The following is a 230,686-nucleotide window of genomic DNA, read 5'->3' on the forward strand; positions in this document are numbered from 1 at the left end:
ATATCTGCTAATAAATTACGCACTCGATTTTCAGGATCTGTAACTGCTCCAGTATGTACACCATAAACCAAATCAGCACCTAACTCATGGACTAAACCCGCCATTGTTCCACCTGAGCCCAATGCAACCACTACATGGTCAATATGTTCAGCTTGTTGCTTTAACTCTTTGGCACAATCAACATACCCCTGTGCAGCATATGCATTCGATCCACCAAAAGGAATGAAAGAAGCTGTAATGCCTTGCTGTTGTAAGTCCTGAATCCGTTGTTGAGCAGCTTGTTCTAATTGTCCATCATCAGCATCACCTAACCAATGTAATTTGGCACCAAATAGTCCATCTAAAACAATATTGCCTGTTGGATGCTCAGGAGCTTGCCCTGCTAAAACCAATTCAACATTTAATCCTAGTTTTGCTCCTGCAGCAGCTGTTAAGCGAGCATGATTACTTTGTGCAGCCCCCACAGTCACTAAAGTTGTCGCACCTTGTTCAACTGCTTTTGCACACGAGTATTCAAGTTTTCTGATTTTATTTCCGCCACCACCTAAGCTAGATAAATCATCACGTTTAATCCATAGATCTTCGGCATTCAAACCTAAAGCAACTGCTAAACGAGGTAAATTTTCTAGTGGTGTATTCCATGTACCTAATGCAATTTTATTCATCAAAAATATCTCATGACCATTTGTGTAATGGAATGTTGAATATTGCGATTGCAATGACTACAACTCGACATTGGATCACAATATTCAAATCTTTTTATGTTAAATCACTTCAACCACAACTTTACCGATATGTTCACCCGTATCTAAACATGCATGTGCATCTTGAATCTGATCAAACTTAAAGGTTTTATAAATCATCGGTAAACATTCACCTTTAGCCCACAGTGGCACAACATGTTCCATTAAGCCTTGGGCAATTTCAGCTTTTTCAGCCGTATTTCGCGCGCGCATGGTCGACCCCGTAATGGTCAAACGCTTCATCATAATCTGACCTAACTTCACCTCTTTGGCTTTTGCACCACCAAGGAAAGCAATATAAACCAAACGACCATCACGACGTAATAAGTTCAAGTTTTGATCTAAATATGGTGCTCCTACCATATCTAGGACAATATCAACACCTGTATTGTCCGTCTTTTCATTGATCACTTGCTCAAAATCTTGAGTTTTATAATTAATTGCAGTGGTTAAATGACCTATCGCTGCAACTTTTTCATCTGAACCGACCGTAGCAAATGATTTTAAACCTAATGATTGACACAACATTAAAGTCGTTGTTCCAATTCCACTTGCACCACCATGCACAAGCACCGTTTCACCTGCTTTGGCATGTGCCATTTGGAACACATTTGCCCATACTGTGAAGAATGTTTCAGGAATCGCAGCCGCCTGAATATATGAAACACCGGTTGGCACGTGAATCGTCTGTGACTCAGGTACTACACAATATTCTGCATAGCCACCGCCATTGGTTAAACCACAAACCTTATCCCCTACTTTGAATAAAGTCACATCCACACCCACAGCAACAACTTCACCCGCAACTTCCAACCCTGGAACAGGGGTCACGCCTTTTGGCATTGGGTATAAGCCTTGGCGCTGTAAAATATCAGGACGGTTGATACCAAAAGCATGCACTTTAACTAAGACCTCATCAGACTTCGGCTGCGGAATCTCAACTGATTCATACGCCAATTTATCCACGCCACCTGGTTCTGTGATAATCACTTGTTGCATTGTTGTTGCCATTGCTTCCTTCCTTTTTAATCCACTACTTTTCATGCTTTTCTATTTGAACATAAAGTTCAGCGTGAATGAATCTTTATCTATTTTTGGTTCAAACTATATTGGAATAAGCTCTTTAAAAAATACACTATTCCGTAATTTTTTGATAAATGCTTTACAGAAGCAAAGCAAACCGAGTACTACAATTCAATATATTGACAATGTTGACAAAAATAAATGTCATAAAAGCTAATTTTCAGATTACATTGTTAAACTTATCTGATATTTTAAAATGACTAGGGTTAAATCTGACGGTTTTTCATACTAAATGTACTTTATTTTAAAGTTCATCTATTCAAACAACTGCACAGAATTTTAAACAGTACACAGTAATAAAAAACGATCATAATCTTAGTAAAACAAAAGTAAAAACAAAAATTTAATACTCAATTATCAAGGACTAGATAAATATGAGAATCAATAAAATCGCTTTAGCTGTTATGACCACCTGTATGCCGATCACAGCACTCTATGCTGCTGCAATGGATCGCTCTGGACAATCGATTACACCATTTCTACAGCCCAATAATTACTTTGAAGCTGGAATTTCCATTTTAGATCCAACCGTTGAAGGAAAAGAAGCTGATGTTTCGGCAACACGTCGAGATATTGAAGATATGGGCAATGACTATTATTTTCCCAGTGCTGCAATAAAACTCCAGCTTACAGACAATATTTCTTTTGGTTTGCTTTATGATCAGCCTTTTGGTGCGGATGTCGCCTACTCAGGCAATAATATTTTTGTGACGGACAGTAGTACCACAATTTTAGATCAAAAGTTATTGACTGGATTGATTGATCAAAAATTTGCAAGTTTAACGGCTGAACAAAAAGTCGGATTGGCAATACAAGGCGTTAAAGGTGCCGATTATTTAAAAACCCCTGCTGGACAAGCAGAGTTTGCCCAAACACTACAAGCGTATAATAACAATGCGACAGCAAAAGCCCAGATTGATACAGGTGTAAAAGCTGGAATTACCCAACAAGTGGATGCAACTAAAGCTTACCTTGGAAAAGGACAAACTTCCGCAAAAGTCGATACTGAAAACCTGAGCATGATTTTTGGCTATCAACCCATTAAAAATATTAATATTTATGCAGGTGGCGTCTACCAAACCATTGACGGTAGTTTACACTTAAGAGGTCAAGCGACCAGTGTTTATAATGGTTATGATGCAACTTTTAAAAAAGACAGTGGTGTCGGCTGGCTCGCTGGTTTTGCCTATCAAATTCCTGAAATTGCTCTAAAAGCATCAGTTACCTACCGTTCAGAGATCGACCATAAAGTCACGACCCATGAAAATGTGTCCAGTCTGCCCGCTTTGGTGGGATTAGGACAAATTTCTCAAGCAACTGCGGATAGTATTGCAGGGACACAGAAAAAAACAGATATTACTACGCCACAATCGGTCAATATTGATTTACAAAGTGGCATCATGAAGGACACGGTTGCATTTGCCAATATTCGTTGGGTAAATTGGAAAAACTTCGCCATCCAACCTTATCAGTTTGGGGCAATTTCAAAAATTGTGGGACAACTGCCTTCCGTAGCTCAACCGAATGGTTTTAATTTATTGAAATATTCAGATGATCAATGGAATGCAACTGTCGGTGTTGGACGCAAATTATCAGATCAATGGGCGGGTAATGTATCTGTCGGATGGGACTCTGGTGCAGGCAACCCGATCACAGCACTTGGACCGACAGAAGGATATTGGAATGTCGGGCTCGGTGTGCAATTTAGCCCTACACCACAAACCTTTATTTCAGGTGGTGTAAAATACTTCTGGTTAGGTGATGCGCAAGGGCAAATCGCTTCTCAATCAGGCAAGAAAACCTATGTTGCTGATTTCACAGATAATACTGCGATTGCCTATGGTTTAAAAATTGGATATCGTTTCTAAAGTACTATCGGTTTAGCATGTAAGTTTCCTAAACTTACATGCTCTTTACTCATGAATGAACCACTATTCAAAATAATATTTCGATCAGTAAATTCCCGATCACTCTATTAAAACAATCAACAAAATGTCTTAACACTAGCGTCGCCTACTGTATCTGCCCTTTCACACGCCTGTTTAATATGCTATAACTTTTAAAATCATTTACTTATAATTATTTCCACCAATCCAAATATTACAAATGAATCAGACTAGGATGTAAAAATGGGCATATATGATCGACTGTCAATGAAGTGGCAAAATATCATTTCCATTGCTTTTCTAACCTTACTCAGCACATTGGCAATTATTGGTTGGGCTTACTTTCTACACTTTCCTTGGGCGTGGTTATTTCACATTATTCTGATCATTGAGCTTTTCATGCTTTTTGCCGTCAATTATTCAGAATACCAAGCCAGTTCAGTCAATGGTGCAGGTGGATGGAGTACATTTGGCTATATTTTTTTCCAAGGCGCTTTTGTCATTGCGATTACCGTATTACGTTTCATCATCTGGATTGCTGAACGCTTTGGACTTGTTTAGTTAAAACCATACAGCGTGAAGCATTCCTAACACAAAAACCAATCACTCATCCAATAAATTCCTTGTCTCTACTTTTCAAATTATTGAATTTTCAATTCATCACTCACCTCCTTCTATTCTATTGATTTAGTAATTTTTAATTTTTTGACCAAATTATGTTCAGAATTTTTCTTGCATTTTAATTTTACCCTGATAATATTAGCGCATTATTTAGTTTTACCCTGATAAAACTATTTTATGTGAGAATGAAAAATGAACAGTGAAACACTTTATTCCGCCTTTCATGGCAATACCCGAATCATCACGGACACCTTGTTTAAAGTTGCCTTGACGATAAAAGAAATTGACAATCATCAATCCAACATTTTGATTTTTAACGATCAAACTGGTCAGCAAATTGATCTGGACGTGTCTGGCTCAGAGCAAGATTTAAAGCAACGCTATGCTGAAATTGAAGAAGTTAAAAAGGTAGGACGTCCAAAGTTAGGGGTCATTTCCCGTGAAATTACGTTGCAACAAAAACATTGGAATTGGTTGGATCAACAAAATGCGAGTGCCTCAGCAGTGATTCGTAAATTGATTGATCAAGAGCTGAATAATCCTGCATCTGAAAGCAACATCATGTTGGCGAAACAAGCGGTGGATCGCTTTATGTCTGCGATGATAGGCAATATGCCGAACTATGAAGAAGCCACTCGCGCTCTATATCAAGGCAATAAAACCGCCTTTCTTGAGCTCATTCAAGACTATCCAACCGATTTAAAAGCCTATTTAGAGCAGCAATCAGCTCATGCATTTTAAGCCCCCACAAAACATCCAAATATTTTTGGATGTTTTCCCCTGATTTATAATAATTTTTAATTCAAATACTTATACAAATAAATCTTTTAAAACCATCCATTTCAATTTTAAAGATGAAATAAAATGCTTGCTTTACTCATTAATATTTTTATAATTAGGTAGATCGGTATACCTATTTTCTTGTTATGAAATCACATCAAGCTAAAGATAAAATTTTGGATGCAGCTAAAACTTTATTCTACAAAGATGGCATTCATGCGACAGGTATCAATACCATTACGGATCAAGCTGGCGTTGCCAAAATGTCGCTGTATAACAACTTTCCGTCCAAAGCTGATTTGGTTGAAGCCTATATCGAGTCACGCAATATCGAATGGCAAGCCTTGTATGCAACACGCATGGAAACAGCACATACACCTTTAGACAAAATTTTAGCGGTGTTTGATGCCTATCGTGACCATGCAGAATCGGCTGTGGACAATGGTTTCCGTGGTTGTGGCATGCTCAATGCCGCAGCGGAATTTCCTGCACACAGCCCTGAACGTGATGCAGTGAAATTGCTCAAAGAAGGTATCGAGCAATTATTAATTGAACATTTAAGTGAATTATTTTCAGATTCTGCGCAGATTCAGTACATCGCCACCATGTTGTCTTTTCTGCTTGAGGGTTCAATCGCCCGTGCAGGTTTGGAGTGTTCAAGTGACAAGCTAATTATGGTTCGGAAAATGGCGGAAGATCTGATACAGACTCAACTTCAACTTACAGCGAAATAGCATAAATACAGTCAACCTAAATCACTGTAAAAATGAGAAAAATAAATAGGATATCTCCATGAATGCCAAACAATCAGGTTTAATCAGTATCGGTGCTTTTGTTCTACTGTGGGGAAGCGCTGCCATTTTTACCAAATGGGGACTGCATCATGGGGCTGTCATTCCCTTTCTGTTCTTTCGTTTTCTCATTGCGACTGTATTGATTTCTCTGTTTTGCATCATCAGCAAACAGGCTTTTTTACCGCAGAATACACCTTATAAATATGTGATTTTGACAGGTTGTTTTCTCATTACGGGTTATACCCTGTTTTATTTTCTATCGCTTGAGTTTGGGATTTCACCTGGATTACTTTCGACTATTTTAGCTTTACAGCCGATTTTGACCTTTTTTATTACCGAGAAAAGTTTTTCTAAAGTAAAGTTACTTGGGCTGATTCTGAGTTTTATCGGGATTATCTTTTTAGTTTATAACAATCTGTTTGTAAATAAGTTATCGCTATGGGCAACGGTTTCCTCGATTATTTGTCTGGCATGTATTACTACAGGTGTAATTTTACAACGTAAAATTTCGGAGAAACCGTGGCAGGTTTTACCTCTGCAATATGTAATTTCACTGATTTTCATTGCACTAATTATTCCGTTTCAATCCTTTGACTTTGAAATGAATTTAGACTTCTGGATTCCTGTTTTGTACCAAGGGATTATTATTTCTGTAGTAGCGCAACTGATTTTTTATAAATTGTTGCAGTCAGGCAATCTGGTCAATACCACGAGTCTGTTTTACCTCGTACCACTTGTGACCTTGATTTTAGACTTTATGATTTTTAGAACGCAATTGTCTGCCTTTGACTATGTTGGAATTGTGGCGATTTTGAGTGGGGTTTATTTGGTGTATAAGAAAGCCAATACACAAACGAATTAAATTGAATACTTACTTTTTTAATACTGCATATCCTATTTAATCCATTAATTAGGATATGCTTTTTTAACTTTTCCTTAGTTAAATAATGTTTTTTGCACATCCAAACCAATTTTTGCTTTTGTTATTTTAACCAATTCTGTTTCATCAGTTTCATTCGGGTGAAAATCCATTCGATAATAAGAGAAAAATTGTGGAACCAATTTTTTATATGAATCAAATGCAAAATTTCCGAATTTTCTCCAAGAGCTTATGTTTAATAATTGCTGATCACGTGACATTAATACAAATTGATAGCCGACAGTCATCAATGTAATTAATGCTAAACTAAATGTAAAAAGTGCAACTCGAGGAATATAAGCATCTAAACCTTTACCATAAAGATATTCATACATATCATAAGCTACTGCTTTATGTTCTGTTTCTTCAATACTGTGCCATAGCCAAAGCTTTTGAATGTTTTCATCAGTCATTTTTTCATTCACACTTTGCATCATGTATACAACTAACACCGCTGTATAGTGCTCAAGTCCAACTGTTACCAATAAATTCCATTTCTTTGGAAAGAACTTTTCAATGGCTTTAAGAATAATGCCTGTCGCATTTTCAAGTGATTCTGGATTTAATCCATATTGTTGTGCACTTTCATGAAAAGCATGATGTTCTTTTGAGTGCATCGCTTCTTGCCCAATAAATGCACTAATATCACGATCCAGCTTTTGATTGCCTTTGACTTTATCTCTTAATGCACGTACGGAACGCACAAAATAAGATTCCCCTTCAGGAAAAAGTGTAGATAGCCCTGTGAAATAATGTGTATGTGCTGGATCATTGTCATACCAATATTTTGGCATTTCTTGAAATTGATAGTCCATACGACGAACAGGAAACGATGCTGCAATTCTTTGATTTGATTTTTCTGCCAATGCTTTTGGTTTCATAACTCACTCCAAATTAAAGTTCCAAAAAGGAACTTAACAAAATTAATTATGATGTGAATAACCACTCTTTTCTATGTTTGATCAAGTCAATTTCGATACTATAGACTTCTGAATTGGCACTTTGCAGATATGTTTCAATTCTAAAAATAGTTATATTCATTTTATTTACTTTCTTTATTACTATCGTATTTCAGCCAACATTCCTATAAGAAAGCTGCATGAAATCATAAAAATAAAAAACCCGCTTTCGCGGGTTTATTTCAATCAATCCGATCTCTTAAAGACGAACCAATCCCACAATTTTTTCTGCCAGTTCTTCAACAGTGTCCTGAGCAAAACTCACATCAGCACCTTGCGCAACATCACTGATGATCACAACACCAGTTTGACGAAGCAATGCAACTTGTTCAGCAGATAAACCTGCTTTAGCAATCGCAACAACACCTTGCTGAATCAAAACACTTTCAAGTGATTGAGCATTTTCAAGTGCTTTCGCAGAAACAGCCACTACCGCAGGCTTTTGACCTAAACGTGCAGCACGTGCTTCAGCAGTCACAGGCTCATCATGTGCAGTCCATTCCACCGCAGCTTCAACCATACCTGCACCAACAGTCACATTGCTTAAACGGTCGATGAAGATAAACGAACCTGTATAACGACTGTCCTGATAACGATCAAATACCACTGGCGCATCAAACTCAATCTCAACATCTGCAATTGCATTCAGATCAAGCTGTTCAACCTGGATTTTTTCCAAAGTATTCACGTTGGTACGATAGTTAATTTTCTCAACTTTCGCAGGAATGGTTTGTGTACCAATTTTGACATTGTACAACTTACCGATCACCAGCGGTTGATCCGCCATCCACACCACAGACGCACGAACAGAACGTGACAAAGACGGTTGCTCGCCAGCTTTGACAAGGACATTACCGCGAGAAACGTCGATTTCATCATTCAGTGTCAATGTCACCGCTTGACCTGCAATTGCATGTTCAAGATTGCCATCAAAAGTCACGATTTCTTTCACTGTAGACTTTTTGCCTGATGGTAAAGCGACAAGCTCATCGCCAACTTTTACTTCACCTAAAGCAATCGTGCCACAAAAACCACGGAAGTCGAGGTTTGGACGGTTGACATACTGCACAGGGAAACGGAATTCATGCGCACTGGTATCACGTGTGATTTCAACTGTTTCCAGGGTATTCATCAGGGTTTTACCTGTATACCATGGTGTATTTGGTGATGGATTCACCACGTTATCACCATTCAACGCAGAAATTGGCGTGAAGATGATATTGGCAGGTTTACGATCACCGAGTTGGTTCACGAAAGCATTATATTCTTCTTGAATTTCATTAAACCGTGCTTCTGAAAATTCAACGAGATCCATTTTATTGATCGCAACCACGATATTACGAATACCCAACAGGCTCGCAATAAATGAGTGACGACGGGTCTGGGTTTGTACGCCATATCGCGCATCAATCAGAATAATCGCAAGATCAGCTGTAGATGCGCCTGTTGCCATGTTGCGCGTGTACTGCTCATGCCCTGGAGTATCGGCAATAATGAACTTACGTTTTTCTGTAGAGAAATAACGATACGCCACATCAATGGTGATACCTTGCTCACGTTCCGCTTGCAGACCATCAACAAGTAATGCCAAATCAGGTGCATCACCTGTCGTACCGACTTTTTTTGAGTCACGAGTCACCGCTTGTAATTGATCTTCATAAATCAATTTTGAATCGTAAAGTAAACGACCAATCAAAGTCGATTTACCATCATCCACGTTACCGCAAGTGAGAAAACGCAATAAGTCTTTATTTTCGTGCTGTTTTAAATATGCCAAGATATCTTGGCTAATCAATTCTGATTGATGAGACATTGCTCAAAGCTCCACATATTCTTTAGAAATCGGTTTCTGTTCAATCTTCAATCCCTCTAAATCTCCCTTTGTTAAGGGAGACTTGCTTCTTTCTATGAGAGTCCCCCCTCTTTCACAAAGAGGGGGTTAGGGGGAGATTCATATAGAAATACTTAGAAATAACCTTCCTGCTTTTTCTTTTCCATCGAGCCTGCTTCATCATGGTCAATCATACGACCTTGACGTTCAGAACTCGTCGCCAAAAGCATTTCCTGGATAATTTCAGGCAATGTCGTTGCAGTTGACTCAACCGCACCCGTCAATGGATAACAACCTAAAGTACGGAAACGTACCGATTTCATTTGTGGAACTTCGCCTTCTTTTAAACGCATACGTTCATCATCCACCATGATGAGCGTACCACTGCGTTCAACCACAGGACGTTCCGCAGCTAAGTATAGAGGCACCAAAGGAATACTTTCTTGGTAAATATATTGCCAGATGTCCAACTCAGTCCAGTTCGACAATGGGAATACACGAATACTTTCACCTTTGTTCACTTTACCGTTATAAAGATTCCAAAGTTCAGGGCGCTGGTTTTTAGGGTCCCAACGATGTTTATTGTCACGGAACGAGTAAACACGCTCTTTGGCACGTGATTTTTCTTCATCACGGCGTGCACCACCAAATGCAGCATCAAACTGATATTTATCCAAAGCCTGTTTTAAGCCTTGAGTTTTCATGATATCCGTATATTTAGAGCTACCATAATCAAATGGATTGACGTTGGCATCTTTACCTTCTTTATTTTGATGTACGATCAGGTCGAAACCATGTTCTTTCGCCATGTTGTCACGGAACGTGATCATGTCCTTGAACTTCCAGCCTGTGTCGACATGCAACAGTGGGAAAGGAAGTTTTGCAGGATAGAATGCTTTTAAAGCAAGATGCAGCATGACAGCTGAGTCTTTCCCGATTGAGTAAAGCATCACTGGATTTTCAAATTCAGCAGCAACTTCACGGATAATATGAATACTCTCAGCTTCAAGCTGTTTAAGATGAGTAAGTCTTTCCTCAGATATAGGCATTTTGACAGCACCAGCTCACAAAAAACGTGTACTTATTACACATATTAAAATTTATATTCATTATAGTGATTTACACAGCCACCCTTTTGCTTGTTTTTTTATATTGATATATAAAAAGATCATAAGCAACTCACAGAGCAAACTATGTCCACACAAATTATACCTTTAGATGAGATTCGTTTTGAACAATGGCTTCCACTTTGGCAAGAGTATTTAAACTTTTATAAAACACAATTAAGTAATGAACAAATAAGTTTATCTTGGAAGCGAATCACAAATTCTGAACAAGCAGATATGTTTGGTTTTGCGATTCAAGTGAATAATGAGGTTGTAGGTTTTGTCCATTTAATTTCACACATGAGTATGTGGACAGACAAGCCTTGTTGTTATTTACAAGATTTATATGTGAATGAAACACATCGAAATCAAGGCTTGGCTCGAAAGCTGATAGAGCATAGCTACCAAGTATGCTCTGGAAAATATGACCGTGTCTATTGGTTAACCCATGAAAGTAATCTCACAGCGCAATATCTATATGATCGCATTGCAACAAAAACAGGATTTATTCAATACAAAAAAGTGCTATAGGCTAGGCTGAAGCAGCTTCAAATGATAAGTATAAAAAATTCACACATAAAAAAAGGCTTATCAAATAATGATAAGCCTATAAAACTCTTAAAATATGGGTAAAACAACATCCCCATACTTCGAGGGTAGGAATAACTTCTTTAAATAAGGTCAATTAAAGAAGTCAGTTCATATTAGAATTTTTCAAAAACACTGTATATACCTAGAATTGGGTATATTTTCGCATAATTAGATTGATTAATAACCAAATACAGCTTTATCTAAAGGAATTTCAATTCCAACTGAAGCTCCCGCATCATTTCCATGCACATCCGAGTCACTTACCCAACCATTAATTTTCAATGGAATCGTAGGTTTTATGTAATGTGTCCAAGTCAAATCTAAAGCTTTAATTTTATCATTTTCAGGAAACGCAAAGTTAATTTGTTCTGTTCCAAAATGTGCTGCTGATTGGTTCACTTTAGCATACATCACACGCCCTGATAATCTATTCATTACATCAAATCGAATATCACCACCCACAGAAACCATTTCACCATCGCCTCCCATTGCATGACCGAGTGGGAAACCATGTTGATAATACCCATCTTTATAAATATGGTGATTATATGAAATTCCGCTCACATTGCCATTGGTCGTTGTATCTGCCCATTCAGCATAGAATTGGACTGGCATGTTTTTAAAGCTCGTTGAATAATCAACACCTGCTAAATACATTTTTTTAGCGGGTAGCAATCCTGCTTCGTCTTCACCTACATACTGAGCGTAAAAACTAGCAGGTACATTCAACAAAGATTGTAAATTTAGGCGGGCATCAAAACCAGCAAGCTGATTCGAAGCATTTCCTTCGCCTGTACATGTGATATCTGCGCATTCGTTATCTTTACCCACGAAAGCATTCCAGTAAGCTTTAGCACTGCCAGGTTGTCCTTGACCATCGATTTGGAAAGTACGTGAAGCACCTAACTCCAAATATGGTAGTGGTTGTGCTGTTAAACGTAAACCAATCAGATTGGCATCAGGAACAGCTTTGTAATCATCCAAACGCCCAGCAAAAGCTTGATATTGCCAAGGACCAATCCAAGACAACCATTTAGATTCAAAGGCTTTTTGTTCTGCACGTTGAGCAGTAAAACCATAAACTGGGCGACTAGCATCACCACGAATCAAACTACCATCATGTCCAGGTCCCCAATATGTTGGAATTTGACCTGCGATTACCCATTGATTCCAAAGCTTTCCAGCAATATAGGAGCCTTCAACATTCACATCTTGACCATTGTCAATTTGAGGATCTTTTTCACCATTTACACGTAGTTTCGCATCCCAGTTTGCTCCACCGCCATTCACTTCCAGTGAACCAACATATTGTGCTTTTTGGTTATCACCAAAGGCTTGTGGAATATTTTTAAGATCAGTTTCTGCAAATAAACCTAACTTCGCAGTTTGATTATCTGCTTTAAGTGCATTTTGAATAGAATCGATAACTTTCTGTTGAGTATTGTTTGTAATTTTGGCTTGAGATAAGGCACGTTGAATTTCATCACCACTCATCGGCCAAGTCGATGTACTAATTTGAATCACACCTTGCTGATTTAACCAGTTCAAATCTGTACGAATATCTTCATTGTTTAATACAATACCTTGTGCAAAAACAGGTAATGACATTCCAAATAATACAGCAGCATACAGTGATTTTCTTAAATACATGCTTTTTTTCTCAAGTTCAATTTACTGCCACACCTTAGTTATTTTTAATTTTTTTTTCAATGATAAAATTGTGATGGTTCTATTAAGACAATAAGTAAGCAACAAAAAAAGGATGTATAAAATACATCCTTTTTATCATATAACCATTCAGATCATACAAGATCTTGTTAAAGTTAGAACACTTTCAATAACAACCAGAATAACGCACCAGATAAACAAATCGTCGCAGGTAATGTAAAGATCCAAGCAGAAAGAATTGTTTTCACTGTCGCGAAATTTAGACCTGTTTTATTGGCAACCATGGTACCTGCAACCGCAGAGTTTAAAACATGCGTTGTTGATACAGGCAAACCAAAACCATCCGCTGCTGCAATTGTCGTCATTGCAACCAACTCAGCAGACATCCCTTGACCATAAGTCATGTGATGCTTACCAATACGCTCACCCACTGTCACAACAATACGCTTCCAACCCACCATTGTTCCTAAACCGAGTGCCAATGCAACTGCAACTTTCACCCAGTTTGGAATATATTGTAGGAACGAATCTAAGTTGCTGCGGTACTCTTTTACCACTTTCTTTTGTTCTGTAGACATGGCAGGAAGTTGTTCCGCTTTATCTAAACGTTTAAAAGCAGTCGTACTCAAGTACATATCATTACGTAATGACGATACTTCAGCTTCTGGAATATCTTTTAAATCACCATACTTGGCAACACGTTCACCTAAATGATCCGTCAAACTTGCCAAAGCAGGAACAACTTCTGGGTTGATCTCTTTGGTTTGAATAAATTTGGTAATCGTCACACGTGCTTTTTCATCTGGAATATCTGCGTGTTGCGCATAAATCGCTGTCGCAGTTTGTGTAGACAATTGTGAGAAAGACTGTAAATGTTGTTGATCTAAGTTTTTATTCAAAGAATAAGCCAATGGCACTAAACCGATCAAAATCAACATGATCAAGCCCATACCCTTTTGCCCATCATTTGAACCATGCGCAAAACTCACACCTGTACAGGTGAAAATCAAAATGGCACGAATCAAAGGTGGAGGGGGCTTATTCCCTTCTGGTGGTTGGAATAATTCAACTTGTTTCTTAAAGATTTTTTTAACCAATAAGAATACAACTGCAGCAAAAGCAAAACCAATCAAAGGTGAGAATAACAAAGCCTTACCGACTTTGAGAACTTGATCCATGTCTACACCACTTGCACCACTAGATGAATGCAAAATGTAGTTCATGATCCCCACACCCAGAATCGAACCAATCAAGGTATGTGAACTCGATGCTGGAATACCAAGGAACCATGTACCTAAGTTCCAAAGAATGGCAGCGATTAACATCGCAAAAACCATTGCGAATCCTGCACCTGAACCAACATTCATAATCAGTTCAACCGGAAGTAACGCGATGATGCCATAAGCCACTGCACCACTTGCAACCATTACCCCTAAAAAATTACAAAAACCAGCCCACATCACTGCAACAGGTGCAGGTAGCGCATTGGTATAAATTACGGTTGCTACAGCATTGGCTGTGTCATGGAAACCATTGACAAACTCAAAGCCCAAAGCAATGAATAAAGCTGTCGCTAAAAGAATGACAGAATATAAACTTAAAGCAGGAACATGTGCTAAATCTGCACTAAGTTGCACACCAATATAAATCAGGGTAGCAATAATGATCGTCAAAAACACCGGCATAAAAAATTTCGGTGTAGGAACATGCACATTCGTCGATTTGACAGCCTTTTGAGCTTGTGCAGAATCTGAGACGGGAGGTAAATTCGAATTCATGCAGAAATATAGCGAATATTAGAATGCGCTTATTGTTCAATTAAATTGTGACAATTATATGACAAACGACTGCCATATAAAGTGAATTTTTAAATTATTTCACTTCATTACTTCGCAACAGTTGCGATAAGGTCAATATTTTTATTTATATTAATCATATATTTATCAAAATAATAAGTTTGCAAATCATTACAATTCTAACTGAAATATTATTTGTAATATTTCTATCAAATATGACTACTGTAAAAATTAATCTTCAAATTTTGCATGATGTATATGACAATATGATGAAAAAATAAACATTGCATGATCACCTACTGTGATTGTTTTATTTACCTATTCGACTATTTTTTGATGCAAATTTCACAATAACGATATGCGCTATCGATATAGCGAAGTAAAATACCAGAATTGATTTTAAGAACATATCAAAATAACCAATTTCTAAAATGAATCATTCTCATGTAAGAAAATGCGCTTGAAATCAGCTTTTGCAGTAATCGCATACAGTATCTGTTAATATATTGCACGTTTAAAAAAGCCAGCTGAGAGTTTTGAATGTCGACACTTGCCACCTTAAAAGCGCTTCTCGCCCAACGCATCCTGATCATTGACGGTGCGATGGGTACCATGATCCAACGCCATAAATTAGAAGAAGCCGACTATCGTGGTGAACGTTTTGCCGACTGGGCATCGGATCTTAAAGGCAATAATGACCTTTTGGTTCTGACTCAACCGCAAATCATTCAGGGCATTCATGAAGCGTACCTGGATGCAGGTGCAGACATCATTGAAACTAACTCGTTCAATGGCACAAAAGTTTCAATGTCGGACTATCACATGGAAGAATATGTCCATGAGATCAACTTTGAAGCAGCACGCATTGCCAAAGCGGCGTGTGAAAAATATTCAACGCCTGAAAAACCACGTTTTGTGGCGGGTGTGCTTGGTCCTACATCACGTACCTGTTCGATTTCTCCAAATGTAAATGACCCTGCGTTCCGTAACATTACTTTTGATGAGTTAAAAGAAAATTATATTGAAGCTGCACATGCCTTGATCGAAGGTGGTGCGGACATTCTCTTGATCGAAACTGTATTCGATACCCTGAACTGTAAAGCAGCAATTTTTGCGGTTAAAGAGGTGTTTAATCAGCTTGGTTATGAATTGCCATTGATGATTTCAGGAACGATTACCGATGCATCGGGTCGTACCCTCACAGGTCAAACTGCGGAAGCATTCTGGAACTCAGTCCGTCATGGTGATTTATTGTCGATTGGTTTTAACTGTGCGCTCGGTGCAGATGCCATGCGTCCACACGTAAAAACCATTTCCGATGTTGCCGATACATTTGTTTCAGCGCATCCAAACGCTGGCTTACCCAATGCCTTCGGTGGTTATGATGAAACCCCTGAAGAAACAGCTGCATTCTTAAAAGAATTTGCCGAAAGCGGTTTGATCAATATTACGGGTGGTTGTTGTGGTACCACACCTGATCATATTCGTGCTATTTACAATGCAGTCAAAGACATCAAACCTCGCCAAGTGCCTGAAACCAAACCTGCATGCCGTTTAAGTGGTTTAGAGCCGTTTAACATTTATGATGATTCTTTGTTTGTAAATGTCGGTGAACGTACCAACGTCACAGGTTCTAAAAAATTCTTGCGTTTAATCCGTGAAGAAAACTTTGCTGAAGCGTTGGATGTGGCATTGCAACAAGTGGTTGCAGGCGCACAGGTGATCGACATTAACATGGATGAAGGGATGCTTGATTCGCAAGGTGCGATGGTGCATTTCCTCAATCTGGTTGCATCTGAACCTGAAATTTCTAAAGTGCCGATCATGATTGACTCATCAAAATGGGAAATCATTGAAGCAGGCTTGAAATGCGTTCAGGGTAAACCTGTAGTGAACTCAATTTCCCTCAAAGAAGGTTATGACGAGTTTGTACAAAAAGCACGTTTATGCCGTCAGTACGGTGCAGCGATCATCGTCATGGCATTTGATGAAACAGGTCAGGCAGATACAGCAGCACGTAAGCGTGAAATCTGTAAGCGTTCTTATGATGTATTGGTCAATGATGTTGGCTTCCCTGCTGAAGATATTATTTTCGATCCAAACGTGTTTGCTGTGGCAACAGGGATTGAAGAACATAACAACTATGCAGTTGATTTTATTGAAGCGACAGGTTGGATTAAACAAAATCTGCCACATGCAATGATTTCAGGCGGTGTATCTAACGTATCGTTCTCATTCCGTGGTAATGAGCCTGTACGTGAAGCGATTCATTCTGTGTTCCTTTATCATGCCATCAAACAAGGCATGACCATGGGTATTGTAAATGCCGGTCAAATGGCGATTTACGATGACATTGATGCTGAATTAAAAGCTGCGGTTGAAGATGTGATTCTGAATCAGAATCAGGGCGAAAGTCATCAAGAAGCGACTGAAAAATTGCTTGAAGTGGCTGAAAAATACCGTGGTCAGGGTGCAGCACAAAAACAGGTCGAAAATCTGGAATGGCGTGAACTTCCTGTCGAAAAACGTCTTGAACATGCTTTGGTTAAAGGCATCACCACTTTTATTGATGAAGATACCGAAGAAGCACGTTTAAAATCAGCACGTCCGCTTGATGTGATCGAAGGTCCATTGATGGATGGTATGAATGTGGTCGGTGACCTGTTCGGTTCAGGTAAAATGTTCCTCCCACAAGTGGTGAAATCTGCCCGTGTAATGAAACAAGCTGTAGCTTGGCTGAATCCATTCATTGAAGCTGAAAAGTCTGGCGGTCAGTCTAAAGGTAAAGTCCTGATGGCAACCGTAAAAGGCGACGTACATGACATTGGTAAAAATATCGTGGGCGTGGTTTTAGGCTGTAATGGTTATGACATCATTGACCTTGGCGTGATGGTACCTGCTGAGAAAATTTTACAGACTGCGATTGATGAAAATGTCGATATTATCGGTTTGTCAGGTTTAATTACGCCATCTTTGGATGAAATGGTTTTTGTTGCCAAAGAAATGCAACGTAAAGGTTTCCATGTGCCATTGTTGATTGGTGGTGCAACAACCTCTAAAGCACATACAGCAGTAAAAATTGACCCACAATATTCAAATGATGCGGTGATTTATGTTGCCGATGCATCACGTGCTGTGGGTGTGGCAACGACTTTACTTTCTAAAGAAATGAAGCCGAAATTTGTTGAAGAAACCCGTGCGGAATATGAAAAAGTCCGTGAACGTATTGCCAACAAACAGCCAAAAGCTGCCAAACTGTCTTATGCAGAATCCATTGAAAATGGTTTGAAAATTGACTTCGCAGCGAATAAGCCTGCGAAGCCAAACTTCATTGGTATGCAAACACTCACCAATTATCCGCTTGAAACATTGGTGGAATATTTTGACTGGACACCATTCTTTATTTCATGGAGTCTGGCAGGTAAATTCCCGAAAATTCTGACAGATGAAGTAGTGGGTGAAGCTGCGACTGATTTATACAATCAAGCGCAGGAAATGTTGAAAGACATTATTGAAAATAAACGTTTTGATGCACGTGCTGTGTTTGGCATCTACCCTGCGAACCGTTCTGCGGCTGATTCTGTTGAAGTTTATACGGAAGATGGTCAATCGGTGACACATACATTCCATCATATCCGTCAGCAGTCTGACAAAGTCACAGGCAAACCAAACTTGTCATTGGCTGACTTTGTGGCAACGAAAGATCAAGCGGAAGACTGGTTAGGTGGTTTCACCGTATCGATCTTTGGTGCGGAAGAAATGGCGCATGAATATAAAGCCAAAGGTGATGATTATTCTGCGATTCTTGCGCAATCTTTAGGTGACCGTTTTGCTGAAGCGTTTGCGGAGCATTTGCATGAGCGTATCCGTAAAGAGTTCTGGGGCAATCAAGCGTCTGAAAGTTTAAGCAATGAAGAGTTGATTAAAGAGAAGTATGTCGGTATTCGTCCTGCACCAGGCTACCCTGCTTGTCCTGAGCATTCTGAAAAAGCATCTTTGTTTGACTGGTTAGGTTCTACCGATAAGATTGGTACGCAACTGACTACTAGTTTTGCGATGTGGCCACCGTCATCTGTCAGCGGTTTCTATTATGCAAACCCGCAGTCTGAATACTTTAACGTGGGTAAAATTGCTCAGGATCAGCTTGAGGATTATGCGAAGCGTAAGGGTTGGACAATGGATGAGGCGAAGCGTTGGTTAGCGCCTAATTTGGATGATTCGGTTCAGTAACTTTCCATTAGAATAAAAAATCCCCTCGAGTGAGGGGATTTTTTTTACTTAGGAAACAGTATATAATCTTAATAATAATTAATTACTTGTCACAATATTCATGAAGCGTAATTGGTCAGACTTAATCTCTATTTATGGAAATATTCAGGGTGCTAGAGAAGGGTTCGAAGAAGTTTGCCGAAGAATAATTAAAGAACTATATCCTAATGAAAACGTAAAACGTGTTGAACTAAATCAAGGTGATGCAGGTATTGATATATTTGTAGGGAATATTCTTAGTGAAATCATAATCTTTCAATGCAAATTTCATTTAAATCAATTAGGAGACTCCCAAAAGAGTCAAATACGTGAGTCCTTCAAAAGAATTATTGAAAATAAGGATATCAATTGTGGAGAATGGGTTCTCTGCCTCCCTAAAAATTTGACACTTGAAGAACATTTCTGGTGGCAAAAATGGACTGAAACTCAAATTATTAAGTTTAATTTAAAAAAAGATTTTTTTAAGCTTTTAGATGGAGAGGACTTAATCAATTATCTTAAAAAATTTGATTTATATGATGATATATTTCAAATTAAAGAACTTCTAATAGCTAAAGAAACAAATAATATAGTTAAAGAAACTAATAATTTAATTTCGCAAAAGGTGGCTTTCTTCGATCCTTATCACTCAAGATTACCTAAAGTCATATGGTCAAGGTATATTGGTATTCAAACACGTAAAAATACACCTTTAATAAATGGTCATAAAATCTATATAGGATCCGCTGGATCTGAATGGAATAAAGCTGATAAATATGATGGGGCATATTGTTTAGATATTGATACTGGACAAATCATTTGGTTTTTTGCAACAAATTCAGATGTTAATGAAATTGCTTTACTTGATGGTTTTATATATTTCGGTTGTGATAATGGTTATTTATATTGCCTTTCAAGTTTAGAAGGGAAATTGATTTGGAAATTAAAACTAGATTCTGGAGTCATAACTACAATTATTAAACATATGAGATCCCATGATTATTATTTATTAGTAATAACTTATCAAGGCAACATGTATTGGTTAGATCCAATAAATGGAGACGTTTTTGATAAAGTTCAGACTAAAGAAACGATTATGGGTGATATAAAAACTTTTGGACTAACTCATGATCAAAATATCATCATACCGACTACATCTGGTCAATTATTAATTTATGGTGAAAATAATTTTCAATTCCAATTATTAAAAAGAATACAACTTAAATACCCAGATGAATATTCAAAAACTGGTTATTCAATTCCAGAAATATACAGCAAACCATTGCTACATGAAAATTTTTTATACATTTCTTATTCTCGTGAGACATACTATTCCTATCCTCCTATTTGCAAAGTCAATTTAGATACAGGAAATATTATTTGGCACTCAAGTCCCATAGATAATTCTCATCATTATGGAAATATACGCACAAATTTATTGTTATATAAAAATGAAGTAATTTTTACTCACCCATACTCTAATGAACTAGGTGGTGTTGATAGTTCATCAGGAAAAAACACATGGATACTACCCATTGGTAAATCAATGTTTCAACAATGGTCTTCTCCAATAATTCATCAAAGCTTTTGTTATTTAGCCAGACATGATGGATATTTATATAAAATCAATCTTGAAAATCACACAAAAGAATGGGGACTATTTCTTGGTTCTCATCAATGTCATGGGGTTGTTTATGACAAGTTTCAGGAACAAACAAATGAATTCGAAGCTACTGAATGGGAAAATAGAGTTGGTTTTTCTATCTACTCAACTCCTAAACTAGTTAATAATAAGATAATTATTGGTACAGGCGAAGGTTACTTATATTGCATCGAGAATATTTAATAGAATATTAAATAAATTTCACCAAAGATACTAACTACCATCTCACTCAATGACTAAATTTGCTGATGGACAGTAAAAATCTACGATGTAATTTAAAAGCGGTTTCTGTCGATAAAACTGCAAACCTAAAATTTGCTTATTCCGAAGTTTTGACCACAATAACTTTTCTGCGTCGGTCATATTGCTACGTAAGTTACGCGAAACTTGTTTCAAGTTTTTATTGTAAGGTTTCTATTATTCTCAATTATTCTAATTTCTCCCTAACCCCCTCTTTAATTTTAATAAAGAGGGGTCTTAAAGGAGTTCGGATTTCAAATAAGTGTACCTAAAACAAGAAAAACAATCATCCTTTGATCAGAAAAGCCACTTTTCAATCAAACTTCGCTCTGATTTCTTTTAAATTGGAATGTCAGTAAAAACTAATCCACCAACCGTAATTTCTTTAACCTCGCCCGAATCCCACCCTCTTTACGATTATGCCGTTTCGCAATTTCCTTAATCGACAACTTTTCATCCATAAAAGCATCAATCAAACGGACTTCTTCATCCTCAGTCCATTTCTGCCCAATCATCGAATTATCTGCTGCTTCAGTATTTGATGCTGGAACCTGTTCTTCAGCTTTTTCAATACTCACCTCAACCGAGCTTTCTATAACCTCGACCTGAGCAGCCGTTTGTTCATATATCTCTTTAATATCGGCAAGAAAGCCTTTATTTTCACACCCTAAAATAAACAGTTTATTCTGAGCACGGGTCATACCCACATAAGCCAATTTCCGCTCAGAATCCATGTCACGGTTTTCACCAATACGTGGCATATAATCCAGTCCCACAAAAAATACATGTGGGAACTCCAGACCTTTAGAAGATTCAACATTCATAATCTTGATTGAGTTTTTATTCAAATCCAGCGCTTTCTTTTCAGCACTGCTGAAAACCAATTCAACCTCAGTATCAGGCATATAAGTACTGAGTCTAGACTTCAGTTCCGTCACAAAAATTTCGTATTCAGCAGACTTTGCCTGTAACACTGCAATATCTTTCGGTGCTGTATCGGATTTAAGTAACTGACGAATTTTGCGGGCAATCAGATCTGCCAAATGACGTACATCATTTTCATGATAAATACTCGGATATTCCCCTGTTTTACACTCACCTGTATCGGGGTCTAAAACACGGTCATATTCATCATTATTTTCTAGACTATCCAATGCTTTAGGATTTAAAAATGCTTTTGCTATATCCAAAATTTCTTTGGTATTACGATAGCATTTATACAGTTCAATGGGCTTTTTCCCCTGCACCTGTAAACCAACAGAACGCCAGCTCGGTTTTTTTCGGTTAAAAATATTCTGTGCAGGATCGTAGCAGAACAGAATATTGTTGGTTTCAGCCTTCACCAGCTGAGATAAACCAATAATCCATTCCTGAGCAAAATCCTGCCCTTCATCAATCAGAATGGCATCGTACTTTTCGGTTTCAGCCAGACCGCTCTGTTCCAGATGATCCAGCAATATCTGCCCGACACGGCTGTTATAGTCCGTCTGCTTTTCATTTTTAAGCATGGACAGGTTTGCAGATGTGATCTGCTTAACCAGACTATGGAAGTTTCTGACTTCAAGTTTTTCATTAAAGTCATCGCCAAACATATGCCGTAAATGGTTACACAGTGAATTGTTATAACAGACCACTAAAATTTTATATTCGGGATAAATCGTTTTTAAATATTTAGCGCGACAAGCCAGCACCAGCGTTTTGCCACTACCTGCCACACCTTTTAAAATACGGTGTCCATCACCAATATTTTTCGCAATCGACTCCTGAGATAAATCAAGCGCTTTGACCTCCTGTGGCTCAACTGCAAACAGTTCATCCTGCTTAAATTCATTGACCCGAATTTCAGGAAAAATCATATAACGTAGAAATTTTTCTTCTGCGTAGCTCAGTGCTTCAAAAGGAAATGCGACGTCTTTAAATGCTGCGATCAGTTTATTTTTAAATGTTTTATTTTCAGCAACTAGGCGTAAGTCATCTTTATAAATGGTTTTATGTGCTGTTGTGATTGAAGGCAGGCTTAAGCCTATTTCATGGGCATCCTGTTCTTTCAGTTCGGTATAAATGACACAACTGCTGATCGGAAATTTGACATTGCCCTGATAAGGTCCATTCTGCTGTAAAAATACCGCGGTCTTTTTAAATTGATTCAGAATATTCAGCATGCACTTACGCACCTGCTGTTCGGGGTTTTGTACAGGAACTGCCTTTGCATTATTTTTATTATAAAAACGCCCTGTAAACATTTCGGGATTTAAGGTTTCAAAGCGTTCTTTTGACCAGTCTTTGACTTCGATCACCAGCAAACCATGCTCAGGCAACCATACAATAAAATCGGTATAGCGGTTTAAAGCTTTAGGCTCATGCCAAATGATAGCATTATCATGCTGAAAAATAGTTTCAAGCAATTGATAAACCTTACGTTCCCCACTCGATGCAGACTTTAGTTGTTGTATACTGGGAGGAATCAGTTCAGCCACGAGGTTATTTACTCTTGATAGAATATTAATTTATAAATTATATTCATTTATACGAGATATATCAAAATTTAAGAATAAAAATCAATTATTTAATTATTCTTAATAACAATTTTAACCATCAAAATAGATCATAAAACATACTCAACAAAAGAAGTACTCCAAACAAAAAGCCCACTTTTCAGCAGGCTTTCAATAAAACCTTCAACTTAATGCGCAGCACCTGGCCCCACACTATTGGTTGGCTTAGGACACAACCAAATAATCAAACCAGCAAAGATAAAAACCATCGCAAAAATCAAAAACACATGATTGACTGAAAGCGTTAAAGCCTCTTTATCGACCAAATTGGAAATCACCCCCAATGCAGTATCGGAGCTAAAACCATTACTCATTAACTTATTCTGAGTATCTTCAATATGCATGGTCGAAACGATTTCACTTCGAGAGAGCTTGGTATGGTCATCCCAGATTGTGACTGCAATCGAAGCACCAATCGCCCCTGCCATGGTTCGCATAAAGTTCATCAAACCTGCTGCCGAAGCCACTTCATCAGGGCGAACCACACCCAATGCAATATTGGATAATGGAATAAAGAAGAACGGTACAGCAAAACCTTGAATAATCTGTGGTAAAGCCAATGCCATAAAATCTGCATCACTGGTCCAGAATGAACGCATCAAGGTCACACCGCCCAAGATCATCAGACCAAAACTGGACAATGCCCTCGGATCATATTTGGTTGCGAGTTTTGCCACAATTGGCGACATCATCAAACTACCAAAACCCATCGTCGCCGTCAGATAACCTGCCCAAGATGCGGTATAACCTAAATTAATCTGCAACCATTGCGGAATCAGCACGATACTGCCAAAGAATGCTGCAAAGGCAAACGCCAGAGAAATCGTCGCAATAGTAAAGCCACGGTATCGGAAAATCTGGATATTCACGATTGGATGCTTTTCATAATATTCCCAAATGAAGAAAGCAATAAATCCAACCACCAAAATCACGGCGAGAATACAAATAAACGTACTACTAAACCAATCACGCTCATGCCCCAAATCGAGCATTAACTGAAGTGCACCAATCCATACGATCAGCAAAGTTAAACCAATCGTATCAATTGGAAGTTTAGCAATCGGTGTTTCAGCAGTTTTCATCAAACGCATCACACCCACAGCACACAACACACCTACAGGTATGTTAATGAAGAAAATCCAATGCCATGAGAAATTATCACTGATTGTCCCCCCAAGAATTGGTCCTAAAATTGGACCAACCACGGTGGTCATCGCCCACATGCCCATCGCTTGCGAATGCTTTTCAGGAGGGAAAATACGCATCAACAAAGTTTGACTGAGTGGCATGATTGGACCACCAAATAGCCCCTGCCCAATACGACAAATTACCAACATGGCGAGGCTATTGGATAAACCACAAAGAATGGAAAATGTCGTAAAGCCAATCAAACTAATGGTAAAGACTCGAACTGCACCAAAACGCCCTGCTAACCATCCTGTCAGAGGTACACAGATTGCTTCTGCTACTGCATAGGAGGTAATGACCCAAGTCCCTTGAGAACTTGAAACCGCCAAACTCCCTGTAATATGTGGTACAGAGACATTGGCAATGGTCATATCGAGTACGACCATAAAATTGGCGAGCGCTAAAAAAAATGCTGCTAAAAGTAAACGCCCGCCTTTAAGCTCACCTGAAAAAGTTGCTGTATTCATAAGCGATTACTTCGCTGTTGAGGTATCAACCTCTGCATTCATTGACAAACCAACGCGTAATGGATGTTCAGCAAGTTCTTTAGGATCAAGTTTGATACGTACAGGAAGGCGTTGAACCACTTTGATCCAGTTCCCTGTTGCATTCTGTGCAGGAATTAAGGCAAAAGCAGAACCTGTACCACCAGAGAAACCAATTACAGTACCGTGATATTCAACTTTTTTCCCATATAGATCAGAAGTTAATGTCGCTTTTTGTCCAACTTTGACATCTTTCAACTGGCTTTCTTTAAAATTCGCATCGACATAAAGTTCTGAAATCGGAACAATTTTCATCAGACTTGAACCCGCAGCAACACGTTGTCCAATTTGAATACTACGACCTGCAATCACACCATCTAGAGGTGCTTTAATTTCAGTACGTTGTAAATCTAAAAGCGCTTGATCGACAACGGCTTGAGCCGCCAAAACATCGGGTGTCGAACTTTGTGAAGTACCTCGAATTAAGGCTTCATTGGCATCTAAATTACTTTGTGCCGCTTTGCGTTTAGACTCCGTTTGTGCCAACACTGCTTTGGCAACATTCACGCTGGCTTTGGCATTATCTAAAGCACTTTGCGCTTTGCTAAATTCTTCTTTTGAAATTGCACCAGTCGCATTCAACTGCTGACGACGAGCAAATTCTTGTTGCGCTTGGGTAAAAGCCACTTCAGCTTGTGCCACTTGTGCTTTAGCACTGTTAATGTCGTCGCTACTAATCAAAATTTGAGAAGACAAAGAACTGCTATTGGCTGAACTTTGGGTAAATTGACGTTTGGCTTTTGCCAATTGCGCTTCAGCTTGAGCAAGCGCAATTTTCGCATCACGATTATCAATAATTGCAAGCACATCGCCCTTTTTCACTTGTTGTGTATCACTGACCAATACTTTTTCAACCTGACCACTGACCATGGATGTAACCGCAGCTGTTTCAGCGCCCACATAAGCATTGTCAGTTTCTACGGTATTACCAAAAACTAAAGCCCAAATGGCATAGAGTATTGCGATGGCAATAACGATAAAGGCAAAAATCTTCAGCATTTTTTTACGTTTTTGTTTAGCCTGCAAATCCACTTGAGCTTCAAGCTCATCATTTGGAGAGGCATTCGTAGTGGGCGCGTCAGTCATCGCATCTTCCTGGCTTACTTTAAATGGGTCAAAACATCGGTACAGTCTGTGCCACTAAGCTGAATATTTGCTTAGTGAGAATCAGGCATATATTTGATGTGATGATTCAGTCAATTTATAAAAATTGTGATGGATAATTTTACAGGTAAAAATCATATGGTGAGAATAAAAATATAACTCTAGAGTTTATCTCTATATTTTAGAATAATGTTATTGATTTTAATATTATTTTACTCAAAAAATAAGTCACCAAAATGCTCAATTTAGTGACTTCTATTGACATAAATTATACAAAGTGTACTTAAGGGTACACTTTGTCAACTTGATCAATAGGCATAAGACGCGATCGCAGTTGCAATCGCCTTACCTTCATTATTCACCATAGTCATACGCATCGTACAACCTTTACGTCCCATTCTCAGCGTTTCAGCTTTGGCAATAAAATACTCACCACGACCAGGTGCAAGATAATCAACACGCATATCCACCGTTGCCAAACGCGAAACTTTTTTCAACGTATCAGGTAATTGGTCAGGTTCTGCTCGTTTGTACAACTCGCCCATCGCCACAATTCCACCAATACTGTCGAGTAAAGTTGCAGCAACACCACCATGTAAGATTTGAAAAGCAACATTTCCAATCAGAAAAGGTTTCATTTCGATATAGCCTTCTATTTCATTATCCACCACACGCATTTGCATACTGTTGTGTGAAAAATACGGCGAACCATTAAAGGCTTTGGTGAGCTGATTAAGCACCACATTTAGATCAGCCTTTGCGCCTAAATGTAAATTACCAGTCCACTTTTTTTGTGATTCGCTTGGTGCAGAATCAGTTTTAGGAGAATCACTCATAAGAATTTCGAAACCAATATTGAGAAAAAAATGTAGCTTTTCCCCAAAAAATATATGAAAGGGCTACAATATGTGCCTAGTTTAATACTGAAAATCGAGATTGTTATGACTTATACGTTCAATCGTCCTGCTTTCCCAGCCACTCGTATGCGTCGTATTCGTAAAAACGACAAGTTAAGAGCAATGGTTCGTGAAACTCAACTCACAGCAGATCATCTCATTTATCCAGTATTTGTACTTCCTGGGCAAAACCAAACTCAAGATGTACCAAGTATGCCAAACGTGCAACGTTTGTCTGCTGATTTATTGTTGAAAAAAGCAGAAACATTACTTGAACTGGGTGTATCTAAATTAGCTTTATTCCCTGTTACACCACAAGAAGACAAAAGTTTAACGGCTGAAGCCGCTTGGCATGAAGATGGTTTAGTGCAAAATACACTACGTCTGTTGAAAAAAGAATTGCCAGAAATGGTACTGATCACTGACGGCGCACTCGACCCTTATACTACACATGGTCAAGATGGCATCATTGATGAAACAGGCTATGTGCTGAACGATGAAACTGTACAATGCCTCATCAAACAAGCTTTGAGCCATGCTGAAGCAGGTGCAGATGTGGTTGCGCCAAGTGATATGATGGATGGTCGTATCGGTGCGATTCGCCAAGCTCTAGAAAGCAATGGTCATATCTATACCAACATCATGGCGTATTCAGCAAAATATGCATCTAGCTTCTATGGTCCTTTCCGTGATGCAGTTGGTTCTTCTTCCAACCTTAAAGGTGGTAATAAATACAATTACCAAATGGATGTCGGCAACCGTGCTGAAGCGCTACATGAAATTGCCCTTGATATTCAAGAAGGTGCAGATATGGTCATCGTCAAACCTGGTATGCCTTATTTGGATGTGGTTCGTGAAGTGAAAGATACCTTTGGCGTTCCTACATTCGTTTATCAAGTCAGTGGTGAATATGCCATGTTGGCTGCGGCAATCCAAAATGGTTGGTTGTCTGACAGCGTGATCATGGAATCACTCATGTGTTTCCGCCGTGCAGGTGCAGATGGGATCTGGACATACTTTGCAGAAGATGCAGCACGTAAATTAAAAGAGATGAAGTAATCGTTTTATTAGACAATTAAATATTATCTGATACGCGTGAACGTCATCCGCAACGTGTTTGAGACAGGACTACTTTTGATATTCAATGTTTTTGCAACTCAATTAATCAAAAGATGGTAGTGAACGAGTTTTGCGGATGACAATGGTTTTGCCTACTTTTCCCGAAAGAAAAGTAGGTCGAGCCGAAGGCTAATCCCATCATTAAAACTTTAGATGTAAGACACCGCCTTAACTTCTTCTTAAATAGAATCTTATTCTAAATACATGAATATCTGTACAAATGAATCTGATTTATAATTAAATTCGGTACAAAATACACCATGCACATCGCAATCATCGGAGCTGGCGTCAGCGGCTTACTCACTGCCCTTGAACTCGTCGAACAAGGTTGTTCAGTCACTATATTTGACCAACAACAAGCAGGACATGCTGCCTCATGGGCAGGCGGTGGCATTTTGTCCCCAATGTATCCGTGGCGTTACCCACGTGAAGTCAATCACTTGGCACAATACGGTAAACAACTGTATCAACAATGGAATGAAAAACTCTTACCCGAAACAGGGATAGATTTTGAAATCCATGAAACAGGCATGCTGATTTTTGATGAAGCTGATTTTGAAATTGGGCTCAATTACAAAGATCAATACAATGAGCCGATGCAACATTGTGAATACTTAGAACGAGAAGCTCTCGAACAAGTCAACCCACATATTTCTGAACAATTTCAGCACGCAATTTATTTTCCGCAATTGGCAAATGTGCGCAATCCACGCTTACTCAAATCTTTAATTAGCTATTTAAAACAACATCCCAAAGTCCAAGTTTTGGAAAATACATGGATTGAAAAATTTAAGCTTCAAAATAGCCAAATCCAATCCATTCAAACTTCAAGTGGACAACATTTTCAAGCTGATCAATTTGTGATTACAACGGGGGCTTGGTCAAACTGCTGGTCTGAACAACTGCAATTGTCAATTCCTGTTGAGCCTGTGCAAGGTCAAATGCTCTTGTTCAAAACCCCTGAAAATTGGCTACCCACCATGTGCATGAACAATGTCATGTATCTCATTCCACGTATGGATGGTCATGTGGTTTGCGGTTCGAGTATGAATCATCTGGGTTTTGATCAGCGCCCAAGTGTACAAACACAGCAAAATATTTATAAAGCCTGTACCGAAATGGTGCCTGAATTGGCAAATTTCCCGATCGTCAAACAATGGGCAGGATTACGTCCTAGCTCACCGACTGGTATTCCCTATATTGGACAAATGCCTGAAATCGAAAACCTTTGGGCAAACTTTGGGCATTATCGTAATGGTTTATGCATGGGACCCGCTTCTGCACAATTACTTCGTCAACTTATGCTCAAACAAGAGACTTTGGTCGATGCAACAGCTTATTCAACACAGCGTTTAAAACCGAGCTGAAAGCAGAACATTGCCTTAATGCTAGCCAGTTAAGGTTTTTTAATCCTCCCTCTTGCGGAACATGTTCCTCACCTTTTTCAAAGGAGGGATGAGTAGCTCAGCTACGCAAGATTACTAAAAATCATTTTAGTTGCAAGAAGTTCCCCTCTTTTTCAAAGATGAGAAGCTAGCTTCGCAAGAGGGGAGATTTTAGGAATTTTTTCCAATAATTTTGCTTAACTGATCAGCATTAGAACATTGCCTAGAATTTAATTGGGCGAATGTTGTGTAATCTGCCTTAAAGCACTTTCCAAATTTGCATATTGAAAATCAAAGCCCTCAGCAAGCAAAGCTTTGGGCTGAACATACTGACCATTTAACACCAATTGCGCTTGCTCACCCATTAGCAAACGCATCACAAAACTCGGTAATGGTAAAAAGGGTTTACGTTTTAATACATTGCCTGCAATACCAACAAATTGCATTTGATAAAGATGATCAGGAGCAACCACATTATAAATTTTCTGATCTGATGTACTTTGAAATAAGAATAAAATTGCTTGAATCACATCATCCACATGCACCCAAGTCGTCGGTTGCTGACCTGAACCAATACGTCCAATTAAACCCATTTTAATCGGTAAAAGCATTTGTTGAAGCGCACCTCTTTGCCCAAATACCACACCTAAACGCATGATTTTAGTATTTTGAGTCGTATCTGCTAAAGCTTCCGCTTCCCATCGCTGACACAGTTCAGACATAAAAATGCCTTGTGCAGATGAGTTTTCGTCACACTCATTTTGCCATTGTTGGGTAGGATCTATTCCGTAATAACCAATCGCAGAACCTGAAACAATACATCGTGGCTGAATCTGATAATCTCGCAAAGCTTGGTACAATTGCTGTGTAGTTTGAACTCGGCTATCAATCAATTGTTGTTTTCTTTGCGCTGTCCAACGACCTTGAGCGATGCTTTCCCCTGCCAAATTCACCACATAATCAATGTGTGTATTTTCAAGTTCAGTAAAATTTTCTATCCACGTTAATTTTGCTTCTTGCGAATGTCGTTTTTGTCGAGAATAGGCGATGACCTCGAAACCATGCTGAAGTAAATAATCAACCAAATGAGTACCAATAAAACCACTCGCACCTGTGATTAAAACCTTCAGCATAAGATCACCTTTTTTGTTTTTAGCGAAGATTTAAATTACGCACCAAACATTTTCAATGCCATACGTTGCGCCTGTTTACCATAAAACCAATACGTTATTAAATATAAAGGAATCGCCAACATTAATAGCATAATCAATGTTGTACCCAGAAAACGTAAATTCGTCATATAAGCCACAAAAGTCTGCCACACTTCTGGATCACTATGCGAAAAGATCAACACACCTGCAAAAACGCCCAAAAAGTTATAACTCCAAAAAATTAAGGTATAACCAATGGTCAATTTTTTACGTTCAGCATCTGTCGGTGCACGGCGTTGTTGTTTTAAAAATCGCTGTAAAACAATAATCATTGCAGCCAAGTATGGAATCGCAGTTAAAACTCCGGCAATTTGATTAGGCAATAATGCAACGAGTACACCTGCAATCATGGTTAACACTAAACAAAGGATAAAAAACCATAAAAAATATTTGTTTAAAGACACCATGAGCATCACCTAATTGGAATGAATAAACTGATTATAAATTTTTTTTAATTTTTTTTCATTTTCTTGTCAACCAAACTGAAACCCTTGTCGTTATATAAGTATAGGTCGCAGCAACCGAATCAGACGCACGGCATCCGCAGATGATTTGGAGACCTTAATCCCAGAGACGAAAAGCTTTTCATGCTTCTTGCAAGATTTAGAATAGCAGCCTAAATCGAAGATAACGAAGTATTTTGACCGACGATTTACTCATCACTCGAATCGTCGGTCTTATTTTTTGTAAAATCCAATTTCTATTTTTAAATTATAACGAACTGATGTTACGCAGTAACATCAAAATCACAAATTGCATCTCGTTAAAAAGTGGGTACGCGATAACGTTATCCGCATTTGTTTGAGGCAAGACTACTTCTGACCATAAATGTTTCTGCGATCTATTCAATATTTTTACGGTAGCTGACGAGTTCTGCGGATGACAATGGTTTTGCCCACTTTTGCCGAAACAAAAGTGCGGTCGAGCCGAAGGCTCATCCCTAAATCTAAACGCTTGATGTAAGACCCCGTCAAGCAAGCTTTAAAATAGTTTTTAAAAAACATCTTTATTTTAAAGTCATAACATCAAATTATAACAATGCCCATTTAAATCGCTTTGGCTTTTAAGTCTTTGCCTACTGCTAAAATTGCGACAAAACCCGCCATCGTGAACAATAGCATTAAAATTCCCATATTTAACACGTGATTCCATACAAGGAAATTTAAAACAACGCCGCCCAATAAACCACATGCAAATTGCATACTGCCCATAATCGCACTGGCAGTCCCTGCTCGAGCACCCTGCTCAGACATCGCAAAAGCCATTGCATTTGGTCCCGTAAAACCAATTCCTGAAACGGTTAAAAATAACCCAAACATCACCAAAACTAAAGGTGCTTGCGCCATCAAACCAGCAATCACAATAATTACCGAGCCTGTTAATTGAATTACACCGCCAATGGTTAACCGACGAATCACCGAGAGTTTATGGGCTAAATGCTTATTCAAAGTTGAAACTAAAATAATCCCAAAGGCATTAAAACCAAAGGCAATTGCGAACTGTTGTTGTGTAAGGTGATAACCATCCATCAATACGGCTGATGCTGAACTGATGTAGCAAAATAATGCTGCCCCCGTAAAACAGCCTGCCATCATCGGTAATCTAAAACTTTTATCTTTAAATATAGAAGCATACAGGATGAAAACTTGATTGAAACTCAAATCTAAACGACGTTCTGGTTCAAGTGTTTCTTTAAATAGAAAATGCACACATAAAAAGCACATCACACCAATGATACATAGGGCTATAAATACAGCATGCCAACTAAAGAAATGCAGAATCCATGCACCAAGTGTCGGCGCAAGAATTGGTGCAATCCCCATCACAATCATCATACTGGAAAATGCTTGAGCAGAACTTTGCACATCTAAGCGATCTCGAATCGCCGCGCGTGCCATCACCACACCGACGCAACCACCCAAAGCTTGTAAAACCCGTGCTGCAATCAAAGACCAATGATCTGGTGCAATAACACACAACAAGCTTGCGATCGCATAGAGTGCCATGCCGAAATATAAAGGTTTCTTCCGCCCAATCCGATCACTAATCGGTCCGTAAATCAGTTGTCCTACAGCCAATCCAAAGAAATATGCAGGTAAAGTATTCGCAATCTGCTGGGTTGTGACATTAAAGTCTTGCGCCATTTCTGGTAATGCAGGCAAATACATATCAATAGACAAGGGTCCTAAAGATGTAAATAAAGCCAAAAGCATAATCCAGCCCGTGGAATACTGCTGTCCCGCGTTTTTTTCAGACATAGATCGTTTATAATTTCATGAGGATTGATGCAGACAAGTTTACACGCTCCATAGTATGATTTGTCATAAAGATAAGTGAAAATTCACACAAGCAACATCATTCAACTGACCGTAAAACACACTGAATATTTCATAAGGACACTCCTTTGAATAACTGGCTGTTAAAACTCAAGAAAGCAACTTATAACACAAGTTTTATGTATAACTTGAGGATGATTATTGCTTTTGCTGGAACGGCTTTTGTGCCCTATTTTATGGGGCAACAGTTAATGACCATCCCACTGACGCTTGGTGTCGTTGCAGCCGGTTTAAGTGACATTGATGACCGTTTCTCAGTACGCATCATGAACTTAGTCTATACCTACATTGGTTTTTTTGTCACAGCAGCCTCCGTCAGTTTGTTATTTCCATATCCTGTACTTTTTGCTATTGGTTTAATCGTGTCGTGTATCGGCTGGATTTTACTGGGTTCTCTTGGTCGTCGTTATGCCACAATTTCTTATGGCTGTTTGGTGGTTTCCGTATACTCCATGCTTGGAGTACACCTCTTTGACCAGTGGTACATTCAGCCAAGTCTTTTGGTGATCGGTGCAATTTGGTATGGGCTAATTTCAACGATTAGCTTTTTGCTTTTCCCTGTTCGTCAAGTTCAAGACAAATTATCACAGTGTTTTTCGTCACTCGGAAATTTCTTATTTTCAAAATCTAACCTGTTTGATGTCGATATGACTGCAACCAGTTACCAAGACAGTATGATTAACCTGTCTATGGAAAATGGCAAACTCATTTCTATTTTCAATGATATGCGTGTGACTTTATTGACTCGTTTAAAAGGAGACCGAGGACAACGAGATACACGGCGTAGTCTGCAATATTATTTTGTTGCACAAGACATTCATGAACGTGCCGATTCAGCACATATTGATTATCAAAAACTGGCAAAAATCTTTGAGCACAGTGATATTTTATTTCGTTTCCAACGTATTTTATCCATGCAAGCCAAAGCCTGTAATGATTTGAGCGATAGTATTTTACACCGAACAACCTATCAGCATAATCAGCGCTTTGAGCATGCTTTTAAAAATCTTCGATACTCATTGGACAAACTTAAAAGCGAAGGAAAATATGATTTGATCTGGGTCAATGCCCTATTTTCACTCTATCAAAATTTAAAATCGATTGATGCTCAACTGCGCAACCTTGAAACAGAACGCCATATCACTTTGGAACAAAGTAAGCATATCGAAAATCAACTCAAAGATGATGATTTAAAAGGTTGGGATGATATTGTTATTCGAATTAAACAGCATTTAACCCCTGAATCGGTGCTGTTTCGTCATGCAATCCGCGTCTCGATCGTATTATTCTTTGGCTATGTTTTTGTACAACTGACCAATATTCAATATGGTTACTGGATTTTATTGACTGCATTATTTGTCAGTCAGCCCAATTTTAACGCCACCAAACGCCGTTTGCGCTTACGAATCATTGGTACTTTAGGCGGAATTATTCTTGGCTATGCGATTTTATTCTTTGTTCCTTCTGTTGAAGGGCAATTATTATTGTTAATTATTAGTGGCGTATTGTTCTTTGATTTACGCAGTAAACAATATGCTCAAGCCACTGCATTTATTACGATTATGGCGCTGATCAATTTCAACTTAGATGGTTTAGGTTTTGAAGCTGCGCTACCACGTATGATCGACACCGTTATTGGCTGTGCCTTGGCTTGGTTAGGGGTGACATTTATTTTTCCAGATTGGCGTTTCCGTCGTTTACCACGGACCATTCAACGCTCGCTCGAAGCGCAATGTGCTTATCTTGAAAATGTCGTAAGTCAGTACTATCAAGGACGTAATAACAGTTTGGATTATCGTATTATCCGACGAGCTGCCAACAATACTGATGCGGATGTCGCTTCGTTAATTTCAACACTCGCCACTGAACCAGATTTTGACCCGAGCCAAAAAACTCTAGCTTTTGAATTTCTCTGTTTAAATCATACCTTTCTCAGCTATATTGCTGCCTTAGGTGCGCATAGAGAAAAAATTGAAGATCAAGAAGTATTAAATTTACTTGATCAAGCACTGGATGATATTCGTGGGGCGTTATTAAAAGATGAAATGCCTGATTTAACAGCGCACAACATGCTACAAACTATTCGTACTCGGTTAAATCACTCTGAAGATAGGGATTCTAAATCATTGATTATTCTGCAACAATTATCACTTATGTTCAGTATTTTGAAACAATTGAGTAACTTAAAGCAAAACCTGAGTCATGCTCGTGATGATCAATCGACTGAATTGGCTTCTTTATAAAAGAGTATAAAAAATGCCTAGATATTTGGTACAATACGCGCACTAAAACTTGTGTTTTAGTGCTAAACTCTGACTAGATTTACATATACTACTGACACTATGACTGCCAAGAATATTTACGCTTATACCTTACAACCCGTTCCGTACGAAGTTTCAGAAACTGAACAACGTAGCGCTCAGCTCGCAATTTGGCGTAGTACCAATAAAATTGGTACCAAAGCTTGGGCAATTATGGGGGTGATTGTTGCACTTTCTATTCTTGGTCTAATTTTCGTAAAAAACTACTCAACAATCCTTTTTTGGGTACTTTTAGCCTGTGTCGCGATCTATCTTTTGGTTCGTAAATTTGGTCTTGAGTGGTATGTAAAACGTAAAATGAATGAGTTTCCAGTTCAGGAAATTAAGGGTATTAAACTTGGTGTTCAACCGAGCGGTATCGTCATGCGCCAGCAAATGGCTGCTCCATCGGGTATGGGTATGCAAGAAGGTGTAGGAACGATTGGTTGGAAAGATATTTACGAATGGTATAACACACCTGACTTTTTACTTGTAAACTTTAAAGTTAAAGATCAACAAGGTGCTTATATCCTACCTAAGCGTATGGATAGTAAGAATTTCCCATTTGCGACACTGCGTAAGCACTTGAAAGAAACTGTCGGTGAAGCGAAAACACTTTAATCAAGTCTATTTTTTTGATTTTGAAGAACCTCCTTAGTTGGAGGTTTTTTATGTCTTTCATTTGATTGCTTTAATAAAAATGATAATGAGAATAAATATTATCTACAAATTCATTCTATCTCCTTTATATTCAGTTATAATTTGCGCACATCAAATTTAAGTCGCTCCCTTTTAGCATCATGTTTAAAAAAGTTTTCTTCCAAATACACTGGTTTCTAGGAATCACAGCAGGTTTAATCCTCTCCCTGATGGGGGTTACAGGTGCAATTTATTCCTATGAACAGCCGATTCAAAAATGGCTTAATCCGAATAGCTATACCGTTACTGTTGAAAATAAAGCAAAAATGACACCTGTTGAAATTTATCAGCATTTTCAGACTAAAAATCCTGAAATGAAGATCAACAGTATTACGATTGCACAGGCACCTGAAGAAGCCTCAAATATCAACATCGTGAAAGAAGGTGCGCGTAAGGGTTATACCATGATGGTCAACCCGTATACGGCTGAGATTCTGCCTGAAATTAAAGGTAAAGAATTTTTCCAGTTTATCCAACAACTGCATCGTAATTTGACTGTAGGCGAAGTCGGTAAGCAGATTACAGGTGCATCCACATTGATGCTGATCTTCTTTGTACTCAGTGGTTTATATCTTCGTTGGCCGAAAAAGCATTCTGTTAAGCAATGGTTTGCGATTAAACCAAAGCTCAAAGGTCGTAACTTTCTTTGGGACTTGCATGCGGTTGTGGGAACTTGGGTGGTGATTTTCTACCTGCTACTAGCATGTACAGGCTTGTACTGGTCTTATGACTGGTGGCGCAGTGGAATGTTCAAAGTATTGGGTGTTGAACAACCTAAACCTGAAATGCAAGCTGGGCAAAAAGGCAAAGGTGGTGATGCGAAAGGCAAACAAGGTTCAGAACAGAATCATGGTGCACGTGGGAATGAAGGCGCTTCTGTAAAATCTGATAAAAAATCAGACCATAAACAAGATGATAAAGAAGGTTTAAAACCTGAACAAATTCAAATTGCGCTGACTCAAACTTGGAACGGATTTAATTCGCAGATTAAACGTGACTACTCTACCGTCACTGTTTCGATTCCTAAAAAAGCAGATGGTAAAGTCGAACTTACTTTTGTCGATAAAATTCCACAACATGAGCGCGCACGTAATAAAGCAACCTACAATTATCAAACTTCAAGTATTGAAAAATTAGACCTATACGAAAGCAAAGCACTCAATGAGAAAATCATGAGTAGCATGTTACCTGTGCATCGTGGTAGTTTCTTTGGGCCAATTTATCAGTTCCTTGCAATGTTTGCTTCTTTAGCAATGCCGCTTTTCTTTGTGACAGGATGGATGCTTTACCTAAAACGCCGTAAGCAGAAGAAACTCACCCTCGCAGCAAAGCAATCTGGTTCAGCAGTCACCATTGATCAAAATGCAACACCTTGGCTCATTGCTTATGCGACACAAACAGGTGTATCAGAACAATTGGCATGGCGTACAGCAAGCAGCTTACAGCATGCTCACCAACCAACAACCGTTAAAGCTGTTCAACAAATCACTGTAGAAGATTTACAACACGCCAAACAGGTTTTATTTGTGGTCAGTACTTATGGTACAGGGGAAGCACCAGACTTAGCATCCAACTTTGAGAAAAAGCTGATGCAACAAAACTTAGAACTTTCACATTTAAATTATGCTGTACTTGCACTCGGTTCACAGGATTATCCTGAAACGTTCTGTAGTTTTGGTCATCGCATAGATGCGTGGTTAAAACAATCAGGCGCTCAACAATTATTCGGTACGATTGAAGTAAATAATGCTAATCAAGCTGATATTCAAAATTGGAACGAGGCATTAGCCAAAGTCACCAAGCTTGAACTACAAACAATGTCTATTGAAAAAACTTTTGATGAATGGCGATTAATTAAACGTGAATTGTTGAATCCGAATAGCTTAGGTGCACCTGCATTCAATATCGAATTACAATCCGATCACCTTATTGATTGGCAAGCGGGTGATATTGCAGAAATTCAAACGGGCAATAGCCAACAACGTATCGAAGCATTTTTAAATCAACATCAAATACATGCTGATACTCTAGTGGACAGTTTGCAACAAACTATCCAAGATGCATTATGGAATCGTGATTTAACTGTTGAAATAGAACCATTTGCCAATATGGATCATCTATTGGAACAGCTTCCTAACTTGCCTCCTCGCGAATACTCTATTGCCAGTATTCCAAGTCAGCAGGTATTGCGTTTAGTCGTCCGTCAACAACATGATGCCCAAGGTGAACTTGGTTTAGGCTCAGGTTGGTTAACTGAACACCTACAGCTTCGTAGCAAATTGGCTTTACGTATCCGTAAAAATGAATCGTTCCATTTGATTACCGATAATCGTCCAATTATTTGTATTGGAAATGGAACTGGAATTGCAGGATTAATGAGCCTGATTCATAGCCGTGTTCGTTTGGACTATACTGAAAATTGGCTCATTTTTGGTGAACGCCAACAAGCACATGATTATTTCTTTAAAGACACAATTCAAGCTTGGCAAAACACTGCTATGCTCAGTCGTCTTGACCTTGCCTTTTCACGTGATCAAACTGAAAAAGTTTATGTTCACCATAAACTGCGTGACAATGCGGAACAGCTTAAACAATGGGTCAACAATGATGCTGTGATCTATGTCTGTGGCAGTATCAATGGTATGGCGAGTGATGTTGATCAAGCTTTGATTGAAATATTGGGTAAAGAAACAGTAGAGCAACTCCGTGCTGATGGACGTTATCGTCGTGATGTTTACTGATCGTATAATTTATTAATACCACAATAACCGAGCTAATTTGCTCGGTTTTTTATGTTTTTTTATGATTGTTCACAGTAAAAACATCAATTCTTCACACGAGCAGAGCACTTTACACCTTAGAATAGGCACTTTAAATTTTTCTAGTTAGATCATGCAGAATAATAAATTTTTCCGCTATATTATTTTCATCATTGGGCTCATTTTGTTTCTAGATGGCTTCATTCTGATACTTTTTAAAAAGTGGCATCTTGGTACTATCCTCCCCTTACTGATTGGTTTGATTTTTATCATTAGCACGTTGAATCACCAGCGCATACAACAATTTTTAGCACAGCATCTGAAATTAAAGAAATTTTGGCAATGGGGATGGCGTCTTTTTAGTATTTGGTTAATAAGCTTGCTTGCATTCTTTGGCTATATTCATATCAAAGCGCAACAAAATAATCTCACAGATCATGTACAAACCATCATTGTATTAGGAAGTGGTATTACACAAGGCAAAGCCTCACCTACACTTGCTAGACGCCTCGATAAAGCAGGAGAAATCGCCAAACAACAGCCACAATCTCTCATTATTGTCAGTGGTGGTTTAGGCTTTGGAGAAAGCAAAACCGAAGCTGAAATTATGGCTCAATATTTACAAGACCGTGATCAGATTCAAGCCTCAAGAATTCTACAAGAAAATAAAAGTACCAGCACTGAACTGAATCTCAAAAATAGCCAAGCCATTCTTAAAGCACAACAACTTGGCTTGGATGCAAAAATTGCTATTGTCACCAGTGACTTTCACACATTGCGTGCAGGCGCAATTGCCAAGAAACAAGGCTATGATAATTTTGTGACGGTCGGTGCCGAAACTCCGATCACCACACGTTATAACGCATGGTTAAGAGAGTATTTTGCATATTTAAGTGGTTGGGTTTTGGGTGAATATTAAATTTTCACCCAATCAAAAAATTACTGATGAATACGAATCTTACAAATTACACCTTGTGATGGATACGTATCTTTCGAGGTAAGGGAAGATTGAGGTTTTGTCTAAATAATTCAGGTTGAGTTGTATGAAGTTGATATAAATAATTTTTAATATCTATTAAAAATTTATGTCCTGAAACCAAAACATTTTGTCCTTCAGGGGTTAAATTAATCGAAAGTAAAGTATTGTTGAGCTGAATAAAAGGAATCATTTTCTCAAGAAAAGGGATAAGCTCAACTTCTTGTACAGAATAGCGACTCCAATTATCTTTGACCATCAACTGTGCCAAGCTTCTACTCTGCCAAACTGCTAAAGACTGTTGACCTGTTGGTGTCGCACACAATGCCCAACCTTCATCATAAAGTGCAAAAACCTTAGTTTGCGAAACAATCGTTTCGATAAAGACTTTATACTGATCTATAGCTTGAATAGGATTTTTTTGGATCGAAGGTGCAGCTTTACGCTGATATGGATTTCTCATAGAGCATTTATTTTTATAAATAGTTAATGCGCTATTTTACACAAAAGTTTAAATAAATAAAGAGAGGGAAAATATGGTGGGCGCTGACGGGATCGAACCGCCGACATTCTGCTTGTAAGGCAGACGCTCTACCAACTGAGCTAAGCGCCCTGAGGAGTAAAAATAGCTTTGCTATTTTTATGACGCAAGACAAGCGAAGCGCGTAGTATTTGACAACTCAAATAAAACAAAAGCTTTTCTAGCTTACTTTAAGATATCTTAACTTCAGGATTTAAGATAAATGGCGCAGCGGACGGGACTCGAACCCGCGACCCTCGGCGTGACAGGCCGATATTCTAACCAACTGAACTACCGCTGCACTGTTACACCTTGTGCGATACAAAGTATATGGTGGGCGCTGACGGGATCGAACCGCCGACATTCTGCTTGTAAGGCAGACGCTCTACCAACTGAGCTAAGCGCCCTGAGTGAGGATGAATAAAACTAAGTTTTATCCGAACGCAAGAGAAAAATCTATGATTTTTCTTTAGGTTCCCCTAATGACGCAAGACAAGCAAAGCGCGTAGTATTTGACAAATCAAATAAAACAAAAGCTTTTCAAGCTTACTAACCCACCTATCTCAATCTCAGGATTTAAGATAAATGGCGCAGCGGACGGGACTCGAACCCGCGACCCTCGGCGTGACAGGCCGATATTCTAACCAACTGAACTACCGCTGCGTAACGGCATTTATACACGAATGTATAAATTATGGTGGGCGCTGACGGGATCGAACCGCCGACATTCTGCTTGTAAGGCAGACGCTCTACCAACTGAGCTAAGCGCCCTGAGGAATAAAATTAGCGAAGCAAATTTTATGACGCAAGACAAACACAATGCGTAGTATAAAACTTACAACCAAACTTAAAACTCAAGTTAGGTATTAAACCTGATTTGCAATCTTCTTGTAAAGTGGCGCAGCGGACGGGACTCGAACCCGCGACCCTCGGCGTGACAGGCCGATATTCTAACCAACTGAACTACCGCTGCACTTCTACAATTTACATTGCAATACAAACGAGTCTTGAATTTAAGTGGCGCAGCGGACGGGACTCGAACCCGCGACCCTCGGCGTGACAGGCCGATATTCTAACCAACTGAACTACCGCTGCACTATAAATTCAACGTTAAAGCTTGGTGGGCGCTGACGGGATCGAACCGCCGACATTCTGCTTGTAAGGCAGACGCTCTACCAACTGAGCTAAGCGCCCTAACGACTTCATCGTTTGTGAGGTGCATTATAGAGAATCCTGACGGTGTGTCAAACGCTTTTCTTACTGTTTTAAGTATTTTAAGTTTGAGTGATTAAAAAATAGATCATTTTGCTCTAATTTCAGCTTTTTTGTTTATTATTTATCTATTTATGCTGTGCTGGCTAATTCATATTTCATAAAAACCGTTGCTATTTTATACAAGTTTCTACTGATGTAATTCGCTTAACGAACATTTTATAAAAAATTCATGCTTTTGAGCGAGACGACATCTATTTTTTCTTTATTCCACTTTTTCCATGACATCCTGAATAACGGTAAGTTTTGGCTCAGGTCTTAACCATAACCAGATAGCAACAATTAACATGGTTAGATCAGTAAAAATTTTGATAGCGAGTGGTGCATTGGTAAACAACATGATAATCCCACTAATGAGCATCATAATGCTGGCAATCCATTTAGCTTTGCGAGGTACCGTTCCATTTTCACGCCAAGCACTGAGCGTTGCACCATATTTAGGATGATTCAATAGCCAAGCATCAACCTGAGGCCACCCTTTTGACGCTGCCCATGCTGCTAAGATCAAGAAAACAGTTGTCGGCATACCTGGTAATATCGCCCCAATAAATCCAAGGATAATAAATACTACGACCAGTGTTCGCCAAAACAAAATTTTCATAACACAACCCAATTTGCCTATGTGTGAAGTATAACGCTCTACATCAAAGCCTGCATGATTTAACACAGATTCACTCATTATATTTTAAAATGATCGCATTCATATTTTCCGATTCCCCCAGTTTCTCAAATCAAATTAGGCTTGCATCAAACTGGAGATTTTTGTTTATATGCCTATGCTCAATTCATTTTTTATCAGGACTGAGTATCTAATTTGATTAGGATTTATGGCAATGACTGATTATTTTGAGCCTTGGCAGTACTACAAATACCCGATTGTTCGGCAATTGGCATTCTGCATAGCAAGTCCCAACATTCTTCAACATGTTCCCAATGCGCTAGAAATAAAAAATCATTTTGAATTACATAATAATGCTTTTTGGCAACAGCAGTTTAATCTATACAAACACCGTCTAGATGCCTTAGATCAAAACCCAACAGAATTGATTGAATTTGTTCAAAAGCTCAAAAGCACTCGTCTTGGACTACGCTTTGAATATTTGTTTTGGTTTTGGTTACAAGATCAAGAAAATCAACAATTTGAACTCATTCAACACAGTATTCAAATCATTGAAGCTAAAAATACCTTAGGTGAAATTGATTTTTTAGTACGTAATCGTACGACTCAACACATCGAACACTGGGAAGTCGCTTTAAAATATTACCTTGGCGAAGCTGATTTAAGTTTGAAGTATTGGTATGGTTTGAATCGCAGCGATACCTTACACCGTAAACTTAATCATTTTTCAGAGAAACAATTTCAATTTACCCATGCTTTAGATTTCAATATTGATCAAAAATTTGCTGTTATGAAAGGGCAACTTTATACACCTATGTATAAACAATCTGATCAATTGCCCGATTGGATCAATCCACAACGGCGCATCGGTCAATGGGGGCATCAAATTCGTAATGAAGTACACACAAATTTCTATCGTTTACAACGTCATGAATGGATTTGCCCTGATCAAAATGCAACTTCTGACAATGCATGGTGGTGGTGCAATGGACTTTATTATGATAAATCAAGCCAAATATTTTATATGTATCGTCAACCACCTTTAATTGCTTTACCACTAGAACAATAGATATAAAACATCAATAGACCTTTAATTTTTATTGATTTTAAGTTATTCACCCACAAGAACCTATAGGAATAATATGTAAATTTTCACGCTTTAAGTCACATGTTTTTACCATTTCTCAAATAAAAATGACATGCGTTACTCAATGCTTGGTTAAATTTAAAGTTGCTCTAATTTAAAAAGACGCATGGAGATAAGCATGAAAAAAATATTACTCGCTTCTATTGCTGTGACTTTCATCTTGACAGGCTGTAATACTTTTAAAGGCGTAGGTAAAGATGTATCTAAAGCTGGTGATGCAGTCACAAACTCTGCTGAAAAAGTTGAAAATAAACTTTAATTTTCAATTTTAATTCACAAAGCCTTATCTTGATCGATAAGGCTTTTTATTTCTCATAAAAAATAGTTTTTTTATATGCTTTGTCTTTTTAATTTTCTTTCGGTTTTATCTTCCACTATCATATTACTTCATTCACTTAATTGATCAATGTTCATGAACCATTCGGATACCCTAGAACTGAGTTTACAGCTTCTGCGCCAACCTTCAGTAACACCAGTCGACCATACTTGCCAAACCATCATGGCAGATCGTTTATCAGAAATTGGCTTTAATATTGAAAATATGCGTTTTGAAGATGTAGATAATCTTTGGGCAAGACGTGGAACTAAATCCCCTGTTTTTTGTTTTGCAGGTCATACCGATGTGGTTCCAACAGGTCATTTGGATGCATGGGAATCCGATCCATTTTTACCTGAAATCCGTGATGGCAAATTGTATGGACGTGGCAGCGCCGATATGAAAACGGCTTTGGCTGCCATGGTGGTTGCTTCTGAGCGTTTCGTCAAAAAGCATCCGAATCATAAAGGTTCGATCGCTTTTTTAATTACTTCCGATGAAGAAGGTCCATCGATAAACGGGACTGTCAAAGTCGTTGAAACTTTAGAAGCGCGCAATGAAAAAATGACATGGTGTCTGGTCGGTGAACCATCGAGTACCAATACTTTAGGTGATATTGTTAAAAATGGTCGTCGTGGTTCTTTGAATGCTGTGCTGACGGTAAAAGGCAAACAAGGTCATGTGGCTTATCCACATTTGGCAATTAACCCAATCCATACTGCATCTAAAGCCCTAGCTGAACTGTGTGATACAGTTTGGGACAATGGCAATGAATATTTTCCTGCGACAACATTCCAAGTTTCTAATATTCAGGCAGGCACTGGGGCAACCAATGTTGTACCTGGAACCATGACTGTTACATTTAACTTCCGTTACTCTACAGAAGTGACAGCTGATCAATTAAAAGCACGTGTGCTTGAAATTCTTGATCGTCATGCTGTGGACTATGATATTTCTTGGACATTGTCTGGTTTACCGTTCTTAACGCCTGTAGGTGAATTGGTCAATGCAGCTAAAACTGCGATTAAAAATGTTACAGGTACAGAAACTGAGCTCTCAACCAGTGGTGGAACATCCGATGGTCGCTTTATTGCGCCTACAGGTGCTCAGGTGCTTGAATTAGGTGTTTTAAATGCGACGATTCACCAAATCAACGAACATGTGAATATCGACGAATTAGAGCCATTGGCTGAGATTTACGAACAAATCTTGGTTGAGTTATTAGCTCAATAATTTGATCTAAACAAACCCTCAATATTGATCTGATCAATAGAATCTTTAAAAAGAAAAAGGACGCATCAGCGTCCTTTTTCTTTTATATCAATACAAACTCAGGACTTTATTTCTTTTTCAAACCAATTTGGAGCTGAATTTGATCTAAGTCAGGTACATGATAAATTGTTTCACCAATTTTCACATGCTGCAAAATAGTTTTGTCTTCATGACTTCCCTCGGCATCCACCACTTCCGAAATACGTAAGCGAATAGAATCTGGCATTTCATTGCACATCAAAGCAAAACGCTCATCAGCCTCCTCACCTTCAATGATCAATGCCACACCTAGAGTTTTCTTTGGGTCACTGACACTAAAAGCAGGGAGTTTCTTGTCATGCCATTCCACGACTTTCACATGGGTTGGACTATCCTGTGCAGAAAGGACGATATTTTGTGGCAACAACATCGGTGCTTTATCAAAACAATCAATGATATATGCATCAATAAAACCAGTAGATACCGTAATTAAATGCTGTAACTCTTGGGTACTAATTTTATCTAATGCTGATTTTTCGACATTTTTAACCATGAGTACTCCTATTTAACCGTCAACAAAGCATCAATATTTTGCAATAAATCTGCTTCTTGGAATGGTTTACCCATATAATTGGTCACGCCTAAGCTAAAGGCACGTTCACGATGCTTTTCACCAGTACGTGATGTAATCATAATAATTGGTAAGTCACGATGTACTTCGTGGTGACGTACAAGATTCGTCACTTCGAAGCCGTCCATACGTGGCATTTCAATATCCAGTAACATCAAGTCTGGTTTGACATTTTCAAGTTGTTCAATCGCATCTACACCATCTTTGGCCGTGATGACATCAAAACCTTGTCGTTCAAGTAAACGTGTCGTAACTTTACGTACAGTTACCGAGTCATCGACAATCATAATCAAACGGCGTTGATCACGATGACGTTGCTTATCTTGTTGTAACTGTTCCGCACCACCACGAGTTGAACTTTGCACTTGTCGTGCAATATTTTGTCCATCAAGAATTAAACAGACTTGACCATCACCTAATATCGTTGCTCCTGCAATCGCATTGATCGCCGCAAATTGCTTACCAATCGGTTTAACCACAATTTGTGAACGAGAACCAATCAATTGATCGACTAAGATCGCAATTGACTGTCCCATATTTCCTTTAATTAATAAAACAGGAAGTGAGTGGGCAATACCATGCAAACGTGGCGTTTTTTGATTGGCGGTAAATTCACCTAAGTAGCGTAATTTGTAGCTTTGGAAATCAATGTCAAAGTAATCATTTTGTGTTTCAAAATACTCTTCCAACGCTGTTGGAGAAATTCGAACAATACGATCAATTTGTGATAATGGAACAGCAAATTGTTGATCGCCAACTTTTACCATCAAAGCATCACTAACCGCAACAGTTGTAGGCACGCGGATTGTAAAGGTTGAACCTTTGCCAAGTTCTGAGCTTACAACGACCTGACCACCCAGTGACTTAATCTCACTTTGCACAACGTCTAGACCGACACCACGACCAGAAATTTGCGTCACTTGTTGTGCTGTACTGAAACCAGGATGGAAAATGAATTGTAAAATTTCATTCGGTTCGAGTTGCTGATCCGCTTTCAACAGACCTTTTTCACGCGCTTTAGCACGAATAACATCTGGATCAATACCTTTACCATCATCATTGAATGATACTAATACATCAGTACCTTGACGGCTAATGTTCAACTCAATACGACCAGTCAATGACTTACCAAGTTTCTGACGCTGTTCCGTATCTTCAATTCCGTGGTCAATCGCGTTACGAAGCATATGCTCAAGCGGTGAAACCAGTTTTTCTAAGATATTACGATCCAACTCGCCTTCAGTATTATTCACTAACAATTCTGTTGGCTTATTTACTGTAGATGCAGTTTGACGTACTAAACGTTGCAAACGTGGCAATAGTCGTGAGAATGGTACCAGACGGGTACGCATCAAACTTTCTTGAATTTCAGCTTGAATACGTGACTGTTGTAATAATAAACCTTCAGTATCACGAATCTTATCCGACAAAGTCGTTTTGAAGTCGACCAAATCCGATGCTGATTCTGCCAATGATTTTGATAATTGGTTTAATGACGAATATTGGTCCATTTCCAATGGGTCAAAGTCAGTATAGCGCGAGTTAAAATCACCATGTTTGGCAATAATTTGACTTTCTAGCTCACCTTCCATTCGACGTAACTGATCTGCCAAACGTTGTATTGCCAACTCCATATCAGTCAGTGTTGTGCCTAACTGACCGAGATCCATTTCAATACGTGAACGGTTAATCGCATTCTCACCTGAAAGGTCAATCATTTTCTCGACCAAATCAGCAGATATACGGATCATCTCATTGCTGGCTTCCGCCTTCTCTGATTGATCCCATTCACCCAACATTGATGGTGGCTCAGTACCATCCCCTTGGACGAATTCATTACTCGCTTGTTCAAACAGTAAATTGGTACGTGCCAACTTCTCAGGCAGTTGTGCAGAAACATCAACATATTCAATACCATGTAAATTTGATTTTAATCCATCAAAATTTTCATAGTCACGTTTGAAAATTGCTGCATCTAACCAACGGAATGTTCTTTCCAACAAACCATCATAAACATTCGAGTTAAAATTATGTAAACCGAATTGTTCGAAAGCATTCTCAAGCTCATAAGCAATTTCTGCAACTTGCTCTAAATGCACCATTTTTGCACCACCTTTTAAGCTGTGTGCAATACGTTGTAATTGAAGTAATAAACTACGATTACTGCGTTGTTCAAACCATTGAGATAAATTCTTTAAACCATCATCAATTAACTCACGAGCTTCTTCAATGAAGGTTTCACGTGCAACGATATCCGCTGGATCTAAATCTGAACTTGAATCAAAAAGCGATTCTACATCAACAACTTGAATACTCTCAGCAACATGATCATTTTCCGCAATATGTTCAATTGCAGTAACAATATCATCTTCCACATGCTCAATTTCTTCAACATCAGCTGAATCATTTACAAACTGTTGCTTCGCTGTATCTGATTCATCATAAGCAGATGTACTTTCCGCTGGACGTTGTTGATCAATATTTTTCAGCACTGCTAAAATATGATCTGCTGGATAATCAATTGATTTTTCACGAATCAATTGAATTCGGTCAGCAATGTCATCTTGAATCAAACGGATTGACTCAATAATTTGTGGCGTTGCTTGTAATTGACCTTTGATGATTCGCTCATAGATTGTTTCTAATTCATGCGCAATTAAACCAATATTATTGGCTTGAACCATATTTGCGCCACCTTTTAAAGTGTGCAAATAACGCATCAAGTTATTTAAAGCCGTTGTATCTCCAGGATTCTCAGACCAAGTATTTAAATCCTGATCCATACCATCCGACAATTCATCCGCTTCCTCAATAAAAATGTCTAAAACATCCATATCGAATTCACGTTGACTCAAATCTGAGTCAATAGATTGTTTATCTTTATTAATTTCTGCAAAAACATAACGACCAGCAGATTCAATTGAACCACTCGGCTGCGTAGCAACTTCTGGTTGCGCCGATTCAACCGCATCAAGCTCTACATTGACATCAATTTCTTGAAGTAAATAGTCATGCAATTCAACTAAGGTCTCTTTTACTTCATCTGTTAAACTAACACGCTGTCCTGAAGCCAAAGTATCAAATAAATGAATAAACTCTTGATGTACTTTATCAAAAATTTCATAAGCATAATCTGTATTCAGTAGAGCAGGATTTGCAATAACTCGCTCATACGCTTCTTTTAATTGAACACTAAAATCATGAATACCTTGAGACGCACGATTATTGGTATGTTCTATCAACAACTGAGTTTGCTGACTCAGGCTTTGAAAATAAACAGGATGTTCAACAGGCGCACGCTTATCAAACTCAAATTCAGCATCCAATAATAGATCAATTTCCAAATCGACAAGCTGCGTAACTAAGCCCACTTGTGAATCCTGATCTTGTTGGTATTGATGTTGGAAGTCATAACGATCCCATGCATCATTGAATTTTTGATAAATGTTGTGTAACTCTGAACTCTCCCCGCCTTTCTGCTTAAGAATATGTAAATAATCGCTTACAAACTCAGCATAATGGGTCAATAAAGTATTTTCATTTTTCGATGATTCTGTATCTTCTTGAACCAATACTTTAAAGAGATGCTCAACTTTACTACTCGCCTCAAATACATCGTCCACATGCGCCATGGAAGAACTTCCACGTAGTGTATGTAATGCACGAATCAAGCGGTTATACTGATCAGGCGTATGTTGTTCTAAATGCAAGAATTCATTGATCGTTGCCAAGTGCTCTTCTGATTCTTCAACAAAAATCGCTAAAGTTTCAGAATTGAAATTCTCATCAGTTGTTGCAACTGCATCAACATATACAGATTCTTGAGCAACAATAGCTTCAACTTCAGTTGACTCAGTTGGTGCCACCACCTCAACACTAGCAATTTCTAAACCAGTCACCACATCAGCACTATTAAGTGTTGTTGCTAAACTTAATAAATCTTCTAAAGCAGGTTCTAAACTTATTTTTTGCTGTAATTGCTGACCTAACAATACCAATGGTGCCAAATTCAAATGATGAGGCTGCTTATTTAAAAATTCAGAAAAAAGTTTGAATTTATAAATATTAAATACTGTACTGACATATTGTTGAATCTCAGTATTCAGCTCTAAATTATTTGCAATCACACGGTTTAATGTGTCTTCAACAGTCCAAGCCAATTCCCCAGAACTTTTAGCTCCGACCATTCGCCCAGACCCTTTAAGCGTATGGAAATAGCGACGTACATTGACGAGTTCGGCATCTTTAGATGCTTCTTTTTGCCATAAATCCAGAGAGATTTGTAACTGTTCAAAAATATCTTCGAGCTCTTCTACAAAAAAATCTAAAATTTCTTCGTCCTGATCAAGATAAGTATCTTCAGGTAAAGTGACGTTTTCCACTAAATGTTTTAATATTTCTTTCATAGCTCAGGCTTCTACGTTAGTTCCCTTCTGTGGGACTAAAACCCTTCAAATACAGTCGAATGGCTTTAGAAGGCTTTTCTACTCTGTGCAATACCTACCTAAGACAGTAGATATTGCATATATAGAGTACCAATCATTTTATTCAGGTAGTTTAAAGTCTGAAACAGATTGACGTAATGCATCCGCCATATTTGCCAACTCAGATACCGAACGCGCTGTATCAAAGGTAGCACCCGTTGTTTGCGAAGTAATTTCTTGTACGACGTTCATCGTATTTGCAATATGACCTGCCGATGCAGACTGCAATTTCGCAGACTCAGAAATGCTTCCAATCAATCCCGCCAAGTTCGTTGATACTGTTTGAATTTCATCCAGTGCAACACCCGCATCTTTCGCCAAGTTCGCACCACGAACAACTTCCGACGTCGTTTGTTCCATCGAAATTACCGCTTCGTTGGTATCTGTCTGAATCGTTTTAACCAGTGTTTCAATCTGCTTAGTTGCTGATGCTGAACGTTCCGCAAGACGCTGTACTTCATCCGCTACCACGGCGAAACCACGACCAGCTTCACCTGCCATAGACGCCTGAATCGCTGCGTTCAATGCCAAGATGTTTGTTTGGTCGGCAATATCGTTAATCAGAGAGACAATGTTACCAATCTCTTGAGATGATTCACCCAAACGCTTAATACGTTTAGACGTTTCTTGAATCTGCTCACGAATTGTATCCATACCTTCGATTGAACGGTTTACAACGTCTGCACCATTTGTTGCAATCTGTACAGAACGTTGTGCTACCTCTGCTGACTCAGCAGCATTTGCAGATACGTGGTCAATCGATTGTGCAATTTCGTTAATCGCTGTAGATGCTCCAGCAATCTCTTGCGCCTGATGCTCAGATGCTTCAGCTAACTGGTTGGTAATCTCTTGCGTATTCTGCGTATATTGTGCAACTTCTTGGGACGTTTCGTTAATACGAGATACAAGGTCACGTAATTGGTCAATCGCGAAGTTAATCGAGTCGGCAATTGCCCCTGTAAAATCTTCAGATACCGTCGCGTACGAACTCAAGTCACCATCTGCCAAATCGGCGATTTCATCAAGTAAACGTAAAATCGCATTCTGGTTACGGTCATACTCATCTTGTAAACGTGTTACACGAACCTTATCCGACTCACTACGTAAGCCAAGTAATTTGAATACTGCAAATAGGAATGCACCCAACGCCAAGATCAAAATCAAAGCAGGTAGAATCGTTGCAACACCTGTATTTACAGATAGACGATCTAAGCCTTTTAATAAGTTATCAGACTCAGCAAAAATATTGGATGAAGCTTGACGTACTTTGAAAATTTGATCTGAGTTTTTCAACACCGAAGTTGATGCTAATTGCACAATTTCGTTATAGTCTTCTTTAATACTTTCTAAAGATTCACGTAAGTTTGGATTATCGATTCTTGTTACACCTAACTCCGCATTCCCTGTTAATTGAGCATTAAGATACGCACCAAACGTTTCCGTATCAGCATTAAAATCCTCTGCTGAAGCACGTGTATTATCTGAACCACCCAATACAGAACCAATCGAACGTAAAATACGTTCCGCAATAAATACTTGGTTCTTCGCAATTACCACCTGGGTACTTGGCATGTTATCACGTGCCATTTGGTCAACCATTAGGTTATATTCAGCCTGCATCCCAGGAATCACGTCTGCAACTGCAATGTTTGTATCATATAATTGGTTAATGATTTTCTGGTGAGTTGTGATCATGTCAATATCTGACGACACTTGTTTCCAAGTTTTTTCAACACCTTCGACTTGATTCGATGATGGATGAATATCTTTAACAACTTCTAAGTTTTCTTTAAATTTCTTTTGCGATGCAACTAAAGCATCAATTGATTCTTTAGAACCAGACGCTGTTGCCTCTGTTGCTTGACGCGATAATGTTTGTGATAAAAGTTTTAATTCACCCAAACTACGAGTCAAATCGTTATTTCGAGGAACCGTATAGAATAAAACCAAAAGTAAAATAATCGCAATGACGATACTCACAATCGCCATTTGAATAAATGGCTTAGATTTGTCACTTTCCCCAAATAACTTTGCAAAATCATCAATTTTCGACTTGAATTTCGTGAATACGTTAGAACCACTTTTTTGAGCAGTATCCCCTGTATTTTTCTTTTTAAGTTTAAAGCCCATTCAGCTTCTCCCGATTCGCTTAACTCTAATTAGGCGTCAAAGCTAGTTTATAAATTTTTCTGATGCATTCATGTATTGTGGATCATTTAACAAACGGCTAAACAAGAAGACATTCCAAGCCTGATTATGCTGCTGGAAATACCCTTGGCAATACGTTTGAAGATTTCCCTCTAAATCATTATTTTTAGAAAAAAAACCTTTTTTATTAAAATGTTGGATCCCCAAAACTTGATCTACAACCAAACCAACATAATGATCATTATGACTAATACATAAGACTTTCTGAGTAGGTAAAAATTGGCTTCTTTGCCCCGTTAAATAAAAAGCCAAATCAGAAACTGATAATAACCGTCCGCGAATATTGGCTAAACCTTTCACCCACCCTTGAACATTGGGTACGGGCGTATATTTCGGCGGATAAATAACTTCTGAAACCTCACCTAAAGGAGCAACAAAGTATTGCCCCATCATTTCAAATGCAATGCCTGACCATCGGTTAACTTCACTCTCGTTGTCAGCGTAATTTTTATTTCCTCGCTTAGACAACCGAAGTAATTCGATAAATCCATTTGCTGCCATACATTATCCTGCTTGAAGATGCTGCTTAATCGTATTAATTAGCTGATTTTCATCGATAGGTTTTGTAAGGTAATCACACGCACCTTGGCGCTTGCCCCAAACACGGTCAGTTTCCTGATCTTTTGTACTTACAATCACTATAGGAATATGCTTAGTTGTCGTACCACGAGAAATCTGGCGCGTTGCCTGAAAACCATTTACCCCAGGCATCACCACATCCATTAAAATAAGATCTGGTAATTCTGCTTGTGCAGTCGTAACACCGTCAGCACCGTTCGTTGCTTCAATTACATCAAATCCATGTCTACCTAAAATTTCTTTAAATCGAAACATTTCAGTAGGTGAATCATCGACGATTAGAATTTTTGCCATTATTTTCCCCAAGCTCACCGTTATGCACTTACGTGATTGCGTATTGCATTTAATAATTCATCTTTACTAAATGGTTTTGTTAAATATTCATCAGAGCCGACAACACGACCTTTGGCCTGATCAAACAAACCATCTTTACTTGATAACATAATGACTGGAATATTTTGATAATTTTGAGAGTTTTTGATTAAAGCACATGTTTGATAGCCATCTAGACGTGGCATCATAATATCGACAAAAACAATATCAGGATTCGCTTCTGCGATTTTAGACAGTGCTTCAAAACCATCTACTGCAGTAACAACTTCACAACCTTCTCTTTGCAATAGCGTTTCGGCAGTTCGACGAATAGTTTTAGAATCGTCGATCACCATGACTTTTAGATTTTGAAATTTATCGTCCATTTAGTGCCCCTTTCCGTAAGCTTGGATAGAATTGTGCTGTACAGATTTATTTTTACAATTAATCATGTTTTTTTAACATATTTTAACTAAAAAGATCAATGAACATTTACTGTCAAAAATCTCACTTCAAACTAAAAACAATGTAAATCTCACACAAAAAAAAATATTCTATCGCTTTTTGAAACTTAATTGTTTATTAAAAATTTGTAAAGCCATAAAATGGTGTGGTAAGAACTTTATAATCATACAAATTGTTTATTTTTTGGGGATGGGACACTTTGAATGAATAGAACAATCTATCTTCAAAATACGAATATAAAAACAAAAAAAATATTTCGTATTTTACTAGCAACACTCTGCATTTGCAGTTCAGCATCTGTCTATGCTGAATCACAAACCAAAGCTGTTTGGTATCGTTATTACGATAAGAATGGGGTTGCCAATATCAGCACATCAGTTACTCCTGCACATATTAAACATGGATATGAAGCGCTTGATCGTAACATGCAAGTGGTTCAACGAGCAAAATCTTATAATGTAGAGAAAGATTTACAACAATCCACATCACGTGCAACAGAAATTCGTAGATTAGAACAAGATACTCGCTTGAAACGCGCATATGGCAACTCATCTGTTGCAACCAACAAACGCAATGAATTATTAAATAACTTGAAACAACAGATCGCCTTACAAAATCAAAGCCTTAAACAATACCAAGCAGATCGTATCACATTAAAAAGACAGGAAATGGAGTTTTACCGCAAAGGTAAGACCATACCCACCACGCTCAAAGAGCGAATTAAATACAACACAGAAAATATTGAACGCACAAAAAGCTATATAGAAAATCTACAGAATACGTACCGCAATACACAAACTCACTATGATGATATTATTTCACGCTTAAAAAAACAGGAATAATCACCTAATTATTTTACGTCCATCCCAATTTATTATAAATAATAAATTAACAAAGTAAGCTAAACAGTGAAATTTCTTTATAACGCTTAAATATCATACGCTCTCACTTATAAAGTTGAGTAGATCGAAATTTTAAATCAAACTAACATCAAAAATAGCCAGCTAATTTTTTTATCGTATTTTTTTATCGTATAATCTCTGCTTTAAATCTAAAAATTTTAGGACAGTTTCCATGCGCGCGAGTCGCTTTTTATTTGCAACGTTAAGAGAAACCCCAAATGATGCTGAGGTCATCTCACATCAGCTTATGTTACGTGCGGGGATGATTCGTAAATTAGCTTCAGGTTTATACTCTTGGTTGCCGATGGGTGTACGCGTGCTCAATAAGGTAGAGGCGATTGTTCGCGAAGAAATGAACCGTGCAGGTTCATTGGAAACTTTAATGCCAGTCACTCAACCCGCATCACTTTGGGAAGAATCTGGTCGTTATGTACAATATGGCCCTGAACTTTTACGCTTTAAAGACCGCCATAGCAATGATTTTGTTCTTGGCCCTACGCATGAAGAAGTGATTACTGACTTAGCACGTAATGAGCTTAAAAGTTATAAACAACTTCCAATGAATTTTTATCAAATTCAAACGAAATTCCGTGATGAAATTCGCCCACGTTTTGGTGTAATGCGTTCACGTGAATTCATCATGAAAGATGCTTATTCTTTCCATGTAGACCAAGCATCTTTACAAGAAACCTATGATGTCATGTATGACACATATTGCCGTATCTTCACACGCTTGGGTTTAAACTTCCGCCCTGTGCAAGCAGATACAGGTTCAATTGGCGGTTCAGGTTCACATGAGTTCCATGTGCTTGCTTCAAGTGGTGAAGACGATATCGCATTCTCTACCGAATCAGATTATGCTGCCAATGTTGAAATGGCTGAAGCAGTGCTCGTTGGCGAACGCACTGCACCGACACAAGAATTAAAAATTGTTGATACGCCAAATCAAAAAACCATTGATGATGTGTCTGCTTTCTTAGGTTCTAACCCTGCACATTCTGTTAAAGCACTCCTTGTTCAAGGTGTTGCAGAAGAAGGGAAAGCAGCTCCTGTTGTTGCATTATTCTTACGTGGTGACCATGAACTCAATGAAATTAAAGCTGAAAAGCATCCTTTAATTGCAGCACCACTGACTTTTGCTACAGAAGCTCAACTCCAAGAAAAGGGCTTAACCGCTGGTTTCTGTGGTCCACAAGGTCTTGTTGATAAAGGTTTAACTGTTATTGTCGATCGTGCTGCATCTGTGCTTTCAGACTTTGTTGCAGGTGCAAATGAAGTAGATAAACACGCAACAGGTGTTAACTGGGAACGTGATGCGAAATTTACCGAAGTTTATGACTTACGTAATGTTGTGGAAGGCGATCCTTCTCCAGATGGTCAAGGCACGATTTTGATTAAACGAGGTATCGAAGTCGGTCATATTTTCCAACTCGGTCAAAAATACTCAGAAGCACTCGGTTGTAAAGTTTTGGGTGATGATGGTAAACCTCTTGTTGTTACAATGGGTTGTTATGGCATAGGTGTAACACGTGTTGTTGCCTCTGCAATTGAGCAAAACTTTGATGATAAAGGAATCATTTGGCCTGCAGCGATTGCACCATTTGAAATTGCAATCGTTCCAATGAATGCTCAGAAATCACCACGTACACTTGAAGCTGCTGAAACACTTTATGCTGAACTGCAAGCTGCGGGTTATGATGTGTTACTCGATGACCGTAATGAACGTCCCGGCGTTAAATTCTCTGACATTGAGCTAACAGGTATTCCACACCGCATCGTGATTGGTGAAAAAGGTTTGGATGCAGGGACTTTTGAATATAAAGGTCGTCGTGATGAAGAGTCTGTAAATCTATCTAAAGAAGAATTATTGGCTACAATTGCAAAATAATATCTTATTAAAATAAAAATCCCGCTGCGTGCGGGATTTTTTATCCATTATAATTTTTACAGACCACTTATTCTTACTTTTAAATCTGTTACTGAGGTACCAACTGCCCCCAAATTCCCCATTGAACCATTTTGAATATTAGCAAATGCTCCAGACGTATTTGTAGCGCCAGCATTCCCCATGATGACATTATTAAGCCCTATATCAAATTTACTTGACTCACCTGTATTCCCAAATACAAAGCCTGATGGTTCAACTCCTGCATAAAAACCACTTAAAGAAAACCCTTGTACTTTATCTGATCCTGAGAGCATAAAATCGAACTTTGCTCCTATGTCACCGCCTACACCACCATCAGAAATAATATTAATTCCGCATCCAGAACCTGTTGTTCCAGAATTTCCCTTACCATTTCCACAAATAGAACTAATCGAACCAGCAAATTTTATAAATTGACTTTGAGGAACATTACCCAACTGTAAGTTTATAGTTGGAGCAGAAGGACCAAAATTAATATCAATACCATTATTCGCAGTTAAAAACTTTTGGACATCTGAATTTCTCGATGTACCTGTAAAAATAGATTTTGACATTCCTGGCATTGAAGTCGAAGATACTCCAGCTAAATACAAACCCAGTGGCCCAAGAGAAATACCTTTTATATTTTTATCAAAACTCAAAGCAATATTTGCAAAAGGCGCTCTGGCTCCACCATCAGTGTCAAATACAGCGTTAATTGTAGATGAACCAGTAGATCCAATAAAATTTAGAGCAAACTTTTGACCACTTGCTGTACCCGCAATATTACCAGCTAGCACAAGTGAAGCAGCATTCTTATAATCAGGATTTGTCCCTAGACCATCTCGATCAATTATAGACAATTGATCAATTTGAACTTTACTGACACCTATACCTACATTAATCCCACTCTGACCTGTCGCTTCAGATAGATTTTCATCATCCAGAGGTTGCATCGCCACTGCAAATGGGCTAAGTACCAATAAAGATATACATCCAAGTTTTTTACTTATTTTCATTATCCTAATCCTTAGGAAAACTTATAATTGCCTACCACATCACAGTCTATTGAAAAGTTTCTTATATTAAAAGCAGAAACCGACCAATAACAAATCAAAAATTAATTTCTCGGAATAATATTAAACTGACTCGTTAAACGACCACCTGTTAGAGCGACTTCTCCCAATCGAGAACCAGCATTCACACCTGTAGATGCAGGCGGATAGAAATTTAAATCACGCGCTCTAAAGACTCCATCAGCACTATTACTTGGATTAAATTGAAGGCTCGCATTAAACCCAACTTGACCATCACCAGTACTAGAGTTTTTACCGATGACAATCGCATTATTGAAACCCAATTCACCAGTTAAATTATCCAGACCTAAAGCTGAACCATTAATGGGGTCAGAAATTTGAATCGTGTTTGTTGACCCTTTAAGCTTTAAATCACCAATAACGCTTAAACGACTACCTGTACCATCAGCTAGGATTTCACTATTTGGGATTAAAGAAAGATTCATATCTCCACCAAATCGAACTTTCATCCCCATTAAAACGTCATCGCTTTTTGAAAAGTTTTTTATATCAGAAACACTTTGAGCTTTACAAGCCGCAGAACCTGCATTCGCTGCACCAGTTAAACAAGATGCATAAGTCGTACCTGGTAGATAACCGGCTGCAACTTCTGCAGCCATAACAACTAACATATTATTTAAACTTAAATTTAAACTTCCATTCTCCACACCGATATTGCCATTACCCTTGAGTAACATATCAACATTTCTAAGTCCCATATAATAATCTTTAGCACCGTCAATGACCATTATAGAAGTAGTTTTTGAACCATCAGCATTTTTACCTTGGGTACTCATACCCAATGAAAATCCAAGACGCGGAGTTGTGCCAGAATCAGCAACTTTAGTCTTATTTCCATTTAAATCAAAAAAATAGGAACTAGATGCATCAGCATTGACGCCTGAAATTGCAAAATTGGCATTCAAGTTATAGAAAGGTAAGGCAAGCCCCCATTTATTATCTAAACCATTATTAGCATTATTCGAAAATAAATTAGATGCAGCTACGTTCGCACTACTTGTAAAGCGCCCTCTTCTTGAGATTGCTTGGAATTCCCCACCACGTATTGACGTCACTAAACTATATGGGCGGTTATTCGTTAAATTACTCGCTACAGTTGTATACAAATCTTGCTTATAATCTTCAACACTTGTTAGTTTCTGACCATTACCAAAAAGAGAATTCTGAAAAACTGTATTTGGAGGTAAAGTAACCTGCTTTGAGTCAGTCAAATTAATGTAAACATCACCTGTATCAAATGAAGCTCGATTCGCTTTTAGCAAACCTGTTAAATTACCAAATTCAAATCCATAAGTATTTAAACCTGCACCGCCGATTTCAAGTGTTGTCGCACTACCGCCAGTAGCCAACATTGGATCCGAATCTTTGGTAAAGTCTGTTTTCATTCGAAATGCTATGCCTGATTCACCAGCAATACCTTTGTTTTGGTCTGCCTTGTCTGAATTGATTGCAGAACCCAACAAATTACCCGCGTTTTGCATACCACGGAACTGTAAAAAACTATTTACCATCCGTCCACTCGCGCCAACTCTGATCAATCCTTTTGCCCCTGTTGGAGTATTAGTACTGTCTAGTGAATAAGCATTGGTTGATGTAACACCCTTATTAAGCATAATCTCAAGATTTAAACCCGCATTTGTTGTCGAACTCCCTCCATAAGTACCAGTGTTTACAAGATTAGCTGATGCTGAATCTACAACACGAGTTAAATCAACATAGCCATTTACAGTACCTGAATTCGTCTGTAGTTTAAATCCTTCAATTGGGTCAACAAATATAAATCCTTGCCCTTTAAAGTTAAAATTAAAATTCTTTAAAATTAACTGATTAAGCTGTCCAGATGCACTTACCTGTCCCAAATAGATATTTGCATTTTGCAAGCCAAGATTAAGCTCAGCAAGGTCGGTTTTGCTCAAAATCCCATTGGTTGTCTTTAAGCCGAAATGTGTATTTGAAGTCGTTTGTACAGCTAAACTACCTATTTTTGCACTACAACGAGTTCCACTTATAGCACTATCACAAATTTGAAAAGACTCTACCGTTAAAAGCATAGGTGACAAGCTTAAATCTAAGTTTGTAGCAACTTTATTATCAACCGTTCCCATATTTAGCTTCATGTCAGCAGTTAATGGTGTCGATGAAATATTACTTTTTTGCAACTTTACTGTATTTGCTATGGCAGTCAAACTTTGATCTGTAGCATCAGACTCAGCACGCCCTGACTGATCAGTCCAATACAACGTTTTAATATTTGATTCTTTTAAAGACGCTTCAATATGAATACCATCTTGACCATTTATAGCACGAAGATCACCATCATCTAAAGCCTGTAAAGCATGAGCAGACATATGAACAAAAAGTATGCTCAATGATAAAGTATTTAAGATAATTTTTTTCGGACATTTTTTTTGTTTAATATTCATCCTTGATCCCTCAGATTCTAACTATTTACAAACAACGAGGATGTGAACTATCACAACTAAACATCATCATCTGCCCTTGCAAAGCAAGGTTCCCATTCATCTGCATTCCCATGAAACCTTTTTCTTTACCAACATCATATAAATTTGCAGTTGTAGCACCACTTGCGACAGTCCCTGTTTTTGCAGGAACTGCTGTATAAGTTCCAGTATTTAAGTAACCGTATGTACTCTGACCTGTTGGTTCAGTAAGCACATTTTTACTTGTTTGCGTGCTCACAAATCCATCTTGTTCGATTGAAAGTGCATTAAATCCAAAATTACGAATTTGTATAGGCATACTCGATAAAAAGCCCAATTGAATCGCTGGCTTAATCACATTTCCAATAACTAAGTCTGTACCATCTAAGCTTAGTTTTTGAATATTCATCGTTCCTTGCACGCCTTTCATTACTAACCACAAGCGATTTCCCGATGTATCATCTGGCATATATCCAGATGGATAATTCGCCGTATCTGTCGTTGGCTTCACAAAGCGCTTATTGGGTGAAATTGCAAGGCGACAAAATTGGATTTTTGCTGGATCACAGTTAAACGTGGGTTTCGTTCCATCGTTTAACTGTACATTTGTTAACACATTCTGATTTAATGAAAGCTTTAATGATAAATCAGCACCCGCTTGGCCTTCCACTTGTTGTAAATCAGAATCAGATAACACTTCCATAGCATTTAATTGGAAACTAACTATACTCGTTAAAAAAAGAAGCATCATTTTTTTCATTTTTTTCTCCTTTCCTATAAACCTTTAGTTGTTAATTTCAAATGTTGTATTAGAACCCCATCAATCACAGCTGAACCTAGATTATTCATAGGGGATGTTAGTGTTGTTGTACCTAAAGGAACACCCGAAGTTGGATCAGCAGTACTCGTCCACGTAGTTCCTGTATAATTTGCACCATAAGCATTTAACACACTTTGCGCTAAAGTAGACCCTTTCGCTCCGCCCCCCCATGTAGGTACTGCCCATTGTCCTGATTCAATATTAATATTTGAACAATACCCAGAATCACCAGCACAAGAGCTCCAACCCATTTTCCCCCAGCCTTTTCCAACTACATACCCATTGTGAACAACATTTGGTGCATAACCCAAATCGACTAAATTACCAGAAGCATCTTTAATTTGCGTATTTGCAAGCGTATTTGCAGAACCAGAAGCGGTACAGTTTAATTTAGTATCCGAAAGGCATGCGACATTAAAACTAGGTATATTCACCCAAGCAGCATTTGTATTAAATGGATTATAACAAGCCCCACTACCTCCACCACTCGCTGCACCACTACATCCATTCGTTACAGCATTTCCCCAAGTGACACCATCTGCTTGTAGATATTGCCATGCATTATTGACTGCACGTCTTTGTTGCATTTGCAGTTGATAATAAATTTGCTGACTTTTCACTCCAGCTACCACTGAAGATAATGCACCAAATGAAATACCCACAGCACCTGCTGTTTTATCTGCCAGTAGTGTATTACCTCCATCTGGACTATAAACAGTACCTATACTAATACTGCTATGTGTCGCATTTGATCGCTGATATCCAGCTATAACATTTTCCACATCAACATCTGTTCTGCCACATTTATACACATTACAAGTCGAACCTAAATATGTAGAAGAAGTTGGATTACTATAATCTGTATAAATTTTTTCATATATCGCAGCTTTGTTTGGAATTCTTGTCAACTCCAAGCTAAAGTTTTTACCATCCGAACCTAATATCAGAGGTTGATAAACAGAACCTAAAACTAGGTTAGTATTTAAGTTATAAATATAAATACCTTCATTTGCATTAAAAGTTGGGGCTAAAGTATTATTCAAAGCTGGCGTTGCTAAGTTAGCAGTATCTGTCGTTTCTTGAGTGCTCAATCTCAATACATGATCATTTAGGTTCGCTGGAGCTGTCCAGTTCCCAGTAGTATAATCATATGCGGTATCTAGTGTTCTTAGACGATACTGTGAAGCTACACTTTGTGAAATATGATTTGCCGTACTCGTATTCGGTTGCCCTAAAAAAACTGTTGAATAACGATTTGTGGTTGATTGTGTTTTTGTTACAGAACCATTCGTGATTCCAGTTGCTAATAATTTTGAGCCATCACCACTATTAAAGCGTAGAACCCCCGCCATACCTAGAGTATTGTTATAAAACTTACTCATACCATTTGCATTATCAGCCCCACCCAAGGTCTGAAACATTTGTATCTTGCTACCATTTATACCAAAACCATTCCAAACACCTTGCAAGCGTATTCTATTTGCACGATCCTCTGCAGTTGTGCTAAATAACTCACCTAGCTTAAATTGATCTGCACTACCTTCACTTTTGCTTTGGTCAAGAACAAATGCATCTGCCCAAAGACCTAGTTTTAAGTTATATGCATCCTTACCCATTGAGTCGACTGCTTTTGTCGTGAGTGCATTATTACTTTTATCAAATGAATATATATTTTCATACAATGGTGCTTCAAAATTTAAATACGTTACAGAACCAGATCCCGCACCAAAATCCGGAACATTATTATCCGTTTTAACATTTAAAATCCAAGGGTTTGCTGCTGTTCCCCAGCTTTTTATCGCCGCGTTTGCGACATTATTGGTCAAGCCAGCATCCAAGCGACTATTTGCATCATTATTTGCGTTCTTTGAAACAGCCAAACCATATAAGTATAAATCTGCTTTACCCACAGAGTGATCTGTTGCCGTGACCGAAAGATCTTTATTTGTATCCTGAACCACAGACGTAAGAGGTCCTACAGGGATATAGTGGATATAACCAATATCCTGATTCCGTTTTGTAGCATCCAATATATTGGCTTCAGTTTGATTTGCTCCAACACCTTGAAATACCATATATGCATTTTGCGGAAGCAAAGCAATCCCCTCACCCGTGGTATCACCTAACTTTTCATCTGTAAGTTCTTGGAGGGCGAAGCAAGATTGGCTAATACATAAGCCAATAAAACTCGCTAAAACGGTTTTATGAAATTTTACCGTATAATTGAGTGTAGTCATCTGTGACCTTCCTTTGTTATACGATGCTCCGCACCATATTTTATTTTATTTCTAAATTCCTACTACTATGTAAATCTTCAATCCTACGTTACACAGTATTGTTAGCTATATCACACTTTATAATATGTAATTTAATTCATTATGACAAAGTTTTTTAGTTAAAATATATTACTTTCCGACAAACGTATTTTTATAGCCATAAAAAAAGCAATAGCATTTTCATCCTATCACTTTCTATACTTTCATAAAAACTCTAGCAAAATTTGAGGCTACCATAGCAGTTTGGTTGAAAACTCTGTGCTCCTAGCTTCAAGTTCTCCAAAGGTAAAGTAACTCTTTGACCTGATAAATTAATTGGGTCTGTAATAGGTAAATCCCCCCCTAAACACCCACTATATCCATTACAAGTAATATAATTAGCATATAAATAATCATTTACCTTTGGAAGAACTTGCTTCAATAAAGCATCTTCAATTTTTATACTGAACCGTACCGGGTTTGTCGGAGACTTTTTTATTTAAGTTAGGCCACCTGACCTAACGGATTAATTTTATCATAGTACATTGCTTCAAAATCAAAAGGTGGCACATAACCTAGTGCACTATGTACACGCTCTTTATTGAACCAATCTACCCAATTTAATGTCGCAAGTTGTACATCCGCTAAACCTTGCCAATCTGCTTTTAAATATTCAATCACCTCTGTTTTGTATAAGCCATTCACTGTTTCAGCCAAAGCATTATCGTATGAATCACCGGTCGTACCGACTGATGCTCGTAAATTTGCTGCTTCTAAACGATTGGTATAACGAATGGAAAGATATTGCACACCTCTGTCACTATGATGAATCACGTTCTTTGGCATGCCTCGATCATGCAATGCTTGCTCCAGTGCATCGAGCACCATGTCTGTATTCATCCGTGTTGATACTTTCCATCCAACAATTGCTCGCGAGAACACATCAATAATAAAGGCGGTATAGACCCAGCCTGAATTTGTTTGAATATACGTAAAGTCAGCGACCCACAGCTGGTCAGGGTGATCAGCACTAAAATTGCGTTTCACCAAGTCATCTGCTCGTTTTTGATCATCTCGGCTATGGGTAGTTTGTTTATTCTTACCTCGCCAAACACCTTGTATACCTAGCTTTTGCATCAATCGAGCAACTGTACAGCGTGCAATAATATAGCCTTCACGTTTCAGTTTTTGCCAAACTTTACGTACACCATATCGACCTGAACTTTCCTTCCAAATTCGTTTAATTTGTTCAGCATGATGCAAGTCATGTAGATCTCGCTTTGCTCGATGTTCTGGGTTTTCGCAGAGATCTAGAGTCCGGTAATAGGTTGAGGGTGCGATCGGTAAAATTCTACAAATCGCCTCGACTCCGTACAGCTCTTTATTATTATGGATAAAATCCACCATTATTTGTGTGGGCGGTCGAGTTCCGCCTGGGCGAAAAAAGCGGCTGCTTTACGTAGAATCTCATTGGCGCGTTGCAGTTCTTTATTTTCGCGTTCGAGTTGTTTGATACGTTCTTGGTCTGAAAGCTGCTGTACTTTAACTGGATTTAGTTTATCTAAATATTTTTGATACCAAACACGTAGTGTTTCAGGAGTACAACCTATCTTGGGAGCAATAGCGGTGATCGCAGCCCAATTCGATGGATAATCTTTTTCAGATTCAATCAATAATTGAACCGCTCTTTCTCTGATTTCAGGGGCATATTTTAATTTTGTCATCGGGATAGTCTCTCAGAATATTGACTCTCCGACAAACCCGGTACGGTTCATACCTTTCGATGGTGTTACATCACCTAGCTTAATATCATTTTCAAAAGCCATCCACCACCCTCTCTCAGCAGGAGCTGCCGCATTAGCCCATTGTATTTTTTGACTTTGTAATGAAAGCGAAAAAGGATTCCCATTAACAGGAATTTTATGAATCATGCCCAAACTTTCATCAATTGTAATATCCGCTGTTAAATTTGTAATCTTCCCTGTAACATTCTTTCCCAATGTAATTGGAATAAATCCAGCGACATTAATTGTAGCGTCTAAAGGACCTGCAAAATCAATTTGAGGGATAACAGCCGTTGCATTTAAATTAACTTTAGACATTCTACTACCAGAAACTACAATTGGCGCTGTAGAAAAAGGTACACTTGCCTCATAAAGCGTTAAATTAAACTTATCCGAAACAAAGTTCCTTGGCGAAGAGCTTAAAGGAAAAGCATTTTGTATTGAAATACGCCCTGTCATATCACCGATAGCTTGAGTCATCGGCCTTTCAATTGTTTTCGCAGTACCACTTGCTGAAGCCAATTTCAAGTACCCACTCAGGCTTCTTATTCCATAAGAAGGTGTGTCATCATTGCTTAAACCCAAGGTCATCAATCCTACAACTTTTTCCGCACTTACACGAAACCCTTTTATTTCTCGGGTAGAAGCAGATCCTGGATTCTTTACAGCAAACTCAATAAAAGGATTGGTTAATTTTGCTGAAGACTGTACTCGCTCGTCACGAGTCATATCTAAAGGTTCACCTTTAGCATCCAACTTCAAACCACTTAAGCTTAAATTTTCAATATCAATATCACATGCACCTGAACCATTTACACCACCACAACCTAATTGCAATCTTTTTATATTTGTATTGAGTTCTAATTCAGCTTCCATTCCTAACTTATAGAAACCAATATTTTTATCACCACCATTACGTGCTGTTTCTAGATTTGCTTTATCTGTGGGTGCTATATACGACAAACTCATCAATGCTTGTCCAGTAGTCTCAGCCAGTTGCTCATCCGATAAATTAATCAAAGTTGAAGGTTGTGCAAATACTGATGAATTAAGCGCAATATTTAGCGCTAAGATTGTTAAGCACAATAAATTTCCTTTTAACATGAATATTTCCATATGAATAATTATTAATCAAAAACAAAAACCAAACATCACATTTAAAATCAGGTGTTTATATTTAAATAAACTACACAAATAAAAATAACCAGAAATTATTTTGTATTGTTTTTAACGTATTTATTTAAAATTTGCGACAAGATTAACATATTTCACATGAACAATAATCACTTTAATAATTTATTTTAAATAATATTTTCTTTATTATTGATTTTCATAACAAATAAAAAAGCAGCCAAAGCTGCTTTTTATAAATAAGAACTAAACATTTAATTGTTTTAACAAAATCTAAGCGTTCCATAACAATTTGGAGTTACATTTTGCACAGCCCCCAATGGAAGATTATTTAATCTAACATTAATTGGTGTTCCGCCAACCGCAGGGTTTGTATAGGAGTTTAAATCTACAGTACCTAATTTAGCCACCAATTTACTTGTAAACAATGAACCAGCAGCATCCCAGAAAGAAACATATAAAGGATTATCATCTAAATATTTAGAAACCACTGTAGCAACACTTGGATACGCAGAAGAAATATCTGCTGAAAAACCACTTTGAGTTTCTAAATTACCTAACTTCACAGGATCATTGGCTGCTAACCACCATCCACGTTGCGCAGCAATATACTGATTTGTAACAGGGCTCTTAGGCGCACCTGGCCAAAGTATATTTTGATATTGCAATGATAATGACAATGGAGATTGTATCGGTATACTATGAATCAACCCCAAAGATTGAGTAAGATTAACATCTACGTATAGATTTGAAATTTTACCATCAATTCTCATGTCTGTGATCCTAGACAAAATAATGGACAGCACGTCCCTCTAAAGATAACGTAACTTTAATCTTTGGAGATTCAAGAAATGGCTAAACGTTTTAGTCCCGAATTTAAACAGCAAGCGATTGATTATGCACTTTCAAACTCACACGAGTCTGTAGCTGCAATCGCCCAGAAATTAGGTGTGGGTTATTCAACATTAGATAAATGGATTCGTGAAACCAATCCGGCAGGTTCAAGCAAACGTCAACTTTCACCAGAACAACAGCGGATCGTGGAATTAGAGAAAGAAGTCAAACAGCTCAAGGAAGCCAATGACATCTTAAAAAAAGCGCATGTGTACTTTCTAACAGATCATGCCAAGAAAAGTACACGGTAATTCAAGATCTAGATATGAATGAAGTCACCGTATCTTCTGCCTGTAAATACCTAGGTGTCAGCACTTCAGGCTATTATGCCTGGCGAAAACGTCAAGCCAATACGGCACAGAAATATAATGACTTAAAAGCCGTATATTGGCAGCATCATGCACGATTGGGTGCACCTTCATTAGTACATGACATGCATGATTTAGGTTACAACATGAGCGAACGTACTATTGGAAGGATGCTAAAAAAGCTTGGTTTACGTAGCAGGATTGCGCGTAAATACAAGCATACGACTGATTCAACCCATCGTTTGCCTACAGCACCCAACTTGTTGGATCGCCAATTTACAGTTACTCAGCCTAATAAAGTCTGGACAACAGACATTACCTATATCCGCACTAAAGAAGGTTGGTTGTATTTATGTGTGATGCTAGATTTATTTAGCCGTCGTATCGTGGGGTGGCAAACCAGCCATCGAATAGACCGCCAGTTGGTGTGTGATACGTTTAACTATGCAATGGCTCGTCAGGGTTATCCAACTGGTGTTATGGTTCATTCGGACCAAGGCTCACAGTACTGTAGTCGTGATTTTAGAGCGCTGTTACTGAAAAATGATTGTACTCAGAGTATGTCTAGACGTGGAAACTGTTGGGATAATGCAGTGACTGAAAGCTTCTTTCATACATTAAAAGGTCATGTGGTACATGGCAGTGTGTTTTCGACTCGAAAAGAGGCGAATGCGGTCTTGTTTGATTATATTGAGATTTATTACAATCGGGTCAGAAGGCATTCTGCAAACGGCTGGTTAAGTCCAGAAGCCTTTGAACAGAAATATTTCAAGAATTTAGAGGGATCGATTGTCCACGATACTGTCTAGGATCACTGATATAGCATAATTACAAAGAGGTATGATCACAACAACAAAACATCCAGCAAGATCAGCTCGCCTTGTTCCAGAGTTTTCTGTTAAAACAATATCTGGAACTTTAGCCAAAGCGCCAACATTAATAAAAGTTTGCCTACTTCCATTTAAATCAGTCGATTTTGTTGTAAAAGAAACTCCCATTCCATCAATTTGAATAGGTTTAGTATCTGTCTTAAAATCAGCAGGGCATCCTGCAATACATCCCCCTATATCAACCTTGCCTGTAAAAACTTCTCGCATTTGACCAACTGCTGTCTTCGTTGAGCCACTGGTAGATGCTACATTCATATAACCGCTTAATGAGTTTATCCCATTAATCGTCCCATCATTTTCACCTATAGTTAGCAATCCCTTAGCCAATTCCGAACCCAATCTTAAGCCTACTATTTCACGCGTAGATGAACTTCCTGGATTTCGTATCGCAAACTCTATAAATGGGTTTGTTAGCTTAGCTGATGATGACACCCGTTCCTCCCGCGTCATGGCAACAGGGTTTCCCGAATCATCTAATTTCACGCCTGATAAACTCACATTATCAAGATCTATATCACATCCATTTGCGCCATTTACTCCGCCACAGCCCAATTGTAGTTTTTTAATATTAGCATTCAGCTCTAGTTCAGCTTCAAATCCTAATTTGTAAAATCCAATATTTTTCACTCCGTTTACTGAGTTTTCTAAATTTTTTGAATCAGTTGGTGCTATATAGGACATACTCATTAATGCTTGTCCATCAACATCACTTAATTCTTGATCTGATAAACTCATCATTGGAGATGCAACACCACTGACTTTTGACAGATCTTCATCTGGAATAGCCTGCATACTAGTTGCTGCTATAGTTGTTTTCGTTAACGAGATAACCAAAAAAAATATTAGACCAAAAATCTGCTTTTGCTTAAACATGAACATCTCCTTATCCTTAGACTATGCTCAAAAGTGAAGCTCTAAAGTTTTATCACTCACCTTTTAAATTTAGAATTTCTTCATGATTTTTAAAAAGTTAGCTATTCAAACTGTATTTTTGTTTTCAATGGAGCAATATATTGTGATTAAATTATCATTACTCACATAAATTTGCACATTTTTCCGATAGAATAAAAAGCATATTATTGATGTAAACTAAACTATTGTTTTTTATTTCTTTATTTGCATAGCCCATATTTAAAAGCATGAAGTATTTTATATATTTGTTTACAGAAAATAAAAAAGTAGCCTTAGCTACTTTTTTTAAATGATCAATTTTAGATTTGAATTATAACACATTAGTGACTACCACTTATTCTCCCCTATACAAAACAGGCTTTACTTACTATGCTTGTATATTGAGTCCATAATATAAAAAGTCATTATCCTACTAGCCATTAACATACTTAACAGAACTTTAATTCACCATAACAGTTAGGAGTAAAGTTCTGATTTTTTAACACTAAATTATTAAGAGGCATTAGTGACGGAGCAGCACCAGTTAGATCAACCGTTCCAACTGCAATTGAATCACCAAATAAACAATTCAAAATCCCCCAAGAACCACAATTAATTTCGTTTTCTTTTTTTGCCAAAAAATTATTAATCTGCCCCATAGCATTCTGTATTGTTGACTTTTCAATATCCACTGGCAAACTTGGAGTAATATCACCAATATCAATAGGATTAGAAAACTCCAACCACCAACCTTTTTGAGAAACAGAATTATTACCTGCCCATTTTAAATCTTGCGACTGCAACGATAAAGACACTGGAGTCCCATTCAAACTTGCTTTATGAAAATAATTCAACCCTTCTGTAATTGTTGCATCAACAGCCAAATTTTTAATCGTACCAGATGTTTGCCTATCTAAATTAATAATCAAAAGAGCATTTGCTACAATATTACCACTAATAGCAATATCATTAACTGTAGCAGATGCTTTTAAGACAGCTTGATTAATTCGCTTACCTGTAATTTCCTGCTGAGGTAAACTCAAATTCCCCTGTAAAATATTACTCCCCGTCGCTGCATCTGTTAAATTCAAGTTATAACTTTTCGTTGTAAAACCAACTCCCGAAGCTGTACCCTTAATCGCGACACCAGTATAGGTTTGTGTCAATTTCGCTTTAGCAGCTTCATCTGATTTACCATTACCATAACCATTTACTTTTGCTATACCACCAGTTTTAGCAACCTGCATATAACCACTAAGCCTATTAATTCCTGTATGAACAGCTCCAACAGCATCACTATTATCTGTACCAAATGTGATTAAACCTAATGCTTTTTCCGAGCTCAAATTTATTCCAACTATTTCTCGTGTTGATGCACTGTCTGGGTTTTTTATTGCAAATTGTATAAATGGATTCGTTAAAACAGCACTCGATTCCACTCGAGCTTGCCGATCACTAGCACTCTCAGTATTTGAAGTCTTGGAATTACCCAATCCACTTAACCCCAGATTATCAATATCAATATCACACAAACCCGCCCCATTTACACCACCACAGCCGAGTTGTAGTTTCTTAATATTAGCATTTAATTCCAATTCAGCTTCCAAACCAAGCTTATAAAAACCAATATTAGATGTTTGATTGCGCTTGGTTTCCAAATTTGCTGCATCATTAGGTGCGATATAAGACAAACTCATTAAAGCCTGCCCAGTCATTTCAGACATTTGCTCGTCAGACATCGCTTGCATAGAAGCGGCAAAGGCAGAACCTGTAGCTACTCCACTAAACGTCAGCAATGCAATTTTTAAATATTTTGATTGGAACATCATAACTGCCCATCCCTAGCAAACTTTGACCTTATTTTTATGTTGTCACTAAACTTAGTGTGAAACCTAATTTAAAATTAGATTTAATATGAAATATTTCACATAAATTTAGTGCGTGTATGCCTATCTTTTATCACAAATGAGATCAAGGCTCACAACAGTAAAGTATTATTTCCGATAAAAAAACAATAGTTTAAATTAATATTAACATTTTATTAAATTATTTTAATGAATAATTTTAAACAAATTTTATTAATGAGAAATAATAATAAAAAGGTCACATTTATTTTTTAACAATATATGGGAAAAAACGAGGACATAAAAAAGCAAGCGATGGTCGCTTGCTGATATTTAAACATCTACTGTTTTAAAGTTTAAGCCTTCGGTAAAGTCACACCTGTTTGACCTTGGTATTTCCCACCGCGATCTTTATAAGAAGTCTCACATACTTCATCTGATTCAAAGAACAACATTTGTGCTACACCTTCACCTGCATAAATACGTGCAGGAAGATTAGTTGTATTTGAGAACTCAAGTGTTACATGACCTTCCCACTCAGGTTCAAGTGGTGTGACATTCACAATGATGCCACAACGTGCATAAGTTGATTTACCCAAACACACAGTCAAAACATTACGAGGAATACGGAAATACTCTACTGTACGTGCTAAAGCGAACGAGTTCGGTGGGATAATACATACATCAGATTCGATATCGATAAAACTACGATCATCAAAGTTTTTCGGGTCTACAATTGCAGAGTGAACATTGGTAAACACTTTGAACTCACGTGCGCAACGTACATCATAACCATAGCTTGAAACGCCATAAGAAATGAGCTTTTCACCATTTTCATCATAACGAACTTGGTTTTCTGCATACGGTTCAATCATGCCGTGTTTTTCGCTCATTTCACGAATCCAACGATCAGACTTAATTGCCATTTATTTCTTTCCCAAAACTGTGCTGTATACTGCGTTGTACTTTAACTGAAAATGCTTTTGAAAGGAATGTTTCTGGAAAAATAGACCCACTCAAGTCTGTATCTACAAACTTGAGGCATATTAAAATTAAAAATAGCGATGAAGATTTTAAATAATGAATTTAAAGACTTAAAATTGCTGAATAGCTTAAAGGTACAGTAAAGCTAACTAAAACCAATGATGCAGTTCTCTGCATATTTCGTTGATTCAACCACGTGACTTTATTGCTACAAAGTACTGAACCAATAAATGTCCAAAAAAATGCGATCGGAATAATCATCATCAAAAACACAAGCATATGTGAAATATAGGCAGATAAATTGTGCCATACAAATGCAGGAAAAATCGCAGAAGCAAAAAGCAATGCTTTTGGGTTCAAAAGCGTTGCAATAAATAACTCACGGATGCCAATCGTAGCTTGATCAAAGTTTTCGACATGATCTGAAGTACGCCATAGTTTTAACGCTAAGAATAGAATATATCCAGCACTAAACAGTTTTAAAATGACAGGGATACTTGGAAAATGCTTTGACACACTTCCAATAATTACGCCCCATAAACTAATTGAAATAAAATAACCAAGCGCCTCTGCGGGGATGAGCCCGAGAGATTTACGAATTCCAACTTGAATTCCAGAAGATGCTAAAAGCGTATTGGTTGGTCCAGGTGTCAAAAGAATTGTCACGACCAAGCCAACAAAAAACCATGAAATCATTAACTGACCTCACAAATCGAATAAGCGCAGATTAATTGTTTTGTTTTAAATAGGCAAAAAAATATTTGTAAGAGAACTTATTGTAAATTGTCATATTTTTTCAACATTTATATGTTAATCAGTATATTAGATCATAAATCAGGATTCAGAACTACAAAGTCACATGCAGATTAATGTTTATTAAACACTCAATACCTGAATGAATCCCTTAATTAACATACAGTTAATATGTGATTTAAATCACTTTACACCCCAGAATTTAGATCAATTTATCATAGATTGGTATGCACATTTGAAGCAACTTTTTATCCCCCTAATTACTTGTCGAATTTAAGTTTTATTTCAGTTTATTCGCCTAATATTTACTCAAGTTGCTTCTTCCACGATTTACCTCACTTGTAATAGGTGGATAAATACTGTCGTTTTTTGCACGATTCAGGCACAATAGTAAGGTCTCTTTTATTTCTATTTTTATGGCAAAGCATTTTTTTCAGTCTTGGCTTCCATCCCCAGAGCGAGTCAAAAATTTGAAATTCATGAAGATTTTTGGCAATAAAGCCTTAAGTCCAATGCTTTGGTATGTCAATCGAAAATCTATTTCTAAAGCCATGTTCATTGGAACATTTTGGGGAATTTTACCAATACCTTTTCACACCGTTCTAATTGTTTTTACAATTTTAATTTTTGAAGCTAACCTCCCGATTGGATTACTGCTTTCTTGGATTATGAATCCATTAACGATCGTACCAATTTTGTTTTTAGCTTTTTGGATTGGTTCAAAAATTTATCATGTCCATATGATCAATAAAGACATGTTAATCGGTGTTTTCCACCAAATTATCAATTGGATTAAAAATTTTGGACATGGTCATATTGATTTGAGTTTAGCTAAAATTTTAGCGACTGGGTTATTAATCGAAGCCCTAGTCTTTGCAGCATTATTATTTATCATTACGCGTATTTATTGGCGTTGGAGTGTGGTTAAAAAATGGAATAATCGCAATAACAGCGAATTACATCACCAATAATCCATTTTATCTTTAATCTAAAATCAGGGCTTTATCATCATTAGTTGTTCCATAAAGTTAGAACAAACAAGCTGACTGATTTTTAATTTAATACAACTTCGATTAGCTCAGAATGCCCTGTTGAAAGATCCCCATTTAGCCATTGCCAATCTTCAACGAGTTTAATGACATCATTTTCGAGTAATTCGATTTTGGTTTTACAATATCCAGTTCTTAATTCACCTGTTACTGTTAAATGTTGATAGCAAATTTCAAAGCTATCTTCAGTGAGCATTTGCCCGATGATTGAACCAACTTGCACCACCCCACCTTCATATTTTGCCGTGATTACTTTGCCTTTTTGATTATAATAAAAACGTGTTGCTCCATTTACATCCCCATTGGCTGTATTGGCAAGGCTCATAAATATTTTATTATTGAGTAGATTTAGATTTTTCATTGCTTCCTCAAACTATTTTGATGCCCTCTCTATCATACAAATAGAGAGGTATTGTTTAAGGACAATATCAGAAAATTCTCTGTGGGTCTTTTTCGACTTTAGGCAAAGATTGAGCAATTTTTTCTGCTATCGCAATATAGTTTTCCGCCACAGCATCTCCTGCAACCACAGATGGTTTACCTGCATCAGCATTTTCACGAATTTGCACATTTAAAGGTAAGCGTCCGAGGAGTGGAATGTCATATTGTTCCGACAATAGATCACCACCACCTGTACCAAAAATTTGCTCTTCGTGACCACAGTTTGAGCAAACATGTGTCGACATGTTTTCAACCACACCAATCACAGGAATTTGAACTTTATTAAACAGTTCAATCCCTTTTACTGCATCCATCAAGGCAACGTTTTGTGGCGTTGTCACGATTACAGCACCCGTCACAGGAATACGCTGTGCAAGTGTGAGTTGAATATCACCTGTACCTGGTGGCATATCAATCACCAAGACATCTAGGTCTGGCCAAAGTGCTTGATTAAATAATTGCATTAAAGCGCCTGTCGCTTTCGCACCACGCCATGCGACTGGCGTATTTTGTTTTCCAATCAGATGACCGATCGAAAGTGTCGCCATGCTATAAGCTTCTAAAGGTACAAAATTTTCACCCTCAATCTTCGGTGTTTGACCTTCATTGCCAAGCATGGTTGGAATACTTGGTCCATAAATATCGGCATCTAAAACACCCACTTTTAAACCTAGCTTTTGTAATGCTAGAGCCAAATTCACCGTCGTGGTTGATTTACCTACACCGCCTTTACCTGAAGATACAAGAATCACATTTTGAATGCGTGGATGCTTCGGAATATCACGTTGTTGCGGTGCAGCTTTTTGAATCGGCGGATTGTTCGGATCTTCTTCTGCATTCTTACTTTCAGTCTGCTTTTGAACTGGTGCTCCTACATTTGAAGAAGCATCAACCACTGGCGGTAATTTTTTATTTTCTGCTTTCGGTTGAGATGAACAACTATGCCCAGCTTTACCATGTGAATCGCTTGAACAACTTTGACCTTGAGAATGGTCATGCTGAATTTTTTGTTGAATCACATGCATATTCAATTCTTCGATGCCACATTTTTCCAAAGCATCGACCAAATCATCATGAATTTTTTGTAAATGTTCAGCTTCTTCAGGAAAAGTATTTATGGTCAACTGTAACACTCGACCTTCCACATTCACCTGTGTAATGCGGTCTTTTAATCCATTTTGAGAATTGGGCAAAATATAGTTTTGCAAAACAGTTTGGATTTCTTCCTCTTTCACCTCCTGTGCAGGAGAAAAAACGGATTTAAGCGAAGAAAGCCACGACATAGATTTGCTCCAAATTTGCAAATACACCAAATACTGAATGCTTAGTGTAACTGTAAATCGCATCAAGGTTAAGCATACTTCTATTCAGCTTTTTGAATGTGCTTATAAATCCAAGTGATTTAGTTGGTTTAATACAATATTTCCAGCTGAAGATAGAGAAATTCAGTGTTATTGGCTGATGTTATCCAGTGAGATAAAAACTATATTCTAAACCTTGAAGAATATGGATACGTGAAAATGTCATCCGCAACTGTTTGAGGCAGGACTAAATATACAAGTTAATGTTTCTGTGAAATATTGAAAGATTTGACGGATGTTGACGAGTTTTGCGGATGACAATGGTTTTGCTTACTTTTCCCGAAAGAAAAGTAAGGCGAGCCGCAGGCTAATCCCTAAATCCAAATTATTGATGAAGGACTCCGTCAAGCAAGCCTTAAAATAATTTTAAAAAGATATACTTTTTTTAAGTTCATAACATCGGTTATTAATCTTGAGTTTTTCGCTCTCGATAATAGTCTATGAACAATTGACCAAAAATACGCGCTTCACCTTGTGCTTTAATTTGATCAGGAGAGATCACTTTTATTTTTTCTTGTGACCATGTCATAAATTCAGGATCTATCAATATTTTATCTAACTCCGCTTGAGGAATTCGTCCAAAACGCTGTGCATAGCCCATTGCATCTGACATCATTTGACCTGATTTCTTAGACATTCGATAGATAAATATACATCCAATGACAACAACAGCGAGAATCACCCAGATTAAAATATTCATATCTTTCCTTTTTTATAATTGATCAATTTTTCGTTAATATTTCCGATACAAACTTTAGCTGACAATTTCGCTATAGTATTTTTTTGAATTTATTTTACAAAGTAAATCCTTCATTTTCTAAAAATAATAGGTTTAATCATGTTTCGTATTTTTACTTTGATTTTAACACTTTTGCTTTCAAATACTGTATTTGCAGGAACTACTGCCTCATCTGTTCGTACAGATTCAGGGCAAATTATTTCGGTGGGAGATAGCCTTACGGAGATGAGTTCACGTATTAATCAGTCACCAGTTTCAATGAATTCTTATGAAACAAAAGAGGGAGAAACCACTGTAACTGTGTCTGATTATACTTATGATATTGATAATATCCGCTACACATTCACGATCATTAATAATCAAGTTAAAAAAATTGAATGGACACGTAAAGACATTTAAAAGCCGTCAATTGAATAATTAACAGCTTTTCGTTAAAACAAAAGTTTAAGCATCTTCATCTTTGCCATGTTTTAAATCATTCAAGGCTTTTTCACCTTTCAACAAAGTTTCTTGCGCTTTGTGTTTTAAATTATCTGCCACTTTTTCAGCGCCCAACGTTGCTTCTTTTGCTTTGAGTTTAAGATCATCTTTCACTTCAGAAGCTTTATTTTTTAAATCGTCTAAACTGGTCATAGGCTTATTCCTCATTTGTTTGAAATGAATTACCACAGCTTTGTTATACCAATAGAAAATACTTTAAGGCTTAAAAACTGCAATTTGAAACAATCGAGTAACATACTGTAGCGAAAAAATTTAGCCACTTTCTGCAATCAATGCGCATGAATAAATGACTATTCTAGGTTAGGATTCTATTTACGCTCATCAGGTTTTAGTCAGCAATATGAATCAACATTTAAGAAATAAAATCATCCAAATCTGCGATGATAAAATTGCAAAAAAAGGGGGGAATGTTGGGCTTTCATTTTACGCATTTTTCGCCAATAAAAATGATGATCCTGAAACCTTGATGCAAGTAGCGACATGGTGGATTCAAACACATCAACTCAATCATTTTGAAAAAGCTGTAAAAATTAAAAATATGATTGAGGATGAATATGGAAAATAAAAAACTGACTTATCTTTGGTGGGGAATAGACTTACACAGTGCTGTGGTGACATACGATACCATTTCATGGCTGACAGAAGACGACCGTTTAAATTCAGAATCTTTTTATAAACTCTCTGAAGATTTATTACAGATTGAATTTAAAGATAAAAATCTGCTCATTGATGTGGGTTGGTATAATCCATTTCAAACCAAGCAAGGTTTTTTTCGGATTGAACTTATCCAGAACATGAATTGGGAAAGACCGCTGTTTAAGCGAAATTTTAGAAAAATAAATACTTTAAAACGACAAATCTCTCAACTGATCCACCAAATTGAGCAGCAACAATTTCAATGATGCAAAATCTTTAAACTGATCTCAGGGGTGTCAGCAATGCCTCATAACTTTGCAAATGGGTAAACACACCATTCTGTCGTTTATGTGCATCAATCAGAGGAACAAGTCTTTGAAAATGCTCAGATTCAACATGTGCGTCCAAAGCAGCACGATCTACCCATTCTTCTATAAAGACAAAATGACCAATCTGTTTTAAATCATGATACAGATCGTAAGCAATACAGCCTTGTTCTTGTTTGGTTTTTTCAATCAATTCCTGATACAAAGGCAACACCACCTCTATTTTATCTTCTTGAATAAAATCTTCTGCAATCAATTTCAGCATATGTATTACCTTAAAATTCATTCTTTGCTATCAGTGTTATTTTTAGCATATTTTTTATAGTGGCGGAGTCTGAATCAGCTTATATTTAGCGACCTTTGTGGTGCGTTGATTTGGACTATGTATCGGTAAGAAACATTTTAAATACATGATATTGGCACTGATCAAACCAATCAAAAGCGGAACTGACAATATGATCAAACTGATAATACCAAAGCCTAAACTTTCCTGAATTTCACCCATTCGACCATCAAGGAACTGGAAGAAAAAGATCAGGAAAAACCACAATGTACCTAATTTCAAAATAAGTTTAAACCACTGTTTCAGTTCAAATATTTTCTGTGGTTGGCTTAGATATCTTAAAATCAACCAAAAGCAGATCATGCCCAATAGCATTAAAATCGGGGTGAGATAGAGCATCACTTCTATGCCTCGCTGAGCTGTCCTTTCTGAGGCTGCAACAAATAAATCACCATGATAAAAATTTAAAAACAAACAAAATGGAATCACCAAGCTGGAAACAGCCATTACACTGGCAAAGATTGCCGAGAAAAACAGTGTCCAAGATCGCATTAATATTCTCCTTTTTGATCTTGGATTGAGTGTGCATGTGTGAAATGTGATTTAGATGAGAGCAATGTGAAATTTGGGTGAAGTTTAATGATCAATATTGAATTGATTCAACAAATACCACACTACATTTCTCTTGTTTGATTACATTTTGAATATGCTAAAATATGATCAACAATCAACCTGAGTGATCGTGATGAATGAAGTATTTGATCCTTTCGTGTCAGAATTTGACGATGCGGATATGGAACAAAATTACAATGAATGGCTGAAAAACAAAGTTGAACAGTCTATTGTCGATTCACGCCCATCCATTTCACATGATCAAGTTATTGAACGCATGAAGCAAAAGCGCGAAGAAAGATTAAAAAATGTTGACCGTTAACTGGAAAATAAACGCTGTTCATGACTTAGAGGAAATTATTGATTATATTTTCATTCAAAACCCTGGAGCCGCAATAAATCTCGAAGATGAAATTTTAAATACGGCTGAGAGCCTTGCTGATATGCCATACAGTGGGCGTATAGGTCGAGTTTCTGGGACGAGAGAAAGGATCGTACATCCCAATTACATGATTATTTATCAGCTTTTATTTGATTCAATTGAAATTCTCAATATCGTACATACAAAAAAGCATTATCCATAACTTCAAGTATATAACATCAATAAAATCTGTTTTTATTTCACAGTCGCCATAAAACTCACAGCACTAAACAACCAAATCCAAAGTACAAAACAACGCCCTTGATTAAAATGATTCAGTTCTGTGCCATGCAAAATATTATGACGAGTTGCAGTTACAGTAGAACTATTATCCATTTTATAAGCTGCAAGTTCTGAAAAATATGGATTCAATTCATGTGCAATTTTAGCTTTGTGCCACAAACTTTTAATTTCATGACCTTTTAAACCTGGGACGATTTTATAAACATCGACAAACTTGCTATCTTGTTGTTTTAAATAGCCATGCTGAATCAAAACATCCGTGAGCAAGCCTTCCAATTGTGCATACAAAATTGGCGTACAACCTGCATAAAACCCCAATTCATACAACTTAAATGCTTCATCAATTACGTGTTTACGCAAAGCTTTATTTTCACCAACTTCAAGTGCATCGAATGCTTCAAAAAATTCAGTTTGAAAATGTTGACCATTCACCACATTTAAAAGATTAAAACTTTTTAAATCTTCAACTTCATGAATCTCTTGCCAAAAATTCAGTAAATACAAAACATCATTGGCAACTTTAGCATCCAATTCCTGATTGAGTTCATCCGCAAGTACATTGAAATAAGGCTCTTGTTCAGCCAATTGATGCAAGGTTTTCTGTAAATAGACATGCTCATCTTCAGCAATATCTTCAAGGTAGATTTGCGCTTCTTTTAAGATATTTTTCCCAAGTTGTTGCTGACTGCCTTTATTTTGCGGAATACGGGTGACTTCACGATCAAAGTCATCCTCAAAATCGTGATCAAGCCTATCATTATCAAAAGTATTTTTATGAATCATGGTCAGCTCACTCTCAGCAATTACAAATTTGGAAATAGACAGCAATATTCTATCCGAATGGTTCGATGAAAATGTGAAATTGTATAAAAATCTACATTTGAATAGAATTCACCTATTCTATTGTGCATCTTCACAGCAATTACGTTAAAATCAATGCCCTTGCATTAACTTGAGAAAGAGAGTTATATCCGTGCGAAATATTTTAGTCACTAACGCCCTTCCCTACGCAAATGGTCCTATCCATATGGGTCACCTACTCGGCTATATCCAGGCAGATATCTGGGTTCGTGCCATGCGTGCAATGGGTCATAACGTGACTTATGTCTGCGCGGATGATGCACACGGTACAGCGATCATGCTTCGTGCTGAAGCCAATGGCATTAGCCCTGAAGCGCAGATTGCCAATGTTCAGAAAGAACATATCCGTGATTTTGATGGTTTTAATGTTACTTTTGATCATTATGACTCTACGCATAGCGAAGAAAATAAAAATCGCTCATCTGAGATTTACATCAAAAACCGTGAAGCAGGCAATATTGCGATTCGCCCTGTGACACAGTTGTTTGATCCTGAAAAACAGATGTTCCTGTCTGACCGTTTCATCAAAGGCACATGCCCGAAATGTAAAGCGGAAGATCAATACGGCGACTCATGTGAAGTCTGCGGTACAACTTATAACGCAACTGAATTACTCAATCCAAAATCAACTTTGAGTGGTTCAACGCCTGTTGAAAAATCATCAGATCATTACTTCTTTAAACTGCCTAACTTTGCAGAATATTTGCAGAAATGGACACGTGACGAAGGTCGTCTTCCTGTTTCTATCGCAAATAAGTTAGATGAATGGTTTGAAAATGGCTTGAATGACTGGGATATCTCACGTGATGCACCTTATTTCGGTTTTGAAATTCCAGATGCACCAAATAAATATTTCTATGTTTGGGTTGATGCGCCAATTGGTTATATGTCGAGTTTCGAGAACTACGTTAAAACCAAACGTCCTGACTTAAGCTTTGACGATTACTGGAAAAAAGATTCTCAAAATGAAGTCTATCACTTCATTGGGAAAGACATCGTTTACTTCCATGCGCTATTCTGGCCTGCAATGCTTGAAGGTGCAAATTACCGTACACCTACAGGTTTATTCGTAAATGGCTTCCTGACTGTAAATGGTCAGAAAATGTCGAAATCTCGTGGTACGTTCATCAAAGCAGAAACCTATCTCAATCACTTAAACCCTGAATATTTACGTTATTACTTTGCGTCTAAACTTTCAGATAAAGTTGAAGATTCTGATTTGAATTTAGATGACTTTGTTCAAAAAGTGAATTCAGACTTGGTTGGTAAAGTGGTGAATATTGCGAGCCGTTGTGCGAAATTCATTAATACCAAATTTGATAATAAATTATCTGCAACCTGTGCAGAACCTGAACTGGTACAAAGCTTTATTGATGCTGGTGAATCTATTGCCAAATCTTATGAAGCACGTGAATTCTCTACTGCAATCCGTGAAATCATGGCACTTGCAGACAAAGCCAATCAATATATTGATGAGAAAAAACCTTGGGCTTTAGCCAAAATTGAAGGCGAAGAACAACAAGTTCATGACGTGTGTTCAGTGGGTATTAATTTATTCCGTCAATTGGCAGTTTACCTTGCACCTGTATTGCCTACGTTGGCTCAACAAGTTCAAGACTTCTTAAAACTTGAGTCTTTTGACTTTGCTTCAGCAAAAACTGTATTGGCTGATCATGAAATTGCAATGTTCCAACCTTTAATGCAACGTGTTGATCCTAAAGCTGTGGCTGCGATGGTTGATGCTTCTAAAGATTCTTTAGCTGCTGCTGCCGAAGCTCCAAAAGCTGAGAAGAAAAAAGAAAAAGCCAAAGAGAAAAAGCCTGAGCCTAAAGTGGGTGAAGCAGAGATCATCGGTATCGAAGATTTTATGAAAGTTGATCTTCGTGTCGCAGAAGTTTTAGATGCCGCAACTGTTGAAGGTTCTGACAAGCTTCTGCAACTCACTTTAAATGTCGGCGAAGCTGAACCTCGTAATGTATTCAGTGGTATTCGTGAATTCTACCAACCTGAAGACCTTAAAGGTAAATTAGTGGTGATGGTGGCAAACCTTGCACCTCGTAAAATGCGTTTTGGTATTTCTAACGGTATGGTTTTAGCTGCGGGGAATGGCGAAGGTGTTTGGGTAATTTCACCTGAAACTGGTGCGAAAGCAGGTGATAAGGTTTCTTAAAACTTCGTTGTATTAAAGAGAGCCTCTACTGATGTAGGGGCTTTTTAAATTTATACTGCATCCAAATTTATAACATTGCACCAATCTCAACGTTGAATAAGGATTTCAAGCAGTAAAGGCGGATTGCTCTGCATAACGACAGACATAAATAGGAAAACCGTCAATAAAATGAGCTAAAAATACAAAAACTGAAGTCTATCAAACAATCCCCAAATAGACTTTTTAAAAAATATATCAATATTTGATCACGAACACTTTAAATTTTTTGAGTTATTCCACTAAGTAGCTCAAGCCACTTAAAATACTTACAAATATCACGCTAAATTAAATATTACCAATATATTTCACATATTAACCGCCCTGTAAAATTGATGAATAACCATAACAATAATTATTAAAATTCATTTTATTTTTAAATACTTAAACTAAAATAATAACAATAAACCATGAACGAGACCATCAAAAAAATAAGTATTTATTCTCACTAATACACTTCTATTTTGCTTCAACATTCACATCACGCTACAAAATATTCCCTATTTATTTTCAGGTTTTTTATCGTTTTTTGAATTAAACAATGTATTCCTTACAAATTTTGCATTAAAATGAGCCATTATCTTTTCATCATTCGTCACCACCCTCTCCTAAATTTCATAGAGTGGTCGCACGGATAAAACATGCCTTTGAAAATTCGCGTGGCTAATAAACTGTAATGAATCAAGCAACCCATAATTCTATGGAAATGATTACCAACATCCGTGTATTGGATGAATGGCAAGAAGAAATTCCAGAGGATTTATATATTCCCCCTGCTGCATTCGAAATTCTGCTTGAACATTTCGAAGGACCACTCGACTTTTTAATTTACCTGATTCAGAAAAGCGGTTTTGATCTATTACAATTAGATATTGCCCCGATTGCCACTCAATATTTGTCTTATATGGACAATATGAAGTCACTGAATATCGAACTTACCGCTGACTATATGGTGATGGCAGCTTTATTGGCAGATTTAAAATCTCGCTTATTGTTACCGAAACCGAAAACAGTCAATATTGAAAAAGATCCAAAACAAGAATTGATTGACCGTTTAGAAACTTATTTACGGATTAAAAAAGCGGCTGAAAATTTAGGGCAAATGCCTGTTTTAGATCGAGATACTTATCCAACCAATGTCGCGATTGGTCATATTCCAAAAGTATATGAAGGTTATGATGTCGAGATGTTAAGAGATGCTTTGTATTGCATTTTTAATCGTCCCGAGCCTGTTACGCATAAAATTGAACAAGAACCTGTTTTACTTGAAGAGCGTATAGCTTATATCGAACACATGGTGGAGTCTGGTGAAGTTCTCAGTTTTCAAGAATTACTCAAACCAAACCAAGGTCGTATGGGCATGGTTGTGACATTTATGGCAATCTTAGAACTGACTCGTCAGCAGAAAGTTCAGATTATTTCATCGGGTGTCGAAGCTCCCCTTTCTATTCAAGGAGCAACTGCATGACCATTGATCAAAATAATGCCTTCAATGTAGACGAGCTACATCATGAAGTTCTGATGCAACTTGAAGCGATTATCTTTGCCAGTGATGCACCAGTTTCGATTGCTCGCTTAAAAGAAGCTTTTCAAAATCAATATTCAAAACAACAATTGCAAAATTATTTACAGCAATTGTCTGTATTACAACATGGTCGCTCAATTGAACTGATCGAAACTGCACAAGGTTATCGTTTTCAAGTTCGTGCCAAATATCGCAATATGATTGCACAAGTTTGGCCAGATCGACCAACGAGATTATCCCCATCACTGTTAGAAACAGTATCAGTGATCGCTTATCATCAGCCTGTAACCCGTGCTGATATTGAGCAAATACGAGGAGTTACGAATAATAGTCAAATACTCCGGACTTTATTCGACTGGAACTGGATTAAAGAATCTGGTTTCCGTGAACTCCCAGGTAGACCTGCGTTGTTAGTGACAACGCCACAGTTTTTAAATGCTTTTGGTCTAGTATCTTTAGATCAATTGCCTCCCCTGCAGGACGCCAAGGAAGCTTTTATGGCTTTGGACGCGCAAGCTCCAAAATCTTAAATAGGTGCTCTGTTGATGATTATTTCTAAGGTTATGCTGTCATGAGTGAAAAATTGCAAAAGGTACTCGCACGAGTTGGTTTGGGCTCTCGCCGTTATATGGAAGAGGTCATTGCGGCTGGTCGTGTAAGTGTCAATGGGCAGGTTGCTCAAGTGGGCGAACGTATCGAACCAGGTGATGAGCTTCGCATCGATGGTCGTAAAGTTCAGTTCCAAATTGAAGACGAAATTCGTCGCCGTGTCTTGATTTATTATAAACCTGAAGGTGAAATCTGCTCTCGCAATGATCCTGAGTCTCGTCCGACTGTGTTTGATCACTTACCTCCTATCGCCAACGATCGCTGGGTCATGGTAGGTCGTCTGGATATTAACTCTACAGGTCTGCTCCTATTTACAAACGATGGTGAACTTGCCAATCGTTTAATGCATCCCTCAAATGAAATCGAACGTGAATATGCCGTTCGTGTCATGGGAGAAGTAACGCCTCAACTAAAAAACAACATGATGAATGGCGTTGTTTTAGATGATGGTCCAGCAAAATTTGAATCTTTCTCTGAAATTGGTGGAGAAGGGATCAACCGCTGGTACCAAGTCGTAGTAAAAGAAGGTCGTAACCGTGAGGTTCGCCGTATTTTTGAATCACAAGGTCTAAAAGTAAGTCGCTTGCTTCGTACACGTTACGGTACAGTGATTTTGCCTCGTGAACTTCGTACAGGTCGTTGGATGGAATTAGATAAAACTGAAATTGATAATTTGACTAAAGCTGTAGAACTTAAACCACGTCAAGGCACGGGTTTATTTGGTATGGCAAAACGTCGTACTGAACGTATGCAAGATAAACCGATGGCAGCACGTCGCGGTGGTTTCTTACGTCAACAACGTCGTGATAGCGAAGGTGATGATTTTCAATCACAAAATCATCATGGGAATAACCACCAACAGCAAGAACGCCGTGGTTTTCAACCGACTATGAACCAATATGGTCAAAATCGTAGCGAAAACCGTTTTGACAATCGCAACGATCGTTCTGACAGCCGCAATGAACGTTCTGAAAATCGTTTTAACAAAGCACGCTCTGCGGGCAATGGCGGTAATAGCTACAATAAAGATCGTAGCGACAATCGTGGTAACACGTTTAACAGCAATCGCTCAGACAATCGTTATGGTCAACAAAACCGTAACAATCGTGTTGAAGGACGTTATAATCCAAATGAACGTTTAGAGACTGGTGACCGTCAAGAACGTGAGCAACCTGAAAAGAAAAAACCATTTGTTGTGAACAAAGGTTTTAAAAAGTTCTAAGTCATCAATAGACTAAAACTTGAAAAGCCACTATCTTTGTATAGTGGCTTTTTTTATTGGGATAAAAATAACAAAATGAATAAACGCTATTTCATCTTGATTCCACTATTTTGTATTTGGTTAATTGCGAGTCTAGTAATCGCCTATCAAGGGCAATTTTATTCAGAATACCTAGTTGAGTTTCTAAAAAAACAACCGCAAAACTACCCATATCCAATTTTTCAAGTATTCAGCTTATCCTTGATTTATGGATTATGGCTTCTCAGTTATGCCTTTCTTTTTTGTTCCGATTGGGGGGTAAAGCATCCTTATATAACATATACCTTGTGTTCTATCCTTCCGATTCTTTTATCGTCCTATGGATTTTTTATCGCCTTTGTATCTGCACTTCATGTCATTGCATTTATCCTCATCAGCATCGCAACGACATTACTGCACTTTTTATTGCTTCCAGTACTGATTCCCGTCTATCGTAAATATGTTTATCCAAACAAAGTACATCTGCATCTTAATTAAGTGCAAAAAAGCCACTGCTTAGAGGGATGAGTAGCACAGCTTAAGATCACTAAAAATTATTTTAGTTATAAGAAGTTCCCCCTCTTTTCCAAAGAGGGGTTAGGGGAGATTTCAGAATTTTTCCCAATAACTTTACTTAGCCGATCAGTATTAACTCCTTAAAGTGGCTTCATCCAAATAAGACAATCAAATATATTCACTCGTCCCTTGCGGAATCGCACTTAACAAACGCTTTGTATATTCATGCTTAGGCGACGCATACAACTCATCTGAATTGGCGATTTCAACAATATCACCATGATTCATTACCATGATTTGATCAGAAATATATTTCACCACAGACAAATCATGTGAAATAAAGATATAGCTCAAACCATATTCATCCTGTAAATCTTGCAATAAATTCAACACTTGCGCCTGAACTGAGACATCCAGTGCAGAAACAGATTCATCACAAATCAAAATTTCAGGTTTTAAAGTCAAACAACGTGCAATCGCAATACGTTGACGTTGCCCGCCTGAAAATTCATGCGGATAACGGTGAAATGCCTGCGCAGGTAAACTGACTTTTTCCAGTAAATCCAAAGCCATTTTTTTACGTTCAGCATCATTCGCGCCAATCTGATGAACTTGCATTGGTTCCATCAAGATTTGCCCCACAGTAAAGCGCGGATTCAATGATGCGTATGGATTTTGGAAAATGATCTGAATCTTACGTTGATATTGTGTAAAATCTTTGTCAGACATTGCCAAAATATCTTTGCCTTGGAACAGCGCCTTACCACCTGAAGCTTGTTGCAAACGCATCAGCAATAAACCAATGGTGGTTTTACCTGAGCCTGATTCACCGACCAGCCCTAAAGTTTTACCTTTTGCCAGTTGGAATGATGCACCTTTCACCGCTTGGAATTCATCTTTAGCAAAGAAACCTTTACGACTAAAAAATGATTTTTTCAAATCTTGCACATCGAGAATGATTTCTTCATTGCCTGTTAAACCACGTTGACGATCAGCCTTTTTCGCTTCTGATAAGTTCCCATTTTCAATGGCTTGATCATCTTTTTGCGTCATAAAATCATTGATCGTCGGTAAGCGATACGGACGACGTGAAAGTTGCGGACGACACATTAGCAGTGCTTGGGTATAAGCATCTTGCGGATTTTCCAATACTGCTTTAGCTAGACCTTGTTCACGAATCTCACCATGACGCATCACGATCACTTCATCTGCAATTTCACCAACCAATGCCAAATCATGCGTAATAAACAACATCGACATTTGACGACGCTTACGCAATGATTCTAATAAATCAATAATTTGTTTTTGAATAGTGACATCGAGTGCCGTGGTCGGTTCATCAGCAATCAGTAATTTCGGCTCACAGGCAATTGCCATTGCAATCATGACACGCTGTTGCTGACCACCAGACAACTGACTTGGATATGCATCAATCTTACTTTCAGGTGCAGGAATGCCGACTTCTTTGAGCAACTCCAAAGCACGTGCTCTCGCCTGTTTGCGCCCATAGCCCAAATGAATCCGCATAATTTCAGCAATCTGATCGCCCACAGTAAAGACTGGATTCAGTGAAGACATCGGCTCTTGGAAAATCATGGCAATCTCTTTACCACAGATTGCACGCTTTTCCTTTTTACTAAGGCTGAGTAAATCCTTTCCTTCAAATATAATTTTACTTTTTTCAGCAATTTTAGACTGACCTTGGGGCAATAACCCCATGGTTGCCAAAGACGTGACCGATTTACCACTGCCCGATTCACCCACCAAAGCCACAGTGGTATTGGCTGGAATTTGAAAAGAAATCCCTTTCACAGTTTCCACAAATTGCTTATTTTCACCCTTGAAACTAACGCTCAGGTTTTCAACACTCAACAAAACATCAGAATTTGTTGATGCAGAAGTTGTCGTTGCTTGTTCTAACATCGTTCTGCTCCTTATTTGAGTTTTGGGTCTAATGCATCACGCAATGCATCGGTGAACATGGAGAATGCTGTGACTAAAATCGCCATCGCGACCGATGCAGCAACCAATTGCCACCATTTACCTAAGATCAATTCACTTTGCGCTTCATTCAACATACTGCCCCAAGACACCACGCCCACAGGAACACCAAAGCCCAAGAAGCTGAGAATCACTTCTGATTTGATAAATGAAACCACAAGAATCGACATTTGCACCAAGGCAATATGACTGACATTCGGAAAAATATGTACAAACATACGGCGCATATTACTGACACCAATCGCTTTGGCAGCCAGTACATACTCACGAGAAGTATGTTTCAAATATTCCGCACGAATTAAACGAAATACCCCAGTCCATCCCGTTAGTCCGAGAATGAGGACAATGGAAAGAATACCTTTCTGTTGAAGCACCGCAGCGATTGCCAAAACCAAAAGTAGGTATGGAATAGAAGTGAAAATGTTATAAAACCAGTTCAGTACATCATCCACCCATCCACCAAAATAACCGGCGATTGCCCCTAAAATTGTCCCAATCAAAACTGCAACAAATGCTGCGACCACACCAACAATAATTGAGGTTTCCGCACCTTTAATGGTTTTTAATAGAACATCCTGTCCCCATTTATCCGCACCAAAAGGTAAAGTTTGTTTTAACTCACTTTGCTGATCAAGAAGATGCCCACCGAGTTGCTGATCAATCGCTTTCATATCTTCTGCAAGTGGATCTTGAATACCGTAATAATCAATCGCACCACCCGAAGCTTGTTCTGTTGCAATTTCAGCATTCAGTTCTTTGATCACATCTTTCAAAGGGTCAACAGGATTTTCAGGCAGTGCTTCGACTGTTGCTGCTTTTTTAGCAGGATCAGTATTACTCTGATCCGCCCCAATAAAGGTCGGCGGTGCATAGCTGACCGCGACTTCTTTATTCCAATCTTTTGCAATCAATCCTGTCATCGACAGAGTTAACATGACAAAGAAACATTGCACGACAAATAAGGATGCCATCGCGATACGATCTGCTTTCAGGCGTCGCATTGCCAACTTCCACAGTCCCGGTGAAGTCTGTTCGTCTTGAGCATCTACTTTTTTAGATAAAATTCCAAGCATGGCTCACCTACTTCAACTGTACGCGTGGATCGACCACTTTATAAATCAAGTCAGCCACAAGGTTAAAAATCATCGTTGCAGCAGCGACATATACCGTGATCGCTTTAATGACAGGAAAGTCACTTCGTTCTACCGCAATAATCACCTCACGACCTATCCCAGGAATCCCGAAGAATCGCTCAATTAAGAAAGCACCAATCAGCAATGCAGGTAAGCTCGACATCACATCGGTAATAATCGGAATCGAAGCATTACGAAGAACGTGAATACCGAGAATACGTCCCTCACTCGCCCCTTTGGCACGTGCAGTCCGCACATAATCTTGATTGACTTCATCTAAAACAAAACTACGGTATAGACGTAAAGTGGGTGCAATACTCACCACCAACATGATTAGAATTGGGAGTAATGAATATTTGAATAGATTTTCACTAAAGCTATCACTCCAACCTTGGACAGGAAACCAACCCAATTTATAAGCCAGCCCATATTGGAACACGATGATGTAGACCAAAATACTGATCGCCATTGCCACTGTACACAGCATCATCACCATACGATCTGTCAAAGAACCACGCACTGAAGCAACCGCTAAAGCAAGGATAATTGAAATCACGGTTTGTAAAATAACCAGTGGAATCATGATAGTGAGCGATGGTCCCAGACGAGTCAAAATAATGTCTGATACTGATTCGCCTGTACTCCAACTATAACCATAGTCAAAAGTGACGATTTGTTTAATGAAAATCCATAACTGCACATAATAGGGTTGGTCAACACCCAACTGTTGACGAATATTTTCAATTTGTTCTGGATTCGCCATTTTCCCTGCAAGGATATAGGCAGGATCTCCACCGACCCAGTTAAACAGGAAGAAAATCAGCAACACGACTCCCAACATAGTCGGAATCATTTGCCAAATACGGCGTGTGATATATGCCAACATAGTTTTAAATCCCGATTAACGTTGACCCGTAATTTCTTTAAAGAACGCTTTGTTATCTGGCTCTCTGCCTAAGAAATCCACCACCAATTGCGCAGCTTTCTTCTGACCACCTTGTGACAAAATCGCCTTACGATAACGCGCGCCAACTTCTGGATTATTTAAGTTATCACCAAATGCTGAGAGCATGTCGAGTGCCATGACTTCCGACCACATATAGCCATAATAGCCAACTTGATAACCGCCCATGATATGACCAAACTGTCCTGGGAACTCTGTGCTTGGGACATGACCGAGTGCCGTATCTCCTTCGAGTTTTTTCCAAACATCTAAAGGCTGCGTTTTAAGTGCATCTTTCGTATGCAATGCCATATCAAATTGTGCATATAAAGTCTGACGTGCATAACGCAAACCACGACCATAGTTATGTACTGCTTTGAGTTTTTCAATCAGTGCATCATCGACACGTGGACAATCTGGTTTACAGTAATCTGCAAGTGTCGATAAAGTTTCTTTACGACGTGCCCATTCCTCATACATCTGCGAAGGTGCTTCAACAAAATCACGTTCTACAGAAGTGCCTGATTGTGAGGCATAGCGTGTATTAGAAAGAATGCCATGCAGTGCATGACCAAACTCATGTACAAAAGTTTCTAGTTCATCACTATTCAAACCTTTGCGGTTAAAGTTGGTGACCAATGCTGAAATCGGTTTACGTCCTGTTAAAGTACTTCCGCCATGTACACTCCACACCGCTGCATGACCATATTTGCCTTCACGCGGGAATTTATCCATATACAAGCCACCTAAAAGCTGACCTGTTTTTTTATCAGTGACATCATAGTATTCAACTTCATCTTGCCAAGTTTCAACTTTGGCAGGTTTGAAATCGATTCCATAAAGGTTGGATGAAATGGCAAATAACCAATCTTGAGAAGCTTGAGTTGGGAAATATTCACGTAGTTTTTCTTGGTCTACCTTGTATTTTTCTTGACGTAACTTCTCGCTCCAATAGCCCTCACTCCAGCGATTAATCTCAGCTTTTTCAATCGGAATATTTAAAGTTTTGGCTTTGAATTCACGTAAAGTTTGTACTTCTTGCTTTTCTAAAGGTGTCACGGTTTTGTGTACATCATTCAAGAAGTTATTGACTGTTTCTGGATTTTTCGCCATGCGATTTTTCAGAGTCCAATCTGCATAACTGGCTTTACCAAACAACTGCGCCAACTCATAGCGCAAGTCCATCGCTTGCTTCAGCAATACTAAATTCTTTTCTGTACCACGACGTGTATAGGCGATTTGATAACGCTTACGTGCTTCATCACTATCGGCTAACTGCATGAATGGAAGATATTCAGGATACTCAAAACCGAGCAGATAATTACCCTTTTCATTTTTCTTTAAATTGGCAATATAGCTGTCAGGTAAACCCTTTAACTCAGCGGGGGTAAATTCTAGTTTTTCAGGATTATCACGCACATTACGTGCATATTCTTGTTGAATCTTGGTCAACTCGTCCAAAATCACTTTTAAACGCGCTTGCTTTTCCGCAGGCAATTGCACGCCTGTATCTTCAAAACCATCTAAAATATCTTGACGAAACTTTTGATCAATCTCATTGTCCGCTTTGGATTTCACAATTTGCTGATACAAGTTTTTATCTTGATATACCTCAGTAAGAAACTGGCTAATTTTAACTTCACAATCATCCGATGCTTTGCGTAGATCAGCATTTGGATCGACATTACTCATTAAACCGATAGGACCATAAAAATATTCAAATGTTGAGAAAATCTGATCCCACTTTGCTAAAACATCCGCGGCAGGTGCATTTTTCTTCAATTTAATTTTAGCAAATTCAGCCAATTTTGCTTTCGTCCCTGCAATATTGGCATCACACTGTGTAGGAATATCTTTGGCTTGAAGCTTAGGTAAAGTACTACGTTCAGTATTGGCAAAAGCCAATTGCCCCATTCCTATCGTAAGCACACATAGTGTTGTGAGTTTGAATGCTTTCATTTTCCATTTTCTCCATTCTTCAATTTATTAAATTTCTAATTTCAATCTATTTACATTTCAAAATTTAGCCTAGATACCACATCCAGCCCACTGTGAGAACTTGATTTAACTTATTTTTTTAAATCAAAATACATCCATTCAGATGGTAAAATCGGATGCTTTTTAAAACCAATCACGCGTGGTTGCGCCAAGGCATTACGATAACGTGAGGACGCAAATTGCACAGGCATATACACTTCCATGATTCTTGCCATTTTGCGATATAAAGCATCACGCTCAGGACTCGGTTTCATTTTTTGCGTCTGCTCATACAAACGATCATATTCAGGAATTTTCATACAACCATTATTGGTGGCATGAATATTTTTGCCATAAAACAACTGCATAAAGTTGTCAGCATCAGGATAATCCGCCACCCAAGCAGACGCTTTAAACATGGTTTTACACTGCTTTTCTGCTTTTAATGATTCAGCAAATGGCATCGACTTGGTGGTCATTTTGATTTTAATATTATCCAAAGTCTTTTTCCAAAACTCAGCACCCTGCTGACTGCGTGCTGTATTCCCTGTCGTCATTTCGATCACCAAAGGTTCACCATTGGGCAATGTCCGCCAACCATCAGCGCCGACTTTATAGTGATAACGATCTAAGAGTAAATTGGCGGCTTTGATTGAATAAGGAATACTGCTTTTATAGTTCGGGTCATGACCGACAATACCTTGTGGAATTGGATATTGCAGTTTTTCAGCATCACCTTTCGATAACACTTTGATCTGTGTATCTGCTGAATATGCCATTGCCATCGCACGGCGTAATGCAATCTTATCTTTGCTTAAACCACCAACAACAGGATTCCGCATATTCCAATAATGATAGTCAATAGATGGATCAAGAATACGAGACAGTTGTACACCTTTTTTGGCTAACTCAGGTTTCAACTTTCCATCCTGAATGGCTTGAACCACCAAATCACCATCTAAAATAAACAGATCAGTTTCATTCTTACTAAAAGACAACCAACGTGATTGTCCCTCTTCCATCACTTGAATATCGACCACACCAATTTGAGGCATTTTTTTGCCTTTCATTGCATCTACGATTTTTTGATCTTCAGATGTAGATGCTTTGAAATCCCAAATATAACTACGAAAATCAGGATTGGCTTTGAGGATGATCCGTGAACCTGGCACCCATTTTGATAAGACATAAGGTCCTGTGCCCACTGGATTCTTCATTGCAAATCCAGCTTTATCACGATAGTGTTCAATCACTTCACGTGCAACAGCCCCTGCAGGTTGATGCGCCAATAGCATAGGAAAATTTTGATCAGGTTGTGTCAATTTAATCACTAATGTATAGCGATCAGTCGCTTTTAAACCCTCAACTGGACGATCATAATTAAATTTGCCTGTTTTTTTGGCATCTGCAAGAACACTATCCATTCCTGCCACTTTGCCATCAAGCAACCAACTATTCGGTGAATGTAAACTAGGATCTAACAGTCGCTTATAAGAATAGACATAATCTTGCGCAGTGAGTTCTCGTGGTTTTCCTTTAAATACAGGATCTTTGGCAAAAAAAATGCCTTTTTGAATTTTAAAGGTATAAGTCAGACCATCCGCACTGACTTCAGGCAATGCGACTGCTGTTCGTGGAACTAATTTTGCAGGTGAGGCTAAATAATCGTATGTGTACAAACCTTCAAAAATAGAATTATGCACATGAGCAGAATAGAGATCTTGTGTACCTGCTGGGTCAAACCCTGTCTCCGCAACTGGAAATACATAGCGTAATACTTTATTTGGGTCTGCCGGACTTTTTGCATCTACATTCATCGTCACTGTCGAAGCCATGCTCGCAAACAGAATACTTGCCCCAATCTGTTTAAACTTCCGATTAAAATTATCCTTCATCATTCCCTTCAACTTCATTCTTTATTTTTTAACTGGCTGAATATCGACATATTGCCACACGCTATTCATCATTGGATGTGCTTTATAACCTTGCACTTGCGGATGCATTAGCCAACTACGTAAGCGTGTGCTCCCTACAATCCATGGATTATCTGCTTCAATTTGACGATTCATTTTTTCATATAAAGGAACACGTTGCTGTGGTAGCAATGCTAAAGCTTGTGTGTAAAGTGAATCATAGGCTTTGGACTGATAACAACTGATATTACCTCGACCAGAGTTCGGTCCATATAAAAGTTGTGCGAAGTTTTCACCTTCGGGAAAATCAGCAATCCATGCACTGCCCCACAGCATATATTTACATTGCATGGCGGCTTTCATATTGTCAGCAAAATTACTCACAATAAACTCACTGCGCAATCCAACTGCATCTAAATTCTTTTTCCATAATTCAGATAAAATCACATCTTTTGAACTACTTTGCATCAAGAATTTGATGCTTAAAGGCTTACCATTTGGCAAGGTTCGATAACCATCTTTACCTTTTTTATAGCCAAAGCGATCGAGTAATTTATTGGCAAGTAAAGGGTTATAAGCAATACTACTTCTATATTTAGGGTCATAACCTTGCACCCCCTCTGGAATGAACATTTCAGCTTTTGTTGCTTGCCCTTTATATAATTGTTTGATCGACTCTTCATCATTATAAGACATCGCAATAGCACGACGTAACGCAATCTTATCGAGACTAAAACCACCAATCACAGGATCTTTCATATTGATCGAAGTATAAGTCACTTCAGGATCTTTATTTTGAAATAACTTAATGCCGAGCTTTTGTAGTGCTGGTTTGAGTTGCTTACCATCTAAAGCTTGCGGGACAGCATTTGAAGTAAGTTTATCGTAATCAAGTTGCCCCGATTTAAATGCGAGCCAACGTGATTGTTCTTCTTCGATAATGCTGATATTGACCTTGCCCACTTGAGGCATTTTTTTACCAGCCATCTCCTTGACCAGTTGATTATCCCATGCTGTACCTGTGGATTTATAATCCCAAGTAAAACCACGATAGTCAGGGTTTGCGACCAATTCAATTTTACTGCGTGGCACATAGCGACTGAGTTGATAAGGTCCTGTTCCGACTGGATGTTGGCCTAGACGATCACCATAAAATTCAACCACTTCTCTAGCTGTAGCACCAAAGGTCACATAGGCAAGAATATACGGAAAATTATAATCAGAACGCGTTAAAGTAATTTGTAAGGTATATTTATCCAGTGCTTTTAGCCCAGCAATCGGTGCGTCGTAGTTAAACTTACCTGTTTTTTTCGCAGAATCGACCAGTTGATTTAAGCCAACTATTTTACCGTCAATGAATGAGAACGTTGGTGAAACATTTTTAGGATCACTGATCCGCTGAATCGAATAAATATAATCTTGCGCAGTTAGCTCACGACGCTTTCCTTTAAAAGCAGGATCGTCGGTAAAATAAATTCCTGATTTTATTTTAAATGTATAAACTTTGCCATCTTGCTCAATTTTAGGTAAGGTCTGAGCGGTGTTGGGAACCAGTACTACTGGCCGAGCAAGGTAATCATATTTTAATAATGGCTCAAAAATCGCCTCTGCAATATTGCCACTATAAAAATTATAAGTTTTGACCATATCAAAACCATCATCTGGCGCTTCAAATGCTAGATTTAAAACTTTATTTGGCTGTGCAGGTGTTTTCGCAACTGCTAGCCCCCCACCACTTATTGCACACGCCAGTAGCGCAACTTGTAAAAACTTCGATTCCAAATTCATACCTATCTATTTTTATTTATCAAATTGGGTTAAACATCCTGTTTATATTTCCATCATCTTCATGCGCCATTTGGCAATGCCTTAAACAGTAAAATAACACTAGAGAAAATTAGATGTTATAACAGTTTAAATTTAAATCAAATTTCATTTTTTAAGTCCAACTCAACCCAATTTAATTTATTTTTATCTTGAGGTCTGTTGACATTTGTTGCGTAAAAATAAAGAGATAGTAAATTGATTAAAACGAGGAATAAATGCTCTGCATCCTGCACTATATTGTCCTGCATTGTAGGTATATGACTATTTTCCACATCAATCTTTCAGGTGATAAAAATCTTAGATCTTTTGTACTCACCATACGAATAAGATTTTTTTAGTAAAATGCTATATATTTTTAAGAGTTATAGCGATATAGTTTGCACTTAGTTCACCGATAACAATACAGCAATATCGAGAAATACAATAAATAGATAATTTCCAATACAGTTATGACACATATTTCTTAAGCAAACTGATGAGTTTGGTTATCTAAATAATGACGTATAGGTTTTCATTGGTATTTTTCAAATCTTGTTTAGGCAAATTTAGACCAGATTTGTGAAATGATTTTAAATCAATCAAAAATTAAATGTTGTCAATATTTTATTGTTTAACGCTTATTATGGGAGTAAAGATGGGCAAGCGTTTTACAGAATTAGAAAATAGCACAACCAAGCGCTTCGTTAGTTTGGGTATCGTTATTCTCCTACATCTTATAGTTCTCTATGGATTAAGCACGGCGCTATCAAAAAAAGTAGAAACGCCAACAGAAGTTCCTGTCGAAGCCCTTATTTTTCAGGACACTGTACCTAAATCTGAAAGCTTACATGTGGTTAATCTGCAATCTAAATCCGCTGTCGCAGTAAAAAAAACAGCGAAAACGACACACGCCAAAAGCAATAAAAAACCATTAAGGAAAGCTAAATCTACTTCATCCAATTCAGCAAGTTCGGCAAGTTCGGCAAGTTCGGCAAGTTCGGCAAGTTCGGCAAGTTCGGCAAGTTCGGCAAGTTCGGCAAGTTCGGCAAGTTCGGCAAGTTCGGCAAGTTCGGCAAGTTCGGCAAGTTCGGCAACAGATACCGAATTACCAGCTTCAAGTCCACAAGCCTCATCAACATCAACAGCATCCTCTTCAACCACAACAATAAAACCAAAAGGTGAAACGCGTGGTGTCACCGCTGGGGAAAAAGCCTGTAAGCGCCCAGAATATCCAGATGACGCAATAGCAAAGAAAGAACAAGGGAGCATTATTGTTTCACTCTTTGTCAGTCGTAATGGTGTTGTAAAAGAATCGAAAATTAAAAAAACCACTGGGAGTAAAGCTTTAGACCAAGCAGCAGCTAAGGCTTTCAGTTTATGTGGTTTCAAACCCGCATTAAAAGATGGTGAACCTCAAGATGCGTGGTACGACATTCCTTATGAATTTGAACTGGATGAATAAAGAACAATGCACAAATTAGCAATGAATAAATTAATAAAAATTTTGGAGATAACAGATGTATAACACACGATCAATTCAACGTTTTATCTTCGCAGGAATCTTAGCAACGAGCACTTTACTTCCTATTGTTTCAGTATTTGCAGAAGAAGCGTCCACAATGGCTGTAGCTGTAGAAACAACAAATACAGTATCAACTGATGTACCTGTACCTCCACCACAACCTGTTACTGTTCAGCCAGCAGCTAATCCATACGGTTTTGAAGCCTTATGGAATGAGGGAGATCTAATTACAAAATCAACAATCTTCATTTTATTACTCATGTCAATTGGGACGTGGTACATCATCATTACCAAGTTTATCCAACAAGCAAAAATTAAGCGTCAAGGTAAAGAAGCTGAAGCGAAATTTTGGGATGCCGCTTCGATTGATACAGCCGCTGAAACTTTAGATGAAGCAAGTGCATATCGTTTTATTGCTGAAAAAGGCATTAACTCGACTAAAAAGCATGGTGGTAACTTACTTGAACGGATTGATTTCAACACTTGGGTGACGATTTCTATCCAACGTGCCATTGATAAAATCCAGAGCCATTTAAGTGGTGGCTTAGCTTTCCTAGCAACTGTTGGCTCAACCGCACCATTTGTTGGATTGTTTGGTACAGTTTGGGGAATTTACCATGCATTAACAGCGATCGGTATTTCAGGTCAAGCATCGATTGATAAAGTTGCAGGTCCTGTTGGTGAAGCCTTGATTATGACTGCAATCGGTCTTGCTGTCGCAGTACCTGCTGTACTGGGTTATAACTGGTTAACACGTCGCAACAAAGCAGTATTAGACAATGTTCGTACTTTTGGTTCCGACTTACACACTGTACTACTCAGTGGCGAAATCAAAAATGATTCGAAAAGCGATAGCAAATAAGCGAGGCGACAACCATGGGAATGAATATAAGCTCAGGTGATGATGAAGATGATGTAATCTCAGCCATTAATACCACCCCTTTGGTTGATATTATGTTGGTATTATTAATTATTTTCCTCATTACAGTCCCAGTTGCAATCCATACTGTTCCAGTGAAGTTACCTGAAGAGAAGAATACTCCTTATGTAACTAAACCCATTAATGTTCAAATTGCAGTCAATAAAGCAGGTGATATTTTTTGGAATGAAAAGTACATTGCAGACAAAGCAACACTGATCAGCCGTCTACAAGTTGAAGCTAAGAAAACACCTCAGCCTGAAGTTCATATACGCGGTGACCAAGTTACAAAATTTGAAGCCATCGATGAAGTGATCAGTGCCGCAAAGAATGCAGGGATCGGTAAAATCGCTTTTGTCACTACACCTGTCGCAGCACCATAGTCGGGAGAAACATCTTATGGGTATGAATGTTGGTTCCAATAAAGACGATGATGATGTGATGTTAGACGTCAATATGACACCACTTATTGATGTGATGTTGGTATTGTTGATTATGTTTATTATCACCATACCAATTCCCAATAACTCGATTAACATTGACTTGCCTAATGGCGCGCCACCACCACCAACCAATGAGAAACCACCTGAGCCTGTTAACTTAAAAATTGATGCGCAAGGTAAAATTTTTTGGAATGGTCAGCCCGTTGCAGATAAACAGGCTTTAGAAGTTTTGTTTAATGGTGTAGCACAACAAAAAGATCAAGACACGATCAAAGTGCAACCTGACAAAATGACTGAATATAAAGATGTTGCAATGGTCATGGCGGCTGCTCAACGCTCAAATGTGAAAAAGATTGGTATTTCAGCCAGTCAATAAGCATCAAAATTAATCTAAAACCGCTCAACATAATTGTATGGGCGGTTTTTATATAAATAAAAGCGGTTTTTTAATGACTCATAAAGACTGTACAATTACTCGAACCACTACATCCGCGTTTGTTCAATTAAATCAAATTGATCCTAGACAGTATCGTGGACAATCGATCCCTCTAAATTCTTGAAATATTTCTGTTCAAAGGCTTCTGGACTTAACCAGCCGTTTGCAGAATGCCTTCTGACCCGATTGTAATAAATCTCAATATAATCAAACAAGACCGCATTCGCCTCTTTTCGAGTCGAAAACACACTGCCATGTACCACATGACCTTTTAATGTATGAAAGAAGCTTTCAGTCACTGCATTATCCCAACAGTTTCCACGTCTAGACATACTCTGAGTACAATCATTTTTCAGTAACAGCGCTCTAAAATCACGACTACAGTACTGTGAGCCTTGGTCCGAATGAACCATAACACCAGTTGGATAACCCTGACGAGCCATTGCATAGTTAAACGTATCACACACCAACTGGCGGTCTATTCGATGGCTGGTTTGCCACCCCACGATACGACGGCTAAATAAATCTAGCATCACACATAAATACAACCAACCTTCTTTAGTGCGGATATAGGTAATGTCTGTTGTCCAGACTTTATTAGGCTGAGTAACTGTAAATTGGCGATCCAACAAGTTGGGTGCTGTAGGCAAACGATGGGTTGAATCAGTCGTATGCTTGTATTTACGCGCAATCCTGCTACGTAAACCAAGCTTTTTTAGCATCCTTCCAATAGTACGTTCGCTCATGTTGTAACCTAAATCATGCATGTCATGTACTAATGAAGGTGCACCCAATCGTGCATGATGCTGCCAATATACGGCTTTTAAGTCATTATATTTCTGTGCCGTATTGGCTTGACGTTTTCGCCAGGCATAATAGCCTGAAGTGCTGACACCTAGGTATTTACAGGCAGAAGATACGGTGACTTCATTCATATCTAGATCTTGAATTACCGTGTACTTTTCTTGGCATGATCTGTTAGAAAGTACACATGCGCTTTTTTTAAGATGTCATTGGCTTCCTTGAGCTGTTTGACTTCTTTCTCTAATTCCACGATCCGCTGTTGTTCTGGTGAAAGTTGACGTTTGCTTGAACCTGCCGGATTGGTTTCACGAATCCATTTATCTAATGTTGAATAACCCACACCTAATTTCTGGGCGATTGCAGCTACAGACTCGTGTGAGTTTGAAAGTGCATAATCAATCGCTTGCTGTTTAAATTCGGGACTAAAACGTTTAGCCATTTCTTGAATCTCCAAAGATTAAAGTTACGTTATCTTTAGAGGGACGTGCTGTCCATTATTTTGTCTAGGATCAAATTGTTCAGAAGAATCATGTTGTGCAATCGTCGCGTGTAACGCAAAGTTTGCCCCACCTACGTTATTCCAGTGCTCAATAAACCACTGCATACAAACCTGTGAAGCAACAGACCAAATATCTACGCCTTGCGCTAAATATTCAGCCTCGAATGACTGAGGATAAACCCCATCAATCAAAATCAAATTTGGATCGATGACACTCGGATAACGAGCTTCACCATTGACTAAAACAAAATGTTCAGAATGATCTTCATCTAAAAAGAACACTCGAATTGGAAATTGTTCTGTAAATTGCTCTGAGAATATCTCAAAAGCTAAAGTTTTCACTTCAAGCGGATAACGCTGTTGAATGAGTTGCACTAATACAGGTACAAGTAAGCCATCGAATGTTTTTAAATGGTTTAAGATCTGAGATTGAACGTCTTGATTTTGATTCATCTTCGCTATTCTTATTCAACAGTTATACACAAAAGGATGCTATTGAATATTCAATAACATCCTTACAACACACCCAGCGCAGAATGACTAAAAGCCTCCGCTGTTCTCAATAGATTTTCGCTCAATCTCAATGCGTATTAAGCTTTTTTCACAAACTCAGATTTTAGTTTCATCTGACCAATACCATCAATTTTACAATCAATATCGTGACCATCACTGCTATCTGCAACTAAGCGAATATTCTTCACTTTCGTACCGACTTTCACCACTGACGATGAACCTTTGATTTTCAAATCTTTAATCACAGTGACCGTATCACCATCGACTAAAACATTTCCAACAGCATCTTTAATTATGGTTTGCTCATCAGCTTGCCCTTGCTCACCCTCTTTCCACTCATGGCTACATTCAGGGCAAATCAACAAATCTGCGTCTTGATAAGTATATTCAGAATTACATTTTGGGCATGCAGGTAAAGACATAATAAAACTCAAGAACAATTCAAAAAGATGATCATATCATTTATATATTTTTCATCAACTTAAAAACCATATTTAAATTAAGGAATAAATACTATTTCAATGTCGCCAATACATCGATCAATACCGTGACATGATTATGCCCTTCATTTTTCGCTGCTGTAAGCAAGGTCACCGTTTCATCATTGGTCAATTGCTTTAACTCAGCCAATTGAGACTGAACACTTTGCAACTCAGCCTTATACCTTTGCTGAAACTCATCCCAACGATTTTCAATATCTTCGTGATACCATTTACGCAGTTCATTGGATGGCGTGATTTCTTTTAGCCACAGGTCAATTTTAGCATCTTCTTTTTTAATACCACGTGCCCATAAACGATCAACAAAAATTCGTTTGCCATCATTTTCAGACGGCGCCTCATAAATACGTTTGGTTTGAATCATTATTATCCCTTATTTTTATTCAAATTTTACTGATCTGGAATACTTGGATTCACCAGTAGCCCAAACAATTGTAGTGATTCTTGCCATCCTAAATAACAAGCCTCAACAGGTATCATCTCTGGAATTCCAGACTGAGTAATATTGACCTCAGTGCCAACAAGCACACCTTTGATCTCGATAATCACTTCAATTTCCCCTGCCAATTCAGGGTTATCAAAATGATCAAAATAACGAATCCGCTGATGAGGAATCAATTCAACATACGTTCCGCCAAAAGAATGGGTTGAACCTGTTGAAAAATTGGTAAATGACATTCTATAAGAGCCCCCAACGACAGCATCCATCTGATGGACTTTTGCGGTAAAACCATGTGGTGGCATCCATTTTACAATAGCATCTGGGTCTAAAAAGGCTTTATACACTCGTTCTGGTGGGGCACTAAATACACGGTGCAATTTCACAGTATTGCTCATACTCATATCCTTGAGTGTTTTTCTTAAAAATTCAGTCTACTGCGATCTATTATTGAGCTTTGTATGGCTTTAGTAGTTTGAAACTTAAATAAAAAAGCATATCAGACAAGATATGCTTTTTTTACTTTCGATCGATAAGAATTATTCTTCTAAATCTTCATCATCAAAAACATAGGCAGTACAGCCCCAACCATCATATTCGCCTTCATGTTGCTCTGCAATCTTGGTAAACCATTGTTCTAAATCATCAATATCTTCATGCTCAGGATACATATTGACATAAACCGTAATCACCCATTCATTCGGATCAACTTCCTCATCTAAATATAAAGAAATTTTCTGTTCTTCATGAAGTAAATAAATGGCACACTTTTCAGCCAATTGCTGAGTTTTAAAATACAAAGAAAATTCAATTTCATGAATTTCTTCAAGATCGTCACCATCTTCGTGCATTTGCCAAAGCAAATTACCATTGTCATTTTCTGGGAATTTTTCTAAATCACGAGTCATGGCATCGTCCTTATTTCAGTTTTAAGTATTGAATTTACAATATCAAAGATTTATGACAGTTTTAAAATATTGCCGATTCACACACAAATTACTACTTTTATTTCACATTGTTTTGTAATAAAAATAAATATTATCAATTGAAAATGACACGCCTGATGTGTTGGGCGAAAAATAATTAAAGAAAAATATAGGTGTAGAATGCCACAATTTAGCCCACAACAACGCCAAGAAATTTTCTCACTACTTCAACAAAATCGCAAAGTTGAAGCGGTCAAATGGGTCAAGGAACATTCAAATCTAGGCTTAAAAGAGTCCAAAGACTGGATTGAACAACTGATTGAAAATCCTAGTTTTGATGATAGCGATAGTCATCATCTCGACTCTGGTAATTTAGACTTTGAACCCGATGAAACGCTTTACCCTCTTCATAGCAGTACTTATAAGGCACTTCAAAGCCAATATGACACAGGTGAAATCTATATCTTTTATCAAGATGGTCGCAAAGAACTCATCGATGAAGATCATCCTGAATGGGATGCCATCATGGATCAATTTGCTCATGGAGAACACTTTGAAACAGCCGATGAGTTTTTAGATGCAATGGAAGTGAGAAATGAGGAAATTTTTCATCGAGATTATCAAAGTGACACTACAAATACTTCCCAAAACCAACACTCATACTCTCGCCCCATGTCAACAAAGACTCAACCCGTAGGCATCGAAGATCAATCTAAGAAAAATGGGCTTTCACGCCTTGTTATAATCATTGTGATTGTCATCATTGCGGTCATGGTTTATCAGTTTATTGGCAAGTCTTAATATTCTATTGTTCGGTAATCCAAGCCTTTGCATAGGGAAATAATAAAAAATGAGCCAATTAAAGAAACTTAATCCTGAACAATTACAGACCTTTGTTGATTACATACAAGCTAATCGATTAGATCAAGCTGAAATGTTCTTGATCGAAACAATCAACTTAAAACCCACTGCGGCAAATAATTTGGTTCAACTTCTGCACGAAGATGCAGACGCACTGCAAATGTTTAAAGAAAATCCCCAGATTTTAGATCAACAGCAAACTGACTCAAACACGAAATCCAAAATAGAATCAAACACTTTTGAGTTCAACTTTCATTCTAGTAAAATTAAGATGACGGATAAAGATGGAAAAACCACCGAAATTAATGATCAAAGCCCTGAATGGGACAACATTAAAAAACAACTTAACATCGACTTATCTCAACCCGATGCGCTATCCAATCTTGCAAAGAACTTGATGGATGGACATTTGCAAATGAATAGTACCGAGTCCAAAGGCTTTGATTCGAGAAGTTTTGACTCAATTTTTACCAGCAATCAAACCACCGAGACCACACAGCATACAACTTCAAATCACCCCAATATGCCTAACTCTGGTGTAGAAGATTTAACAAAGTCGAAGAAATCTAGCTCTATTTTACTTATCATTGGATTGATTATTTTCTGTGGCATTCTTGGGTTGTACTATTTTAAAGCTTGAAGACTTTAATCTGAGCTCACCCAATGCTCCACAAATAACTAACTCAATTCAATAATATCAATGGTGGGCGGTACTCGAAAACGGAATGGAACACCAACCATTCCCGTTCCAACACTGACAAACACATCCGCATTGGCATGTTTATATAATCCACGTTTATGTCCCAAAATTGATACTTTTTTCATGACATAACTGGTCAGCCACGGCAATTCAACTTGTCCACCATGGGTATGCCCTGACAGCATCAAAGGACGTGTTGAAAGTACTGGAACCATATCCACAGTATCTGGATTATGCGAAAGAATTAACCAAGGTTTATCTTGTGGTAAATCAGGCATATATCGCATATCTGCTTTACCCGCCCACAGATCACCTACCCCAATCAACCTAAAATCATCAAATTCGACAATTTTACCCTCAATATCCATGACATTATTGACTTCAAGCGCATGTGCCAATAAAGCTTGAATCGGAGGTCCTGGATATTGTTCATCATGATTACCATTGACAGAATAAACAGGAGCTTGAATGTCTTTTAAAATCGACAATTCTTCTGCCAATTTATTTTCAGGCTCGTAAGTCCAATCTCCAGCAACAACAACAAAATCAGGCTGTTCCAAGTTCACTTTTTTGACAATGGTTTTGAGTTGACGCTCATGCCCTGAAAAAAGTCCAATGTGCAAATCCGCAAGTAGCGCCACTTTAATCGGTTTAGTAAAGGCTTTGTCTTGTCCTAATTTATATTGGATATGCTGAACATGCACCGTATGCGGCTCTATAAAGCGTGCATAAATCAATAAAGCACTAAGCAAAAATATAAAAATACTTTCGTGTAAGGAAAATTGACCGATCCAACCTGCATAAATGCTAAAAAATAACAACGGAATTAATAAATAAGACAGGTAGAATGCTAATAAATGGACAAATGACTTAAAAGGATGGATCGTTTCAGTTCTAGACTGGCTTAACCATGCTTGGCTTATTCCCCAAACTGCAAGCACGATAAAGCTAAGATAAAAAATTGAGCTTATATTTAGGGTTGGAAACATATTCAATCTCTTAAGTACAAAGTACTCGTCATCTCATTATTTATCTTTCAGAATATCCTGATTATACTCTAGCACGGATGAATCTCAGAAAATATTATGCAACGAACGATCAATCGTAATACTCAATTACAGCAAAAACATGACAATCAACCTGCAAAATCATGGTTAATTGTGATCAGTTCATGCCTTTTTCTTAGTCTTTCAGCTTGCAGTACACTTCCGAAACAGGAAACAATTAAGCCAGAATATGCTTTTGACACAGACACTCAAGATACTGATTTAGCAAAAATTATCACACCTCTAAAAAGTCAAAATCCTGAACTCACCGGCTATCATGTTTTATATGATCCACTTGAAGCGATTGCCGCACGAATTAATCTAATCGAAAAAGCCGAAAAGACTTTGGATCTACAATATTACATTTGGGACAATGACAAAATTGGTTCATTGGCATTGTATAAAATCATCGAAGCGGCAGATCGTGGGGTAAAAGTTCGCTTACTCATTGATGATAATAATGCAGGTAAAATGGAGGGCGTTTATCTTGCACTTGATCAACATGCCAATATTGAAGTAAAGCTCTTTAATCCCTATCGTTTTAGAAGTTTACGCCCTGTAGATATGGTTTTAGATTTAAAACGTATTAATCGTCGTATGCATAACAAAACATTTACCGCAGATAATCAAATTTCATTGATTGGCGGGCGCAATATGAGTAATCAATACTACAATGTCAGTGATAATTATCAATTTTCAGATGTAGATGTGATGCTCGTTGGGCAAGCAGTTGATGATATAGCACATTCTTTCGATGAATATTGGAATCATAGCTATGCCTATCCTGTGAGAAATATCGTTAACCATAACAAATACACCTTACGCTATGACAGCTTAAAAGAACAACTCACCAAACATTATCAAGAAATTACCGTACAAAACTATTTAGATCTTAGTAACCGTACTCACGATTTTGATCAATGGCTCAACCATAACATTCAACTTGATTGGGTCAAAGCTGAAGTTGTGAAAGATGCACCAGATAAAATCCAAGCAAAAGCCAAGAAAGAACAGCATCTTGACTTCCAAATGGTTAATCGCTTAGAAACACCAACTGAAAAAGTAGATCTAATTTCAGCTTATTTTGTCCCTCAAAAAGAAGGGAAAGAAAAACTGACTGAATTGGCGAACAAAGGTGGGAGTGTTCGTGTTCTGACCAACTCATTTAAAGCCAATGACGTCGCTTTAGTTCATGCTTTTTATGCAAAATATAGAAAAGAATTACTCAAAAATGGAGTAGAACTTTATGAGTTTCTGCCTGCTGTTTCAGAAGAAAATCTATATGCAAACTCCAAAGAAATTTCAAAAAAAGCAAAAGTGAGTTTAAAAGGTTTAAGTCGTTCAAGTTTACATGCCAAACTAATGGCACTTGATTCAAAACAAGTTTTTATAGGTTCTTTTAATTTTGATCCGCGTTCAGCCAATTTAAACACGGAAATCGGCGTAATTATTAACAGTCCTCCATTGGCAAATGCAGTGCATAAAACCATGGATGATAATTTAAAAAAATATGCTTATAAATTAGTCCTTGATTCAAAACAAAATATTAACTGGCTCAAAGAAACACCTTCTGGCATCGTCACTTTACGTAAAGAACCTAAAATGAAATGGTGGCAAAAAGCTGGAGTTAAAATGATTTCATGGTTGCCAATCGAAGGCTTTATGTAAGCCTTCGATAGATAAACCATATAAAAAACTCAAAATAGATTAGGCGCTTAAACTTGCCCTAATACCTCTTTTTGCAAATCTTCTAAACCCTGTTGCATCGTTTGTTGAACCAATGCCGTCAAACTTTCAACAGTATGGCCCTCGGTTGAAATTGCTGGAAAAGTTTTTAAATGTGCTGTGACTTTCGGCATTTCCAACACACCCTGCACATTTTCAACAAAAGTTTCATTGCCGATAAATGGTACAACGTTGTCTAACTGACCTTGTTTATTGACATAGCAAATCACACAAGTTTGCACTGGTTTTTTCGCTTCAATCGCTGCACCGAGGATACGACCATGGACTTTTTTAACTTTCGTGCCATCGGTCGTAGTCGCTTCTGGGAAGAATAAAACGGGAATATCTTTCGTTAAAAATTCAGCAATTTGCTCGCGAATACGAACTGAATCACCCGACCCGCGTTTGATGAATAAAGTCCCTCCACCTTTAGCAAGATTGCCTAAAACAGGCCAACTCTCGATTTCAGCTTTTGCCAAAAAAAAGACTCGCGCACCTGAACCCAAAACAGCAATATCTAACCAAGAAATATGATTACTCACCCACAGTGCAGGTTCACGTGGAATTTCCCCATGTACACGAACATCGACATTAAAGACTTCACTTAAACGACGACAGAAATACTGAACATAACGGGTATTTTTAGGATTATTTGGATCTTTGTAGAGCTGATGGCGATAAACCAAATAAAAACCTTCGGCGACTGCTGAAGTCCCTGCCACCAATTTTTTACTGTATAAAAATAGTTTTGAGAATGGATTTAAACTTGATTTCGACTTTTTGGTTGCTTGTTGTTGAGTCATAGACATTCACTAAACAGAATATATTTCATATTAAACTGAGATTATTGTATACGCATCTTGATCAACTTGCATTGATCATAAAGACATAAACGATAATTCGTACACTTAAAATTTAGCATGGCAAAATGCACAAAAATAAGCATGATTTAATTTTAAATGTTTCATAAAAATTTACTTTCAAATCAAACCCCATGAATTTAATTGTCATACTCAAGCGCCTGTTTAGGATTTACAGCACAATTTCCTTTAGAATGAATCTATTCATTTAATGTTTGAGTTTAATCATCTGTGGAATACTTACAGCAAAATCAAGGTGGTGAAAAAACCATTTTAGTCAGTGTTAATGTACAAATCTTGGAGGATTTGGATGCTGAAGAATTTCGTTTGCTGGCAAAATCTGCAGGTGCGGAGATTTTTGAACATTTAACTGTACAAAGAATTAAACCTGACCCTAAGTTTTTTATCGGTTCAGGAAAAGCAGAAGAAATTGCTGAACTGGTGCATGTTGAAGAAGTACAACTGGTGATTTTTGACCAAGCCCTTTCCCCTGCTCAAGAGCGTAATTTAGAACATATTTTAAAATGTCGTGTGATTGACCGGACAGGCTTGATTCTCGATATTTTCGCACAACGTGCACGTACCCATGAGGGTAAATTACAAGTTGAACTGGCTCAGTTAGATCACCTTTCTTCACGTTTAGTTCGTCGACATAGCAATCTCGACAGTCAAAAAGGCGGGATCGGTTTGCGTGGACCAGGTGAAACCATTCTTGAAACAGACCGTCGTTTACTGCGTATCCGTATGGATCAACTTAAAGATCGTCTAGAAAAAGTCCGTAAAACACGTATTCAAGGTCGTGCAGCACGTCAAAAAGCCAATATTCCAACAGTTTCTCTGGTTGGTTATACCAATGCTGGAAAATCAACGCTATTTAATATTTTAGCTAAAAGTGATGTTTACGCAGCAGATCAGCTCTTTGCTACGCTAGATCCGACATTGCGACGCTTAAATTGGGATGGGATTGGTACATTGGTTCTTGCTGATACTGTCGGTTTTGTACGCAATCTGGCTCATTCTTTGGTCGAATCTTTTAAAGCGACTCTAGAGGAGACTTTAGAAGCCACATTATTGCTCCATGTGATCGATTCAAGTAGCCCAGACATGATGGAACAAATTGATGCAGTAGAAACAGTCTTGCATGAAATAGGGGCTGATATTCCGACCCTAAGGGTCTATAACAAGATTGATCAAAGTGGTGAGGAAGCTAAAATCATTTATGCAAAACCTCATCAACCTGAACGTGTATATGTTTCAGCGCATAGTCAACAAGGCTTAGACTTACTCCGCCAAGCAGTACATGAATGTTTAATGGGGCAAATTCAGCGCTTTGAAGTGCGTTTAAAACCTGCTTATGGAAAATTGAAAAATCAACTCTATGCACTAAATGTCATTGAATCTGAACACTATGATGATGAAGCAAACTTACTTTTAAATGTCCGCATGGCACCCCAAAAGTTAGAACAATTAATTAAACAAGCGCATTTACCCATTGATGAAATACTAGGAACGAAAGCCAATCAGTTCAAAAAACCATTAGAAGAGTTTGAAATAAAGCCTTAAATCGGTTAAAACGTGAAAGGTCAAACTTTATAAATTAAAACACATGGAACAGTTAAAACGCGTTGATTGGCAAGCTTGGATTTTTACCATCGGGTTAATTATTTTTTTCCGAGAAGCTTCTGTTTGGGTCATGTCACAGTTTAATCATCCTGAACTTGGAAATTTAACAGGGCTTCTTAGCTTGTTATTTGTACTGGTCATTTGGCGTAGATTTAAAAAGATCCCTTCCCGTCTGGTCGATACGAATAATAAATTGATGAGAGAAAGTGGTTTTGCTTTTTTACCCGTCTGCGCAGGCTCACTGATCATGCTGGTCAGTATGGGCAAAGAAATTCCGTTATTTTTGGTTGTCATGTTTATTAGTACGCTGATTCCATTGTGGATTTACGCAAAAATGGCAAAAAAGTGGTTATAGGAGATTGAAATGTTAAGTGTACTCACCGGATTTTTCATCACCCTAATTGCTTACCTTGCTGCAAAACCGATAAATAAGCGTTTTCCTCAAGTTCCACTTTTAGTGATCGCGATGTTTCTTGTGATCGGTATCTTGCTTATTTTGAGAATACCTTATGAAAAATATAATGCGAATATGAATGGGCTATTTAGCCACCTCTTAGGCTATGTCACTGTAGCTCTAGCAATTCCTCTGGCATCCATGCGCTATGACGATCTACCACTCAAATCTGTGATCGGTATTTTAGTCTTCGCCAGTGTCAGTGCAGTTGCCTTACCGATGAGCTTGGCATACTTGCTGCATATGTCAGAACCAACCATCATGGCGTTTGCAACACGTGCTGTCACCACGCCAATTGCGATCAACATCGCAACTTTGTTGCACTCACCAGTCACTTTAGTGATTTTAATTGTTATTTTATCAGGTGTGATTGGATCAGCATTTTCATCCATTATTTTACGTAATATCAATGATGAACGTGCTTCAGGTCTTGCTCTAGGCCTTGCAGCGCATGCAATTGGGACTGCCCAAGCATGGCAGCGCGGTACAGTTGCTGGTCGTTATGCTGCGTTTGGAATGGCAGTGAATGCTGTATTCACCGCAATCTGGTTGCCAACATTTATACTTTTTATAAAATAATTGCGACTTTATTCACTTTTCACGTGATTGCATAGAGTAATTATCCAGCTTAAGATAAATTAAATTACCCATTTCGATAAGGATTCGATAAATGAGGCTCAATAAATTTATCTTAAGTGCTTTATTCTGTTCTATAAGTTTTAGCAGTATGGCAAAGGACATCACTGGTATTTGGAAAAATATTGATGATAAAACTGGCTCATCCAAAGCAGTCCTAGAAATTCGTAAAGAATCCAACGGAACCTATACAGCTAAAATTATTAAAATTACACCACGCCCAGGTTACACACCTAAAGAAACTTGTATCGACTGCCCTGCGCCCTATACAAACAAACCAATCTTAGGTATGGATGTACTTAAAAACCTCAAACAAACGGATGAAGATGATTTTACTGGTGGACGAATTATAGACCCGCTAACAGGTAAAATTTATTCAATGAAAGCCAAACTTAATCCAACGGGTAACCGTTTATCACTCAGAGGATATGTCGGTGTTTCAGCATTGGGGCGAAGCCAAACTTGGATTCGTGAAAGCCAATAAATCGCTAATATTGCCTAATAAGTCTAGTCTGCTGATCTTTGATCAATGTGGTTCTTAGTCACACACCGACTAAGATTACTACTCTGCACTAGACTCTGCATATTATTCGAAATTAAAACACCAAACCAAAATTTTATAAATAATGAGCAATAATGTTTCTCTCCATGTATATATTTGTATATAAATCATAGGGCTTGGTTTTACATGGATGAAGCAATAATAATTTTTATGCCAAACAAGGCTTTACTAGGGATGTATAAATGAAAAAAGGACTTTTCAGCTGTATATTATTAGGGATAACAAGCTGGACACATGCAGCCGATATTATAGGAACTTGGCGAACTGTTGACGATAAAACAGGATATGTACGTGCTTACATTAAAATTGAAAAACAAAGCGATGATACTTATATCGGTAAAATTATCAAAGACTTTCCAGCACCTGGTGAAACCCCACTGACTCAATGCCGTAATTGCCCTGCTCCATTTACCAATAAACCGATTATTGGGCTTACCATTCTGCAAAAAATGAAAGTTGATCCAGATAATCCCAATCACTATATTGACGGTGAAGTCCTTGATCCTCGTGCAGGAAAACTTTATCACGGGAAGGCACGCCTAAATGCAAGTGGAAACCGCTTAACGCTAAGAGGTTATATCGGTATTTCCATGATTGGGCGTAGTCAGACATGGATCAGACAAGAATAGCGAAAGGATTCATTTGCTCTGTCGAATAGAGTAAATCACTTCTTTATATTAAAAACTAATTCTACTCAATAAAAACCACTGTAATATCAATACTTAGTAAATTGGCTATATCTCTTAAGTTTTAAATATAGTCAATTTACTGCTATTTAATACAGCACAAAAAAATAATCAAACAAAAACTCACATTAATAATTTTTTTTGTGATATAAAACACAATAACATTTAAGTCATTCATAAATACATTATTAATTAATAGAATTTAATTATATAATGTGGATTATGAATTAAAACTAAATAAATTTATTTTTGTTAAAGTAAAACGATCTATTGGTGATATACATAAGCTTTAACAAATGAGAAAAAATTCTTCTCGAAAGCTATATGGTTATCACCGTACTCGGTCATACCTAAGCAAGGTTAGAAGTTGACTCAATGCCAACTTTAACTACGGTGGTTTCAAAATGGAGTTCTCTTAAATCAAACCTCATTTGAACTATTTAAAGGAATATAATATGAAAAAATTTAATAAAATCATTTTATCAGCATGCTTACTTGGATTTAGTAGTGTCACCCTAGCTCAAGATATTCTAGGCATGTGGCAAAGCATCGATGATAAAACAGGTGCGCCAAAAGGCGCTGTTAAAATCACAAAAGATGAAAATAATATTTATACAGGTACCATTACCAAATTGACGCCGCGCGTTGGTTATACACCTAAAGAATTTTGTGTTGACTGCCCTGCACCATTTACCAATAAACCCATGATTGGACTAGGTGTAATTCAAGGTTTGAAAAAGGTCGATGACTTCAACTATGTTAATGGAAAAATTTTAGATCCCAATACAGGAAAAATCTATAGTTTAAAAGCAAAATTAAGCCCTAATGGCAAACGTCTCGTTTTAAGAGGTTATATGGGGGTATCTGTACTAGGAAGAAGCCAAACATGGATTCGTTTAGACTAAAACCTAGTTCTACACTAACAAATGCTGATCATATTGAATCTAATCATGATCAGCATACGATTGAATTCACGACGTTATTGTTCATTAGACAAATAATTTAGCCCATGCAGCTTCATTTGTAATCCTGCTTTTGCAGGAATGGCTAAACTAAAATTATTTTTTAAACTCGCAGCAAAATCACCTTGATAAATTTTCATGCCTTGATGGCTTAAATTCGACTTGGCATCAATATATATTTTTTCTCCAATGCCTTCCCATAAACGACAAAAACCGTAGTCTTCAGACAGATAACGTCCCGTTTCTGAATCAACCATGACATCAAAGAAACGATAATGCAGTCCTTGATCTACGACATCTAACGAGTCTGGTACATATTTTAACTCAGGATAATGTTTCATCAATTTTTCAAATACTGCGCGTTTAATCACCATAAATCCTGTTGGTGCTTCACTCATTTCGATAAAGCCATCTTCTTGAATATAAATATCAAGATGTTCTTTACCTTCTTCAGCTCGCGCATTGACCGTATATCTCTGATAATTTGCTAAAAATTGCTCATAAGTCATCTTTTCAGGTAAGCCATCGGCAGGCCAGTGATCACGTTTCAATGGATAAACACCTGCTGCAATATCATAATCCGCTTGTAATAGACGGAAAGCTGCCTCTGCGCTAAATCCAATATCAGAATCAATCCAAAACAAATGTGTCCATTCAGGATTTTCTAAAAATGTCGCAACACAGTTATTTCTTGCACGTGTGATTAAGCTTTCACCTTGCATCAATAAAAATTGCAAAGGCATACCCTTATGTAAAGCTTGATGCTGAAAATTAAGCAGTGAGGTCAAATAATTATGAAAAAACTTGCCATCATGACTTGGAGTCACAACTAGCGGATAAATCGACTTTAGCTCTTCAATTGTTAACATTTTTTATTTCCATCATTATTCAAAGCCAATGAGCACAAACTTTATTAATTCAATATTTTCTTTAAATTTTAAAATAATCATTTTAGTTTGCAACGCTTTGATATTATAAAAAACCCATCTTCGAAACAATTGAAATCATCGTGAATTTAATGATTATTTATTTTCACTCAAAAAGTAGCGTAAAAAAATGCCACAAATCAGCGGCATTTTTTAATCATTCCGAAAACATTGGATTATCGACTTTAAAAACCTCTTTATCCTCTAAACGATAAGCAATCAATTGATGTCCCCAAACACAGCCACCATCGACATTTTGAATATTTTTCTGATTCGGCTTTTGAATGGTTTTACCTTGTAGTGCCGCCCAATGGCCAAACACAATTTGATGACTTTGTGCTGTTTTAGACGCATACTCAAACCAAGGTTTAAAGCCTTCAGGCATTGGCTCATCTAAGGCATCTTTAAAGCTAAACTCTAAACGCCCGTTTGTATCCGTTAAACGCATACGAGTCAAATAATTGGTAATGCAACGTAAACGTGCATTTCCTGTTAAATCCTCTGACCAGACATCAGGTTCAGTGCCATACATTTCTGTTAAAAATGTATCTAAAACTGCAAAATCCTCATGTGAAATAACCGCTTCGACCTCTTTGGCATATTGAGCCGTTTGAGCTGCGTCCCAAATATGTGGAATACCCGCATGGGTCAAAATGGTTTGATCATTTGGAAATACACACAGGGGCTGTTTGCGCAACCAGTCAATCAAGTCATCACTTTCAAGTGCGTGAATCACATCATCGATACGATCTTTGTCTTTGAGTTTTTTAATCCCACGCGCCACAGCAAGTAAATTTAGATCATGATTTCCCAGTATCGTTGCTGCCGCACCACGTTCACAGAGTTTTTTAATGAAACGAATCGCACCGACTGAATTTTCACCACGTGCAATCAAATCACCTGCAAACCAAATAAAATCTTGGTCTGAATCAAATTGGATTTCTTTTAACAAAGCTTTGAGTGCTTCAAAACAGCCTTGCACATCACCAATCACATAGTTATATCGAATTGCACGGGTCATCTATTAAGCCACCATTTGATCTGACAATGCCACAAATTGTGCCAATGTTAAGGTTTCTGGACGTGCCATTGGATCCACGCCTGCACTTTCAAAACCATCTTCCACCAACATCCCTTTTAAGCTATTACGTAATGTTTTACGGCGCTGGGTAAAGACATGTGATACTAAACGCGCTAAAGCTTTTTCATTTTTTGCCACAATCGGTTTAGTTGCATACGGCTCTAAACGAAACACAGCAGAAGTCACTTTCGGTGGTGGATTGAATGAACCAGGCGGTACTTCAAATAAGAATGTCGGTTTACAGAAATACTGAATCATCACCGACAAACGACCATATTCTTTGGTATTTGGCGAAGCTGTGATGCGATCTACCACTTCCTTTTGCAACATAAAGTGCATGTCTTTAACTTTGTCACCAAACTCCAAGAGATGGAATAAAAGCGGTGTTGAAATGTTATATGGCAAGTTTCCAACAACACGTAAAGGACGATCTTGCTGGAAAAGTTCAGTGAAATCGTATTTCAAAGCATCGGTTTCAATGATTGTTAAACGCTCAGGATGCGGCACACGTCGTGGTAAACCTGCTGCCAAATCACGGTCAAGTTCAACCACTGTGAGTGCATCACATTCACCGATTAAAGGCGAAGTTAATGCTGCCAGACCAGGTCCAATTTCAACAATATTGTCCCCTGAACGAGGTGCAACAGAACGTACAATTTTAGCAATTACACGTTGGTCATGTAAGAAGTTTTGTCCAAAACGCTTCCGCGTATGATGCCCTTCATCTTTTGGGTTTAAGGCATTAATTTGATACATAAAAAAATCCAACGTGAAAAATTGATACAAAATCAGTAATAAGCGAAATCAAGCATCTAATAAACAGCAACATTTAGACCAGCGTTTTATACTGTGATGCTAAGAGGGAGAAACGCTACGCATAATTTACAAAAATGAATGAGTCTAAAATCATGTGATTGCTTTAGCTCATTTTGAGATTTTAACACAGCTCTGGCTTAAACGTGATACATCACTCAATCCACAATGATCTTTTCAATGACCTAATCTCCAACTATACATAGATATTGAATCATCCAACAAAAGGCATAGCGCAACCTTAAAGTCTTGCTATGCCTTTTTGATATATGATTCCAATATTTCACTGCATTGGTTGGATCATTAATGCGAATTCGTCTCTAATCTATTGATACGTATAAAAAGATCTTCTGATTTGCTGATATTGTCTTGTGAAGCAAGAAAGACTCGCATTAGCGAATCTCTATTTTTCTGTAAATTTACTGCACTAGCATTTAGAATTTCTTCAGTATCATGTTGAATAGAAAGCAAACTGTCTCGTAATTCTTTTGCTGTTATTTTATTGACACCTAATTCTGCATTTCCTTCTAGTTGCGCTTTTAAATATGCGTTAAATGTTTCAAGATCAGCTTCAAAATCTTCCATACTTGAACGAGAAAACTCATTATTTCCCATCATACTTGCTAATGATCGCATAATGCGTTCAGCGATAAACACTTGATTTTTTGCAATCACAACTTGAGTTGATGGATAATTATCTCGCGCCATTTGATCAACCATCAAATTATATTCAGCTTGAATACCTGGAATGACATCCATAGTAGCTATTCTAAGATCATATAAATGATTAATTTGTTTACTATTCTTTACAAGAATATCAATATTTGCACTAATCTCTTGTCCATCTTGCAATATTTGATTGGCTTCTTTGTCATTTGAATAATCTTTCTGAATCACAGCTAAAGCGTCTTTGAGTTTTGTTTGGCTATTTTCGAGTGCTTTTATTGTTTCTATGCTTCCCGAAGCCATTACCTGTTCAGTTTGTTTAGGAATCAATAAAGATAGAACCTTTAGATCACAAAGACTTTTCTGATCTGTCCCCAACGAGCAGGCAGACAGCATGGAGGCGATCATGACCGCCCCGATCATACTCATCCACCTAAAGCTCAATAAGGAATAATCTGCTTTTTTATGGCGTATCTTGTTATACATTTTCAAACCCTTTCTTATGTTGTTTTAAATAATAATTTTTAAATAACCAATTATTTACGACGCGCTAACTCCAATGCCAAATCCACAGCTACATGTAAACTTGAGCTTTTGGCTAAACCTGTTCCTGCCAAATTAAGTGCAGTACCATGATCCACCGAAGTTCGTATAAATGGTAAGCCCAAAGTAATGTTAATGGCTTCACCAAACCCTTGAGATTTTAGCACAGGTAAGCCTTGATCGTGATACATTGCGAGAACAGCGTCTGCATCTTTTAGATTTTCAGGGGTAAATAAAGTATCCGCCGGCATGCTCAGACTCATATTCACGCCTTGCACTCGATAGCTTTCAAGCACTGGATTAATGGTGTCAATTTCCTCATGCCCGAGATACCCCCCCTCACCTGCATGCGGGTTTAAACCACACACAAGAATGTGGGGATGCTCAATTTTAAATTTGGTTTTTAAATCATGAATCAGAATGTCGATAACTTGATGCAAACGTGGTTTCGTAATCGCATCTGCCACATCTCGCAAAGGTAAATGTGTCGTTGCCAATGCAACACGTAGCGTTTTGGTGGCAAGCATCATGACTACACGATCCACACCAGCAAATTCTTGGTAATACTCAGTATGCCCACTGAAATGAATGCCTGCATCATTGATCACGGACTTTTGTACAGGTGCAGTCGCTACGCCAACACTTTGCTCTTCCACAGCATAATAAGCAGAACGACGAAGCTGTTCTAATACATAAGCTGAATTTTCAGGATTTAATTCACCTAAAACTATGTCTTGATTTAAAGGCACATGCTCGACAAATAGTTGACCTTGAAGTGATGATTGCTCTTGTTGTTGATATTCAATGATTTCAATATTTTTATTTAAAATTTTGGCACGATCACGCAACATATTAATGTCTGCTAAGACCACGACTGGGCGCTCATCGGCACGATCTGCCAAACTCAAACAAATATCAGGACCTATACCTGCAGGTTCGCCACTTGTGACATATAAAGGAAGCATGACAATCCACTCAAGCCAATCTAAATTAATTCTATTATACGCGTGAATAACTATTTTTCTTTTCTAAGCTTTTAAATATTTGCTCATCAATATTCATGGTTATTCAGCTTCGATTTTGATTATCAATTGAGCGCTCCTCAATTCTAATACATTGATTAAACAGCTCAACAATTCATCTCAATTAAGCTTTGCTTTTTAAATCAACAATCAGTACAATAATGCACCTGAAATTCTAAATTTCGATTGTGGATTCTTCATGTTTCAGATAGAATTCGCACTCCTTTTGTTTGGACAGATTCCATAGTCCAAACCAACTATAATAGGTAGTGGTTTAATGAAAACTCTCAGCGCTAAGCCTGCTGAAGTTCAACACGACTGGTACGTTGTTGATGCTTCTGGCAAAACTTTAGGTCGCCTTGCGACTGAAATCGCTCGTCGTTTACGCGGTAAACACAAAACTTCTTATACTCCTCACGTTGACACTGGTGACTACATCGTTGTTATCAATGCTGAGCAAGTACAAGTGACTGGTAAAAAAGCACTTGATAAGAAATACTATCGCCACACTGGTTTCCCTGGCGGTATTCGTGAAACTAATTTCGAAAAATTAGTTGCTCACAAACCAGAAGAAATCTTCGAACGTGCTGTTAAAGGCATGTTGCCAAAAGGTCCTCTTGGTTATGCAATGATCAAGAAAATGAAAGTGTACGCTGGTACTGAGCATCCACATACTGCTCAACAGCCACAAGTTTTGGACATCTAAGGGATACTGCACATGGCTACTAATTATGGTACAGGTCGCCGTAAGACCGCAACTGCACGTGTTTTCCTATCAGCTGGTACTGGTAAACTCGTAATCAACAACCGTACTCTTGAACAGTACTTCGGTCGTGAAACTGCTCGTATGGTTGTTCGTCAACCACTTGAGCTTTTAGAAGCTACTGAAAAATATGACCTTTACATCACTGTTGCTGGTGGTGGTATCGGTGGTCAAGCTGGCGCTATCCGTCACGGTATTACTCGTGCATTGATCGCTGCTGACGAAACTTTAAAACCTGCTCTTCGTCAAGCTGGTTTCGTTACTCGTGATGCTCGTGAAGTTGAACGTAAGAAACTTGGTTTACGTAAAGCTCGTAAACGTCCTCAATTCTCTAAACGTTAATTCGTTTACCGAATCGGACAAAAAACCTTGGCTTTTGCCAAGGTTTTTTTATGTGCTAAATAAGCTTAAAATCCAATATGATTCGATAAATCAAAACTCCGATACCGATAACCAAACAAATACAACCTAAAATAATCATAACTAAAGAGAATATGCTCTTCCATCGATCCTCAGGATATTCATCAAAATTCGCATCCGACTGGTATTCAGCATCCAAAACTGTATAAAAGCCGATTCCTACAAATAGGGCTGTGAATATCAAAAATAATTTGCCAGATATAATCTCATCCATAACAAACAAGCTATCAAAGACCAGACTGAATCAAAATCATAAACTGATAGAAAGATTCATTCGGCCTATGGAGGACATGAGCCGTGCCCTACTCCAATACCTTGAGCATTGAGCGTTTGTGTATAAGTACAACCTTTACTTTCATAAACCACTATTCGTGTTGCTTTGCGTTCCGATTCAGAGATTAAATTACATTCTTCACTAGTGGGCTGTTTATGACAAATGATTACTTTACATACCTTTATACCATCACATGGATTAGCACGACTAAAATCAATATCGATCTGATCCACGACCACCTCAGTGCCATCCGCAGGTAGTACAGCCATTGAGTCAGTATCATCAGATTGAAATGAAGCACACCCAAGAAGAGTAAAACACCCTATAAGTAGCATTATATAAGAGATTTTTTTCATATAGCTTAGCCTTATTCATTTTCAATTATTATCAAAATTATTTTTCTTATCAGATCATCCCAAAGTCTCCGTGATTTTACTGTCTAATTTTAGTATCCTATCCTATTCACTTTAACACCAATTTGGGAAATATGACCGTCGAAAATGCACCTCTGCAAGGGATTACACTGTATAGCCACGAGGATGACTTTCGCTCACATTGGATTAGATTTCTACTTGCTGAAAAGCAAATCAAACACAATTTAATTATTGTCGATGAAGATGATGAGGATTTAGCAAGCCTGAACCCATACAATCAGTTGCCAATGCTCATTGAGAATGACTTAAAACTATTTAATACCACGATTATTTCTGAATATCTTGATGATCGTTATCGTCAAAACAAACTCTATGCTGACGCCCCTGCGCCACGGGCAGAACAACGACAGTATATTTGGCGTTTAGAACAAGACTGGCTAAGACTTGCTGACATCATGTTACGTCATCCAGACACGCTTGATCAGATCGCAAGTCAAAAAGCACAAAAACAATTACGTGATACTTTGGTTTCACTTACCCCACTATTTCAACATTTTCCATATTTCATGTCGGAACACTTTACAATTTTAGATTGCATGTTAGCGCCAATTTTCATACGGTTAAAACTAATGGGAATTGAATTACCCAAACAGCAATGTCGTCCAATTTTTCTATACTGTCAGCGGATTTTTAGCCGCCCTGCTTTTCTGAAATCTATGACATTTCAGGAAAAAAACCGATATAGTGAATTTTTAAATCCATCGTTAGCAAATCAAAAGAGTAATTTCTAATGTCTGAACAAGAATTAAACCTCACTCCAACGCGTCCATATCTTGCCCGTGCAATTTATGAATGGATTTGCGACAATAACTTAACACCATATATGCTTGTGGACGCCACTAAACCTTATACAGATGTTCCGCAACAGTTTGTAAATGATGGACAAATTGTTTTAAATATCGTTCCTCATGCAGTACACATGCTAAATATTGGCAATGAAGCTGTGACTTTTTCAGCACGTTTTGGTGGTGTATCCAAGGACATTTATGTTCCAATGAATGCCATGCTCGGACTCTATGCCAAAGAAAATGGACAAGGATTATTCTTTGATCCTGACGAATATGCCAATGTGCAAATAGATGAAGATGCTTTAAAATCAAACGTTAGCCAAGAGGCTGAAACATCAGACACAACTAAGAAGAAACCAAGTTTAAGAATCTTAGAATAGAGCAAGGAGAACTGAATGGCTTTTGATCTCGTACAATACTTCGTTGAGCAGGTAAAAATTCAAAAGCCTCAGCTCCTATCTCAGTTGTCACCTGAACAGCGTCAAGCAAATATTGAGGAAATTAATGCTTTGACTTTAGGTAAATTGATCACGCTATGGCGTAAAGATGAAGACGTCCTGTACCAAGAAATTTTTACACCAAATCATCTATATATCCAAGAAATTTCACGCCATCTCACAACCTCGACACAGAACAAATCTAGTTTAGAAAAAAAAGTGCTTGAACAGGCCACTACAGATATTCTTGAATTACAAATTTTAGAATTAAAACAGCTTGATACCGCAGGTAGTTTAGGTAAACGTGGTTTAAGAGAGTTGGTCATTGGTCAAATTGAACATCTTTCTGGGCAAGCTAAAGATTGGGTTTGGTCAACAAATGAACTAACCGAACTGATTGGCTCTCAACCTATTGAGCAAGAAGAGATATCATTAGATGAAACGATGAAGGAGTTCAATCAAATGGTTAATGTTCAACATACCGATGCACACACAGATCACCCTGAAACAACTGTAATAGAAACAGTAAATCCAACTTGGGCTAAAATTGCTGAACCAATCGTGGCACTGGTTGTGTTATATATTCTTTTTGAAGCTGTTACTAAAGTATTTGCTTAGTTTTTTTAAAACATCACTTAAAAAATAAAAGCGATAGAAAGCGGTCATGATGATCGCTTTTTTTCATAATTAAAAAATTTTAATCCTTTTATTTTTTTAGTGATTAAAATCACAAGATAATAAACATTCATGATTGCAACTACATTAATTTCATTTATATTAAGTTTAACTAAATAATTTATTAGAATATTTAAAATATATAATTAAATTAGGGATAGATTTTCCATAATAATTAGTGTTAATTTAAAGTTATGGAAAAGTTGAATTTTAATCACAAGTTAATAATTCATAAAGAAAATATCATTAAGGATTAAAAATCTTTAAATCATATTTATCAGCCATAGAAATACACTTGAATTTATAAAATGAAAGAATCAACCATTAATTTTAATTAACAACACCTGTTAAAATAAACAGACATTTTAATTTCTAATTTGATAAGTGATATTATGAACAATCAATATATCAATATCGCAATCTCAGGGTTAGGTTTAACAACTTCTGATGATCTTAAAATAAGACTGAGAAAAATTTTACCAACGAGCATAGGTATAAATTGGACAACGATTGCCGATCAAAATATAAGCTGCATTTTGATTAATGAACAATTTTTTGAAAATTCCAATATTCAAAATATTATTCAAAATAAAAATATTCCCTATCTCAAAATTTCAAAGCATAGCGAACAAACTGAAAGCGCAGAAAATAATTTACTCTGTATTCCGATCTATGATGAATGTACTTTAAAAAACTGGGTCAATGTTAGACTTTTAAATCGTACAACTGATACAGAAGAGACAATTACGAACAATAAGATTTCGCCAGATCAAAACCAAATTAAAGACAGTGATTTTTTTGCAGCGCTCTACAAACAAGAAAGCCGTAAAATTATTTTAAGTGATCAACTGGGTACGGTTGCGATCATTGATCACTATGCGCACCTTGTCTGGTTAGAGGCAACGCGTGATGAATATCAAACTGACCGCTCAATTTCCTATAAGGCGGCGACGACTTCTGACTTTATTAAAGTTTCACGAAAACGTCAGTTGAATTTAGAAAATTGGCTATTTAATCTGATCTGGAAAAATCCAGACCTTGTCAGCTTAACCCCTATAAATCATCATTATCGATTAAAGTTTTGGGTTCAGCCCAATGAAATGGATAAAAAACTATTGTTACAACTCATGGCTGCATTTATCCGAGGGGCTGACATTCAACATGTCTCAGATAAACTCAATATTCCTGTGACACTCGTTCAACATTTTATTTCAGCCAATTTGGCGATTCAAAATGCTGAAATCATTTCAGCAAAAGAAAGCTTATTTGATAAATCACAAACCCATGATGAGCCTTCTGAAAATAAAGGAATCTTGAAAAGCTTTTTTGGAAAACTAAAAAGTAGATTTAAGTTCTAAAGGATTACTCAAATGATTATGCAGAAATATAAAATCGTATTTGCTGGCTCTATGGGTGCAGGTAAAACTGAAGCCATTAAATCACTTTCTGAAGTTCCCGTACTGGCAACGGAAGTCTTCAATACAGATGATCAAAGCCACAAAAAACTCAATACCACTGTTGGGATTGATTATGGTGAAGTGACCTTGGATGATGGTAGTAAAGTTGGGCTTTATGGCACACCTGGACAAGGACGCTTCGACTTCATGTGGGGAGTGATCTGTAAAGGGGCGATTGGGGCGATCTTATTGATTGACCACAGCTTAGAAAACTCTTTAGATGAACTCAGTTATTATATTAAAACCTTTAAACAATATAGCGATAACATTGTCATCGGCATTACCCATATTGATGATGATATGAACAAATCAACCCATCAATACCGCCAATGGCTTATGGATCATCGACTTGATTTCCCAGTATTTTTTATGGATGCTCGTCAAAAAAGCGATGTATTACTCTTGTTAGAAACATTGATCACATCCATTGAAGTGAAATACTTATAGTGGCTTTTGAATCGTAGTTTGCGACTTTCCTTGTGCTTTAGACTGATACATCAGCACATCTGCTTGATGCGTTGCTTCATCCATATTTTCAGGTAACTTATTATAAATATGGATCCCCATGCTAAAATCCACACCAAACTGTTGTTTCAATCCACTCAACCCAAATCGTTCACGCAGTCTTTTTGCATAATCTTCAATGCCTGACAAGTCTGTATCGTGTAAAATCACCACGAATTCATCTCCTCCCAAACGAGCAACCACATCTGAATGGCGTGTTGCCTGCTGAAGCACTTGCGCAAATTCAATCAATACCGCATCACCTTTACTATGCCCATAGGTATCATTCACAGCCTTAAAGCCATCTAAATCAATGATTCCCACAGCCAGTGTTTGTTCTTTTTTAGGGTTTCTCTTTTTTAATATTTGATATTCTAAATTCAAAGCACGTGTATTATTTAAAGATGTCAAAGAGTCCTTCATTGCCATCAAGGTCATATCATTTAAATTTCTTTTGATTCTCAGCAATAAAAACGCCACTGTACTAAAAAAAACCAGTCTGACACAGGCATTCCAGAAAGGAATTACAGGATTTGAATAATGATGACCTGCACCATAATCTGCATATAACCATGTCAATGCAGATAAAATGACAGTCGCAATCACGATATATTTATTGTCATACCATGCTGCGATTGAAACTGGGATTAAATAGAAAACTGCAAAGGAATACTCATAACCTGTTGCGAGGTCAATGATTCCCCAAGTTAATATAATAAGCAGAAGAGTCAAACGACGAATAACAGATGAATCAATAAATAAAAATGTCTCCAATTGTTTAATCATATAACCCTATCCTTGATGACAAAACACAAACGAATCAACATGATTCAAAGCAAACTTTATTAAAAATTAAAATATTCAATAAAACAATGTAATTTATATAATTATTTTTAAAAATTCTGAGGGTGAGTGGGAAAACACAACTCTGGTTTACTTCAACTATTAAAACTTGGTAAGTTTTAATCCTATTGCCTATACACTTTTGATCTATAGCGTCCTAAGCCGAATCGAGACCTTTTGGGTATGTACTACACACACGTTGTACGCAACTGGTAGCAATCTACTCTTTCCGATCCCTTCACCCTTGAAGTAAATATTAGCGAAACTGAGTCAGAATTATTTCCCTATGATTCAGCGTTTTTGGGTAAATAGAGAAAATTTTCCCGTGTATTACATCAATCAAAGAATTTTTTATTCTCAAGTAATTTTTAATCCCATTTTATTCTCATAAACCATAACTTATAAGAAATATATTTCTCACACATTTAAAACATTAAATTTTTTTAAAGACGCCGTCATTATTTCTTTTTGCTCATCTCAGACAACAAGTCCAATTGAATCTCCTGAATTTTGGCGAGTTTATCCCACTGATGCATCAATAGATGATCAATTTTTTCATGTAAATGACGTATTTCTAATTCTGCCTTTAAATTGATCTGATAATCATTTTGTGAGCGTAAACGATCTTTTGCTTCTTGACGATTTTGACTCATCATAATGATGGGAGCTTGCACAGCAGCTAGGCATGACAAAATCAAATTCAGCAGAATAAATGGATAAGGATCAGCTGGTTGTTTTACCATAACAACGGTATTCACTAAAATCCAAATCGTCAAAAATAGTGTGAAGCAAATTAAAAAAGCCCAACTACCACCAAAAGTCGCTATTTTGTCTGCAAGTCTCTCCCCCAGTGACCAATTTTGTTCAACTTGTCCTTCGGTATTTTTTGTTATCAATTCATGTTGTTGCATACTATTTAAGACTTCATACTCAAGGTTTGAAACTTCCCCTTGCTCAGATTGAAGCAATGTTTGCACATACTGCATACGATATTTGGTTAAATCTGCTTTACATATAAAATCTTGCTTGGAACAATCGGGGTAATCTTTAATAATTTCTTCCATAATCACACTACGAATCGCACCCAAAGGAACAAGGTGATGCTGTGGGAAAGATTGCTTACATACCAAACAGACGTGATTTTCAATTTTTCCATTCATCAAATGATCCCCTTATGATTGAAATACGAAATATTTTTCATTTATTTAGGATATTTTAAAATGGATTAAATATCTGATCTATCTTAGGATTGCTTTTATTTTAAAATGCTTAGTTTCTTAATGCTTTAGATTTTTAATTTCTTATTATTTACAACGAATTTTTTAGGGCGAGTGGGAAAACACAACTCTGGTTTACTTCAACTATTAAAACTTGGTAAGTTCTAATCCTATTGCCTATACACTTTTGATCTATAGCGTCCTAAGCCGAATCGAGACCTTTTGGGTATGTACTACACACACGTTGTACGCAACTGGTAGCAATCTACTCTTTCCGATCCCTTCACCCTTGATGTAAATATTAACCAATTCGGCTCGGGATTATTTCCCTGAGATTGCCCCAATTAAAGTTTATTTGAAAAATTTTCCCAAATAATTTCACCATAAAAGAAAAAATTTCCAAATAGGCATTATTCATGATTTTTTATTGCAAAAAACCATGAATATCTGCAAATTTAAACATCAAGTTTAAGTGGGTAAATCATTCAACATCATCAATTAGGCGAGACGTTGCTCTTGTAGCTTTTTCTTGTGTAATAATTGCTTATATTGTTCAGTCATTGCCTCAACATTCTCTTTTAAGAATAAATCTAGCTGCTCAGACACCTTGGCTTGATTTAAATTTTTATAAACCAAGTCATAGTTTTTCTTACGTGTTAACAAGCCTAAAAACTCTTTATTTTCAGTCACCACTTGAATATTACTTTCAACTTGAAAGACGGGTTCTGATTGACTGGACTGGGTATTGAGCTGAATATCCAGATACTGCTGTGTTTCAGTATTTAATACAGCAAAGGAAATTTCAGTCTTATTCAATGGACTCATAAATATTCGACGCCAATTTATGGCATAAAACTTCGCCTGAATTTGGTTAATGTCATCTGTTTCAAATGACTGGGTATTTTGCTCAGGCAAATTAATTTCGACCTCAAATTTACTCATTGTATTCACCTATCCATGTGATATTTGTATTATGGTTAATTTAATAGCACTTATATAACTGTTTTAAAACAATTATCTTATGTTAACGCATTAAAATTTCTTGAATTTTAATGGCTATTTTTCACACTTTCACATCGTTTTTTTGACGTAGTTTTGCTTGGTTTTTATACGCCTTTGGTCTATATGCCTTTTAGAAGTATTTATAATTTAACTGCATTGTTTAAGTTTGATCGCACTGCCCTTGTGAATAACACCAAAACAGTGCGTAGACGTAGATACCAATTATTTACAGCATATTTGACACAGGCTTATTTTCTCACGTGGCCAATTGGTTCTTGCTCTTTTTAGCGCCAAATCCCAAGTTGCAAAGAAGCCCAATTGGTTTTGATTTTGAGCCATAGGTAAATGTTCACAACCTTTGCTCATGTTATGAATTTCATACGCACCATTGGCTTGTGCTTCAGAATTGATAATAAATCTGTCCATATAAAGTTCCCCCAAAATTTATTTCACAAGTGTTTAATTTATTAATCCATACAATAAGTATGCCTTTTATTAATCCCATACTAAAAATATGGTTTTATTAGGCAAAAATCAATCCTTTATTGCTGAAATTTATTCTTTTTTTAATTTCAAATTGTAAATATAAAACAATTACTTAATTTATTGTTCTGATGTTAAAAATGCACTCTAAGAGTGCATTTAAGATGGAATGATGATTATCCTAATGTTTAGGATAATGGACTGACTGCATTCTCTTTTTTCTTTTTCATCACCCAGCGTACAACAATGATTGATCCTAGACAGTATCGTGGACAATCGATCCCTCTAAATTCTTGAAATATTTCTGTTCAAAGGCTTCTGGACTTAACCAGCCGTTTGCAGAATGCCTTCTGACCCGATTGTAATAAATCTCAATATAATCAAACAAGACCGCATTCGCCTCTTTTCGAGTCGAAAACACACTGCCATGTACCACATGACCTTTTAATGTATGAAAGAAGCTTTCAGTCACTGCATTATCCCAACAGTTTCCACGTCTAGACATACTCTGAGTACAATCATTTTTCAGTAACAGCGCTCTAAAATCACGACTACAGTACTGTGAGCCTTGGTCCGAATGAACCATAACACCAGTTGGATAACCCTGACGAGCCATTGCATAGTTAAACGTATCACACACCAACTGGCGGTCTATTCGATGGCTGGTTTGCCACCCCACGATACGACGGCTAAATAAATCTAGCATCACACATAAATACAACCAACCTTCTTTAGTGCGGATATAGGTAATGTCTGTTGTCCAGACTTTATTAGGCTGAGTAACTGTAAATTGGCGATCCAACAAGTTGGGTGCTGTAGGCAAACGATGGGTTGAATCAGTCGTATGCTTGTATTTACGCGCAATCCTGCTACGTAAACCAAGCTTTTTTAGCATCCTTCCAATAGTACGTTCGCTCATGTTGTAACCTAAATCATGCATGTCATGTACTAATGAAGGTGCACCCAATCGTGCATGATGCTGCCAATATACGGCTTTTAAGTCATTATATTTCTGTGCCGTATTGGCTTGACGTTTTCGCCAGGCATAATAGCCTGAAGTGCTGACACCTAGGTATTTACAGGCAGAAGATACGGTGACTTCATTCATATCTAGATCTTGAATTACCGTGTACTTTTCTTGGCATGATCTGTTAGAAAGTACACATGCGCTTTTTTTAAGATGTCATTGGCTTCCTTGAGCTGTTTGACTTCTTTCTCTAATTCCACGATCCGCTGTTGTTCTGGTGAAAGTTGACGTTTGCTTGAACCTGCCGGATTGGTTTCACGAATCCATTTATCTAATGTTGAATAACCCACACCTAATTTCTGGGCGATTGCAGCTACAGACTCGTGTGAGTTTGAAAGTGCATAATCAATCGCTTGCTGTTTAAATTCGGGACTAAAACGTTTAGCCATTTCTTGAATCTCCAAAGATTAAAGTTACGTTATCTTTAGAGGGACGTGCTGTCCATTATTTTGTCTAGGATCAGATCATGGCAATAATACCAACGATCACCACCAATACAGGAACAACAAAAGACAGTAATGAAACGACGAGCGCACTGATCCATTCTCCTGTCGATACTACAGGGTTTGCAATCCCACCTGTGGTTGCTGTGGATACGCCACGTACGGCAACGGTACTGAGTTGTACTGCAGATGCTGTTCCACCACCCACAATCAGTGCTGCTGCCCAATTGGTAAATTGTGACATTTCACCTGTACTCACAGCCATAGTTGTCAGTGTTCCTGCGACTAATGCGGCTGGTGTTGCAATGGTATCGAGTACATTGTCGACCCAAGGTACATAGTAAGCTCCGATTTCACAGATGGTTGCCACTGCAAGCCCGATACAGACCGATGGCATCATGAGCCATTCAAAACCTTTCATCGGTTCAAACCATCCCATGATGGCTGCAACACTCATGACCAATAAAGGTACAAATACACGAAAACCGCATGCCGCACTTAGACCAATACCAATACATAGACTGAGGATTGTTTCGATCATGACGTGTCTTCCTTGTTTTATTTATTGTTTAAACTTTTTATACGTTAACAAAAAAGCCCTATGGGATGATAGGGCTTTTTCTTAAAACAGTGAGTAACTGTTTTGTTGGTGCTGCTTAGGCATTCTTGTTGTTGAATTGATTGCCAAGGCATTTGGTACACGGTGGTAGACGATCTGTACCAATTTCTAAGTAGGTGCGGTGTCCGCATTTGACACAAAAATAGAAGCCTGTTCCGGGTTTTTGACCAGCAGTAACCATTTTTGTTCTCCATAGGTATTTAGAAATGGTGAATTCAGTATACCGCTATCGAGATGAATGTCTATTGTCTATTTTGCAAAATGATGATGTCATTTTTGCAAGAAATGACCTGAACGAATTTATTGTCAGTTTTATTGCAATTTTGAGATATAAATCGCCACTTTTTGTTTTTTCTTCGCTTATTTTTCTCAAATTGAATCGAATTTTCTATGCAATTCGATTTGTTTCAATTTATTTCTGCATATCAAGTGGCATGCCGTCTGTTCCAAATACTACGCCTCGTTCTTTAAGTTTTTCACAGGCTGCGTGATGAACAACACCTCGTTTGCTGACTTTGGCTTCGAGTAATCTGCGTAATGTCGCTTCGCTGACGTTGGCATGGTGGACGACTTCCATGCGTACTCCCCAAAATTTGTCGTTTGCAAAGCGGTCAAGGATTTCGGCATCTGCATCGGGGTTCATGGCAGCTGTGGCTCGAATCGCTTGATTAGGGTCAGTTAAGAAAGGTTCAAGTTCGGCTGTATTGGCTGCACCACTTGCCAAAATATAGCGGCGTTCTTCGTCGGCTTTTTGTTCGAGGGATTTTTTGGGCATAGTTACAATTTTTAATTTTACAAGTAAAAAACTCTACTTTTTATAAGTTCTTTATAAGATCTAATAACTCAAGAAAATTTATACATTCAACATTTACAGACGACAATGCACATACTCTTGGAATTTTATAGTTTGTCGGCAACGCTCCTTTATTCCCCGAATTAACAGGTTGCTTACTCTCTTCGGTTACCAATATCGCTTGTCTGATTTTCGCAGTTGCTACGCAAAATAAATCCCCTTCATCTACCCCTTTACGTAAATTATTTTTAATTTCTGCATCTGTAATACCTAATTCCATCTGAATATTTACAGCTAACTCCAAGATTTCTTGTGTAGGAGTTAGTATAACTATACCCAACCCCTTAAAATGATTATGAATTTCTTCACTTTTACTCTTCACTTCTTCAAAATTTCTTCTTGTTACTACTATTATTTCTAATTCAACTAACTCCTCGATTTGTTCCCAAAGTTGTTGAAAAACTTTTAGATCTCTTGGGAATCTCTGCCAAATATCAATAAGCGTTGAAGCATCTAAGATATAAATATCTTTACCCATAGATACTCCTTTCAATTTCTTGAATATTCTTTATTTTTACTCCATCAAGATAATTACTAGCTTTATTTAAAGTAACTAACTTACTATGTAAAGCTTCAATTACAACCCGCACATATCCATCACCAAAAATTTGTTTTGGTTCTAAAGATCTTCTTCTCGGTATGCCCTTTTGTTCTTTTACAATGCTAAATCTATTCCTCTCAAACTCTTCTTTACGATATAACCTAAAACTATCATATTCAAATTGACTAATTAAATTGAACTCCTTAAGACGTAATAATATTACATCTGGACTTACAGATAGTTTATCTGTTATAGGTTTAAGCCATTGAGCAAACCTCTCAACTTCTTCTGGTTTTTCTTTTATATCTAACTGCTTAAGCACATTGTCACTTACGAGAATATTAGCAGCTAATAGATTTGCCTCTCTTTCGATTCTTTTATCAGAGTAAATAATTTCATTCGTATCAATAATTGTTTTCTTATGCAAAAGTATATGTGCTAATTCATGGAACAAAGTAAAGACAGATAAGCTATCACTGAACTCATTATCCTTCTTAATGAAAATGAGAGGTACTTTTTCATTATAAAAACTAAAGCCAATCACAGTGCTATCATTAGGAATTTTCCATGCGCCACTGTATCCAGAACTTAGAAATACAAGAATATTTTTATCTTCTATTAGCTTTCTGTAGTCCTTAAAAGTCATTTTTTTAGAATTATCAATTCCTAACCATTTACGAATTTTTTCACCTTGCTTAGTAAGAGAGTGATTTTTCAGATCAGGACTTTGAAAATACTCAACTTCAATATCTAAATCATTTTGTAAACCTAAGTAAACTTCATGCTGAGCAATAACATTTTCAATAATTTTTTTGATTTTTAGATCTATGATTGGCATTTGAGAGTCAAACGTACGAAATTGAGGTACAAATATCTCTTTCTCTTCAATCGGCTCATTTTTAATAAAAAATAGAATGCTTTCGCCAAATAAGTCAGCCAATTTTTCAAGCTGGTTATAAGTTATTGTTGGATCTTCATTTTCTTTTAATAAGCCTTCCAACTTTTCAACTTTCACATCAATTTTTTTTGCCAAAAGCTCAACACTGACATCGTACTTAAGACGACACCATTCAATTCTATCGGGGTTAACTCTAATATATTCACTCATGATGAAATAATAGTTCTTAATGTGAACAGAGTAAATTTTTTATTTGTTTAATATGTATTTAACTGTATCGTACTTCGGTATCGAAGTACGATACATTATTTTAATTAAACATTCCCTTCCAAGAAATCCTGTGCAAAGCGTTGCAACACACCACCCGCTTCATACACATGCACTTCTTCTTCGGTATCCAAACGACAGGTTACAGGCACTTTCACGATCTCATTTTGACCATCAGCAGTCGAACGCTCGATCACCAAAGTTAAAGTCGAACGCGGCGCAATATTACCAATCACGCTATACAACTCAGTACCATCAAGCTTTAACGTCTTACGGTCTGTACCTGCTTTAAACTCAAGCGGTAATACCCCCATACCTACAAGGTTAGTACGGTGAATACGCTCAAAACCTTCTGCAACAATCACTTCAACACCAGCAAGACGCACACCTTTTGCAGCCCAGTCACGGCTAGAACCCTGACCATAATCTTTACCTGCAATGATGATCAGCGGTTGCTTACGATTCATATAAGTTTCGATCGCTTCCCACATACGCATCACTTCGCCCTCAGGCTCAACACGTGCTTTAGAACCTTGCTTGATCGTACCGTCAGAGCGAACCACCATTTCATTGAACAGTTTCGGGTTTGCAAATGTTGCACGTTGCGCAGTTAAATGGTCACCACGGTGCGTTGCGTAAGAGTTGAAGTCTTCCTCAGGCACGCCCATTTTGTGAAGATATTCACCTGCTGCCGAATCCATCAAGATCGCATTCGATGGTGACAAGTGATCTGTCGTGATATTGTCAGGAAGAATCGCAAGCGGACGCATATTCGCCAAAGTACGTGGCGCAGCCAAAGCACCTTCCCAATACGGCGGACGGCGGATATAGGTACTTTGCGGACGCCAGTCATACAATGGACTCGCAGCCTGTACACGCTCACCCAAATCAAACATTGGGATATACACTTTCTTGAACTGTTCAGGTTTAACAGCAACTTTTACCAGAGCATCAATTTCTTCGTCCGATGGCCAAATGTCTTTTAAGTAAATCGGATTACCGTCTTTGTCATTGCCCAATGAATCTGTTTCGATGTCAAAACGGATTGTTCCTGCAATCGCATACGCCACAACCAACGGTGGAGAAGCCAAGAACGCTTGCTTTGCATAAGGATGAATACGACCATCAAAGTTACGGTTACCTGACAGTACCGCAGTTGCGTACAGGTCACGGTCAATAATTTCTTGTTGAATTACAGGATCTAACGCACCTGACATACCGTTACATGTGGTACAGGCATACGCCACAATACCGAAACCAAGCTTCTCAAGATCACCCAATACGCCTGCTTCTTCAAGATACAAAGCTGCTGCTTTAGAACCTGGTGCAAATGATGATTTCACCCAAGGTTTACGCACTAAACCAAGTTCATTGGCTTTACGCGCCAACAAGCCTGCGGCAACGGTATTACGTGGATTCGAAGTATTGGTACAAGACGTAATCGCTGCAATGATCACAGCACCATCTGGCATTAAACCTTCAGCTTCTTGCGCACGAGCTGCGTCTAAATTACCTGCAATGCCTTTGGCTTTTAAATCTGCTGTTGATACACGAGCATGTGGGTTTGATGGACCTGCAATATTACGGGTTACAGTTGAAAGATCGAAACGAAGTACACGTGGATATTCCGCTTGTTTCATGTCCGATGCCCAAAGACCGATTTCTTTGGCATAGGTTTCAACAAGTTTAACCTGATCTGCTTCACGACCTGTCAGTGTTAAATAATCAATGGTGTTCTGATCAATGTAGAACATTGCCGCAGTTGCGCCATATTCAGGAGTCATGTTGGAAATCGTGGCACGATCACCCACTGACATGCTGTCTGCACCTTCACCAAAGAATTCTAAATATGCACCCACCACACGTTCTTTACGCAAGAATTCTGTCAATGCCAATACGATATCTGTTGCGGTAATGCCTGCTTGACGCTGACCAACAAATTCTACACCGATAATATCTGGAAGACGCATCCAAGATGCTCGACCCAACATTACATTTTCAGCTTCGAGTCCTCCGACACCAATTGAGATCACACCAAGCGCATCAGTATGTGGTGTATGAGAATCTGTACCTACACAAGTATCAGGGAATGCCACACCTTCACGGTTTTGCACCACTGGAGACATTTTCTCCAAGTTGATCTGGTGCATGATGCCGTTACCCGCAGGGATCACGTCGACATTTTCAAACGCAGTTTTAGTCCATTCGATGAAGTGGAAACGGTCTTCGTTACGACGGTCTTCCACAGCACGGTTTTTCTCAAATGCATCTGGGTCAAAACCACCGTATTCCACTGCCAAAGAGTGATCTACGATCAACTGGGTTGGTACAACTGGGTTTACTTTTGAAGGATCACCACCTTGGTCGGCAATCGCATCACGCAGACCTGCAAGGTCAACCAATGCAGTTTGTCCGAGAATGTCATGGCACACCACACGTGCAGGATACCAAGGAAAATCATGGTCTTGTTTACGGTTAATCAGTTCTTTTAAAGATTGTTCGAGAATGGCTGGGTCACAGCGACGGACTAACTGTTCAGCCAATACTTTTGAAGTGTATGGAAGTTTCGCGTATGCGCCTGGCTGGATGTCTTCAACGGCTTGACGCACATCGAAGTATTCGAGCTGGGTACCTTGCAGTGGTTTGCGATAATTGTTATTCATTGAATTGTGCCTCTTGCATCATTTTGTACTGCGTGTCTGATGCTCGAATAGTACACTGCCGAAAACCCATTTCCCAAATCGTTTAAATTTCATAAACTTAGATACAAAAACAGGGGTTTTGGAAATATTTAGTAACAACTTGCTCGAATTATTTTTCTTAAATGTGCATTTTTTATAAAAATAGCGGAAAATAAGGCTAATTCTTTAGTATTAGATTTAAATTGGATGAATATTTCATGAGCAATTTAGCGTTCTCCTCTTTCACGTTAATCGGTGTCGATGCACAAAAATTCCTGCAAGGACAAGTGACTGTAAATGCAGAAGCTTTGGCTGAAAATGTATCGCAATACACTGCAATTTGTGATTTGAAAGGTCGTATTCATTTTGGTTTATGGTTAAAAAAACGTAATCCTGAAGAATTTGAAATCGTGACCACGCAAGATCAAGCGGAAGAATTTGCCAAACATATTAAAAAATATGGTGCATTTTCCAAGATGAAACTTGAGCAAATTGGTGCTGTTTTTCCGACTGTAAATGGCACGACAACTGACTTTTCTGACAGTGAAACTGATATTTCTACTTGGGAAATTGCTGCGATTCAGAATGGTCAAGCTTATATTAATCAAGCGATTGAAGGTTTATTCCAACCACAAGAGTTACGTTTCCATCAACGTGGTGCTGTGAATTATGACAAGGGTTGTTACTTGGGTCAGGAAGTGATTGCACGTCTTTGGTTTAAGGCAAAACCGAAAGCGTGGTTACATGTGGTTCAGGGTTCAGGTGATGTTCCTGCACAAGGTGAACAGTTGAATAAAGGCGTGCAAGTGGTGAATAGCACTGCTTTTGAAAATGGTTTTATTGCGCTTGTGGTTGCTCGTCCTGAGGCTTTGGCTGAGCTTGAAGTGACTGTTTTAGACTTGCCTGAAAGTTTAAGTGGTGATGTGGCAAGACCGCAGTAAATTTATTTTTATATAAAGGTAACCACCAATCTTTGGTTACCTTTTATCTCCTTTCCAATTTAAATTTATAATAAAACAATAAAATTCATTATTTTTAATTGACCGTTTTTTAACTATACTGTTTCAAAATTATTGAACAATAAATATTATCATGTCAACTCAAACACATTTTAAAGACCCAAAACATAAAATCTTCGCGTTGTATTACGGCATTTTTGCAGTACTTGGTATCATCTTATTAAGTTATCAACTACTCTCTATTTCTTTATCTATCATTGTTTTTATTCTTGTTTTTATACTTTATGCTCAACTCGTTTTTATGCTTATTGGCGCTATTAAATATTGGAAACTGGAAGTCACTGGTTTAAAAATCTTATTTTGGATCAGCTTGAGCCTTGTCCCTCTTTTTATTACTCCATTAATTACTTACATTCCCAAAGTAACTTCGGGGCTGTTTTTTTATATACAAAGTTCTTTTGGAGCAACTGGAGTAGGCTTTGACTTTCACATTGCTTATGATACTCGACTCACGCTTTTGAACCACTCAGCATGGGGTTTTGGACTGAATATCATTGAATTTTTTATATGGATTCGATTTAAACATATTGCAGAAATCAACCATATTTCTATTCCACCTTTTAAAAATGAAGATTTAGAACTTAAAATTTATGATTAAAAAGGCAAAAATTATGACTTTTCGTTCTCTTATGAGAGCTCTTAAAAGTGTGGAAAGAATTAGACCTAAGTAATAAAAACTTGGGCTTTTTCTTATTTCTGTTTAAAATCTTTAAGAATATCTAAAAATTTATGATAAAAATGCAACTATTAAAATATTCACTATTTCAAAATTTCTTCGTTTTCATTTTCACTCTATTGTTCAATGTAAGTACCTACGCCCTGTCGCCTGAGCTTTTACAGCAACTTCAACAAGAAAATATAGTCGATACTACTTCAGGTCTTGCTCCACAAGAGATCCAATTACTTAAGTCTCAAAATGAAAAGCTTGAGAATGAACGTCATGTTTCGGTAAAAATACTCATCTTAAATGATGCATCAAAACAGATTGATGACCCAAAGCAATTAGATGAAATTTCAGACCAAATTAAAAGTTCAGAACCTAATATCGAAGATCATATCTTCATTTTAATTGGTAAAAAAGATCATATTAACCGCGTAATTTTAAATCATGATAATAAAAATATAGTCAACGAAACTCATGAATATGGAAACTATATTAGCCATAACAATAAGCTTACACCAATCGAATACATCATTTTAGAACCACTTTTAAAAGAAAATAAATTGTACCCAGCCTTACAAGCATCTCAAACATATATAGAGGAAATTTCACTAAAACAGCAACCTAGCTATGAGACGTTTTATTACGGCAAAAAACGCTATGAAGACAGCCTACAGGCGTACTACATTTTTTATATCAGTGGAACTTTCGTTTTTTTGTTTTTCAGTATTGCACTGTGCCGATTTCTTTATCAAAGCTTCCAAAATCATGCAGATTTGGTCAATAAAGCCCAGAAAATGCACAATTTAAATCTTTCTTCCACTAGCATGAATAAGTCTAAAATTTACATTTTTTCAGCCGTTTACTTAACATTTCACATACTCCTAAGCATTACACTCAGTGCTTACTACTTAGACTTAAATTTTTTATTTCTATTGATTAGCAATATCGCTATCTTGTTATTTTATTTATCAATACTTTGGTTTTCGTCACCAAAGACATTAGACGAAATTTTCAGTTTTAAGAAAGTATTAGGCACTACTGGGGTTATTTTTCTAATTACCATTATCTTTACTCTTTTACCAGCGAGTAGTTTAGGTCTCTATTTCGTATTTATAAGTTTTATGATTATTGTTTCTTATTTTTACAACAAACTTATTTCATCTATTCTAAAGTATTTATTTAAGGTCGATAACTTTGATTTTCATTCAATGTATTGAAGATACGGAGATCCATGTAACTTACGCAATTGATTATTTTAAATTAAACAAAATTCGGATAAACCATCCTTATGCAACATGATTATAAAACACTGTATCAGCAGTTCATTCTTTTTACCTGCACTTTACTGCTCAGTGTCATCAGTCATGCCCTATCGCCTGAGCTTTTAAAACAACTTAAAAAAGAAAATATAGTCGATACCACACTGACGCTTTCGGACAATCAAATTGCTAAATTGAAAAGTCAAAATAAGCAACTCTACCAAGAGAAGAAAATTGATCTTAAAATTCTTATGATACCTTCTACAAATGGCTTATCTATTGAACAGTATGCAAATGAAGTTTTTAATACACTTAAAATTGGTAATCAGAAGCTCGATAATGGTCTACTTTTAGTTGTTGCGAAAAATGACCATAAAATGCGTTTTGAAGTGGGTTATGGTTTAGAAGGTGATTTTCCAGATATTCAAGCAGGACGAATGATTCGTAATACCCTTGCACCAAATTTTAAAAATAATGATTATTATCAAGGTTTTTATCAGGTACAACAGTCTCTTTTAAAACTCGATATTTTATTTAGCAACACTCTAGATAAGCAAAAAAATATACTGACGACTTTCAATTTTTATGTGCAATTATTTTTATCCATTTTACTCTGTATTCCATTATATTGGCTGTATACAAGAGCAACTGTGAATTGGGGAACCAGTGCAGGATTCGGTATATTTACAGCATGTTTAGTTTTTGAGATATTTATACATATATTTATTTTTTCTTATTTGCAGACACCCAAAATTGCTTTTTTTATTTGCTCACTCATTCCACTTTATGCACCTTTATTAGTACTTATATTTTTACCCAAAAATCAAAATCATAAATTGCTCAAATCTATTTTATATAGTTTACCTCTACAGATTTTTTCAATATTGGGATTGGGGATCTTTTACTATGTAGACTTTTTCCCAAAAGCTGCACTCGTTTTACTTCAAGGTTTAGCCATCATTTTTATCTTAATTTTTTTACGCTATCTACAATTTTTATACCGCTTTCATCATCATACTGAAAATGCTTACCTCACTTCATTTTATAATCAATATCTAAAAGAAAAAGAACGTCAACAAGCGATTGATGAAGAATTTAAACGAACCAATGTAGCAAATCATTCAAACGATTCTTCCTCAAGTAGCTCATCATCTAGTAGCAATAGTTCAAGTAACTCAAGTAGTAGTTCATCATCAAGCAATGATCGAGATTCAGGCGGAAGTTCTGGCGGTGGCGGAGCATCAGGGAGTTGGTAATGAACAAGTTTATCTATACATTAATTCTTCTTTGTATCACAACACTCAGTCATGCCCTGTCACCTGAGCTTTTAAAACAACTTAAAAAAGGAAATATAGTCGATACCACACAGACGCTTTCTGACAATCAAATTGCTGAAATAAAAAGTCAAAATGAGTATTTATATCAAGAAAAGAAAATTGATTTAAAAATCCTCATGGTGCCATCCACAGAAGGTGCTTCAATTGAACAATATGCTGAGAAAGTCTTTAATACAATTAAAATAGGAAATAAAAAACTCAATAATGGTCTGCTTTTAGTCATCGCCAAAGATGATCGTAAAATGCGTTTTGAAGTCGGTTATGGTTTAGAAGGTGAGATTACTGATATTCAAGCAGGACGAATCATTCGCCATATACTTGCACCAAATTTTAAAAATAATGATTACTATTATGGAATAATTGCCGCACAACAAAGCATTGCACAATTAAGTGAAGGCTTTGTAATTACCGATAATGGTGGATATAGAGACAATCAACTAGAGCATGCGATCTTTATCTTCAAGACAAGTGTTAAATTATTATTTGGTATTTTGATCGTTTGGCTGTGGTTTTACGCCTTCAATAACACGGCTGGAAGTCGTGATGCTCGACAAGGGGTCGCATTTTTTGTCACCCTATTTTTCAGTCTTTTTTGGACTATTTTTTTAAACGTAATTTTTGATCTTGGTTTTTGGTCTTTCATTGGCTTAAGTTTCTTATCAGCATTTTTCAGCGCAAGTATTTTTCCAAAATATCATCAGCATCCTCGATTCAATCGCATTGTATTGATTTCATTAACTGTTATATTTTCAATCACATTCATTTATTTGATATTCTGCTATTTATTCAAATCACAAAAAGGAGCTGTCTCAGAAGATTTTTCAAATATTTTATCTTTTGCACTTTCCTTTGTTCCAACTATTTTGATGGTCGTTGTTGGAATGTTTATCAGTAATAAATTATTTTCAAATAAGAAAGAAGATCCCAAACGACTTCCAGACCCATTTCCAAACACTTCTCCGAGTTCCAATACAACAGATCGTTCTTCATCGAATCGCTCATCATCTAGCAATAGTTCAAGTCATTCTTCGAGCAGTTCATCATCAAGCAATGACCGTGATTCAGGCGGAAGTTCTGGCGGTGGCGGAGCATCAGGGAGTTGGTAATGAATAAGTTTATCTATGCTTTTATTCTTCTTTGTATCACAACACTCAGTCATGCCCTGCCACCTGAGCTTTTACAGCGACTAAAAAATGAGAATATCGTTGATACAACGTCGACGTTGGATCAAACTCAGATTGAAAAACTTAAACAAAATAATGAGGCTATTTTCAAACAAGAAAATATTGATCTGAAAATTTTGATGATTCCCTCTTTAGCGGGTGAGTCGATTGAACACACTGCCTTAGAAGTCTTCAATACCATTAAAATTGGCAATGAAAAACAGGACAATGGTGTATTACTGCTCATCGCAAAAAATGACCGAAAAATGCGAATTGAAGTCGGTTATGGCTTAGAAGGCAAAATTACCGATATTCAATCTGGACGAATTATCCGCAATACACTCGCGCCGAATTTTAAAAATGATGATTACTATACAGGCATTGCACTTGCACAAAATCAGCTAGGTCAAATACCAGACCTAGATATTTCACTTCCTCAAACTGTAGAAAATCTGCAACAAAATCAAAATGAAGAATTAGAGACTCCATCTGAGAACAATTATGTCTATGTGAGCTCAAACAATGAAAATCCAGATACGATTTATTTAGACCAACCATCAAAACATTTCATGAATTACTTCATCGTACTGCTGTGGAATGTCATGGTCAGTGCGATCATCGTGATTTATTTTGCACCGATTTACCAAACACTCAAACAACGCAATATCAAAATACAAGGCATGTCTTTGTTTATGATCATTTTTATGCCCATTCATCATTTATTTAGTTGGATCGTGACTGGCTTAAATTTCTTCTTACTTTTCGGTTTGTATGCACTTGTGCTTTGGCTAGTTGCTAAGTTCAACCAACACTGGGGTATTTATCAGCATTTCAAATCTCGCTCTTTTTCTAAAAAAGGAGCATTAAAATACGCCAGTTTCTTTATCATGATTCCACTCGGATTATCTTTCTTTCTTCCCAATACATTTATTCCAGTGGCTTTATTTTTCTCTTTTTGTCCTTTCTTACTATTTTTTCTATGGGCAATTATTGCCATAATCGCAAAACCTTATAAAGCGTATTATCCACCTGAATACCAAGAATGGTTTAAAGATGCCCCACCGAGCTCAAGCAATTCTTCATCATCTTCAAGCAGTTCATCCTCTAGCTCTAGTTCATCGAGCAGTAGCTCTTCGTCTAGTTCAAGCTCGTCTTCGAGTAGTAGTCGAAGCTCAGGTGGCGGTTCTGGTGGTGGCGGAGCATCAGGCGGTTGGTAAATAAACAGGGTTCAATAGGTTTTGATGCAACTCAAAACCCATGAAAAAGTTTATTCATATCCTTACAGACATAATCTTTAAAATGGTAAGCACGCGCATGTTTGGCATCAAACTTTGCCGTTAAATCGCCCTTTTGAAAAACATAAACCCGATCGTCTTTACTCACCAAAAATTCTGCACCTAGTTTCATCAATAAAGCATCGATTTTATCTTGATCTGCAATACTGTCATCGGCTACAACTTTGTCATAATTACGTTTAATGCTTTTGATAAACATGTGATTGCTCGTACTGTGGGTTGAATAAATTAGAGGGTGCGATTTAAGCAGAAATACAGAGAAAAACCTATATTTTGCATGCTTATTTTATGATTTTCATCCGCTAAAACGATGACAAGTACCAAATCAAAGGATGATCACTTAACTTGATTGAATTTTCAAATACTTAACAATTACATAAGCACATCATTTTTAAATTGGTATTTAGCTCAATTCAGTTTATAAACGATACAACAATCCTAAAAATAAACTTAGATTATGATTTACAACGTGCATCACTTACATTGCGGAACCATGTGTCCTGTTTGCGCCCCACTTTATGGGCAAAAAGGCTTTTATGGGAAAATGGTCTGTCATTGCTTATTGATCGAAACAGATAAAGGGCTGGTTTTGGTCGATACGGGTTTTGGTATGCAAGATTATTTGCATCCTCAAGCACGTTTAGGCAAACTTTTTTCAAAAGTGAGCGCCATTCAATCTGACTTTAATCTCACGGCAATTTCACAAATCCAAAAACTTGGCTTTAAACCATCCGATGTTAAACATATTTTGGTCAGCCATTTAGATCTTGATCATGCAGGTGGAATTTCAGATTTTCCGCAAGCCACTATTCACATTTTATCCAGTGAATATAATGCCGCGCAAAAAATATCGGTCATGAACAAATTACGTTATCGACCACAACAATTTAAAAATCACCGCTATTGGAATTTTCTAGAACCTCGAAATGGTGAAGCTTGGTTTAACTTTCACAAGGTACAGGGTTTTAATATTTTCAATGATGAAATTTTACTGATTCCACTGTTAGGACACACCGCAGGACATTGTGGTATTGCCATTAAACAACAAACGGGATGGTTATTTTTCTGTGGCGATGCATATTACAGTCACTTAGAACTTGACCGTAAGAATAAGTTACCGCTTTTAGATAAACTTGAATTTGCCTTTGCTGAAAATAATTCTCTACGCTTAAAGACATTGTCTGAAATTCAAAACCTTGCACAAACAGAACCTCAAATCGACATCATCTGTGCTCATGATCCTACCGACTTAGAACGATATATTCAAAATGCTTAAATCTTCATTATTACGCTACACCATCATATTATCAGCCAGTGTACAACTCACAGCATGTATCACGACCTCTGCACTTCCTGACCATGAACGTCCACAACAATGGGGCACACTGGTTAATCAGCAACATAATTTTTATCGCATCAGTGACACCGTATTTCGGAGTGAACAACCCAATGCTGAGATTATTCCTGAGCTGAGAAAGCATGATATTGATGTGGTGATTAATTTAAGAAGTCGCGATAAAGATAAAACCGTTCTTTCACAGCAAAATTTTCAATTGGTACATGTCCCCATTCATACTTGGGCACTGGATCGTAATGATCTGCTGTCGGTGATGAAAACCATCAAAACTGCGAAAAGTAAAAACCAGAAAGTCTTAATTCATTGCTATCACGGTTCTGATCGTACAGGTGCAAGTGTGGCGATGTATCGGATTATTTTCGAAAATTGGTCGACGCAGGATGCTCTGAATGAAATGAAACACGGCGGCTATGGTTTTCATCCAATCTGGGTCAATATTGAAAAACAATTTAGCCCTGAAAATATTCAATGGATTCGCCAACAACTCGCAATCTAAGGCTCAAATACAAAAAAGCCTCTTTCAGAAAAAGAGGCTTTTGGGGTCACTCAATGAGAATTAACGGCGATCTAAAGGTGTCCATTCATTCACCCAAGCCGATTTCATACCTAAACTCGCATCAGAATTAATTTTCTTACGCATTGCATCAGCGGCTTCACGATCTTTCGATGGACCGACCATGATACGAATCCCCTTCGATGTTGGGCTCTTGGTCACCTTATAGCCTTTGGCACGTAATTTTGCAGCAACAGCATCAGCATTGGCTTCATTGGCAGCCAGTGCCACCTGAACCATCCATTGCTTATCGCCATTTTCCAATAAATCACGTGCTTTATCCGCTTCAGCCTTTTTCTTCTCGGCTTCTTGAGCTTTACGTTTTTTCTCAGCGGCTTCATCAGCAGCTTTTTTATCTGCTGCTTTCTTTTCAGCAGCTTTCTTCTCTGCCTCAGTTTTACGCTGTTCTTCAGCTTTACGTTTCTTTTCTTCTGCTGCTTTTTTCTCTGCATCTGCGGTAGCTTGACGCTTCTGCTCAGCTAACTTTTTTTCAGCATCAGCTTTTTGTTTGGCTTGTGCATTTTGCTGTTCAAGTTTTTTCTGTTCTGCTGCTTTTTGTTGCGCTTTGGTTTTTTCATCCTGAACGAGTTCAGGTGGAATGTCTGTACCTTCTTGAGCAGCAGCACCACGTCTTGCATTGGCAGCCGCATATTCTTCGGCAGCTTTACGTGCTGCTTCCGCTTCCGCCTGTTGCTGCATACGTAAGAATTCGGCAGCTTTGGCTTCTTGTTCAGCCACAGCTTTTTCACGGGCACGTTTTTGCTCTTCAAGCAAACGTTTTTCCGTTGCGACATCTACTGTTAATGGTTGTAACTGTACGGGTGCACCCGCAGGTTCAACCTTTTTCGGCTGTACTTGCCCAGCCTGTGGTGCCGTTTGATTTTGGTGAATTTCTTCTTTGCCTTTGAGAAGCAATGCTGCCAATAAAACGCCACCACTCAATAAAACAACACCGCCCATCCAGCGTTGTTTGTTATTCATTGACATTCTTCTAAATACTCCCAGACCGCTTCTAAGGTATGAAACGAACCACACACCAAAATCAGCTGATTATTATTGGTTTCTGCAAGCGCTGATTTAAATGCTGCTTGTACACTATTAAATTGTTCAACTGTCTCACCCTGCAAAGCAGCTTGCAATTGCTCCATTGATGCTGCACGAGGCACAGTGAGTGGTGCAATTTTCCACTTTAATACAGTATTTTTCAATAACTTGACCACAGAATCTATATCCTTGTCAGACAGCATTGAAAAAACAGTGATAACTTCTGTGTACTGTTTATTGTATTCTAAGAATTTTCGCAATTGCTTTAACAAAAAATCAACACCATGCGGATTGTGTCCCGCATCAAAAATAACAGTTTTTTCTTGTGTTTTTTTGAATTTATCTTGAATTGTTCGTATTTCAAAACGCCCTTGTAACTGCGCATTTTGAATTCCTTGAGCAATGGATTGCTGTGAAACTTTTAACCCACTCACTAAAATTGCAGCCACAGCAGTCGAAATATTTTCAATTGCCAAACGACCCAATGGTAATTTTAAAGTTACACCAGAACCCGCAAAGTCCCACGTTTGACCATCACTTGAATCTTTGTAGAAATAATCACGATTTACGGCATATAGTTTTGCACTACATTCATTCGCTTTATTTTGAATGGCTTGTGGAAGTTCCTGAACACCGCCAAAAACTACAGGAATATTGGGGCGAATAATCCCTGCTTTTTCAAAAGCAATTTTTTCAATGGTATCACCGAGCCAATCGGTATGATCTAAGCCAATGTTGGTAATGACTGCGACATCTGGATCAATCACATTGACCACATCTAGACGACCGCCTAAACCAACTTCAAGTACCCAAACATCACATTGTTTTTGTTTAAAAATGACAAATGCAGCCAGTGTCGTGGCTTCAAAAAAAGATAGGGATAAATCACAGATACGACGTGCTTGATCGACTTGAACAAAGGCATCCATTAAGGTTTGATCATCAACCTCTTGCCCTGCCAGTTTGACACGTTCATTAAAACGATAAATATGCGGTGACTGATATAAGCCAACATTAAACCCTTGCGCATTGAGGATCGCAGCAAGCGTTGTTGTCGTTGAGCCTTTACCATTGGTTCCAGCAACCGTTAAAACCTTTGCATTGGGCTTCATGACACCCAATTGTTCAGCCACAGGAATGACGCGCTCTAAGCCTAAATCAATCCCTGTAACGTGAACATGGCTCCAATAATCGAGCCATGTTTGTAAATCATCAGTATTTAATGGTGCTGTTTGGTTGTTCAAGGCAAATTCATCAGTTTCGCTACAATACGATATACAGTATCACGTAATGCATGACGATGGACAATTTGATCGACTACACCATGATCAAGCAAGAATTCTGCACGTTGGAACGGTTCTTCCAGTTTTTCACGTACAGTTTGTTCGATCACGCGCTTACCTGCGAAACCGATCATTGCTTTAGGTTCTGCAATATGTACATCACCGAGCATTGCCAATGATGCGGTTACACCACCGTACACAGGATGAGTTAACACCACGATATAAGGTAAATGTGCATCTTTCATTTTTTGAATCGCGGCAGAAGTACGTGCCATTTGCATCAAAGACAACATGCCTTCTTGCATACGTGCACCGCCAGAAGCAGCAAAACAAATTAAAGGTTGCTTGTCTTTAATGGCTTTTTCCGCAGCTTGGACAAAACGGTCACCAACTACAGTACCCATAGAACCGCCCATGAAGTCAAATTCAAAGGCACATGCAACCATAGAAATATTTTTAACCTGTCCTTGCATCACGACAAGTGCTTCAGTTTCACCTGTTTTTTCCTGCGCTTCTTTCATACGCTCTGGATAAGGTCGGCTGTCGACAAACTTTAATGGATCTTTAGCTAAAAACTGTTGACCCAATTCAGAACTAACATTGTCAAAGAACCAATTTAAACGATCACGTGCTTTCATTTTCAAATGTTCATCACATGATGGACAAACATAGGCATTGAAAGACATCGCAGTACGCGTCACGAGTGCATGACATTCAGGGCACTCAATGGTCGGTTCAGTAAACGTCGCTTTAAGTGTCTGTTGTTGGTCAGGCATATGAATGCCTGGAACTGTGCGATCTGTCCACGGCGTGGTTGCGCTGAGGATTTTCCCTGATTTCACTTCTTGATTCATACTAACTCATCGAGCGCTGCTCGAAGCTCCTTGACTTTATTCACCGCGGCTTCAGCGGCTTGTTCTGGTGCAAGATTTGCAAATGGTTTGACAAAAGCACTACCGACAATCACAGCATCGGCAACTTGACCCACTGCTTTTGCAGAAGCCGCATCACTGATTCCAAAACCAACACCGACAGGAATATCTGTCACTTGTTTGATTTTTTCAATACGTGCTGCCACTTCAGTGGTATCCAATGTTGCTGCACCGGTTACACCTTTTAATGACACATAGTAAATAAAACCACTGGCTTGATTCACCACATGTTGAATACGCTCATCAGTCGATGTTGGTGCAAGCAAGAAAATTTGATTCATATCGTACTTTTGTAAGACTGCATCTAAATCTTTTGCTTCTTCTGGTGGTAAATCCACAAGAAGTACACCATCCACACCACAGTCATTCGCATAAGCCACAAACTTTTCATAACCAATCACTTCAACAGGATTTAAATAGCCCATTAAAACAACAGGTGTTGTGGTATCTTTTTGACGAAATTCTTTGACCATATTCAAAGCATCAAGTGTATTGGTACCTGCTGCGAGCGCACGCTCTGCTGCAAGTGCAATCACTGGACCATCTGCCATTGGATCGGAAAATGGTAATCCAAGTTCTACAACGTCAACGCCCGCTTCAACCATTTGATGTAACAACGGTACAGTTACATGTGGTTGAGGATCACCCGCCATAACATAAGAAACCAAAGCCTTACGCTGTTGAGATTTAAGCTGTGCAAAACGAGTGGCTAAACGTGACATAGGGTTGTACATTCCTTGAATTGTTTAAACTTGAGGAGTTTTAGATGAATAAATTGTTTGGAAGACTTTAGAATACATTGACTTATTCTTTTCATCATCCAAATGTATAAATACAAAACATCGCCCAGCATTGTAACGCTATTTTTTACCCAAAGGATAGAGTCACATGAACGCCGAAACGTATCTGTTTTATATCACAACTCTGCATCAAAAATCATAAAACAACCCACGGGTACATTTAGCGCTATTTTCAAAAACAGAACAATGATCAAAGCTACCTATTTTCAAGCATTAAACAAAGTGAGTTATTTTAAATAAAATAAATATAAATCATGTATATACAATAAAATCATTCGATTAAAATATGATGCTTATTTTTCTAAAAATTGCAAAAGCTATTTATTCTCATTGCCATCGAAGGATTTATTTCAGGCAAAATAGAAAATTAAGCAACTGATGTTACGCAGAAAGTATATTTTAGGACACGCCTACTTTTAAGGTTTGAGTGGCTCATTATCGTCGATGAATATCACTAAACAATTGGTGATTGTGATTTCAAATTAGTAGTGCTATCGCGTTAGGCGACAGGGATGTCGCCGTTGGACATGAGGAATATATTCCGAGGACAGGAGATCTTGCGAAGCTTTGCTTTTCATATCCAACAAGGGATTTTGATTACCTTACGGAATATATTCCTCATCCTTCAAAGTGACAAACGCCTACTCAAAGCAATTCAAACTTTGCAAGGCAGATGGGGCTGTGCTAGATTAAGAATATTATTATAAAAATTTTGAGCACTCTCAGTTTTAGACGTAGTTTAAATGCGTAATATCAATTTTTAATAAACCTATTTATTTCAACTGCTGTTTTTTCTGCAACAAAGTCTGCCCACTAAACGCTTTATACGCTCTCGCCAAAGCAGACTGATCCGAATACCCCAACCGCATCGCAATATCAGTCAATTGCACATGACTTTCCAATAACTGCTCACAACGCTTCATCCTTTCAACTTCAACAATCTTTTTAAATGAGCTGTCTAATTCACTTAATTGACGCTGTAAAGTACGGGTTGAAATATGTAATTCCTGTGCAATATCTTCAATTTTCGGCGCCTGTTCTTTGAGTTTTAAATATTCAGCCACAATCAAATGTAACTTATCGACCAATGTTTCATACTTTTGCTTAGATGCAATCGCTTCCTCAGCTTGTCTCACCAGAAGTTGCATCAAAGACGGATCCGCTTGCTGGATTTTAAGATTTAAGCCCTCTAAACCCAAAACAAAACGATACTCAGGCTGATTAAACAACACCTCACAATTGTAAAACTTTTGATAATGGTAAATCGCCTTTTGCGGTGGATGCGCAAAATGCACACTCAACAATGGAAATTGATCTGCGGGAACAATTTTACGTGCCAAATGCATCATCAACGCATTGGTAAACTCATTGATTAAAATATAGCGTTCATGATGAAAAGGCCAAATCAAGTGAACATCTGTCCCTTGTTGCACCATTTGCATCGGAATAATTTCATCCCCATCGATCACTAAACGGCTAAATCGCAACACATTTTGCAGTGCTTCAGCAACAGTCGTACTCCGCGAAGCCATATAGCCCAACACACCAAAATGCTGAGGGCGTACATATTCCGCAATTTCAAAAACCAATTGTGGACAATCCAAAGCCTGTTTGGTCTTTTCCATCAGCTGATGGAAGAATAAATAAGAAGATTGGGTATCTATAGGCAGGGATAAAATTTCAAGTAAGCGTGTTTTTTCATCAACATTGAGAAAATCAAGTGTCACGATTTCCATTCCTCGTTCAGACACAAACATCTGCCAAAGATGAAAATAACCATTCGGAATCTGTAAATCTTGCATTTTCCTACACTCTTTTAATTCTTAGGATCAATTTATCGTACTGATCATTTTGACATTACACATTTTCATTCTGTCGTAAAATGTATAAAAATTGGCAACATCTGTCAAAACAAACTTGTAAATAAGCGACATACTGAAATCATCTAAAGTGATGCAAGTAAAACAAAATGAATGCATTAGTGAAATATCAAGTTGATCCTGTGGTTCGCACCAAGCTCAACTTTAAACTAGAAGAAGTACCACGCTTCTGGTTCGGTGGTGATCCATTCCGTACTCGATTATTTGACGCACTCAGCCTGACCTTTCCAGATGGTGAGCGTTACTTTATCGAAAGTGTGCGTTTATTTCGTGACAAAATCACTGATCCTGATTTGCAACAACGTGTTGCCGATTTTATTCGTCAAGAAGCACAGCATGGCATTGCCCATGACAAAATGAATCAAGTCATGAAAGACCAAGGCATGCCTGTTGATCAATTCATTACTTTTTTACATAAAATTTTTAAATTTGAACTGACGCAACGTTCGCCACAATACAACATTGCCATGACTGCTGCGGCTGAACATTTGACTGCATTAATGGCAGATACTTTTTACAGTAAAAAAGAAACCTTAGCTGAAGCCCATCCTTATGTCCGTGCGCTACTCGCTTGGCATTCTATTGAAGAAATGGAACATCGTGATGTGGCATTTGATGTGATGAAACAAGTCGGTGAAGTTCCGGAAAATTTAAGAAAGTTCACCTTGGCTTTTACCACATTTATGATGATTAATTTCACACTCTACCGTGCCAATGTCATGTTAAGGCATGATGGTTTTAGTCGTATAGAACGCTTGAAAATGGCAGCCAAAGGCTTGCCGTGGTTCTTTGGCCAGAAAGGGATTTTTTCTGCCATGAAAACTGAATATATGGATTGGTTTAAAAAAGATTTTCATCCAAGTCAGCACCCTATTATCCGTCAATACCAAGTTTGGGTGGATACCATGGCAGAAACCAATGATCCAATCCAAGCGGGTGAAGCATTTTGGCAAGCAGGTTTATAACAACTCAATGATATAAATCATAAAGCTTGGTTTGAATTTTGAATAATTGCGAGAAATAAAACAATGAATGCATATGTAAAAGGAAAAAATGAACAACATCAGGTTGATCCTGTTGTTCGTAGCAACCTCGATTTTAAATTAAATGAAGTGCCCCGCTTTTGGTTCAATAATGATCCATTCCGCACTCGAATGTTTGATGCTCTAAGCCTGACCTTTCCCGTCGGTGAGCGCTATTTCATTCAAAGTGTTCGTGCGCTTCGTGACAAAATTACCGATGCTGACTTACAACAGAGTGTTTCAGATTTTATTAAACAAGAAGCGCAACACGGTATTGCCCATGACAAAATGAATGAGGAAATGCAACGCCAAGGCATGCCTGTTGATCAATTTGTTAAATTCATGAGTGCTCATTTTGATCATATTTTAAAAAATCGATCTAAGCAGTACAACATCGCCATGACCGCTGCAGCTGAACATTTAACAGCGCTGATGGCTGAAACCTTTTACAGTAAAAAAGAAACTTTAGCGGAAGTCCATCCCTTTGTTCGCGCGTTGTTTGCTTGGCATGCCATTGAAGAAATGGAACATCGTGATGTCGCTTTTGATGTCATGCAAGAAGTTGGTGAAGTACCTGAATATTTAAGAAAGTTTGCCTTGGCATTTACCACGGTACTGATGTTTGGTTTTACCTTTTATCGTACCAATGTCATGCTAGGCTATGACGGTTTTACTCGCTTACAACGTGCAAAAATGGCAATAAAAGGTTTACCTTGGTTCTTTGGCAAAGACGGAAAATTATCCGCTATGCGTGAGCAATATATGGATTGGTTCAAACCTGACTTTCACCCGAGCCAGCATCCTGTCATTCGCCAGTATAAAGTTTGGGTGGACACTTTGGCAGAAACCGATGACCCGATCGCAGCAGGTGAAGCGTTTTGGAAAGCTGCGCTTTAATCAAATCAAAATATTAGAACAACATTACCACTTGGCATAATGTTGTTCTAATAAACCATACTCATGATTTAACTGAATAATCTCACCATTTTCCATCTCTATTGAGCCACTAATTCGTGATTGCCACTGACTAAATTGACTACCAATTAATCTCAGATTTAAATTTTCAAATCTCCGCCAACCTGTTTCGACCGTTAGATTTAATCGCTGATCCAAAGAGCGAATTGACCAAACATTATTGTCTATCTTTTCAAATAATACGTCTGCGATTGCAAACAATTGACCATTCACCCAAAGACAATTTTCATTACCAAAACTTTCATTGACACCCGAAGCAAGGTTTAACCCAATCCGATGACCATTTTGATCCCAAAAATTACACGACAACCAAAACCATGCCGTTTCTGGTCTTAAAAAGCCACAAGTATCATCTAATGAAGCTAAAGTTTTCTCATTAAAATGAATGATCTCTTTATTTTTATTAATAAAAAAACCTTCCACAGCTAATGTTGTTTTCTTCTGCGTATATGTCCAACCATTGATGCCATTTGGACTACATAAACTTAATGGCTCAGTGCCTGCACAAAAAATTCGTGCTTTAAGTTGTACCTCTCCATGACGTGTCGCTTGTATATAACGCACACCATTGGCATGTTGTATTTCAAATTCAAAAGGAGATTTACTAAAATAACTATGGCTATACTGTGGTTGTTCATCCAAAACTGTACCACGACCTAAAACCGTATTGGCATTCCACTCTAAAACTTCATTATTTTCATGATTATAGCTATAAATAAAACCATGCCCTGCCCAACCAATATCAGCAATAGCGATACCAATCGAGTAATGTTCATGCTGAATGCTACAAAATTTAAATTTCTTATATTTTAGCTGCTTGCGCCAACCTGTTAAGGTCTTTCCATAAGGGGTTTTATAAATATATTGATCTACGCCAATCACAGATGGAAGCTCCTTGAAACGCCCATAACGTGGTTGACCATTACTTTGTATTAAATCCATGTGAATTCCCAATCCTTTATTTAAGGGAAATTATTAGACTTTAGTCGATCTTTTGATTATTACTATTTTTAGCTATTTAGCAACATCCTGATCACTCAAAATATATCATGTTAAATAATTATTCTAGGATTTCCCCCAATCACCATGAAATGAATAAAAGTACAACTATGACAATACATTCAATAATCAAAAAAAAGAAAAGAGGCTTTTGCCTCTTTTCTTTTATCTACTTTTTTAAATTCATCTATTCAATTGCCACTTTAAAATTGATTCAAATGTCTTAATCAATTTTTCCACGTGAAACAGCATCTTTCAGCTTTTGTGGCGCTTTGAAACGCTCACCGTATTTGGCTTCAAGCTCATTGGCACGTGCTAAAGCTTTGTCTAAACCATATTGGTTTAAGAACTGAATCGCACCACCTGTCCACGGCGCAAAACCAATCCCGAAGATCGAACCGATATTGGCATCGACCACAGACTCAAGGACATTTTCTTCATAACAACGTAAAGTGTCGAGTGATTGAACAAACAAGATACGGTCAATCATTTCCTGTTCAGAAATATCAACATCCTGTTTCCAGTGGCTCAAACCATCCCAAAGATGTTTTTTACCACCTTCTGGATAATCATAGAATCCTGAACCCGCGGCTTTACCTTTACGTCCAAATTCATGGATCATGGTTTTCAGTACATCTTCAGCTGGAGAATGTGGCAAGTCTTTACCTTCAGCTTGCAGAGCCTTGCGAGTCTCATTGGTCACATGCTCAGATAAAGTCAATGCAACTTCATCCTGAATTGCCAATGGTCCAACTGGCATACCCGCTTTAAGTGCTGCCATTTCGATACGTGCAGGGTGTACGCCTTCTGCAAGTAAACGTAGACCTTCATTCACAAATGTACCGAATACACGGCTGGTGAAGAAACCACGGCTGTCATTCACCACGATTGGTGTTTTACCAATTTGCTGAACATAATCGTAAGCTTTGGCTAAAGTTTCAGCAGAGGTATTTTGTCCTTTGATGATTTCAACCAAAGGCATTTTGTCGACAGGGCTGAAGAAGTGTAAACCGATGAAGTTTTTGTCATCTTTAGAGGCTTTTGCTAAACCTGTGATTGGCAATGTCGAAGTATTTGATGCAAATACACCACCATCAGCAAGGAATGCTTCTGCTTCTTGGGTGACTTTGGCTTTGAGTTCCTGATTTTCAAATACTGCTTCGATAATCAAATCACAGCCTTTCAGATCAGCAGCATCAGCCGTTGCAGTGATTAAGCTTAAGACTTGATCACGTTTCTCAGCCGTCATACGCCCTTGAGACACTTTTTTGTCCAAAAGTTTTTGGCTATATGCTTTGCCTTTTTCTGCATTTTCAACAGAGACATCTTTCAGTACAACAGCAATGCCTTTTGAAGCCGTTGAATAGGCAATACCTGCGCCCATCATACCTGCGCCCAATACACCGACTTTGCTGGCTTGCCATTTTGCGACATCTTTCGGACGGCTTGCACCTGCTTTAATCGCATTCAGACCATGCCAGAATGTACCGATCATGTTTTTCGCCACTTGTCCTGTTGCAAGATAAGTGAAATAACGTGATTCAATGGTCAGTGCTGTATCCACATCGACCTGAGCACCTTCAACCGCAGCAGCCATGATTGCTTCAGGTGCAGGGTAGCAACCTTTGGTCTTATCACGCAGCATTGCAGGGGCAATCGCAAGAATCTGAGCCACCGCAGGGGTTTTCGGATCACCGCCTGGGATTTTATAACCTTTCACATCAAACGGTTGTTGTGATTTTGGATTGGCTTTGACCCATGCAATTGATTTCTCCATCAATTCGTCAATTGAGTCAGCCGTGTCATGGATTAAACCTAAAGATTTAGCTTTATCAACACCGAACTGCTTGCCTTCCATCAGGAATGGGAATGCGTTCTGTAAGCCCAACAGGCGTACCATACGCACGATCCCGCCACCGCCTGGCAGTAAACCTAGAGTCACTTCAGGTAAACCAAATTTAGACTTTGGATCATTTAAAGCAATACGTGCATGACAGCCGAGAGCGATTTCCCAACCACCGCCAAGCGCTGTACCGTTCAATGCTGCAACCACAGGCACACCTAAAGTTTCGATGTAACGCAGTTCTTTTTTCATCAGCTCAACGATTGCCATGAATTCTTTGGCATCTTCAGGGCGAGCCTGAATCAAATCATCCAGATCACCGCCTGCGAAGAAAGTCTTTTTCGCTGAACGGAAAATCACACCTGTTATACCTGAATCCGCTTTGAATTTTTCGACTGTTTCAGTCAGTGCCTTTTGGAAATCGGCATTCATAGTGTTTGCAGATTGGTTTGGAGAATCCATAGTCAGAATAACAATGCCATCCGCATTTTTTTCATATTGAATTGCGCTCATTCTTATTCTCCTTATACCAACTCAATAATGGTCGCAATACCCATGCCACCACCTACACACAATGTCGCTAAACCACGTTTTTTGCCTTGACGCTCAAGTTCATCAAGCAAAGTACCTAAAATCATTGCACCTGTTGCTCCCAATGGATGACCCATGGCAATCGAGCCACCATTTACATTGACTTTTTCCACAGGAACATTTAATTCGTTAATGAAACGCATCACCACAGATGCAAATGCTTCATTGACTTCAAACAAGTCAATATCATCAATCGTTAAGCCTGCTTTCGCCAATGCTTTACGTGCAGCAGGTGCAGGACCTGTCAACATGATTGTAGGGTCTGTTCCTACAAGTGCTGTCGCTAAAACTTTGGCACGTGGTTTTAAGCCTTGTTCTTTCACCGCTTTTTCAGAAGCAAGCAGTACCACCGCAGCACCATCCACGATACCTGATGAGTTACCTGCATGATGCACGTGATTGATCTTTTGCGCTTCAGGGTATTGTTGAAGAGCAACTGCATCAAAGCCCATGCCACCCATCATTTCAAAGCTTGGATTGAGTTTTGCCAAGCCTTCTGCTGTTGTCGTTGGTTTAATAAACTCGTCTTTATCTAAAATCACCACGCCCGCTTTGTCTTTTACAGCCACGATGGATTTATCAAAATGACCTGCCGCTTGTGCAGCTGCCGCTTTACGTTGTGAATTTGCAGCAAATTCATCCACATCGGAACGCGTATAACCATCTAAAGTCGCGATAAGATCTGCGCCAATGCCTTGTGGGACAAAGTTTGATTTTAAGTTGGTTTCAGGGTCAAGCGCCCATGGTCCGCCATCTGAACCCATTGGAATACGTGACATGGACTCTACGCCACCAGCAACCACGACATCTTCCCAGCCTGAACGGACTTTTTGCGCAGCCATATTCACAGCTTCAAGACCTGATGCACAGAAGCGGTTGATCTGTACGCCAGCAACATCATTGTCCCAGCCTGCGGCAATCGCAGCCGTTTTGGCAATATCGCCACCTTGGTCTGCAATCGGTGTCACACAGCCCAGTACGATGTCGTCTACTTTAGAGGTATCAAGATTGTGACGATCTTTTAATTCATTGAGTAATGTTGTGAGTAGAGTAATCGGTTTGACACTGTACAGTGAACCATCTTTCTTTCCTTTTCCGCGTGGTGTGCGAATGGCATCAATGATGTAAGCCTCGCTCATAGCTGTTCCTTCTTATGACTTCTAAAATTGTTATGTGTTTTGAGTGTACTTTATAAAGTTTAGAGTTCAATGACGAGAACGAAACAGTTCAATGATATTTTTTGTCAATGCATCATGGGACTCAATTTTTAATTTTTATAATAAATCATTATCTTATAAAATTTATTTAAAATAATATTTGGTAGAAATAGCAAATCAGCCACTTTTTCCACTATAGCGTTCAATTTAGAACATCTTATAAGCATCACAGTTTTAATTGCATTGCACATCGTGTCTCAGCGTTAAAACCGAATTTCACTTCATTCTCCAAAGTTTGTTTTAAATAATCTGGCTGTTCATAACTTTCGAGAATGATAAAACCTAATTTCTCATAAAATGGGCGATTCCATGTCACATCTATAAAAGTCGTTAAGGTTATGGCTTTGAAATTTTCAGTTGTTGCAAAAGTAATTGCATGCTCAATCAGCTTTCGCCCAATGCCCTGCCTTTGCAAATCCGACCGCACATCAAATTCAATAATATAAAAATCTTGATCTTGCTTTTCGGCATATAAAAAGCCCACCACTTGATCTTGCTCATTCACAACAGAAAAAGCATAAACATGAGTGATTAATTCATAATGAGTTTCAGCAGATAAGACTGGTGCATCAATCAGCCATTTTAAATCTGGAATACTTGAAAATGCTTGCGTTGCTGATTTTTCAACATCAATCAACTGTTCAATATCTGACGATTCAGTTCTTCTTATGCGGTATAGCATTTCAATTCAACCTAAAGCATAAAAAAGCCCAAGATTAACTTGAGCTTCTATTCACCAACAATATTTACAGATTCAAATCATCAATTAGAGATAACCATGCAATTGACGATACAGACCTGGAGTCACACCAGTCCACTTTTTAAATGCACGGTGAAAAGTACTAGTTTCACTAAAACCGACTTGCTGTGCCACATCTTCCAAAGTTAAATCAGGATTTAACAATAAGTGAATCGCTGCATCACGGCGTAAAGCATCTTTAACACCTTGATAGCTCTTGCCTTCTGCCGCTAAACGACGACGCAAGGTCTGTGGTGATAAATACAGCATTGAAGCCACATCGTTCAAAGTTGGCATTTCCTCACCAATTTGACTCTTCAAAACTTCACGAATACGCGAAGTTAAAGAGTTGGTGTTTTTGAATTTCACCAACAATTGTGCAGGCGCAGCTTTTAAGAATTCTTCTAGGCTGGCTTCATCTTGACGAATCGGTAAATCTAAATAATCTGCTGCAAAAGTAATTTCTGTACGTGGCATGTCAAATTGCATCACTGGCGCAAAGAACAATGCATCATATTCATCTGCATGATTCGGACGTGGATAACCAAAGTGAACACGCTCCAAAGGAATACGACGTTCAATCAGCCACGATGCTAATCCGTGCCAAATCATCAACATACTTTCTGTGATGAAGTGGTCTGGATCCATGGTTTTTGGAATAAGCGGGACAAGGCGCGCTTCATGCTTATCACGTTCTACCGCAACAGACCATTCATCACCGAATAATTTATAGAATTGTGAAGATAATTCTAAAGCTTCACCTAAAGTCTTCGCGTGAATAATCAGTTGACACATGATGGCAAAAGAACCCAGACGACGTGGTTGAATATCAAATCCAACATGCTCATCCTGAGTCACCATCCACAACATTTTCACAAAGCGAGTATATTGCTCTGGCGAAATACGTGCTTTAGGTTGACGAAGCAACTCAGCTTCTATGCCCACATGTGACAGTAAAGTGTCTACATCCATGCCTAGGCGCTTAACACCGGTTAAGGCTGCATTCACAAAATGGATACTAATCGTATCACGACTCATGGTTAATCCTTCAGTCTCTCTGATGTTCACTAACAATTGACCTAAATGACGCTAAAAAATATTTTATTGGCGATTTACAACAGTGTAAATTGCCGAATCACATCATAAATTGCCGAAATGATCAAGGTAAATGGCTGAACATGACATTGTTTTGTTAATTTTATATTTCTAATATAGGTATAAAATCAACACTATATTGGTAAAAACAATTATGACAGCAGCTTTAAAGGGATTGAAAGTTCTCGATTTTTCAACTTTGTTACCTGGCCCGTTTGCAACTTTATATCTTGCAGACTTAGGTGCAGAAGTGATCCACATCGAGTCACCGACTCGTCCAGACCTTGTACGCCTCTTCCCTCCTTATGCCAATGGACAAGCCACATCGCATAGTTATCTGAATCGCAATAAGCAATCAGTCACTTTAGATTTGAAAGACCCTGCCAGTGTTGAATTGGTAAAACAAAAAATTTCCGAGTTCGATATCGTCGTTGAACAATTTCGTCCAGGAGTGATGCAACGATTAGGCTTGGATTATCAAACTTTGGCTGAAATTAATCCTCGTTTGATCTATTGTTCAATCACAGGTTATGGACAAACAGGTTCGTATAAAGACAAAGCTGGACATGATATTAACTATATTTCTTTGTCTGGTGTTGCAGGTCATAGCGGTCGCCAAGACAGTGGCCCACCACCAATGGGAATCCAAGTTGCAGATGTTGCAGGTGGTTCTTTACATGCAGTGATCGGTATTCTTTCAGCAGTTGTAGAACGCCAGAGAAGTAATCTAGGGCAATATATTGATATTTCCATGACCGATTGCGTGGTTGGGTTAAATAATATGGCAGCTGCAGCAAGTTTGGCTGGCGGTCAACATCAACGTCGTGAATCAGAACAACTCAATGGCGGCACATTTTATGACTATTATGAAACAGCAGATGGTCGCTATTTGTCGATTGGGAGTTTAGAGCCTCAGTTTATGACAGGTCTCGCAACAGCACTTGAATTGCCTATTTTAATGGCAAAAGGCGCTTCTTTTGATCCTGAAGATCGAAAAGAAGTGAAACAAGCACTGCGTGAAAAAATTAAAACCCGAAATTTTGAAGATTGGAATCAAATCTTTGCGCAACTCGATGTGTGTGTAGAACCTGTTTTAAACTTAGAAGAAGCTTTAGATTCAAACATTGCCAAAGAACGTCAATGGGTAGTGAATGTGCCTTTAAAAGAAAATTCTGAGCAAACTGAACCTCAATTGGCTTGCCCAATCAAATTCTCACGCTCACAAATGCAATATCAATACATTGGACAACAACTTGGTGAAGGAACATGGTGAAATATAAATTCAAAAATAAAATCATGATTTTTGTGTGAATCTTACTTACAAATTGGTTATTTTATTTACAATTTATATAATCTGTAATCATAAAAAGCGATGTAGCCTACCTAAAAGATTATGTCGCTTTTTTAATTTTAGATATCTCTCAACCATAAGTATCAGCTCATAAGCCAAGTTAAAATCTTTTACAAAATAATAAATTCATCAACAAAATCAAATAAAAAGTTAAATTACCTCGATTAATTATTATCTAAAAATTACAAGCAAAAATATCACAATATGATAAAAATATTACAAATATACAAAATAACTGTAAATATTATTATAATTTTATACAAAAATGAGAGTATTATATATTTTAAGTTACAAAGTGTTATTAAGGTCACCAAATATGAATAAATCTAAAGATCATTTTTTTTGGGCGACAAGCCTTCTCTCTCTATGTTGTACTTTTCAAACCGTTCATGCTGCTGAAGCATTTGATGTTGAAAGTCCATGGATGTTTGGTGATTGGAATGGCAAGCGTACCGAACTTCAACAAAAAGGTTATGATTTCAGTTTTGGCTATACAGGTGAACTCGCCAATCTACTCGATGCAAGTCACCACTCAAGCCATGGCACAGAATATGCTGATCAATTTGCGATAGGTGCACATGTCGATTTAGACAAAGTCTTAGGCTGGAAAGATACCGAAGCTCAAATCATCATCACTGAACGTAATGGTCGTGCACTTTCACAAACCTCAGATGCTCTAGCAAGACATTTAAGCTCAAGTCAAGAAGTCTGGGGGCGTGGTCAAACGTGGCGTTTAACTGATTTTTGGATCAAGAAAAAATTCTTAGATCAAAAACTGGATGTGAAAGTCGGACGTTTTGGTGAAGGTGAAGACTTCAATACTTTTGATTGTGATTTCCAAAATCTTGCACTCTGTGGTTCACAAGTCGGCAACTGGGTGGGTGATCAATGGTATAACTGGCCAGTGAGCCAATGGGCAACCCGTGTCAAATACAACTTCCAACCAGACTTATATGCACAAGTTGGGGTTTATGAATATAACCCTGAAAATCTTGAACGTGGTAAAGGCTTTAATTTAAGTACTGATGGTTCAAAAGGTGCAATCATTCCTGCTGAAATCGTATGGCAACCCAAACTTAGCCCAGCTCAATTATCAGGTGAGTATCGCTTAGGCTATTACTACAGTACAGCAGATGCCAAAAGCATCAAAAATCCAAAAGAAACCGACCATAAACAAGGTGCTTGGGTCGTAGCGAAACAACAACTCACTGCACACAATGGTGATGCAAATCGTGGCTTAACAGGTTTCATCAACTTAACATTCCATGATTCGGACACCAATAAAGTCGACAATATGCAAAATATTGGCTTGGTTTATAAAGGTCCTTTCGACGCTCGTCCAAAAGATGATATCGCAATTGGTTTTTCTCGTATCAGCATCAACGACGATGTCAATAACATTGAAACTCGTCAACAAAATGAAGAATACAACACTGAAATTTACTACGGTGTTCATGCAACCAATTGGTTAACTGTGCGTCCAAATATTCAATATATCCGCCATGTTGGCGCATATAAAGATGGTGAAAATGCGTGGGTTGGTGGGATCAAACTGCAAACCGCGTTCTAGTTTATAGATAATAAATATTTTGGTGTGAAGTTGCATGCTACGTTCCATACTAAGATATTTAAAATCTAAAAATTCAAAAAATGTGCTTGATCAATGCTGTGAAGAATGAATCAAGCTTTCAATTATTAATCAGATATATAGGTGGTCTATTATGCAAACTCCATCTTCAGGGCTGAGAACATTTACTGTTGCGATTGCAATCGTATTTGGACTGGTTCTATTGATCGGTGGGATATATCTTGCAGTGCTTGGTGGGTCTTGGTATTACATCATTGCAGGTTTACTATTCTTAATTACCGCAATTTTATTACAGAAATTAAAAAGTTCCGCATTATGGGTCTATGCCGTACTGGTATTAGGTACTGTAGTATGGGGCTTATGGGAGGTCGGTTCTGACTTCTTCGCCCTTGCCCCACGCTTAGATATTTTAGGCGTATTTGGTCTATGGCTACTCATCCCTGCCATTACCCGTGGCTTTGTGAATAGTAAAGGTGCAAAAGTAGCCTTAACAGGTTCATTAGCAATCACGATTGCAGTAATGATCTATTCAATTTTCAATGACCCTCAAGAAATTCGTGGGACATTGAGCAGTCAACAACCAGCAACAGCGCAAGCAATTGCAGGCGTTGCAGAGGGTGACTGGCCTGCTTATGGTCGTACTCAATCAGGTTTGCGTTATTCTCCATTAACACAAATTAATGCTGAGAATGTTAAAGATTTAAAAGTTGCTTGGACATATAACACGGGTGACTTTAAAACGGATCAAGACTCTGGTGAAACCACCAATCAAGTGACCCCAATTAAAGTCGGTGACAATATGTACATTTGTACGACTCACCAAAAATTGGTTGCTTTAGATCCAACAACAGGTAAAGCAAAATGGACATTTGATCCGAAGTTAAAAGCGGATAATACCTTCCAGCACTTAACTTGTCGTGGTGTATCGTATTTTGATGCCAACAATACTGTTGGTTTTGAAGCAAGTTTAGCTGCGAAAAAATCTACTTCTGAACAATGTCCACAGAAAGTGATTTTACCTGTCAATGATGGTCGTTTAGTCGCGATCAATGCAACGACGGGTAAACCATGTACTGACTTCGGTCATAATGGTGAAGTGGATCTGCAAAAAGATATGCCATTCCCATATCCAGGCGGCTATATCCCAACTTCCCCTCCTGTTGTCACAGGTACAACCATTATCATTGCGGGTTCAACCACAGATAACTATTCAACTGAAGAACCATCGGGTGTAATCCGTGGTTATGATGTGAATACTGGTGCGCTGTTATGGGTATTTGATACGGGCGCTGAAGATCCGAATAAAATCCCAGGTCCAGGTCAAAAATATGTTCAGAACTCTCCAAATGCGTGGGCACCTTTAGCATACGATGCAAAATTAGACATCGTGTATGTACCAACAGGTGTAGGTACACCGGATATTTGGGGTGGTAACCGTACTGAGTTACATGAACGCTATGCAAATTCAATGTTAGCGATCAATGCGACTACAGGTAAATTGGTATGGAATTTCCAAACCACTCATCATGATTTATGGGATATGGATGTACCATCGCAACCTACCCTTGCAGACATTCAAGACAAATCAGGTCAAACCGTACCTGCAATTTATGTCTTAACCAAAACAGGGAATGCTTTTGTTCTAGATCGTCGTACAGGTAAAGCGATTGTTCCGATCACTGAAAAACCAGTGCCACAAACGGTAAAACTTGGTCCTCAAACAAAAGGTGAACGTTACTCTCCAACACAGCCATTTTCAGATTTTGATTTAGCACCAAAAGATAAATTAACCGATAAACAAATGTGGGGCGCAACCATGTTTGACCAATTGATTTGTCGTGTGTCTTTCCACAAACTCAACTATGACGGTATTTATACACCACCTTCAGAAAATGGAACATTGGTTTTCCCTGGTAACTTAGGAGTGTTTGAATGGGGTGGTATGTCCGTCAACCCTGATCGTCAAATTGCGGTGATGAATCCAATCGGTTTACCATTTGTGACCAAACTGATCCCAGCTGATCCAAATCGTAAACAAACTGCAAAAGGTGCAGGTACAGAAGCAGGCGTGCAACCGATGTATGGTGTTCCATATGGTGTTGAAATCAGTGCATTCCTTTCACCATTTGGCTTGCCTTGTAAACAACCTGCATGGGGTTATGTAGCGGGTGTAGATTTGAAAACCCATGACATCGCTTGGAAACGCCGTATCGGTACCATTCGCGACAGCTTACCGGGTATTCCATTACCTCCATTCAAAATGGGTGTGCCAATGTTGGGCGGTTCAATCTCAACAGCAGGTAACGTGATGTTTGTTGGTGCTACGCAAGACAACTACATCCGTGCGATCAATGTCAGCAATGGTGATGAACTTTGGAAAGGTCGTCTTCCTGCTGGTGGTCAAGCAACCCCGATGACCTATGAATCAAATGGTAAACAGTATGTTGTGATCATGGCGGGTGGTCATGGTTCATTTGGTACCAAAATGGGTGATGCTTTAGTGGCTTATGCACTTCCTGATAAAAAGTAATCTATTGAGATACTAAAGACTAAACATTCCATTTAGATACATATAAAAAACAGGTCTTCGGACCTGTTTTTTATTACGCTCAATAAAACATTACTTAAAGCTTATATGCTTTCGTTAATCATTTTAAAAATCAAAAGCTTCGACTTTTCACTTCACCATTAAAATAAAAACAATCTTCAACTCGTATTTTTTGAACAGGTGATAGCGCATCAAAATCAAACCATTCATACTCAGAATGCTCATCACTCAGCTGAATCATCTGCCCTTCTACCAATATACATCTAAAAATAAATGCATGAGAATTTACAGCGGAATGAAAATACACACCCGATAAATATTCAATTGAAATATCGCAACCAAGCTCTTCTTTACATTCTCGAACCAAAGCCTCATGTATGGTTTCCCCCTGATCCAAACCACCACCAGGGAGCCCCCAAGCACAATCAGCATAAGTGGCTTTTAACAATAGAACTTGTAGTTGATCATTCAATATCACGGCATGCGAGCTTAAACGATAAAAATCATGGAATCCCATAGTCTTATCTCACAGAACATTCACCTACGAAAAAATATTAACGTGCCAAAAAGCATTTAGAAAAAACTAAACGCAAAGCATAAACAATCGAAATTGCAAATATTGCATAACCGATATGTTCAAACCACATCGGAATCATACAGATAATGACTGCAGAAATTGGATAGAGCCATCGCTTGATACCTGACAAATGATGAATATCTTGAAGTAACCACAAACTCGAAGCATAGACGATGAGCGAAAATACAATAAAATAACATACAACTTGTGAGGAGACTTCTGCTTGTCCTGTCACCACATTTACTGCAGCAGCTAAACCTGCGCCCAAAGCAGCAATACTGACAAAAATTAAGAAATGCCCATAGCCCCATATAAATGCATGCTTACGACTATTCAGATACTCAGCCACATCATGATCAAAATAAGCCCACCACATAGTAAACATCATCAATAACCCGCCAATACAGAGAAATATCAGTTCTGTACTCAATAATTGAAGGTTAATCGCATCTGATATGGCATTAAAACAACCAATAATCGCCTCACCCAAAACGATAATAGTCAATAAAGCATAACGTTCTGAAATATGATGCGGATGCCACGGCGTCATATTATTTGCTTCAGCAAAAACTGGTACAAAAAGTTCAGCAACAACAAGTAGTAAAAACAAATAGATTGTGAAATTAATCGGTGTAAAATGGAAAAGTAACCAGCCAATTTGTACAAGAATGATTCCGAATGCATAACGTAGTGCAGTACCTTTACGTTCAGGATCATTATGAGCAACACGGAACCACTGTGTTACTAAACCGCCCCGCATAATGAAATAACCAATAATAATCACATCAAAATCTTGCTGTTGGAATGCTAAAGGAATTCCCGCTGCAATCACCAATGAACCAATGATCTGAACAAACGTCACAATTCGATAAAAAGCATCGTCATTATCATATGCGGAAGCGAACCAACTAAAATTCATCCACGCCCACCACAATGCAAAAAACACCATAAAATATAGTGTTAGCCCATGTGACAAATGATTTTCCACAATACTATGATGTAGTTGCTGCCCTGCTGTTGCAATAGCAATCACAAAGATCAAATCAAAGAGTAACTCAAGCGATGTCGCAACACGATGATTTTCTTTCGGGTCTCGTGGACTAAGCGGTTTTAGCCAACCATATTTTTCTAAGCGTGAATTTGACATTATTGGTGCATTTTTGAGGTTATTTTACTAATTTTTTCAAAAAATCGGCAATCAATCAACAAAAATAAAGCCCTAAATAGGGCTTATCTGATAAAGACAAAAAATTCTCGGTATCAAACCACCAATCTCAATTTTGGCTTATCTTTAAGTACAATTGCTTTACCTGTCGCCATATCGATTGGCATAGAAATATGTTGATGCACAACCAACCATTGCCCTGCTTTCTTTTGTAGACACAATGTCGTTCTACACCAAGGCATTTGTAATTTATCTTTGAGTAAAGCGTTTTCAACTTTTGAATGACAATGCAATACAGCCAAATCATCTGATGCATGAATCTTCATATCACGTCGTACGATTTGCATATGTTCATTGAAATATGGGCTCAATTTTTCCCATTCTTTTTTATATTCATCTACGCCATCAAGTTGTGAGCTAACATCAAACATACTGACATCATCAGCACACTTGCCTACGAGGTTCTCAATCTTTTGACCAATGACAGCGGCATCCCATAATTTAATTTGTGAAATGACTTCATTCGCAATATTTTGATTACCATCGATTTCAACTTTCATAAAAAACACCTCAGTTATTTTTATTTGTGATGAATTTATCATTTTATTTTATTTATGTGAATATATTTGTGTTATTTTTTAATAATTATTTTGAAAAAAATTACCTATACATTCAAAACTAAGAAATTCTGTACGATATAAAATTACAAATTAAAAAACAGAGACTTAGAAACTAAAAAAATCTTAAATTAAATGACAGATAATATCTTCAAATCAAACTTAAAAATATCATTTAGAATTTATTTAGAATGATGCAAATTAACAGCATAAATTTTATTTTTTATTCATATTAACTTTATAATTAAATTTATTAATTCTTACATAACTCTATTAAATAGATGACACAAAGTATTCACAATGCCTTTCTCACCAACAAAGCCTATGCAAAAAAGGGATATGTACTCTTGACCTATCCCTTTTAGATTTCAATTAAGACTCAACCGTTAAATCTTTAATTTTATCTGAGGGTCCATTTTTCTTTACAGATTCAATCCCATTATCACGAGCAGCATCACCTGAGTAAAATTGGCTGGTGCCAATGATTTGATGATTCGCAGCTTTCAAATTAAAGTAAGGTTTTCCATTCTTCGCTTCTAAGCGGTCATAACGTGCATCTTCTGGGCTGTTTTTCTGTATTGATGCTATACCATTTTGTGCAGAAGCTTTTGCTTTGTATAACTCACTGGTCAGAATCACTTCTCCATTTCCAGCTTTTAACACAAATCGATATTGACCGTCTTTTGCTTGACTAATTTCATACCATCCTGACATGGTTCACCTCTTGATTATTTTCAGTTTATTGTATTACACAGCGTTGAATGCATAAAAATTACGCTATTGATATGAAATATAAATGACTTTGTCTTTTTTAAAAAGACTATTTTGTTATAACTTTATGGTTAATGTAACTGTATGTATTCACGTCGCACTATATTTTATAATAATTAATTTTCAATAAGATAAAACGAGACAACGCGCAGCACATGTAAAAATATAGGGCTATCTTCTTCCACCGAGTTGAGGATATTCAATATTTAACAATCGCTCGACTTCAGCATCATTGCCGTGTAAAAAACGCTCAATACCTGTACGAAAAACATCAAATGGAGTCTGTTCATTGTCAAAACTAGGCATGATTTCTGACTTAAATAACCCAAATAAATGTGATTTCGGCTGTTTTTGATAGATCTCCGTATGACAATTAAAATTATAATCATTCGGTGTATAGGTCACAAAAAGACCACCTATTTTTCGACCTGTTTGGATTTGTTCAATTTCAAAAAATGGAAATGTACCGTGATTCTCTGTCATAAAGCCCCAAATCGCTTGTTGCTTCCAGTTAATTTGATCAAAACTATTCAGAATATGAATTGAAGAATTACTTTCAAAATCTAAATAATTTATTTCGAATTCTTTGAATAATTCGATTTGAACCTTATATCCCATCTTTTGACCTTTTATTCAAATTTGCAGTCTAATTTTGATATCCAGATTCATTATGCGACTTGATTAAAAAAATTTCACTAAAAATGCAATTCAATTAAAGAAAAACTGATAAAATACTTATATATCTAACAATATCATTCATTTTTGATAATCAAACAATAGTGATCTATTAACATTATGCTACTCATATTTTTAGTCATTTCATCACGGGAATTCCTCGTAACTTTAGACTGCTGAATAAGGCTATAAATACCGATAACCTATGGTTTCCACAGCCTTTTTCACTGTTTCTGTTTCATCTACAGGATGCAGCATAAATACATAGCTGTCAGAATCCATATCCACAAAACCCAACTTTAAACCCTGTTTCAACAAGACCTGATGATACTGCTCAAAAACACCATCCTCTGAAACCACGGTATCGTCACCCAATAGAGTAAGATCAGGCAATGCTAATTCTAGTTGCCAGTTATCCTTGAGCATACTTTGTAAATGCCACTCCAGATCTGTCACTTCCTGCTTCCAGTCCATAGAAACAAATAAACGGATATTTTCCTGCCATAAATCATCTATCAACTGCCCGATACTGCTGAAAAAATCATCATCTGTATTTTTCATCTGATGAATATAATCAAGTGCAACACTTTTACGGGAATGCTGTTTCAGACAGATCTCAGCCAGTTGCGCATACGCCTGTTTTAGATACTCATCCAGTTCAGGATATTCCTCAGAACATTCTTCAAAATCCGCCTCTACCTCTGACTGCTCAAGCAAAGGACGACTTGCAAACTCAATAGCTGTTTTTTCCTTTAAAGCACTCAGGCTGTTTTTAACTTTATGAATGATTTTCGGATCAGTCACTTCATCATGTAAATCAGGAATCTGAAACCATTGCACACCTTGACCTGCCTGACACTGACGAAGTTCAAGCTGATCACCCAGTTTCGCAATAAAATAAAACAGTGTAGGAAAATTGGCATCATCCACATCATAAAAAATCAGTGAAACAGGTAGAAAAAAACTGCCTTCCCGTGTGGTATAGGGAATACCATCCTTAGAAAGTTGCACATAGCGAAAGTAGGCGTTGTCTTTACCAAACAGTCGCTGAAAAAAACCAGTTTCAGGTGTGGAAAATTCATAAAGTCGATGTTCAGCCTGAGTGAAAATTTCATCAAACTCAGATGAACTCAAAATCGTCTGATCCAATGCCTGCCCTGCAAGCTGTTCAGATTTATAATAAATTCTAGGCATTTCAGCTAACTTCTGTTCTTTTAACAGCCAAGTTATACAGAAATATCAGGAATATCCATCCAAATACTGTTTGGAAAATGTTTAGCCAAATAAGTTTTTAAATACTCCGCAGTATCTTTGGAAATCAGTTCATCCTGAGATTGATCTTTTAAGTTATACGCAAGCGCATAGAGCTCCAAGCCACGACTTTTCAATGCTTCCAGACTCAAGATTGTATGATTAATACTGCCCAAACGCCCTGAAGTCACGAAAATCACGGGCAATTTTTTCTCAGCTACATAATCAATTGTAAGTAGTTCTGTGGTTAACGGCACCATCAAACCGCCTGCACCTTCGAGTAATACAACCTCATATTTTTCAGCAAGTTGAGCAGTCGCATTTTCTATTTTTTGAAAATCAATCTCACGGCCATCGATTTTGGTTGCCAGATGTGGCGATGCAGGATAAGTAAAAATTTCAGGCATGGTTAGCTTCGTTTCATCTTCAGGAAACCAGCCCATGCCCATGATTTCACGGTGCTGTTCGATATCCTCTGAAATATCCACATTACCCGTTTGAATCAGTTTTTGCGTGATGGTTTTCTTACCTTGCGCATTCCATAACTTTGCCAGATAGCCCGTAGTGTAGGTTTTGCCAATGCCTGTGTCGATTCCACTGATAAAGTAAACTGAACCTGTCATAGCATTCTCCGCGCGATACAATAAATCGGATGATAGGACAAAGGATATGACGCTTTGCCCAATTCATCCTGTGTTAAAAACTGCTGATAATTCAGATAAAAATCCTGCAAACTTTGCTTTGTCCAACGGAAGTTTGAAGCTGTAGCTGTGACACCTGTGGCTTTTAAATGCTGCAATATTTGCTTTGGATGTTCAAAATTTAAAGCTTCAATCTGTTCGGAAATATGCAGAATTTCAAAACCATTCTGTTGCAGTTTTTCCTGAATATTATCAAGGCTTAAATAATCTAAACCCTGCCCTGTTAAAGCTTTAATTTCCTGTAAATTCTGCTGTCCAAAAGTCGAAAAACATAACAAAGCGTGAGGATTTAAACTGTGTCGTGCTTTGGCAAATACTGCCTCTAAATCCCCCATCCATTGCAAAACAGAACTTGATGCAATCAGGTCGTTATTTTGAGGAAAATTCAACTGTTCAATATCACCAATCAGGAACTTAATCTTTTGCTGAGTTTGAATCTGATCTGACTGAAAATGCTGCTGAACTTCTGAATAAAGATCATTTAAAATCAGATGCTTGATCTGTAAATTTTCAATGAGTAGATAACTTAAATTACCTGAACCACAACCCATTTCAAAAACCTGATTAAACTGCTTAGGACAGTATTGTGCTATTAAATCAAATAATTGCTGTGCAATTTTACGTTGCACAATGGCATGTTCAGGATAGCTTTGCCCTGCTTGTGCAAAGCGCAACGCCACTTGCGTTTTATCAATATGTTGTGGATTTTTCATTGCAATATTCATCATCAGTTCACAACAAAGTCACAAGTTGTTCAAGCTCAGATTGCTTGATTTGTGCAGTGAGCGAAATGCGTAATCGTGAACTGTTTTGTGGCACTGTCGGTGGACGCACAGGCATGATGTAAAAACCTGCCTCCTGCAACGCTTTGGCTTTTGCCACTGTTTTTGTAGATTCACCAATAATTACAGGCACAATATGCGAACTTGAAGGACAATCAAAACCTTGATTAATCACAGCTTGCTGTAAATATGTGCTGAGCTGTTGTAAATGCTGACGTTGTGAATTTAAATTCAGCACTTTCTTAAAAATAAAATTTGTCCATGCCATACAGATCGGTGGTTGCGCTGTACTGAAGATCAATGGACGCATCGCATTGATCAAGTAATCCCGAATAATTGCATGACAAATCAAATATCCACCGACTGAGGCAATCGCTTTACCAAATGTCCCAACCAAAAGATCAATCTCATCAATCACGCCATATTGTTCCGCACAGCCTAGACCCTGCTCGCCACGCACACCGATTGCATGCGCTTCATCGACATAGAGCATGACTTTGGCAAATTGCTTTTTGATGCGAACCAGATCAGCTAAATCAGTTTCATCACCATCCATACTGAAAATGGATTCAGTCACTACAATGATACGCTCAAAGGCTTCATCATCATGATATTTCTGTAAAAGTTGAGTCAGATGAACCAGATCATTATGACGATAACGCACATATTTTGCTGTGGATAAACGGATGCCATCAATCATACTTGCATGAATCAGTTTGTCAGCAAGAATCAAAGTTTTACTGTCTGCAAGCGCAGGTAAAATCCCGATATTCATGTGATAGCCACTGTTAAATAACAGCGCAGCACGACCATGAAAAGCCTGACTTAAACTCGCTTCAAGCTGTTCATATTCAGGAAAATTTCCTGTGAGTAAGCGTGACGATGTCGAACTCATCCAGCGTTGATCATTCGGTGTTTCATCAAAGAACTGTTCACGCAATTGCGGATCAGAATTTAAGCCCAAATAGTCATTGGATGCGAGATTCAACATGCGTCGATCATTGATTTGAATATAACGATCTTGCTGAATATTGGTGGTAAATTGGCGGAAATTGCCTTGCTGTTTCAGTTGATCCAGTTGTGTAGAAAAATGCTCCAGTAAATGGCTCACGATGCATTCTCCATACCGTTTTTCATATTTTTAACGACTTCAACCAGTTGTTCTAACAGTGTTTTTAATTCATTTTCGGAAATAACATAAGGTGGCATCACATAGACCAGTTTGCCAAATGGACGAATCCAGATCCCACGGCGCACAAACTCTTGTTGCAGGGTTTTCATATCGACGTTAAAGGTCAATTCCACCACGCCAATCGCACCTAGAACACGCACATCTTTGATAAAATCGAGCTGTGCCAAAGGCTGTAAATGACTCGATAATTGCTGTTCAATGCGCTGAATATTCGCTTGCCAATCCTGAGAAGTGAGCAATTCTGTACTTCGTACCGCCACCGCACATGCCAAGGGATTTGCCATAAAAGTCGGACCATGCATAAACACACCCGCCTCACCCTGACTGATGGTTTCCGCTACTTTTTTTGTGGTCAGCGTCGCTGATAAAGTCATATAACCACCTGTCAAACCTTTGCCTATGCACATAATGTCAGGCTCTATACCTGCCCATTCCCATGCAAAAAGCTTGCCTGTACGTCCAAAACCTGTGGCGATTTCATCAAAAATCAGCAGGATATTGTATTTTTCACAGAGCAGTTTGGCTTGGCGTAAATATTCAGGATGATAAAAACGCATACCGCCTGCACCTTGTACAATTGGTTCAAGGATGAATGCGGCAATGTTTTCATGTTGTTCTGCTAAGGTTTTTTCGAGTTCAGCAGTGTCAGATGGATTCCATTCTTCATCAAAAGCGGTTTGTGGTGTAGGAACAAAAATCCGATTGGGCAAACTTGAACCAAAAATCTGATGCATCCCTGTAACAGGATCGCAGACCGACATCGCATTCCACGTATCACCATGATAGCCTGAGCGCGGTGTAACAAAGTTGGTCTTAGCAATTTTGCCTTGTGCAGACCAAAACTGAACTGCCATTTTCAAAGCGACTTCTACGGCAACAGAACCTGAATCGGCATAGAAAATTTTATCCAAACTTGGTGGGGTAATTTTGAGTAGTAATTTTCCAAGTTGAATCGCAGGATCATGGGTAAAGCCACCAAACATGATATGCGACATATTTTGCAGTTGATCTGTCACTGCCTGATTCAGTTCAGGATGGTTATAACCATGTATCGCACACCACCATGAGGACATACCATCAATCAACTGCCGACCATCTTCAAGTTCAATGATCGCACCGTGTGCCCTTTTCACTTTAAACGTCGGTAGCGGGTTGGTCATAGACGTATAAGGATGCCAAATATGTTGTTGATCAAATGCCTGATCACCGAGTTGATCATTCAACGAATCATCTAACGTTTGGCTTGATTCAGTATTTGAATCGGTCATCCTTAACTCCATGTAACATTTATCGCAATAAATCTATTTTACAGATCTTAAACCTGCATGAATGATAAATAAATTGCGAGATGCACCACTTATCAGGATGTTTGCTTTATTTTTTGTAAATATTGGCAGATTTTGTCAGTGATTAGATCAACTTGGAAAACAGGCAAGCCATGTGAGCCACTGATTAACTCCGCTTCAAAAAACTTTGCATCTAATTTTTCCAGATTCTCCAAGACTTTGTAACTAACTAAATAATCCTGCTTTCCGAAGATATGATATTGCTGACCTGCATATTTTTTCAGGATATTGACAAAGTTTAAATTTTCCAACAAGTTTAACCCATCTTGTAATAGCTCGATCTTCTGTGCCTGAATCAAACTTTGCAACTTTAAAAAATCTGCTTTGGTACTTTCTACGCCTTGGCAGACCATGTAGCCAAATTTCTTTAAGGTCGTAATAGCGTCAGTTTCAAAAGATTGTTTAAAACTTTGGAATGTCGCTTGTGGCATTGCAGTTTGCCACGCATCATTGGCAACAAAACATGGATTGGATGCTAAGGTAATCAGCACTTTGTGTTGTTGATATTGCTTGGAAATTTGATCAACCAATAATGTCGCAAGCTGTCCACCCAATGACCATCCGATGATCACATCAAACGCTTTGGCTTTTTCAGTTTGGCGTTGTAATTCCACATCGTCCAAAGCATTGAAAATATTGATCAGTTCAACTTCATGTCCTTGGTTTTGTAAAACTTGCTGTAAGGCGCTGAGTAGTTTAGTACCACCGCCCCAACCTGTGATGAGTAAAATTTTTTGATTCAAAGTGATTCCATTATGAAAATGATTAACTATTTTCAGCACAGCCTTAACTTTCCAATCTAATTTTAATTAAGACTGCGTAGGCAATGCCTCACTTTTGACGGATCAAAAGTGACAAAAATCCTCTGTTAGACAAAGGGTACATCCATGATACCCTTGTCTAACGGCGACATCCATGTCGCTTAACGCGATAGCAATTTTCTTCGATTAAAAAGTATAGTCTCATACCAATCATCTTAAAATCTGCCCCATCATAAATACCAACATTTTTCATCACGCATGAAATCTAAAATTTGCTAAGATCAAAACTGCTTAAATGTATGGAAATATCTGTAATGACATTTGTTAAACTCGTGAGTATCAGCCTACTTTCCATTTCTACACTAGGCATGTTTAATTTCGCCCAAGCTGAAAGCTCAATTTTTTCCAAAGTCGATGCTGATCAAAAACAATGGGTAGGCAAACCTGCACCGAGCTTTAAATTACAAGATCAAAATGCAAAATGGCATGAACTCAGCCAATATAAAGGCAAATGGGTCGTACTCTATTTTTATCCAAAAGATAACTCACCAGGTTGTACCCAAGAAGCCAATCAATTTAAAACGCTTTATCCACAATTTATCAAAAATAATGCCGTGGTTTTAGGCGTAAGTTTAGATGATGTCGAGTCACATCAAAAATTCTCTGAAAAATTAGGTTTAAACTTTCCAATCCTTGCTGACAATGATCATCAACTTGCAAGTCAATTGGGGATTATTCGAAATCTTGGTATTACAAAAATCGCCAAACGGGAAACCTTTCTGATTGATCCACAAGGCATTGTGACCTATCACTATAGCAGTGTGAATACACAAACCCATGCAGGGCAAGTTTTAGCAGATATTCAAAAGTTTTCTAAAAAGTAGCCAATAAAAAGAATGCTGATCAGTTAAGCAAAATTATTGGAAAAATTCCTAAAATCTCCCCTAACCCTGAGCCATATATGGCGCAAGGAAAAGAGGGGAACTTCTTGTAACTAAAATAATTTTTTAGTAATGAAAAGCTCCCTCCTTTGAAAAAGGAGGGTTGGGGAGGATTTAAAAACTAAACTGACGGACAATATCCAATAAAAAAGCCTTTAAACATTCATCTAAAGGCTTTTAACATCAGATTTAAAATGATGTTTTATTCATCTTACATTTGAGATTGAATATAATTTGGTAGACCAATTAACTCAATTAGACGCATTTGTTTTTCTAACCAATACGTATGATCTTCTTCAGTATCCGACATTTGCTGACGAAGCATATCACGTGTGACATAATCACCTTTTTCTTCACACAGCTTCACGCCTTGCGCTAACTTTTCACGTACATGATATTCAAGTGCCAAATCAGCTTTTAAGCAAGTCACCACATCTGTACCCACTTCAATATCATCACGATCCATGTTCGGTGTTCCCTCAAGGAACAACACACGGCGAATTAACGCATCAGCATGTGCGCCTTCTTCTTGACTTTCATGGTCGATGCGTTCGAAAATTTTGCTTAAACCCCAATCTTCGTACATACGAGAATGGATAAGATATTGATCACGAGCAGCCAGTTCACCACCGATCAACATGTTTAGATAGTCTACAACTTCTGGATTGCCACGCATTTCAAAAACTCCATACCCTTTTACGATATTATGAACACATTCAGTCTGGATTGCAAAATTTAATATGTGTAAGTTTATGATTTTTATAAACTTAAAATGAGAAACATACGCATTTACAGTCACATTCATAAATTTTTCAGATAAAAAATAAGCCCTTGCAAGGTTTAGCTCACATTGCAAAGGCTTATTTATGTATAAATCTGCGACTGCTTAATTTTGTAACCATTACTAATGGTTCTTATTTCAAGCAAGATACATGCAAATTACGGCTCAATTTTCACATTTGACCAAATTGATCCAAGCTCGGCATGTTGTTGTCTGGTCCGTGCTTGTTGATAGAAACGCAAAAAAGCCAAAGCAAATAAAATGGCAATAAGATCAATCCACCACAAACTTCCATGTGAAGCCCATAAACCAATATTAGGTATTAACAATGCAATGATCGAAGTCAAAGGCAATAAAAACAACAGGATTGCAGTCATTAATAATAAATGTGGCAATGCCGTTGCCGCACCTCGAACAAATGCATAAATCACCGCAAAAACAAAGATGGTGTAGTAGCTATACATCAACACCTGATTCATACTGTTTAAGTTCGGTTGAATGACAAAACTCCATTTCCCAAACAGCATGCCACCTGTAATTGCACCGACACAGCCGATACACGAACCTACAGTCAATGCAGCGATAAAACGTACATCTTTACGTTGTTGCGGTGGAGCTAAGTTTGGATTTTTTTGCCGTTTAAGCCGTGATTCAATCCATAAAATATTGCCTGAATAGAATAAAAATGCCCCACCAATCCCAAGAATCACATAGAGCCAACGGGTAATATTTCCACCATAATTACCAAAATGCAGACTGAACATCGAGCGGATAACTTTGTCCATTGCACTGCTATGGGTATTTAAATTATTGGTATTATAAGCTTGAGTTTGATAGGGGTTGAACATCATCACATCAAAACTTTCCCCACGCAGCATTTGATCTGGACTATACACACTGGCACGGGCAGAGGCTTTCGCTGGCTTGTCGAGATTATTAAAACTAATTGAAGAGATTTGATAACCTTGCGCCTGCTCGCCTATACGTTGTAAAACTTTTTCAACATCCAACTTCGGTGCAGGATCTACAATTTTGACTGCGGCAGGTCGTTCAAACAGCGGCTTGTTTTTACTGACCAAGGTCCCCATCGCATCATAAAATAAGTCATGAAATGCAAATACAATGACTGAAACACTGATCAAGATATGAAATGGCAAACTGGTGATGCCGACAACATTATGCGCATCGAGCCAAAAACGTTTTTTGTTTTTGCCCTTTCTAATCGCAAAATAATCTTTCACCAATGTAGGCAACAAGACAATCAAGCCCGTCATGATGGCTAAAAAGTACAATACCGCCACAATACCCATCACATAAACGCCCAATGCATGATGTCCCAACATGCCTGGAATTCCTGCTGTTTCATGTAGTTGTTCGATGAGCCAACCGAGTTTAGAGAGATTTTCCTGCTCAACGTTTAAAGTACCATCTGCATTTAAGGTCGCAAGCATAGCATTTTGATGGGTATCAAAATCATGATCATCTTGCCCTTTCTTCTCAGGTGCTTTCCATTGAATGGGTGCTTGATGAAATTCTTTCGAGTTTAAGTTCAATTGAAAACTTTTTAAGGTTTCAGGGTAATCAGCCTGAACTTTACTTACCAATTCATTATATTGATTCGGCTGAATCATGGCTAAATTTTGCGAAGGCGGAGATGCCCAACGACTCAAATCGTGTTGAAACATACTCAATCCACCTGCAAAGAAACAGATGAATAAGAGGATTCCTGAAGTTATACCCACCCAAGTATGTAATTCTTTGGCTAAACGGATCATGTCCGTACGAACTTTCATGTCTATCTCCGCAACCAAAACACAAGACTATAAGCGATGATATTCAGTCCTAAATAAAGTAGAAAAGCCTGCCATCCACGTGGAATAAAATAGGCGATAAAAAACAATGGACACCAAATCCATGGAATTGACCACATCCCGAGTTGTGGCGCAACGCCACGATCAATGTGTTCAATGCCCCACATGGTAATTAATGCAGAACAGGCAAATGCAAAACTTAATCCTAGAAATAAACCGACAAAAGTTTTACTCCACCAATCAGGTTGTATCTTTTGAGCGGATCGCATCTTCATACGGAATATACCTTTTCAGTAAGGGAATGAAGGGAATAAAAGACCAAGTCACAATCAGAGTCATACACCACATCAATATCGCCACCAATTTTGGCAATGCGTAAATCAATATAGGTAGTGATACACAGACTAGGACGACACCCAAATAGAAGAATTTTTTTGTAAGCGGTGTTTTAAAAATTTGTTGATTGGCATGACTGCTATAAATCAACACGCTCCCCAAAAAGCATAAAAATATTGCGAATAATTTCATTGCCATACACTCTATGTATTTAATACAAATCTCAATCTATAAAATGCAAAAAGCCCTCTGCATCACAAAGGGCTAATCATTTTTTAGAAATCGAAAGTCACACCGAGTCTATAGGTACGCCCTTCACCCACAATTGCGTAAGCATCATTAAAAACGCCTGACCAGTAATTTTTATCTGCAATGTTATTTACATTTGCTCTAAAGGTAGTTGCAACACCACCAATTTTAGTTGCATATTTCGCACCCAAATCAACAATTGTAAAATCTGGAATTTCGTACTTATTATCTGAGGTTAAATATTGCTTGCTTACATAGGTTGCACGCCCATTTACACTCAATCCCTCTACTTGAGGAATTTTATAATCAAGTGATAAACCTACTGTAAAGTCTGGAACACCGTAAACTGTTTTACCTGTTTTATTGGCAGTGCCTGATTTAGTATATTCCGCATCTGTATAAGCCAAATTTGCCAATAGACTTAAATCATCAGTTATATTTCCAGCGGTAGATACCTCCACACCACGTGATCGTGTTTGTGCATCATCTTTTACCGCTTTTGTCACGGTATCCAAATAAACTTCTGGCTTTTCTATTTGATATAAAGCAAGTGTATTCATCCAAGAACCCACCTGGAATTTGCTACCTAACTCATATTGCTTTGTTTGATATGGTTCAAATGTTTCACCTTGATTTGTTGCTGTTGGATAAGTTAAGGCAGACACTGTCACACCTTCAGATAAGCCTTCAACATAGCTTGCATAAAAAGATAGATTTGCATCAAATGGTTTTACAACGATACCTACACTCGGTGAAACTTTGTCTGATGAATATTGCGTTTTCTTATATAAATTTTTGGTATCAATATCCTGATAACGCCCACTTAAAATCAATTGTAAGCGATCATCTAACATCGACAATTGATCTGTTAATGTATAACTAACGTACTTATTATCCCCATATGGTCCTACAACTGGATAAGTTGAAGGCATTGTTACACCTGATCCAACATTTGTATCGTAAATATTAGTCACAAAATACTTTGTAACAGGTGAATAATGTTGATCAAATTTACGTGTTAGATAATCTGCACGTAAGCCTAAGGTATGCTTGATTGAGCCAGTAGCAAACTTACCTTCAAAACCTAAATTAGCGGCAACATTATGTTCTTGCGAACCTACTCGATAATACTGCGCCAATGCATAATGATCAGTGCCTGCATAACTTCCAGTTAATCCATTTCCTTTTGTCCCAGTAATACTACCAACCATCATACGTGTGCCAAACAAATGCCCACTATACTCACGTTCAGCATAACCTACGCCACCATATACTTTAAAATCTGGTACGATTTTATACTCAGCAGATAAACCCGCATATTGGCTAGATTCTTGCCCCTGTAAATTTTGGAAATAATTAGAATCACCATCGGGTGCTTTGAGCACAGTGCCTAATCCCGTAATCCCTAAGGACGGGTTTGAGCAAGTAAAGCAAATCATGGCTGGAGAACCATTCTCTCGCTTATCACGTACAGCATACGCATCAAAATTCACTTTTAATCGATCAGTCGTATAATCTAAAGCAAAAACACCTGAAGCATTTTGATCGTCCATACCATCTATAAGATGTTCGCCTTGCCCATAACTTCCACTTGCACGAACCCCAAACTCACGGTCTTGTCCAAAGCGTCTTGAAACATCAAAGCCAGATTTGTAGTAACCGCCATCTTCATATGTTGCAGAAACTTGAGTTAAATCTTTACCTGCACGTTTTGTTTGTGCCATAACAACACCACCAACACTACCCGTTGGCGACATACCCGTAGTTAAGGCACTTGGTCCTTTTAAAACAGTTATAGAATCTAAAATATCAGTTGAAGTTCGTCCTGACGGTGCAACACCATAAAAACCATTCAAATTCATATCTTCCCAATTTACTGAAAAACCACGAATTTGAAAATTTTCATTTAAATGTCCTGAGTTTGTTGTCGCACGCACACTCGGATCATTTTTGAGGACATCTCCTATCGTCGCTGATTGAAAATCCTCCATCACTGCTTTTGTATATTGATTAAAGGAGAAAGGAGTATCAATAACTTCTTTATTTCCCAACGCACCTAGATCTGCACTTTGTGATAACCGACCATTATTAAAAGTTTTCTTTGACTGTTCTTGTTCTGCATTTACAGTAATCGTCGGCAAAGTTGTCGTATCATTCGCCCAAATTGTTTGTACACATCCAACCCCAAAAATTGCGGATGTAATTGAATTGACCAATAACTTCTTTGAAAAATGATTCATAAAAATGCAAGCCGACATAATGAGAATGATTATTATATACACTGTGATTATTATTAAATATTGTAAATTTTAATGTTAAATTAAGTTTAATAGTAAAACTCGATAAATGATAATTATTAGCATTTAAACCAATTTAATCTGTTTCCTTGCCAGTCACACCTCTTCACATATCTCACTAGATATTCATATCTATTCAAACTAAGATGAATAGAAATAAAAGTGCGCGAAAATATGAATTATTTAATTAAATTCAAACCATTGGTCTCTGCCAAATAACAGTGATATAGATCGAAAAAATCGCTCACTTTAAATCTTTATTGAAATCCACATTGAAAGGAAAAGATGATGTCTCAGGGAAAAACATCAGCGCCAATTCTCGTGACGGGTGCAACAGGTTATATTGCCAGTTGGGTGATTCAAAAACTCCTCGAACAAGGTTATACCGTACATGCCACGGTTCGTGATTTAAATAAAAAACCAAGTTTTGCACATTTAGAAAAAATCGCAGAAAAAACATCAGGTACATTAAAGCTATTCAAAGCCAATTTACTTGAAAATGGTTCATTTGATGAAGCGATGCAAGACTGTGAAATTGTTTTGCACATGGCTTCACCTTTTGTCGTCACCAACTTTAAAGATGCGGTTAAAGACATTATCGAACCTGCGATTTTAGGGACTGAAAATGTTTTAAATAGTGTCAATAAAACTGAATCGGTCAAACGTGTTGTCGTCACGTCAAGTATTGCTTCAACCTATGGCGATGCAGTTGATATTTTAAATACTGAACATAATGAATTTGATGAATCGCATTGGAATACCACCAGTTCAACCACTCATCAACCCTACCCTTATTCTAAAGTCATGGCTGAACGTAAAGCTTGGGAAATGGCTGAGGCGCAAGATCGTTGGTCTTTGGTCTGTGTTAATCCAGCCCTAGTTCTTGGTCCATCACTCACGGCGAATACGCAATCAGGCAGTGTGGAAGTGCTTGAACAGTTTGCCAATGGGATGACGTTGCTCGGTGTTCCGCCAATGTGGAATGGCATTGTCGATGTACGTGATGTGGCTGATGCGCATATTTTGGCAGCATTGAATGACAATGCATCTGGGCGTTATATCATTTCAGGTGGTTCACTCAGTTTATTGGAAATGGGGAAAATTTTACGTCAGCATTTCGGACAAAAATTCCCGTTCCCGCGTAATCAAGTGCCTAAAAAAGCATTTAAATTCATTGGTCCTATCTTTGGATATTCAAAAGACTTTATTGAAAAGAATATGGGTTATCCGATCTTTTTTAATGCCAATAAGAGCAAGCAAGAATTGGGTATGAACTATCGTAATATTGAAACCAGTCTAACAGAGCATTTTCAACAGTTGTTAGATGATGGTGTGGTGAAGAAGTATATTCCTTAAAACTGAGTGAATATCAAAAAGGGAAGCCATAATATTTATGGCTTCTATTTGAAATTAAAATTTAGTTCCCATACTCCTGAATCAAATAATGCCCCAACTCTTTGAAATTACTCTCACGATCATTGATATAAAAATTCGATGGAAAAAGAGGCATTTCATTACTCAAAGAATCAAAATAGACTGAATATTTAAAATTCACATTTTTTGTCGTATTTTTTTGCTTTAAATTTAAAGTCATATAACAAGATGTAATTTCAAAAGTTGATACTTTCGCCTTACTTAATTCCTGTATGTCTGTAAATTGAATATTGAAACTATTCTGCACAATTTCTTCAAATAATTTTTCATCACTTGGATCTGTTTTAAAATGTGATGTGATCATTGCATCCTCTTCCCCATCATATTCCCTCATCATTGCTTGTTGTTGTTTACTCAATTGATAATCAATATAGGGGTCTAATAACTTTTCAAATGCTTGATTATATTGATATGTAGAATCATCTTCCTCAACTTTTTGTTGCTTAACAATACCAATAAACTTGCTGTTCGCATCTTTATAAATATTCTTAATTTTTTCCTTTAATATTTGATTAAATTCTTCTGGACTATACTTTTGTGATCGAGCCAAATCATCTAACTTTTCTTTCTCTTCATCCATATATTCAGCAAAATAAGGATTAAAGAGTTTTTGACGATAATAAAAATAAAGATCTAAATTTTTTTCAACGGATTGGCTGAATTCATCTTTAAGCATTTTTAAAATAATAGGGTTATCACATTCCGTTTTCGCAAAAGCAGAAGTTATTGAGAGCACCAACATAATGATTAGAAATATTTTTTTGATTATTTTCATTTTTAGAAATTGTATTGTAAAGGCATAAATACTATACCTTTACAACCAATCAATCAGCAATACAAACTTACTTAAGCCTGCCCATACTCCGCCATCAAAGCTAAAAACTCTTGCTCATTCAAAACAGCAACTCCGAGTTTTTCAGCTTTTTCTAACTTAGAACCTGCCTTTTCACCTGCAACTACACACTTGGTTTTACTCGACACACTACCACTCACACGCGCACCCAAAGCTTGCAACATTTGTGTCGCATCATCACGCCCCATAGTCGCCAATGTCCCTGTGATTACCCAGCTTTCACCATTTAACGGCTGACGCGTTGGTGCAATTGGCGCATCCCAATGAATCCCTGCTGCCAATAAACGATCTACCACTTCTAAGTTATGCGGTGCATTAAAGAAATCGACAATCCATTCAGCGGTAATATCACCTACATCTGGGGTCTTTTTCAATGATTCTAAATCCGCATTGCGAATTGCATCCAAAGTCTGAAACGTATTTGCCAACATACGCGCAGTCGTTTCACCAACACCACGGATACCGAGCGCATAAATAAAAGCAGCGAGTGTGGTTTTCTTACTATTTTCAATTGCATCAAACAGATTTTGAACCGACTTTTCACCCATTTTTTCAATCGTGAGTAGCTGCTCACGATGCTCATGTAAGTGATATATATCAGCGACATCTTTGAGTAAATCAAGATGCAGTAATGATTCAACCCAACGATCACCCAAACCTTCAATATCTAAGGCTTTACGTGACACAAAGTGGCGAATCGCTTCAATCCGTTGCGCTGAACAATATAAACCACCTGAACAACGCGCCAAAGCTTCACCTTCAGGCATGACTACGGGTGAAGAACACACAGGACAATTTTCAGGTAAATGTACTTCGACCACATCATTCGGACGGAATTCCAACCAAACCTTTTCAACTTTTGGAATCACATCGCCGCTACGATAAACACTGACAGTATCGCCAACACGAACATCTAAACGATGAATTTCACCGATGTTATGTAAAGTCACATTGGAAACAATTACCCCACCGACAGCAACAGGATTTAAACGTGCCACAGGAGTCAATGTTCCAGTACGCCCGACTTGCCAATCAATATTTTCAACGGTGGTTAATGCTGCAACTGCAGGGAATTTATAAGCCGTCGCCCAACGTGGTTCACGACTTAAAAAGCCGAGCTTTTGTTGTTGTTGTAAGTCATCTACTTTGATGACCATACCATCAATTTCAACCGCTAAATCTGGACGCTCTTGATTGATCTGCTCGTATTTTTCTTGGACTTCTTGGATACTGTCACATACAAAATGACGTTCGCCGACTGCAAAACCAAAATTGGTCAACCATTCCAAACTTGCAGACATGGAGTGAATGCCGTGATTTGGTTCACATTGCGCAATGCCATAGGCATAGAATGCCAATGGGCGCGAAGCCGCAATACTGGGATCAAGTTGACGTAGACTTCCTGCTGCAGCATTACGTGGATTGGCAAAGGTTTTTTCACCTTTGGCTTCATTTTCAGCATTCAGCTTTTCAAAGCCAGCCTTAGGCATCAATACTTCACCACGTACTTCTAACAAACGTGGGACTTCAACTTTGTCTGATGAAAGCACTTTTGGTAGATTACGAATGGTTTTAACATTTTGGGTAATCACTTCCCCTGTTTCACCATCACCACGGGTTACGCCACGAACCAAGACGCCATTTTCATACCAAAGAGAAATTGCTAATCCATCGAACTTTAATTCAACGTCATATTGTATTTTTTGATTCGGTAAACGCTCTTCAATACGGCGTGCAAAAGCAAATAGTTCTTCTTGATTAAAGACATTGCCTAAAGACAGCATTGGAACGGTATGGGTAATGGTTTCAAACTTAGATAATGCCTTACCGCCAACTTTGTTAGTGGGTGAATCCGCTTGGATTAATTCGGGATGTTGTTGCTCTAATGCTTTGAGTTGGTGAAATAGCTGATCATATTCACTGTCCTCAATGCTCGGTTCATCCATCACATAATAGGCATGATTATGCTTTGCAATCAGTTGAATGAGTTGACGCATTTGCATCACGACAGGATTATTTTCCATACAATATTTCACCATTTAAAAAGGCGGAAAACTCCGCCTAAATTGCTTGTATCTATTAAAACTCTTGGAAAAGTTAAAATTAGGTATTCATTGATAATGAAATTCATATTGAAAGTCCCTTCTCCCTCAGGGATGAGAAGATAACTCCGCAAGAGGATGAGGGGGATTTTCTCAAAATAAAAACCTCTCCCTAACCCTCACTTGCGCTTCATTTTAAAGCAGTGCTTTAAAACTTGCTCAGGAGAGGGAACTTCCATTATGCATTTAGTTATTAATCAACCATTCAACAGATACAAAATCTCGCTTCACTCAATTATAAAACAATTCTCAGCATAACATTATATTAAGCTTCTTGCCCTGAGCGATAATCAATCGCCTTATGACGCCAATGCTCTTTTAACTGCGGTGTAAACTCAAGATTATTTTCATCATAAACCGTACCATCAATCTCACGTGCAATAAGACCTGCAATACTTACCATCGTATCAAAGCCTTTTTGCACATCAGAATGTGGTAAAGCTAAGAAGAATGCTAAACCTTGAACTTGCTCAGTTGATAAATTTTCTAAGTCAAAACCATCAGGACCATTTTCTGTTACACGCAACACAGAAAACAAGAGATGACTTTCCTCTTCAGGACTCTCATAACGATGGAAACATGATAACTCACCAAAACGTAAACCATATTTCAACAACATTTTTAAAGTTTTATCACCAGACAAAGCTTTACGTGGATTTGGATAAACATTCAACGCAATGATGGTTTCTGCATTCGATAATACACTTTCATCATCATACTTTTGCTGTGCTGTTAAATGTACATCCAAGATACTGCTTTCTTCATCAAATTCTTTAATTTCAGCCGTTTCCACATTCTGATTCAACTGAAATTCTTCTTTTTTAGCTTCTGCCGTTTCAACAGTCACAACAGATTGAGTATCTAGGGGACTCGCTGTATCAACTTCAACATTCTTAACTGATTCAGTAGTTTCTACTTCTGCCGTAGCGCTTTCACTGTAAGCTTTTACTGAATCAATTGTAACAACTTCATCTGCAACAGATGTTTTAACGGTTTCCACATGTTCAGTTGTCGATGAATTCGTTGTAGCATTTTCCTGAATATCATCAATCTTTTGTTGCTTTTCTTCCGCAACTTCAACTGCATCTAAAGCATTTAAATTTGGCTCTACGCGCGCTGGCTCTTTAGATTCACGATCTGCCTGCAATTGATCACGCACATGACGTGGAATCACAGGTTGATTACAGTCTTCATTGACATGCAATTCAGATTCTAAAGATGGTGCAGCATCGTTGGGCTTTCGTAGCACCATTCGCAATCCAATCAGGATAATGATTACTGCAATAACAATTCCAATAATTGTGGTGACTTCCATACTACGACTCCGCGGCTAAACCGTATTCTCTTGCCTCTTCCAAATTCACAGTGACGAGTTTTGATGTGCCTGGCTCAGGCATCGTCACCCCTAGCAAATCGGTTGCCATCGTCATTGCAACTTTATTATGTGTAATGTAAATGAATTGAACCTGATCAGAAAGCTCTTTTACCAAATTACAAAACCGACCGACGTTTGCATCGTCTAATGGCGCATCAACTTCGTCCAAAACGCAAAATGGTGCAGGATTTAGACGGAAAATTGCAAAGACCAATGCCAATGCCGTCAATGCTTTTTCACCACCAGACAATAAAGCCAATGAGCTATTTTTCTTACCAGGTGGACGAGCCATTAATTTGACGCCTGATTGCCAATCATCTTCCAAGCTTAAACTTGCTTCACCACCATCAAATACTTTCGGGAACAACACTTTCAATTCTGAATTGACGCGATCAAAAGTGCCCATAAATAATTTTTTGGTTTCTTGGTCAATGGTCTTCATGGCATCTTTGAGTTGCCCAACAGTATTTTCCAGATCTTGCATTTGATGACTTAAATCATCAAAACGCTTAGAAACCTCTTCATATTCTTCCGAAGCCGCTAAATTCACTGCACCCAATTTTTCAAACTGACGCTGTGCTTTTTCAAACTTTTCTTGATGCGCAGGTAAATCAATCACCACACCTTGTTTGATCTCAGCATTCATTTCTTTGAGTTGATCAGAATAATGCTGTAAATCCGATTTGGCTGATTGCCATGACAAGCGTTTTTCTTCTAACTTGGTTCGTAATTGCTCATCATTTTGTTGATGTAAATGACGCATTTCTGTCAGTTGTTGCTGTTTCGATTGAACATTGTTCAATTCAACTTGCCATTCAGACCATGTCTTTTGCAGCTTCTCAGTTTGTTGTGATTGCTCAGAAAATTGTGATTCTAAACTTGGCAATTCCAACTGAATCGGATCGACAAATTTCTTTGCTTGTTCCATTTGCGCAATGATTTGCTGATATTGTGCTTTCGAGAAAGTTAAATCTTTTTCCAATAATTCAATTTGCTGCTTATTCTGTTCAGCCAAACGACGTGTGGTTTCAAAATCTTGTTGCTTCAACTGCAATTGCTGTTGTTGCGCTTCAACCTGTTCATTTAACTCATCAAGCTGATATTGCAAAGCCTTGTATTCAGGTAAATTTTGCTCAAGTTTGAGAATGACCGAATGCATGTCGATTTCAAGATCATCTTTCTGCATTGCATCTTCTTCAAGTTGCTCATCCAATTGTTGTAATTGGCTGTTTAACTGAACTTTTTGCAACTCAAAAGCTTGTGAAGCACTTTGCTGTTTGGCAATTTGCACATCGAATTGTTGTAGATTCTTTTGCTGATTTTTCAGTGTATCTTGATCTGCTTGAATCTGCTTTTGAATATCAGCAATTTGCTGATTTAATTGCGGTAAAACACTTTCAGCTTCAAGTAACTGAGGCTGTAAATTTGCCAGTTGTGCTTCAATTTCTTCTAAGCGAATACGATGGCTCAATGCGCCTTGAGCCGCTTGGCTAGATTCATCGAAATATAGACCGATGACCCAATCTTGCCCGATGTGATAACCATCTAGACTGAGCAGACTTTGCCCTGCTTTTAATTGGTTTTGAATTGCCAATGCATCAGCAAGATTTTCGACAATCGCCACTTGATTCCACAGTGAATATTGCGGAGATTCAATCCAATCTGCCAAACATGGCAAGCCATTCAGCTGAATCTTATCTAGTGAATCAAATGTTTTGAGCTGACGTGCGATGCTTTCGGTAAATGTCGCCCCTGAATCGATGATTTGTGCAGAAAGCCATTTCGCTAAAAACTTCTCAATCAATGCAGCATGTTCTTTGCCTTGTGCATTCAACTTCAATACTTGCATCAATTGCACAGCATTGAAATCCGTTTTCACTGCACTTTTCGCCATGAGTTGATTCAAGTTTTTCTGTTCAGATAGCAACACTTGTACTTCAGATTTCAAACTTGAAATCTGCGCTTTCTGTTGATTAATCTGCTCTTGGAATTGTTCTAACTGTGCTTTGGCATCCGTTAGTTTTTGTTCCAATTGCACAATCTGTTGTTGCGTAGATGACTTCTCTTGCTCAAGTTGACTTAGATCTTCAGTTTGGAACTGATTTTGAATCTGTGTCGCTTGGGTCTTTAGAGTGTCTTTTTGTTGTTCGATTCGTGCCACATTTTTAGCAAGCTGTTCAATCTGCGCCTGCATTTGCGCTTTTTGTTGTTGTTGCTTTTCAACCTGAACTTTGACGTGTTCATATTGTTGTTGCGCTTGGAGTTGCTGTGCTTTTACATCACTAAACGCTTGGCTACGTTGCTGAGTTTCGGATTCAGAACTATGTAATTGCTCAGACTGCTGTTCCAATTGATTATGCAAAGTATCCAATTGCAATTCAATCAATTGAATCTTTTCTTTAGTCTGAATTTTTTGCTGTTCAAAATTACTCAATGCTTCTGAATTTTGTTGGAACAAACTTTGTTTTTGCTCCAAAGTCATTTTCAATTCAGAAAGCTTTTTCTCAGCCTGTTGCCATTCATTTTGCAAAGGTGTGGACTGTTGAATGAGGCGTTGGAACAATTCATTGGTCGATGTTAAATCATGTTCCAAGGTACTCATGTCAGAACGAACCAGTTTGAAATGCTCACCTAGCTCATTCATTTCAACTGTATATTCTTCTTGTAAACGAGAACTACGCTCACATTGGAACGATAGAATTTCGATTTTTAGAGTACGAATTTCAGTTTCTAAGGTTTTGTATAGAACCGCAGATTCAGACTGACGTTTAAGCGTTTTAAGCTGTGATTTTAATTCTGACGCAATATCTTCTAAACGATCTAGATTTTGCGTAGTGTGTTCTAAATGTTGTAGCGTTTCACGACGACGGGCTTGGTAACGAGAAACCCCTGCCGCTTCTTCGATGAAAACCCGCATTTCTTCAGGTTTGGCATCGACCAAACGGTTAATCATGCCTTGTTCAATAATCGCGTATGAACGTGGTCCTAAACCTGTCCCCAGAAAAATATCGGTAATATCACGGCGACGGCATTTGGTGCCATTGAGAAAATATTCAGATTTACCATCACGATTGACCTGACGGCGTACAGCTAATTCGCTATAGGCATTGTATGCGCCACCCAGTTTACCGTAAGTATTCTCAAAACGAAGTTCTACACTTGCCATTCCCACAGGTTTACGTTTTGCCGTTCCTGTAAAAATAACATCTTGCATGCTGCCACCACGAAGTTGACGCGCACTGGACTCCCCCATAACCCAACGAATGGCATCAATCACATTGGATTTACCACAGCCATTTGGACCAACCACCGCTGTACGGTTATCTTTGAATTGTAATGTTGTACTATCGGCAAACGATTTGAAGCCTGAAAGTTTTAAGCTGCTTAAACGCATAATGTCCTAGTTACTTGCTAACGCTACTTAGCGACGCGATCTCCGCGCCCAAGCGAGTTCGATTTGTTTCATCCGTGTCAGAGATTCCAACACTAAGTTACGCAAGTGTCGACAAAAATCTTCCATAAATAAAGTAGCTTGTTGTGATTTTCGGATTAAAATTGCATCAATCACTAACTTCAGCAATTCTAATGCTTCTTGAAGCTCACGTCTTGAAGTATTTAGCGTTAAAAAATAACTTCTGCGCAAAGATGGCAGTAATTCTTTATAAAACTTCATCAAGTATGGATTTCCCACCATATCTTGCTGTTCTGAAAGAAATTGGAAGATACCATCGTAGAATTTTTCGGTATTGCCTTGTTTCACCTGTTCGACCAGATGATTCATCATATTTTGAATGGCTTCGGCTTCATGATTGCGCCACGTTTCACTCATACGTGAAACGATTTGCCCAAGGAGTAATGCACTGGTATCAAATAACGCACGAACTTGCTGTGCTGACATTTCGGAAACAATCGCGCCACGGCGTGGATAGATTTCTATCAGGTGGGTTCTTTCTAAAAGCAATAGCGCTTCGCGCACCGAGCCTCGACTGACATCCAGTTCTTTGGCGATACGTAGTTCTTGTATGCGTTCCCCTTCCACCAACTCGCCACTAATAATTTGTTCGCTAATATGTTTGGCAATTTGTTCCGAGAGGCTATCCACTTCTTCCAAATGCATATCTCCTTTTTGATTTTTTATTTTTCACAAAAGCATAGACATACTTAATTGTCATATTTTAAGTTTTACTCGATTTAGCTCGATCAAATCCATGACATTGTCAGACAATTTTAAAGCATTTTAGGTCAATTTTGATTTTAAAAAAGAATGTTAGTGAAAAATAAAAAAGCGATGGTTAGTGTCTTTTCTAAAAGCTCCATCTTGATAACTGCAATACAAATTGACATCTAATACCATGAAATTAAAGTATTTTCACAAAGCACGTTATGGAAACCCTTCTGGTATTAAAAATATACTAATACAGAACAATATGATGGCTAAAGCAAATACCCATAAAGAATTTTTTCTAGTTATATTTTTAAATAAAGGCATCCACCTCACAAGATTAGGAAAAATAAAAACAATCATTCCCATAACAAAAGTCAGTATCGAAAGCCTAGCAGTAAGGAGAAAAATGTCAAAACTATCAATATTGGGCATTTACTTAAGCATGACTTTTTTATATCGAGTCATAAATAATCTAATCACAAGGATAATAAAAATGATTAATGAGAAAATTAAGTAAAAATTTCCATGAAATAAATGTGAACTAAAACCTTCATATATAAATTTATATACAAAATTTTGTTCTAAATACCCCATCCAAGATTTCGCAAAAAAATAGCTGAGTATTAAAGAATATAACCCTGAAAAACTTATAAATGCCAAGATTCTATTAATTTTATCTTTAATAAAAAAAATAGAATTTAAACTTAAAGAAGCAATTAAAATTGAAAAAACAAAAGAGTAAACTGTAATCCAATAACTATAACTTTCCATTTAACTTCCCACAATTTTTTTAATTAAAGAAGTAGCTATTCTACCTTCCGCTCTTGTTTTAAATCTTAACTTACCATTATGGAAAATTGCACGCTGACCATGCCTGTAGTCTTGTTCAGATATTTCTTTTGTACCGCCTCGATTTGGAACAGTATAATCTGTGTGACCAATAACAACACTTTTTGTTTTTCCTGATCTAAACAGATGTAAAGAAATCAGTGCACTAAAAGAATCTTCATCCCCATCAATTGCTGTATTACATCCATGTATTTCGATTTTAGATTCATTCGTAAAAACATTAAAATTAATATCAGATAAAATAGGACAATTACTCCAATTTGCGCCACCAAACAATTCATACTGTGAGAGTTTAGTAAAAGAATTACGGTAAATATTTGAAGCTAAGTTATTTTCTTGACCATATTCATAGGTCATCGACTTACTCATAGAAGCATCTATAACTGAATAAAGTCCTAACTCAGATCCATGACAGAAAATATCCAAGGACTGAATTGTATTTGTAGGCTGAGAGTTAATATGCTCAACGAGCTGCAACATACCTTTAGATATAAAATAAGATTTAACAGGTAAATCATTTTTATAATCAGCTATTACATTCTTAGAAGCATTATAAAAAGATCCATTATCACCTAGGATTCTAGCACCACCGTAAAGAACTAAACGAATAGGTAGTTTAACATTCACTTTTTGAACTGTACCACCTTGAACAGTTTTACCACTATGTAAATCTACCATCCCTCATCCTCAGCCGTTTGAATTGTAATAGTATTTGGTTGATCACGATCTGCTAATTTTTCAGTCATTCCATCTTCGTTGGTAATGCCCTCAACTGTATGACCATCATCATAAGTAATTATGTATTTAAGATTTTTATAAGGTTGCCCATCTAATTCATTGATTAATTGATATTGGCCTGAATACTTTTTATTAGCTACAAAAGAAGAACTCGTAGCATTCCCTTTTCCAGAACCGCTCCCTGCATCTCGTACAACTAAACTCTGTTGAGGTAAGAAAGTTGCTCCACATGTAGTTTTATCGCCTGCCATAATAATTGTTTTAGAACCAACAACTAAAAAACTTTTACCCAAAGAAACAGCTGACACAACTTTTTTACACTTAGGGCAAAAATGTTTCATCCCTTCTAAATGAACTGGCTTTCCTTCAATTTGGAAAGAAGGATCTGTTTCTGCAACAATCCCTCCATGATCAGTTTTACAACCTATTGTTATTAAAAGTTTAATTATACTAAAATATAATTAAAGCATAACAATCCAATAACCACAAATTTTCCATCTAAAAAAACGGCATCACACCTTTCAAAATAAAATAACAACCTACTACTGTCAGCAAGCCTGCAAAACACTTTTTCAACATTGCTGGAGATAATTTATGTGCAACTTTTGCCCCAAATTTTGCCGTAATAAAACTCATGACGCTAATGCCAATAAATGCATAAATATGCACATAACCAATCGCATTTTTAATTTCAGTGGATTCTTGCGAACCAAAGAACATAAAACCAAGCGCGCCTGCGATTGCAATCGGTAAACCACATGCAGCAGAAGTCGCAACGGCTTTTTGCATCACCACACCATTTTTATTTAAATACGGCACAGTCAAACTACCACCACCGATCCCAAAAATAGCAGAAGCAATCCCAATTCCACCACCAGCCATCATTTGCATCGGTGCAGAAGGTAAATGTTTAGATTCATCCACTTGAACATTTGCACCTTTAAACATTTTAAAAGCCACCCACAGCGCAAATGCTCCGATAATGAGTTGTAAATGCTGTCCTGACAAAATATCAGCAACACCAGCTCCAATAAATGAACCAATCACTAAGCCTGGTGCGAGATTCTTAAACACATTCCAAAGTACTGCGCCTTTTTTATGATGCGCGGATACAGAACTGATCGAAGTAACAATAATCGTTGCCAGTGAAGTGCCCAGAGCCATATGCATAATCACACTTGGGTCATAGCCCATTTGAGTAAAAACCACATAGAGAATCGGTACAATAATTAATCCACCACCCACACCAAATAGTCCTGCGGCAAATCCAGCGATTGCACCAATACCTAGATATATGATTAACTCCATAAATGTTCCTTTACATTTCTCAGATTCAACATGGATTTAGAGACTCGTCATCTTAGACAACTGCTTACAGAAGCCAACCAACTTCCTGAAATTCTGTTATTAAAACAGACCACAACATCAACCAATGATGATGTCCGTGATATTGCTCAGAGCGGTGTAAACACGGTGCTGGTCTGTAGTGAAACACAGACGCAGGGACGAGGTCAGCACCAAAGGGAATGGGTTTCCCCGATCGGGAATATTTATTTAAGCACATTGCTTGAAACTCGAACACCCATTGATGGACGTTTAGCACTAGAAATTGCCTTAAATATCTTACAAATGCCATCCCTGAAGCATTTAACCAATCTGCAAATTAAATGGCCCAATGACCTTTACAGCACACAAGGAAAATGGGGCGGCATCTTAGTAGAGCCAATTTCCCCCAATCAAGCGATTGTCGGGGTAGGCATAAATTTATTGCCCATTCCTGAGCAAGACGTCAGCCAACAAGCCACGTCAGTTGTGCAATTGGGTGTGCAATATCCGAATCGTATCCAAATGATCAGTGAACTTTATCTTGCCATTCAACAGGCTGGACAATGGTTTAATCATGGTTGCTACAACCTCGCTGCACGTTTTAACCACTACGCGGCATTTCTTGATCAAGCGGTGCATTTTGAACAAATCAACGATTCAGTTGAAGGCATTTTCAAAGGGATTCATGATGATGGCTCAGTCAACTTAATGACAGCAAATGGTTCAGTGAATGTTTATCAAGGGCGTTTACGTTTGATCGAATCATCCACAGATAAAAAATAATAAAGACATTTAGGTACGCAAATGAAAGCACTTTGGTTAGATATTGGAAATACCCGACTTAAATATTGGATCACTGAAAATGACCAAATCATAGAACAAGCTGCGGAATTACACTTACAATCCCCTGCTGATCTCTTGCTCGGTTTAATCCAACATTTCCGTAGTCTAAATTTAGATAAAGTCGGTATTTCATCGGTTCAAGACAAAAAGAACAATGAACGTATTATCCAAATCCTAAAACTCCTTGATATTCCAGTGAGCTTTGCCAAAGTTCATGCCGAATATGCAGGTTTAAAATGTGGTTATGACCATATTGAACAATTGGGAATCGACCGTTGGCTTCAAGTTCTTGCAGTTGCCAATGCCAATGAAGACCTGTGTGTGATTAGTTGTGGTACAGCATTGACCATTGATTTGACCCAAGGCTTTCAGCATCTTGGTGGCTATATTTTGCCAAATCTTTATTTACAACGTGATTCACTAATTCAAAACACCAAAGGCATTAAAATCCCTGATGTTGCTTTTGAAGAGCTTTGTCCGGGGAGAAATACCATTGATGCAGTGCATCATGGTATCTTTCTAGGATTATTGAGCACCATTGAAAAAGTGATGGAGCAACAGCCTCGTAAACTGATTCTCACAGGTGGCGATGCCAATTTATTTGCAAAATTTCTTGAAAAATATCAGCCACAGATTGAAAGTGATTTATTACTCAAAGGTTTGCAGTTTTATATCAATCGACAAAATAGTTGAAAATAAATACAATTTACACAGGGCTCAAAAGCCCTATTTTTTATTCATGATAAAAAATGATAAATGCCATAACAGCGCATAAAGAGAAATGCTAATGAAAAAACTTCCCTTATTCCTGAGCTCATGCTTACTTAGCTTAACCATGGTGGGCTGTACGAGTTTACAAAGCACACCATTACAACCTGCTTCAGGCAAGGTCGTAACTTCCGAAGCAATTATTGCCTATTTTGCACCCGATGCAGGCGAAGAAGAATGCGCTTGTGGTTCAACTATGGATAAAGGCTACTCTCTTACACCTGTTGAAAATGGTTATTTCCGTAAATTATTGGGTCGAGATCAAGAAGGTCGCTTCTTACTACAAGACTTCTACCAAAGTAATGGTCAACCTCAAACCAGTCCATTTTGGGTTAAAGATCCAAAAGGTTTAAATAGTTTTGATGGTAAATATACAGATGGTGATGTGATTGGTTACTATGACAATGGTCAAATAGAGTTCAAAGAACACTATAAAGACTACATGCTACAGGGCAAATCTGAGCTGTATTATAAAAATGGTCAACTCAATATGGTGACTGAATATGCAGATGATGACGAAGTGGGTGAGACTAAAACTTACTACAGCAATGGTCAACTCGCTTCCTTAGAAAATAAACTTGATGAGGAGCATAAAACGCATAAGCTGTGGTATTCAACTGGCAAACAAGCGGTTGACCTAATCGTTGATCCTTATGATTTTTCAATACTTTCAGGCAAAGCTTGGGATCAACAAGGCAATATCATTGAAGATGAAGATGAGCGACAAAAAGTCATTGATAACATCTATGAACAGTTAGATACCACTAAAAACTAAAATACTGGAAAACGAAGACACAGAAAAATCAAACTATTCGCCAAATCCTCTATCGCAATATACGTATTGCTATAGGGGGTCATAATTTTTCTCATAAGTTTTTTGATTTCACTGACATCTACAAAATGATGGTTACTTAAAATTTTAGTACCAGCATAAAAATAAACCGCTGATTTTTTTTAATAAATACAACTAAAAACATAGATAAAACTAAAACTACAGCAAGGGTACAATCATAAAACATGAATATAAGCTAAGGTGCTGATTTCAATAAAACAGATAGTTTGTCCCAAAGCTGTGGAAACTCACTATAACCATCAGAAGCCATGAAATGCCCTGCATTTTTTACCTCGACCATTTGGGCATTCATCAAATGTCCTAACTGAATACTGAAAGGTGCAGGCACAAAAGGATCGTTATTTGAAAAAAATAGCACTCTATGGCGAATGCCCATTCTTAACTGAGCTTCATCAAAATGTGCTTGATCTATAAATACATTTAGCTCTGGGAAAATGGGTAATTTATTCTTAAAGCCTGCAATTAAAAATAATGCAAAAAGCTTTCTTCCTGCTAATACCTCAGATAAAAATCCTAAACTGGCGATACAGCCTAAACTATGAGCAATGATAATCACCTCCTCGTTTAAGGTCTGAATCTGTTGAACAAGATTCTGCTTCCAAGCATCATATTTTGGATGTTCAGAATCTTCTAAATAGAGTATGTCACATTGATGCCCTATTGATTCCACCTGCCTCTTCAACCACGGAAACCAATGATCAGTCGGTGAGGCATTATAACCATGTACAATAAAAACTTTTCTCATATATATTTTCTTATTTATCAATTATATACAATTAAAACAAATTAAAACTCATCCAATAATATGTGAAACTAATCACCATGTATATATATTTTATTTAACAAAAAAGACGCCCTTGGGCGTCTCTTGTGATAGAAGTATTCAATTAAATGAGTAACTTTAGCTATAAGCTATTACTTCTTATCGTTATTTCCAAACAATGGTCCCATACCACCACCACCGCCGAATTGTTTTTGCATACCGCTCAATGAACGCATCATTTTTGCCATACCTGATGGATTAGCAAATTTCTTCATCATTTTTGCCATTTGCGCATGTTGCTTGATCAATTTATTGACTTCAACCACATCCATACCACAACCCGCAGCAATACGTTTTTTACGACTCGGATTCATCAAATCTGGGTTACGGCGTTCTTTGATGGTCATCGACTGGATGATTGCTTCCATCTTTTTCACTTGCTTTTCAGGATTCGCTTGTGCAATCGCATCTTGAATCCCTGAATTACTCATGCCAGGCAACTTGTCTAAGAAGCCCATCATACCGCCCATCTTATTCATTTGTTCAAACTGCATCAGCATATCTTCAAAATTGAAGCTTCCGCCTTTTTGCAATTTTTTCGCCATTTTTTCGGCTTTTTCTTTGTCGATCTTACGTTCAACTTCTTCGACAAGAGAAAGTACGTCACCCATACCCAAGATACGTTGTGCAACACGCTCAGGATGGAATGGCTCTAAGGCATCGAGTTTTTCACCCATACCTAAGAATTTAATCGGCTTACCAGTAATCGCACGTACAGAAAGCGCAGCACCACCGCGTGCATCACCATCCGTTTTGGTGAGGATCACACCAGTCAGTGGCAATGCGTCATTAAATGCTTTAGCTGTATTTGCCGCATCCTGACCAGTCATTGCATCGACAACAAATAAGGTTTCAGTTGGACCAATCGCTGCATGTAATGCTTTGATTTCGTCCATCATGTCATCATCGACATGCAAACGACCTGCGGTATCAACGATCAAGACATCGTTAAAGTTAATCTTCGCTTGACCAATCGCACGTTGTGCAATTTTGATTGGATCTTCAGATGCATCTGACTCGATGAAATCAACACCAACCTCACCCGCAACAGTTTGTAACTGTTTAATTGCTGCTGGACGATAAACGTCGGCAGAAACCATTGCAACTTTTTTCTTTTGGCGTTCTTTTAAGAAACGACCAAGTTTTGCAGCAGTTGTGGTTTTACCCGCACCTTGCAAACCTGCTAAAAGAATAACAACAGGTGGTTTAGCAGCTAAATCTAGTGTTTCATTCGCCTCACCCATCATTTTTGTGAGTTCGTCATAAACGATCTTCACAAAAGCCTGACCTGGTGAAAGCTGAGTCATCACTTCCTGACCCAATGCTTCTTCCTTAACTTTCGCGATAAATTCACGTGTTACAGGCAAAGCAACATCGGCTTCAAGAAGTGCCATACGCACTTCACGTAGGGTATCTTTTATATTATCTTCGGTGAGCTGCCCAGAGCCAGTAACATTTCTGAGGCTCTGCGTGAGTCGTTCTGTTAAGGTATCAAACATTGCAAAATCCGCTTAAAATAGCTAGTAGCAAAAAAATCTTTCTTAAAATAGAAAATTTGTGCTCAAGATGCTATAGGATACTGTAGTTCACATGGAATTTATATCTTATAACATGATTATTCATCATCCTGAAAAAGGTTTGACATGATTAGCCTACCCTTGGTTTATACGATTTTAGCATTAATTGCCTATACCTCATCATTTTGGTATCTGTTTATGCATTTAATGTCAAAACGTCCTGCAAACCCGTGGTTTATCGGCATCATGTCTGGCTTAGGACTGATCTTACATGCAAGTGTACTGTATAACGATATGCTTACACCACTGGGGATTAATTATGACGTCTTTAATTTGATGTCATTTACCTCTGGGTTAATGTTATTGCTAAGCATGTTATATAGCACTTATCGACCTGTTATTTCATTGAATTTAATCGGCATTCCTGTTGCTGCCTTTGGTTTAATCCTTGGTTTTTGCTTTAGTAAATCAAAACAATTTATTGAACAGCATTCTTTAGGCTTAGACATTCACATTATTTTGTCCTTATCTGCGTATGCGGTGTTGCTGATGGCAACCATTCAAGCCGTATTGATTTGGTTCCAGAACCGAGAACTCAAAAAGAAACAAAAAAAGCGTATTTGGGTGAATTTTCTACCGGCTTATCAAGCGATGGAATCACTCTTGTTTGATATGTTAATTACAGGCTTTGTGCTTTTAACTGTTGCTCTAAGCTTTGGTTTCTTCACCATAGATAACTTTTTCGCACAACATTTAGCCCATAAAACGGCATTCAGTATCGTGTCATGGTTTGTCTATGGTTCGCTATTGATTGGACATTATAAATTTGGCTGGCGTGGTCAAAAAGCGATTCGCTTTACCATTATCGGCTTCTTTTTATTGGCGATCGGCTTTATTGGCTCTAAGTTTGTGTTGGAAATGATTTTACATCGATAAACCGTTTCTAATATTTGGAAATGAATTGTGAAAACATATTACTATTATTATGATAAAGAAGAAGATATAACAACATTCTGTGAATTGGATGAGGAGTTATATTGTTTACGGGCAACTTTTCAAACAGCAAATGGAATATTCAGTACGAACTCTCCACTGACTCCCGCTCACTTATTTCTACCAGAAGGTAGCTTTTTAGATTTTATTGATGAACTCAGCCCTATCTCTCAGGAACAGTTTAAAGATAAGTGGAATATTTCTAACAAAAAGTACTTAATCCATTGGGAAAATTTAAAAAATAAGTATCAGATTAATCAATCAATAAAAACAAGTATTTCTTTTTTTCCACCACTAGGAGTTATTGTCCAATTTGGTGAAATTTTTTATGGTTTAGTAAATTATAATGACTGCAAAGCAATTTTAGGTGAAAATCAAATGTATCCACACCAACAAATACAACTCTATATCGAACATTTTGATGATGATAACTTATGGATAAAATTTTCTACAAAATCAAATTAGTTATCATTAAAAGCTAACCATCTAAATATATTCATTATTTCCTCTTGCTTATTCAACATAATACATTTAATGTCTTATTTAAATTATGTGTTTATATTTTATACAAAAGGATTTTGTGATGAATATTCCAGTCAACACTCAACAGGATGATAAAGATAATTATAATCCCCTCACAGCTGAAAAATGTCGTCAATGCGAAGACGTTTTACCGATTCAAAATTTGGATCCAAACTACGAAGGTATTGTTTCAACACATAGCAATGACAGCTATTGTAAATTTTCATGTATTTCGGAAAATGACGAGACACAGTAAACGTATTTTCATTACATGAGCATTTAAGGAAAAATAAATCATAGATGTATTGTTCTGAATCATCACAATCAACTAGACAGTTGATTGAAAAGTGCGTATAACGCACTTTTTTACGATTCAATGGTAGTGACTTTGAAACTCATCCTTGCACCAATGGAAGGCTTAACTGACCCAATTATGCGTGATGTTCTTACGTCTGTGGGAAGTTTTGACTGGTGTGTAACTGAGTTTATTCGGGTGACGGATTCTGTATTGCCTGATCATATCTACCATACGTATTGTCCTGAACTGAAAAATGACGGCAAAACAGCTGCAGGCACACCTGTACATGTGCAATTTTTAGGAAATAACCCTGAAATGTTGGCTGCCAATGCCGTACGTGCTGCTGAACTCGGCGCACCTGCGATCGATATGAATTTTGGTTGTCCTGCCAAAACAGTCAATCGTCATCGTGGCGGTTCAGTGCTTTTAGATGAACCAGAAGTGGTTTATGAATTGGTTAAAGCGGTACGTGATGCTGTTCCTGCTCATATCCCTGTTTCAGCGAAAATGCGTTTAGGTTATCTTGATCGTAATTTCACGATGGAAAATGCACACGCCATCGAAGATGCTGGTGCGTCTTGGGTTACCGTCCATGCGCGTACCAAAGCCGATGGTTATACCCCACCCGCTTTTTGGGATTTATTGCATCCGATTCGTGAAACTTTAAAAATCAATGTGATTGCTAATGGTGAGATTTGGACCAATGCAGATGCCAAGCAATGTCAGCTTGAATCTGGTTGTGAAGATCTCATGATTGGTCGTGGTGCTGTAACCACACCTGATTTAACCCAATGCATCCGCCAAAATACAGATCAACCATTAATTACGTGGAATGAATTGCTCGGTCTGCAAATTCGTTTCTTAAATGGTACATATAAAAAAGAAATGAATATGGTGGGTCGTTATAAGCAATGGCTTGGAATGATGTCGAAACATTATCCTGAAGCCAAAGCCTTATGGGACGAAGTAAAACGTCTTAAAAAAATTGATGAAGTGTTAGAAAAATTAAAAGCTTAGTCTTTCTAATTTATATCCTCTTTACCACCTCAATTTACTCTGCTTCATTCTTGTGTATTTCTAGAATTTGGGTAATTTCTTCAGCTTGAAATTCTTTGACCAAATTCGATGTTGGGTTTAAAACCAAAGTTGCCCCCTTGGTAATTTCAAAGAGTTTTCTGGCATTTAAAACAAGATACTCAGCATCTGTTCCAATATCTTGCTGAATCATTTCTAACTCTAAAAAGAATGGAATCGCTTGATCACCTTCTGGAGTTTCAAGTACTCGAAATTGCAATTTGTTATCGCTATCTTGAGTCCCTAAGCAATAAATATCGGATACAAGTAGTTGATCGATAAACTCAGGAATAAGCTCATAGTTTTCTTGGGTTTGGGTGAAGAGTTGTTGGAGATTTGGCATAGTCATTCCTAATATTGTTTATAATTTTTTCAACTTTCCCAACCGACATACCATTGATTTAATTTTGGTTTATCAAATTCAAGTTGAAGACCATTCTTTTCACACGCAATTTTATTTTTTTCCAACAAATGATGGACTTCTTGAAATAATTTTTCATTTGCATATTCAGTATTTTTCAACTTTTCAGAATAAATACAGGCTTTTTCCAAACTCTCTCCACGAGAATCCAATGCATAAATTTGCATTAAATAAAAAGCTAGATTTCCATCTTGATTTAAATCAAATACAAGTTGCACAGTATTTGAGAACTTCTTCATTTCATCTTTATTTTTCAATACTTTTACTTGCCTTAGATCTTGAAAATACATGTTAAAATCAAAAGAATTCTCTTCTGTTTCTAGTTGCTTATTATTAATTATAAATGCAATATATTCTTTGATTTCTCCCCTTCGTCCAGCGCTGATTGTCTGATCAAAGTAATTACTCATTAAATCTTGTATTTTCTTATCATCTAATTGAGTAATTTTTTTTAATAAATCAAACGAAGTACCACCTGTCGCCATTTCTTCGTCATTATATAAATGAAGAAGTTTAACTTTTGCATTAATTTGACCAGCTTGTGCTAACTCATAATATTTTTTATATATTTTAAATTTTTCATCGTAGGTTAATGGCTCATTAATTTCAGCCAACTCCCTACCTGCATTAGTTGCATAAATTGCATTTAAATCTTTTTGTGCAGCTTTTTTTTCAATAATTTTTATCTCTTTATCATTGTTCTGATCATATTGTGTTACTTGATAAAAACTAGCTGCGGTTTCAGTCTGTTTTGGACTCCAATTTTGATTTTCTAACCAATTTATATCTTCCACTTTTATTTCTCTCTTATTTTCTGATACAGCATTATTTTGAGGTTCACTACAACCCAATATGAACAACGATAAAACTAAAAAACTGACTTTTTTCATTCGATACCTATCTAGGAATTTTTAACCATTGCCCGACAGTAATTTTATTAGGATCCTCCGTTGTATTTACTATGAGTGAAGTAAAGCATTTAAAAATTAAATGAAAATAAAATAACGAAAATTCTTCACTCTTCCTTATTACACTAATAATGCATAAAAATAATAATACATTTCAAAACAAATGATTAAATAATTAGTTTTTTTAATTTATCAAAGACAATCCAGTTTACCAACTAGTTAATTTTAAAAGCCTTAACTAGATTATCTAAAATTTAATTCCTTCCTGTTCTAAAATTTTTTCAGCTTCATAATTATATGAAATTCCAAATTCCTTATACCATTCATCATAATTAGCACCTAAAATATTTTTCTTATACATCTCAGATTTATTTAAACATAATTCTTTATCTTTTTCCGACTTAATCAAATTAACAAGGTTCAATTTATAAATTTTTACATCATTATCATTAATATATTTAGGTACTAGCTGAGCCCAAGCACAAGCTTCAACAATATCTTTATCAACACCTATTCCATCTTTATAAAATTGCATTAAGTATATAGGAGATATATCATAACCTTTTTTTGCTAGAAATAAACTAGTATTAAAAAGATTGGAATTATCCTTCTTAGATAGATTTAATCCAGAAATTATTTTTTTATTAATCAACCAATTATCATTATTTTTTTTAGCCTCATCTTCTCCCATCGTTAATAAACTTAAATAAAAAGAGAAATTAGCTAAAACCCCGCCTTTAATTCCTGTTTCCAATAATTTTTTTTGGATTTTAATAATATCTAAATAATTTAATTTACTTTCTTGGATTTCACTTACTTCACTAATATCAGTAGCTGCATAAGATGCTGCTAAAGGCTGACCACTTATACCTAATTGATAAATTTCATTATAATATAAGTCAACAGGCTCATTATTCTTCATTAATGAATCCTGCTCTAATTTATATTTCACCAACCTAGCACCTAAGTTATTTTTAGCAACTAAGGTATCTAATTTTTTTATATTTTCAATATTATTATTTTCTCCTAAATAATTATAAGCTAATACTGTTTCTTTAGCATCCCATTCATTTTTATTACTATCTAAAATTTTTTCCATACCAACTCCTAGTTTTTTGTTTTCCATATTACTTTCATTTTTTGAACATGAAGATAATAAAATTAAAAAAAATACACAAATTCTCTTCATTTACATTAACCTATTGGAATATCAAGGTTTTGCCCGACTTTAATTAAATTTGCCCGACTATACGGTATACCATTAACATCACAAATTCTTTGCCAAGTAGTTGAAAATTTTGCGGCGATACTTGATAAAGTATCTCCAGATTTCACTATATATTTTGCTTTTAAATTATTATTACTACTACGATTTGGAGGTATGCTTGGTACTTTACCTGTTTGAATATTTGCAACATTAAACACTCTTAATGCTCCGGGAAGCTCAGTAACAATTTTACTAGCATGCCCTGATCCTAAAAATCTTGGAAAGACTCCCATGAACGGAAGTTCTGGAGTATTTCTCCACCATGTCAATGATGTTGGACCATATACAGTACCTACCCCTTTCAGCTTTGATAATTTTTCGCCCATACTAGTGCCTGATCTGTTCCCTTGCTGGCATGCTAGCAACATTATCGTTTGATTCTTATAACCGTTTCTCTTTATTGTCGCCAAAACAAAATTTGGATCTGTTGTATATCTATTTGCTCTCAAATTTGTATTTTGTTCAAGCATTCCTTGCCCGTTCTTATCAAATCCACCGTGAGTGAATATATAAAAAAACTTTTTGGGGAAGTATCCTCCATCTATTATTCTTTGCTTAGAAGCAATTGTCGTTTGATTACCAGCTTCATTGTGAAACCATAACAATGCATCTAATTTTGTTGCAGATGTACGTAACTTATTCACTAAAATATCTGTTTTTTCTAGAATAGCTCCGACAGGAACATCTGGTACTGCATCTAAGTGGAATCCTGCTTGTTTTTCATCATTGATTCTTTGTGCAAATACAGGATTCTTTCTTGTTACACTTGCTATATATTTTTGTGCTGTTGCTTGATCAGCAGGCACACTATAGGTACTATCAGCAAATATAACTTCATTTTCATATAACTGATAGGAAACTTCAGCTTTCATTAAAGTATCACATAAAAAAGATTTTCCTTCTTGTGGTAAGACTTCTAAATTATTGATATTCTGAGTTTGAGCATTTATATAACCAAAATTATCAGACTCTGTTAAAACAATTTCATCATTATTTTGTATTATTCTGACTTGCCTATTAGGAAGAATTTTTTTCGTTACACTATCTACTAAAAGTTTTTTCTCAATTGCTTCGTCTAATTTCAACAATGGTAATAATTGTAACTTATCGTTTACACGTCCTCCCCCAATAAACTTATGCTGCCCCGCTTTCACCTCAAACATAGCACCCGTTGTGACAAACACACCTGAACCGTTAATTTTCAGTTGTGAACCACCAGCTGTAAGTGTAATTTCCTTTGGACTCTTAAATTTAATCACATCCTCAGTTGAAATAATTTGAATACCTTTACGTGCAATCAAATCTGCACCATCACCTTGTGCTTGAATCTCAACTTTACCTTTCCCTGCAAAAAACCTTGCACCCTCTTGCGCTGCAAATAAACTGATCTTAGAACTTGCATGACCAATCAATGATTTCTGCGTAGAGATATTGATACTTTCCCCTGCACTATGACTGATTTGTTTATCTGCTGAAATATGAATATCTTCATTGGTGGCTAAAGCAATCGAATTAGGTGCTGCAAGTACCATCAAGGCTTGTTTAAATGCATCGGCTTTGTCTTTTTCACCTTTTTCGATTTGATCAAGAAATTGTTTTAAGTTTTCTAGTACTTCTAGTGGATCGGTCTTTTGATTCTTCGCAACTTCGCTTAAGGCTTTTGAGTTGTTTAGACTGCTTTCAAGTTGTTGTTTAGCTTCTTTGGCATCGAGGTGTGTACCTGTTACTTGATCTTGTTTGTATGTACTTAGGAGTAAGCCTTGTCCTGCACGTACTGCACCCCATTGATCTGTTCTGAGTTCAAAGCCCTCTCCTCGTCCATCACTGGTATCTTTGTCTTTAGGATGACTCAGGTTTCCGAGGTTGAGTTGGCTTGCGCCATGACTATTTTGTAATTGAGTGGATATTTGCCCTGTGGTGTCATCAAAACGTAGTTGTCCAAAGCCTTCACCTTGGTATTCTTTGGAACGGATGCCCGCGAGTTTTTTGGTGTCTGGCAATTGTCCTTTGTTATCGAACTTCGTTGGACTGCGTTGGGCTTCGTGGATTCGTCCTACGACAAATGGACGATCGATGTTTCCTCAAAGAAGTCGATAACAACGATTTCACCGATACGTGGTAGGAATCTTGCACCGTAGCCTTCGCCTGCCCATGGGGTAAGGACATCGACCCATGCGGAATCAGTATCGTTGTCATTTGTTCCTGCACCACCATCGTGTCCATGGTCTTCTGTTCGAGTGAAGAGGAAGCGTACTTTGATACGCCCCCATTCATCGACATGGATTTCTTCTCCACTCGGTCCTACTACTTTGGCACGTTGTGGATGGGTTGTTGGGCGGTGTTGGAGTGGATTGTATTCGGGTACGGTGGTGATGTTGCGTCGTTGTACTGTTAGGCTATTGGCTTGACGTTCTGCTGTTGTGTTGTCTGTGCTATTTGTATTTTGAGTTGTGCTTTGTTGGGTATGTTTCGGTACCCAATTGCTTTCTTGTAGCAGTTTGTTGATCTGTTCTGTTAGATCTTTGGGTAGGTTGTTTTGGTTGTAGTAGTTTTTTTCGGTGATCAGAAATTCTTGATCTGAGCCACTGTGTTGGTCGATCTCTGGGTGTTCGGTGAATTTGAACCAGTAGCCGACTTGTGCATCGCGTACGGTTGAGTTGGCAATAAATTGTTTGGATTGGCTGTTGTAGTAGTCACTGAGGTTTTGATTCAGTTTTTCAATTTGGCTGTTGTTGGATGCTGTAGCTTGGTCTTCACCATTGAGGTCTTGCATCCATGCAGGGCTGATATGCCATGCTTGTTCTAAGCCTAAACTTGCATTGTCTTGGTTGTTGCTGTGTTGGTGTTTGCTTTGGACACTGCCTGCGCCTTCTTCTTGTTCTAAAGCATCAGCTTGCCAGCGTTGGACGTGGACGGCTGTGGGTTGTAGGCTGCGTTGTCCGATAAAACTGGTAATGCTGTCTTGTTTTTCTGTGGCACTGCTACGGTGATAACGGATATTTCTGCGGTCTAGGGCTTTGTATTGGCTATTGTCATCAATGAGGCGAAGTTTTTGGGCTTGGATTTGTGTTGCTGAATTGAGTACTTGCAATTGTGCTTCGTCAATCAGCCAATTGATGCCTTCGCTACGCATTAAACGAGTGAGAAAGTCGTAATCGCTTTCGTTACTTTGCATGATGAATGGGCGGATGTCGTAGTCTTTTTTTAGTCCGCTTTTATCTAGACTTAGGCTTGATGCGAATAAAGGGCTTTTGTCTTGCCATTCTTTAAAGATGGTTTCGATGGCTTCAACTGCCGATTTGTTCATAAACACACGGCTGTTTCGGCGTTTGTGCCATAGTGAGGTGGCATCTTGTAGTTTGAGTTTGTAAATCGTCAGTGAACCGTCACTTTGCCCTTGAGCTGCTTCGGTAATAATGCCTGTGGTTCGGAACAGTTGTCCTTGATCAGTCACTTGGTCAATCGCAACTTGTGTACCAATGAATTGTTTCAGAGGAATGGTTGCAGATGTTGATAGGCAAATCAGTTCAGCAGACACGCCTTGATTCAGCGCGTGTTGTCCGTCGATGCGTTGTAAGTAAACCTGTTGGTTTAAGTCTGTATTTGTAAATTGGATATGAATGGCACGTTTTTGGGCGGTAAGTCCAAGTTGATCCAAGATTTTATTGATGCTGTTGACTAAGCTGTTCATTTTAATAATTGCTTTGGTTCAAATTTTTTAATTAGCCTCTACTATAAACGATTACTTAATGATATTCATCTAATCCAGTAAATTTCCAATAAAAAACCAACAACAACTTAGAATTTAAAATCAAATAGTTACAATTAGGTTTTAAAGAAAATCTGTCTAAAAAACTTAATCCAAACAATCAACAAAAACTTAATATAATTCAATTTTTCAAATAGATATCATGGATTTAAGTCTTATAATTCGGTGAATTTTTACGCTTATAAAATTCAGCCACAATCACAGCGAAAACTAAACCACCAATCAGTGAAAAATGTTCTTGTACAAGAGCTAAATCTAAAGCACCTTGCTCAGCGGGCATTTCCCAAAAACGATGGGCAATTGGAATAGTTGCTAATGTAAATATGCTAAGTGCGCCTGCGCCTAACCAAATCCAGCGACCACCGAGAATCACAAGTAATGAACCTAATAATTGCACCAGAATCGTCATACTGACAAATAATGCTGCAGGTTGTAAATTAAAATGAGCCATTTCAGCCATTGCCACATCAAAATGAAGGATTTTAGTCAATCCACTGATCCAAAATACTGAAGTCAGTAAAATTGCGATTGGATAATAGACCCAATGTTGCGTGGTCATCTGATTGATTATTTTTTGAATGAACATCATAAGTTCCTCTGCATCTTTGTCGCGATAACTCAGTCATTATTTTCATTGGCTTAGAATAAGAAAGGCATACTGATGTATGCCTTTCGATAGTTTTATTTCGCTGCAACAGGTGCGATCACTTCGTGTTTTGACGCTGTACGCTCTGGTGCTTTATGAACCATGGTGTATGCATAATCTACGCCCATACCGTATGCGCCAGAATGTTCACGGACAATATCCATCACTTGATCATAAGTATCACGTTTCGCCCAATCACGTTGCCATTCAAGCAAAACTTGCTGCCAAGTTACAGGAATCACACCTGCTTGAATCATACGTTGCATTGCATAATCATGCGCTTCTTTGGTTGTACCACCTGAGGCATCTGCAACCATGTAGATTTCATAATCTGTGTCATGTAGTGCGCTTAAAGCAAATGTTAGATTACATACTTCAGTCCAAAGACCAGACACAATAATTTTTTTACGGTTATTTTTAGCGAGAGAATCACGGACTTTTTGGTCATCCCAAGAGTTCATTGAAGTACGTTCTAAAAGTGGTAAGTCTGGGAAAACATCTAACAGTTCAGGATAAGTATGTCCTGAGAAGCTATCTGTTTCTACTGTAGTAATCGTTGTTGGAATATTAAAAGCTTTCGCCGCTTTGGCTAATCCCACAGTGTTATTTTTCAATGTTTGACGGTCAATCGATTGTACGCCAAACGCCATTTGTGGTTGATGATCAATGAAAATGATCTGTGAGTTCTCAGGTGTTAATACTTCTAAAATTGACTTGTTCATGTTTTACATCCTTAGGTAAGTTCGTTCTGTTTACTAAGATATAAAAATAATTAATCACGAACAGCGCCATTTTTAGAACGATGCTTCTCCAATTTTGCGACATTATTTAGAATTTCTACAAAACAAGATTCAATTCTCTAGAATATTCATAGACATATCGATATGTGGAATCCCACAATCTAGGTATTCTTCACCTGATAATTGAAAACCTAAATTTTCATAGAATTTTGTCGCATAAACTTGTGCAGATAATTTTAATTGCGAACGTTTTTGATCTTTTGCAACCTGAATAATCTGTTGCATGAGTAATTGCCCAATCCCTTTACCACGATAAAGTTTAAGCACAGCAACACGACCAATACTGTTGTTTTCTAATAATCGTGCTGTGGCAATCGGTTGATTTTGATCATAGACGATGAAATGTAGTGACACTGCATCTTGCGCATCCCATTCATCATGTTCAGCAATATTTTGTTCTTGAATAAAGACTTCGCTACGGATCAGTTTTGCATGGTGTTCTAATTCAGTCCAAGATCCTGATTGAATTTGATATTTTGACTCATTCATTAACACTTACACCCAATATCTTGTTGATCCCATTGATTATTCAGCAACAATTCTAAAGATTGTTTTTGAATACCGTACATTTCTTTCAAGGCTTGAATTTGCGCTAAAACAGCTTGGTCAGGCTCAGTAAAATCTTTGCGTTTGGTTGCCAAAATCATTTTATTTTTACTGGTATGCTCCAAAGCTACGAATTCAAAAACTTTGGTTTCATAACCATAAGCTTTGAGCAATAAAGCGCGAATGGTATCGGTCAGCATTTCCGCCTGTTGCCCTGCATGAATACCAAACTGCAACATCGGTGCAAGCACTTTAGGGCTTTGTAATTGTGGACGTAATTCTTTATGGCAACACGGCGCACACATGATCATTTGTGCATTTAAGCGAATACCTGTGTGAATCGCAAAATCCGTTGCCACATCACATGCATGTAGCGCAATCATTACGTCTAAATGTTCAGGATGATAAGTTCTCACATCGCCTTGGAAAAAGTCCAATTGAGAAAAATCAGAGGATTGCGCAACGTCTTGGCAAAACTTGACCATCTTATCGTTCAGCTCAACACCTGTTACAAATGGCGTTTGACCGTGTTTCGCTAAATAATCGTATAAGGCAAAGGTCAGATAACCTTTACCCGAACCAAAATCAACCACTTTAAGTGCATGATCATGTTGTTGAATTTGCTCTAATGCGCCTGAAAATATTTCAACAAACTTGTTAATCTGTTTCCACTTACGCGCCATGCTTGGGATAATCTGCGCTTTAGCATCGGTAATGCCGAGTGGTTGTAAAAAATAACTATTTTGATCGACATAACGATGTTTGCTACGATCATGCCCTTGTTGTTCAGTTTTCTGAGTGCTTGCCTGTTTATTTTTACTGACGGTTAATAAGGCTTTCTTCTTATTTTTCTTTAATTGTGTTTCGGCTTCATGGGTGAATAAATTGGCTTGCTTACAATGTTCTGCAAGACTTTGAATCGTGGTTAATGCTGCTGCAATTGGATAATTTTTAGTAACATCATTGGTCTTATAGCGATACAAGCAACTTAATACTGATTCATTTTGTAGTTGAATGACGCGAAAGGTCATTTTTTCTAAATCAGCCAACTCACCCTTATATTGACTCAGAATCAAACGGTCTAAGCTTTGATGATCAAGCGCTTGCTGTACACTTTCAAAAAATTGTTGTTCCTGAATGGACAAGCTCGCAACATCAGACATAATCAAAACTCACATTAATTCAGTTGACCATTTTAAAACGTCTTATCATAAAGGTAAAACTGGATTACTATAGAAAGCAATTTATATACAAGTGTACTTTTAGGATCGCAATTGAGGAAAATTATCCTATGCCGACCAATAAAATGCTCCACACCTATGCTCCACAAGAAGAAAGAATCAATGCGCTGAGTCATGCTTTTGGCGCTGTATTAGCCGCGATTGCAACGATTTTTATGCTGATCAAAGGAAGCTATTTAAATAGTGGGCAATATTTTGGACTGATTATTTATGGTCTGAGTATGATTTTATTATTTTCTAGTTCAGCGATTTATCATTTTGCAGTCGATGAAAAAAAACGCCAGTGGTATAAAAAATTAGATCACACTGCGATTTATTATTTGATTGCAGGTACTTATACCCCTTTTTTAGCCATCGCCATTCCAACAGCGAAAGCACATTATTTATTGATTGCACTTTGGGTGATTGCGTTGATTGGAACACTATTCAAATTAATTTTCATTCATCGTTTTGAAAAAGTTTCACTCATCGCTTATTTAGTCATGGGATGGCTCGCTGTCCTTGTGATGGATGACATGAAACACTTTCTAAAACCCGAAGCTTTAAAATTATTAATCATTGGTGGTCTAGCTTATACGATTGGTGCATTGTTTTATGCCTTAAAAAGAGTAAGATATACCCATGCTATTTGGCATATTTTTGTTTTGATTGGTGCAGGATCACACTTCCTTGCGATCTATCTTTACGTTATTTAATTCTTTGCTATTCAAAATTCAGCGACCCTGAATGAGTGGAATCGAGTTTACTTCGTTGTTTTTTTAAGAAATTACGCCTTTTTTAAAAAGATTACGCTTGAGAACTATTGTTTACTTTTTTCAAAGTGTAAGGTCTATCATGGCGTCATCAACTACTGCTACTCCCGAAATTCAAACAAATTCCAAAGCTCGCGTTCTTTTCGCAAGTCTGGTTGGCACAACAATCGAGTTCTTCGATTTTTATATCTACGCAACTGCTGCTGTCCTTATTTTCCCACATCTGTTCTTCCCTGCAAGTACAGATCCAACGACTGCTGTCATTCAATCTCTCGCAACTTTCGCAATTGCATTCATTGCACGCCCAATTGGTGCGGCATTGTTTGGTCACTTAGGCGATCGAATTGGTCGTAAAGCCACGCTTGTAGCCGCTTTATTGACCATGGGTATTTCAACTGTCTGTATCGGCTTGCTTCCGACTTATCATCAAATCGGTCTCGCTGCGCCACTGTTACTTGCACTTTGTCGTTTAGGTCAAGGTCTTGGTTTGGGTGGTGAATGGTCTGGTGCTGTTCTTCTTGCAACAGAGAATGCGCCTGAAGGTAAACGTGCTTGGTATGGCATGTTCCCTCAACTCGGTGCACCCATCGGCTTCATTCTCGCTACAGGTTCATTCTTGACCCTTGGTGCATTTATGTCTGAAGCAGATTTCATGCAATGGGGCTGGCGTATTCCATTTATTGCCAGTGCAGCATTGGTGATTGTTGGTTTATGGATTCGTTTGAAATTACATGAAACCCCTGCATTCCAAAAAGTTTTAGACAAGCAAAAAGAAGTGAACATTCCGTTTAAAGAAGTGATTACCAAGCACTCAGGCATGTTATTCCTTGGCACAATTGCGGCTGTGTGTACCTTTGTGGTGTTCTATTTAACTACTGTATTTGCGCTGAACTGGGGGACAACGAAGCTCGGTTATAGTCGTACAGAATTTCTAGAATTACAATTGGTTGCGACACTATGTTTCGCTGCATTCATTCCACTTTCAGCAGTATTTGCAGAGAAGTTTGGTCGTAAAGCAACTTCAATTGGTGTTTGTGTAGCCTGTGCATTATTCGGTTTAGTATTCTCATCAATGCTTGAATCTGGTAGCACTCTAGTTGTGTTCTTATTCCTTTGTGTAGGTTTAGGGCTAATGGGAATGACTTATGGTCCGATTGGAACTGTACTGTCTGAAATTTTCCCAACCTCTGTACGTTATACTGGTTCAGCTTTGACCTTTAACTTAGCAGGGATTTTAGGCGCATCGTTTGCACCTTTGATCGCGACAAAACTTGCAACAACTTATGGTTTATACGCAGTAGGTTATTATCTAACTGCAGCATCAATTCTTTCACTTTTAGCTTTCTTGGCAATTCGTGAAACCAAACATGATGACGTAAATAACCAAGTTTGATTCTGTTTTTTACTGAAAATAGAATGACGAAAGCCTGCGAATCGCAGGCTTTTTTATGGTTTTTAATATTATTGACTGATGTTAACAATAAGTGTTTTTGGACACTTTTATTTTTTAAAATTTATAGATAAAAGTTAAATAGAAAACAAGTGTTAATATTAATCAACCGTTGCAGATAGTGGTTCCAATTCCTATGGTGCTATCGCGTTAGGCGACATGGATGTCGCCGTTGGACAAGGGTGACAGGAGTCCCCTTTGTCCAACAAAGGATTTTGGTTACTTTGATCCCTCAAAGTAACAAACGCCTACACAAAGTCAGGTAAACTATACAAAGTAGCTAGAGGCTGTGCCAATCCTTGAACATTGATTAGCAGGTGTAATCCAATAATTATATTTTGAGCACATTCAATTTTTGAAAATTACAAACATAAGTTCGATAAGTAAAATATAGTTATCAAAACTCAGGCTCACTCACAATTTCAATCAACTCATTTGAAAATGGCTGCATAAAAGACAAATAACTCGCATGCAACGCCATACGCGTTAAATCCGTTTTAAACGGTTCAGGATGATACAACTTATCTCGCATAATCGGATGACCAATATATTGCATATGAACACGTAACTGATGCGAACGCCCTGTGATTGGAGTTAATAACACACGACTCACATCTTTTTCACTATCATAACCAATGCATTCAAATAAAGTCTGAGAAGGCTTACCCAATTCGAAATGCACAATTTGACGTGGACGATTCTCCCAATCGGTAATGAGCGGAACTTCAACACTGCCATTGCTGTTGATTTTCCCTTGCACCAAAGCAATATAATTTTTTTTAATGGTTCTCGCCTGAAACATCTTACTGGCTGCCACTTCTGCATCACGATGTTTAGCGAATAAGAGAATACCCGATGTTGCCATATCCAAACGATGGGTAATTTTAGCATTTGGGAATAGATCTAATACTCGAAAATAAGCACTGTCATGATGTTCAGCTAAACGCCCAGGTACTGAAAGCAATCCTGCAGGCTTGTTGATCGCAACAAAATCTGCATCTTCAAAAATAATATCAAGTGGATCTAAAGGCGGCTGATAAATAAAGCCATCATCAATGGGCATGTGAAAGGGATACTGGGAAATAATTGCCGAAAAATAACAACTGAACTAGTGACTGTCAAGCGAGTAAGAATCAGAGATTTTAAATCGTAAAGTGCTCTCTCCCTTTTTAGGAGAGAGTTAGATAGTCAATATTTTGAATCAATATCAAGCCTGAATATTCAAAACCAACTGACGTTTTTTCACCTGCTGTCCGACTTTTCCGATGATCTCTTCTACCACACCATCCACATCAGATTTAATCTGTTGCTGAATTTTCATCGCTTCCAAAATCAACAAAGTCTGACCTTTAGCGACTGTATCACCAGCATTGACGAGAATATTGATAATTGCACCATCCATCGGTGCACGAATCTTACCATCCCCTGCCACATCAGAAGTTTCAGGTGGTGCGTAGGTTGTATTCTCAATCGCAATATTGCCATTCACCGCATCTAAAAACAGATTATTTCCATCCAGAACATAATCAATTGAACGGCGCACACCATTGGTGTCGTAGACCAATTTTTGTGCAGTTTGCTCAAGAATCTGTATGGTAGAGGTCTGCCCACAAATCTCTACTTCAACTTGATTTTGATCACGTTTCACAGAAAGCTGTAATTGCTGTTCATCGTGTTTCAATTTTAAAGGTAGTGATAATGCAATCCCTGTATTCCAGCTACTTTGGCTTGAAGCATTGGTAAATAAAGCGGCAGCAATCGCTAAATGTTCTAAGCCCAACGTTTGTTTATGTAGGCTGACATCATCTTGGAAATGCTCTTGAATAAATGCCGTGTTGGTATCACCTTTGACAATAATTGGGTGTCTTAATAAATTGACCAAAAATTGCTTATTGCTGTTCACGCCTAACAACACACAATCATCAACAGCGCGTGCCAATAAACGAATCGCATCCTGACGCGTCTTGCCATAAGCAATGACCTTTGCCACCATCGGATCATAGAATGGGCTAATTTCATCCTCTGTTAATAAACCATGATCAATCCGTACATTTGGTAATTCTGCGGGTAACCAACGTTGAACCTGCCCTGTTTGTGGCAAGAAGTCTAAACGCGGATCTTCAGCATATAAACGCACTTCAATCGCATGACCTGTTAACGTCAATTCAGACTGTTGTAATGGCAAAGTTTCACCATAGGCGACTCGAAGTTGCCATTCAACCAAGTCCAAACCTGTAATTAACTCCGTTACAGGATGTTCTACTTGCAAACGTGTATTCATTTCTAAGAAATAAAATTCACCTGAAGCATCCAATAAAAACTCGACTGTTCCTGCACCAACATAGTCACAAGAACGTGCAGCTGCAACTGCTGCTTCCCCCATTTGTTGACGTAAAGCATCTGTCATCACGGGACACGGCGCTTCTTCAACCACTTTTTGATGACGACGTTGAATCGAACAATCACGTTCAAATAAATACACATAATTACCATGCGTATCACCAAAGACTTGGATTTCCACATGGCGCGGTGCAATTACGGCTTTTTCTAAAATCAGTTCACCTGAACCAAAGGCATTTTCAGCTTCAGAACGTGCCGTTTTCAATGATTCGACAATATCGGCAGCGCTTTGCACCAAACGCATGCCTCGTCCACCGCCACCCGCCGATGCTTTGACCATAAGCGGATAACCAATTTGATTGGCTTGTTGTTCTAAATGGGCAATATCTTGCTGATCGCCCTCATAGCCAGGCACACAGGGTACACCTGCTTGAATCATGGCAATTTTAGATAGGCGTTTACTGCCCATCAATTCGATTGCAGGCGCAGGTGGTCCAATAAAGGTGATGCCATTTTCAGCACAGGCTGCCGCAAAATCAGTATTTTCTGAAAGAAAGCCATAACCAGGATGTACGGCATCAGCCCCTGTTTTTTTACAAGCTTCGATAATATTTTGAATCGACAGATAGGATTCTGAAACTTTGGATGCGCCGATGTAAACGGCTTCATCTGCAACTTTTACATGGCGTGCATTGCGATCTGCATCGGAATAGACAGCAACCGTTGCATAACCCATTGCTTTTGCTGTTTTCATGACGCGAACAGCAATTTCACCACGATTCGCCACCAATACTTTTGAAAATGCCATTCTCGTTTTCCCTATTCTTTGTTTTATACTTTGACAATATTTATTGAATAAACGTCTACAATAAGCTGAATTTGGAATAAATCATTAATTCACAATGGAAATTCCCTCTCCTGAGCAAGTTTTAAAGCACTGCTTTAAAATGAAGCGCAAGTGAGAGTTAGGGGAGATTTACTTATTCCCCCTCATCCTAACCTTCTCCCAAAGGGAGAAGGAACGTTCCAAACAAAGCTCCAATTGTGATAAATATTCAATTTTTGAGTTCTGAAAAATGCAATGACCTACTCACCACCAAACCAATTTGGATTGCGTTTTTGAATAAATGCCATCGTGCCTTCCATACCTTCTTCACCACCCACCGCATTGGCAAACTGTTGTGCAGCATCATTCAATAAACTATTCAACGGTTCATTTAAAGTTCGATGTAACAATGCTTTGGTGACACGAGAGGCTTGAGGCGCAGTACGTTTAATTTGCTGAATCGTTTCAGACAATAAAGCCTCTAAACCCTGCTGACTCTCGACCACTTCATGCACAACACCGACTTTCAATGCAGTTTGCCCATCAAATCGAGTACCCAATAAAGCCAAACGACGTGCTTGGGTTAAACCAATTCTTTTCACTACAAAGGGTGCAATTTGTGCAGGGATCACCCCTAAACCTGTTTCAGGTAAACCAAATTTTGCATCTGCAAGGCTGATCGCAATATCTGAAACACATGCCAAGCCAAAACCGCCACCGAGAACAGCACCTTCGAGAATTGCCACCACGGTTTGTGGTGCTTGATCAACTTGCTGAATCATGTGTCCAAATTGACGATTAAAATCGACATAAGGCTGATTTGAACCTGCAGTCGCAGCTTCCCCACGCAGTTGAGCCATGTCTTTAATGTCACCGCCTGCACAGAAATGCCCACCTTGACCACGCAGGATCACCGCACGAATCGACAAATCATTTTCAATCGCTTTAAACACCTGTTGAATGGCTTTAACCATATTCAAACTCATCGCATTGCGACTTTCAGGTCGATTCAGCCATAGGGTTAAAATACTGCCATCTTGTTCCAATTGAATACTGTCATCAAATTGTTGGGTGCTCAGAGAAGCTGAAAGTGTCATATTCATTCTCCCAATTTATTTATATTCAGTTACTTACGTTTTAATGGAAGAATATCCATCAATTTACAAATAATGCCGAGCATGATTTCATCCGCACCACCACCAATTGAGCCTAAACGACCATCACGATACAGTTGCGATGCAGGGTTATCCCACATAAAGCCATTACCACCCCAAAACTGTAAGCAACTGTCAGCAACTTCACGGGTTAAGCGCCCTGCTTTGAGTTTTGCCATGGATGCAATTTCAGTCGCATTGCCACCTTCCAAATGAATTTGACATGCACGATAGGTCAAGGCACGTAAAGCTTCCACTTCTGTCATCATTTCAGCAAAACGGAAATGTACATATTGATTGTTGATTAATGGCTGTCCAAAAGTTGTGCGCTCTTTGGTATATTCAATGGTTTGCTTAATCACATGCTCTAAACCACCAATCGCATTGGCAGCCGCCCACATGCGTTCCTCTTGGAACTGCATCATTTGCATCATAAAGCCCATACCTTCCGCACCCACGAGATTGCGTTGTGGTACACGAACATTGTCAAAATACACTTGAGCGGTTGTGGTTGAACGCATACCGAGTTTATTCAACGGCTCTGAAAAGCTAATTCCTGCTGCTTTTGCAGGGACAATGATCATGGATTTATTGACATGTGGTTTGTCATCAGAGGTATTTGCTAATAAACAAAAGAAATCCGCTTGTAGTGAATTGGTAATCCACATTTTGCTACCATTGATAATGTAATCATCACCATCTTTTTTAGCCGTGGTTTTAATGGCTGCAACATCTGAACCCGCATGAACTTCTGAGACGGCAATTGACGCAACATATTCACCCGCAATCGCAGGGGTTAAAAATTCACCACGTAATTCTTTACTGCCAAAACGTGCCAAGGCAGGTGTCGCCATATCGGTTTGCACACCAATCGCAAGCGGAACACCCCCACAAGCTGCGCGACCTAATTCTTCTGCAACCACGAGATTATAGGAATAATCTAAACCTAAGCCGCCATTTTCCTCAGGTTTACAAATGCCGAGTAAACCTAAGTCTGACATTTTCTTAAAAATATCATGGATCGGAAAACGCCCCTCCGCTTCCCACGTTGGAATAAATGGATTTAACTCAGTTTCAACAAACTGACGTGTGGTACGGCGTAGCGCTTCATGTTCTGGTGTAAATTTCATGGTGTTGTCCTTTTTATTTCCTGAATTTTTATTTATTAACCTCCCTTGCGAAGCATTGCTTCTCACCTCTTTACAAAAGGGGGGGAACTCCTCCCTTTACAAAGGGAGGTTGGGAGGGATTTTAATTAAGCTCTTAAAGCCTCGACACCCCAAATCGAATTGGATTCGGTTCACGATGTTCAGCTTCATAAATAGTTTCCAATAAGAAGATCAAAACCTTACGTGTATCTCGAGGGTCAATGATTCCATCATCATGCAACATGGCTGTGTTGAATAAAGCCGTGGATTGCTGTTCGAGTTTGGTAGCTGTACTTTGTTCTAAGAAATCCAACATTTGCTCATTCGGTTCCATTCCCGAAGCTTTTTGTTTTCCTTCCGCAACGATACGTAAAACTTTGCCTGCTTGCGCAGCACCCATCACGGCGACATGCGAATTTGGCCATGCGAAAATGAATTGTGGTGATAATGGGCGTCCACACATTGCATAGTTGCCTGCCCCATACGACCCTGCGACGACAATTGAAATTTTCGGCACAGTGGTATTGGCAACGGCTTGAATCAACTTAGAACCATGTTTGATAATGCCGTTCTGTTCGGCATCTGTTCCCACCATAAAACCTGTCGTATTGTGTAAAAACAATAATGGACGTTTGGTCTGCTCACACAGGTGAATAAATTGTGCGGCTTTAGTTGCACCTTGTGGCGTGATCGGGCCATTATTGGTAATAATCCCGATATGTAAGCCGCCAATTTTCGCCCAACCACATACGGTTAAAGCATCATATTCAGACTTCACCTCAAAAAATTCAGAATCATCGACAATACGTGCAATGACGTCTTTCATATCAAACGGTTGCTTCGGACTTGCAGGAATAATGCCTAGCAATTCTTCAGCAGAATAACGTGGTTCTTTATATTCAAGATTGAGATTTTTGGTCTGTTCTTTCCAATTTAAATGCTCAAAGACTTCACGGGCAATACGAATGCCATCAGCATCATTTTCAGCTAAAAACTCAGCTGTACCTGCCACTTGTGCATGCATTTCTGCACCGCCCAATTCTTCTGCTGTTGCTACCTCACCTGTCGCAGCCAAAAGTAATGGGGGACCTGCCAAGAGCATTTCAGTTTGTTTCCGCACTGCAATCACATAGTCCGACAAGCCTGGTTGATAAGCACCGCCTGCTGTTGCATTACCATGTACCACAGACACTTGCGGTAAGCCTGCCGCAGACATACGTGCTTGATTGGCAAAGGTCATTCCACCTGCAGTAAAAACTTCGGCTGCATAATTTAAATTGGCTCCACCACTTTCGGTCAATGTCAGCATTGGTAATTTTTGTTCAAAGGCAATTTGCTGAATACGAAGCGTTTTTTGTACGCCCATTGGCGACATGGTTCCGCCTTTGATGGCACTATTACTCGCGGAAACTAAACAGCGGACACCACTGACGAAACCAATCCCTGAAATAATGCCACCGCCTGCATCTGAGCCATCTTTATCATCATGCATGCCATAGCCCACCAAACCGCATAACTCCACGAATGGCGAATCAGCATCTAAAGCTAGACGTACACGTTCATGTGGTAGAATTTTGCCTTTCTTATCGAACTTTGGCTTTGCCGCATAAGACTTTTCAATGCTCTTATTTTGCACAGCACGAATTTCAGCAATCTGTGCAAGCAATGCTTCTTTATTCTGATTAAATTGCTCACTACCCACAGCAATTTCGGATTGGAGAATGCTCATTTCTTTTCGTCCCTTTTTTTAATCCTTATTTTTCATCTTGCATTTGAATCGCATTTAGTCCGCTTGATCCATCTGAGCTTTCAACACATCTGGAATAAAGGCACGATGGAATCCATTAAAAGAAACACTATTGGTCGCATCAGCAAGTGGATACATACGTGTGCCTAGCGATGCAGCACCATCAATACGGATGGTCATTCCTGAAATAAAACCCGCAGCTTCTGAAAGTAAATAGACAATCGCAGATGAAATTTCTGACTCCGTACCCATACGTTTGAGCGGAACATTACCTGCCAAACTTGGAATAATAAATTTGGCAAAATCACCCGTGTAATTATCCATGCCTGAGGAAATAATCCATCCTGGTGCAACACAATTTACTCGAACACCTGAACGTCCCCATTCCACCGCAGCCGTTTTAGTCAGGTTATCCACACCTGAACGTGCTGCCCCTGAATGTCCCATGCCTGGCATTCCGCCCCACATATCGGCTGCCATATTGACGATGCTACCGCCATTTTTCGCCATCCATTGGTTATAGGCTTCTTTCATCAGATAGAAAGTTGAATGTAAATTGTTGCGAACCACGGCATCAAAACCATTGGCTGAAATACTTTCCAAATTTGATGGAAATTGCCCACCTGCGTTATTCACCAAACCATCTAACTTGCCAAATTTTTCAATCACTTCGGCAATCATGTCTTTGACTTGTTGTTCGTCACGGTTATCACAGACGATAAAATGAACTTTGCCACCATCTTCTTGAATTTCTTTACTGACATTTTCAAGCTTTTCAATTTTGCGCCCCGTGATCACCACTTGTGCGCCCAAAGCTGACAACTCATGTGCAGTACAACGACCAATTCCTGAGCCACCACCTGTCACGATAATCACTTTGTCTTGAAAAGCATCTGATCTAAATATTGAGTGATATTGCATTTTTTATTTCCAATTTGTGTTCTTTGAATTTCTTAAATCCCTCCCCTTGCGCAGTAATACTGCTCACCTTTGAAAAAGGGAGGAGTTCCCCTCTTTATTAAAGAGGGGCTAGGGGAGATTTTTTAGCTATATAATAACATTTCAGTTAATCATCCCTCCCCTTGCACAGTAATACTGCTCACCTTTTCCAAAGGGAGGAGTTCCCCCTTTATTAAAGGGGGTTAGGGGGATTTTAAACTTGCAGGAATTTTCACCTTCATATCCAACAACTGCTGTGCAAAAGCCTTACCTTGCGGATCAATGCGTAAACTGGCAATTCCACCACCACCCAAAGCATTTTCAAGCATGAAATTCAATGCATTAAAGCCTTCAATTTCATAACGAATCACCTTGCTTGTTTCAGGATTCAACACATGTTGCATATACTTCGCGACATTTTCTTCCGTCAAATTGGCACGAATCCATGGTAAATATTCAGCCTTACGTGCAATCACCCCGATATTGCTGTGATTACCTTTATCGCCACTTCTCGCATGGGCAATATCGACCAAAGCCACTTCGACTTCATCCCCTTTGAATAGAGCAACATCACCTACAGCAAGTTGGGTAAATGATTGGTCTGCTGAACCTTGAGGAATCTGCACGTTTTGACGCTGACCATTGATATCAATTTCAACATTCAGTTTTGATTTATCAACAAGGAAAGAGAAAAGTTTAATTACAGGTGAAGCTTTTGGACGACCACCGACAATGCCTGCCAATGCAGGCGCCATCCCTGTAGAAGCTTGCGCAATTTCAGAAGCAAAGAACATACACGCTTCTTTAAACATATGCTTCACTGCAATTTTCACCACAACTTCACGACTATCTAAATGTTTTGCATTTGCACCATAAGTACTTTCAATTCCAAGTATTTCAACTGATTTTTCTTGAAATGGCGGGACTGAACGCAGTGCTAAAACACGTTCGCATTTCGTTAAAATTGCATCGGCAATGACTTGGGCTTTTTCAGGCGCTTCACGTCCTGCAATCAAGAAACTGACCAAGACCCGATAACCATCAGGATAAGTCGCACTGACTTTATATTGTTGCGTTGGCGCACGACCTTTTGTACCTGTCACCAAAACACGATCTTCACTGACTTGTTCTAATTTGACTTGGCTAAAATCAGCAGTCACATCAGGCAGTAAATAGGCTTGCGGATTGCCAATTTCATAAACAATTTGTTCAGCGACTGTACCAACAGACACTAAACCACCTGTACCATTCGGTTTAGTCACAATGAATGAAGCATCTGCTTTCACTTCAACAATAGGAAAGCCCATATTGTCAAAACCTTTAACCAAGCGCCAATCAGTAAAATTTCCACCCGTACATTGCGCGCCACATTCGATGATATGCCCTGCCAATGAACCTTGCGATAATTTATCGTAATCATCTAAAGCCCATTGATATTCATGTAGTAATGGAGCAAGTACCACAGCGGAATCCACCACACGCCCTGTAATCACAATATCTGCACCTTGATCAAGCGCATCACGAATTGGCACTGCACCAAGATAAGCATTACAACTTGCTAAATGACTTGGTAAATCCTCGCCATTAAACATTTCTTTAATATTTTGATTTTTTAATTCAGCTTGGTTTGGCATCAGGTCATCACCTAAAACCACAGCCACTTTTAAATCCAAACCTTGAGATTCAATGACTTTTTGCAAAGCATCACGACATGCCAATGGATTCACTCCACCTGCATTGCTGATCACTTTAATTTTTTTATCACTGATTTTTTTAAGTAATGGCGTCATCACACGGCTGACAAAATCGAGTGCATAACCATGTTCAGGATTAGTCATCATGGCTTTTGCCATAATCGACATGGTAATTTCAGATAGATAATCAAAAACCAAGTAATTGATGTCAGACAAATGTACGAGCTGAAACGCTGCGGTATTGGTATCGCCCCAAAAGCCTGAAGCACACCCAATTTTGACTATACGCTGATCTTCCATTGTTATACCTCATTCGTCCCGAACTTGTTTTCATTGTTGTGCATAAAATTTATACTTTAATCTACCAAGCAAGCGCTTGGTTTGTAAAGTGCAAAATGCTATGCTGAATTGGCAAATCTGTTAATTTTCATGTCAAATGATCTTCTACCAAGGATGACAACCCACGATGATTGCGACTTCGATCACTGAAATTGAACCTATTGCTTGTTTTGATGACAGCGCGCGTGGTCGTTTGTTATTGGGTGCTGCGTATTTGTTTCATAAGCAAGGTTATGCCAAAACCACAGTGAGAGAACTTGCAAATTTTATTGGAATTCAATCAGGTAGCTTATTTCATCATTTCAAAAGTAAAGATGATATTTTGGCGAATGTGATGCATGAAACCATTATTTATAATCATGCACGTTTGCTCGATGCGATCAATCAAGGCAATCATCCTGAACAACAATTAAAAAATCTGATTAAAGCCGAATTGGTGTCGATCACAGGCGATACGGGTTCTGCGATGGCGGTTTTGGTTTATGAATGGTTTGCGCTCTCTACAGAACGTCAGAATGAATTACTCAAGTTACGTAATGATTATGAAAATATTTGGCTCAATGTGATTGAAGAATTAAAAGTGTTGGGCAAAATTCAGCATGATGCTTTTATTTGGCGTAGATTGCTTGGTGGTGCAATTGCTTGGACAGTGACGTGGTATAGACCTGATGGAAAAATTTCTTTAGATGAATTGACTGAACATGTTTTGGATATGGCGTTAAAATGAATATTGTCTACTTAAGAAAACCAAAAATTTCAGACTTAAAAGAAATTGAATTGGCATATAAAAATAGCCAAGCACTACATCAACCTTGGACGTTTCCACCCATTGATTTTCAAAGTTATTTACAACAAGAAGGTCGATATTTTCTCTGCTTAAGTAAAACTCATCAAATTATTGGAACATTCAATATCTCTAATATTGTCCGTGGTTATTTTCATTCAGCCTATTTAGGTTACGAAATTTTTCATCCCTATCAAGGAAATGGCTATATGAAATTAGGGTTAAAATTATTATTGAATGAAGCCTTTCAAGTGATGAATTTGCATCGTTTAGAAGCCAATATACAACCTGAAAATATTGCATCAATTCGTCTTGTTGCAGGTGCAGGTTTTATCAAAGAAGGTTTTTCTAGACAGTATTTAAGAATTGGAGGTAAAGATTGGAAAGATCATGAACGATGGGCGATTATTAATGAAGATTGGAAAGAAACATAATGCTAATCAATCTAGTCATTTTAAAAGTCCAAGATATTGAACGAACTCGCCAATTTTATAGTCAGTTTGGATTGGTTTTCAAATCAGAACAACATGGAAATGGTCCTGAACATTATTCATGTAATCTCAATAGATTAATCTTTGAAATCTACCCTGCTTTGGATGATCTCAGTAATTTAACGCAAAACATAAGATTAGGTTTTCAAGTCGAAAACCTATCCCAACTTTTTACAAATATCACAGATATAGAAAAAATTATTTCCCCACTACAAAACACGCCTTTTGGATTTAGAGCTGTAATAAAGAATAATGATGGACATGTGATTGAATTTACTGAAATATCAAAACGCTAATTGCTTACTAATCAAATCTTTCATAATTTCCTCTGCACCACCACCAATCATATTCACCTTTACTTCACGGTAAATACGCTCAGATTTCGTACCTCGCATAAAGCCCATGCCACCAAGCGTTTGCACAGCAGCATCTGCACAAAACTGCATCGTTTGTGTTGCGACATTCTTCGACATACAAATCTGTGCAATTAAATCGCAGCCTTGCAATTCCGCTTTACCCATACGATAAGCCGTATCTTCCAACAAGGCACGCGTTGTGGTTAATCGTGTGGCCATATCCACCAACTTATGACGTACCACTTGGTGATCAACCAAACGCTTAGCAAAAGTTTTACGCTCTTTCGACCATTCCAAAGCCTCTTGATAACACACCAAGGCATAACCATACGCCATCGAAGCCAACCAAAAACGTTCCATATTAAAGTTTTTCATGATGACTTTAAAACCCGCATTTTCCTCACCCAAAAGATTTTCAGCAGGCACTTTCACCTGATCAAAATGCAAATGCGCTGTGTCCGATGCCCACCAGCCCATTTTCTTTAAAGGTGATTTCGTAATGCCCTCACTATGTGCATCGATCAATAACATCGAAATACCATTTGCACCTTTGATTTCAGGATGAGTTCGTACAGCAACCGTGTAATAATCCGCACGCATTCCCGAAGTAATAAAGGTTTTCTCACCACTAACAATGTAAAAATCACCCTCACGAATGGCTTTGGTCTGTAATGCCGCAACATCTGAGCCACCACTCGGTTCAGTGATCGCCAATGCAGAAATCTTTTCACCTGAAATAATTTGTGGCATGACTTTGTCACGAATATGTGGTTGTGCAAAATGATGAATCGGCGGTGTTCCAATGGTATGAATCATGAGTGAAATATGCACCCCACCTGAACCTGCTTTGGCTGTTTCAACCGCAGCGAGGAATACATGAAATGCATCTGCATCCGAAATACCACCATGCTCATCATCAAAGCCTAGCCCCAATAAACCAATTTCAGCCGCTTTTTGGTAAAGCTCGCGTGGAAAGGTTTCAGCTTCATCCCATTCATTCACATAAGGTGAAATTTCTTTTTCTACAAACTTTTTAACACTGTCTGCAAAAGCACGATGTTCTGCGGTGTAGTAAATCGGGTTATTTAAATGATCCATATTTATTCCCTGTGTTCTTTCCATATTTTTGTTTTACGTCTTAGCTCTATAAAAAATCAATTTTTACGCATAAGTTGAATTAATATTGAATGTTCCCTCTCCTTTCAGGAGAGGGTTAGGGAGAGGTTTTCTATTTAAACACCCCTCACCCTAACCTTCTCCAAGGAGAAGCGACTTTCTATTTGAATGTCCCTATCAATCACTAATCATTTTCAACTACTTTAGGAGTCTATTGAAAATACGTGATTTTAAATAAAATCAATACCCCAACTGACGACTCGCAAGATCTTTCATAATTTCCTCTGCACCACCACCAATCATATTCACCTTCACATCACGATAGATCCGTTCAGACTTTGTGCCTCGCATAAAACCCATACCGCCAAGGGTTTGCACTGCTGCATCGGCACAAAATTGCATGGTTTGCGTAGCGACATTTTTCAACATACAAATCTGTGCAATCAACTCATTGCCCTGCAACTCAGGTTTGCCCAAACGATAAGCCGTATCCTCAAGTAGCGCCAAAGTTGTGGTTAAACGAGTCGCCATATCCACCAATTTATGCCGTACCACTTGATGATCAACCAAACGCTTACCGAAAGTTTTACGCTCTTTTGCCCATTCCAAAGCCTCTTCATAACACGTCAATGCAAAACCATAGCTACTCGCTGCAAGGAAAAAACGCTCCATGTTGAAATTATTCATAATCACAAGGAAGCCCATATTTTCCGCTCCCAAAAGATTCTTTGCAGGTACTCTGACATTGTCAAAATGTAAATGTGCCGTATCTGATGCCCACCACCCCATCTTATCCAATTTGGATTTGGTGATACCCTGACTATGTGCATCCACAAGAATCATCGAAATACCGTTTGGTCCTTTGGCATCAGGATCAGTACGCACAGCAACCGTATAATAATCTGCACGTATCCCCGAGGTGATAAAGGTCTTTTCACCACTCAAAATATAATCATCACCATCACGGATTGCCGAAGTTTTTAATGCCGCAACATCTGAACCACCACTTGGCTCGGTAATCGCCAATGCCGAAATTTTTTCACCTGCCAAAATTTGTGTGAGTACACTTTCTTTAATTTCAGGCGAGGCAAAATGATTGATCGGTGGTGCACCGATTGAGTGCGAAAGTAAAGATGCACACAAGCCACCTGAGCCTGTTTTGGCAAGTTCTATTGAGGATAATAAAACGTGAAAAGCATCCGTTCCTGCGATCCCACCATAATTTTCATCAAAACCAATACCCAATAATCCAATATCAGCGGCTTGTTTATAGAGTTCGCGAGGAAAAGTTTCAGTTTCTTCCCATTCATTGACATAAGGTAAAAGCTCTTTTTGAACGAACTTACGAACTGAATCTGCGAATGCAAAGTGCTGATCTGTATAGTAAATTGGATTAGGTTTCATTGTTCTCAGCATCCTGCTTTATTTTATAGTGAACTCATACTGACAGATTTTGATGAATTTGAAGTTGCATAAATGTTCATTTTATTCGAAAAAATATGACAATTTAGCTCAATATTTTTTATTAATTTCAGATTCATTCTGAAAAATCCGTTACACTGTCCCCAACTCTATTTTTGAATTTAGCTTTCTAAATAATGGCAACATTAAATCAATTTTTATCACGCTTCAGTACTGCAACCATTCAACGTAGCGTTAGCTACGTCAAAAAAATTGATTTAAAATCATTAGAAATCTATCCTGACCGCGATAATCTTGTGATTGAAGCACAAGTTCAAGGTACGGATTACTACGAAACAGCTGTTATTTTCAATCCACTCAAAAATAAAATTGTCGATACCGATTGTAGTTGTCCGGTTGGAATCGATTGCAAACATGCTGCAGCACTGGCACGTTATTTTTATGATCATCAAGGGGTTAATCCTTCTGCACCTCAAGCCATTCACAATACGGATCAAACTCAAGCCACCAAAAGTAATCCAAAACTTGGGACTGCAAAGTTATGGCTAGAACAATTTAGAGTACAATTACAGCAAATTAAACATGCTGAAGCTCATCAACACCATCAACTGATTTATATATTTCAACCTAAAAATGGCTCGACCAAATTACAACTGAGTGTGTTCAAAACACGACGTAATAAAGATGGTAAGGTTCGCGACACGACCCTCTATACCAGCTATGACAATGTTTTGAATGAAAAATTAAAAGTCTCAAAACAAGAAAAGAAACTGTTTAGTTCCCTTTACTTCTTTGCCAAGCAAAATTTTAATAATGCACATTTTTATCCGATGTCATGGGATATCTCAGGCATTTATCAGGATCATTTAAAAACTGCGATTCAAACGGGTGAAGTTTACTGCTTAGACATTATCCGACCAGCATTAACATGGTCAGAAGAAACCTATCGAATCGAATTCAATTGGCAATCACGTCCTGATGAAAAAACTGAAAAATTAAAAGCACAGTTTTTTGATCAAGATGATTTTGAAATTTCGACTGAACATGCAAAGCAAATTTATATTGTTCATTCTCATCCACCAAGTTACTTAGATATTTCAAAAAATCAAATCGGTGCACTTGATTCTACATATTCAAGTGAAATGATTGATGAATTGATGAACATGCCGCAAATGCCGGTTGAATTATTGGCAGAGTTTGAGCAAGTGATTCAACCCTATCCAGTTTTTGAAAATTTACCGCAAGCTCAATTTGCGCAAAATATTGAAACATTAACGGGAAAACCAACGCCTATTTTACGTTTCGGCACACATCCACAATATGATCGTTTAGGTCATATGCATCATTATGCTATTGCTGAAATAGAGTTTGAATATCCTGCAGGTCGAATTAAAGCAGGCTTTATTGAAGATAACTTTATTACCAATGTAAATGAAAAAACCATTAAACAACAACGTGATCTAAGTACAGAAAAATCACATATTGATGCCTTAATGCGTTCAGTTAAATCATCGCAATGGATCAGTAAAATCCCTAAGAGTAAACGTCCAGCTTTTGATGCTATCACTGAAAATTCAATTATTTGTGCAGATCCAAATGCATGGATTAGCCAACTTCTTCCTGATAATAAAATTGAATTGCTCGGCTGGAAAGTTGAACATACCAAAGACAGTCTATTTAATCTTAAATCAACGCAAAACATGCAGTTGGCATTGACAGAATCTGAACAAAAACAAGATTGGTTTAATGTCGGTGCAACCATTCAAGATATGAATGGCAACACCTATAACTTAATCGACCTACTCGGTTATGCAGTAGAACGTAATCCTCATCTTTTAGAAGATGATTATATTGATGAACTGAATGAAGATGGTTTTATTGTCGTCTACTTCGATGCAACAGATAGCCAACTTGCGCTTAAAGTGAAAGACATCAAACCAATTTTGGTATACCTAAAAGAAATTTTACGCCATCCTGAATCCGCTTCTTTAGACCAGTATGATGCTGCACAATTTTTAGACCTACAGCATCACTTGGGCATGCCTTGGCATACCAATGAGCGCCTACAGTTATTTGTAGATAAATTGGTAAATAGCTACCAACAGCACATTCCGACACCGAAAGGTTTCCAAGGTGAATTGCGCCCTTATCAACAACAAGGCTTGGCATGGTTACAATTCCTTCGAGAAACTGAACATGGTGGTGTGCTTGCAGATGACATGGGGCTAGGTAAAACAGCTCAAACCCTTGCGCATATTCTTTTAGAAAAACAAGCGGGACGTCTAAATAAAACACCTGCATTGATTATCGCACCGACCTCTTTGATGCATAACTGGCGTAAAGAAGCCGAGAAATTCACTCCTGAACTCAAAGTCTTAGTACTACAAGGTCATGATCGCGTAGAGCATTTCCAAGAAATTCAAGATGCAGACATTGTCCTCAGTACCTATCCGCTACTTGGGCGAGATGAAGAGTTTTTATTACCCCATCAATATCATTTATTGATTTTGGATGAAGCTCAAAATATTAAAAACCCACGTGCAAAAGCATCGCAAGTGGTGCGTCAGCTCAAAGCCAAACATCGTCTGTGCCTCACTGGCACACCGATGGAAAACCATTTAGGTGAGCTTTGGTCACTGTTCCACTTTTTAATGCCAGGATTCTTATATAGTCAGGAATTATTTAATAAAAAATATCGCAATCCGATCGAAAAGCATGCCGATATTAATATTAAAAATAAACTTGTTTCACGTGTAAAACCGTTCATGCTACGTCGTTTAAAAACTGAAGTTGCCAAAGAACTTCCTGAAAAAACCACGATTGAAGTCAATATTGACATGAATGAACAGCAATCTAAATTGTATGAAGCTGTTCGTGCGACGATGCAAAAAAATATTCGTGAATTGATTCAAGCCAAAGGGTTTCATCGTAGCCAAATTCAAATCTTGAGTGCTTTATTGAAATTACGCCAAGTCTGCTGTCATCCAAGTTTATTGGATCTCGATCAAGTTAAATCACAAAATGTAGAATCAGCAAAACTTGAGCAATTATTGGAAATGGTACAAGGCATGGTGGAAGAAGGTCGTAAGATTTTGATCTTCTCTCAATTCACCACCATGTTGCAATTGATTGAAAATCACTTAAAAACTTTAAAAATTAAGAGTGTTAAACTTACTGGGCAAACAAAGAAACGTGATGAAGTCATTACAGCATTCCAAAATGGTGATATTCCAGTATTCCTAATCAGCTTAAAAGCAGGTGGTGTAGGGCTGAACTTAACCGCTGCGGATACTGTGATTCATTATGATCCTTGGTGGAACCCTGCTGCTGAAGATCAAGCTTCAGATCGTGCATGGCGTATTGGGCAAGATAAACCTGTCTTTGTCTATAAATTGATTACCAATCAAAGTATTGAAGAGAAAATTTTAGCTTTACAGAAAAATAAAGCTGATTTAGCTAAATCAATTCTTAGCATTGACCATGAAAATGAAGTTAAATTATCTGAAGATGATGTGATGAGCCTATTAGATTAGTGAAATTTTAAACTTAGCCTTGTCGAATATGACAGTGTAAGCTTTAGCCTACAAACCATGATGACTTTCACGAATATACAGCATTTAAGAAATGTCCTAATCTATAGTTATAGGGAACAGGAAGTTTCCCAGACAAAAACAATAATAAAGCGTCTGAGCATCAGGAATGTGAGATTCGACAGGAGTCAGATCTAACTAACCGATATGAAAGAACCCCATCAGGATGATGGGGTTTATTTTTTATAGCTATTGAAAAACTTCTTTCATTGATTTGAACTTATAAACTTTTTAAATAGTTAACAATATCCTCATTTTCAGCCATTTCAGCAAGTTCAAGTGCAGTATATTCAGCTTTAAAATGAATATTTGCACCTTTTGCAACCAATAGTTTAACAACTTTTAAATGATCGTTTTCAGCAGCAGCTTGTAATGCACTATAGCCTTCATCATCAGTCGTGTTTACATCTGCGCCATCAGCTAAACACTTTTCAACTTGTTCTATATCACCTAAAGATGACCAATAAACAAGTTCAGGAAGATGTAATTCTTCACCATCTTCGGGAGAATAAGTTTCATTTCGAATATACCTATATTCTATACATAAGTTTTATACTATTCCTTATCAATGTATTCAATTTCATCAGCATCAAATTCTGAAATCCTTTTCGTCTCAACACCAAATTTATATTTAGGATGACCTTTAAAACAATATATTGGATTACGCTCTTTCAAATAACGTATTTGATCAAAATCTTCCTTACTAAGCCATACAGAAACAGTACTACCACCTGAACGCCTAACCCCTACTAAATTACTA

The 230,686-nt window shown here is 37.9% G+C and carries 202 protein-coding genes, 8 tRNA genes, 4 pseudogenes and 1 other annotated feature (2 of these 215 only partly in view); of the genes and pseudogenes, 79 read left to right on the forward strand and 135 right to left on the reverse strand.

Annotation, left to right across the window (positions count from 1 at the left end; translation table 11 throughout):
- Both BEN71_RS14650 and BEN71_RS14655 read right to left on the reverse strand, forming a co-directional pair.
- On the reverse strand, positions 1–665 hold the 5' portion of the coding sequence (locus BEN71_RS14650) for a D-cysteine desulfhydrase family protein (RefSeq protein WP_068975824.1). The gene continues 292 nt to the left of window position 1, outside the view; 665 of the gene's 957 nt are visible here — the first part of the coding sequence; it begins with the start codon at positions 663–665; the stop codon falls past the left edge of the window.
- 99 nt (positions 666–764) lie between these two features.
- Positions 765–1,754, reverse strand: coding sequence for an NAD(P)H-quinone oxidoreductase (locus BEN71_RS14655; protein ID WP_068975825.1), 990 nt, complete (start codon positions 1,752–1,754; stop codon positions 765–767).
- 446 nt (positions 1,755–2,200) lie between these two features.
- On the opposite strand from BEN71_RS14655, the gene BEN71_RS14660 reads away from it, so the two are divergent.
- The 5 genes from BEN71_RS14660 (at position 2,201) to BEN71_RS14680 (ending at position 6,769) form a co-directional block, all read left to right on the forward strand.
- On the forward strand, positions 2,201–3,694 hold the full coding sequence (locus tag BEN71_RS14660) for a long-chain fatty acid transporter (RefSeq protein ID WP_068975826.1): 1,494 nt from the start codon (positions 2,201–2,203) through the stop codon (positions 3,692–3,694).
- A gap of 261 nt (positions 3,695–3,955) precedes the next feature.
- Positions 3,956–4,273 (forward strand): hypothetical protein, encoded by a 318-nt coding sequence (locus BEN71_RS14665; RefSeq protein ID WP_068975827.1) that lies wholly within the window; start codon positions 3,956–3,958, stop codon positions 4,271–4,273.
- A 252-nt stretch (positions 4,274–4,525) separates the two neighbouring features.
- Entirely contained in the window at positions 4,526–5,074 is a 549-nt protein-coding gene (locus BEN71_RS14670) for a DUF2239 family protein (protein ID WP_068975828.1), read from the forward strand.
- 185 nt (positions 5,075–5,259) lie between these two features.
- Positions 5,260–5,847 carry a TetR/AcrR family transcriptional regulator gene (locus BEN71_RS14675; protein ID WP_068975829.1) on the forward strand — a complete coding sequence of 196 codons (588 nt, stop codon included), beginning with the start codon at positions 5,260–5,262 and terminating at the stop codon, positions 5,845–5,847.
- 58 nt (positions 5,848–5,905) lie between these two features.
- Positions 5,906–6,769 (forward strand): DMT family transporter, encoded by an 864-nt coding sequence (locus BEN71_RS14680; RefSeq protein WP_068975830.1) that lies wholly within the window; start codon positions 5,906–5,908, stop codon positions 6,767–6,769.
- Between the two features lie 74 nt (positions 6,770–6,843).
- Here BEN71_RS14680 and BEN71_RS14685 read toward each other — a convergent pair whose 3' ends face one another.
- From BEN71_RS14685 to cysD, 3 genes are all read right to left on the reverse strand, one after another.
- Positions 6,844–7,707, reverse strand: coding sequence for a metal-dependent hydrolase (locus BEN71_RS14685; protein ID WP_068975831.1), 864 nt, complete (start codon positions 7,705–7,707; stop codon positions 6,844–6,846).
- 277 nt (positions 7,708–7,984) lie between these two features.
- Positions 7,985–9,598, reverse strand: a complete 1,614-nt coding sequence (gene cysN, locus BEN71_RS14690) for a sulfate adenylyltransferase subunit CysN (protein ID WP_068975832.1) — start codon at positions 9,596–9,598, stop codon at positions 7,985–7,987.
- A gap of 152 nt (positions 9,599–9,750) precedes the next feature.
- The gene (cysD, locus tag BEN71_RS14695) at positions 9,751–10,659 is read right to left on the reverse strand and encodes a sulfate adenylyltransferase subunit CysD (RefSeq protein WP_171405033.1); all 909 of its coding nucleotides are present in this window, start codon (positions 10,657–10,659) and stop codon (positions 9,751–9,753) included.
- Positions 10,660–10,809: 150 nt separating this feature from the next.
- Between cysD and BEN71_RS14700 the strand changes: the two genes are divergently transcribed.
- Complete coding sequence (locus BEN71_RS14700; RefSeq protein ID WP_068975834.1) at positions 10,810–11,253, forward strand: GNAT family N-acetyltransferase; 444 nt, start codon at positions 10,810–10,812, stop codon at positions 11,251–11,253.
- Between the two features lie 237 nt (positions 11,254–11,490).
- Here BEN71_RS14700 and BEN71_RS14705 read toward each other — a convergent pair whose 3' ends face one another.
- Positions 11,491–12,963: a capsule assembly Wzi family protein gene (locus BEN71_RS14705; RefSeq protein ID WP_068975835.1), complete on the reverse strand. Its 1,473-nt coding sequence runs from the start codon at positions 12,961–12,963 to the stop codon at positions 11,491–11,493.
- A gap of 173 nt (positions 12,964–13,136) precedes the next feature.
- Complete coding sequence (locus BEN71_RS14710; protein WP_068975836.1) at positions 13,137–14,759, reverse strand: inorganic phosphate transporter; 1,623 nt, start codon at positions 14,757–14,759, stop codon at positions 13,137–13,139.
- Between the two features lie 558 nt (positions 14,760–15,317).
- Between BEN71_RS14710 and metH the strand changes: the two genes are divergently transcribed.
- Together metH and BEN71_RS14720 are read left to right on the forward strand one after the other, a co-directional pair.
- The gene (gene metH / locus BEN71_RS14715) at positions 15,318–19,007 is read left to right on the forward strand and encodes a methionine synthase (RefSeq protein ID WP_068975837.1); all 3,690 of its coding nucleotides are present in this window, start codon (positions 15,318–15,320) and stop codon (positions 19,005–19,007) included.
- Positions 19,008–19,107: 100 nt separating this feature from the next.
- Positions 19,108–20,871, forward strand: a complete 1,764-nt coding sequence (locus BEN71_RS14720) for an outer membrane protein assembly factor BamB family protein (protein ID WP_068975838.1) — start codon at positions 19,108–19,110, stop codon at positions 20,869–20,871.
- 45 nt (positions 20,872–20,916) lie between these two features.
- On the opposite strand, the pseudogene BEN71_RS14725 reads toward BEN71_RS14720, so the two are convergent.
- The 5 genes and pseudogenes from BEN71_RS14725 to BEN71_RS14745 form a co-directional block, all read right to left on the reverse strand.
- Positions 20,917–21,051, reverse strand: a pseudogene (locus tag BEN71_RS14725) (endonuclease domain-containing protein); the annotation flags it as partial.
- A gap of 239 nt (positions 21,052–21,290) precedes the next feature.
- Positions 21,291–23,405, reverse strand: coding sequence for a 3'-5' exonuclease (locus tag BEN71_RS14730; RefSeq protein WP_068975839.1), 2,115 nt, complete (start codon positions 23,403–23,405; stop codon positions 21,291–21,293).
- Between the two features lie 206 nt (positions 23,406–23,611).
- Positions 23,612–25,138, reverse strand: coding sequence for a DHA2 family efflux MFS transporter permease subunit (locus BEN71_RS14735; protein ID WP_068975840.1), 1,527 nt, complete (start codon positions 25,136–25,138; stop codon positions 23,612–23,614).
- A 6-nt stretch (positions 25,139–25,144) separates the two neighbouring features.
- On the reverse strand, positions 25,145–26,302 hold the full coding sequence (locus BEN71_RS14740) for an HlyD family secretion protein (RefSeq protein ID WP_068975841.1): 1,158 nt from the start codon (positions 26,300–26,302) through the stop codon (positions 25,145–25,147).
- Positions 26,303–26,628: 326 nt separating this feature from the next.
- Positions 26,629–27,156, reverse strand: a complete 528-nt coding sequence (locus BEN71_RS14745; protein WP_068975842.1) for a thioesterase family protein — start codon at positions 27,154–27,156, stop codon at positions 26,629–26,631.
- Between the two features lie 105 nt (positions 27,157–27,261).
- On the opposite strand from BEN71_RS14745, the gene hemB reads away from it, so the two are divergent.
- Both hemB and thiO read left to right on the forward strand, forming a co-directional pair.
- The gene (gene hemB / locus BEN71_RS14750) at positions 27,262–28,275 is read left to right on the forward strand and encodes a porphobilinogen synthase (protein WP_167443679.1); all 1,014 of its coding nucleotides are present in this window, start codon (positions 27,262–27,264) and stop codon (positions 28,273–28,275) included.
- A 320-nt stretch (positions 28,276–28,595) separates the two neighbouring features.
- Positions 28,596–29,702 (forward strand): glycine oxidase ThiO, encoded by a 1,107-nt coding sequence (gene thiO, locus BEN71_RS14755; RefSeq protein ID WP_068975844.1) that lies wholly within the window; start codon positions 28,596–28,598, stop codon positions 29,700–29,702.
- Between the two features lie 248 nt (positions 29,703–29,950).
- On the opposite strand, the gene BEN71_RS14760 is transcribed toward thiO, so the two are convergent.
- From BEN71_RS14760 to BEN71_RS14770, 3 genes are all read right to left on the reverse strand, one after another.
- Positions 29,951–30,853 (reverse strand): TIGR01777 family oxidoreductase, encoded by a 903-nt coding sequence (locus BEN71_RS14760; RefSeq protein WP_068975845.1) that lies wholly within the window; start codon positions 30,851–30,853, stop codon positions 29,951–29,953.
- A 35-nt stretch (positions 30,854–30,888) separates the two neighbouring features.
- Positions 30,889–31,338, reverse strand: a complete 450-nt coding sequence (locus tag BEN71_RS14765; RefSeq protein ID WP_068975846.1) for an ABZJ_00895 family protein — start codon at positions 31,336–31,338, stop codon at positions 30,889–30,891.
- A 639-nt stretch (positions 31,339–31,977) separates the two neighbouring features.
- Positions 31,978–33,189: a multidrug effflux MFS transporter gene (locus tag BEN71_RS14770; RefSeq protein WP_068975847.1), complete on the reverse strand. Its 1,212-nt coding sequence runs from the start codon at positions 33,187–33,189 to the stop codon at positions 31,978–31,980.
- 197 nt (positions 33,190–33,386) lie between these two features.
- On the opposite strand from BEN71_RS14770, the gene yccS reads away from it, so the two are divergent.
- The 4 genes from yccS to BEN71_RS14790 all read left to right on the forward strand — a co-directional run bounded on the left by yccS (position 33,387) and on the right by BEN71_RS14790 (position 39,944).
- Complete coding sequence (gene yccS / locus BEN71_RS14775; RefSeq protein ID WP_406565281.1) at positions 33,387–35,510, forward strand: YccS family putative transporter; 2,124 nt, start codon at positions 33,387–33,389, stop codon at positions 35,508–35,510.
- A 99-nt stretch (positions 35,511–35,609) separates the two neighbouring features.
- Positions 35,610–36,188, forward strand: coding sequence for a YcxB family protein (locus BEN71_RS14780; RefSeq protein ID WP_068975849.1), 579 nt, complete (start codon positions 35,610–35,612; stop codon positions 36,186–36,188).
- A 179-nt stretch (positions 36,189–36,367) separates the two neighbouring features.
- Positions 36,368–39,007: a PepSY domain-containing protein gene (locus BEN71_RS14785; protein ID WP_068975850.1), complete on the forward strand. Its 2,640-nt coding sequence runs from the start codon at positions 36,368–36,370 to the stop codon at positions 39,005–39,007.
- A gap of 151 nt (positions 39,008–39,158) precedes the next feature.
- On the forward strand, positions 39,159–39,944 hold the full coding sequence (locus BEN71_RS14790) for a YdcF family protein (RefSeq protein ID WP_068975851.1): 786 nt from the start codon (positions 39,159–39,161) through the stop codon (positions 39,942–39,944).
- Between the two features lie 46 nt (positions 39,945–39,990).
- Here BEN71_RS14790 and BEN71_RS14795 read toward each other — a convergent pair whose 3' ends face one another.
- The 10 genes from BEN71_RS14795 to BEN71_RS14840 form a co-directional block, all read right to left on the reverse strand.
- Positions 39,991–40,464, reverse strand: a complete 474-nt coding sequence (locus BEN71_RS14795) for a DUF2750 domain-containing protein (RefSeq protein ID WP_068975852.1) — start codon at positions 40,462–40,464, stop codon at positions 39,991–39,993.
- A 74-nt stretch (positions 40,465–40,538) separates the two neighbouring features.
- Positions 40,539–40,614 (reverse strand) — tRNA-Val (locus tag BEN71_RS14800).
- A gap of 131 nt (positions 40,615–40,745) precedes the next feature.
- Positions 40,746–40,822, reverse strand: a tRNA-Asp gene (locus BEN71_RS14805).
- Between the two features lie 30 nt (positions 40,823–40,852).
- Positions 40,853–40,928: transfer RNA gene (locus tag BEN71_RS14810), tRNA-Val, on the reverse strand.
- Positions 40,929–41,107: 179 nt separating this feature from the next.
- Positions 41,108–41,184 (reverse strand) — tRNA-Asp (locus BEN71_RS14815).
- A gap of 32 nt (positions 41,185–41,216) precedes the next feature.
- Positions 41,217–41,292, reverse strand: a tRNA-Val gene (locus BEN71_RS14820).
- 125 nt (positions 41,293–41,417) lie between these two features.
- Positions 41,418–41,494 (reverse strand) — tRNA-Asp (locus tag BEN71_RS14825).
- Between the two features lie 45 nt (positions 41,495–41,539).
- Positions 41,540–41,616 (reverse strand) — tRNA-Asp (locus BEN71_RS14830).
- A gap of 23 nt (positions 41,617–41,639) precedes the next feature.
- Positions 41,640–41,715, reverse strand: a tRNA-Val gene (locus BEN71_RS14835).
- A 283-nt stretch (positions 41,716–41,998) separates the two neighbouring features.
- Positions 41,999–42,394: a YbaN family protein gene (locus tag BEN71_RS14840; RefSeq protein WP_068975238.1), complete on the reverse strand. Its 396-nt coding sequence runs from the start codon at positions 42,392–42,394 to the stop codon at positions 41,999–42,001.
- Between the two features lie 232 nt (positions 42,395–42,626).
- Between BEN71_RS14840 and BEN71_RS14845 the strand changes: the two genes are divergently transcribed.
- From BEN71_RS14845 to dapE, 3 genes are all read left to right on the forward strand, one after another.
- Positions 42,627–43,481 (forward strand): DUF1853 family protein, encoded by an 855-nt coding sequence (locus tag BEN71_RS14845; RefSeq protein ID WP_068975239.1) that lies wholly within the window; start codon positions 42,627–42,629, stop codon positions 43,479–43,481.
- 196 nt (positions 43,482–43,677) lie between these two features.
- Positions 43,678–43,818 carry an entericidin A/B family lipoprotein gene (locus BEN71_RS14850; RefSeq protein WP_068975225.1) on the forward strand — a complete coding sequence of 47 codons (141 nt, stop codon included), beginning with the start codon at positions 43,678–43,680 and terminating at the stop codon, positions 43,816–43,818.
- A 153-nt stretch (positions 43,819–43,971) separates the two neighbouring features.
- A complete protein-coding gene (gene dapE, locus BEN71_RS14855) occupies positions 43,972–45,108 on the forward strand; it encodes a succinyl-diaminopimelate desuccinylase (protein WP_068975226.1) in 1,137 nt (378 codons plus the stop codon).
- Between the two features lie 106 nt (positions 45,109–45,214).
- Here the strand turns inward: dapE and BEN71_RS14860 are convergent, their stop codons facing one another.
- The 6 genes from BEN71_RS14860 to pilG all read right to left on the reverse strand — a co-directional run bounded on the left by BEN71_RS14860 (position 45,215) and on the right by pilG (position 53,726).
- Complete coding sequence (locus BEN71_RS14860) at positions 45,215–45,679, reverse strand: hypothetical protein (RefSeq protein ID WP_068975227.1); 465 nt, start codon at positions 45,677–45,679, stop codon at positions 45,215–45,217.
- Between the two features lie 8 nt (positions 45,680–45,687).
- Positions 45,688–50,163, reverse strand: a complete 4,476-nt coding sequence (locus BEN71_RS14865; protein WP_068975228.1) for a hybrid sensor histidine kinase/response regulator — start codon at positions 50,161–50,163, stop codon at positions 45,688–45,690.
- A gap of 138 nt (positions 50,164–50,301) precedes the next feature.
- Positions 50,302–52,371 (reverse strand): methyl-accepting chemotaxis protein, encoded by a 2,070-nt coding sequence (locus BEN71_RS14870; protein WP_068975229.1) that lies wholly within the window; start codon positions 52,369–52,371, stop codon positions 50,302–50,304.
- A 42-nt stretch (positions 52,372–52,413) separates the two neighbouring features.
- Entirely contained in the window at positions 52,414–52,950 is a 537-nt protein-coding gene (locus tag BEN71_RS14875) for a chemotaxis protein CheW (protein ID WP_068975230.1), read from the reverse strand.
- Positions 52,951–52,953: 3 nt separating this feature from the next.
- Positions 52,954–53,322, reverse strand: a complete 369-nt coding sequence (locus BEN71_RS14880; protein WP_068975231.1) for a response regulator — start codon at positions 53,320–53,322, stop codon at positions 52,954–52,956.
- A 20-nt stretch (positions 53,323–53,342) separates the two neighbouring features.
- Entirely contained in the window at positions 53,343–53,726 is a 384-nt protein-coding gene (pilG, locus tag BEN71_RS14885) for a twitching motility response regulator PilG (RefSeq protein WP_004827613.1), read from the reverse strand.
- A 282-nt stretch (positions 53,727–54,008) separates the two neighbouring features.
- Here pilG and BEN71_RS14890 point away from each other — a divergent pair, with 282 nt between their 5' ends.
- Both BEN71_RS14890 and BEN71_RS14895 read left to right on the forward strand, forming a co-directional pair.
- Positions 54,009–54,647, forward strand: a complete 639-nt coding sequence (locus BEN71_RS14890; protein ID WP_068975232.1) for a hypothetical protein — start codon at positions 54,009–54,011, stop codon at positions 54,645–54,647.
- Between the two features lie 232 nt (positions 54,648–54,879).
- Entirely contained in the window at positions 54,880–56,595 is a 1,716-nt protein-coding gene (locus BEN71_RS14895) for a proline--tRNA ligase (RefSeq protein WP_068975233.1), read from the forward strand.
- A gap of 56 nt (positions 56,596–56,651) precedes the next feature.
- Here BEN71_RS14895 and BEN71_RS14900 read toward each other — a convergent pair whose 3' ends face one another.
- From BEN71_RS14900 to BEN71_RS14930, 7 genes are all read right to left on the reverse strand, one after another.
- Positions 56,652–57,632: a DUF6160 family protein gene (locus tag BEN71_RS14900; RefSeq protein WP_068975234.1), complete on the reverse strand. Its 981-nt coding sequence runs from the start codon at positions 57,630–57,632 to the stop codon at positions 56,652–56,654.
- A 101-nt stretch (positions 57,633–57,733) separates the two neighbouring features.
- On the reverse strand, positions 57,734–60,133 hold the full coding sequence (locus BEN71_RS14905; protein WP_068975235.1) for a DUF6160 family protein: 2,400 nt from the start codon (positions 60,131–60,133) through the stop codon (positions 57,734–57,736).
- Between the two features lie 25 nt (positions 60,134–60,158).
- Positions 60,159–60,911 (reverse strand): hypothetical protein, encoded by a 753-nt coding sequence (locus tag BEN71_RS14910; RefSeq protein ID WP_068975236.1) that lies wholly within the window; start codon positions 60,909–60,911, stop codon positions 60,159–60,161.
- Between the two features lie 14 nt (positions 60,912–60,925).
- Positions 60,926–63,208, reverse strand: coding sequence for a hypothetical protein (locus BEN71_RS14915; protein WP_068975237.1), 2,283 nt, complete (start codon positions 63,206–63,208; stop codon positions 60,926–60,928).
- A 522-nt stretch (positions 63,209–63,730) separates the two neighbouring features.
- Positions 63,731–64,950 (reverse strand): IS3 family transposase gene (locus tag BEN71_RS14920; protein ID WP_100249712.1). Its coding sequence is split into 2 segments (ribosomal slippage): positions 63,731–64,674 and positions 64,674–64,950, totalling 1,221 coding nucleotides; the frame shifts between segments, so codons are not numbered across the junction.
- Positions 64,559–64,675 (reverse strand) — a sequence feature (AL1L pseudoknot). Its footprint overlaps the gene before it by 117 nt.
- A gap of 12 nt (positions 64,951–64,962) precedes the next feature.
- On the reverse strand, positions 64,963–66,114 hold the full coding sequence (locus tag BEN71_RS14925; protein WP_068976005.1) for a hypothetical protein: 1,152 nt from the start codon (positions 66,112–66,114) through the stop codon (positions 64,963–64,965).
- 290 nt (positions 66,115–66,404) lie between these two features.
- The gene (locus BEN71_RS14930; RefSeq protein WP_227542618.1) at positions 66,405–66,914 is read right to left on the reverse strand and encodes a hypothetical protein; all 510 of its coding nucleotides are present in this window, start codon (positions 66,912–66,914) and stop codon (positions 66,405–66,407) included.
- 78 nt (positions 66,915–66,992) lie between these two features.
- On the opposite strand from BEN71_RS14930, the gene BEN71_RS14935 reads away from it, so the two are divergent.
- A protein-coding gene (locus tag BEN71_RS14935; RefSeq protein ID WP_117276768.1) for an IS3 family transposase occupies positions 66,993–68,152 on the forward strand; the annotation gives its coding sequence in 2 pieces (ribosomal slippage) (positions 66,993–67,227 and positions 67,227–68,152; 1,161 coding nt in all).
- Positions 68,153–68,479: 327 nt separating this feature from the next.
- On the opposite strand, the pseudogene BEN71_RS14940 reads toward BEN71_RS14935, so the two are convergent.
- The 4 genes and pseudogenes from BEN71_RS14940 to BEN71_RS14955 all read right to left on the reverse strand — a co-directional run.
- Positions 68,480–68,971 (reverse strand): annotated as a pseudogene (locus BEN71_RS14940) (hypothetical protein); the annotation flags it as partial.
- 602 nt (positions 68,972–69,573) lie between these two features.
- Positions 69,574–70,950, reverse strand: a complete 1,377-nt coding sequence (locus tag BEN71_RS14945) for a hypothetical protein (protein WP_068974820.1) — start codon at positions 70,948–70,950, stop codon at positions 69,574–69,576.
- A gap of 374 nt (positions 70,951–71,324) precedes the next feature.
- Positions 71,325–71,894 carry a dCTP deaminase gene (dcd, locus tag BEN71_RS14950; protein WP_067665328.1) on the reverse strand — a complete coding sequence of 190 codons (570 nt, stop codon included), beginning with the start codon at positions 71,892–71,894 and terminating at the stop codon, positions 71,325–71,327.
- Between the two features lie 160 nt (positions 71,895–72,054).
- A complete protein-coding gene (locus tag BEN71_RS14955) occupies positions 72,055–72,648 on the reverse strand; it encodes a LysE family translocator (protein ID WP_068974795.1) in 594 nt (197 codons plus the stop codon).
- A 467-nt stretch (positions 72,649–73,115) separates the two neighbouring features.
- On the opposite strand from BEN71_RS14955, the gene BEN71_RS14960 reads away from it, so the two are divergent.
- Complete coding sequence (locus BEN71_RS14960; RefSeq protein WP_193925011.1) at positions 73,116–73,676, forward strand: DUF2062 domain-containing protein; 561 nt, start codon at positions 73,116–73,118, stop codon at positions 73,674–73,676.
- A gap of 82 nt (positions 73,677–73,758) precedes the next feature.
- Here the strand turns inward: BEN71_RS14960 and BEN71_RS14965 are convergent, their stop codons facing one another.
- From BEN71_RS14965 to BEN71_RS14975, 3 genes are all read right to left on the reverse strand, one after another.
- Positions 73,759–74,115, reverse strand: coding sequence for a hypothetical protein (locus tag BEN71_RS14965; RefSeq protein ID WP_068974797.1), 357 nt, complete (start codon positions 74,113–74,115; stop codon positions 73,759–73,761).
- Between the two features lie 67 nt (positions 74,116–74,182).
- Entirely contained in the window at positions 74,183–75,478 is a 1,296-nt protein-coding gene (gene apbC, locus BEN71_RS14970; protein WP_068974798.1) for an iron-sulfur cluster carrier protein ApbC, read from the reverse strand.
- Positions 75,479–75,962: 484 nt separating this feature from the next.
- Positions 75,963–76,256, reverse strand: coding sequence for a hypothetical protein (locus tag BEN71_RS14975; RefSeq protein ID WP_068974799.1), 294 nt, complete (start codon positions 76,254–76,256; stop codon positions 75,963–75,965).
- Between the two features lie 138 nt (positions 76,257–76,394).
- Between BEN71_RS14975 and BEN71_RS14980 the strand changes: the two genes are divergently transcribed.
- Positions 76,395–76,694, forward strand: a complete 300-nt coding sequence (locus tag BEN71_RS14980) for a hypothetical protein (protein ID WP_068974800.1) — start codon at positions 76,395–76,397, stop codon at positions 76,692–76,694.
- 45 nt (positions 76,695–76,739) lie between these two features.
- On the opposite strand, the gene BEN71_RS14985 is transcribed toward BEN71_RS14980, so the two are convergent.
- Positions 76,740–76,928 (reverse strand): hypothetical protein, encoded by a 189-nt coding sequence (locus BEN71_RS14985; protein ID WP_068974801.1) that lies wholly within the window; start codon positions 76,926–76,928, stop codon positions 76,740–76,742.
- Between the two features lie 208 nt (positions 76,929–77,136).
- Between BEN71_RS14985 and BEN71_RS14990 the strand changes: the two genes are divergently transcribed.
- Both BEN71_RS14990 and BEN71_RS14995 read left to right on the forward strand, forming a co-directional pair.
- Positions 77,137–77,361, forward strand: coding sequence for a DUF6500 family protein (locus BEN71_RS14990; RefSeq protein ID WP_068974802.1), 225 nt, complete (start codon positions 77,137–77,139; stop codon positions 77,359–77,361).
- The gene (locus tag BEN71_RS14995) at positions 77,351–77,698 is read left to right on the forward strand and encodes a hypothetical protein (RefSeq protein ID WP_068974803.1); all 348 of its coding nucleotides are present in this window, start codon (positions 77,351–77,353) and stop codon (positions 77,696–77,698) included. The genes BEN71_RS14990 and BEN71_RS14995 overlap by 11 nt, the downstream gene beginning before the upstream one ends.
- A gap of 10 nt (positions 77,699–77,708) precedes the next feature.
- On the opposite strand, the gene BEN71_RS15000 is transcribed toward BEN71_RS14995, so the two are convergent.
- Complete coding sequence (locus BEN71_RS15000) at positions 77,709–78,023, reverse strand: putative quinol monooxygenase (protein ID WP_068974804.1); 315 nt, start codon at positions 78,021–78,023, stop codon at positions 77,709–77,711.
- A 54-nt stretch (positions 78,024–78,077) separates the two neighbouring features.
- A complete protein-coding gene (locus tag BEN71_RS15005) occupies positions 78,078–78,593 on the reverse strand; it encodes a hypothetical protein (protein ID WP_068974805.1) in 516 nt (171 codons plus the stop codon).
- Between the two features lie 193 nt (positions 78,594–78,786).
- Between BEN71_RS15005 and relB the strand changes: the two genes are divergently transcribed.
- Both relB and BEN71_RS15015 read left to right on the forward strand, forming a co-directional pair.
- Complete coding sequence (relB, locus tag BEN71_RS15010) at positions 78,787–78,975, forward strand: type II toxin-antitoxin system RelB family antitoxin (protein WP_068974806.1); 189 nt, start codon at positions 78,787–78,789, stop codon at positions 78,973–78,975.
- Positions 78,962–79,237 carry a type II toxin-antitoxin system RelE/ParE family toxin gene (locus BEN71_RS15015; RefSeq protein ID WP_068974807.1) on the forward strand — a complete coding sequence of 92 codons (276 nt, stop codon included), beginning with the start codon at positions 78,962–78,964 and terminating at the stop codon, positions 79,235–79,237. The genes relB and BEN71_RS15015 overlap by 14 nt, the downstream gene beginning before the upstream one ends.
- Before the next feature lie 32 nt (positions 79,238–79,269).
- Here BEN71_RS15015 and BEN71_RS15020 read toward each other — a convergent pair whose 3' ends face one another.
- On the reverse strand, positions 79,270–80,100 hold the full coding sequence (locus BEN71_RS15020; protein WP_068974821.1) for a hypothetical protein: 831 nt from the start codon (positions 80,098–80,100) through the stop codon (positions 79,270–79,272).
- A 190-nt stretch (positions 80,101–80,290) separates the two neighbouring features.
- Here BEN71_RS15020 and metG point away from each other — a divergent pair, with 190 nt between their 5' ends.
- From metG to BEN71_RS15045, 5 genes and pseudogenes are all read left to right on the forward strand, one after another.
- Positions 80,291–82,348: a methionine--tRNA ligase gene (metG, locus tag BEN71_RS15025; RefSeq protein WP_068974808.1), complete on the forward strand. Its 2,058-nt coding sequence runs from the start codon at positions 80,291–80,293 to the stop codon at positions 82,346–82,348.
- Positions 82,349–83,060: 712 nt separating this feature from the next.
- The gene (locus BEN71_RS15030; RefSeq protein WP_068974809.1) at positions 83,061–83,852 is read left to right on the forward strand and encodes a segregation and condensation protein A; all 792 of its coding nucleotides are present in this window, start codon (positions 83,061–83,063) and stop codon (positions 83,850–83,852) included.
- Positions 83,849–84,439 carry an SMC-Scp complex subunit ScpB gene (scpB, locus tag BEN71_RS15035; protein ID WP_068974810.1) on the forward strand — a complete coding sequence of 197 codons (591 nt, stop codon included), beginning with the start codon at positions 83,849–83,851 and terminating at the stop codon, positions 84,437–84,439. Before BEN71_RS15030 ends, scpB begins: the two co-directional genes overlap by 4 nt.
- Positions 84,440–84,480: 41 nt before the next feature.
- Positions 84,481–85,332, forward strand: a pseudogene (rluB, locus tag BEN71_RS15040) (23S rRNA pseudouridine(2605) synthase RluB); the annotation flags it as partial.
- 483 nt (positions 85,333–85,815) lie between these two features.
- On the forward strand, positions 85,816–86,256 hold the full coding sequence (locus tag BEN71_RS15045) for a hypothetical protein (protein ID WP_086322792.1): 441 nt from the start codon (positions 85,816–85,818) through the stop codon (positions 86,254–86,256).
- A 186-nt stretch (positions 86,257–86,442) separates the two neighbouring features.
- Here the strand turns inward: BEN71_RS15045 and BEN71_RS15050 are convergent, their stop codons facing one another.
- From BEN71_RS15050 to BEN71_RS15075, 6 genes are all read right to left on the reverse strand, one after another.
- On the reverse strand, positions 86,443–88,197 hold the full coding sequence (locus BEN71_RS15050) for an ABC transporter ATP-binding protein (protein WP_068974811.1): 1,755 nt from the start codon (positions 88,195–88,197) through the stop codon (positions 86,443–86,445).
- An 11-nt stretch (positions 88,198–88,208) separates the two neighbouring features.
- Positions 88,209–89,348, reverse strand: a complete 1,140-nt coding sequence (locus tag BEN71_RS15055; RefSeq protein WP_068974812.1) for an ABC transporter permease — start codon at positions 89,346–89,348, stop codon at positions 88,209–88,211.
- Between the two features lie 7 nt (positions 89,349–89,355).
- Complete coding sequence (locus tag BEN71_RS15060; RefSeq protein ID WP_068974813.1) at positions 89,356–90,294, reverse strand: ABC transporter permease; 939 nt, start codon at positions 90,292–90,294, stop codon at positions 89,356–89,358.
- A gap of 15 nt (positions 90,295–90,309) precedes the next feature.
- Positions 90,310–92,310: a M3 family metallopeptidase gene (locus tag BEN71_RS15065; RefSeq protein ID WP_068974814.1), complete on the reverse strand. Its 2,001-nt coding sequence runs from the start codon at positions 92,308–92,310 to the stop codon at positions 90,310–90,312.
- Between the two features lie 110 nt (positions 92,311–92,420).
- The gene (locus tag BEN71_RS15070; RefSeq protein ID WP_406565254.1) at positions 92,421–94,226 is read right to left on the reverse strand and encodes an ABC transporter substrate-binding protein; all 1,806 of its coding nucleotides are present in this window, start codon (positions 94,224–94,226) and stop codon (positions 92,421–92,423) included.
- 18 nt (positions 94,227–94,244) lie between these two features.
- Entirely contained in the window at positions 94,245–96,029 is a 1,785-nt protein-coding gene (locus BEN71_RS15075; protein WP_068974815.1) for an ABC transporter substrate-binding protein, read from the reverse strand.
- Positions 96,030–96,702: 673 nt separating this feature from the next.
- On the opposite strand from BEN71_RS15075, the gene BEN71_RS19270 reads away from it, so the two are divergent.
- The 4 genes from BEN71_RS19270 to BEN71_RS15095 are packed head-to-tail and all read left to right on the forward strand — an operon-like array spanning position 96,703 to position 99,307.
- The gene (locus tag BEN71_RS19270; RefSeq protein ID WP_227542619.1) at positions 96,703–97,509 is read left to right on the forward strand and encodes an energy transducer TonB; all 807 of its coding nucleotides are present in this window, start codon (positions 96,703–96,705) and stop codon (positions 97,507–97,509) included.
- Positions 97,510–97,564: 55 nt separating this feature from the next.
- Positions 97,565–98,431 (forward strand): MotA/TolQ/ExbB proton channel family protein, encoded by an 867-nt coding sequence (locus BEN71_RS15085; protein WP_068974817.1) that lies wholly within the window; start codon positions 97,565–97,567, stop codon positions 98,429–98,431.
- A 14-nt stretch (positions 98,432–98,445) separates the two neighbouring features.
- Complete coding sequence (locus BEN71_RS15090) at positions 98,446–98,871, forward strand: ExbD/TolR family protein (protein WP_068974818.1); 426 nt, start codon at positions 98,446–98,448, stop codon at positions 98,869–98,871.
- Between the two features lie 16 nt (positions 98,872–98,887).
- Positions 98,888–99,307: an ExbD/TolR family protein gene (locus BEN71_RS15095; RefSeq protein WP_068974819.1), complete on the forward strand. Its 420-nt coding sequence runs from the start codon at positions 98,888–98,890 to the stop codon at positions 99,305–99,307.
- 143 nt (positions 99,308–99,450) lie between these two features.
- Here BEN71_RS15095 and BEN71_RS15100 read toward each other — a convergent pair.
- The 6 genes from BEN71_RS15100 to BEN71_RS15125 form a co-directional block, all read right to left on the reverse strand.
- Positions 99,451–100,610 (reverse strand): IS3 family transposase gene (locus tag BEN71_RS15100; protein WP_117276768.1). Its coding sequence is split into 2 segments (ribosomal slippage): positions 99,451–100,376 and positions 100,376–100,610, totalling 1,161 coding nucleotides; the frame shifts between segments, so codons are not numbered across the junction.
- Positions 100,611–100,634: 24 nt separating this feature from the next.
- On the reverse strand, positions 100,635–101,123 hold the full coding sequence (locus tag BEN71_RS15105) for a hypothetical protein (protein ID WP_068974903.1): 489 nt from the start codon (positions 101,121–101,123) through the stop codon (positions 100,635–100,637).
- 137 nt (positions 101,124–101,260) lie between these two features.
- Positions 101,261–101,605: a zinc ribbon domain-containing protein YjdM gene (locus BEN71_RS15110; RefSeq protein ID WP_068974904.1), complete on the reverse strand. Its 345-nt coding sequence runs from the start codon at positions 101,603–101,605 to the stop codon at positions 101,261–101,263.
- A 91-nt stretch (positions 101,606–101,696) separates the two neighbouring features.
- Complete coding sequence (locus BEN71_RS15115) at positions 101,697–102,050, reverse strand: DUF488 domain-containing protein (protein WP_068974905.1); 354 nt, start codon at positions 102,048–102,050, stop codon at positions 101,697–101,699.
- Between the two features lie 23 nt (positions 102,051–102,073).
- Positions 102,074–102,520, reverse strand: a complete 447-nt coding sequence (locus BEN71_RS15120) for an SRPBCC family protein (protein ID WP_068974906.1) — start codon at positions 102,518–102,520, stop codon at positions 102,074–102,076.
- A 141-nt stretch (positions 102,521–102,661) separates the two neighbouring features.
- Entirely contained in the window at positions 102,662–103,030 is a 369-nt protein-coding gene (locus BEN71_RS15125) for a ribonuclease E inhibitor RraB (RefSeq protein ID WP_068974907.1), read from the reverse strand.
- Between the two features lie 198 nt (positions 103,031–103,228).
- Here BEN71_RS15125 and BEN71_RS15130 point away from each other — a divergent pair, with 198 nt between their 5' ends.
- Positions 103,229–103,849: a hypothetical protein gene (locus BEN71_RS15130; RefSeq protein ID WP_068974908.1), complete on the forward strand. Its 621-nt coding sequence runs from the start codon at positions 103,229–103,231 to the stop codon at positions 103,847–103,849.
- 49 nt (positions 103,850–103,898) lie between these two features.
- The gene (locus BEN71_RS15135) at positions 103,899–104,549 is read left to right on the forward strand and encodes a hypothetical protein (protein ID WP_068974909.1); all 651 of its coding nucleotides are present in this window, start codon (positions 103,899–103,901) and stop codon (positions 104,547–104,549) included.
- Between the two features lie 38 nt (positions 104,550–104,587).
- Here the strand turns inward: BEN71_RS15135 and BEN71_RS15140 are convergent, their stop codons facing one another.
- A complete protein-coding gene (locus BEN71_RS15140) occupies positions 104,588–105,598 on the reverse strand; it encodes a metallophosphoesterase (protein ID WP_068974910.1) in 1,011 nt (336 codons plus the stop codon).
- Positions 105,599–105,694: 96 nt separating this feature from the next.
- Here BEN71_RS15140 and BEN71_RS15145 point away from each other — a divergent pair, with 96 nt between their 5' ends.
- A complete protein-coding gene (locus BEN71_RS15145; RefSeq protein ID WP_068974911.1) occupies positions 105,695–107,323 on the forward strand; it encodes a phospholipase D family protein in 1,629 nt (542 codons plus the stop codon).
- A gap of 47 nt (positions 107,324–107,370) precedes the next feature.
- Here the strand turns inward: BEN71_RS15145 and BEN71_RS15150 are convergent, their stop codons facing one another.
- Entirely contained in the window at positions 107,371–108,183 is an 813-nt protein-coding gene (locus BEN71_RS15150; RefSeq protein WP_068974912.1) for a lysophospholipid acyltransferase family protein, read from the reverse strand.
- A 288-nt stretch (positions 108,184–108,471) separates the two neighbouring features.
- Here BEN71_RS15150 and hflX point away from each other — a divergent pair, with 288 nt between their 5' ends.
- The 6 genes from hflX (at position 108,472) to BEN71_RS15180 (ending at position 113,106) form a co-directional block, all read left to right on the forward strand.
- A complete protein-coding gene (hflX, locus tag BEN71_RS15155; protein WP_068974913.1) occupies positions 108,472–109,803 on the forward strand; it encodes a ribosome rescue GTPase HflX in 1,332 nt (443 codons plus the stop codon).
- A gap of 43 nt (positions 109,804–109,846) precedes the next feature.
- On the forward strand, positions 109,847–110,218 hold the full coding sequence (locus BEN71_RS15160) for a hypothetical protein (protein ID WP_068974914.1): 372 nt from the start codon (positions 109,847–109,849) through the stop codon (positions 110,216–110,218).
- 9 nt (positions 110,219–110,227) lie between these two features.
- Positions 110,228–110,896 carry an LrgB family protein gene (locus BEN71_RS15165; protein ID WP_068974915.1) on the forward strand — a complete coding sequence of 223 codons (669 nt, stop codon included), beginning with the start codon at positions 110,228–110,230 and terminating at the stop codon, positions 110,894–110,896.
- 91 nt (positions 110,897–110,987) lie between these two features.
- A complete protein-coding gene (locus BEN71_RS15170; protein ID WP_068974916.1) occupies positions 110,988–111,437 on the forward strand; it encodes a DUF2147 domain-containing protein in 450 nt (149 codons plus the stop codon).
- A 260-nt stretch (positions 111,438–111,697) separates the two neighbouring features.
- The gene (locus BEN71_RS15175; protein ID WP_068974917.1) at positions 111,698–112,144 is read left to right on the forward strand and encodes a DUF2147 domain-containing protein; all 447 of its coding nucleotides are present in this window, start codon (positions 111,698–111,700) and stop codon (positions 112,142–112,144) included.
- A gap of 512 nt (positions 112,145–112,656) precedes the next feature.
- The gene (locus BEN71_RS15180) at positions 112,657–113,106 is read left to right on the forward strand and encodes a DUF2147 domain-containing protein (RefSeq protein ID WP_068974918.1); all 450 of its coding nucleotides are present in this window, start codon (positions 112,657–112,659) and stop codon (positions 113,104–113,106) included.
- A gap of 74 nt (positions 113,107–113,180) precedes the next feature.
- On the opposite strand, the gene BEN71_RS15185 is transcribed toward BEN71_RS15180, so the two are convergent.
- The 5 genes from BEN71_RS15185 to pdxA all read right to left on the reverse strand — a co-directional run bounded on the left by BEN71_RS15185 (position 113,181) and on the right by pdxA (position 118,157).
- Positions 113,181–114,032 carry a hypothetical protein gene (locus tag BEN71_RS15185; protein ID WP_068974919.1) on the reverse strand — a complete coding sequence of 284 codons (852 nt, stop codon included), beginning with the start codon at positions 114,030–114,032 and terminating at the stop codon, positions 113,181–113,183.
- Between the two features lie 214 nt (positions 114,033–114,246).
- Positions 114,247–115,110 carry a symmetrical bis(5'-nucleosyl)-tetraphosphatase gene (locus tag BEN71_RS15190; protein WP_068974920.1) on the reverse strand — a complete coding sequence of 288 codons (864 nt, stop codon included), beginning with the start codon at positions 115,108–115,110 and terminating at the stop codon, positions 114,247–114,249.
- A gap of 3 nt (positions 115,111–115,113) precedes the next feature.
- On the reverse strand, positions 115,114–115,926 hold the full coding sequence (gene rsmA, locus BEN71_RS15195; protein WP_068974921.1) for a 16S rRNA (adenine(1518)-N(6)/adenine(1519)-N(6))-dimethyltransferase RsmA: 813 nt from the start codon (positions 115,924–115,926) through the stop codon (positions 115,114–115,116).
- Between the two features lie 360 nt (positions 115,927–116,286).
- The gene (locus BEN71_RS15200) at positions 116,287–117,135 is read right to left on the reverse strand and encodes a hypothetical protein (RefSeq protein ID WP_068974922.1); all 849 of its coding nucleotides are present in this window, start codon (positions 117,133–117,135) and stop codon (positions 116,287–116,289) included.
- Between the two features lie 50 nt (positions 117,136–117,185).
- Positions 117,186–118,157: a 4-hydroxythreonine-4-phosphate dehydrogenase PdxA gene (gene pdxA / locus BEN71_RS15205; protein ID WP_068974923.1), complete on the reverse strand. Its 972-nt coding sequence runs from the start codon at positions 118,155–118,157 to the stop codon at positions 117,186–117,188.
- A gap of 334 nt (positions 118,158–118,491) precedes the next feature.
- Here pdxA and rplM point away from each other — a divergent pair, with 334 nt between their 5' ends.
- Both rplM and rpsI read left to right on the forward strand, forming a co-directional pair.
- Positions 118,492–118,920, forward strand: coding sequence for a 50S ribosomal protein L13 (gene rplM, locus BEN71_RS15210; RefSeq protein ID WP_068974924.1), 429 nt, complete (start codon positions 118,492–118,494; stop codon positions 118,918–118,920).
- Between the two features lie 12 nt (positions 118,921–118,932).
- Positions 118,933–119,319, forward strand: a complete 387-nt coding sequence (rpsI, locus tag BEN71_RS15215) for a 30S ribosomal protein S9 (protein WP_068974925.1) — start codon at positions 118,933–118,935, stop codon at positions 119,317–119,319.
- A 357-nt stretch (positions 119,320–119,676) separates the two neighbouring features.
- On the opposite strand, the gene BEN71_RS15225 is transcribed toward rpsI, so the two are convergent.
- Positions 119,677–119,940 (reverse strand): hypothetical protein, encoded by a 264-nt coding sequence (locus BEN71_RS15225; RefSeq protein ID WP_152033048.1) that lies wholly within the window; start codon positions 119,938–119,940, stop codon positions 119,677–119,679.
- Positions 119,941–120,158: 218 nt separating this feature from the next.
- Between BEN71_RS15225 and BEN71_RS15230 the strand changes: the two genes are divergently transcribed.
- The 5 genes from BEN71_RS15230 to BEN71_RS15250 all read left to right on the forward strand — a co-directional run bounded on the left by BEN71_RS15230 (position 120,159) and on the right by BEN71_RS15250 (position 123,909).
- On the forward strand, positions 120,159–120,836 hold the full coding sequence (locus tag BEN71_RS15230) for a glutathione S-transferase N-terminal domain-containing protein (RefSeq protein WP_068974928.1): 678 nt from the start codon (positions 120,159–120,161) through the stop codon (positions 120,834–120,836).
- Entirely contained in the window at positions 120,836–121,273 is a 438-nt protein-coding gene (locus BEN71_RS15235) for a ClpXP protease specificity-enhancing factor (protein ID WP_068974929.1), read from the forward strand. The genes BEN71_RS15230 and BEN71_RS15235 overlap by 1 nt, the downstream gene beginning before the upstream one ends.
- Before the next feature lie 15 nt (positions 121,274–121,288).
- Positions 121,289–121,948: a hypothetical protein gene (locus BEN71_RS15240; RefSeq protein WP_068974930.1), complete on the forward strand. Its 660-nt coding sequence runs from the start codon at positions 121,289–121,291 to the stop codon at positions 121,946–121,948.
- A 449-nt stretch (positions 121,949–122,397) separates the two neighbouring features.
- Positions 122,398–123,363 carry a hypothetical protein gene (locus BEN71_RS15245; protein WP_068974931.1) on the forward strand — a complete coding sequence of 322 codons (966 nt, stop codon included), beginning with the start codon at positions 122,398–122,400 and terminating at the stop codon, positions 123,361–123,363.
- Between the two features lie 12 nt (positions 123,364–123,375).
- The gene (locus tag BEN71_RS15250) at positions 123,376–123,909 is read left to right on the forward strand and encodes a GTP-binding protein (RefSeq protein WP_068974932.1); all 534 of its coding nucleotides are present in this window, start codon (positions 123,376–123,378) and stop codon (positions 123,907–123,909) included.
- Here BEN71_RS15250 and BEN71_RS15255 read toward each other — a convergent pair.
- The 11 genes from BEN71_RS15255 to acnD form a co-directional block, all read right to left on the reverse strand.
- A complete protein-coding gene (locus tag BEN71_RS15255) occupies positions 123,904–124,752 on the reverse strand; it encodes a GGDEF domain-containing protein (RefSeq protein WP_068974933.1) in 849 nt (282 codons plus the stop codon). The genes BEN71_RS15250 and BEN71_RS15255 overlap by 6 nt on opposite strands.
- A 515-nt stretch (positions 124,753–125,267) precedes the next feature.
- Positions 125,268–125,969, reverse strand: coding sequence for a DUF1003 domain-containing protein (locus BEN71_RS15260; RefSeq protein WP_068974934.1), 702 nt, complete (start codon positions 125,967–125,969; stop codon positions 125,268–125,270).
- A gap of 555 nt (positions 125,970–126,524) precedes the next feature.
- The gene (locus BEN71_RS15265; RefSeq protein ID WP_068974935.1) at positions 126,525–126,968 is read right to left on the reverse strand and encodes a hypothetical protein; all 444 of its coding nucleotides are present in this window, start codon (positions 126,966–126,968) and stop codon (positions 126,525–126,527) included.
- A gap of 282 nt (positions 126,969–127,250) precedes the next feature.
- Positions 127,251–127,454: a hypothetical protein gene (locus tag BEN71_RS15270; RefSeq protein ID WP_068974936.1), complete on the reverse strand. Its 204-nt coding sequence runs from the start codon at positions 127,452–127,454 to the stop codon at positions 127,251–127,253.
- A gap of 313 nt (positions 127,455–127,767) precedes the next feature.
- Positions 127,768–128,927, reverse strand: a protein-coding gene (locus BEN71_RS15275) for an IS3 family transposase (protein ID WP_117276768.1) whose coding sequence is annotated in 2 segments (ribosomal slippage) — positions 127,768–128,693 and positions 128,693–128,927 — 1,161 coding nt in all. Because the reading frame shifts where the segments join, the coding sequence is not laid out codon by codon here.
- A gap of 70 nt (positions 128,928–128,997) precedes the next feature.
- On the reverse strand, positions 128,998–129,519 hold the full coding sequence (locus BEN71_RS15280) for a DUF4126 domain-containing protein (RefSeq protein WP_068974136.1): 522 nt from the start codon (positions 129,517–129,519) through the stop codon (positions 128,998–129,000).
- A 118-nt stretch (positions 129,520–129,637) separates the two neighbouring features.
- A complete protein-coding gene (locus BEN71_RS15285; protein WP_086322766.1) occupies positions 129,638–129,781 on the reverse strand; it encodes a zinc ribbon-containing protein in 144 nt (47 codons plus the stop codon).
- Between the two features lie 231 nt (positions 129,782–130,012).
- The gene (locus tag BEN71_RS15290; protein WP_068974072.1) at positions 130,013–130,375 is read right to left on the reverse strand and encodes a hypothetical protein; all 363 of its coding nucleotides are present in this window, start codon (positions 130,373–130,375) and stop codon (positions 130,013–130,015) included.
- A gap of 40 nt (positions 130,376–130,415) precedes the next feature.
- Positions 130,416–130,931 carry a DUF4411 family protein gene (locus BEN71_RS15295; RefSeq protein WP_068974073.1) on the reverse strand — a complete coding sequence of 172 codons (516 nt, stop codon included), beginning with the start codon at positions 130,929–130,931 and terminating at the stop codon, positions 130,416–130,418.
- Positions 130,924–132,102 (reverse strand): ImmA/IrrE family metallo-endopeptidase, encoded by a 1,179-nt coding sequence (locus BEN71_RS15300; RefSeq protein WP_068974074.1) that lies wholly within the window; start codon positions 132,100–132,102, stop codon positions 130,924–130,926. The genes BEN71_RS15295 and BEN71_RS15300 overlap by 8 nt, the downstream gene beginning before the upstream one ends.
- Positions 132,103–132,206: 104 nt before the next feature.
- Positions 132,207–134,822 (reverse strand): Fe/S-dependent 2-methylisocitrate dehydratase AcnD, encoded by a 2,616-nt coding sequence (gene acnD / locus BEN71_RS15305; RefSeq protein WP_068974075.1) that lies wholly within the window; start codon positions 134,820–134,822, stop codon positions 132,207–132,209.
- A gap of 236 nt (positions 134,823–135,058) precedes the next feature.
- Here acnD and ygfZ point away from each other — a divergent pair, with 236 nt between their 5' ends.
- The 6 genes from ygfZ to BEN71_RS15335 all read left to right on the forward strand — a co-directional run bounded on the left by ygfZ (position 135,059) and on the right by BEN71_RS15335 (position 141,499).
- A complete protein-coding gene (gene ygfZ / locus BEN71_RS15310; RefSeq protein ID WP_068974076.1) occupies positions 135,059–135,781 on the forward strand; it encodes a CAF17-like 4Fe-4S cluster assembly/insertion protein YgfZ in 723 nt (240 codons plus the stop codon).
- A 151-nt stretch (positions 135,782–135,932) separates the two neighbouring features.
- Positions 135,933–136,457, forward strand: coding sequence for a hypothetical protein (locus tag BEN71_RS15315; protein ID WP_068974077.1), 525 nt, complete (start codon positions 135,933–135,935; stop codon positions 136,455–136,457).
- 140 nt (positions 136,458–136,597) lie between these two features.
- Positions 136,598–137,740, forward strand: a complete 1,143-nt coding sequence (locus tag BEN71_RS15320) for a hypothetical protein (protein WP_068974078.1) — start codon at positions 136,598–136,600, stop codon at positions 137,738–137,740.
- A gap of 71 nt (positions 137,741–137,811) precedes the next feature.
- On the forward strand, positions 137,812–139,038 hold the full coding sequence (locus tag BEN71_RS15325) for a TPM domain-containing protein (protein WP_068974079.1): 1,227 nt from the start codon (positions 137,812–137,814) through the stop codon (positions 139,036–139,038).
- Positions 139,038–140,225 carry a TPM domain-containing protein gene (locus BEN71_RS15330; protein WP_068974080.1) on the forward strand — a complete coding sequence of 396 codons (1,188 nt, stop codon included), beginning with the start codon at positions 139,038–139,040 and terminating at the stop codon, positions 140,223–140,225. The genes BEN71_RS15325 and BEN71_RS15330 overlap by 1 nt, the downstream gene beginning before the upstream one ends.
- Positions 140,225–141,499 (forward strand): TPM domain-containing protein, encoded by a 1,275-nt coding sequence (locus tag BEN71_RS15335; protein WP_068974081.1) that lies wholly within the window; start codon positions 140,225–140,227, stop codon positions 141,497–141,499. The genes BEN71_RS15330 and BEN71_RS15335 overlap by 1 nt, the downstream gene beginning before the upstream one ends.
- Before the next feature lie 31 nt (positions 141,500–141,530).
- Here the strand turns inward: BEN71_RS15335 and BEN71_RS15340 are convergent, their stop codons facing one another.
- Entirely contained in the window at positions 141,531–141,776 is a 246-nt protein-coding gene (locus BEN71_RS15340; RefSeq protein WP_068974082.1) for a hypothetical protein, read from the reverse strand.
- 258 nt (positions 141,777–142,034) lie between these two features.
- Between BEN71_RS15340 and BEN71_RS15345 the strand changes: the two genes are divergently transcribed.
- Together BEN71_RS15345 and BEN71_RS15350 are read left to right on the forward strand one after the other, a co-directional pair.
- Positions 142,035–142,853: an MBL fold metallo-hydrolase gene (locus BEN71_RS15345; RefSeq protein ID WP_068974083.1), complete on the forward strand. Its 819-nt coding sequence runs from the start codon at positions 142,035–142,037 to the stop codon at positions 142,851–142,853.
- Positions 142,846–143,430 (forward strand): dual specificity protein phosphatase family protein, encoded by a 585-nt coding sequence (locus BEN71_RS15350; protein ID WP_068974084.1) that lies wholly within the window; start codon positions 142,846–142,848, stop codon positions 143,428–143,430. Before BEN71_RS15345 ends, BEN71_RS15350 begins: the two co-directional genes overlap by 8 nt.
- A 60-nt stretch (positions 143,431–143,490) precedes the next feature.
- Here the strand turns inward: BEN71_RS15350 and BEN71_RS15355 are convergent, their stop codons facing one another.
- The 5 genes from BEN71_RS15355 to BEN71_RS15375 all read right to left on the reverse strand — a co-directional run bounded on the left by BEN71_RS15355 (position 143,491) and on the right by BEN71_RS15375 (position 149,348).
- On the reverse strand, positions 143,491–144,474 hold the full coding sequence (locus tag BEN71_RS15355; RefSeq protein ID WP_068974085.1) for an SPOR domain-containing protein: 984 nt from the start codon (positions 144,472–144,474) through the stop codon (positions 143,491–143,493).
- Entirely contained in the window at positions 144,465–145,775 is a 1,311-nt protein-coding gene (gene folC / locus BEN71_RS15360; RefSeq protein WP_068974086.1) for a bifunctional tetrahydrofolate synthase/dihydrofolate synthase, read from the reverse strand. The genes BEN71_RS15355 and folC overlap by 10 nt, the downstream gene beginning before the upstream one ends.
- The gene (gene accD, locus BEN71_RS15365; protein WP_068974087.1) at positions 145,772–146,668 is read right to left on the reverse strand and encodes an acetyl-CoA carboxylase, carboxyltransferase subunit beta; all 897 of its coding nucleotides are present in this window, start codon (positions 146,666–146,668) and stop codon (positions 145,772–145,774) included. Before accD ends, folC begins: the two co-directional genes overlap by 4 nt.
- Positions 146,665–147,468 carry a tryptophan synthase subunit alpha gene (trpA, locus tag BEN71_RS15370; RefSeq protein WP_068974088.1) on the reverse strand — a complete coding sequence of 268 codons (804 nt, stop codon included), beginning with the start codon at positions 147,466–147,468 and terminating at the stop codon, positions 146,665–146,667. The genes accD and trpA overlap by 4 nt, the downstream gene beginning before the upstream one ends.
- Positions 147,469–148,319: 851 nt before the next feature.
- Positions 148,320–149,348, reverse strand: coding sequence for an AraC family transcriptional regulator (locus tag BEN71_RS15375; protein WP_068974089.1), 1,029 nt, complete (start codon positions 149,346–149,348; stop codon positions 148,320–148,322).
- A 167-nt stretch (positions 149,349–149,515) separates the two neighbouring features.
- On the opposite strand from BEN71_RS15375, the gene BEN71_RS15380 reads away from it, so the two are divergent.
- Positions 149,516–150,391: a metal-dependent hydrolase gene (locus BEN71_RS15380; RefSeq protein WP_068974090.1), complete on the forward strand. Its 876-nt coding sequence runs from the start codon at positions 149,516–149,518 to the stop codon at positions 150,389–150,391.
- Between the two features lie 63 nt (positions 150,392–150,454).
- The gene (locus tag BEN71_RS15385; RefSeq protein ID WP_068974091.1) at positions 150,455–151,345 is read left to right on the forward strand and encodes a metal-dependent hydrolase; all 891 of its coding nucleotides are present in this window, start codon (positions 150,455–150,457) and stop codon (positions 151,343–151,345) included.
- Positions 151,346–151,369: 24 nt separating this feature from the next.
- Here the strand turns inward: BEN71_RS15385 and BEN71_RS15390 are convergent, their stop codons facing one another.
- The 5 genes from BEN71_RS15390 to BEN71_RS15410 all read right to left on the reverse strand — a co-directional run bounded on the left by BEN71_RS15390 (position 151,370) and on the right by BEN71_RS15410 (position 157,850).
- The gene (locus BEN71_RS15390) at positions 151,370–152,365 is read right to left on the reverse strand and encodes a DUF2804 domain-containing protein (RefSeq protein WP_068974092.1); all 996 of its coding nucleotides are present in this window, start codon (positions 152,363–152,365) and stop codon (positions 151,370–151,372) included.
- A 280-nt stretch (positions 152,366–152,645) separates the two neighbouring features.
- Entirely contained in the window at positions 152,646–154,778 is a 2,133-nt protein-coding gene (locus BEN71_RS15395; RefSeq protein ID WP_068974093.1) for a 3-hydroxyacyl-CoA dehydrogenase NAD-binding domain-containing protein, read from the reverse strand.
- A gap of 11 nt (positions 154,779–154,789) precedes the next feature.
- Entirely contained in the window at positions 154,790–155,995 is a 1,206-nt protein-coding gene (locus BEN71_RS15400) for an acetyl-CoA C-acetyltransferase (RefSeq protein ID WP_068974094.1), read from the reverse strand.
- 244 nt (positions 155,996–156,239) lie between these two features.
- Positions 156,240–156,755: a GNAT family N-acetyltransferase gene (locus tag BEN71_RS15405; protein WP_068974095.1), complete on the reverse strand. Its 516-nt coding sequence runs from the start codon at positions 156,753–156,755 to the stop codon at positions 156,240–156,242.
- An 84-nt stretch (positions 156,756–156,839) separates the two neighbouring features.
- On the reverse strand, positions 156,840–157,850 hold the full coding sequence (locus tag BEN71_RS15410; RefSeq protein ID WP_068974096.1) for an AraC family transcriptional regulator: 1,011 nt from the start codon (positions 157,848–157,850) through the stop codon (positions 156,840–156,842).
- Between the two features lie 211 nt (positions 157,851–158,061).
- Here BEN71_RS15410 and BEN71_RS15415 point away from each other — a divergent pair, with 211 nt between their 5' ends.
- From BEN71_RS15415 to BEN71_RS15425, 3 genes are all read left to right on the forward strand, one after another.
- Positions 158,062–159,180 carry a CaiB/BaiF CoA transferase family protein gene (locus tag BEN71_RS15415; RefSeq protein ID WP_068974097.1) on the forward strand — a complete coding sequence of 373 codons (1,119 nt, stop codon included), beginning with the start codon at positions 158,062–158,064 and terminating at the stop codon, positions 159,178–159,180.
- Positions 159,181–159,574: 394 nt separating this feature from the next.
- Complete coding sequence (locus BEN71_RS15420) at positions 159,575–160,828, forward strand: carbohydrate porin (protein ID WP_068974098.1); 1,254 nt, start codon at positions 159,575–159,577, stop codon at positions 160,826–160,828.
- A 151-nt stretch (positions 160,829–160,979) separates the two neighbouring features.
- Positions 160,980–163,376, forward strand: coding sequence for a glucose/quinate/shikimate family membrane-bound PQQ-dependent dehydrogenase (locus BEN71_RS15425; protein WP_068974099.1), 2,397 nt, complete (start codon positions 160,980–160,982; stop codon positions 163,374–163,376).
- A 130-nt stretch (positions 163,377–163,506) separates the two neighbouring features.
- Here BEN71_RS15425 and BEN71_RS15430 read toward each other — a convergent pair whose 3' ends face one another.
- The 11 genes from BEN71_RS15430 to BEN71_RS15480 form a co-directional block, all read right to left on the reverse strand.
- Positions 163,507–163,911, reverse strand: coding sequence for an NUDIX hydrolase (locus BEN71_RS15430; protein WP_068974100.1), 405 nt, complete (start codon positions 163,909–163,911; stop codon positions 163,507–163,509).
- A gap of 37 nt (positions 163,912–163,948) precedes the next feature.
- On the reverse strand, positions 163,949–165,118 hold the full coding sequence (locus BEN71_RS15435; protein ID WP_068974101.1) for a low temperature requirement protein A: 1,170 nt from the start codon (positions 165,116–165,118) through the stop codon (positions 163,949–163,951).
- Between the two features lie 113 nt (positions 165,119–165,231).
- On the reverse strand, positions 165,232–165,696 hold the full coding sequence (locus BEN71_RS15440; protein WP_068974102.1) for a YybH family protein: 465 nt from the start codon (positions 165,694–165,696) through the stop codon (positions 165,232–165,234).
- 429 nt (positions 165,697–166,125) lie between these two features.
- A complete protein-coding gene (locus tag BEN71_RS15445; RefSeq protein WP_068974103.1) occupies positions 166,126–166,467 on the reverse strand; it encodes a YegP family protein in 342 nt (113 codons plus the stop codon).
- 228 nt (positions 166,468–166,695) lie between these two features.
- Positions 166,696–167,142 carry a hypothetical protein gene (locus BEN71_RS15450; protein ID WP_068974104.1) on the reverse strand — a complete coding sequence of 149 codons (447 nt, stop codon included), beginning with the start codon at positions 167,140–167,142 and terminating at the stop codon, positions 166,696–166,698.
- A 243-nt stretch (positions 167,143–167,385) separates the two neighbouring features.
- Complete coding sequence (locus BEN71_RS15455; protein ID WP_068974105.1) at positions 167,386–168,393, reverse strand: DUF6630 family protein; 1,008 nt, start codon at positions 168,391–168,393, stop codon at positions 167,386–167,388.
- A gap of 32 nt (positions 168,394–168,425) precedes the next feature.
- A complete protein-coding gene (gene bioD / locus BEN71_RS15460; RefSeq protein WP_068974106.1) occupies positions 168,426–169,073 on the reverse strand; it encodes a dethiobiotin synthase in 648 nt (215 codons plus the stop codon).
- Positions 169,070–169,864, reverse strand: coding sequence for a malonyl-ACP O-methyltransferase BioC (gene bioC, locus BEN71_RS15465; RefSeq protein WP_068974137.1), 795 nt, complete (start codon positions 169,862–169,864; stop codon positions 169,070–169,072). Before bioC ends, bioD begins: the two co-directional genes overlap by 4 nt.
- Before the next feature lie 19 nt (positions 169,865–169,883).
- The gene (locus tag BEN71_RS15470; RefSeq protein WP_171404998.1) at positions 169,884–171,044 is read right to left on the reverse strand and encodes an 8-amino-7-oxononanoate synthase; all 1,161 of its coding nucleotides are present in this window, start codon (positions 171,042–171,044) and stop codon (positions 169,884–169,886) included.
- Positions 171,041–172,285: an adenosylmethionine--8-amino-7-oxononanoate transaminase gene (gene bioA / locus BEN71_RS15475; RefSeq protein ID WP_264757116.1), complete on the reverse strand. Its 1,245-nt coding sequence runs from the start codon at positions 172,283–172,285 to the stop codon at positions 171,041–171,043. Before bioA ends, BEN71_RS15470 begins: the two co-directional genes overlap by 4 nt.
- A 200-nt stretch (positions 172,286–172,485) precedes the next feature.
- Entirely contained in the window at positions 172,486–173,214 is a 729-nt protein-coding gene (locus tag BEN71_RS15480; protein ID WP_068974109.1) for an alpha/beta hydrolase family protein, read from the reverse strand.
- Between the two features lie 332 nt (positions 173,215–173,546).
- Between BEN71_RS15480 and BEN71_RS15485 the strand changes: the two genes are divergently transcribed.
- Positions 173,547–174,116: a peroxiredoxin gene (locus tag BEN71_RS15485; RefSeq protein ID WP_068974110.1), complete on the forward strand. Its 570-nt coding sequence runs from the start codon at positions 173,547–173,549 to the stop codon at positions 174,114–174,116.
- Between the two features lie 268 nt (positions 174,117–174,384).
- Here the strand turns inward: BEN71_RS15485 and ftn are convergent, their stop codons facing one another.
- From ftn to BEN71_RS15510, 4 genes are all read right to left on the reverse strand, one after another.
- Positions 174,385–174,849 carry a heteropolymeric bacterioferritin subunit Ftn gene (gene ftn / locus BEN71_RS15490; RefSeq protein WP_068974111.1) on the reverse strand — a complete coding sequence of 155 codons (465 nt, stop codon included), beginning with the start codon at positions 174,847–174,849 and terminating at the stop codon, positions 174,385–174,387.
- Between the two features lie 263 nt (positions 174,850–175,112).
- Complete coding sequence (locus BEN71_RS15495) at positions 175,113–176,747, reverse strand: PepSY-associated TM helix domain-containing protein (RefSeq protein WP_068974112.1); 1,635 nt, start codon at positions 176,745–176,747, stop codon at positions 175,113–175,115.
- Between the two features lie 2 nt (positions 176,748–176,749).
- On the reverse strand, positions 176,750–177,040 hold the full coding sequence (locus tag BEN71_RS15500; protein WP_068974113.1) for a hypothetical protein: 291 nt from the start codon (positions 177,038–177,040) through the stop codon (positions 176,750–176,752).
- Positions 177,041–177,376: 336 nt separating this feature from the next.
- The gene (locus BEN71_RS15510; protein ID WP_068974114.1) at positions 177,377–179,590 is read right to left on the reverse strand and encodes a TonB-dependent receptor; all 2,214 of its coding nucleotides are present in this window, start codon (positions 179,588–179,590) and stop codon (positions 177,377–177,379) included.
- 345 nt (positions 179,591–179,935) lie between these two features.
- Between BEN71_RS15510 and BEN71_RS15515 the strand changes: the two genes are divergently transcribed.
- A complete protein-coding gene (locus BEN71_RS15515; protein WP_068974115.1) occupies positions 179,936–181,003 on the forward strand; it encodes an SDR family oxidoreductase in 1,068 nt (355 codons plus the stop codon).
- A gap of 61 nt (positions 181,004–181,064) precedes the next feature.
- Here the strand turns inward: BEN71_RS15515 and BEN71_RS15520 are convergent, their stop codons facing one another.
- The 8 genes from BEN71_RS15520 to BEN71_RS15565 all read right to left on the reverse strand — a co-directional run bounded on the left by BEN71_RS15520 (position 181,065) and on the right by BEN71_RS15565 (position 192,471).
- Positions 181,065–181,856: a hypothetical protein gene (locus tag BEN71_RS15520; RefSeq protein ID WP_152033049.1), complete on the reverse strand. Its 792-nt coding sequence runs from the start codon at positions 181,854–181,856 to the stop codon at positions 181,065–181,067.
- Positions 181,857–181,927: 71 nt separating this feature from the next.
- Positions 181,928–183,958 carry an NAD-dependent DNA ligase LigA gene (gene ligA, locus BEN71_RS15525; RefSeq protein WP_068974117.1) on the reverse strand — a complete coding sequence of 677 codons (2,031 nt, stop codon included), beginning with the start codon at positions 183,956–183,958 and terminating at the stop codon, positions 181,928–181,930.
- A gap of 343 nt (positions 183,959–184,301) precedes the next feature.
- On the reverse strand, positions 184,302–185,351 hold the full coding sequence (locus BEN71_RS15530) for a cell division protein ZipA C-terminal FtsZ-binding domain-containing protein (protein WP_068974118.1): 1,050 nt from the start codon (positions 185,349–185,351) through the stop codon (positions 184,302–184,304).
- A 1-nt stretch (position 185,352) separates the two neighbouring features.
- Positions 185,353–188,805, reverse strand: a complete 3,453-nt coding sequence (smc, locus tag BEN71_RS15535; protein ID WP_068974119.1) for a chromosome segregation protein SMC — start codon at positions 188,803–188,805, stop codon at positions 185,353–185,355.
- A gap of 27 nt (positions 188,806–188,832) precedes the next feature.
- Entirely contained in the window at positions 188,833–189,528 is a 696-nt protein-coding gene (locus tag BEN71_RS15540; RefSeq protein WP_068974120.1) for a GntR family transcriptional regulator, read from the reverse strand.
- A gap of 819 nt (positions 189,529–190,347) precedes the next feature.
- Positions 190,348–191,103, reverse strand: coding sequence for a hypothetical protein (locus BEN71_RS15555; RefSeq protein ID WP_068974122.1), 756 nt, complete (start codon positions 191,101–191,103; stop codon positions 190,348–190,350).
- Positions 191,097–191,612 carry a PAAR domain-containing protein gene (locus BEN71_RS15560; RefSeq protein WP_319922648.1) on the reverse strand — a complete coding sequence of 172 codons (516 nt, stop codon included), beginning with the start codon at positions 191,610–191,612 and terminating at the stop codon, positions 191,097–191,099. The genes BEN71_RS15555 and BEN71_RS15560 overlap by 7 nt, the downstream gene beginning before the upstream one ends.
- 49 nt (positions 191,613–191,661) lie before the next feature.
- Complete coding sequence (locus tag BEN71_RS15565; protein WP_068974124.1) at positions 191,662–192,471, reverse strand: sulfite exporter TauE/SafE family protein; 810 nt, start codon at positions 192,469–192,471, stop codon at positions 191,662–191,664.
- Positions 192,472–192,501: 30 nt separating this feature from the next.
- Between BEN71_RS15565 and BEN71_RS15570 the strand changes: the two genes are divergently transcribed.
- The 3 genes from BEN71_RS15570 (at position 192,502) to BEN71_RS15580 (ending at position 194,875) form a co-directional block, all read left to right on the forward strand.
- Positions 192,502–193,272, forward strand: a complete 771-nt coding sequence (locus tag BEN71_RS15570; protein ID WP_068974125.1) for a biotin--[acetyl-CoA-carboxylase] ligase — start codon at positions 192,502–192,504, stop codon at positions 193,270–193,272.
- A 21-nt stretch (positions 193,273–193,293) separates the two neighbouring features.
- On the forward strand, positions 193,294–194,025 hold the full coding sequence (locus BEN71_RS15575) for a type III pantothenate kinase (protein WP_068974126.1): 732 nt from the start codon (positions 193,294–193,296) through the stop codon (positions 194,023–194,025).
- A 94-nt stretch (positions 194,026–194,119) separates the two neighbouring features.
- On the forward strand, positions 194,120–194,875 hold the full coding sequence (locus tag BEN71_RS15580; protein WP_068974127.1) for a toxin-antitoxin system YwqK family antitoxin: 756 nt from the start codon (positions 194,120–194,122) through the stop codon (positions 194,873–194,875).
- Between the two features lie 253 nt (positions 194,876–195,128).
- Here the strand turns inward: BEN71_RS15580 and BEN71_RS15585 are convergent, their stop codons facing one another.
- Both BEN71_RS15585 and ffh read right to left on the reverse strand, forming a co-directional pair.
- A complete protein-coding gene (locus BEN71_RS15585) occupies positions 195,129–195,698 on the reverse strand; it encodes an RBBP9/YdeN family alpha/beta hydrolase (protein WP_068974128.1) in 570 nt (189 codons plus the stop codon).
- 170 nt (positions 195,699–195,868) lie between these two features.
- The gene (gene ffh, locus BEN71_RS15590) at positions 195,869–197,275 is read right to left on the reverse strand and encodes a signal recognition particle protein (protein ID WP_068974129.1); all 1,407 of its coding nucleotides are present in this window, start codon (positions 197,273–197,275) and stop codon (positions 195,869–195,871) included.
- A gap of 144 nt (positions 197,276–197,419) precedes the next feature.
- Between ffh and BEN71_RS15595 the strand changes: the two genes are divergently transcribed.
- From BEN71_RS15595 to BEN71_RS15610, 4 genes are all read left to right on the forward strand, one after another.
- Positions 197,420–198,229, forward strand: coding sequence for a cytochrome C assembly family protein (locus tag BEN71_RS15595; protein ID WP_068974130.1), 810 nt, complete (start codon positions 197,420–197,422; stop codon positions 198,227–198,229).
- Positions 198,230–198,256: 27 nt separating this feature from the next.
- Positions 198,257–198,751, forward strand: coding sequence for a hypothetical protein (locus tag BEN71_RS15600; protein WP_068974131.1), 495 nt, complete (start codon positions 198,257–198,259; stop codon positions 198,749–198,751).
- A 118-nt stretch (positions 198,752–198,869) separates the two neighbouring features.
- Entirely contained in the window at positions 198,870–199,064 is a 195-nt protein-coding gene (locus tag BEN71_RS15605) for a hypothetical protein (RefSeq protein WP_068974132.1), read from the forward strand.
- A 132-nt stretch (positions 199,065–199,196) separates the two neighbouring features.
- The gene (locus tag BEN71_RS15610) at positions 199,197–200,123 is read left to right on the forward strand and encodes a tRNA dihydrouridine synthase (RefSeq protein ID WP_193925015.1); all 927 of its coding nucleotides are present in this window, start codon (positions 199,197–199,199) and stop codon (positions 200,121–200,123) included.
- Positions 200,124–200,157: 34 nt separating this feature from the next.
- Here BEN71_RS15610 and BEN71_RS15615 read toward each other — a convergent pair whose 3' ends face one another.
- The 8 genes and pseudogenes from BEN71_RS15615 to BEN71_RS15655 form a co-directional block, all read right to left on the reverse strand.
- Positions 200,158–200,523: an SseB family protein gene (locus tag BEN71_RS15615; protein WP_068974133.1), complete on the reverse strand. Its 366-nt coding sequence runs from the start codon at positions 200,521–200,523 to the stop codon at positions 200,158–200,160.
- A 29-nt stretch (positions 200,524–200,552) separates the two neighbouring features.
- Positions 200,553–201,491, reverse strand: a complete 939-nt coding sequence (locus BEN71_RS15620; protein WP_068974134.1) for a hypothetical protein — start codon at positions 201,489–201,491, stop codon at positions 200,553–200,555.
- 265 nt (positions 201,492–201,756) lie between these two features.
- On the reverse strand, positions 201,757–202,635 hold the full coding sequence (locus BEN71_RS15625) for a hypothetical protein (protein WP_068974135.1): 879 nt from the start codon (positions 202,633–202,635) through the stop codon (positions 201,757–201,759).
- A gap of 1,258 nt (positions 202,636–203,893) precedes the next feature.
- Positions 203,894–206,467, reverse strand: a pseudogene (locus BEN71_RS15635) (type VI secretion system Vgr family protein); the annotation flags it as partial.
- A 226-nt stretch (positions 206,468–206,693) separates the two neighbouring features.
- On the reverse strand, positions 206,694–207,131 hold the full coding sequence (locus tag BEN71_RS15640) for a DoxX family protein (protein ID WP_227542620.1): 438 nt from the start codon (positions 207,129–207,131) through the stop codon (positions 206,694–206,696).
- 95 nt (positions 207,132–207,226) lie between these two features.
- Entirely contained in the window at positions 207,227–207,913 is a 687-nt protein-coding gene (locus BEN71_RS15645) for a hydrolase (protein ID WP_068975160.1), read from the reverse strand.
- Positions 207,914–208,042: 129 nt separating this feature from the next.
- Complete coding sequence (locus tag BEN71_RS15650; protein ID WP_068975161.1) at positions 208,043–208,480, reverse strand: GNAT family N-acetyltransferase; 438 nt, start codon at positions 208,478–208,480, stop codon at positions 208,043–208,045.
- On the reverse strand, positions 208,480–209,700 hold the full coding sequence (locus BEN71_RS15655; protein WP_068975162.1) for a class I SAM-dependent methyltransferase: 1,221 nt from the start codon (positions 209,698–209,700) through the stop codon (positions 208,480–208,482). Before BEN71_RS15655 ends, BEN71_RS15650 begins: the two co-directional genes overlap by 1 nt.
- Before the next feature lie 128 nt (positions 209,701–209,828).
- Between BEN71_RS15655 and trhA the strand changes: the two genes are divergently transcribed.
- Complete coding sequence (gene trhA, locus BEN71_RS15660) at positions 209,829–210,473, forward strand: PAQR family membrane homeostasis protein TrhA (protein ID WP_068975163.1); 645 nt, start codon at positions 209,829–209,831, stop codon at positions 210,471–210,473.
- 139 nt (positions 210,474–210,612) lie between these two features.
- Complete coding sequence (locus BEN71_RS15665) at positions 210,613–211,923, forward strand: MFS transporter (RefSeq protein WP_068975164.1); 1,311 nt, start codon at positions 210,613–210,615, stop codon at positions 211,921–211,923.
- Positions 211,924–212,377: 454 nt separating this feature from the next.
- On the opposite strand, the gene BEN71_RS15670 is transcribed toward BEN71_RS15665, so the two are convergent.
- From BEN71_RS15670 to BEN71_RS15700, 7 genes are all read right to left on the reverse strand, one after another.
- Complete coding sequence (locus BEN71_RS15670) at positions 212,378–213,043, reverse strand: RluA family pseudouridine synthase (protein ID WP_068975165.1); 666 nt, start codon at positions 213,041–213,043, stop codon at positions 212,378–212,380.
- 144 nt (positions 213,044–213,187) lie between these two features.
- A complete protein-coding gene (locus BEN71_RS15675) occupies positions 213,188–215,128 on the reverse strand; it encodes an acetyl/propionyl/methylcrotonyl-CoA carboxylase subunit alpha (protein ID WP_068975166.1) in 1,941 nt (646 codons plus the stop codon).
- Between the two features lie 278 nt (positions 215,129–215,406).
- On the reverse strand, positions 215,407–216,243 hold the full coding sequence (locus tag BEN71_RS15680; RefSeq protein ID WP_068975167.1) for an enoyl-CoA hydratase/isomerase family protein: 837 nt from the start codon (positions 216,241–216,243) through the stop codon (positions 215,407–215,409).
- Positions 216,244–216,272: 29 nt separating this feature from the next.
- Positions 216,273–217,430 (reverse strand): acyl-CoA dehydrogenase family protein, encoded by a 1,158-nt coding sequence (locus BEN71_RS15685; RefSeq protein ID WP_068975168.1) that lies wholly within the window; start codon positions 217,428–217,430, stop codon positions 216,273–216,275.
- A gap of 133 nt (positions 217,431–217,563) precedes the next feature.
- Positions 217,564–219,177 (reverse strand): acyl-CoA carboxylase subunit beta, encoded by a 1,614-nt coding sequence (locus BEN71_RS15690; protein ID WP_068975169.1) that lies wholly within the window; start codon positions 219,175–219,177, stop codon positions 217,564–217,566.
- Between the two features lie 54 nt (positions 219,178–219,231).
- Positions 219,232–220,116, reverse strand: a complete 885-nt coding sequence (locus tag BEN71_RS15695; protein WP_068975170.1) for an SDR family oxidoreductase — start codon at positions 220,114–220,116, stop codon at positions 219,232–219,234.
- Between the two features lie 221 nt (positions 220,117–220,337).
- Positions 220,338–222,128, reverse strand: a complete 1,791-nt coding sequence (locus BEN71_RS15700; RefSeq protein WP_068975171.1) for an acyclic terpene utilization AtuA family protein — start codon at positions 222,126–222,128, stop codon at positions 220,338–220,340.
- 166 nt (positions 222,129–222,294) lie between these two features.
- Between BEN71_RS15700 and BEN71_RS15705 the strand changes: the two genes are divergently transcribed.
- Genes BEN71_RS15705 through BEN71_RS15715 form a run of 3 tightly spaced genes read left to right on the forward strand, consistent with a single transcriptional unit; the run spans position 222,295 to position 223,738 of the window.
- Positions 222,295–222,894 carry a TetR/AcrR family transcriptional regulator gene (locus BEN71_RS15705; protein ID WP_068975172.1) on the forward strand — a complete coding sequence of 200 codons (600 nt, stop codon included), beginning with the start codon at positions 222,295–222,297 and terminating at the stop codon, positions 222,892–222,894.
- Positions 222,891–223,385, forward strand: a complete 495-nt coding sequence (locus tag BEN71_RS15710) for a GNAT family N-acetyltransferase (protein ID WP_068975173.1) — start codon at positions 222,891–222,893, stop codon at positions 223,383–223,385. The genes BEN71_RS15705 and BEN71_RS15710 overlap by 4 nt, the downstream gene beginning before the upstream one ends.
- Positions 223,385–223,738: a VOC family protein gene (locus BEN71_RS15715; protein WP_068975174.1), complete on the forward strand. Its 354-nt coding sequence runs from the start codon at positions 223,385–223,387 to the stop codon at positions 223,736–223,738. Before BEN71_RS15710 ends, BEN71_RS15715 begins: the two co-directional genes overlap by 1 nt.
- Here BEN71_RS15715 and BEN71_RS15720 read toward each other — a convergent pair.
- Together BEN71_RS15720 and BEN71_RS15725 are read right to left on the reverse strand one after the other, a co-directional pair.
- A complete protein-coding gene (locus tag BEN71_RS15720; protein WP_068975175.1) occupies positions 223,727–224,896 on the reverse strand; it encodes an acyl-CoA dehydrogenase family protein in 1,170 nt (389 codons plus the stop codon). The genes BEN71_RS15715 and BEN71_RS15720 overlap by 12 nt on opposite strands.
- A 258-nt stretch (positions 224,897–225,154) precedes the next feature.
- On the reverse strand, positions 225,155–226,318 hold the full coding sequence (locus tag BEN71_RS15725) for an acyl-CoA dehydrogenase family protein (protein WP_068975176.1): 1,164 nt from the start codon (positions 226,316–226,318) through the stop codon (positions 225,155–225,157).
- 194 nt (positions 226,319–226,512) lie between these two features.
- Here BEN71_RS15725 and BEN71_RS15730 point away from each other — a divergent pair, with 194 nt between their 5' ends.
- Positions 226,513–229,869, forward strand: a complete 3,357-nt coding sequence (locus tag BEN71_RS15730; RefSeq protein WP_068975177.1) for a DEAD/DEAH box helicase — start codon at positions 226,513–226,515, stop codon at positions 229,867–229,869.
- Positions 229,870–230,146: 277 nt separating this feature from the next.
- Here BEN71_RS15730 and BEN71_RS15735 read toward each other — a convergent pair whose 3' ends face one another.
- Complete coding sequence (locus BEN71_RS15735; protein ID WP_068975178.1) at positions 230,147–230,452, reverse strand: ankyrin repeat domain-containing protein; 306 nt, start codon at positions 230,450–230,452, stop codon at positions 230,147–230,149.
- A 29-nt stretch (positions 230,453–230,481) separates the two neighbouring features.
- A protein-coding gene (locus BEN71_RS15740) for a hypothetical protein (RefSeq protein ID WP_152033050.1) crosses the window boundary here: on the reverse strand, positions 230,482–230,686 show its 3' end. 647 nt of this gene lie beyond the right edge of the window; 205 of the gene's 852 nt are visible here — the last part of the coding sequence; its start codon lies off the right edge, out of view — the gene reads right to left on this strand; it ends in the stop codon at positions 230,482–230,484.

The organism is Acinetobacter wuhouensis, assembly GCF_001696605.3.
Taxonomy (GTDB): Bacteria; Pseudomonadota; Gammaproteobacteria; order Pseudomonadales; family Moraxellaceae; genus Acinetobacter; species Acinetobacter wuhouensis.

What these genes read in the sequence shown, in the direction of transcription:
- BEN71_RS14655 (WP_068975825.1), bottom strand. Translation starts at nt 1,754, where the DNA reads ATGGCAACAACAATGCAACAAGTGATTATCACAGAACCAGGTGGCGTG.
- BEN71_RS14660 (WP_068975826.1), top strand. Translation starts at nt 2,201, where the DNA reads ATGAGAATCAATAAAATCGCTTTAGCTGTTATGACCACCTGTATGCCG.
- BEN71_RS14665 (WP_068975827.1), top strand. Translation starts at nt 3,956, where the DNA reads ATGGGCATATATGATCGACTGTCAATGAAGTGGCAAAATATCATTTCC.
- BEN71_RS14670 (WP_068975828.1), top strand. Translation starts at nt 4,526, where the DNA reads ATGAACAGTGAAACACTTTATTCCGCCTTTCATGGCAATACCCGAATC.
- BEN71_RS14675 (WP_068975829.1), top strand. Translation starts at nt 5,260, where the DNA reads ATGAAATCACATCAAGCTAAAGATAAAATTTTGGATGCAGCTAAAACT.
- BEN71_RS14680 (WP_068975830.1), top strand. Translation starts at nt 5,906, where the DNA reads ATGAATGCCAAACAATCAGGTTTAATCAGTATCGGTGCTTTTGTTCTA.
- BEN71_RS14685 (WP_068975831.1), bottom strand. Translation starts at nt 7,707, where the DNA reads ATGAAACCAAAAGCATTGGCAGAAAAATCAAATCAAAGAATTGCAGCA.
- cysN (WP_068975832.1), bottom strand. Translation starts at nt 9,598, where the DNA reads ATGTCTCATCAATCAGAATTGATTAGCCAAGATATCTTGGCATATTTA.
- BEN71_RS14700 (WP_068975834.1), top strand. Translation starts at nt 10,810, where the DNA reads ATGTCCACACAAATTATACCTTTAGATGAGATTCGTTTTGAACAATGG.
- BEN71_RS14705 (WP_068975835.1), bottom strand. Translation starts at nt 12,963, where the DNA reads ATGTATTTAAGAAAATCACTGTATGCTGCTGTATTATTTGGAATGTCA.
- BEN71_RS14710 (WP_068975836.1), bottom strand. Translation starts at nt 14,759, where the DNA reads ATGAATTCGAATTTACCTCCCGTCTCAGATTCTGCACAAGCTCAAAAG.
- metH (WP_068975837.1), top strand. Translation starts at nt 15,318, where the DNA reads ATGTCGACACTTGCCACCTTAAAAGCGCTTCTCGCCCAACGCATCCTG.
- BEN71_RS14720 (WP_068975838.1), top strand. Translation starts at nt 19,108, where the DNA reads ATGAAGCGTAATTGGTCAGACTTAATCTCTATTTATGGAAATATTCAG.
- BEN71_RS14735 (WP_068975840.1), bottom strand. Translation starts at nt 25,138, where the DNA reads ATGAATACAGCAACTTTTTCAGGTGAGCTTAAAGGCGGGCGTTTACTT.
- BEN71_RS14740 (WP_068975841.1), bottom strand. Translation starts at nt 26,302, where the DNA reads ATGACTGACGCGCCCACTACGAATGCCTCTCCAAATGATGAGCTTGAA.
- BEN71_RS14745 (WP_068975842.1), bottom strand. Translation starts at nt 27,156, where the DNA reads ATGAGTGATTCTCCTAAAACTGATTCTGCACCAAGCGAATCACAAAAA.
- hemB (WP_167443679.1), top strand. Translation starts at nt 27,262, where the DNA reads ATGACTTATACGTTCAATCGTCCTGCTTTCCCAGCCACTCGTATGCGT.
- thiO (WP_068975844.1), top strand. Translation starts at nt 28,596, where the DNA reads ATGCACATCGCAATCATCGGAGCTGGCGTCAGCGGCTTACTCACTGCC.
- BEN71_RS14760 (WP_068975845.1), bottom strand. Translation starts at nt 30,853, where the DNA reads ATGCTGAAGGTTTTAATCACAGGTGCGAGTGGTTTTATTGGTACTCAT.
- BEN71_RS14765 (WP_068975846.1), bottom strand. Translation starts at nt 31,338, where the DNA reads ATGGTGTCTTTAAACAAATATTTTTTATGGTTTTTTATCCTTTGTTTA.
- BEN71_RS14770 (WP_068975847.1), bottom strand. Translation starts at nt 33,189, where the DNA reads ATGTCTGAAAAAAACGCGGGACAGCAGTATTCCACGGGCTGGATTATG.
- yccS (WP_406565281.1), top strand. Translation starts at nt 33,387, where the DNA reads ATGTATAACTTGAGGATGATTATTGCTTTTGCTGGAACGGCTTTTGTG.
- BEN71_RS14780 (WP_068975849.1), top strand. Translation starts at nt 35,610, where the DNA reads ATGACTGCCAAGAATATTTACGCTTATACCTTACAACCCGTTCCGTAC.
- BEN71_RS14785 (WP_068975850.1), top strand. Translation starts at nt 36,368, where the DNA reads ATGTTTAAAAAAGTTTTCTTCCAAATACACTGGTTTCTAGGAATCACA.
- BEN71_RS14790 (WP_068975851.1), top strand. Translation starts at nt 39,159, where the DNA reads ATGCAGAATAATAAATTTTTCCGCTATATTATTTTCATCATTGGGCTC.
- BEN71_RS14795 (WP_068975852.1), bottom strand. Translation starts at nt 40,464, where the DNA reads ATGAGAAATCCATATCAGCGTAAAGCTGCACCTTCGATCCAAAAAAAT.
- BEN71_RS14840 (WP_068975238.1), bottom strand. Translation starts at nt 42,394, where the DNA reads ATGAAAATTTTGTTTTGGCGAACACTGGTCGTAGTATTTATTATCCTT.
- BEN71_RS14845 (WP_068975239.1), top strand. Translation starts at nt 42,627, where the DNA reads ATGACTGATTATTTTGAGCCTTGGCAGTACTACAAATACCCGATTGTT.
- BEN71_RS14850 (WP_068975225.1), top strand. Translation starts at nt 43,678, where the DNA reads ATGAAAAAAATATTACTCGCTTCTATTGCTGTGACTTTCATCTTGACA.
- dapE (WP_068975226.1), top strand. Translation starts at nt 43,972, where the DNA reads ATGAACCATTCGGATACCCTAGAACTGAGTTTACAGCTTCTGCGCCAA.
- BEN71_RS14860 (WP_068975227.1), bottom strand. Translation starts at nt 45,679, where the DNA reads ATGGTTAAAAATGTCGAAAAATCAGCATTAGATAAAATTAGTACCCAA.
- BEN71_RS14865 (WP_068975228.1), bottom strand. Translation starts at nt 50,163, where the DNA reads ATGAAAGAAATATTAAAACATTTAGTGGAAAACGTCACTTTACCTGAA.
- BEN71_RS14870 (WP_068975229.1), bottom strand. Translation starts at nt 52,371, where the DNA reads ATGGGCTTTAAACTTAAAAAGAAAAATACAGGGGATACTGCTCAAAAA.
- BEN71_RS14875 (WP_068975230.1), bottom strand. Translation starts at nt 52,950, where the DNA reads ATGGCAGCAAATGGATTTATCGAATTACTTCGGTTGTCTAAGCGAGGA.
- BEN71_RS14880 (WP_068975231.1), bottom strand. Translation starts at nt 53,322, where the DNA reads ATGGCAAAAATTCTAATCGTCGATGATTCACCTACTGAAATGTTTCGA.
- pilG (WP_004827613.1), bottom strand. Translation starts at nt 53,726, where the DNA reads ATGGACGATAAATTTCAAAATCTAAAAGTCATGGTGATCGACGATTCT.
- BEN71_RS14890 (WP_068975232.1), top strand. Translation starts at nt 54,009, where the DNA reads ATGAATAGAACAATCTATCTTCAAAATACGAATATAAAAACAAAAAAA.
- BEN71_RS14895 (WP_068975233.1), top strand. Translation starts at nt 54,880, where the DNA reads ATGCGCGCGAGTCGCTTTTTATTTGCAACGTTAAGAGAAACCCCAAAT.
- BEN71_RS14900 (WP_068975234.1), bottom strand. Translation starts at nt 57,632, where the DNA reads ATGAAAATAAGTAAAAAACTTGGATGTATATCTTTATTGGTACTTAGC.
- BEN71_RS14905 (WP_068975235.1), bottom strand. Translation starts at nt 60,133, where the DNA reads ATGAATATTAAACAAAAAAAATGTCCGAAAAAAATTATCTTAAATACT.
- BEN71_RS14910 (WP_068975236.1), bottom strand. Translation starts at nt 60,911, where the DNA reads ATGAAAAAAATGATGCTTCTTTTTTTAACGAGTATAGTTAGTTTCCAA.
- BEN71_RS14915 (WP_068975237.1), bottom strand. Translation starts at nt 63,208, where the DNA reads ATGACTACACTCAATTATACGGTAAAATTTCATAAAACCGTTTTAGCG.
- BEN71_RS14925 (WP_068976005.1), bottom strand. Translation starts at nt 66,114, where the DNA reads ATGTTAAAAGGAAATTTATTGTGCTTAACAATCTTAGCGCTAAATATT.
- BEN71_RS14930 (WP_227542618.1), bottom strand. Translation starts at nt 66,914, where the DNA reads ATGAGAATTGATGGTAAAATTTCAAATCTATACGTAGATGTTAATCTT.
- BEN71_RS14945 (WP_068974820.1), bottom strand. Translation starts at nt 70,950, where the DNA reads ATGTTCCAATCAAAATATTTAAAAATTGCATTGCTGACGTTTAGTGGA.
- dcd (WP_067665328.1), bottom strand. Translation starts at nt 71,894, where the DNA reads ATGGCAATTAAGTCTGATCGTTGGATTCGTGAAATGAGCGAAAAACAC.
- BEN71_RS14955 (WP_068974795.1), bottom strand. Translation starts at nt 72,648, where the DNA reads ATGATTTCATGGTTTTTTGTTGGCTTGGTCGTGACAATTCTTTTGACA.
- BEN71_RS14965 (WP_068974797.1), bottom strand. Translation starts at nt 74,115, where the DNA reads ATGAAAAATCTAAATCTACTCAATAATAAAATATTTATGAGCCTTGCC.
- apbC (WP_068974798.1), bottom strand. Translation starts at nt 75,478, where the DNA reads ATGTCGTGGCTTTCTTCGCTTAAATCCGTTTTTTCTCCTGCACAGGAG.
- BEN71_RS14975 (WP_068974799.1), bottom strand. Translation starts at nt 76,256, where the DNA reads ATGAATATTTTAATCTGGGTGATTCTCGCTGTTGTTGTCATTGGATGT.
- BEN71_RS14980 (WP_068974800.1), top strand. Translation starts at nt 76,395, where the DNA reads ATGTTTCGTATTTTTACTTTGATTTTAACACTTTTGCTTTCAAATACT.
- BEN71_RS14985 (WP_068974801.1), bottom strand. Translation starts at nt 76,928, where the DNA reads ATGACCAGTTTAGACGATTTAAAAAATAAAGCTTCTGAAGTGAAAGAT.
- BEN71_RS14990 (WP_068974802.1), top strand. Translation starts at nt 77,137, where the DNA reads ATGAATCAACATTTAAGAAATAAAATCATCCAAATCTGCGATGATAAA.
- BEN71_RS14995 (WP_068974803.1), top strand. Translation starts at nt 77,351, where the DNA reads ATGGAAAATAAAAAACTGACTTATCTTTGGTGGGGAATAGACTTACAC.
- BEN71_RS15000 (WP_068974804.1), bottom strand. Translation starts at nt 78,023, where the DNA reads ATGCTGAAATTGATTGCAGAAGATTTTATTCAAGAAGATAAAATAGAG.
- BEN71_RS15005 (WP_068974805.1), bottom strand. Translation starts at nt 78,593, where the DNA reads ATGCGATCTTGGACACTGTTTTTCTCGGCAATCTTTGCCAGTGTAATG.
- relB (WP_068974806.1), top strand. Translation starts at nt 78,787, where the DNA reads ATGAATGAAGTATTTGATCCTTTCGTGTCAGAATTTGACGATGCGGAT.
- BEN71_RS15015 (WP_068974807.1), top strand. Translation starts at nt 78,962, where the DNA reads ATGTTGACCGTTAACTGGAAAATAAACGCTGTTCATGACTTAGAGGAA.
- BEN71_RS15020 (WP_068974821.1), bottom strand. Translation starts at nt 80,100, where the DNA reads ATGATTCATAAAAATACTTTTGATAATGATAGGCTTGATCACGATTTT.
- BEN71_RS15030 (WP_068974809.1), top strand. Translation starts at nt 83,061, where the DNA reads ATGAATCAAGCAACCCATAATTCTATGGAAATGATTACCAACATCCGT.
- scpB (WP_068974810.1), top strand. Translation starts at nt 83,849, where the DNA reads ATGACCATTGATCAAAATAATGCCTTCAATGTAGACGAGCTACATCAT.
- BEN71_RS15045 (WP_086322792.1), top strand. Translation starts at nt 85,816, where the DNA reads ATGAATAAACGCTATTTCATCTTGATTCCACTATTTTGTATTTGGTTA.
- BEN71_RS15050 (WP_068974811.1), bottom strand. Translation starts at nt 88,197, where the DNA reads ATGTTAGAACAAGCAACGACAACTTCTGCATCAACAAATTCTGATGTT.
- BEN71_RS15055 (WP_068974812.1), bottom strand. Translation starts at nt 89,348, where the DNA reads ATGCTTGGAATTTTATCTAAAAAAGTAGATGCTCAAGACGAACAGACT.
- BEN71_RS15060 (WP_068974813.1), bottom strand. Translation starts at nt 90,294, where the DNA reads ATGTTGGCATATATCACACGCCGTATTTGGCAAATGATTCCGACTATG.
- BEN71_RS15065 (WP_068974814.1), bottom strand. Translation starts at nt 92,310, where the DNA reads ATGAAAGCATTCAAACTCACAACACTATGTGTGCTTACGATAGGAATG.
- BEN71_RS15070 (WP_406565254.1), bottom strand. Translation starts at nt 94,226, where the DNA reads ATGATGAAGGATAATTTTAATCGGAAGTTTAAACAGATTGGGGCAAGT.
- BEN71_RS15075 (WP_068974815.1), bottom strand. Translation starts at nt 96,029, where the DNA reads ATGAATTTGGAATCGAAGTTTTTACAAGTTGCGCTACTGGCGTGTGCA.
- BEN71_RS19270 (WP_227542619.1), top strand. Translation starts at nt 96,703, where the DNA reads ATGGGCAAGCGTTTTACAGAATTAGAAAATAGCACAACCAAGCGCTTC.
- BEN71_RS15085 (WP_068974817.1), top strand. Translation starts at nt 97,565, where the DNA reads ATGTATAACACACGATCAATTCAACGTTTTATCTTCGCAGGAATCTTA.
- BEN71_RS15090 (WP_068974818.1), top strand. Translation starts at nt 98,446, where the DNA reads ATGGGAATGAATATAAGCTCAGGTGATGATGAAGATGATGTAATCTCA.
- BEN71_RS15095 (WP_068974819.1), top strand. Translation starts at nt 98,888, where the DNA reads ATGGGTATGAATGTTGGTTCCAATAAAGACGATGATGATGTGATGTTA.
- BEN71_RS15105 (WP_068974903.1), bottom strand. Translation starts at nt 101,123, where the DNA reads ATGAATCAAAATCAAGACGTTCAATCTCAGATCTTAAACCATTTAAAA.
- BEN71_RS15110 (WP_068974904.1), bottom strand. Translation starts at nt 101,605, where the DNA reads ATGTCTTTACCTGCATGCCCAAAATGTAATTCTGAATATACTTATCAA.
- BEN71_RS15120 (WP_068974906.1), bottom strand. Translation starts at nt 102,520, where the DNA reads ATGAGCAATACTGTGAAATTGCACCGTGTATTTAGTGCCCCACCAGAA.
- BEN71_RS15125 (WP_068974907.1), bottom strand. Translation starts at nt 103,030, where the DNA reads ATGACTCGTGATTTAGAAAAATTCCCAGAAAATGACAATGGTAATTTG.
- BEN71_RS15130 (WP_068974908.1), top strand. Translation starts at nt 103,229, where the DNA reads ATGCCACAATTTAGCCCACAACAACGCCAAGAAATTTTCTCACTACTT.
- BEN71_RS15135 (WP_068974909.1), top strand. Translation starts at nt 103,899, where the DNA reads ATGAGCCAATTAAAGAAACTTAATCCTGAACAATTACAGACCTTTGTT.
- BEN71_RS15140 (WP_068974910.1), bottom strand. Translation starts at nt 105,598, where the DNA reads ATGTTTCCAACCCTAAATATAAGCTCAATTTTTTATCTTAGCTTTATC.
- BEN71_RS15145 (WP_068974911.1), top strand. Translation starts at nt 105,695, where the DNA reads ATGCAACGAACGATCAATCGTAATACTCAATTACAGCAAAAACATGAC.
- BEN71_RS15150 (WP_068974912.1), bottom strand. Translation starts at nt 108,183, where the DNA reads ATGACTCAACAACAAGCAACCAAAAAGTCGAAATCAAGTTTAAATCCA.
- BEN71_RS15160 (WP_068974914.1), top strand. Translation starts at nt 109,847, where the DNA reads ATGGAACAGTTAAAACGCGTTGATTGGCAAGCTTGGATTTTTACCATC.
- BEN71_RS15165 (WP_068974915.1), top strand. Translation starts at nt 110,228, where the DNA reads ATGTTAAGTGTACTCACCGGATTTTTCATCACCCTAATTGCTTACCTT.
- BEN71_RS15170 (WP_068974916.1), top strand. Translation starts at nt 110,988, where the DNA reads ATGAGGCTCAATAAATTTATCTTAAGTGCTTTATTCTGTTCTATAAGT.
- BEN71_RS15175 (WP_068974917.1), top strand. Translation starts at nt 111,698, where the DNA reads ATGAAAAAAGGACTTTTCAGCTGTATATTATTAGGGATAACAAGCTGG.
- BEN71_RS15180 (WP_068974918.1), top strand. Translation starts at nt 112,657, where the DNA reads ATGAAAAAATTTAATAAAATCATTTTATCAGCATGCTTACTTGGATTT.
- BEN71_RS15185 (WP_068974919.1), bottom strand. Translation starts at nt 114,032, where the DNA reads ATGTTAACAATTGAAGAGCTAAAGTCGATTTATCCGCTAGTTGTGACT.
- BEN71_RS15190 (WP_068974920.1), bottom strand. Translation starts at nt 115,110, where the DNA reads ATGACCCGTGCAATTCGATATAACTATGTGATTGGTGATGTGCAAGGC.
- rsmA (WP_068974921.1), bottom strand. Translation starts at nt 115,926, where the DNA reads ATGTATCAAATTAATGCCTTAAACCCAAAAGATGAAGGGCATCATACG.
- BEN71_RS15200 (WP_068974922.1), bottom strand. Translation starts at nt 117,135, where the DNA reads ATGTATAACAAGATACGCCATAAAAAAGCAGATTATTCCTTATTGAGC.
- pdxA (WP_068974923.1), bottom strand. Translation starts at nt 118,157, where the DNA reads ATGCTTCCTTTATATGTCACAAGTGGCGAACCTGCAGGTATAGGTCCT.
- rplM (WP_068974924.1), top strand. Translation starts at nt 118,492, where the DNA reads ATGAAAACTCTCAGCGCTAAGCCTGCTGAAGTTCAACACGACTGGTAC.
- rpsI (WP_068974925.1), top strand. Translation starts at nt 118,933, where the DNA reads ATGGCTACTAATTATGGTACAGGTCGCCGTAAGACCGCAACTGCACGT.
- BEN71_RS15225 (WP_152033048.1), bottom strand. Translation starts at nt 119,940, where the DNA reads ATGGCTGTACTACCTGCGGATGGCACTGAGGTGGTCGTGGATCAGATC.
- BEN71_RS15230 (WP_068974928.1), top strand. Translation starts at nt 120,159, where the DNA reads ATGACCGTCGAAAATGCACCTCTGCAAGGGATTACACTGTATAGCCAC.
- BEN71_RS15235 (WP_068974929.1), top strand. Translation starts at nt 120,836, where the DNA reads ATGTCTGAACAAGAATTAAACCTCACTCCAACGCGTCCATATCTTGCC.
- BEN71_RS15240 (WP_068974930.1), top strand. Translation starts at nt 121,289, where the DNA reads ATGGCTTTTGATCTCGTACAATACTTCGTTGAGCAGGTAAAAATTCAA.
- BEN71_RS15245 (WP_068974931.1), top strand. Translation starts at nt 122,398, where the DNA reads ATGAACAATCAATATATCAATATCGCAATCTCAGGGTTAGGTTTAACA.
- BEN71_RS15250 (WP_068974932.1), top strand. Translation starts at nt 123,376, where the DNA reads ATGATTATGCAGAAATATAAAATCGTATTTGCTGGCTCTATGGGTGCA.
- BEN71_RS15255 (WP_068974933.1), bottom strand. Translation starts at nt 124,752, where the DNA reads ATGATTAAACAATTGGAGACATTTTTATTTATTGATTCATCTGTTATT.
- BEN71_RS15260 (WP_068974934.1), bottom strand. Translation starts at nt 125,969, where the DNA reads ATGAATGGAAAAATTGAAAATCACGTCTGTTTGGTATGTAAGCAATCT.
- BEN71_RS15265 (WP_068974935.1), bottom strand. Translation starts at nt 126,968, where the DNA reads ATGAGTAAATTTGAGGTCGAAATTAATTTGCCTGAGCAAAATACCCAG.
- BEN71_RS15270 (WP_068974936.1), bottom strand. Translation starts at nt 127,454, where the DNA reads ATGGACAGATTTATTATCAATTCTGAAGCACAAGCCAATGGTGCGTAT.
- BEN71_RS15285 (WP_086322766.1), bottom strand. Translation starts at nt 129,781, where the DNA reads ATGGTTACTGCTGGTCAAAAACCCGGAACAGGCTTCTATTTTTGTGTC.
- BEN71_RS15290 (WP_068974072.1), bottom strand. Translation starts at nt 130,375, where the DNA reads ATGCCCAAAAAATCCCTCGAACAAAAAGCCGACGAAGAACGCCGCTAT.
- BEN71_RS15295 (WP_068974073.1), bottom strand. Translation starts at nt 130,931, where the DNA reads ATGGGTAAAGATATTTATATCTTAGATGCTTCAACGCTTATTGATATT.
- BEN71_RS15300 (WP_068974074.1), bottom strand. Translation starts at nt 132,102, where the DNA reads ATGAGTGAATATATTAGAGTTAACCCCGATAGAATTGAATGGTGTCGT.
- acnD (WP_068974075.1), bottom strand. Translation starts at nt 134,822, where the DNA reads ATGAATAACAATTATCGCAAACCACTGCAAGGTACCCAGCTCGAATAC.
- ygfZ (WP_068974076.1), top strand. Translation starts at nt 135,059, where the DNA reads ATGAGCAATTTAGCGTTCTCCTCTTTCACGTTAATCGGTGTCGATGCA.
- BEN71_RS15315 (WP_068974077.1), top strand. Translation starts at nt 135,933, where the DNA reads ATGTCAACTCAAACACATTTTAAAGACCCAAAACATAAAATCTTCGCG.
- BEN71_RS15320 (WP_068974078.1), top strand. Translation starts at nt 136,598, where the DNA reads ATGCAACTATTAAAATATTCACTATTTCAAAATTTCTTCGTTTTCATT.
- BEN71_RS15325 (WP_068974079.1), top strand. Translation starts at nt 137,812, where the DNA reads ATGCAACATGATTATAAAACACTGTATCAGCAGTTCATTCTTTTTACC.
- BEN71_RS15330 (WP_068974080.1), top strand. Translation starts at nt 139,038, where the DNA reads ATGAACAAGTTTATCTATACATTAATTCTTCTTTGTATCACAACACTC.
- BEN71_RS15335 (WP_068974081.1), top strand. Translation starts at nt 140,225, where the DNA reads ATGAATAAGTTTATCTATGCTTTTATTCTTCTTTGTATCACAACACTC.
- BEN71_RS15340 (WP_068974082.1), bottom strand. Translation starts at nt 141,776, where the DNA reads ATGTTTATCAAAAGCATTAAACGTAATTATGACAAAGTTGTAGCCGAT.
- BEN71_RS15345 (WP_068974083.1), top strand. Translation starts at nt 142,035, where the DNA reads ATGATTTACAACGTGCATCACTTACATTGCGGAACCATGTGTCCTGTT.
- BEN71_RS15350 (WP_068974084.1), top strand. Translation starts at nt 142,846, where the DNA reads ATGCTTAAATCTTCATTATTACGCTACACCATCATATTATCAGCCAGT.
- BEN71_RS15355 (WP_068974085.1), bottom strand. Translation starts at nt 144,474, where the DNA reads ATGTCAATGAATAACAAACAACGCTGGATGGGCGGTGTTGTTTTATTG.
- accD (WP_068974087.1), bottom strand. Translation starts at nt 146,668, where the DNA reads ATGAATCAAGAAGTGAAATCAGGGAAAATCCTCAGCGCAACCACGCCG.
- trpA (WP_068974088.1), bottom strand. Translation starts at nt 147,468, where the DNA reads ATGTCACGTTTAGCCACTCGTTTTGCACAGCTTAAATCTCAACAGCGT.
- BEN71_RS15375 (WP_068974089.1), bottom strand. Translation starts at nt 149,348, where the DNA reads ATGCAAGATTTACAGATTCCGAATGGTTATTTTCATCTTTGGCAGATG.
- BEN71_RS15380 (WP_068974090.1), top strand. Translation starts at nt 149,516, where the DNA reads ATGAATGCATTAGTGAAATATCAAGTTGATCCTGTGGTTCGCACCAAG.
- BEN71_RS15385 (WP_068974091.1), top strand. Translation starts at nt 150,455, where the DNA reads ATGAATGCATATGTAAAAGGAAAAAATGAACAACATCAGGTTGATCCT.
- BEN71_RS15390 (WP_068974092.1), bottom strand. Translation starts at nt 152,365, where the DNA reads ATGGATTTAATACAAAGTAATGGTCAACCACGTTATGGGCGTTTCAAG.
- BEN71_RS15395 (WP_068974093.1), bottom strand. Translation starts at nt 154,778, where the DNA reads ATGAGCGCAATTCAATATGAAAAAAATGCGGATGGCATTGTTATTCTG.
- BEN71_RS15400 (WP_068974094.1), bottom strand. Translation starts at nt 155,995, where the DNA reads ATGAGCGAGGCTTACATCATTGATGCCATTCGCACACCACGCGGAAAA.
- BEN71_RS15405 (WP_068974095.1), bottom strand. Translation starts at nt 156,755, where the DNA reads ATGCTATACCGCATAAGAAGAACTGAATCGTCAGATATTGAACAGTTG.
- BEN71_RS15410 (WP_068974096.1), bottom strand. Translation starts at nt 157,850, where the DNA reads ATGAGTCGTGATACGATTAGTATCCATTTTGTGAATGCAGCCTTAACC.
- BEN71_RS15415 (WP_068974097.1), top strand. Translation starts at nt 158,062, where the DNA reads ATGACAGCAGCTTTAAAGGGATTGAAAGTTCTCGATTTTTCAACTTTG.
- BEN71_RS15420 (WP_068974098.1), top strand. Translation starts at nt 159,575, where the DNA reads ATGAATAAATCTAAAGATCATTTTTTTTGGGCGACAAGCCTTCTCTCT.
- BEN71_RS15425 (WP_068974099.1), top strand. Translation starts at nt 160,980, where the DNA reads ATGCAAACTCCATCTTCAGGGCTGAGAACATTTACTGTTGCGATTGCA.
- BEN71_RS15430 (WP_068974100.1), bottom strand. Translation starts at nt 163,911, where the DNA reads ATGGGATTCCATGATTTTTATCGTTTAAGCTCGCATGCCGTGATATTG.
- BEN71_RS15435 (WP_068974101.1), bottom strand. Translation starts at nt 165,118, where the DNA reads ATGTCAAATTCACGCTTAGAAAAATATGGTTGGCTAAAACCGCTTAGT.
- BEN71_RS15440 (WP_068974102.1), bottom strand. Translation starts at nt 165,696, where the DNA reads ATGAAAGTTGAAATCGATGGTAATCAAAATATTGCGAATGAAGTCATT.
- BEN71_RS15445 (WP_068974103.1), bottom strand. Translation starts at nt 166,467, where the DNA reads ATGTCAGGATGGTATGAAATTAGTCAAGCAAAAGACGGTCAATATCGA.
- BEN71_RS15450 (WP_068974104.1), bottom strand. Translation starts at nt 167,142, where the DNA reads ATGGGATATAAGGTTCAAATCGAATTATTCAAAGAATTCGAAATAAAT.
- BEN71_RS15455 (WP_068974105.1), bottom strand. Translation starts at nt 168,393, where the DNA reads ATGCCTAGAATTTATTATAAATCTGAACAGCTTGCAGGGCAGGCATTG.
- bioD (WP_068974106.1), bottom strand. Translation starts at nt 169,073, where the DNA reads ATGACAGGTTCAGTTTACTTTATCAGTGGAATCGACACAGGCATTGGC.
- bioC (WP_068974137.1), bottom strand. Translation starts at nt 169,864, where the DNA reads ATGAAAAATCCACAACATATTGATAAAACGCAAGTGGCGTTGCGCTTT.
- bioA (WP_264757116.1), bottom strand. Translation starts at nt 172,285, where the DNA reads ATGACCAACCCGCTACCGACGTTTAAAGTGAAAAGGGCACACGGTGCG.
- BEN71_RS15485 (WP_068974110.1), top strand. Translation starts at nt 173,547, where the DNA reads ATGACATTTGTTAAACTCGTGAGTATCAGCCTACTTTCCATTTCTACA.
- ftn (WP_068974111.1), bottom strand. Translation starts at nt 174,849, where the DNA reads ATGCGTGGCAATCCAGAAGTTGTAGACTATCTAAACATGTTGATCGGT.
- BEN71_RS15495 (WP_068974112.1), bottom strand. Translation starts at nt 176,747, where the DNA reads ATGAAAGTTCGTACGGACATGATCCGTTTAGCCAAAGAATTACATACT.
- BEN71_RS15500 (WP_068974113.1), bottom strand. Translation starts at nt 177,040, where the DNA reads ATGAAGATGCGATCCGCTCAAAAGATACAACCTGATTGGTGGAGTAAA.
- BEN71_RS15510 (WP_068974114.1), bottom strand. Translation starts at nt 179,590, where the DNA reads ATGAATCATTTTTCAAAGAAGTTATTGGTCAATTCAATTACATCCGCA.
- BEN71_RS15515 (WP_068974115.1), top strand. Translation starts at nt 179,936, where the DNA reads ATGTCTCAGGGAAAAACATCAGCGCCAATTCTCGTGACGGGTGCAACA.
- BEN71_RS15520 (WP_152033049.1), bottom strand. Translation starts at nt 181,856, where the DNA reads ATGAAAATAATCAAAAAAATATTTCTAATCATTATGTTGGTGCTCTCA.
- ligA (WP_068974117.1), bottom strand. Translation starts at nt 183,958, where the DNA reads ATGGAAAATAATCCTGTCGTGATGCAAATGCGTCAACTCATTCAACTG.
- BEN71_RS15530 (WP_068974118.1), bottom strand. Translation starts at nt 185,351, where the DNA reads ATGGAAGTCACCACAATTATTGGAATTGTTATTGCAGTAATCATTATC.
- smc (WP_068974119.1), bottom strand. Translation starts at nt 188,805, where the DNA reads ATGCGTTTAAGCAGCTTAAAACTTTCAGGCTTCAAATCGTTTGCCGAT.
- BEN71_RS15540 (WP_068974120.1), bottom strand. Translation starts at nt 189,528, where the DNA reads ATGCATTTGGAAGAAGTGGATAGCCTCTCGGAACAAATTGCCAAACAT.
- BEN71_RS15555 (WP_068974122.1), bottom strand. Translation starts at nt 191,103, where the DNA reads ATGGTAGATTTACATAGTGGTAAAACTGTTCAAGGTGGTACAGTTCAA.
- BEN71_RS15565 (WP_068974124.1), bottom strand. Translation starts at nt 192,471, where the DNA reads ATGGAGTTAATCATATATCTAGGTATTGGTGCAATCGCTGGATTTGCC.
- BEN71_RS15570 (WP_068974125.1), top strand. Translation starts at nt 192,502, where the DNA reads ATGGATTTAGAGACTCGTCATCTTAGACAACTGCTTACAGAAGCCAAC.
- BEN71_RS15575 (WP_068974126.1), top strand. Translation starts at nt 193,294, where the DNA reads ATGAAAGCACTTTGGTTAGATATTGGAAATACCCGACTTAAATATTGG.
- BEN71_RS15580 (WP_068974127.1), top strand. Translation starts at nt 194,120, where the DNA reads ATGAAAAAACTTCCCTTATTCCTGAGCTCATGCTTACTTAGCTTAACC.
- BEN71_RS15585 (WP_068974128.1), bottom strand. Translation starts at nt 195,698, where the DNA reads ATGAGAAAAGTTTTTATTGTACATGGTTATAATGCCTCACCGACTGAT.
- ffh (WP_068974129.1), bottom strand. Translation starts at nt 197,275, where the DNA reads ATGTTTGATACCTTAACAGAACGACTCACGCAGAGCCTCAGAAATGTT.
- BEN71_RS15595 (WP_068974130.1), top strand. Translation starts at nt 197,420, where the DNA reads ATGATTAGCCTACCCTTGGTTTATACGATTTTAGCATTAATTGCCTAT.
- BEN71_RS15605 (WP_068974132.1), top strand. Translation starts at nt 198,870, where the DNA reads ATGAATATTCCAGTCAACACTCAACAGGATGATAAAGATAATTATAAT.
- BEN71_RS15615 (WP_068974133.1), bottom strand. Translation starts at nt 200,523, where the DNA reads ATGCCAAATCTCCAACAACTCTTCACCCAAACCCAAGAAAACTATGAG.
- BEN71_RS15620 (WP_068974134.1), bottom strand. Translation starts at nt 201,491, where the DNA reads ATGAAAAAAGTCAGTTTTTTAGTTTTATCGTTGTTCATATTGGGTTGT.
- BEN71_RS15625 (WP_068974135.1), bottom strand. Translation starts at nt 202,635, where the DNA reads ATGGAAAACAAAAAACTAGGAGTTGGTATGGAAAAAATTTTAGATAGT.
- BEN71_RS15640 (WP_227542620.1), bottom strand. Translation starts at nt 207,131, where the DNA reads ATGTTCATTCAAAAAATAATCAATCAGATGACCACGCAACATTGGGTC.
- BEN71_RS15645 (WP_068975160.1), bottom strand. Translation starts at nt 207,913, where the DNA reads ATGAACAAGTCAATTTTAGAAGTATTAACACCTGAGAACTCACAGATC.
- BEN71_RS15650 (WP_068975161.1), bottom strand. Translation starts at nt 208,480, where the DNA reads ATGAATGAGTCAAAATATCAAATTCAATCAGGATCTTGGACTGAATTA.
- BEN71_RS15655 (WP_068975162.1), bottom strand. Translation starts at nt 209,700, where the DNA reads ATGTCTGATGTTGCGAGCTTGTCCATTCAGGAACAACAATTTTTTGAA.
- trhA (WP_068975163.1), top strand. Translation starts at nt 209,829, where the DNA reads ATGCCGACCAATAAAATGCTCCACACCTATGCTCCACAAGAAGAAAGA.
- BEN71_RS15665 (WP_068975164.1), top strand. Translation starts at nt 210,613, where the DNA reads ATGGCGTCATCAACTACTGCTACTCCCGAAATTCAAACAAATTCCAAA.
- BEN71_RS15670 (WP_068975165.1), bottom strand. Translation starts at nt 213,043, where the DNA reads ATGCCCATTGATGATGGCTTTATTTATCAGCCGCCTTTAGATCCACTT.
- BEN71_RS15675 (WP_068975166.1), bottom strand. Translation starts at nt 215,128, where the DNA reads ATGGCATTTTCAAAAGTATTGGTGGCGAATCGTGGTGAAATTGCTGTT.
- BEN71_RS15680 (WP_068975167.1), bottom strand. Translation starts at nt 216,243, where the DNA reads ATGACACTTTCAGCTTCTCTGAGCACCCAACAATTTGATGACAGTATT.
- BEN71_RS15685 (WP_068975168.1), bottom strand. Translation starts at nt 217,430, where the DNA reads ATGAAATTTACACCAGAACATGAAGCGCTACGCCGTACCACACGTCAG.
- BEN71_RS15690 (WP_068975169.1), bottom strand. Translation starts at nt 219,177, where the DNA reads ATGAGCATTCTCCAATCCGAAATTGCTGTGGGTAGTGAGCAATTTAAT.
- BEN71_RS15695 (WP_068975170.1), bottom strand. Translation starts at nt 220,116, where the DNA reads ATGCAATATCACTCAATATTTAGATCAGATGCTTTTCAAGACAAAGTG.
- BEN71_RS15700 (WP_068975171.1), bottom strand. Translation starts at nt 222,128, where the DNA reads ATGGAAGATCAGCGTATAGTCAAAATTGGGTGTGCTTCAGGCTTTTGG.
- BEN71_RS15705 (WP_068975172.1), top strand. Translation starts at nt 222,295, where the DNA reads ATGATTGCGACTTCGATCACTGAAATTGAACCTATTGCTTGTTTTGAT.
- BEN71_RS15710 (WP_068975173.1), top strand. Translation starts at nt 222,891, where the DNA reads ATGAATATTGTCTACTTAAGAAAACCAAAAATTTCAGACTTAAAAGAA.
- BEN71_RS15715 (WP_068975174.1), top strand. Translation starts at nt 223,385, where the DNA reads ATGCTAATCAATCTAGTCATTTTAAAAGTCCAAGATATTGAACGAACT.
- BEN71_RS15720 (WP_068975175.1), bottom strand. Translation starts at nt 224,896, where the DNA reads ATGGATCATTTAAATAACCCGATTTACTACACCGCAGAACATCGTGCT.
- BEN71_RS15725 (WP_068975176.1), bottom strand. Translation starts at nt 226,318, where the DNA reads ATGAAACCTAATCCAATTTACTATACAGATCAGCACTTTGCATTCGCA.
- BEN71_RS15730 (WP_068975177.1), top strand. Translation starts at nt 226,513, where the DNA reads ATGGCAACATTAAATCAATTTTTATCACGCTTCAGTACTGCAACCATT.